The following is a 224270-nucleotide window of genomic DNA, read 5'->3' on the forward strand; positions in this document are numbered from 1 at the left end:
GCGATCCCCCCATAAGACACGTCGCTAACGACGTCGTTAAACACGTGTCTTAGGCCATTAAGGCATTATGCGGCAGGCGGTGCCAATCGGGCGGTTACATTCCGGTTAGAGATTTCGGTGGCGTGTAAGACTTTCTAAAAAGCGCTCTTTATTTTCCTCGTTCCATTTCGATGCGAGCGTGCGTTTCCGCTTTTTTACGTCGTCTCTTGAATGATAGGCAGAGCTATACGCCTTCGCCTTATCTGGATTTTTAGACCGCCATTGATCGGTGTTAGCGCGCCTAGCCTCTGCGTTGTTTTGGTAGAAGACAACGGAATTGATCTTCAACGAAGCAGGGCATACGGATGCACCGCAATTATTACGCTCGTTGTGATAACGGCGAATGCGATGATTATGGTTGCCGTATTTTAGGAAGCGGCGATAGTGGATGTTGCACATGCCACGGCGTGAACCTCCCCATAGCATTGATAAACTGAGCAGATTTTCATGACGGACAGGTTACCCTGCCGCAGATCGGACCGGTAGGGCTATCTGTGGCAGTATGTTCGGCGGATACTTTTGGCTCAGCGTCTATTGGCTCTTCTTCACGGTCTCGTACACTAAAAACACGACGCGCGACTTTCGGAACGGTTTCCGCATCATAGGCCGTTTGACGAAGAACTATTAACGGTCGGAAACGCCGCTTTAGGTCAGCGGTGATTGGCCCATTGAATAAGCTCATCGGTGATTTTCAGAGGCCGTTTGTCCGCTAAGTCAGCGATCTTTTGGAGCCTAGACATTGGTGACGCGTCGAATTCTACCACTACCCCAAAGCGTTCCCTGAGCGTCTCACTTGATTGGTCCGCAAGTTCTAGCATTTTCCGCGCGAGATTTTCACTTTTAGCAATTTCGAATGAACCAACCAATTTCTCTGGGATATCGTTTTGCCTTACGCGTGCCGAGTAACTCTCCACGTCCTTTATTGGGCTTTCAAACTCTTCAGCGATGATTTTTGCCGCCTCTTGTCTGCCCTTGCTTAGTGGTAGTCTGATAGCGTCCGACATCTTTAAGCACATGTCGAAGAGGAACACGTCTTCAACACGCTTGCGAAGGTCACTGAAGTCAAACGTCGCCCCGGGTACGGGCTTGCTGCCTGTTAGATCGTTGAAAAGCTTCCAACGGGAGCCCCATTCCGCCCCGTTGCCACCCATGCGCCCGCTCATGACGCTGCCCATGACGATTTCGTTTGTGTAGGTCTTGAAGAGATCGATGAGGTCTGCCGCCTCTTGCTGCTTCTCTTCCCAAAGTTCTGCCTCGAAACCAAGTCCCTTGAATTTTTTGAAACGGGCTAGGTTCGAAAACGCTAGGCACATAATGCCTATCAGCGCCACTCCGCCTGCCGCCGTGACGCTGTCTACCCAAACTTTTGCGAGAGCGAAAAGAAGGAAGACTAGGCCGACAAAGAAGAGGACGCTTCTTTCAAGATTAATGTTGTTTAGCAAAGCAATGGGCCCCGTGAGTTACCGGGATTGATGTTATCCATGAGTGTAAGTTGCACAACACGTGCGCGCTATCTTATACAACTATCTGTACACCTTATCCGACACTATTTTCGCCCCAAAGGTACCAAGTGGCAGCTGATTGATTACCCAATCTGCGGGTGGTAAACGATCGCCGCGCGGTTACGGTCTTGCCAACGCTCTTTGCATATCCACCCGCGTCGGGTGTGGTGAAGGGTGAAATTAATATCAAGTAGCGCGTGAGAGGCGGGGGATTGCAATTGACCGCCTCACCATAGCTCTGTGGTCATTGCCAACCCTCTTAACGATCACTGGATAGTAGCGTACAAAGCACCTCCTATTGGTCGCAGTTGCTCTGGTAGTCACGAACCGCGCTTTCAAAATCGTCTTGGCTATTTCGTAGCCGTCTGAACTCGATTGAGCAATCATCGCTTCCGCGACTGTCAGCAACACAGTTCGCGTATCTATGCAGGTAACTGCTAATGTCCTGTGTTGCGCTGTTGTATGCGTCGACCGCGTCGTTGCATTCGCTCGCCCAAGAGGCGTGTGCCGCAATTAGGAGGCCCACTGCGGACATACACGCCGCTTTCTTCAATCCACGCCCACTAACGCCGAAGCGGCTCCGCATCTGCCGCCATTTGACCGAGATTGTCTGCCAAGAAGACTTAGTATCGCCTTGCTGCTGGCAGTGCTTTCTCAAGCGAGAAATCAATAGACAGGCCGCACGCGATGGAAATCGTGTCGGCATCATCTTGAGCTTTTCAGCACCGCTGCCGCGTCGATTGCGTTGCTGGGAACGTTTGGCGATTTGAACATCGCGACGACGATGGAGGTCTGCGATTGCCGCCTGTATATCGCCTGTCCGCCGGTGTAGGTCGTGTTTCCGTAAGCGGTGTTGCCGACGATGTTGACGTTGGTGTTCGCATAAACCGGCATGTTGCCTGCGTAGGTGCGCGAGTTTTGCGTGTCCGCAGCCTGTATCACATAGTGGGTGAAGCCCTTGTCGAGGGTGAGTTGCGCCACGCGACGTTGCGCCTGTCCCTTGGCAATGCTTGTTCCGATGAGGCCGCTGGCATCGATATCCAGCTTGTAGACGTTGTTCGAAAGCGCCATCTCGCTTTGGCTGACGCAACCTGCCAAGGCCGCTACGGCCAGCAGCACCACAAATCTCTTCATGACTTCCCCCAGTTGTGGGGTCAAGCCTTGAGGGCCTTCGCGCGCCAAGTCAACGAGGCGGACCTAACGCAGGCAATCAACCACAGGTTTTTTGATGCAACGGGGATGTTGCTAGCGCTTCAGCAACGCTGACATTCGTCAACGTTCGCCATTATTCGCTGGCGATTTTGGACACTGGATTTGGACACTATGTCATAAATATTTGAAAAATGACAATATTTTTTCAGCGTTCACGCATTTGCAGGGCTGGCGGAAATGGAAGTATGTCTTCACGCGTAGCCCTCCTTTCTCAGTGCGCCAATCACTAGCACCGGTTATGCAAAATTTCAACCGTGCTGCTCGTAGCAGGTAATCAGGAATATTCCATCCGCTTCGATTTCCCGCAAGATGGCGCCGCCGTCGCTGCGGCAGATCTGAAGTTCGCAAAGCACGCCGGCAGCCTCGAACAGGATGATGTCGACCAGCGGCCCATAGGGGTCGGGCTTTTCCTTGTCATCGAAATACGCCGAGGCAACCGGGCGAGCGGCCGCGCCTGCCGCAAGATCAGCTTTGTCGCGAGGCCGTAGCCTGATCGAACCGAAAGCATCGATCTCCGCGGCCCGATAGTGCTCGCTGTCCCATGTGGCCGGGATGTTCCCGTGCGAGGCGTGCCGCACCAGTCGTTGTATGATCTGCCTTTCAGCAGCGGTCAGTTCTCTCCAGATCACTGTCACGACGTCGCTTCCACAAAAGGAGGGAGACTACCGTTTCAAACTGCCGAGAATGCCGCGCACCAGTGCCCGGCCAACCTGCGTTGCAACAGTGCGCGCAACGCTCTTCATGGCTGCCTCGACCACAGATTCGCGCTGGTAGCCGGCGGAGCGCGTTCGGCCTTGGCTGCCGCTGCTTTTCTCGTCGCTGCTGTCGTCCCCGAAACCGGGCAGCGTCCAGCGACCCGACACGCTGCCTTCGGTCGGCTGGGTTGGCTGGGCCTGTTTCGCGGCGTCGGCGTCGGAGGCTTTTTTCGCACGGGCGGCCAGGATTTCGAAGGCGGATTCACGGTCGAGGTCTTCGTCATAGACGCCGAGCACCGGGCTTCTGTCCATGACCTGCTGCCGCTCGGTATCGGTGAGCGGCCCGACGCGGCCCGATGGCGGCCGGATCAGGGTGCGTTCCACGATGGAAGGAGCGCCCTTCGCCTCCAGTGTCGAAACGAGTGCCTCGCCTGTGCCAAGCGTGGTGATCACGGTCGCGCAATCGAAGGCCGGGTTGGGGCGGAAGGTGTCGGCAGCTGTCTTGACGGCTTTCTGTTCGCGCGGCGAATAGGCACGCAGCGCATGCTGCAGGCGGTTGCCGAGCTGGGCGAGCACGGTCTCGGGCACGTCAAGCGGGTTCTGCGTCACGAAATAAACGCCGACACCCTTCGAGCGGATCAGGCGCACGACCTGTTCGACGCGCTCGGTCAGCACCTTGGGTGCATCGTTGAAGAGCAGGTGGGCCTCGTCGAAGAAAAAGACGAGGTTGGGCTTCTCAGGATCACCCACTTCTGGCAGTTCCTCAAAGAGCTCGGAAAGCAGCCACAGCAAAAATGTCGCGTAGAGGCGAGGGTTCATCATCAGTTTATCGGCGGCAAGCACTGAGATCTGGCCATATCCCCGATTGTTGGTGCGCATGATGTCGGCGATCTTCAACGCCGGCTCGCCGAAGAAGTGTTCAGCCCCCTGCTGCTCGAGCACCAGCAATGCCCGCTGGATCGACCCGACCGACGCCTTCGAGATCAGCCCGTACTTGCTGGACAGCTCGGTGGCGTTCTCGCCCATGTAGTTCAGGAGCGCCGAGAAGTCCTTCAGGTCGAGCAGGGGAAGACCACCCTGATCGGCGATCTTGAAGGCGATATTGATCACGCCTTCCTGCGGCTCTGACGCATCCATCAGTCGCGCGAGCAGGAGAGGCCCCATTTCGGCGATGGTGGTGCGGACGCGGTGTCCCTTTTCACCGAACAGGTCCCAGAAGATGACCGGGAACTGGTCGAACTCGTAATCGTCGAAGCCGATCTGTTCGGCGCGCTTGGCCAGGAAGTCCTTCGGTTCGCCCTTGGCCGCGATACCCGAGAGGTCGCCCTTGATGTCGGCGCAAAAGACCGGCACGCCAGCCCTCGAAAAACCCTCGGCGAGCACCTGCAGGGTCACCGTCTTGCCGGTGCCGGTCGCCCCCGTCACCAGTCCGTGTCGGTTTCCGAATTTCAGGTCGAGATATTCCGGCTTGTTGATGCTGTCATCCGGCTTGCGGCTGACGCCAACGAAAATCTTGCCATCCTCGAGCATTTCGAAAATTCTCCCTCCGGCTGTCGGCGCCGATTGCGTCAAATATGCGGGGCATGGCTTTTGGCATGCCATTGTATTATCGCCCGCCTGTTATAAGCAGGGAGTTCGGTGCGGACAACTGTCTGCATTAAAAGCAAAACTGGGATAACGCCTGTTGTCGCGGTGGGTGGCTTGAGCTGCCCCGCAAACTCGACTAACGTTGACGTTAACGTCAAAAAACTGGAGGCTGACGATGAATGACATGGTAGACCAAATTGCCGCACGTGTAGGCATTCCGGCTGAAGTTGCGGAAAAGGCAGTCGGCATGATGCTCGGCTTCCTGCAGCGCGAGGCTGCCGACGGCCCTGTCGCCAAGATGATAGAGTCCATTCCGGGCGCTTCCGAACTCGTTGCCAAGTATAACGGTGAAGGTGAGACCGGCGGCGGCGGTATCCTCGGCAGCATCATGGGTGCCTTCGGTGGCGGGGGAGTTATGGCGCTTGGCCAGCAGTTGATGGCCGAAGGTCTTGGTATGGGCGAGATCACCACGCTTGCCAAGGAAACGATGGCGATTGCCGAGCAGCATGCAGGCAAGGACGTGGTTGAAGAGGTCGTCTCCTCCGTGCCTGGCCTCAGCCAGTTCGTCTGAATTGGAACGCGGGCGGCAAGCATCCGCCCCTTTCCCTCTCTAGTGCGTGACACCCAGCAACGTAAGCCAGGTTTTCGCTTTGGCTTGCGCGGCGAGCCGGCCGGAATCGTCCAGTCGTTTCGGCCCGCAGAACGTGTCCAGATCGATCCTGTCGCCGTGGTTCAGTTTCGGGTTGCCGGAGGCCACGACGACATAGCGCCAGGCGCAACCCAGAACTCGATCTTCGACGATGCCGTCGTCGCAACCGGTGCTCAGGCACAACGCGACCGTGCGCTGGCTTTCGTACTGTCCGGTGATGGCATTTGCATAGGTTTCGTCCCACACTGCCCGAACATGCTCGCAGGTTTGCGGAGATGACCTTTGATTGCAGCTCATCCCGGACACGAAGTCTTCTGCAGGTGGCCAATCCGCCACCTCAGCCAGACTGACGCATCCACAAGCCAGAAGCGCGGCGGCAAGCAACTGCAAATCTACCTCCCTTGCACGAAGCACACGGAATCACCGGAGACGAATCTCAAGCGTTTCTCTATTCGCTAAAGGAGCATACCTGAAGTTGATATTTTCCGGAAATGGTGGCGGGACAACCGCTCAATGCTTGTTCTTCGTTTCCCTGGCCAGCTTCAATATGACGTCGTCGGCCGCATCGGCCAGCGCCATAGCGATTTCGGCCGCTTTCCATCCCCTTTTCTCACCGTTCCTGATGAGTTCGAAGAGAATGGGTTCCAATTCCGACCTGCAGGTCTCCATGCGCTGATCGGAAGTCGAGCGATTTTTGGAATGCATGTCCGTCATATGAATACCCCAAAGCCCAGAAGATAGATTTAGCAAGGCCGCCGAAGAGCGCAAGTAAATATATTAATCGAACATTAACAATTACGAATATTTTATCGTTTATACGATTTTCGGTTGAAAAAAACAAGAAAGGCTCGCCGGGGTAGGACGAGCCCCGCCTTCTTTGTCGCAGCAAAAAGCAACGCAGTCAGCAATAAAATCTTCATCCCATGATCCGCGGCGGTCAATTCATCCTTATTTTGTATAGTGTACCATCGTTATGTTGATTTGAGGTAGGTTAGTCATTGCAGCGGAATATTCTATGTGAATTCAGAGGAGAAGTGCCGATCTTCTATTTCGCGTTACTTTAGTTATGCGTGTATTTTTTACGTTTTATTATGGGTCTGGTTGTGCAACATAACGCCCAGTTCGTGCCATTCTCTTCCGTCCTTGCGTATCAGGTCTTCCGCGCTGGCCGGTCCCATGCTGCCGGGTGCGTAGGGATCCGGCCGCTCGGCACTTTTCGCCCAGATATCAAGAAACGGTTGAACTGCGGCCCATCCGGCTTCGATGCCGTCGGCCCGCTGGAAGAGTGTTTGGTCGCCGATGAAGAGATCGTAGAGAAGGGACTCGTAACCGGTCATTTTGCCGATATCGAATTTGTCGGCATAGCGAAAATCGAGCGAGACCGGCACGGTATCGACCGAGAGTCCCGGCGCTTTGATGGATATCTCGATACTCAGCCCCTCGTCCGGCTGAACCTGGATCACCAGCTTGTTCGGCGGCAGGTTGCGCTTGACGTCGGTCTCGCGAAACTGGGCGAACGGAACCTGGCGGAAGGTTACGACGATCTCCGTATCGCGTGCCGTCATCGCCTTGCCGGTTCTCAGATAGAAGGGCACCCCGGCCCATCGCCAGGTATCGACGTAGAGCTTCGTGGCGACGAAGGTCTCGGTCTTGCTGTCCGGCGATACGTCCTTGGTCTCCCGAAAGGCCGTGATATTGCTGCCGTTGAGCGTCCCGGCGGTATAGGTGCCACGCACCGCATGCTCCGTCGCCTCCTCGGGCGTATAGATGCGAAGGGCGCTGAGCACCTTGCTCTTTTCGGTCCGGATCGCCTCGGCACCGAAGCCGTTCGGCGCTTCCATGGCGATCATCGCCAGCAACTGGAACAGATGATTGGGGACCATGTCGCGTAAGGCGCCGGTTGCGTCGTAGAATTTGCCGCGCGTGCCGACATCGACCGTCTCCGCGGCGGTGATCTGCACATGGTCGATGTAGTTGTTGTTCCACAATGCCTCGATCATCATGTTGGCGAAGCGCGCTGTCAGGATGTTCTGCACCGTTTCCTTGCCGAGGAAATGATCGAGCCGGTAGACTTGGCTTTCGGCAACCTTGCCGAGGATGCAGGCGTTCAGCGCGCGGGCGGAGGCGAGGTCGGTTCCAAAAGGCTTCTCGATCGCAATACGCCGGAAGCATCCGTCGACCTCACGCGTCAGGCCATGCTCCGCCAATTTCTCGACGATTGGCCCGAAGAACTGCGGTGGCACGGCCAGATAGAAGGCTGCATTGCTGCAGTGGGCGCTCTCTAGACGCTTTTTGATGCTGAGGAAGATCTCGTCCTTGGTGAAGTCGCCGGCGATATAGGAAACGCGTTCGCGCAGGCGCCGCCAGGCGTCGTCTTTTTCGGGGAGAACGGGCTCCTCCAGCCCGGCGAGAAAGCTGTCCAGACGCGTGACCAGCGATGCGTCGTCGCCAGGCTCGATGCCGACACCGAGAATGTGGAGATCGTCGCCGACCAGACCGCTACGCGTGAGATTGATGATGGCGGGCACCAGCAGGCGTCGGGTGAGATCGCCGCTGGCGCCGAAGATGACAAGCGTGACTGGCGGAGTAGGGGCGGTGGCCATGAAGGATCTCCTCGCTGTTCTGGGCGACTATAGGGCTTGCAGCCGTTGCGGCAAGGATGGTGAATTCACGGCGTCGGCGGGTAAGTCGCACGCCCCAGGCCGCCGCGGCGCCAAGGCGTGGCGCCGCTCGCCTTGCCGACAGCCTCAGCCCTTGACGGCTACCATGAAGATTCGCGGAAATCTCAGGAGCACCCGCCCATCGGCCATCTTCGGATAGGCCTTTTCGACGCGCGCGACGTAGTCGGCCAGGAACGCTTCGCGATGGTCCTCACCGGCGTGATCGAGATAGGGCCGCAAGCCGGTCCCTTTTACCCACTCGACGATCGCTGCCGCATCCGCCATCGGATGGTTGTAGGCCGTATGCCAGACATCGACGCGCGCAGCCTTTCCGATAAGGCGACTGTAGTAGGTCGCCGGCGGCGGCAGCGGGGTGCGCCGAACGCTCCTGGTCTCGAATGCCGTCGTCCACGGACCGGCATGTCCGGTTTCCTCCATCAACAGATGCGTCGGTTCCGTCAGGTTGTCCGGCATCTGTACGGCGAGCACGCCGCCGGGAGCCAGCCCGTCCATAAGGCGTTCGAAGATGTCGATATGGTTCGGCAGCCATTGGAAGACGGCATTGGCGAACAGCAGGTCCACCGGCTCGGCTGGGTGCCAGGTGGCGAGGTCGGCTTCGACGAACGCCGTCCCCGGAAGGCGCCTGCGCGCCGCCTCCAGCATGTTCACGTCGCTGTCGAGACCTGAGACGCTCTCGGCGCCGTATCGGTCGATGATCAGTTCAGTCGAATTGCCGGGACCGCAACCAAGGTCGACCGCGTGATTGACGCTGTCGAGCGGCACCTGAGCAAGCAGGTCGCGCGCCGGGCGCGTCCTTTCGTCCTCGAACTTCACATATTGGCTGGCAGACCATGCCATGGAATGTCTCCTTGCTTATGCGGCTTCATCGATGCGCCTGACGCGCACCTTGTCGATATTGCGACCATCGAGCTTCACGACCTCGAACGAAAGATCGGCGGAGGCAACGTTCTCGCCCTCGTGGGGAAGGTGGCCCAGCCGCCACAGGATGAAACCCGCAAGCGTCGAATAGCGGTCCGCCTCATCGACGAGATCGACGTCGAGCAGCTTCGAGGCATGTCTGATGTCGATCCAGCCGTCGACCGTCAGTGAGCCGTCCTCGCCGCGCTCGATGGTCAGCTTCTCCTCGTCTTCATCAGGGAATTCGCCGGCAATGGCCTCAAGCAGGTCCGTCGGCGTCACCATCCCTTCAATAGCGCCATACTCGTCAAGGACGATGGCGACCGCCTGGCTCGAGTGGCGCAACTGTTCCATAAGCTTCAGCGCGCTGATGCTCTCGTGAACCACCAGGGGCTGGCGGATGGAGCGTTCCGGATTGATCGCACCTTCGACAATGAGGTCGCGCAGCAGGTCGCGGGCGCTGGCGACGCCGATGAAATTGTCGAGGCTTCCCCGTGCGACCGGAAAGCGCGAATGGCCGAGATCGACGATGCGGCGCTGCAATTCGTCCTGTGGCGCGTCGAGGTCAAGCCAATCGATGCCGATCCGTGGCGTCATGATCGACTTGGCCGACCGCTCCGCGAGCGCCAGCACACCCTGGATCATGTCCTTTTCCTCGGGTGTGAAGACTTCTTCTTCGGCAGTCTGTTCGGCGATCATATCTGCCGTCGAGCCGAGCGTAACCTGCGGACGCTTGCCGCCCAGCAGGTTCAAAACCGCATCCGCAGTGCGCTCGCGGATATTGCTGGGCGTGATCAGGCGTTCGCGGTTGTGCCGTGCCAGCTGGTTCAGCGCCTCGATGATGACCGAGAAGCCGATGGCGGCGTAGAGGTAACCCTTTGCCAGGTGGACGCCGAAGCCTTCGACGATCAGCGAGAAGCCGATCATCATCAGGAAGCCGAGGCAGAGTATGACGACGGTCGGATGCTTGCCGACGAAGGTCGTCAGCGGCTTGGAAAGCAAAAGCATGACGCCGACGGCGACAACCACGGCAATCATCATGACAGGCAGATGCTGAACCATGCCGACGGCGGTGATGACGCTATCGAGCGAGAAGATCGCGTCCAGCACGAGGATCTGCACGATCACCTGCCAGAAGACGGCGTGGACAACCTTCTTTTCGCTGGTCTCGGTATGGCCCTCGAGCCGTTCGTGCAATTCCATCGTTCCCTTGAAGAGCAGGAATACGCCGCCGCCGATCAGAATGATGTCCCTGCCGGAAAAGCCACGGTCGAAGACCGAGAAGAGCGGTGCTGTCAGCGTGACCACCCAGGCAATGGACGCAAGCAGCGCCAGGCGGATCAGCAAGGCGAGGGCAAGACCCGTCCGCCGCGCACGGTCGCGCTGGTGCGGAGGCAGCTTGTCGGCCAGGATGGCGATGAAGACGAGGTTGTCGATGCCGAGAACGATCTCGAGCACGATCAGCGTAGCAAGACCGACCCAGGCGGAAGGGTCGGATATCCAGTCGAAGAACATCAATGGTTCAATGCGGCCACTTCAGATGGCCGCTCCTTTTACTATGAAAATAATAGCTGCGGCCGCGCGTGGCACTCAGGCACTCGTCTGCCGCAGGGACAGGCGAGAAAACCGCAACGCAGGCGGTCGGAAAATGCGCGGGAACCCCGTGCTGGCAGCCGCATCTTCTACAGTAGTCGCCGCCGTCATCGGCCGGGAGTTCCCGGTTGGGATGGGCGGAACTGGTACTGGAAGGGTCGCTGTCGGGCATGCCACAATTTTGAAGATGAACGGGTTTCAGCGCAAGGGGGCGCGTGCAAATTCGTTTATACGATCTTTATGTGACAACAATGCGAGGAGCGGGCAACCGCCCGGGGAGCCATCCCCGGGCCATTGCGGAGGCTTCAAGCGGCCAGAATAGTGATGCCGTGAGCATTCGCGGCGGCGGTTGCGCGCGCGGTCGTCTCGGGCGAAGGCGCAGCCTTCGGCGGCTCCTGCAAGCCGGCGGTCTCGAAGAATTCGACCATGTCGCTATCGACGATCGCCGAGAAGACCACGGGCTCGGCACTGGCGTTGACATAGCCATGCGGCTGGTTGGCGTCGATCCGGACGATGTCGCCGGCCGTTGCCTCGAACTCTTCCAGGCCGCTATCTGTCATCCGGCGCACGTTCAGCCTGCCTTCGACAATGCGGAAGACCTCGGGACTGTTGTGCCGGTGCATCGGCGTCCTGCTACCGGGCGGCACGGTAATGTCGAAGATATTCAGCCAGGTTCCTTCCAGGCGAGCCCGTCGCTCGACCCGGTCGCCCATCACGAAGAACACCTTCGCTCCGGACGGGGCATGCGGTTGCACAAATGAGTTGGACATCATGTCTCGCTTTTCTTTTTCTTGGCGGCGAGCGCGATAGACCTTTCGAAAGATCTTGGCAACCCGCCAATATTCGTCGCGAATGCCGCGATTCACCGGCCGTGAAGTGGGAACTGACCCGGTCATCATCAAGATAGCGCTCGGTACGAGCATCAATGTTTTTCGGCGACAATGCGTTTGGCGACAGCATCGAGCGCGCGTCCGTTATCCCTGATCATGTCTCCCGCGATGCTCTTCAGTGCCATGATATTGCCGGGCGATGCGTCATCGAGCGCGTCGTTCTCCTGCGCCGTCAATTGCCGGTCGAGCCGGAAATAACTGAGGCTGTCGACGTTCTCCTCCGTTACGACCGTGGAGTAATCGAGGCCCGTATCCACCGGGTTGAGGAGCTTGTTGGCCTGGTAGGCGGCTGTGCTCGCCTGGCCTTGCATGAGGATCGAGATCAGCGGCGTGTCGCGCAAGGGATCCATCCAGCCGAGCACGCCCCAGCTCTTCGCCTCCTGATAGGGCACCACGCGGTTCTGCTGCCCGGTTCCGAGCGAAAGAAACGTCAGCGTGTCTCCCTGCTGTTCCCACGGCCTTTTTCGTGCCTCGACATAGGCGCCGAGAATGGGATCATTGGCAAACACACCGCCGTCTATCAACGCCACGAAACGCTCCTCGATATCCTCCGTTCCCACGCGTTCGATCAGCGCTGGCGGGAAGTAGGTGGGGGCTGCCGATGTCGCGCGCGCCGCTTCCCAGTAGCGAAACCTGCTATTCTTGTTGTCGGCATTCGTCAGAAAGAGAGCAGCCCGCTTCTGTATGTCGTAGGCGGTCAGGAAAACGGTCGAAAGCCCCTTGTCCAGCGTGGCTTCGCCGAGGCGACGTCTGAGCTTCTCGGCCAATGCCTCTGGCCGATACTTCGCCGCATGAAGGCCGAGAAAATTGGCCACGCTGGAGACGATGTCACGCTTGAAGATCTCCTTGCCTTCGTCTTCGTAGAGGCTGACCAGGTCCTCGGGCGTGCAGGCTGCTTCGCCCAGCTCCGTTGGGTGCGGGCACGTCAGGCCGGCGGCGATGATGCCGCCCGTCGATGTGCCGGCGATCATGTCGAAAGCCCGGTGCAGCGGTATGCCCGAGAGCCGCTTCGCGAGATCGACAAGGATCATCGCCGGGATCAGGCCGCGTATGCCGCCGCCGTCGATCGAAAGAATAAAGCGCGTTCCCATTCTCTCCTCCAACCCGGATCATCCGGTAGAGCAAAGTATGGGATATAAACCAAAGATTGCAATAAACCAAAAAGCTCTCTTTGATTGTGATTGGTTGTGCGCACTTCTACTCAGAACTGCGTGATTACGCTGATCCCGGTGGCTTCCGCCTTGTCGAGGGTCATCAGGGCCGGGATTGCCTCGAGGAGGTTGATGCGTCGTCTGATCAGCTTCTGCGGCGCGATCTTGCCGGCCGCGAGCATGGACAGCATCGCGTCGTAGCGCCAGGCCTGCATGCCGTGGCTTCCGTAAATCTCCAGTTCGTGGCCGATGACCTGCGCCATCGGGATCTGTGGTGTCGCGTACTCGCCGAGCATGAGGCCAACCTGCACGTGCCGGCCGCGCCGGCGCAGGTTCTTGATCGAGTTGAAGCAGGTGACGGGATGACCGAGCGCATCGATCGAGACATGCGCGCCGCCCTTGGTTATGTCGCGCACGGCCTCCGCCACGTCGGCAACGGTTGTCGCGTTGATCGTCGCCACGGCACCGCATTCGCGGGCAAAGGCAAGTTTCTCGTCGGAGACGTCGATGGCGATTGCATTGGCGCCGAGCGCCGTCGCGATCATGATGGCCGATAGACCGACGCCGCCGCAGCCATGCACGGCAATCCACTCGCCGGGACCGGTGCGCGCCTGATCGGCGACGGCGCGGAACGATGTCGCGAAGCGGCAGCCGAGGCTCGCCGCAGTCGCATCGTCGATCGTCTCAGGCAGGTGGACGAGATTGGTATCGGCATAGTCGATCGCCACGTACTCGGCAAAGGAGCCCCAATGGGTGAAGCCGGGCTGGAACTGGTTGGGGCAAACCTGCTGGTTGCCCGAGTGGCACTCGCTGCAGTGGCCGCATCCGGAGACGAAGGGCACGGTGACCCGGTCCCCGATCTTGAAGCGCACGACACCCTTGCCGGTCGCAACCACCTTCCCGGCAAGTTCGTGGCCCGGCACATGTGGCAGGCGAATATCGGGATCGTGGCCCATCCAGCCGTGCCAGTCGCTGCGGCAAAGTCCGGTCGCGCCGACGGCGATGACGACGCTGTCCTCGCCGGGTGTCGGATCGGGCAAGGTACGGATTTCCGGCGCCCTTTCGAAGGCATCGTAGAACATGGCTTTCATCGCGTCGTGCTCCGGTTTTGCCTGCGTTGGCGCCGCCCCATGATGGCATGCCGCTGCTGGTGCTTCAAACCACGCATCCATGATATTCGTTGATGCACCCATCGCGCGGATGTGGACCAATGCGAATGATTCTTGCCGAGAATGACTCCTCGAAGGCATTTTTCTTGCTTAGCATTTTTCGTCGTGCATTTCCCGCTTGACCGCGTCTTCGACTGGGGATTTTGCTCTTCGAACATTTGAAGGAGGAGTCTCATGGCCGTCGATACATCGCCCCGCTCAACCACCTGGACCAATGTTGAAGGAGAGTGGCTTGCCGGCAATCCTCCGTTGATCGGGCCAACCTCGCACGCCATGTGGCTGGGTTCGACCGTTTTTGACGGCGCCCGCTGGTTCGATGGCATCGCGCCCGATCTCGACCTGCACTGCCAGCGCCTAAACCGCTCCGCCGTCGCCATGGGACTGAAGGTGATCAAGACCGCCGAGGAGATCGAGGCGCTCGCCTGGGAGGGGATCAAGAAATTCGATGGCAAGACGCCGATCTACATCAAGCCGATGTATTGGGGCGAGCATGGTTCGCCGGGCGGCGTTGTCCGGGTTGACGGAGAATCCACCCGTTTCGCGCTCTGCCTGTTCGAGGCGCCGCTGGGCAACAACGCGCCCAATTCGCTGACGGTTTCGCCCTATCGCCGCCCGTCGCCGGAAACCGCGATGACGGATGCCAAGGCAGGCGCGCTTTATCCAAACAGTGGTCGTGCGATACATGACGCCAGGAGCCGCGGCTTCGACAACGCGCTGATGCGCGACATGAACGGCAACGTTGTCGAAACCGCATCCTCCAATGTCTTCATGGTCAAGAACGGCATCGTCTCGACCCCGATCGCCAACCGCACCTTTCTTGCCGGCATCACCCGCGCGCGTGTCATCCGCCTGTTGCGCACTGCAGGCTTCGAGGTGCGTGAAGTCACGCTCTCGGTCGAGGATTTCGCCAATGCCGATGAGATCTTCACGACGGGCAACTACTCCAAGGTCGTCGGCGTCAATCGCCTCGATGATCGCGATTTCCAGCAGGGGCCGGTAACCCGCAAGGCGTTCGAGCTGTACATGCACTGGGCTTTTGGCCGCAGCGAAAGCGACAGCTGACCACGATCACCAATCCTGCTTTAATGTGAACCGGCCGCGCCCGCCGCGTCCGGACAACCCCGCTGGCGGGGAGGTCGGCATCCCCTAATCCGGCAAGGAGCGAAATGGCTGTGTCATGATCGTGCGCCCCCGTCCAACGCTGCTTCGCCTTTTCTTCATTCTTCGCGGCTCTATCATCCAGCAGGTGTTTCCGCAGATCCTCATCACCAGCGTGATTTCCGCGTTGGTGGTGTTCGCCCATACCCTCCGGCCGGGCCTGTTGCCGGTGATCAGTGGCGCGCCTTTTGCGCTTCTCGGCATCGCGATCTCGATCTTCCTCGGCTTTCGCAACAACGCTTGCTACGACCGTTGGTGGGAAGCCCGCAAACAGTGGGGGCAGCTCGTCTTTTCCGCGCGACATTTCGCGCGCCAGACGCTGGTCCTTGAAGCATCTGCGGGCAGGGGCGGTAGCGATGCCCGCGAGCGCCTGCTCATTCTGGTTATCGCCTTCATCCAGTCGCTGGTTCCGCATCTGCGCACCGGCAGCACTCGCGACAAGGTCGAGCGACTGTTGTCCGAGGACCTGAAGGCGCGCTATCGGGCGAGCCGCGCGCCGCCCGAGGCACTTTCACTGGCAATCGGAAGCGAGCTTGCCGACCTTCGCGCCAGGGGCATGCTCACCGACATCTCCTACCAGTTGCTCGACAGGACGCTCGGCGATCTGATGGCCGCCCAGACCGCATGCGAGCGTATCCGCTGGACGCCAGTGCCCTTTGGCTACACGCTGCTGCTGCATCGCACGGCGTTTCTCTTCTGCGTGCTGCTGCCCTTCGGATTCGATGATGTGCTGGGCTGGTTCATGCCGTTCGCCACCGCGCTGGTCGCCTACACCTTCTTCGGTCTCGATGCGCTCGGCGACGAGCTGGAAGAACCCTTCGGCAACCAGCAGAATGCATTGCCGATCGGCGCTTTGGCAGACATGATCGAGATAAACCTGCGCGAGGCCATGGGCGAGAAGGACCTGGATCCGCTTCCCGTGCCGGTGGACTATCTGCTTATGTAGAGCGGCGGCAATTAGCCCGCCGCCGTCCTCGGTCGCACCGCCCACGCGTAAACCGCGCCCGCGATCAGCAGCACGCAGGTGCCGAGAAACACCGCCCGCATGCCGATATGGCCGCCGACGAAGCCGCCCAGCACCGGTCCGGCGACTTGGCCGACATACTGTGACGACACCGACAGACCGAGGATACTGCCCGCCGCGCTATCCGGCACGCTGTGACGGATCACGGCGGAGATGCAGGGGAGCAGCCCGCCGAGCGCCACGCCCATCAGGAAACGCAGGATGATCAGCTGCCAGGAGCTGGTGACGAGCGCCTGCGGGATCAGCAGAACGCCGGCCACCGCCAGCGCACCGGCAATAACGGGCCAGTGGCCGATGCGGTCGGCAAGCTTGCCGAGCCGTGACGCCGACAGGATGGCGCCGAGCGCCGCCGCCGACATGACAATGCCGGCGGTCATCGTCACAGTTTCCGGATTGCCCACCAGTTGCGCCACGTAGACGGTAATGATCGGCTCGATCGACATGTTGGCGAGCATCAGCAGCATGCCGGTAGCGAGCATCGCAATAACCGGTCGCTTGTCGGGGATTGAGGCCCAACCGCCGCTTGCCTTCGCCGCCTGCTTGCGGGCAGGGGACTTTTCCTCCTTGATCAGGAACGTCGTTGCCAGGAAGGCGAGGAAGATCATCGCACCCGCGGCCAGGAACGTGCCGCGAATCCCGATCAGCGGCGGCAACGCTCCGCCGATCAGCGGCCCGACCAGATTGCCAGCCATGATGCCGGACGCGAGCGTGCCGAGCGCCCATGCCGAGCGATCCTTCGGCGTCTGTGTCGCGACAAGCACCATCGACCCGGAGGAATAGCCGCCGGCAAGCCCGACGAACAGGCGCAGCGCCACCAGTTGCCAGATATTCCCGGCCATGCCCATCAGCGAAATCGCTACCGTCATCCCGAGGCTGGCACGCACCAGCATCAGCTTTCGTCCATAGATGTCGCCCAGCCGGCCCCAGAGCGGCGCGACGAGGGCGGCGGCAAAGAAGGTCGCGCCATAGGCGATGCCCGACCACTGCACGATCGCCGCATGATCGCTGACCCCGAGTTCCTCGACATAGAGCGGCAGGAACGGCAGCAGCAGTGTCATGGCGACGATGGTGGTGAAGGAGCCGATCAACGAAACCGCGAGGTTGCGCTTCCAGTGGATGGAGCCGGGCTCGGCGGCGGCTGCATCCCATTTGGTATCGGACATGTCGTGGCCTTCGCATTGGTCGTGAATGTGGGCTGCGCCGCGTGCGAAACCATGTTGCCTTCGCCGCGCAAGAGAATCGGCACTGCAGCCGAGGCTGTCAGCTTCTTTGCAGGGCGAGGTGGGTGCCGAGGCCCACCAGCATCGCACCCCCGGCTCGCTGCACAAGCCGCTGGGCGGAGCTCGACCGTCGCAGTCTTGACGTGACTGCGCCCGCCAGCATCACGCAGACGATGTCGGCTGAAGAGAAGGTTAAATTGACAATTGTCCCGAGGATGAAGAATTGCAGCCACACCGGAAAGCTCGCCGAGGCGTCAATGAACTGCGGCAGGAACGCCATGAAGAATATGGCCGTTTTCGGATTGAGGACCTCGACGGTGATGCTCTCGAAAAACGCGCGTCGACCCGATTTTGGCTGCAAGCCGCTGACGGATGCATCCGGTTGGGTTCTGGCGCGGAACAGCGAGACGCCGAGCCAGACAAGATAGCCGGCGCCGATCAACTTCACCGCCATGTAGAGCACGGGGACCGCGTGGAAGATGATCGACAGTCCGGCCGCAGCCGCGACGACGTGAACATAGCATCCGAGGTGAATGCCAAGCGTTGCCATCAAGCCCGCTTTCCGGCCACGCGCCAATGTCTGCGCGGCGGCATAGAGCATCGCCGGACCCGGAACATAGGCAAAGAGAGCAGTCGTGACGAAGAATGTGATGAGCAGTTCGGTCGATGGCATTGGTTGTTCCTGTCGGATGCGCAACCGACCTTGGACCATCGTCGCGAACTTTCCAAGCCATAGCGGAGGCGGAACAGTCCTGTGTGTGCCAGCGAAGGGCTTTCGCTGGGCCTATTTCGCTTTCTTCGCCACAGGCGAAAGGTTTGGCGTCGTCAGCGCGTATTGCTTCATCTCCTCTTGGGAGAGGTAGTAGAGCCGGTCGGGTGCCGTCTCCATCGCATGAATCCACAGCCCCGGCTTGATACCCATCGCGTCCAGATGGCGGGTAACGTCGGCGGTCATGCGTTGCGCTTCAGACATGGCGCGTTCCGCCGAAAGCCTTTCCGTGGTGCCGTTGAAGACCTGATGGACACCGATCACCGCGTCCTTGTCGGCGACGCGCATGATGCCGCCTGCCATGATGATCGGACACGAGGACGCGCACAACGCGCCGTCAGCCACCCGCGTTCCGATCCCGCGCTCGCGGATAAGTCTGGAGATTGCCAGCGCGTCGTCGATCGATCCGCCGGGCGAATCGAGCGCGACCGACTTCACGTATTCGCCGCGCGCGTCGATTTCGGCCTGAAAACGAGCCGCTGCGCCAGGCTCGATCGTGCCTCGTGCCAGCAGCACGCCGCCCTGCTGCAGTTCGAAGCGGACCGGCTTGGCGAGCACATCCGCGTCGCTGGTGATTTCGACCGGTGCGTTCTGCGGTTTTCCCTCTGTCAGCGCAGGTGGCAGCAGCGGCATGCTGCCGGGCATCGGATCGTAGCCTGGAAGCTTTCCATTCGCCGTGCTGATTTCATGCCAGTCGATAAGGACGAAAGCTATCGCCGCGGCGAGAAGCGCATGGAAGACGTGCCGCATCAGCGTGCCGTCGTCGGCCACCAGCACGTAATCCTTCAGCCGTTGCCCCGCCGTCTCGAACCTCATGCAGGTGGTCCCTTCCTGGGTCCCTTGCCGGATAGGTCAAGGCTAGCAACGTTCGATTGACCCGGCGTGGCTGCATCCTCGGCGTTGGCCAATGCCGTTCCGATATCGACGCCACGCTGCTGGATGGCGCGCTGCACTTCCAGCGCCTGCAGCAGTTCGGCAGCGGTGATCCGCTCAGCGAAGGGCAGGGTCTGTTCCTGGCGCCGCAGCGTCGAGTGCACGATCGACAGCATGAAGATCAGCACTGCAGGCAGGATGTCGATCGAGATCGCGCCGGCCCAGCTGGGAATGAAATCGGAGGCATAGCGCAGCACCGCTTCGGCCGATGAAAGCGGTACGAAGCGGCGTTCCGCCACCGGCGGGCGGGCGAGGATCTGCTCGGCGGCCTGGGACAGCACCTTCGATTGCGCGGCAACGGAAGACCGGATCGTCTCCATCACCTCGTCCTGCCGGTTGGCAAGATCCGCCTCCCGCCCGTCGGCAACCGGCGCGATGAAGCCGAGCGACAGATCCTCGGCCGCGCGCTTGACCGACGGCGCGATCGAGGTCTGCTCGAGCGAGGTGATGACGCCGGACAGCCCGACGACCTCGGCAGCGAACTGATCGGCGCGCGGGTCGATCGGTCCCGGCGCCGACACCAGTGTCCGCATCGTCTCCAGATGCTTGCGTCCTTCATCGAAAAGTGTCGTCACCCGCTCTCGCGAGGCGTTGATGCCGTTTTCGAGTTCGGTGAGTTGCGAGGCCATCTGCGAGAGAAGCTGGACGACGCTGCCGGCGCCGGTCGTGCCGGTGAGCGCTCCGGTCTCGCGTTCCTGGTCCGCAAGCCGCTGGAAGCGCTCCTGCGTTCGCTGGATATCGGGCAGCAGGCTCTGGGCGGCCAGCGCGTTCTGATGCGCCTGGTCGAGATCGGCGGTGTAGCCCTCTAGCGTTTCGGCAAGGTGCTGCTCAAGCGCGGCCGACCCGGCGAGCGCCGCTGCATTCAGCCAGCTCGACATGGCGATGATCATCATGCAGCCAAGCGCCATGACGCCCAGCATCTTGGCGCGTCCCGCCGCACCCGTCACATGCGGATAGAAGCGCGCCATGTAAGTCCAGAAGGCGTAGATCGCGACGGAGACGGCGCTGGAATAGATCAGCGCCGCAAAGAAGACGGCGGTGGCCGAACCGTCGAGGATGCTGCGCACGCCGAGATAGGTGTAGACGCCGGACGCGAGCGCCAGCACGGCGAGCGCAAACCGCGTCATGGTCTCGACGGCCTCGATGCCGTCCTGCAAGCGATGCGATGTGCCGAGCGCCATGGTCTCCTCCGGGCTAGCCCCTTAAGAAACCATTAGAATACCGGCAAAAGCAAGGCTTGGCACCGGGCTCGGATCATCCGGGCTGGACGCCGGTGCAGGTCGGCCTATTCGGCTGGCGTGATGCGAACGAATTCGGGTGTATCGGAGCTCAACGTCCCGCTTCCCGGACGCAGCGACTTTTCCGAGATGTCGATCAGCGGCGTATAGCTTGCCGATGGCATCCGGACGTCGTCGGTCTGCTCGTCGAGCGCACTGGAGGAGGAGACCGCGGATCGGTCGCTGCGAGCGACTTCGAGCTGTCCGGTCAGGATTGCCCGCTCGGCACGCAATTGGCGGATTTCCGACTTGGCGATCTCCAGGCTGGTACGCAACTGGCCGATCTCGTAGCGGTCCGAATCCATCCGCGTATCGATATCGCGCCGTAATGCATCGGTATCCCGGTCGCGCCGCACGCGAAGGCTCTCCGCCTCGCGCAGCTTTATTGTCAGCTCGTTGGCCTGCGAGGCGAGTTCGCGACGAGCGGTTTCGCTTTCGGTCCCCGAAACGCGCGCCCGCTTCAGTTCCTCGTCCAGACGCTCGGAGCGGGAAAGAGCCGTTACCAGATCCGATTTGACACGCTTGAGGTCGGTCCGTGCCGCCTGCAGTTCCTCGTCAGTCATCTTGTTGCGGCCGTTCGCCGTAAGCAGCAGCTTTTCGACCAGTTCGGCCTTCGAGCCAATCGCTTCGTGCCGTGTGGTCAGATGTGCGATCTCCAGCGCCGATGAGCCCTGCAGCGTCTCGAACTCGACTTCGAGGCGCTTGTGGCGCTCTTCGAAAAGCGACAGGTCCTGCTTGGTGTTCGCGACCGCCATCTGCAGATTGCGCACCATCGCTTCCTGTTCCAGCAGACGGCTCTTCAGGTGGCCACGCTCTTCGTTGAGGCGGGCCATCTCACGGGTCTGGACGCCATTTTCCCGCCGCGACGTTTCGATCAGCAACTGATGAGCGGTCGACTCGCTGTCGAGCCTTTCGCGCGTGGCGGACAGTTCACGGCTTCGCTGGTCGAGCTCCGACTGCGCACGCTTGAGAAGGGTCGCTGCCTCGTCGAACTGGATGGCTCGATCGCTAAGCTCACGCTCGGCATCGAGCAGCCGGTTCTCGATAATGGTGAATTCTTCGCGGGTGATCTTGTGAAGGCTCTGGAGCTTCGTCAGTTCGTCGCGCAGGGCGTCGATCTCGACGCGCAGCTGCGCGTTGTCGGTGCGAAAGTCCTTGTTGTCGGCCGCGAGACGAACATTGTCCTGATCGGCCTTCTGGCGAGCGTTGCTTTCATAGTCGAGGAGCGAGCTGATCCGTGCGCATTCGGCACGCAGCGAGCCAGTCTCGTTGAGTGACTGGCTGTGGGTGCCAAGCAGCGACGATACACGATCCTGCAGCGACGAGAGGCTGGAGAGCAGGTCTTCCGAGGTGCGCTGGTTCTCTTCCAGCGCGGAACCGAAGGCAGCGAAATCGTTGACGTCCGGGATGGCGTAGCGCACCGGCTCATCGGCGCCGGGGCGTTGTTCGGTGATCGATGCCGGTCGGTATCCGCTCGTCGGCAGCGACTTGCCGCCTTCTTCTCCGCGACGAAAAAAGCTCATGACCATGACGTGTGCCCCAAAGTACCCTGTCAAAACGCCGGCGAAATATGGATTTCAGCTAAATAAGCGAAGCCTATCGAAAATTGCTTTGATTCCGTAAACGCATGCTACCGGTTGCATCTAGGAACGGCTATGTGTAGCTGTCAAAATACGGCATGTGACAATCAACAGCTTTGATGATCGAACCTGTGATATTTGCGCAACAGGCGCTCGGATACGCTATTTTTCACGCAAGGCCGCATCTGGCAGCTCGCCAATTTGTCGCCGGGTTCGCCGGATTTCGTCTCGTTGTCATCGATGCGGAAGCAGCTGACGAAGCCGTTTGCCACCTCGGGCTTCCCGTCGCCGGCTCCATCCCGTAGTGCTCGCTGCCGAAGAAATCGACGACGGCATGCGCGTCGCCCGCTGCCCCCGGGCACCGAGCCCTGGAACGGAGTGCAAACATCCTTGCCACCCATCGTCGGTCCCGCTCTGGCGCCTGAGGCAGCAACCCGCACGGCGAGCGATTTGCGCCTTTGAAGCCAAGTCCTTAGCGCGGGTGAATTTTCCCCGCAGGCAACCTTTTTTGACATTTCGCCGGTTGCCTCGCGGGGCTTGCGCTCCTATGTTCCGCCACACCTGCCGATTACGCAAACTATTGCCAAAAGGAGACGACAATGGCTTTTGAATTGCCCGAACTTCCCTACGACTATGAAGCGCTTGTCCCGTTCATGTCGAAGGAAACCCTGGAGTTCCACCACGACAAGCACCACAAGGCCTATGTCGACAACGGTAACAAGCTCGCAGCCGAGGCAGGCCTCTCCGACCTCTCCGTAGAGGAAGTCGTCAAGAAGTCCTTCGGCACCAATGCCGGTCTCTTCAACAATGCTGCCCAGCACTACAACCACATCCATTTCTGGAAGTGGATGAAGAAGGGCGGCGGCGGCAACAAGCTGCCGGGCAAGCTCGAAGCGGCTGTCAACTCCGACCTCGGCGGCTATGACAAGTTCAAGGCCGACTTCGTTGCCGCTGGCACGACCCAGTTCGGCTCGGGCTGGGCCTGGCTCTCCGTCAAGAACGGCAAGCTGGAAATCTCCAAGACCCCGAACGGCGAGAACCCGCTCGTTCACGGCGCCAGCCCGATCCTCGGCGTCGACGTATGGGAGCACTCCTACTACATCGACTACCGCAACGCCCGTCCGAAGTACCTCGAGGCTTTCGTCGACAGCCTGATCAACTGGGACTACGTCCTGGAGCGCTACGAAGCCGCTGCCAAGTAAGCGGTTTTCGCGAGAGAGCATTTCAATCACCCGGCGCGGCGAAGCGTCGGGTGTTTTTGTTTGGGGTCACGCGGGATCGTTTGCGTGGTCGGAACGCCGTTTTGCCGCTCCGGCCGAGAAGCATCATGCAAGCAGCGCGACCAGCGGTAGCGTCAGCACCGACAGGATCGTCGAACTTAGGACCAGCGCCGACGCGAGTTCCGCATCGCCTCCGAAGCGGGTGGCGAAGGCGACGGCGAGCGGCGAGGCCGGCAATGCCGCAAGCAGCAGGGTGACCTCGTGGTCCAGGCGCGGCGGCGCCAACAGCCAGAGCAGCAGCAGCACGAACAGAGGCTTGCCGATCAGCTGGATCAATTGGCTGATCGCGATCAGCGGCAGCAGCCGGCGCCAGTCCACATTCGTCAGGCTGAGGCCGGTCACCATCGCGGCGAGAAAGGGCAGGGACGCTCCCGTCAGCGTTAGTGCGCCGAACAATGGGGCGGCTGCCGAGCTGGTTGTCGTGATGCCGGACAGGCTCCAGGCGATCCCGAGCAGGAGCGCGATCACCACCGGGGTCAGGAGGAAATTGAGAACGCCGCCCGGGCGCTGGCCGCCGGACCGCATGCCGATCCAGAGGCCCAGCGTATTGTTGGGGACGCCGACGCCGAACTGGCCGATCACCATCCCCATGCCGAGCACGGCGCGGCTGCCATGGAAGACGATATCGAGCAGCGCATTGCCGATCAGCGAGGTCGATCCGAAGCTCGACGTCAGGGTGAAGCCGCCGAGCGCGGCGCGGTCCAGCCTGAGGGCGCTTCCGATCAGCGCAGAGACCGCCAGCGCGACGCATTCGGCGGCGCCGATGACCGCGGCCATTTCGAGGAAGTCCAGCTGTTCCCGGGCGCGCGCCACATAGCAGAAGATCATCGCCGGCAGCACGCCCTCGGTGATAACGGCGGAAATCGATGCCCCCTGCGCGCGCGCCAACACGCCGCGATACCTGAGCCACAGGGTGATGCCGATCATCAGCAGGAAGATCACGACAAAGGATCCCACTGCGCCGGCCAGCCCCATTTGCCTCTCCCCTGGCTGCCCGTTATGGACGCAGCCACCCCCGATGAATCGAGCGGTCCGTGGTACGGCCTGGCGTTCCAGCGCTTCTGCACGTCTGGAAGGCGACGGCTCCGCGTCCGCATATTTTAGAGTGAACCACTTCGGCGGCAATGTGAAGAAGGCCGATATCATCGACGTCACGACGCAGTTCGGCTCCGGCTGGGCATGGCTCTCCCAAGCTGGAAATCTCCAAGACTCCGAACGGCGAAAACGCGCTGGTTCACGTCGCCCGATCCTCGGCGTCGACGTCTGGGAGCACTCCCACTACCTCGACTACCGCAACGCTCGTCCGAAGTACCTCGAAGCCGTTTCCAGGTAAGCGCTTTTCGCGAGAGCGAATTTCAAGCACCCGGCAGCGCGAAGCGTCGGGTGTTTTTGTTTGTGGGAGTGTTGGCGCGTGTTCTGCACGATAGAGACGCAGTTTTGGCGGCTTGCGGCCCACCGCAGACTTATGAAAGTGTCTGAGGCGCAGTGCCGTCATTTGCGCCTGCATTTACTGTAACGTACTTCCATGTCGGCCCTCTTCCATCTTCTATTAGCGAGACGTTAACGCCGCAGAGCGGCTAACCCCGGCTAGGAGATATACGATGTTGAGATTGCAGTTCCGCGCGGCAACTGCCGCCTCGTTCGTCGGACTTGCGGTCACAGTTGGCCTCCCGACCAAAGCTCAGGAAACCACCAGCCAGATTCCGCCCCTGATGGAGCAGATCAACAAGGGAAACTGGCTGCCGCAACAGGAAGCCGAGCAGCTTCGTGACGAGTTTTACTATCAGAACGCCGTGCAAGCTTACATCCTGACGATCCCGATCCTCAATACCGTCGGCATGAAAGATGGCTCTGAAGCCGCGTTCGGGGCGGGATACAATGTGCTGCCGATCTGGAAGGATCGCATGGATAGCCGCGCTTGGGTTCCGACGCCAAATGCCGACGTCATCTATTCAATGAGCTATCTGGACCTGAAGAAGGATGGTCCTCTCGTCGTTGCAGCACCGCCGAACGTCATCGGCATGTTCACCGACTTCTTCCAACGGACAATCACGGATGTCGGCGCAATCGGTCCGGACGGGGCGAAGGGCGGTCTCTACCTGCTCCTGCCCCCAGACTACGATGGTGAGGTGCCCAAGGGCTATTTCGCCTTCAAATCGCCCACTTATAACGTGTTCCTGTTCTTCCGCACCATCATGCCCAAAGGCGAGAATGGGCCAGATCCAGTACCTGCGGTGGCAAACGCAGAGCGCACCCGTGTCTATCCGCTTTGGTCACCGGAGAAGGACGTCAAGGCGATGGAGTTTCCGAATGGAAGCGGCAAGCAGTCAATATGATGTACCCGACCGGCAGCACGTACTGGGCGAAGCTCAAGGCGTTCGTCGACTACGAGCCCGTTGCGTCCATCGATCCGGTAACGCGCGGTGTTCTTGCCTCCATCGGCTTGGTCAAGGGTGCCCCATTCGAGCCCACCGACAAGCAGAACGCGGCCCTGCAAAAGGCAGTTGAGACCGCGCCGAAAATGGTCTTGGCGAGCCGCCAGCTCGGTCGTCCCGACAAGCGCGATCTCTACTACAAGGACCGGCAGTACCAGAACACCTGGGCGGGTGCCACCGCCGAGTGGATGCAGGACAGCTATCTCGATATCATCCAGCGTGCCTCTTATTTCCAGATCGCCTATTCGTCAGCCCCTGCCATGGTTATGCGCACGCTCGACGCAGGATCGAAATACCCGTTTGCGACACGGGATGCAGACGGCGATTTCCTGGACGGCTCGAAGTCCTACAGGCTGCACCTGCCGCCACATCCGCCAGCCGCGCTCTTTTGGGCAGTGACGGCGTACAACATTACGGACGGCACGATGACGGCGGCAGAGCAGCTCATGCCTTCGATCAATGCCTTCAACAAGGTGAAAACCAATGGTGACGGATCGGTCGATCTGTTCTTCGGGCCAAGCAAACCCGTAGAAGCGCCGGAGTCAAACTGGATTCAGACGGTCGACGGCCGCAACTTCCTTGCCGCCCTGCGCCTCTACGGAACGGGCGTCGAGTTCTTCGATCAGAGTTGGAAACCGGATGATCTGGTGAAGCTGAAGTAGCATCTCAGCTGGATGCCCAGGATTTTCGACGGATCATCTAGTGGCGGCGCAAAGTTCCCATGACGCTCTGTCAGAAAAACACCTTACAGTCGCCGCCGCATGCTTCTGCTCGCGCCGCCGCTTGCAACGGGTGCCACGACACCAATCCACCGCCTGCACCCGTCACAAGCCTGTCATTCCCAACGCCTAAAGCACCCCCATGACATCCTCTTCCGAACTTCCCCTTTTCCGTTTCGGCGTCGTCGCAGACCCGCAATATGCGGCTATTGCACCCCATGCCGGGATGGACCGCTACTACGCCAACAGTCTAGCGAAGCTCGGCGATGCCATCGAGGTGTTCAATGGCGAGGACCTGAGCTTTGTCGTGACGCTCGGCGATATCGTCGACCGCGATTTCGATAGCTTCAACGACATCCTGCCGGTTTACGGGAAGCTGAAGCACGAGAGCCTCTTCCTGCTTGGCAACCATGATTTCTCCGTAGCGCCCGAGCATCTGGCGCATGTCGCCGCCCGCCTCGGGCTGCCGGCACCCTATTACAGTTTCGTGCGCCACGGTTGGCGCTTTGTCGTGCTGAACGGCAACGAGGTCAGCACCTTCGCCCCGCCGGAAGGTCATCCCAATCGCGATATCGCAGCCCGGAGGTTGGCGGAATTGCAGGCCATCGGCGCGATCAATGCCAACGCCTGGAATGCCATGGCAAGCGACGAGCAGTTCGCCTGGCTCGCCGACGAGATCGAGGCGGCACGCAAGGACAACCAGCGCGTCATCGTCATGAACCACTACCCGGTGTATCCGCCCGACCGGCACGACTGCTGGGACCGCGAGCGCATCATCGACCTGCTCTCGGCCCATGACCACGTCGCCGCCTATCTCAACGGTCACAACCACGTGGGAAACTACGGCGAAACCGGCGGCTGCCACTTCGTCAATTTCAAGGGCATGGTCGACACCGAGACCGAGAACGCCTTCGCGATCGTCGAGATCTGGGCGGACCGCATCGAAATCCGCGGCTTTGGCCGCGAGGACAGCCGCACGCTCGGGTTTTAGCCGTTGGCGGCTGCTCGTTCGGTCCAGCCCGACGTCCAGAGATCCCGCAACCGGTCGCCTTCACCCTTGAAATGGTCCTGGCCTATCTCGCAGCGCTCCACCCGGTCGCTGCGAAAATTGCGGATCGCCTGCCGCAGGTCGCACCAGGCGACGATGTTGGCGGTCTGCGAATAGTAGATGAGGGCAATTGGTCGAATGGTGCGCTCGCTGGCGCGGCCGCGCTCGTCGCGATAGTCCAGCGTCAGCTTCTGTTCGTCGCGGATAGCGCGTCGAACCACGCCGAGATCAAAGCCCGAGGGCGCCTGTGCGACTGATCCCCAGGCATAGAGCGCCTTGCCGTCCATCGCCCGCCGCAGGGGTGCGGGCACGGCGCCGGCGATCTTCTGGTTGACGCGTCTGGCGGCCTGCTTCAGCTCCTGGTCGCCGGTGCGCTCCAGCAGCGCCAGCGACAGCACGATCGCTTCCATCTCCTCGATCGAGAACATCAGCGGCGGCAGGTCGAAGCCGGGCCGCATGATGTAACCGATGCCTCGGCCGCCCTCGATCGGAACGCGCATCGCCTGCAGGGCCGCGATGTCGCGATAGATCGAACGCACGGTCACCTCGAGCGTTTCGGCCATGGCAGCCGCCGTCATCGGCTTACGGGCAAGCCGCAGAATCTGGATGATCTCGAACAGCCGAGAAGCCTTGCGCATTTTCTTGCCCTCACTGTCAACGCTCCTGACAATACACTGTCAGTTGGGTCCGCGTATGGATTTTTCTATCGAATTGAAAATCAACAATGTCTGAGATTTATACCTCGGATCCTGCGACAGGCAACTGACATGACTTACAGCGAAAACCTCTGGCTTTATTTCACCCTTCTTTTCGGCATCATCATCGTTCCCGGCATGGACATGCTTTTCGTGCTCGCCAACTCGCTGACCGGCGGCAGGCGCACCGGCATGGCGGCCACCGCCGGTATCATGGCCGGCGGGGCGGTGCACTCGCTGTACGGCGCGATCGGCGTCGGGATACTGGCGACGCTTTTGCCGACGCTCTTCAATCCGCTGCTTTTCGCTGGCGCTGCCTACATGGCCTGGATTGGCTACAGCCTTGTCCGCAGTTCCATCGTTGTCGGCGCGGTCGATGCCGCCGGCGCCCGCTCCGGCTGGCGGGCGTTCCGACAAGGCGCTGCGACCTGCCTGATGAACCCGAAGGCTTATCTCTTCATGCTCGCTGTCTACCCTCAGTTCCTGAAGCCGACCTACGGTCCGATCTGGGTGCAGGGCCTCGTCATGGGGCTGATGACGATGGCCACGCAGGCCGCGATTTATGGTACGTTGGCGCTTACGGCTGCACGAAGCCGCGCGCTGCTGATCTCGAATCCGCAGACGACGATTCTTGTCGGAAGGATCGCAGGCGGACTGCTGATTGTCGTCTCGCTTCTCACGGCGTGGCATGGGTGGCGTGTGCCGGCGTGAGGAATGCCGTGCGAGACGGCCGGATGCACAGATCGGTTGTGATGTCACCCATTTGTTACTTCTTAGGTGATAGAAATTTGCCATGATGCCACCGTTCCGCCAAGCGCCGGGCTTTGCGGATATTGTTATCGAATAGGAGTGGAGACATGAGACTGAAAGCTATCGCCGCGGCAGTGCTTGTCGCCGGGCTGGGGGTAACTGCTGCGTTCGCCGCCGAAGACGGTACGCATGACGCACGCATCGCGTTGATGAAGAAGATCGGTGGTGCCGCCGGCGCCCTCTCAGCAATCGCCAAGGGCGAGAAACCCTATGACGCTGATGCGGTCAAGGCTGCCCTGACGACCATTGCGGAAACCGCGAAGGTCTTTCCGGATCAATTCAAGCCGGGCACCGAGACCGGTGACAAGGAAGCCAGCCCGAAGATCTGGGAAAACATGGACGACTTCAAGGCCCGCGCCCTGAAGCTCTCCACCGACGCAAGCACGGAAATAGCCCAGCTCCCGTCCGATGCGGCGGCGGTCGGCGCTGCGTTGAAGACGCTCGGCGGTAATTGCGGCAGCTGTCATGAGAGATACCGCCTCAAGGTCGACTAGTCTCCGCAGCCTTCCAAATCGTGCGATCCGCTCCGGCCTTGCCGTCGAGGCGGATCGCTTTATGTGAAAAGATGCGGATCGGCAAAAGGGAGCGGCGCATGGTCCGCAGGTTCATACGGTTTCTGCTCTGTCTCGTCGGCATCGTCTTCATCGGCGGAGGTGTTTTTTATTTCATTACGGCGCCCAACCCGCTGCCTGAAAGCCACTGGGCCGGCCTGGGGACGCCCGACACAAAGAATGGCGAGATGGTTTTCTGGGCAGGCGGCTGTGTCAGCTGTCATGCCACCCCTGGCTCAGAAGGTGACGCGAAGCTGACGCTCGCGGGCGGTCTCGCACTGAAAAGCCCCTTTGGTACCTTCCATGTCCCGAACATCTCGCCGGACGAGAAGGCCGGCATTGGCTCCTGGACGCTGGCGCAATTCGGCAATGCGATGAAACGCGGTGTGGCGGCGAATGGCGAGCATCTCTACCCGTCCTTCCCGTACGGCTCATACACACGGATGACCGACAAGGACGTCAACGACCTGTTCGGTTACTTGAAAACCTTGCCGAAAAGCAGCAACGTCGCCCCGCCGCACGATCTGCCGTTCCCGTTCAACATCCGCCTCGCGCTTGGCGGCTGGAAATTCCTGTATTTCAATGACCAGCCACGCGTCGTGATCGCGAATGCCGACGATACGATCAAACGCGGGCAATACCTAGTGGAAGGTCTGGGCCACTGCGGCGAATGCCATACCCCGCGCGATTTTCTTGGCGGTTTCCAGAGCAATATGTGGCTGGCCGGCGCGCCGAATCCGGAAGGGCCGGGCAGAATTCCGGACATTACACCCGGGTCGAAAGCCGTGGGCTCCTGGACCCAGGAGGATATCGCCAGCTATCTCGAAACCGGCTTCACGCCCGATTTCGACTCCGCCGGTGGCTCGATGGCCGAGGTGCAGCGAAACGTCGCACATCTGCCCAAGTCTGACCTCGAGGCGATCGCCGCCTACCTGAAGGCGGTGCCGAAGCACTGACAGGCGATATCAATCTATCTGTTGCTGCCAAGGCAATACATGCCGAGAGAGCCGGGCGCGCTTGTCGGCGGCCTATTGTTTTAGCAACTTCTTAAAAATGCCGCATTGCAGCATAGCATCAGGGACCGTGCGATCTGCATGTCTTTGACGAGCCTTCCGAGGTCCGTTTCCGAACGACGCCTAACACGTCTTCTGAAAGGATAACTGCATGAATGGCCTGCAAGCTGCCCACCCAAGTAAAGTCGCTCCCGCAAAGGATCTGGAAACGATCGCCCGAAAGGGCGGAAGGCTCCGGCGAATGGCTGTACGAATACCGACCTACCTGGCCGATGTTCGCGAGAACCCCGCCTGGCTGCCGATGTTCCTGTTGGCGCGAACCATGGCGGCGCGGCGCGCCCATTGGTTGACGGCGCGACCAAGCAATGGCGCGATCGAGGGACTTCCCACCATCTTCGAAGGGCTGGATGTAGATGCCGCCGTCGAGGCTTTGAGGCGGGATGGGGTTTTTCCAGGACTGGTGTTGCCGAACGCGATCACCAACGAGATAGCAAGATTTGCCGATGAAACGCCGTGCTTCGGCAATTTCGATCGGCGGATCGAGTTCCGGGCCTCCGAACACCGCGCCGCGGAGGACCGATGTGGCCGCCCGATTCTCAGCGGACATCACTTTGAGCGGGCACTCGATTGCCCGGCGGTGCTGGCGGTCCAGCGCGAACCGTTGCTGTCCGAGATTGCCCGGCGCTATCTCGGCGCCCAGGCACGGCTGATTACAACACGCATCTGGTGGAGCTTCCCGACGAGAGCCAGCGAGGCCGACCGGCGTCTCGCCTCGCTCGACAAATACCACTTCGATCTCGACGACTGGCGGATGCTGAAGTTCTTCTTCTATCTCGTCGATGTCGATGAAGGCACGGGCCCGCATGTCTACGTTCGCGGCAGCCACAACAAGCGGCGGGTGAAGCATCAGCTGACACTTTTGGTCGGGCATCCGGCAAACGAGATTCTGGATTTTTATGGGAAGGACAGCCCTGTGACAATGACGGGCGATGCGGGCTTTGGCTTCGTCGAAGACCCGTTTGGCTTTCACATGGGAACGGTTGCGAGGACGAAACCACGCCTGATGATGGAGGTCGGATTCGGTGTCTCGAAGGCCTCGCGGCGGCGTTTCCACGGCGAACCCGTGCTGCGCTAGCGTCAGGCGGCGTGGGCTGTGCCTAGGCCGCCTTCAGCCGATGCTCGGCGCCGAACAGCAGGACGTACTGATCGAGTTCGTCCCCGCCGAGCCCGAGGGCGCGATAGATCTCTGCCGCAAAGGTCATCGGTGCCGAACCCGGGGCCGTGATCAGCCTTCCGTCGCGCACCGCCTGTGGCGTGTCCCGATAGTGCGCCTGACCGGCATAGCCCTCGGCACCGGCAAGGAAGTCCGGTGCATTGCTGGTATGGGCAGCCGCATTGAGAGCACCAGCGCGTGCAAGTGCAAGCGTTGCGCCGCAAATTCCGGCTACGAGTGTTCCGTGATCGAGGAAGTCGTTGATGACGGGTTTCATGTCGGGTGCCTGTTCCGTCTCCCAGATCGTTCCGCCGCAGACGACAAGAGCGTCGAAGGCGTCGCCATGCAGCCTCTCGACAGCGGTATCCGCCGTCACCCGCATTCCGCCCATCGAACGCACTTCGACCCCCTGGGGCGTCGCCGTCACCACGTCAAAGCCGAAGTGGGAGCGCGCTGACGCCGTCAGCAGCGCAACCTCCCAGTCGGCGAATCCTTCAGTCAGCACGATAGCAAGTCGTGTCATGGTCTTGTTCCTCAAGCAGGATGGGCGGTCACTGCCGCCTATGCCAGAGCCTGCATATAGCGCATGCCGGTGACCGGGCGAGGGACGAAGTCCATGTTCTCGTAGAAGCGATGCGCCTGCACATTGCCAGTGGCAGCGCTGACCGAGAGGTAGCCGCAGCCGGCGTTTCGAGCCGTCTCGCGAGCGCGATTGACGAGATGCTGTCCGACGCCGTGACCGCGATGGCCATCGCGCACGAAAAGGTGATGGAGATCCATGCCGCGCGTACCTTCCTGCGCCCTGTAGAGCGGCACGAGGATGGCGTAGCCGATCAGTCCGTCGTCGGTCTCGGCGACAAGCGCGGTGATCCAGGGCAGGGGGCCGAACAGATCGCGCTCCAACTGCTCCGCCGTCGATGCAGCGACATCGCCGTGGTGCCGGGCAAGCAGGGTGATCATGTCGCTGAGTTCGGGAAGATCGCGCGGCTTTGCGGTGCGGATATTGATCACCGGCGGGCGCATCAATGAGACTTCGCTGTCTTCGATTTCAATCATGGTCTTCGCGTCCTTGTGTGGTGTTCTGCCGTCAGGACGCTGCCGATACAACAAAGCCGCCTGACGGCGGCTTGTTGACAATATGATCTGTCCAGCCGCCCCTTACAGGTACAGCCAAAAATACGAGCTGGTGATGTGCGCGTTCTTGATCATGCAGGATACATTCTCCAGAACGCGCCGTTTGTCAATGGCTGCTTCACGCAGCGTCGGGGGATACCGCACAGCGCCCGTCTTCACAGCCGCCCGCGACTGCTTCGTCCGTTGCGTCGGAGACGGGTTGCGCGAGCGCCATGGCTATGCGGGCGCCGACCGCCATGTCGTCTTCAACGCCGAAAGCCTGATGCAGGATCGTTCCGTCGCGCCCGATGAGCACGGAGGAGGGCGTGCCGCGAAGGCCGTAGCGGCGCATCGTCACCGGGATATCGGAGGTGCCGTCCGCCCGGTCGACGCCGACCGGCGACGTGATGCGGTACTCGTGGATAAATGCCTTCAGGGTCACAGGCGTCATTGCCGCATGGTGTTCGAAGACCGTGTGCAGGCCGATCACTTGCAGGTCGGAATTGGTGAACAGGCGTTCGATCCGCCGCACCTGCGGCAGGCTCTCGGCCACGCAGCCCGGGCAGAGCAATTGGAAGCTGTGCAGGAAGACAACCTTGCCCCGCAAGGCTTCGAGCGTGAGTGGCTTTGCCGTATTGAACCATTCGCTGACCGCAAGCTCGGGCGCGATCTGAATATTCTGCTTGGACATGTCACTGATCCTTTCGCGAGGTCGATCCATCCCGGGCGTGCATGTTGCATCTCATGCCGGCTGCGGAGTATGGCTCGCTGGTTTTCTCTTTTCGGATTGCCTGGAGAGGGGAACATGCCGGTTCGGCGATGGCAGCTGCCGAACCGGCGCCTTGCTTCAGTTGGCAGGGACCACCTTGCCGGGCAGGCTGAGATTGCCCGAGGCGACCTTGAAGACGTTATCGACGCACAGCAGCGGTGAATGCAGGTTGCCGTTGATCTTGAGTCCCGCGGTAACGCCGTCATACGACGCCCCGGCAATGCCGCCGATCAGCTTCAGCGGAATCGAGACATCCACGGTATTGCCCTTGAGGGCCGTAGGATATTCGGGGCTATCGATCAGCAGCGGCACGCCGGGCCAGGTTTCCGGCAGCTTCGGCTTGGCGTCTTTCGGGATGTCGGTGACCTTGAGACCGCCGGCGCAGGCCTTGTCTTCATTCAAAACGACCCAATGCGGATGCCAGACGGAGCGGTTCTTTTTGCCGTAGGCGGCATCGTCGAAGTCGGGATGGAAGGTGACCGCCAGCGCGACGATACCCTGGTCTTTGTCGAAGCCGATATCGCCGCTGTTCAGCGATGTCGGCCACACATAGGCGTAGACACCCGAACCCTCGAATTTGCCGGTCGTCTCGGGCTTTTCGGCTCCGGCTTCACCACGCACGCGAGTCGAAAAAATTGCCGTGTCCTTGCTTGTCACGATACGCGTCTCGATGATGTCGAACGCTGCCTTCACGGATTCGCTCGCCTCTGCGGTGACCGGATGGGCATTTGCGCTTCCTACCCAAAGGGAGAGCGCTCCGGCAGCGATGGCGCCGGTCAAAAGTTGCTTTAACATGTTGCTTTCCTTCTGTTTTCCTTGTTGCCTGGAGAGTTTTGCCTATCCTCTTTGAAAGGCGTCCCAGGTGGCAGCCCGGGTTGCCGGATCGGCAGCTTCATGCTCGCGACAATCGATGCGAAACTCGCTTTGGCCGAAGGCCGCGTTCACGAAATCACAGTGGTGCGGCTTTACCGCACCGTTATGCAGGTAGGGCCGGAAATACCGGCAGGTGGCGCACATGCGCTGTATTGGAATTGCGTCGGCTTCCTGAAGATGCCGGATCATCGTCACCAGCGACATCAGAAGATCCTCCTGAGCTTGCGCCGGCAGGGCGCGTGCCGCGGCGGTCGCGGAGCCCTCTACCGTGTTGGCTGCGCTCAATGCCGCGCGCCCCTCTGCGGTGATGCCGATCGTGGCCGAGCGTTTGTCGTCTGCGGAGGTTGTCTTGGCGATGAAGCCCTTTCGTTCAAGCGCCAGTATCGAATCTGTCGCCGTTGGCTGCGATACGCCGAGATAGTTGGCAATTTCCTTCACCCTTGAGATCGCTTCGCGCCCGGCAAGGTAATCAAGGATAGCGAGCTGCGTCGGCTTCAGGCCGGTTGCCTCGGCCTTTGCCCACTCATCGCTGCGCATGACCATTGCCAGCCGCGCGAGTCCTTCGCTGATGCGGTTCGAGATCGGAGTTGGGTCGTTCGGCGTTTCCATGGGAGTTATATATAGGAGTCCTATTTAAAATTCAAGAGATCCCTGAGTGCAAAAATTGTCTCCCAGCCCGGCTTCAGTGGGGCGCCTGATGCGACTCATGGCGGCCACAATCACGCTCTAGCCCTGAGTTCATTGATTCAGGGAGAGAGATTTTATGGGCAATTTTTCAATCCGCCGCCGGGCACTCCTCGGTTCAGCATTGCTTTATCCTGCGTTGTTGTTGGCGCCGGCAGTCGAGGCCTCGGAAAGTGACGATGAAATCGAACGCCGGATGGGCGCGCTCGAAAAGGCGATCGGCGGTCGCATCGGTGTCTCGGCGATGGACACGAAGACCAGCATTTCCTTCGGCTACCGCCAGACGGAGCCATTTCCTCTGTGCTGCACTTTCAAGGTTCTGGCGGCCGGTCTCGTGCTCGCACGGGTGGACAAGGGCGAGGAGAGCCTCGAGCGACGCGTGGTCTACGCCAAGGAAAAGCTGGTCTCCTACTCACCGGAAACCGAAAGGCACGTCGGCGGGGAGGGGATGAGCGTCGGCGACCTCTGCAAGGCAGCGATCACGCTGAGCGACAATACCGCCGGCAACCTGTTGCTCGAAAGCTTCGGCGGACCGAAGGAACTGACGAACTGGCTGCGAACGCTTGGCGACGGCTCAACCCGTCTGGATCGCTGGGAGACCGATCTGAACGAGGCAAAGGACGGCGATCCGCGCGACACGACGACGCCGGACGCGATGCTCGACACGCTTGGCAATATCGCTCTCGGCACGGTGCTTTCGGAGCCGTCCCAAGACCAGCTCGCCGAGTGGATGGTGGCGAGCACGACCGGCGGCGCGCGCCTGCGGGCCGGCCTGCCGGACACCTGGAAAGCCGGGGACAAGACCGGCACCGGCGACAATGGCAGCGCCGCCGACGTCGCCATCATCTGGCCTCCGGGGCACGGCGCCATTCTCGTCGCTGCCTACATGACGCAGACCACGGCGCCTATGTCCGAGATCAATCCGGTGTTCGCGGAAATAGGCAGGATTGTCGCCGGCATGGTCGGATAAGCATTGTTCGTCAAGGAGATGCGGCGGGAACATGAATTCCCGCCACATCGACCTGAAACACTCCATGAGGCCTAAAGGGTCGGAATGTCATCCGTCGCACTGGTGTCTTTGTCATCGCCGCCGGTCACCTGTCTTTTGATCTCGTCCGCGATCTGCTTTTCGATCGCTTGGCGCTCTTCCGGTGCCATGCTCTTGAGTTCGTCTTCGGACCGCCCCATTTTTTCCAGTATCTTGGCGCGGATCCATTCGGCTGGCGTCATGTTGACCATGTCCGAGAACTCGGAGACCAGCGCATCGTGATCCGCATTGGCAGCATCGTCGCTGCTGCCGTCCATCTTTGTGCTTGCTCCGCTTTGCAACGCCCACATCGTGCTCGAGATCGAGGGTGGGGTGGTGCTCGACTGAAGCCCCGCGCCGCTCTGGCGCACGCCGCTGTCGAGCTCGATTGCCTGCTGCTTGCTGCGCTGGCCCGATTGGCCGAAGAGGCTGGTCAGCCCATATGTGCCGGAAACGCTGCTGTTGATCTTCATGAAAATTCTCCTGCGAACAATGCGCGGGAGAATTGCGCGCGGAGCCTGTCCCAGCCTTGCGATCGGCGAAACGACGTCAGGGCGAGGTTACGTTCCGCAGAAGGTCTGCAGGACCCGTTCGTCCGGTTTCGGAGGCCCCATGTAGGCGCTGAAGGCCGGCTGCTCTTCGTAAGGTTTGGCAAGGACTGTCAGCAGTGCCTCGAACAGCGAAAAGTCGCCGTCCTCCACGGCTGCGGTGATCGCCTGCTCGATACGGTGATTTCGCGGGATGAAGGCAGGGTTGACGCTCAACATGGCCGGCCCGCGTGCGGCCCCGGTTTGCGATTCGCGCGACAGCCTCTGGCGCCAGCGCAATAGCCATTCGCGCGCCGCCGACGGGTCGCGGAAGGTCGCCAGGAACGATGCTTCGGCGCTCTCGTCCGCCGCCAGATGGGACAGGCGCCTGAACGCCAGCGTAAAATCGGCTTGCCCGGCCTGCATTGCGGCGAGCAGCGACTGGATCAGCTCGAGGTCGTCATCTTCCACGGATGACAGCCCGATCTTTTCCCGCATGCCGCGCAGCCAATGGATCTGGAAGCGCTCGCCGTAATTCCCGATCACGACATTGGCCGCCTCGACTGCTTTCTCCGTATCTGCATCGATCAGTGGCAGCAGGGTTTCGCCAAGCCGTGCCAGATTCCATTGCCCGATGCCGGGTTGGCTCGCATAGGCATAGCGGCCGTTCTGATCGATCGAGGAGAAGACGGTCGCCGGATCATAGTCATCCATGAAGGCGCAGGGGCCGAAATCGATTGTCTCGCCCGATACCGTCATGTTGTCCGTGTTCATCACGCCGTGGATGAAGCCGATATGCAGCCACCTGGCGATCAGCGCCGCCTGCCGCTCACAGACGGCCTCGAAGAGCGCGAGATAGGGATTGGCGGCGTCCTTCAGCTCCGGGTAGTGCCGGTCGATGACGTAATCCGCGAGCGCCCTTGTACCGTCAGCGTCGCCGCGTGCGGCGAAGAACTGGAAGGTGCCGACCCTGACATGGCTTGCCGCAACACGGGTGAACACCGCACCCGGAAGAACGCTTTCGCGGTAGACGGGCTGGCCGGTTGAAACCGCTGCCAGCGCACGCGTTGCCGGTACGCCAAGCGCATACATCGCCTCGCTGACGATATATTCCCGAAGAACCGGTCCGAGCGCGGCCCGTCCATCGCCCCCGCGGGAGTATGGCGTCTGGCCAGCGCCCTTCAGCTGGATATCGCGGCGCTGCCCTTGGCGGTCGATCACCTCGCCAAGCAGGATCGCCCGCCCGTCGCCGAGCAGCGGCACGAACGAGCCGAACTGATGCCCGGCATAAGCCATCGCCAAGGGATCCGCGCCCTCAGGTACGAGGTTGCCCGCGAAGATCGCAGCACCATCCCGCCTCAGCGCCTCGACATCGAGGCCAAGCTCCGATGCGAGAGGCTCGTTCAGCTTGATCAGCCACGGCTCGGTGACTTCGGAGGGCGCCTGGCGCGTAAAGAATTGTTGCGGCAACCGCGCATAGCTGTTGTCGAATGCGAAGGGTTGCGCGCTGGATGCATTGAGAGCGATGGTCATTTGTTCTAGGTAGGGCTCCGGCCGGTCTGGCGCAAGCGCTGCTCAGGTCTGATCGCACTACCGATTGCCACCGCCGCCACCGCCACCGCCACCGCCGCCACCGCCACCGCCGCCGCCGCCGCCACCGCCGCCGCCACCGCCACCGCCACCGCCGCCGCCACCGCCGCCGCCGCCACCGCCGCCACCGCCACCGCCGCCACCGCCTCCGCCGCCGCCACCGCCTCCGCCGCCACCGCCACCGCCGCCGCCACCGCCACCGCCACGACCACCGCTACGTCCTCCCCCTGTATTGCCACGGCCGCCGGAGGCGGACTGGCTGCCGTCGCCGTGGTCCTCGAAATTGGAGTCGGCAGGGGCAGAGGCCTTGGCGACCTTGTTTGGACTGTAGGGAATGACTTTCGCATTCTGCAGATCGCCATCGTACTTCTCGCAGCTGTAGTGCGTGCTGCCGCCGTTGCGGATCAACACGTTGCTGCCTTTGTTTCGCACGAAGACCATGTTGTGGCCGACCAGCCTTGTGCTCTTCTTGCCGAGCCTCTCGGACTTCATCTGGAAGAAGACGCCGTTCACGCTGATGACGGACCTTTCCCAGAACACATGGACAGCGGGATTGCCGCCGCAGTTCTGGTTGGCCGCCTGAGCGGCACCTGAGGCCAGAATGGTTGTAGCAACCACAATTACGAGCAGACGCATATGGCCTCCAGCACGGTCGATGTGTATCGCGCGCGATGCCGATCCTGAACCGGCGAAGGCGGAAAGCAATTCGGAAATTGGAGGTATGCGACATGCCGGGACCGTTGCCCTGGGTCCCACTGGGTCCCCGCGGGGTCATTGCTATTCGCAGAAGGCAGGTCTGCCCTGCCATATAAGCATACCGACGGCACATTTGCGCGCTTATATGAAGGTTGTGCCCGTTGGCTTGACGCCATACCAAACCGTGTCCGTGCTCTCCGCGCGGCGCCATCGCGAGTGATCCCTGACGATGTCGGATCAGATCTACCAAGCCGCTGCCGTCCGGCGGCCGAAGCCTGACTTCCGCGTTATTGCGATGATCGTAGCGAGCGCCATGTTCATGGAGCAGCTCGACGCGACGGTGCTGGCGACAGCGCTCCCCACGATGGCCCGCGATTTCGCCGTCAGCGCACCATCCATGAGCATTGCGCTGACCTCGTACCTTCTGAGCCTCGCGATCTTCATTCCCGCAAGCGGCCTGATCGCCGACCGTTTCGGATCGCGTACGGTGTTCCGCTCGGCCATTGCCGTCTTCGTCGCCGGATCGATCCTCTGCGCGCTGTCGCCCAATCTTTTATGCCTGGTGCTGGCCCGCCTGCTGCAGGGCCTCGGCGGCGCCATGATGCTGCCGGTTGGACGGCTCGTGCTGTTGCGGAGCGTCTCCCGCAAGGACATGGTCAACGCGATGTCCTGGCTCCTGGTGCCGGCATTGATCGGCCCGATCCTCGGCCCGCCTGTCGGCGGTCTGATCGTCACCTATCTCGATTGGCGCTGGATCTTCTATATCAATGTGCCGATCGGCATTATCGGCTTCACGCTGGTCTCGATCTTCATCGAGGATTTCAAGGGCAAGGCAAGGGGCCGGTTCGATACCATTGGCTTCATCCTATCGGGCATCGCGCTCGGCTCGATGCTGTTCGGCTTCGAAATGTCGAGTCGTCCGGGCGAGGGAATGTTCTCGCTCTTCCTGATCGCCATCGGCCTGCTGTTCGGGATCGCTTATCTTCGCCATGCGCGCCGGCATCCGTCGCCGATCATGGATTTCTCGCTGATGAAAGTGCCGAGCTTCGGCACCTCCGTCATCGCCGGCTCGCTGACGCGCATAACGCAGGGCGCCCAGCCCTTCCTGCTGCCGCTTTATTTCCAGCTTGGATTCGGTCTCTCAGCGGCAAAGGCCGGCCAGCTGGTGGCCGCCGCTGCCATCGGCTCGATGGCCATGAAGGCGTTTGCGCCGAGAGTCTTGCGTCGCTTCGGCTTCCGCACCAGCCTGGTTGCCAATGGCATCATTGCGACCGTCGGCTACGCGCTGTGCGCCGCCTTCCGGCCCGACTGGCCATTGGGACTGATTTTCGCGATCCTGGTGATGTGCGGCTTCTTCATGTCGTTTCAGTTCACCGCTTACAATACCGTCGCCTATGACGAGATCGACCGCGATCGCATGAGCTCGGCCACCAGTTTCTACACGACGTTCCAGCAGCTGATGCTGTCGCTCGGCATCTGCATCGGCGCGCTTGCTCTTCACACGTCGATGTCGTTCTACGGGAGCGAAACCCCGCAATTGCATGATTTCTCTGCGGCATTCCTTTTTGTCGCGGCGATCTCCATCACCGCCACCTTCTGGAACCTGCGCTTCTCGCGGACGGCTGGCGCCGACATTAGCGGCCACGGGGCTGAGAAGGTTCGGCAACCCGACTGAAGTCGTATCAGGCGTGCGCGAGTTCGGGCATGCAGGCCGCACAGATCGCCTCCACATGCCGGTGATCGGTACCGCAGCAGCCGCCGACGATCCGCACCTGCGGCAATTTTAGCATCAGTTCACGGTAGCGCTGCCCGAGATCGGCGGGGTCGCCTGCGTCGAGCGTTTCGCTGTCGTCGAGTTCCGCATGGCTCATCCGCGAGGCATTGGCACGCAGCCCGTAGATCCGCTTCGTCCAAGCGCTGCCATGGTCGAAGGCATCCGAAAAATGGGTCGGGTGCGCGCAGTTGATCATGTAATAGGCCGGCGATCCGCCGGTGGCCGCATCGGTGGTCTCGATCGCATCCTGCATGCTGCGCCCGGTCACCAGTTTGCCGTCGGTCTCGACGGTGAACGAGATCGCGCACGGCATGCCTCTGGCCGCTGCCGCCCGCGCCACACCGATTGCTTCATCGATATTGGTCAGCGTGAATGCCGCCACCATGTCGGCGTCGCCATCCGCGAAGCTACCGATCTGGACGCTGTGGTAATCTTCGGCCTCCGCCGCATCCATGCTGCCAGCCTTGTAACCATCGCCGCGCGGCCCGATGGCGCCGCTGATGACGATCGGTTGGTTGGCGTCCTGGTATCTGCCGCGTAGTCCTGCCAACAGGCTGACGCCCGCGACGTTCGCGGTATGTAGCGCCTCCGCAGTGTAGCCCAGTTTTTTGCCCCAGTCCGGGTTGGCGCGCCAGGTCGGTGTGTCGAGGATGAAGCCTGCGCCGTGTTTGCGGGCAATATCGAGATAGCGCCGGTAATACGCCTGCAACCGATCGCGTCCTTCTTCCGATGCGAGCATCACGAAGGATGCGAAATGCGGCAGCTGCAGTCCGTCGTGGAATATGAATGTTGTCTCCATGCCTCCGTCGGTCACGAAGACGCCGCCCTCAAGTTGCGGCAAGCTGTTTCGGTATGCTGCCATCGTCGTCTCTCCTGTTCTGGGCGAAAGAGAATGCGACGCGAGAGTGATGGTTTAGTATGTTCTAAAATAGGCGACCCGCGAGGAAACTCAGCGGTCCTCGAGCGCCGCGGCCAGCTCCGCCAGCTTGCGCACGGTATTCAGATTGCGCGACGTTCCGGGCTTCAGGGCCGGCAGTTTGAGCTTCGATTTGCCCGAACCGATCGGATAGTGAACATAGACCTCGCGCCCTGCGAGCACGGCTTCCTCGCCATCGGGCGCGACCATCCTGTCGAGCGCATCGCCAGGTGCGGCATGCGGCAGGAAACTAACCAGCAGATAGCTCGGCTTGGCATGCGGGAAGGGGACGTTCGCAACGATGGTATCAAGTTCTTCGCGGCTGCGCAGCATCACGCCGGGCCTCTTGCCCAGCGTCTTGCCGAGAGCCTCGTCCAGCTGTCGCTCGACGTCCGCTTCCGCATCGTCGGAGCGAAACAGCACATTGCCGCTCTGGATGTAGGTCGTGACGTCTGCAAAGCCCAGGGCCTCGCAGATCGCCTTCAGCTCTGACATCTGCAGTTTGCCTGCGCCGCCAACGTTGATTGCCCGCAGCAGCGCCACGTAGACAGTCACGAACTCCTCCTGTCGCCGATGCTTACAGCTTCCCCGCTACCTTGATCGCAAACGCATATTCGAACGCAATCTCCTCAAGCCGCTGGAAGCGGCCCGAGGCGCCGCCGTGGCCCGCATCCATGTTTGTCTTTAGCAGGATCGGTGCCGCGCCCGTGGTCTTCTGGCGCAGCTTCGCGACCCACTTGGCCGGTTCCCAATAGGTGACGCGTGGATCCGTCAGGCCGCCGAGCGCCAGGATCGGCGGGTAGGGCTTCTCGCTGACATTGTCGTAGGGCGAGTAGGCGGCGATCTGCTCGTACTCGTCCTTGCTGTCGATCGGGTTGCCCCATTCCGGCCATTCCGGCGGCGTCAGCGGCAGCGTGTCGTCGAGCATGGTGTTTAGCACATCGACAAAGGGCACGGCGGCGATGACGCCGGCGAATTTCTCCGGCGCCATGTTGGAAACAGCCCCCATCAGCATGCCACCGGCCGATCCGCCTTCGGCGATGATGTTGGCGTAGGAGGTGAACTTCTCCTGATTCAGATAATCGGCCGCCGCGATGAAGTCCTTGAAGGTATTGGTCTTCTTCTCCATCTTGCCGTCTTCGTACCAGGCAAAGCCCTTGTCCTTGCCACCGCGGATATGGGCAATGGCATAGACGAAGCCCCGGTCGACGAGCGACAGGCAATTGGTGTTGAAGCCGGCCGGAATGGTGACGCCATAGGCGCCGTAGCCATAGAGCAGGCAGGGCGCCGAACCGTCGAGCGGCGTGTCCTTGCGATAGAGCAGGGTGACAGGCACCTCGACGCCATCCCAGCCGGGCGCGAACACGCGGCGAGTGACGTAGTCGTCCGGATTGTGCCCCGACGGCACTTCCTGCGTCTTCAACAGCGTGCGCTTGCGGGTCACCATGTTGTAGTCGTAGAGCTGCGATGGTGTCGTCATCGAGGAATAGGAGAAACGGATCTCGTCGCTGTCGTATTCCGCCGCACCCTGCAGCCCGAGCGAATAGGCCTCCTCGTCAAAGCCGATCGCGTGTTCCTCGCCGGTCGCCCGGTCGCGGATCATGATCCGTGGCAGGCCGTCCTTGCGTTCCAGCCAAAGCAGATGGCGCTTATGGGCCATGTGGCTGATGATCAGCGTGCCCGGCTTGTGTGGCACGACCTCGCGCCAGTTTTCCTTGCCTGGATTTCCAACCGGCGCTTCGACGATCTTGAAATCCTTCGCGCCACCTTCGTTGGTCAAGATGTAGAAGACCTCGCCACCTTCGGTCAGGGTATACTCGATGCCTTCCTCGCGCTCTGCCACGAGCTTGGGCTCGGCAGTCAGGTCTGTGGTCGACAGCAGACGGTATTCGCTGGTCTCGTGGTCGTGAATGTCGATGAAGATGAAGTCGTCGAGCAGCGAGGCGCCGACGCCCATGAAGAAGCCTGCATCCTGCTCCTCGTAAACCAGCCGGTCGTCGGATTGCGGCGTGCCGATGATATGGTGGAACACCTTCGATGGCCGGTGGTTTTCGTCCAGCGCCGAATAGAAGAAGCTCTTGCCGTCGGGCGCCCAGGCGCCGCCGCCGCCGGTGTTCTCGATCACATCGGGCAGATCCTCGCCGGTGGCGAGATCGCGGACCTTTAGCGTGTAGAATTCCGAGCCCTTGTCGTCGTAGCCCCAGATGCCGCGGTCGTGGTCTGTCGAATGGTCGATGCCGGCGAGCCTGAAATAGGCCTTGCCCGTCGCCTCCTTGTCGCCGTCGAGCAGCACGGTGCGAATCGTCTCGTCCTTGATATTGCCGTCACGGGCAATGCGGAAGTAGCGCGGTTGCTCGCCGCCGGTGACAAAGAAGGTGCCGTAGGCATAAGCGCCGTCCTTCATCGGAACCGAACTGTCGTCTTCCTTGATGCGGCCTCGCATCTCGGAAAACAGCGTCTTCTGCAGCGCCTTGGTGTCTTCCATCGCCGCATTCATGTAGACGTTTTCGGCCTCCAGATGCTTGCGAATCTCTGGATCGAGGATCGACGGATCCTTGAACATCGCCTGCCAGTTGTCGGCGCGCAGCCATGCATAGTCGTCGGTCCGGGTGATCCCGTGTCGCGTATCGGAAAGCGGCTTCGTGGGAGCGATTGGCGGGTTCGGCAGGTTCTTGAAGACGGACAAGGAAATCTCCGGGTCGGAATTTCGGCTGGGCAAGAGATAGAGATGCGCGGGCAGCGGATCAAGCTCTGACGGGCGCAGCGGTTTGAAAAGCAAATGGTCACTCACGTTGCCTTGATGTCACCACATTATTTAAGAAAGTCCGCTACCGTCGCGCGGATTTTTGCCATTGTTCGGCTATCATTCCCAACGCCGATCCGCGCCCGATTCGTGAATGAGCATGCAAAGGATTCCCCGATAATGCCGAAACGCATAGTGTTGCTTCTGTCTGTTTTGAGCCTTGCAGCACCCGCCTTTGCAGTCGATCCCGCCATCAAGAAGCAGCTCGAAAAACTGGATCCCTCGACCCGGCTCGAGCAGAGCTGCGATACCGAGGCGATGAGCCGAATCAACAACGACAAGACCGGCTACAGGCCGGACAAGGTGATTGCCTACACATTCAAGGACCCCGTCGCTTCCGACGACAGGATTGATGCCCCGGGTGCGGTCTTCCGCAGCAAGGGGGACTGGTACCACCTGTCCTACACCTGCATCACCGGGCCGCAGCACATCAACGTGCGGGAACTGGAGTACAAGATCGGCGAGAAGGTTCCGCGCGAAAAGTGGGCCGGATATTACCTCTACGACTGATCAACGCGCCCGGCATGGCATCGCCTTCATGGCGCCTTGGTTTTTGGGCAAGGAAGGAGCCTTGCTTGTCCACGACGCTCGCTCATGAGGATCGCAAGCGGCATCCGGCCACATGGCGCATCGGCGTCTTGTGCCTTATGTAGCGCTTGAACGGTCAACGGTTTCGATCTGTTATGAAAAGTATTTTTCTCGCTCCGCTGCTGCTCACTGCTTCGCTCTCGGGTGCCTTCGCGGCGGAGGTTGCCGCGCTGCCGGCATCACCGGTTGTCGCCACACAGCAAAAGACACCCGCGGCCCTCAAGCTTGTCGAGCCGCACCTGCGCATCGCGCTTTCGGGTATCAAGGGTCATCCGCGCGTCGCGCTGACCTTCGATGCATGCATGGGCAAAGCCGATGACCGCATCCTGTCGGTACTGGTCAGCGAGCGCATTCCCGCAACGATCTTCGTGACCGCGCGCTGGCTGAAGCACAATCCGCAGGCGCTTCAGGTATTCCTGCAGAACCCGGATATCTTCGAACTGGAGAACCACGGCCAGAACCATATACCGGCCGTCGACAAGCCGGTTTCGATCTATGGCATTGCGTCCGCCGGTTCACCCGAAGCCGTTCGCCAGGAAGTCCAGGGCGGGGCCGATGCCATGCTTGCGGCAGGCATCACGCCACCGCACTGGTTCCGCGGCTCCACCGCCAAGTACGACCTTTCGTCGATCGCCGAAATCCGCGCCATGGGCTATCGCATCGCCGGCTACTCGGTGAACGGCGACGGCGGCTCGCTGCTCGGCGCCGCGGTGACGGAAAAGCGGATCGCTGCCGCCAGGGACGGCGATGTGGTTATTTCACATATCAACCAGCCGACGCATGCGGCAGGCGAGGGTGTAGCGAGGGCCATCCTCGACCTCAAGGCCAAGGGCACCGACTTCGTCCGGCTGCAGGATGTCATGGACACCGGCGACGACCAGACGACTGAGTGAGCCTGCCGAAGGCGTGAACCCGTAGATCTGCCGGTAAACGGCTTGATCGACTCTGCTTTGCAAAATGTAGACGCTGGAGACTTCAGACACAACTCCAAGTCAAATTAGCACTTCACCATCGATTTACTCAGGCAATCCGGCCAATCGCAATCCCTCGACATATTTGGCGAGGAGTGCCTTGTCCCGATAGGGAGCTCGGGAGGTGTATCGCTCAATCGAGAAGTCCGGATTAATTTTCAGCAGTTCACTCGCTGCGCTGCGCGCCTCCTCAAATCGCCCCAATTGTGCATAGGTCGCCGCCAGCAATCGGTAAGCGGGGCCGGGTGCCGTCATTTTTTCCAAGAGAGACAGCGCACCGAGGTAGTCGCCGGAAAGATACTTGCTGGCCGCAATGTCCCAGAGATACCAGTCGGGTCGACTTGGATTGAGCCTGACAGCCATCTCCCCGATCCGAATCGCGTCTTCCAGTCGCCCCAAATAGCCCAATGCATCGCAATACTCGGCGAGTAGATCACAGTTGTACGGTGCCAGCTCGCGCGCGCGATCATAGCAACCTACGGCGCGCTCTGCCTCTCCTCTCCACAAGTGGATCACGCCAAGTGCCCAATGCGCGTCGGCTTCTATAGGGTTGAGTTGCAGGGCCTTGCTAGCACACTCGAACGCAGTGGCAAGGGCGGTATCGATCTCGACGCTTTCATTCCATTTCAACTTATGCAGTTCGATCCAGGCAAGCCCGAGGTGTGGGCGCGGGTATTTCGGATCATCAGCGATGGCGGCATCGAACATCGCCTTTGCAGTCGCGGCGTCCTCTGGCCCCCTGCTCTGTTGGAGATGTTTGCCACGCAGATAAAAGTCATAGGCCCTTAGAGCCGTTACCGGTTTAGCGAGAACGCGTTGACGCTCAGCCTCTTCAATTTTTACGTTCAGCGCGGCTGGGATCGATTGAGCCAGTTCGTCCTGGATGGAGAAGACGTCGACAAGGTCGAAATCGTATCTTTCCGCCCAGATGTGTTCGCGTAGGACATTGGTCAGGCTTGCGTTAACCCTGACGCGATTGCCGAGCCGCCTGACACTGCCCTCGAGGGTGTAATAGGTAGGCGACCCGACAGGTCGGGGTTCTAAGCGGGGCGGTTGGACGATTACGTTCAACCTTGAAAAGCGCGACAATGCAGCCACGACATCCTCCGCTATGCCAGCCGCAAAATAATCCTGATCTGGGTCGCCGCTCAGATTTGAAAACCTTGAAACATAAAGGATCGTTCTGTGCGACTCGAAAACCGGATCACCCGGTATTCTGGCCGATGGCGCTGCCAGAGCAGAACCGGAGGCGTCCTCTGGTTGCCGAGATTCGCTATCATCGAGGATGACATTGAAGATGCGGAGCGGACGTTCAATGTTCTTCAACACCTGCTCGCCCGCATCCTCGAAGCCGATTGCCAGACGGTTGCCCAAGGTGTCGCGCATCGATGCGGATACCGCGATGCCTCCGGGCCTAGCGATCGTCTCGATGCGCGATGCAACGTTCACGCCGTCACCATAGATATCGTCATCTTCAAAAAGGATGTCGCCGATATTAATTCCGATCCGAAACTCTATGCGTCGATCGGAAGAAACATCCGAATTCCTCGTCCGCATTTCTCGTTGGATTTCGATAGCGCAGAGGACCGCCTCTTCTGCGGTCCTGAACTCGGTCAGCATTCCGTCCCCGACGAGCTTGATGATGCGGCCATGATGCAGGGCAATTTTGACATCGAGGAGTTCATGTCGGTGCCGTTTGAGAGCCGACAAGGTGCCTCTCTCGTCGATGCCCATCATTCGGCTGTAGCCAACGACGTCAGACGCCATTATCACTGAGAGCTTTTGTTCCATCGGCACCCTCAAATCACTCGCGTGACTAACCACCACATAACAACTTCATTTTCTCGGCGTCAAATTTCGTCTCTTGCGGGTCACACAGGTGCGTACTTCAATGGACACCACGTTCTCGGCGCTGGCTTGCCAGTTGGAGCCCCAGCTGAGGTGATAGGCGATCAGGCTTCCAGAATTTCCTCCGCGGTCATGCGGCCTAATAGGGGTGCCAAAATGACACCGGGATGGCCGACTGCGAGGTAGAGGTTGCCGACTTCCGACAGCAAGCCCAGTCGCGGCAGGCCATCGGAAAAGACTGGACGTTCACCGACCTCTGCATTTTTCAGCGCGACGTCGCTGGGCAAATCCAACTCTTCCTTCATGACTGCAAGAAACTTTTCGCCGATGAGTTGCGGGCCATTTTCGTCTCCGGTTGCAACGTACGACTTCGCGACAAGCAGAGCGTTGTCAGCGGCCTGTCTGATTTCCAGTCGGGGACCTCGCAGGATATGGTTGATGATGGGGCGGTTGCATGCGTAGCGGAGAAGCAAGGCTGGAGACGTCGTTAGGTCCGTTTCAATCCCGAGCCGGTCTGTTAGAGCTTGTATATCAGCGCCTGCAGCCATAACGACGACGTCTGCCTTGATCGTCTCATCTCCGACCCGTACGCCGGAGACTTTGCCGTTTACGGCGTCGATGGCACAGACTTCCGCGTCAAAGCGCGTGGTGCCGCCGGCGGCAACTGCGGCCGTTACCAAGTCTTTGGCAAGATTCCGTGGGTCCAGTGCCAAATCATTCGGCGACAAGGCGGCAACATCCGGAACCTGACGAAGACGAGGCACCAATCTGCGCAAATCGCTTGCTTGCAGTAGTTCGACATCTTCTCCAGCGTCCCGGTGAAGCTCTGCAAACTGCTCTGTTTCCTGTGCTGTAGCCTTCCAGATAAGGGAGCCGGAACGTGCGCTTGAGAAGGCCGTTGGAAGGGCGTCTTTCAGATGCTGATACTCGACGACTGCCTTGCGCCAGAGGGCATAGTTTTGGTCACCAGGCGTGCCATTGATGACGTTGATCCAACCAAAGGCCCGAGCCGTGACGCCACAACCAGCCGAGTGTCCTTTCTCCAGAAGCAGGACGTCCGCGCCCCGAATGGCAAGATTGTATGTGATCGCTGAACCGATGATACCAGCGCCGACAACTACGATGCGCGGCCGATACTTTGCCAAGAGGATAACCTCGCCAACGAGAAACATGCACCGACGGCTAGGCACCGAACATGACAAAGGTGTGAATTGAACGACGACGTTCGGAGCACTAGCGGAAAGCCATGTGTTCATTGTTGCCCCAAGTCACCACAGAAAGGGTTTGGCAACTTGCCACAGAATTGAGGCTTATGACCGCAACGGGCCGACAGCAGTCATTGACAGACCGCGGCTTTGCGCCGTCTGCCAAACAGCAAAGCTCGTTTGTCGCAGGCGGGGACGGCGATGTGGTGATTTCACACATCAACCAGCCGACGCACGCGGCAGGCGAGGGTGTAGCCAGGGCCATCCTCGATCTCGAGGCCAAGGGCACCGACTTCGTCAGGCTGCAGGATGTCGTGGACAGCGGCGACGACTAGACGACTGAGTGAGCCTGCCGAAGACGTGGGCGAGCTTAGCCCCTACAGCTTGCCGAATGCTCCGGCATTTGCACCTCGCGGTTCTCTTGTGAATCCCGCCGACCGGCACTTGGCAGATACCCACACCTGTGGAATGTTTTTTCAATGTTCTAGGGAGAGGATATGTCATGGAAGGCCTGCAAGCTTTTATTCTGGAAGCAAAACGGGCGACATACGTTGGAGGCGGCAGCGCTTCGCATGCCTGTCGTCGCGCCTCACATGATATCCGTTACGAGTGTGGTCCCTGGAGCTATCTGGACAGCTATTTTGGAGGCACTGATTTTCTTGGGCAGGAAGTCGTCTGGAAAAATGATGACCCTGTTTGGGCCATGAATTATTATGGCCGCATCCTAGATCAGGAACTTATCGACGGGGCCATCGCCGGTACGGTCATACAAGAAGCGTTGTCGGCCTTGTACCGACTCGGCAGATTCCTTGGCGCGTTCGAATATGTCGTTCGACAGTACCGCTATGTTGATAACAGTAACGAGAGTGTTGAAGGGTTTGTCGGGATCGAGCGGATCTACGTCGAGGCCAAGGAGGTCTATCGGTTAGATTACCACGGCGGACTTGTGAAGCCATAACCACAGATGCATTAGGCGCGCTTGTTTCGCGACCAGCTGTTGCTCGGGTCGCTTGGTTCCGTGCTGGCGCCTACTTCGGAAACAGGAACGTGATCACTGCCCGAACTCCCCAGCCGTCCGGCCCGTTTTCCGGTGAATCCGCCCAGTAACGCGCACCCACGCCAAAACTAACGGGCTGTTCGCCAAACTTGACGATCTTGGAGACCTGGAAGTTGATAGGAACTGACCACGCGTCATTCTCCCAGTCGTAAGTGCTTTCCGTGTTCAACGTAAAGGTCCAGGCGTGGACGGTGGTGTAGGAGATGAACGGCTGAAGATACGTCGAGCTCACGTCCTGCCGATCACTTTGCCCGGCGAACGACCAGATATGGTTTGCCAGCATCCCGACGGTCCAGGGACCTTCCTGCTTGAGAACAACGCCGGTCGGACCCGCGCCCCATTTCCCGGTTCCCAGGAACTCGTCGGTTGCGGTGGGCAGCAAGAACGCAGGACCAACGCCCCAGATAATCCCACTTTCAGTTGGCTTGGCTGGCGACAGAAAGAAACTCTGTAGTGTGTCACCGAGCCCGAACTGCTCTCCCGACGGGCCAGCGATATCGTCTTGCCACGCCACCGGCAGGATTGTTCGGGAAATGAGGTTCCAGTCTTCGTTGAGTGAAAATGGAATAACCGGCTGGATGTTGACGAGATTGTGACTGCCGTCCTGCGGTCCATATCCCTGATCGTAGTTGTATTGGAACGGAACGCTGATCAGCGAGGAAATCGGGTTTGAAAGTTTCTTCGCCAGTTCCTCGCTGCTGGACTGCGCATACGCTGCCGGTGCGACGGAGATCAACAGGACGGCGTAACCCAGTATCTTGGTCGAAACAGATGCCACGGTATTGCTCCCACCTGCACATATTTGAAAGAAACCGGGCGGAGCCATGCAGGAAACCTCCCAGTTCGCACGCTACGGCCTTATGTTGATTGAGTCCGAACGCCGCTGCAAGTGCAGGGCGGCAACACATGGTACAGAGAAAAGGGCGCCGCTACGGGCCGACAGCGGTCAACGCTGCTTTCGACCTGCACCGGGCGGAATGCCGAGCGCCCAGGGGACATCCCTAGCCAAGGGCGCTCTGTGCGGCGCAAATCCTGTCGATCAGGGCATCGAGTTCACCCCTTGGCGGACGATTTTTGGCAAGGCGCTGCTTAAGGTGCATGATCGGCTCCGCCAGGATTTCATCCAGGCTCTCGGCGCAGGTGAAGTTGCCTGCCACTTGCTTGACCTTCGAATTGTCGAAGATCGCAGTCCAGGCCTTGTCGCCGTTGAGCGGACCGACCCAGTCCGGATTGTACTTGATCAGGGTGTCCGTCGGCACGTGGACGATCTTGGCCTCCACCCCCAGCAATCTGGCGATGGTCTTTTGAATGTCGTCCCAGATGTGCGCGCGATCCGAGGTGATGTGGAAAATCTCGCTTAGCGCTACTTGCTTGCCGAAAAGCCCGACGAAAGGCACTGCGAAGTCGACCGAGCGCGTCAGTGTCCAGGGCGTGTGCCCATCGCCCGCCACGATAGTGGGCTCGCCATCCAGCATGCGTCTCGCCATGACGTCGCTGTCGCCCATCATGATCGGCAGGCCCGTGCGAACGGTGTGGCTGGGGCGGACGATCGTCCAGGCCAGGTTATTGGACGTCTTGAGCAATTCCTCGCAGGCAATCTTGGCCTGGCTGTACGGCCAGTAGGGATTGATCGCCGGCGTCTTCTCGGTAATGACATAGTGACGCGCCGGCTTCTCGTAGACCGAGGCCGAAGAGATGAAAACGTATTGACCGCAATTGCCCGAGAAGACCGCGATGTCGCGCGCGACCTGATCGGGCGTGAAGGCGATGAACTGGCATACGACGTCGTATTTGGCCCTGGCGAGATCCGCGTAGGCCGGCGATCCAAGGTCGCCGACGATCGAGGTCACACCCGCGGGCAACGGGTTGCCTCTCAAGCCGCGATTATAGACGCTGACCTGATGACCCTGGGCAACGGCGCGCTCGACGCATGGATACGAGATTTGGCCGGTGCCGCCAATGAAAAGTACGTTCAACGCCATGGGGAGAGACCTCGGTGGTTGTGATCCGCAATCACTCTTCATAACGCCAAAGAACTTGATCGTCTCCCCGCAAATCTTGCAGTCTTGATTGGGCGGCGAGCATCCGAACGTCCGCTTCGGGTCGCAACTCTTTGCATCAAGGCGACCAAATTCCGACGCGCAGGCGAGGGACGACGGAGGCTTGGAGGGGGAATCCTGCGCCTAGGCCATGGCCGTGATTACATGTGCCTGAATTTTGGCAGCTATCTCGCCGCTGCCATGTCTGTTGGCGATCACGGATGCGGCGTAGTCGGTTGCGGCTTCGAGCTTTCCGCCTCTAGCCTCGATCTCGTTGCGAAGAACAGTTCCCTGGCAATAGGCAACAGCCGGAAGGCGCGGTGAGGATGCGCGGCTTTGCTCGGCTCTGGTGTCTATTTCCACATGGGAGAAACCCGCGTCTTCCAACTCGCGACGGATGAGTGCCGTATCGTGGTAGCCGTGCGGCGTGCGTGCCAAAAAGCGCGGCGGATCGTCAGGAAAAATTGTTGCAAGAGCATTGGTGACGTCATCCGCAAAGACGTTCTCCTCGATCCGGTCCCATACGCTGAACAGGAAATGTCCACCGGGCTTCAGGACTCGCCTCGCTTCGCGATAGCCAGTGGGGCGGTCCGGAAAGAACATCGCACCGAATTGGCAGCAAACGAGATCAAAGGTCGCATTTTCAAACGGCAGCGCCAAAGCATCCGCCTGATGCCATTTGATGCGGATGTCGGGAGGCTGTTTCGATGCGGCGTAGTCGAGCATCGGCTGGTTCAGGTCTGTTGCGGTATAGCTTGCACCCTGGGGCAGCCCTGGCGCCAAGGCCCGGGTGACAACCCCGCTGCCGGCTGCCGTTTCCAGGACGACATGTGGTGAGAAGGCCAAAGCTCTTTGCGCAATATCCGCGGCATATGGCGCGAAAATCAACGGCACCATGTAGCGGTCGTAATTTTCCGGAATCGATCCGGCGAATTCCTTGTCAGTCTCCAACATCGCTATAGCCAGCTTCGTTTGATGGCTCACAGGACATGATGCGAACTATCGGGGCACGTACATCGAACGCGCATCATCGGCATAAGGTCGCGCGTCTGCGGCTCCTAGCTGACCGCACTTTCAAGGCGATCGTATCGGACGGCGGCACCGCCGGTGCCGGGCCCCACGCGATCCAGTGCGAAATCCTCGAACCACTCCCGGTACACACCACCGATCATCGCGCCGATCATCTGGGATGCAAGATAGGAGAAGGTGATGCCGTTGCCGCCATATCCGTAGGCGGCATAGACTTGCGGCATCGAGGGAACGGGCCCGATCAGCGGCAATCCGTCAATGGTCTCGCCGAAGGTGCCGCACCAGGCGTTCGCGACGCGCGTATCCGCCTTCGGCCACAGCCGCTCCATCTTTTCGCGGATCGTCATGATCTTCTCCGGCAGCTTCTCGTCGCGGGCGTTAGGATCGACGGTATCGTCGTCCTCGCCGCCGGCGACGATCCGGCCATCGGGTGTCGTGCGCATATAGAGGTAGGGATGGCTGTCTTCCCAAATTAGCGCCCGATCGCGCCAGAGCGTTGCCGGGTCCTGCGGTACCGTCGCCAGCGCCCAGCTCGAGGTTGTGCGATGCAGCTTCGGAATATCGATGCCGGGCATGGTGTAGCCGGTCGCGAGCACGACGCTCTTCGCTTCGATCACGAAGGACCGATCCGTCTCGGCCGTGACATTGCCGGCCTCGCTATCCAGCCGTGTGATGGAGGCATTGAGGAGGCGTGCGCCCTGCTGGGTGGCCAGCGCCAGAAGCGCCCATGTCAGAAGCAGCGGATCGGCCTCGGCCGAACCACGGGAAAGGATTGCGGCGTCGCGGTCGAGTTCGAATTCGGTGAACAGGTCGCAATGCTCCAGATAGGTGCTTGGCAGCCCGGCTCGCTGGCGCAGGTCCACCTCGGTCAGCAAATCCCGCGCGCCCTCGTGGTTACTGGTGAGCAACAGCGATTGCCTGGGTCGGAAGCAGCAGGGAATGCGATGGGCAGCGATAAGCTTGGCAAGGCCGGCGACGGAAGCGGCGCTGCGCCGGTAGATGCCGACGGCGCGTTCGAAGCCGTAGAAATCCTCAAGCTCGGTAAGCGTCCGATCGATCTCCCACTGGAGCATGGCCGTGCTGGCGGCTGTGCTTCCAAGGCCGGGCTCCTCGCGGTCGACGATCACGACGGAAAGGCCGCGCTCTGACAGGTTTTGGCCAATCAGGGCACCGGTAATCCCGCCGCCGACAACGAGCGCGTCGACCTTGATATTTTCTGCAAGCGGTTGATAGGTTGGCCTGACGCCGCCATGTCCCCAGAGCGAATAGCCGCTCATCAGTCGGTCATGGGTGGACTCTCCAAGGTCAATATCCGCCATCTGACGCGTCATACCCCGATTACTTAGGCAGTTGCGGCTGTACTTTTTCTTCGATGAAGAGTTCATCGATGATGGTCATTACGATCAGTGATAGTGGCAACGCGAGCATAGCACCAACTGCGCCCCACATCCAAGTCCAGAACAGTATGGCGATAAACACCACGAACGGGTTGATTTCCAGGCGACGACCCATCACTGCCGGAAAGATCAGGTTTTCCATCACAAGGTGCACTGCAAAGAAGGCGGCCGCCGGGATCAGGCCGATCAGAAAACCGTCATGCGTGATGATGCCGGCTATCGCGACGGCCAGCGTCATCAGTGTAATTCCGAGATAAGGAACGAAGCTCGACAGGAAGGCGAAGAAGCCCCACAGCACAGGCGCCGAGAGACCTCCGAAATAGGCGATCACGACCATGGTGACACCGAGGCACACATAAATCAGCGATGCGGTGGCGAAATAGAAGCCGAGAACCTGCTCGACGCCATTGATGACGCGGATGGCAGCGAGCCGCTGCGGTCGCGTCCGGAACACCATGATAATGGATTTGCGCAGGTTGACACGCCCTGCCAAGAACAGCAGCAGTGCCGCGAAGAAGATCAGCGCCTGGATGAGAGCGGGCGTCAGGTTCGCGGTGACGACATGCAGCACGTTGCCGGTGTTCTCAAGCAGCTTGTCGATCGACATGGGGCCGCTCTGGAACGTGGCGGGCGTGATGTGCAGCCACTTGATCCGCTCGAGGTAGGGCATCAGCCGTGCCATCGTCTTTTCGGCAAAAGCCGGACCTTCGTTGGCGAGTGTCGTCAGCGGACTGGCCAGCGAGTTGGCGACAAGGAAGATGACCAGCGCAACGCTGGCAGACAGGATCACCGCATTGGTGATGCGCGGAACGCCGAGCTTGCTGAGTTTTTCGGCCAGCATCCCGAGGATCATGCCGACGACAATCGCCAACGTCAGTGGGATGAGGATCAGCGACATCGTGTAGACGGCCGCAAGGCCGAGAATGGTGAATATACCGATGATGGCCCAAGCCATCGAGATATCCAGCCCGTCCTTCTCCACCCGGCGCACCGGCGCCTGGGGCAGCTCTTCCGTCGCCTCGCTAAGGCTTGTCGCCCAGCTGCTGAGGCGACGCTCGCCGATCGCTATCTTGCTCGCTTGCTTGCGGATGCCAGTGGCAAAACCCATGGATGGTAGTTCCCCGGAGGTACAATTCCTCGGCACCCTAACGCGCGGATGAGGTTTGAGTTCCCGGGGGCTGGCTTCCGCAGGGTGGTGACAGGCCGCGCCCTTCGGCGCGGCCCTTCATTCAAGCTGCTCGCCGCCTAGCGGTCGATGGTTGCCATGATCCAGTCTGCATACCGCTTACCGGAGACATTGGCGGGCGCGAGCGCCTCGTCGAGCGCCTGCATTTGCGATGGGCTGAGCGAAATGCCTGCGGCGCCGATATTCTCCTCGAGATAGCTGCGGCGCTTGGTGCCGGGGATAGGCACAACGTCCTCGCCCTTGTGCAGCAGCCAGGCAAGCGCAATCTGGCCGGGCGTCGCCTGCTCGTCGCGGGCAACGGCATGCACGATTTCGACCGATGCGACATTGGCGTCGTAGTTCTCGCCCTGATAGCGCGGATCGTTGCGCCGGAAATCGCCTTCCGGATACTCTTCCGCGCGCATCATCTTGCCGGTGAGGAAGCCGCGGCCGAGCGGCGAAAACGGCACAAGGCCAATGCCGAGCTCGCGCAGCACCGGAATGATCTCGGGCTCGAGGTTGCGCTCCCATAGAGAGTACTCGCTCTGCAGCGCCGAGACCGGGTGGACGGCGTGGGCGCGACGGATATTGGCGACGCCCGCCTCCGAGAGCCCGAAAAAGCGTACCTTGCCCTCGCTCACCAGTTCGCCGACGGTCCCGGCCACCTCCTCGATCGGCACGGTGCGGTCGACGCGATGCTGATAGAGAAGGTCGATGTGATCCGTTTGAAGGCGGCGAAGCGAGCCTTCGACGGCAGCGCGGATATCCTCAGGACGGCTCGTGGTTTCCGTGCCGACCTGCTTGCCGTCGCGGATGCGGAAGCCGAACTTGGTGCCGATCACGACGTCCTGCCGCCGACCCTTGAAGGCGCGGCCGAGCAGATCCTCGTTCGTGTGGGGGCCATAAACTTCGGCAGTATCGAAGAAGGTGCAGCCTATCTCGATTGCCCGGTGAAGCGTGGCGATCGCTTCCTTCTCATCCGCCGGTCCATAGGACTGGCTCATTGGCATGCAGCCGAGGCCGATGGCCGAGACCTCGAGGCCCTGCCTGCCGAGTTTGCGTTTCATAAGGCTCATGATGCATCTCCATGCTCTATTCCGGCAGGGAGATTGCGCCTGGAATTTCGAATTTAAAATACTTGTAAATTCCAATTGCATGCGTGAGAATTCGAAAATGTCCGATGATCCCTTTTCCGACCTGCTGACGCTCACCAATGCGCAGTCGGTGATTTCAGGTGGCTTCACGATCGGTGGCGACTGGTCGATCCGCTTCCGGCCGGAGAGGATCAAGTTCTACGCCGTTCTGAAAGGCCGCTGCTTGCTCGATGTTGAGGGTGCGGCGGGACCGGTCCGATTGGAAGCCGGCGACACCTTTCTCGTTTCGGGCCGCCCGTTCCTGCTTGCCAGCGATCTCGCCATCGAACCCAGGGAAGCAAAGCCGCTCTTTGCCGGCTGGGCCGGCAAGATGACACGACTGTCGGAAATCGAAGAGGTCGAGCTGATCGGCGGCCACGCCGGGCTTGATCCGGTGCGCGGTGCCTTGCTGATGGATGTGCTTCCGCCTTTCATTCATGCCAGGGCTGGAGGTGCGCAGGCGACCGTCCTGCAATGGCTGGTCGGTCAGATCGTCAGTGAACAGATGTCGGATTTGCCGGGCGTCGCCGTGGCCTCGACGCAGCTTGCGCAGTTGATGCTCGTGCAGTTGCTGCGCGTTCATCTGGAGGACGGCGGGCGGCTCGCTGCCGGTCTGTTGCGTGCCGTCAGCGATCGCCGGATCGCACCGGCACTGCGATTGATGCATGCCGATCCCGGCCGCGCCTGGCAGCTCGGGGAACTCGCCGCCGCGACTGCCATGTCGCGCACGACCTTCGCCGTCTATTTCAAGTCTGTCGCAGGAGTTGCGCCGCTTGCCTATCTGACGGAGTGGCGGATGCGGCTGGCGGAGAAATTGCTGCGTGAGGAAAACCTGCCGGTCTCAACGCTCGCACGTTCGCTTGGATACACCTCCGAAAGCGCCTTCAGCAACGCCTTCAAGCGCATCACCGGCCGCGCACCGAAATTCTATCGCAGCGAAATGCGCGCCGTCGCAGAGGCGGCAGAGTGAATTGATCAGGCCGACAATGTCAGGCCGATGCCCCACGGATCGCGCAGGAACACGCCGCCATCGCGCCGCTCGCTCTTGATTTCGAGCTCGTCGAGCTTGGCGACAGCCGTGTCCAGCGCCGCCTTGTCGTTGAAGCGCAGGGCATAGTCCGAGAGGCCGGTCATGCCGTCCGCACGGGCGCCGGCGCCGCGACTGTTCCAGATGTTGGCCGCGACATGGTGGTGGTAGTCACCGGTGGCAAAGAAGCTCGCGCCCGGGTAACGCGCCATCAGCTTGAGACCGAGGACGTCGCGATAGAAGGTATCGGCTTCCGGAATATTGCCGACCTGCAGATGGATGTGGCCGATTGCCGTGCCATCCGCCATGCCGTTCCAGGAATCCTGTGGCGCGCTTTCGTAGAGTGATTGCAGATCGAGCCGCAGCGTTGCCATTTCCACCTGGCCGTCCTGATGGAATTTCCACTGCTCGTGGGGACGGTCCGCGTAGATCTCGATGCCGTTGCCTTCCGGATCAGCAAGATAGATCGCTTCGCTCACGAGATGGTCCGAAGCGCCGTCCAGCGTAACGTTGTTGTTTGCCGCATGGCGGAGCCAGCGGGCAAGCTCGGTGCGGTTTGGCATCAGGAAAGCGGTGTGGAACAGACCGGCTGCATTGCGCGGCGCGGCGCGGACATCCGTGCCGGTCGTCAGTGTCAGGAGTGGTGTGCCGTCGACACCCAGGACTTCGCCGCTTGCAGTTTTTTCCAGAACCTTGAGGCCCAGCATCGACTGATAGAAGCTCGAGACCAACCCAAGATCGCGGACGATCAGATGTGAGTGATCGACATAGGCAGGGCGTGTCAGTGCGTAGGACTTTTCGGTGGTCGTCATGCTGGGTGCTCCTGCCCTTGAATATGAAGGCGTACCGGCGGTGGCAGCGAGAGCGCTGCCTGTAGCGATGCCAAGGAATTTTCGCCGGTCCATTGCCTCTAAGGTCCCCTTGGCCGCTGTACTTGATTGCAATATGGCGGATTTCGATTGTTCACAGAAGGCCAGTTTTTGGCGATGAAGCGTTCAAAATATGTTGACGGCAGATGAGCTGATGTCTTGATCTTGATCAAAGCGCCTTATCTACTTTCTCGGAATGATGCCCAACGAACCGCAATGGGCGATATGGAGGGCGTGAATGTACAAGAAGATTGTTGTTGCCGTGGAGATTGGTGCGCTGGCGTCGGGTGAGAAGACCTTCCGCAAGGCTGCGACGCTGCTTGATTCCGGGGGCGAGATCATCCTCCTCAACGTTGTCGAGGATGTACCGACCTACGTCGCAATCGATCTTCCCGCTGAACTCATTGAAAATGCGATCAAGGACGGTCGCGAAAAGCTGGAGGCATTGGTTGTCACCACCGGAATTCCGGCCAGCATCGAGATCAGTCACGGACGCCCGGCCAGCGGTATTCTCGCGGCAGCCGAAGCCCATGGCGCGGACCTGATCATCCTTGCCTCGCATGTGCCGGACTTCAGCAATTACTTCATCGGCGCCACGGCCGACCGCGTGGTGCGACACGCCAAATGCTCGGTGCTGGTCGACAGGCAACGCTAGGAAGAAGCGCCATGGAGAAAAATCGGGAGCGTTACGACAGCTATGAGAAGATCCTGCGTGATCGGCAGCGGGAGCTTGAATCGCGCCTTAACCGGATCGACGTCGATCTCGGCCGCACCAAGGAACAGGACAGCGACGACCGCGCGACCGAGAGCGAGAACGACGAGGTCCTCGAAGGACTTGGTCAGGCCGGTCAGGCGGAACTGCGCGCGATCCGCGCGGCGCTCGATCGGATCGACAATGGAACCTACGGGCTGTGCGCGCGCTGCGGCGAGCCGATCTCCCCGGAGCGCCTCGCGGCCGTCCCCTACGCACCGCTTTGCGAGGATTGCATGAGCTAGTGGCGTGCGAATTCGCAAGAGAAGATTTGTCGACGCGGCAAGGCTCTTCTGTTGCGCACGTCCTTTATCGGTGACACGATTGCATCGGACATGATGAGGATTTCGTGCATGACCGAGTTCAACGGCATCCGCTGGGCTTACGACAAATATGAGCTGATTGCCGATGGTATCGTTCACGGCGTCGGGTTGGCGCTCGCCCTGGTGGGCGCCACGGTACTCATTTTCTACGCCTCCGTCTGGAGCACCCACGGCGAGCTAGCGGCTGCGTGGATCTACAGCGTCGGTCTGGTCCTGACGCTCGGTATCTCGTTTTCCTACAATGCGTGGCCGGTGTCGCGGACGAAGTGGTTCCTGCGCCGGCTGGATCATTCGTCGATCTTCATCCTGATCGCTGCAACCTACACGCCCTTTCTGGAGCGTGGTGCCGACAACCCGCTGCTGCTCGGAATGCTGATCGGCATCTGGTCTATCGCCGCACTGGGCGTCTTTCTGAAGTGCGCCTTTCCCGGACGCTACGACAAGCTCGCAATCCTGCTCTATCTCGGCATGGGCTGGAGCGGCGTGCTGGTTGCCGGACCGGTGGCGGAGCGCATTCCGTTCGCGTCGATGCTGCTCATCGTTGTCGGCGGGATCATCTATTCGCTCGGCGTCATCTTTCACGTGTGGGAAAAACTGCGCTTCCAGAACGCAATCTGGCACGGCTTCGTTGTCGCCGCGGCGGCGGTTCACTACTCGGCTGTTTTCACCTGTCTGAGCATGCCGGCGCCCAGTCTCTGATCATCGGCAGCGCCGCGGCGCGGAGAGCGTCCTTTTGCCGGGAGCCTATCGCTTTCAGCCGACCTTTGCGACCGTCACCACATAGCGGCAATCTGTGGTGCCGTCGTTGCGAAACTCGCAGTTCGCGGCAGGTCCGAGCAGCAGGCAGTCGCCGGCATGCAGCGTGTGAGTGGTTTCCCCCTCGACGAAGGTAAGCTCTCCCGCGAGCATCCATATGCATTGCCGAAGAAAGACGAAGGACGAAGCCGGATAGGCGACGGAAGCGCCTGCTGGCAGGTCGATCTCGACGATGTCGAAGGGATTGCCGTTTGCAGGCGAAATCTGGCGGCGTGAATAGCCCGTTTCAGGGTCGGTCCAGACATGTTGCTCCGAACGGCGCACGAGGCGCTGTCCACCCGCTTCCGCGCGTGCGACGAGGGAAGACACGGTGAGGCTGAACGCGCCGCAAAGCTTGCCGAGAAGCGAAGCGGTCGGGCTGCTCTCGCTGCGCTCTATCTTGTGAATCATGGCGCGCGAGACGCCCGACTGGTTGGCGAGGTCGCTGAGCGACCAGCCCCGCAATTCGCGCTCCGCGCGGACCCGTTCCCCTAGACAGCGATCGAAGTCATTTGATATAGTGGACATATTGAAATAATAGTGGACTGCAATTTATGACGCAAGCCGTTCTCGTACGCGACGCGACCGAAGCCGATCTGCCCGCCATCCGCGATATCTACAACCACGCGGTCGAGCACACGACGGCGATCTGGAACGAGACGGTCGTGGATCTCGACAACCGCGTCGATTGGTTCAATGTTCGAAAGGCAAGGGGCTTCCCGGTTCTTGTGGCGGAGACTGCAGGCAAGATCGCCGGCTACGCATCCTATGGAGATTGGCGGGCCTTCGACGGTTTCCGTCACACGGTCGAGCATTCGGTCTATGTCGAGAAGGACCATCAGGGCGCTGGTGTCGGCAAGCTGCTGATGGTGGCGCTCATTGCGCGCGCGGCCGAAAATGGCATCCACGTCATGATTGCCGGTATCGAGGCCGGCAATGTCGCGTCGATCAAGCTTCACGAAAAACTCGGCTTCCGCAACGGCGGCACGTTTTTCGAAGTTGGCACGAAGTTCGGGCGTTGGCTGGATCTGACGTTCATGGAGTTGCGGGTTCCCCGCTGACTTCCGTTCGTTCCAACCGGTGCCGGCAACGGTCGGCCGTTACGCACCTGGACAGCCGCGCACGCAGCAGACGCGACGATAAGCTCGTGCCGGGAATGCCGCAATGCCCCCCCCGGCGCGCTCATTTTGATTCGTCTTGAAGCCCGCGGTGCGCCGGAGCAGATCGATCGACGGCGTACGCCTTTCAGCGAAGGCGTGGCTTCCGTCTAGACAGAATAGATGTGTTTAATACTTTAGATATTTAACGTATTGCTAATAATATTCGTCGATGCGGTAGGAGGGTGCCGTGTTTTCAAGTTTTATGTTTGCTGGATATTTTGCTGTCTCGTCCATTTTTCTGCTCGTTACCCTTCTTGAGGGGTGGGCAAATCGTGACGGATGGACGCTATACAGAGCGGCGGGTGTGATAAGCGTTTCCGTGTGGCCGCTGATGCTTGTTTTCTTCATGTTTCATGCTCGGCTGTGGTGGCGTTTTTCTGGTTCGGCACATCCCGTTCTTTGCCATTATCGCATGGCAAACGGCGTTTCCCCACCAAAGAAGGCTTGAGATGACGCTGGTCTTCTCCTAAACCTGACGAACGCTTCCGGCCCGGCCGGATTCCGGGCAGTCGAGGAGGGGACATGGCCGATGTCACGGCTCTGACATTTGCGGCCTTGTGTCTGCCTTTCCTAGCCGCCGTCGTCGCACCTCCACTTGTCCGGGCGCTTGGCGCGAACGCGGCCTGGCTTCTCGCGCTGGCGCCGTTGCTTGCCTTCCTGCACTTCTTCAGCCTGCTTCCTGCAATTGCCGGCGGCGAGGTCATCACGGGCGGTTACGCCTGGGTTCCGAGCTACGATCTGCGCTTCTCATGGCTGCTCGACGGCCTGTCTGTGACCTTTGCGCTGCTGATCACCGGTATCGGTACGCTGATCGTTCTCTATGCAGGGGGCTATCTCAAGGGACATGCAGACCAGGGACGCTTCTTCTCGTTCATTTTTCTGTTCATGGGCGCAATGCTCGGTCTGGTCGTTTCCGACAACCTGCTGATGCTCTTTGTCTTTTGGGAGCTGACCTCGATCACGTCCTTCCTGCTGATCGGCTTCGACCACACGCGTGAAGCATCGCGCCGCGCCGCGCTGCAGGCGCTCGTGGTCACCGGCGGCGGCGGGCTGGCCTTGCTCGCAGGTCTGCTGCTGATCTGGAGCACCACGAACGCGACGCAACTGTCGACATTGCTCGCCTCTGGCGATCTGTTGCGGGCCAATCCCTACTATACGGCCATGCTGCTGCTCGTCCTCGGCGGCGCCTTTACCAAGTCTGCGCAGTTTCCCTTCCATTTCTGGCTTCCGAACGCCATGGAGGCGCCGACGCCCGTATCCGCCTACCTGCATTCCGCTACCATGGTGAAGGCCGGTGTCTATTTGTTGATGCGGCTCAATCCGGCGATGGGGGGAACGCCAGAGTGGGAAATCCTGTTGCCGGTCTTTGGCGGCACGACATTGCTGGTCGGCACGCTCCTCGCTCTGCGGCAGACGGATCTCAAGCTGAGGCTCGCCTATACGACCGTCTCGTCGCTCGGTCTCCTGGTGCTGCTGATCGGCTTCGGATCCCCTAATGCCGCGGAGGCGGCAGTGCTTTATCTGGTTGCCCATTCGCTCTTCAAGGGCGCACTGTTCATGGTGGCGGGCATCATCGACCATGAGACGGGGACGCGCGATGCCACCCGGTTGCGCGGTCTGAGACATGCCATGCCGCTGACATTCGCGGCCGCTCTCGCTGCCGCCATCTCGATGGGCGGCCTGCCTCCGTTTTTGGGCTTTCTCGCCAAGGAGGAAGTCTATGCCGCGTTGGCCCACGGCGATCTCAGGTCCATCGTCTTTACGATCGTTGCCGTTTTCGGCAATGCGCTGATGTTTGCGATCGGCTTCGCGGTGGCGCTGAAGCCTTTTGTCGGCACGGTCATTGAGACGCCGAAGCACCCGCACGAGGCGCCGCCATTGCTCTGGGCAGGGCCGGTTCTCCTGGCCGTTCTCGGACTAGCCGGCGCACTTTTTTCCGGAATTGCCCATCACTACATTTCGTCTCCGATGGCCTCTGCGGTCGGGGGTTCGCCAGTCCAGATCAAGATTTCGGTCGTTCCGCATATCGGTGTGCCGCTGCTCCTTTCCGCCCTGACGATCGTGCTCGGCATCGCCGTCTATTGGCAACTCGACCGCGCACGGTTCCTGATGATCGCGTTGCTGCGCAGGCTCGGTTCAGGGCCGGATCGTGGCTTTGACTATTTCATTGCCGGCTTGGTCCGGATTTCCCACCATGTGACCCGCTTCGTCCAGCCCGGTCGGCTGGAACTCTATGTCACCTGCACTTTCATCTGCGTCGCCGCCGTTCTTCTTGTTCCCCTGTGGCTGTTCGGCGAATTGCCGTCACTGCCGGCATGGCCGGTTGGCGTGCAGGTTCATGAATGGGCGATCTTCCTGCTTGCCGTGATCGGCCTTGCAACAGTGGTCGTTGCGCGCGATCGGCTGACCGCAATCGTCTCCCTCGGCATACAGGGCTTTGCGGTCGCGATCCTGTACCTGCTCTTCGGCGCGCCCGATCTCGCCTTCACGCAATTCATGGTGGAGACACTGTCGGTCGTCATCCTGGCGCTTGTCATGACGCGCCTGAAGCTGTCGCCGACCGACCGGCGGCCGCCCGGCCAACGGCTCTTCGACTCGACCATCGCGATCGCGTGCGGCTGCGGTTTGACACTGCTTCTGATGAAGGCAACGGAGATGCCCTTCAACACGACGCTGACCGAATTCTTCAACACCTTCTCGAAAACGATCGCCCACGGTGCCAACGTCGTGAACGTCATCATCGTCGATTTCCGCGGTACCGATACCCTCGGCGAGATCGCCGTCGTCGCAGTGACCGGTCTGGCGATCCTGGCGTTGATCCGGGTCCGGGCGCAGTCCGAGCGGAAGCTGGCGGAGAACGATCCGGATGCTCCGGAAGATCTCGGAGTCGAACGCCCATGAACACGCTGATCTTCCGCACCATTGCCCCGGTGCTGACCGCTTTGATGCTGCTCTTCTCGGTGTTCGTGCTTCTGCGCGGACACAACGAGCCGGGAGGCGGCTTCATCGGCGGACTGATCGCGGCCTCGGCGCTGGCAATCTTCGGCATTGCCCGCGGCGTCGGCTCCGTGCGCCGCGCCGTGGTCTTTCATCCGCTGGCGATCGCCGGCACCGGCCTCCTGATGTCCTGCTGTGCCGGCCTGCTGTCGCTCTTCTTCGCCGTGCCGTTCATGACCGGCCTGTGGGTTTACCCGGTGGTCTTCGGCGTCGAGGTGGCGCTCTCCAGCGTCCTGCTTTTCGATATCGGGGTTTACCTGGTGGTGGTCGGCGCCATCACCTCGATCGCGCTGGCGCTTGAGGAAAGGGAGGTCGAGTGATGGAGCCTCTCTTTGCGATCCTAGTCGGCCTGTTTTTTGCCGCGGCGGTCTACCTGATGCTGTCGAAATTCTCGATCCGCATCATGCTGGGCATCGCGATACTTGGCAACGCCGTGAACCTCCTGCTCTTTACCGCCGGGCGGCTCACCCGCGAGGTGCCGCCAATCATTCCGCAACATCTCGATACGCTCCCGGCCGGCGCCGCCAACCCGTTGCCACAGGCATTGATCCTGACGGCAATCGTCATCTCGTTTTCGTTCCTTGCCTTCCTGCTGGTCCTCACCTACCGCGCCTATCAGGACATCGGCACCGACAACACCGACGAGATGCGTATCGCCGAGCCCGCCAACCCGCCACTACCGCCGCTGGGATACTAGGAGATGGCAACCCCAACCGATGTGATAGTCGATCTTTCCGCCGCCCTGGTGGCCGCGCCCGTTCCAATGGCGAATTGGCTGGCAATCGCGCCGGTCGCGCTGTGCATCGCGATCGGCGCAATCCTGCTCATGCTGCGCGGATCGCTGCGGCTGCAGGCCCGGATCGCCATTCCCGGGCTTATGGTCCTGGTGCTTCTGGACGCCTGCCTGCTGGCCCGGGTGATCGCGCACGGTCCCTTTACCATGGTCATGGGCCGCTGGCTGCCACCCTTCGGCATCGCCTTCACCGTCGACGTTTTCGGCGCCCTCATGGCGCTGACGGCGGCGATCGCGGCTCTCGCCGGCGGCGTCTATGCGCTGGCGGATGTGACGGACAGCGGCCGCCGCTACGGTTTCTTTCCGTTCCTGATGCTGCTGATGGCCGGCGTCAGCGGCGCGTTTCTCACCGGCGACATCTTCAACCTCTATGTGTGGTTCGAGGTTTTGCTGATTTCGTCGTTCGGACTGCTGATCCTGGGGTCGGAGCGCGGCCAGATCGACGGAGCGATGAAATATGCCGTCTTGAACCTGATCGGCACGACGCTTTTCCTGATTGCTGTCGGCATCGTCTATGCGGTCTTCGGCACCCTCAACATGGCTGACATCGCCACCAAGGCGGAAGGGCTGCGCGCGACGGCGCCGCTGGTCACGCTGTCGGCGCTGATACTGCTTGCCTTTGCCATGAAGGCCGCCGCCTTTCCGGTCAATTTCTGGCTGCCGGCCTCATATCACACGCCACGCATAGTCGTGTCGGCGCTGTTTGCCGGCCTGCTGACCAAGGTTGGCGTCTATGCGCTGATCCGCATCATGGTCATGCTGTTGCCGGCGGAACGCGAGCAACTGAGCCTGCTGATCGCCGCCGCCGGCGCGGCAACGGTCGTCGTCGGTGCGCTCGGCGCGCTTGCGCAGGACGATATCCGCAAGTTGCTCGGCTACGTCGTTATTTCTGGCATCGGCAACATGCTGATCGGTATTGCGCTAGGCACCCCGGGCGGTCTTTCCGGCGCGGTCTTCTATGCGGTTCACTCGATGATCCTGATGACCGCCCTCTACCTGCTGGCCGGGCAGACTGCGGCCCTTGGCGGCAGTTTCTCGCTGACGGCGCTCGGCGGCCTCTATCGGCGCAATCCCGGCTTTTCCGCCGTCTCCTTCATTCTCTTCGTTGCCGCCTGCGGCCTGCCGCCATTCTCGGGTTTCTGGCCGAAGGTAATCCTCGTCAAGGCGTCGGTCGATGTCGGCGCGTGGTGGATGGCAGCGACGATCCTGATCGGCAGCTTTCTGACGACGGTTGTTTTCGGACGGGTCGTCATCCTCGCCTACTGGCGTCCGGCGACAGTCGGGGCGGGGGAAGCGGCAACGCTGGGCTGGCGTACAGCCCTGCCGCTGCTGGTGCTGACGGCCATCGTCGTCGGCTTCGGTATTCTGCCCCAACAAATGTTCGAACTGACCCAGTCCGCCGCTGCGGGTCTTGCCGATCCGTCGGCCTATGTCTACTCGGTGTTCCCCGGAGGCGTGGGGCCATGATCGGCTTGCTTCTCAACCTCCTGCTTGCGATCGCCTGGGTTGCTGTCACGGGCGGCGCATCGGCTCACAACTTCCTCTTCGGCGCGGTCCTCGGCGCAATAGCCTTGTCGGTCGTGCGTGAGCCTTATGGCAGCAAGGGGTACCTTCGCCGGCTGCTCGCCATCCTGTCGCTGGCATTGCTGTTCTTGAGGGAGTTGACGCTGTCGGCGCTTCGGGTCGCTGTCACGGTCTGCAGTCGCGACATGCAGCTGACCCCCGGCATCTTCGCGTTCCCGCTTACCGTCGACCGAGACTTCGAGATTACCCTTCTCGCCAACATGATTACGCTGACGCCCGGCACGCTTTCGGTCGACGTCTCCGACGACCGCAGCACCCTCTATGTTCATGCCCTCGATTGCGCCGACCCCGAGGCCGTCAAACGCGATATCGCCGACGGTTTCGAGCGCAAGATCATGGAGGCGTTTCGATGATGTCGGCACCCGCGATCGTATCCTTCGCCGCCGCCGTTGCGCTGGTCATCCTCAGCCTTGCTTTCCTGCTGGCGGCCTGGCGGGTGATCGCCGGCCCGACGCTTCCCGACCGGGTATTGGCGCTCGACACTTTGTCCGGCACGGCCATCGGTTTCATCGCCGTCCTGGCAGTCAAGACCGGTTTTCCGCTTTACATCGATATCGCCATTTCGTTGGGTCTCGTCGGATTTCTGGCGACCGTCGCCTTCGCACGCTTCGTGATGTCGCGCCCGATTGTCCCGGAACGGGACAGAAAAAAACACGGTTCTGCCCCGAAAATGCCCAAAGTTGGGGGCAAAGGCGGCGGGCGCAAAGGCGGTAAGGGTAAGAAATGATAAGCTATGCGGTCGCGATCGTTGTGTCTTTTCTGCTGCTTGCCGGCTCCCTGTTCGCGCTGGTGGCTGCGATCGGCATCGTGCGGCTGCCGGATCTCTACACGCGGATGCACGCCGCTTCCAAGGCAGGAACGGTGGGCTCCGGCCTTCTTCTCCTTGCTGCGGGTATCGGATCGGGAGAGGTCGCTGCTCTTATCCGCGCGCTTGCCGGGTTTGTCTTTTTTCTACTGACTGCGCCGGTTGCGGCGCACCTGCTTGCGAAGGCGGCACACAAGGCAGGTTATAGACTGGGGCCTCAATCGGTACGGGATGATCTCGCTAAAAGATGAGAGTATTGCCGATTCAGTATTTTAAGCAGTTTTTTGCAGTGTGACATAGATGTTTCAATGGTTAATGTTTAGGCAGTTGCCCATCAATTCTTGGAGAGCAGGCATTTTTCGGTAGATATATATGAAATAGTAATTGGCGTTTTCGCAAATCGGTGATATTTGGAAGTTCAAGTAGAGTTCTGATATTGAATTAGAAACACGTTGCTTATTTCCTCATTATCATCGCATTTCAGTGTTTAATTGAGGAAGTGACCTGCGTGAGAGCGTACTAATTCAAAATCGGGCAGTATAAGAACGGGTTTCGGCCTCAGGAATCTAGGGGTGGATTTCAGTTTTCCAAAACAGGTAGCCGTAGCCTGAGTTCTTTTGCTGTTGGCTCTACGATGGCGGTCTTGGCTGAATAGGCTTTAGACCTTTCGAGCATGCAAACAGGAGAAACGAAATTATGACGGATACTGCAGCCGGTAGCGGGCCGGAATTGCTGGTGGAGCTAACCGCGGATATTGTCGCCGCCTATGTCAGCAATCATGTTGTGCCTGTTAGCGATCTTGCCAACCTGATCTCTGACGTACATTCTGCTCTGAGCAGTACTTCGACGCCGCAGACTGCCATGGCGGTTGTCGAAAAGCAGAAGCCAGCGGTTTCGGTTCGCAAATCAGTTCAGGATGAGCAGATCACCTGCCTGGAATGTGGCGGCAACTTCAAGTCGCTCAAGCGACACCTGATGACCCATCACAGCCTTTCTCCCGAAGAATACCGCGAGAAGTGGGACCTGCCGGCGGACTACCCGATGGTCGCCCCAGCCTATGCCGAAGCGCGTTCGCGCCTCGCCAAGGAAATGGGCCTTGGTCAGCGCCGCAAGCGCGGCCGCGGCTGACATCGTCAGAATGAAATTGAAAAGCCGGGCGAAAGCCCGGCTTTGTCGTTTGCAGGAGAATGAACGAGGAAAATAATCCCATTTATTTCTGCTGCCTAGCGAAATTGCCAAACTAAAACAACAAAAAGTTGCATGCGTCGGCTTTTGTTTGTCCCCTTTGCTGTGTAGGGTGTATGAATTAATTCCTATTTGTAGGAGTGTTCATATGCCAATTGGAAACCTCTCCCTGCCGGACGCTGCCGCCGGATCCGTTGCTTTCGGGTCGGTGCAGGCCGACGGCGACCCTCCCGGTATCGTTCCGTCTCCGGCGACTCTGCCTGTTCGCGTCGTTTGTCGCATATGCGCGCAGATCACCACCGAGATGGTCATGCTCGCCGCACATCGCATCCAGATGCGGCGCGACCGCCGGCGCACCCTCTGCCACGTGCGCCAGATCGCTATGTACGTCTGCCATGTTGCCCTTCAGATTCCGCTCTTTGAGATCGCCAGGGCGTTTGGTCGCGACCGCACGACGGTCGGCCACGCCTGCCACGTCGTCGAGGATCGCCGTGATGATCCGGCCTTCGACGAGTTTGTTGCCGCAGTCGAACGCACGGTCAATTCCGTCTTCCGCACAAACGGAGCGCTTGGGCATGAGTAACAGCAAGCCGATGGTTCGGCTGATGCGGTTCCTACTGCGCGGCGAGGCGCAAGCCGGATCCTGCGAAGGGGGAGGGCTCTCGCTCCATCTCTCCGACGGCACACGTCATGCGGTTTCCCAAACGCTGCTGGCGGAAGCGATATCTTCGGGGCTGGCTGGCCGGGAAAATGGAAGGATCTTCCTTCGCCCGACTGCCCGCTCCTATCTCCGCCGTGCGGTTGCTGAGCGCGAGGAGGCCTTTATCGCGCAGCATGGCGCGCTCGATGATGTCCTGGCCGATGTGGATGGGACGACCCGGCGTTTGCGGATCAACAGGGAGGAGTCACCGCTTGCGAGCCTCGCGCGGCTCAAGGAGAAAAGCGGAAGCCCGTTCCTGCCGCAGCCCGCTCTCGCCGCCGGCGAGAGGCTGCTGGTCGATTTCACGCGGGGCCAGCTTCAGCCGCGGATCACCGCCGCATGGGAACCGCGGCTTTCAAGCGTCACCAAGGGTTCTCGGGGCGGCATGGCGGATCTGACCGACAGCGCGGCGGCGGCGCGCCTTGCGGTCAATCGCGCGGTCGATGCGATGGGGCCGGAACTGTCCGGCGTGGCGCTCGATGTCTGCTGCTTCATGAAGGGGCTCGAAGCCGTCGAACGCGAGCGCCAGTGGCCCGTCCGTTCCGCCAAGCTTATGCTTCGCACCGCATTGCTGGCGCTGTCGCGGCACTACAATCCGCCGGCGCCGACACACCGGGCACGCATGGAGCATTGGGGGATGGAAGGCTATCGGCCGGAGCTATGACCCCATGGGAGACCCGCGCCGCGTTAGGCCGCAGCGCGTACCCGGGCTTCCTCGCGGATCCGGTTGACCATCGAACGCAGCCCGTTGGAGCGTTGCGAGGAAAGATTCTCCACCAGTCCGATCTTGGAAAACACCTCAAAGGCATCGAGCGCGACGATCTCCGAGGCGGTCTTGCCGGAATAGGTGGCAAGCACGATGGCCACGAGCCCACGCACGATATGCGCGTCGGAATCGCCTTCGAAGGTCATCAGCGGGTTGTCGCGGTTGCCCTCGGTATGCGTGACCAGCCACACCTGACTGGCGCAACCCATCACCTTGTTCGCCGTTGTCTTCTTGTCGTCAGCCAAGTCGGGAAGCGCCTTGCCGAGCTCGATCACATAGCGATAGCGATCTTCCCAATCATCGAGGAAGGAGAAATCGTCGATGATCTGATCGAGCGTCGTCATGGATAATGGCCTTTCGTTATCACGATTCATATAGGTGAAGCATGGCCAGATTTGAACCGTTAAAAAGAACGCCGCGAAGGATGGGCATCCTCGCGGCGCAGCAACAAGCTGAAAAATAAACAGGGCAGGCACGTCAGGCACAGAGGCATCCGCATCGGGCGGATACCGGTGCAAGCTCAGCGGGAAATCCCGCAGGATTCAGGTGGCGGGGCGCGGTGTCGGCAGCGGAATGGCGCCGGTGGTCACCGTATCGGAAGAGGCTTCGTCATCGACCGGCGGTCGGTAAGGCATCGGCTGGTTCAGTGCGGCGGTCTTCTCGTCACGCGCGGGAGCGGCAGCCTGTACCTGGAATTGCGAGGGAGCGAGGGCCGCGGCCGGCACTGAAGCAGCAGCCGTGGTCGGGTTGGCGGGCGTATCCTCACCGAACCGGCTGTCGAGCAGATCAAAGGCGACACGTGCGCCGTCGCGGGCCCGGTGGCCTAGCGCCGACATGGTCTCGGCGCCCTTGACGCAGACCTCGGGCTTTTCGCCGCACATGCCAGTCAGATAATCGTAGGCGCCGGTTGCGGCGACGAAGGCGTCGGAGATCTGCAAGTTCGGTTCGTTCGCAAGCTTTGTTGAGCTTTCGCCGCTGAAAAACGACAGCAGCACGAGCACAAGCCCGAACCAGAATGTTCCTTTGATCAGAAACCACATAGTCGTTGCCCATCCTGTTTGACCGTTCGGTCTTGATGCCGAATCGGTCCGGTTCTCCGGTGTGCTTTCACTGTAGAGAGAACTTGCAAATGCCGGTTTTCGAAACTCGTCGGCATTTGCGGCAAATTTAGTTCAAATTTTAATCGACAGCATTTGCGCCGCATTTCAGTCGAATTGCAGCGATCGCCGTTAAGCATGCCAGTGGCTGCGCCCTGTAATTGCAGGCAAACCTTATGGCGAAGCTGCCACAAAAGTTAACGCGTTGCTGAAATGTGAGCGAAATCCGCTGCTTACCGCCTGTTAACCGTAAAAAACAATGCCGCTTCGGAATGCTCCAAAACGGGATTTTTCGTCATTCTGAGCTGTGGAGCCGGCTTTCCCCTTATCCTTTCCTTAAGCGCCGGAAGACTATTCTTCGGTTCAACAGAGAGCCTTTTTTGGGCGGTATTGCGTGCTTGTATTGAGTAAGATCGCAGATCGGGCGGCAGCCCTTGTCGACCGGGCAGCCGAGAGCTGGCTATCCCGGACGGGCGGCGGTGCGGCTGTGCGCCAGCGTGAACTGTCGATCCTTCGCCGCCTCGTCTTCTTATCGTCGGCGGCCCTGGTTGCGGCTCCTGCCGCTCTTTCGATGGTCACCAGCCCTTCCTTGGCACTTCCGGTCGGCGTCGCGACGGTCTGCGCCGCCTTCCTCTTCTCCGCTGTCGGAAGTATCGCGCTGTCGCGCCAGAGCGTCACCGTGGCGAATGTGGCGACGCCAGGCGCCGAGGACTTCTTCATGGAGGCGAGCCCCGGCCTCGTCTTCTTCCTCGATGCACAAGGCGGCGTCACCGCCGTTGGTGGCCGGGACAAGCGGGAGTATCTCGCCTGGATGCGCGAGCCAGCCGGCAAGGGGTTCCTCGAGCAGGTGCACGTGTCTGACCGCATTCTCTTCCTCCAGGCGCTCGATCGGCTGCGCCAGGGCGATGAAGGTGCATCCGTCGATCTGCGTCTTGAACGCCAGGCGGTCTCCCGCGAGAGCCGCCAGTTCGTCCATCTCCGTGTGGACCTGACGGCGCGGTGCGACAACGACGGTGAACTCCTCAGCGTCGTCGCCCAGCTCCGTGATGTCTCGGTGGAACAGCAGTTGCGAACCGAGGCGGAGAACCACGCTGCGGAGGCGGCATCGGCCAATGACGCCAAGTCGCGGTTCCTCGCGGCGGTGAGCCACGAGCTGCGCACCCCGCTCAACGCGATCCTCGGCTTTTCCGACATCCTGCTCGGCGAGTATTTCGGCAAGCTGGAGAACGACCGGCAGCGCGAGTATGTCGGCCTGGTGCGCGATTCAGGCGCGCACCTGCTCTCCGTCGTCAACACCATGCTGGACATGAGCAAGATCGAGGCCGGTCGCTACGAGCTGTGCCTCGAGCCCTTCGATATCGCAGCCAGCGTTCGCTCCTGCGAGGCAATGCTGGCGCTGCAGGCAAAGACCAAGGGATTGACGCTGACGAGCCGCATCCAGCGTGGCTTGGACGAAGTCGTCGCCGACCAGCGCGCCATCCAGCAGATCCTGATCAACCTGGTCGGCAATGCCGTGAAGTTCACGGATGCCGGCGGCGCGATCTCGATCGACGCCTCGATGCGGGACGGCATCCTGACCCTGTGCGTCAGTGACACCGGCATCGGCATCCCGATCGACAAGCTTGCGATGCTCGGCCAACCTTTCGTCCAGATCCACAGCGACTATAGCCGTCGATTCGAAGGGACGGGACTCGGTCTGTCGCTGGTGAAAGGGCTCGTGGCGCTGCATGGAGGTGACTTTGCAATCGCCAGCACGCCGGGAGCCGGCACCATCATTACGATTTCGATTGCAGCCGATGGTTCCGGCATTCCGGCTTCGGGTGCAGCGCGCAACGATCTTGTCGAGTTTCCGCCACGCCTGAAGACCGTGCCGGGTCGTGTCGGCATCCTGGAAGAGGGGCATTTCGATGGCCGCGAGCAAGCGAAAATCGCCTAGGGGACGAAGAGGTCGGCAGAAGCCGGGTCTGCTTCTCACCGGGGCAACCGTTGTAGGCGGACTGGGCCTGCAGGGCGCAGGCGTGCTCGGCGGTGTCGTTGCCCGCAATCCCAGTATGGCAGGCGGCACCGCGGCGTTCCTGGTCATCTTCAGCTTCGTCGCCGCAAATGCCTTATGGTATCAGCCGGGCGCTCATCCGCATCCGCTGCTGCGCACCCGCGATCCCCTTTTTCCGAGCGTGCTTGGCCCGCGCCCTATCGTCGAAGAGCACACCGGCAACGTCACCACGTTCAAGATCGAGCGGCAGGACGAGGTGGACCTAGCGCAAACCACCAATGCCACGCCGGCGGCGCCCGGCACCCCGCAGACCAGCCAGCTTGTCATGGATATCCAGCAGGAGCTTGTGCGGCGTGGGCTCTACAATGGCGCTCCGGACGGCGTGATCGGTCCGCGTACCAGTGCGGCGATCCTTTTCTTCGAGGAAACCGTGGGCATGCCGCAACGCGGCGATGCGACGCCGGATGTGCTTGCTGCTCTGAGAATGGACGCGGCGCGTCCGTCGGCAATTCCGGCTGAAAGGCCGCGCGAGGATATCAACTCGACCGCCGAAGACCCGGTCGCGGCGGCCATCCGTAGCGCCGAGACGACCATCAAGACGGCTCCTACACCCGCAAGGCAGGTTCAATCCGCCGAGCTGACAAACGTTGGCATCGTGCTGAAGATCCAGAAGGGGTTGAGCAACATGGCCTACACCAATGTCGGCGTCGATGGCGTCGCCGGCGAGCAGACCCGGATTGCCATCCGCCGTTTCCAGAAGCACTACAACTTGCCGGAAAACGGCGAGCCCAGCGAAGCGGTGCTGAAAAAGCTCAAGGAAATCGGCGCATTGTGACCGTTGCAGCGTACGGCGTTGCCGATCTGCCTGTGCCCGTCTATATGCGAGCGATGAGATTACGCACCGACATCTTCGTTTCAGCACTCCTGCGCCGCGTCTTCGCCAAGGGCGACTTTGCCGCCGTCGAGCGGAAAGGGGCGGAAGAGGCCGGCGCGATTTTCATTCGTCAGCATTTTCGCGATGGGCTTGAGACGGTTTTCGGACCGGCCCCGCAGAGCGTGTTCAGTGAGGAAACGAGCGGTGACCGTCTGTTCGAAGCCCGGCTGATCCGCCAGCAGCCGGACAAGGTTCGAGACATGCTCGATCGTGAACGGCGATTCGATCCGGACCTCTGGATCATCGAACTCGAGGCCGATGACCTGGGCGATATCGTTCCTGTTGCCGACGAACGGCAGAATCCCCTGTGAAACACGGCAACAGATAGAGATCAGCGGCCGCGACCGCTGGCGCGCGCCGCGGTCGGCTGACGAACCTGCGGCAGGTAGGTGTAGTTGTCGGCTCGGCGCCAGGCCTCGACGCGGGCGTTGCACTCTTCGGGATCGAGCGCATCGAGCACCATCCAGGCCCGCGTAACGCTGTGCTGCGGCTCGGCGAGGTGCGGATAGAGCTTCTCCAGTACGAATACGGCATCGGGGAAGGCCAGGCCAAGGCTGGTCAGCGTCGTGGCGAGCTGCTGCCCGGAGATATCGAGCATGATGCGTTCGGCAAGCCAGCGGCTGGCGGAAAGCGCGTCGGCAAGCGCCGTGGCGAACAACGTCGCGTCCCTGGTGCGCGCGAAGCGGACGAGCAGGGCGGCCTGGATAGCCGAGAGGCTCCTGAGGCCCAGCCGGTCGTCATCGGTTCGGGGGGCACGCCCGGCCAGATCCCGGATCCTGTCGCGCATCTCCTCTTCGTTGGCAAGGCGCGCGGCCGCATCGCCAGCGTCGACCGATGCCCCCAACGGCGGGGTGGGCGAAGGAATACTCTCCGCCGCCGTGGGCTCCACCGGTAGTGCAGCCAATCGCCGTTCTGCCTGCCGCAAGCCGACAAGCGCATCTATGACCCGTGGCGAAAGTGCGTCGCGGCTGACGATCGCCTTCATGTGGGCCGTACCCTGGGTCCGCGCGATCGTAATCAGCGTATCGTCGTCGATCGCCGGCGAGGCGGTGAGGAATGGCGCCGCGACCGCAATAGGCTGGCTGCCGACGAACAGGGCGACGGCCTGTGGGATCTGCGGGCACTGGGACAGCGCAGCGACGGCCTGCCTCTTCGCTTCGTCGGAGGATGCCTGGAAGAGCGGGGTAAACAGCTCGGCGAACTGGCGCAGTTCTGAGCGCGTCGGTGGCTGCAATCCCTCGAAACTGCTGACGGTCGCCATGAGAACCACGTCCTTCTTCCGGCTGGCGGAGGGGGCCTCTAGGTCTCGAAACCGATCACGCACAAGAACACACCCTGGAAACGCAAGACAAAGGGATGCCGCAGGACTGGACGCGCTGCAGAGCGGTCCGTTACCTCATACGGGGTTATGAACAAATCCTACACGGGCAGGGTTAATGCTTGCTGAAGACGTTGTGAAATCTGTACGGAAATGCGCCATGACCCGCGCAATGGCACAGGGCACGCCGGGAAGGGCGCCCCATGATCAGACACAGCTGTCCGGGCCTCGGCTAGGACGATTTGCTGCCGCGCAGCGCGATCAGCAGCTTCTCGGCGTCATTGTGCCCGGACTGATAAAGATCGAGCACAGCGGAAGCCGCGAAGTGTGCTTCATCGCTTTTAATGTCGATCTCCCTTTCCTCGCACCACGCGTCGAGCGCGCCCCGAAGTACATCCAGATCTTCAGGAGAGAATGTCGAACCGATAAACAAAGACATCGCATGCCCTTCCTTGCCCACCGCCAGAGCGCAGCGCTCTCGATTGGCCAGCGGATCCATCCGCGGCTCACCTCGAAACTTTACGGCGATCCGCGTGAACTGCAATTAATATTTTTGTGACGTAAATTAGCAACACCGCGGTATTTTGCCGCGCTGTCGCCGCTTCCAGCGGTTAAGTACATGAATTAACGCTAAATTACATATCGTGTTGTTTGCCAATTCGTCGTGTGAGACGTTGAAACCAAATTAGGAAGCCGCACATTAATAGAAGTCGTGCGGTAGCTTCCAACGGCAGGCCTCGAATTAACAATCTGTTAACCGTCATATGTCTCAATTCGGATAAGAACGGCGTGGTCGAGTGCTTCGATCGTAAGGTTCACATCACGGTTCAAACCAGGTGCCGTGAGAAAGGCGCGAATGCCCTTGGGGCCTAAAGCCCGAAGGACGCGCTGGCCCGCAAGGCGGGCAGGGTGGGATTCACGCGCATCATCCGTCTCGGGCAGTGCATTGGAGACGAGAATGGCAATAGTCGTCGCATTGGCAGATCGTCTCTCCAGGACGCAACGCTACAAGGACAGAAAGCCGGTCGAGGCGCAGATTCTGCTTTTTACCGGCGTCCGTTACGAGCGGCTAGCGGAGAGCTCGAAGCGTCCGTCGGTCCGCCGCGCTTCGCGTGTGAAGAACAAGTAGGCCGTCGCTCAATTTGGCGCCGCCGCGAACTCGTCGCATCCGGCGTCCGCCAGGAAGCTTGTCGCCGCGGCGTCGAAGCTCGGCTGCGGCGCCAATGTCCTTAGGACCGCATAGCCATCCGGTCGCGCCGTTTCCACCAGGATCGTCTTCTGCAACTCGGCCGGCAATGCTTTGCGAAGCTCCGTCAACTGGATCGGGCTGCCGACCAGAATATCGAGAGCCCCTCCCACCGATGTCCGGTCGTTCATGCTGAACACCTCGTTCGAGGCAGCATCGTAAAGCGCGACCGACCAGAACGGCACATTGCCTTTCGCCGTGAGGCGCACTGGATTTTCCTCGACATCGAAGGAGCACACAGCGGTTCGCACATAGGGATCGTCGTTAGAAAGGCCGGCTGCGTCGTCGATTGCGCCGAGCAGGTAGAATTTGTCGAGATCGCCTTCAGCTGCAACGCGGGTCGCTGCATCCTTGCCGGTGAAATGCGGCAACGACAGAATGATGACGAGGTGTAGAAGCGCCGCGCCGAACAAGCCCGCGAGAAGGGCAAACAGCATCCTAAGCATTGCCGCACCCGATCTTTTCGAGCTTCGGCATCGCAAGGTCGATGACGCCGGAACTGCCGGCCGTCGGCGTGTCGAAGAGGGTCAGCACAAGCTGGAACGTGCCGGCCGCGGGTACCGCCAGCCAGTTGCCAGGTCGTGCCTGGGCGGAAATGTCGATCGAAAAGCTGCTGTCGGGCTGACGAAGCACAGTCCAGGAGTTCATCGCGCCGGGAAGCCCGTCCCGCAACGAGGCGGGATTGCCGCTGTTGTCGGCGGTGAATAGCGTCCAGATGCGGGCGGGAGGCGTCTGCCCGACAATGCGGTAGTTGCAGGCGGCGTTCAGCCGTTCGCCGGTGTCGTCGACCCTGGCGGTGAACATCAGGCCCTCGGCGTTTCCATAGAGGAGGCGCCCGGCGCGCGCTCGGTGCGATTTCGCATAAGGGTCCGCGCCTTCGGTTTGCAGTTCGGGAAAAGCCTCCCAGGCGCCGAGCTTGATCGCGCCGAAACCGGCGGTCGCATCCAGCGCATACAACGAGATCATGATACCGCCGCCGAAGGCAATAATCAGGGTCATCGCGATGAAGAGAGGAAACCGAAACACTGCGCGCCCTTGAGAGATAAATCAGTTGAAAGGGTTACCACTGATTCTGGCGGCGCGGAATGGCGGAGAGGCAAAACCCACGGTTTCACGACGCATGACCGGGTTGCGGCAAAGACATCCTATCCGGCCTGGCGACGGATCAATCCGCGCTTGCGACCTTCTGTGCGGCGAGCGGCGGCGCGGCCTTCAGCGCTTGCCCGATGTCCTTGAGGATCTGTGTCGACTGGACGGAGAGCATACGCGGACGAACCAGCGGCGGAGGGGCGCCTTCGGCAGGCTTTGCGGCAACGGTCTTTGCCTTCTTGTCCGCCGGTGGCGTCGGCACGCCGGGAATTTCGCGTAGCGTGATGCCCTGGTGGGCGTAATCCATCGCACGCTTGAAGGTCATGGCGGGCAGCGAACCACCGGTCATCTTGTTGGTCGACGTATAGTCGTCGTTGCCGAACCAGACGGCGGTAGTGAAGTTGCCGGTGTAGCCTATGAACCAGGCGTCGCGATAAGCCTGGGTCGTGCCGGTCTTGCCCGCGGTCAGGATGCCGTTGTCGAGCGCCGCCTTCCTGGCCGTGCCGACGTAGGGTACGCGCGACAGCATCTGGTTCATGTAGCCGTCCGCCTTTTCGGATAGGACCCGCTTGGCCGGCGGTTCGTCACGGTCGAAATCGTAGAGAACGTCGCCGCCATAATCGAGGATCTGGTTGATGCCATGGCGCCGCGATTGATAGCCGCCTGCCGGAAAAACGGCATAGGCGGTCGCCTGGTCCATCACTGTCACTTCCGAGGTTCCGATCGGGATCGTCACGTCGTTGCGAACAGGTGACTCGACGCCGAGATTCTTGGCCATTGCCCGGATCGGCGCAATACCGAACTTTTCCTTGGCGAGGCGAACCGGGATCGTATTGATCGACTGCGCGATGGCGGTGGCCAGCGTCACGCGCCCGGCATAGCGGTTTTCGTAGTTGTGGGGGCTCCAGTTGCCCCAATAGATCGGTGCGTCCACCACGATGCTATCCGGCGTCATGCCGCTCTCCATCGCCACGGAATAGGTGTAGACCTTGAACGAGGATCCCGGCTGGCGCAGCGCCCTGGTGGCGCGGTTGAACTGGCTCTCGCCGTAGTCCCGACCGCCGACCATGGCGCGCACCGCACCGCCGTTTTCGATCATCACCATGGCGCCCTGCTTGGCGTGGTAGCTCTCGCCGTACTCTCGCAACGAGGTCTCGACCGAATCCTCGGCGGCGTTCTGTAGGCCCATGTCGATGGTGGTGCGCACCACCAGCGAATGCTGGTGGAAACGCGGCGATAGGCGCATGACCTCGTCGAAGGCCCAATCGAGGAAGAAGTCGGGCGATTCCACCGTATTGCGATCGACAATGGTGGCAGGGTTGCGGCGGGCGGCGATAACCTGTCCCTCGGTCATCAGCCCGCTCTGCACCAGATTGGTCAGGACCTCGTTGGCGCGGCCGCGGGCGGCCGGTAGGTTGACGTGCGGCGCGTATTTTGCCGGTGCCTTGAACAGGCCGGCCAGCATGGCAGACTCTGCAAGGTTCACATCGGTGATGCTCTTGCCGAAATAGAATTGCGCCGCCGCCGCCGCGCCGAAGGTGCCGCCGCCCATATAGGCGCGGTCGAGATAGGTGGAGAGGATTTCCTTCTTGGAGAGATTGGCCTCGAGCCAGAGCGAAAGGAAAGCTTCGGTGATCTTGCGGTCGATGGAGCGCTCGTTGGAGAGGAACAGGTTCTTGGCAAGCTGCTGCGTCAGCGTCGAGCCGCCCTGCACGACTTCGCCGGCCTGGGCGTTGGTCACCAGCGCGCGGAACAGGCCGATGAAATCGATGCCGAAATGATCGAAGAAGCGCCGGTCTTCCGTGGCGATGACGGACTTGATCAGAGCGTCCGGCAACTCGTCGATCGGCACCGAGTTCTGGTGAATGACGCCGCGATGGCCGACGACGTTGCCGTAGCGGTCGAGGAAGGTAACGGCATAGTCGCCGCGATTGCGCCAATCTTCCTTGGTAGCCTCGAAAGCAGGCTGGGCAAGGGTCAGCATCAGGACAGCACCGACGGCACCGAGCGTCAGGCCTTCGCCGCCGAGTTCGAAAACGATGCGTTTCCAGCCGCGGACGCGGAAGCGGCGGAAGAAGATGGTGATGTCTTCCCAGATTTCGGCGGAGCGGAAACCGGCGTTCCAGATGGTCGAATCGATCCACGAATCGATCTTCAGCAGGAGATGGCGTTTCCTGGGAGGTCGCTTTTCTGGATTGTCCGGATCCGTCACGTCTTATATTCCCGCCCGATCAGTCAGCTCGACGCCGGACAAACCTGACGCCGGACTGTGGCAAAACTTCCGACTGCGTCAGCAGTAGCTGCGCATCGTGAATGATTGGTTGATTTGGCTGGGAAGAACAAGAGAAATGGGAAGCCCTCACGCGATTTTGCGGGGCTGTTGCAAGAACGGAATGATGGAAGAAGCACCCTTCTGGAAGGAAAAGACATTGGTCGAGATGACCAATGCCGAATGGGAAAGCCTCTGTGACGGCTGCGGGCTGTGTTGTCTCAACAAGATCGAGGAGTGGGACAGCGGCGACATCTACTTCACCTCGATCCGCTGCAAGCTGCTCGACGATGGGAGCTGTCGGTGCTCGAGCTATGAAAACCGCTGGGACTTCGTGCCCGACTGCGTTCAGCTCACCAAGGAAAATGTCGACGAGATCCCCTGGCTGCCGCCGACCTGCGGCTACCGCCTGATCAACGAGGGGCGGGATCTCTACTGGTGGCATCCGCTTGTTTCGGGCGATCCGGAAACCGTCCATGCCGCCGGCATTTCAGCGCGAGGTCGGACGATCAGCGAGACCGAGGTTGACGTTGAGAACTTCGAGGATCACGTCGTCGAGTGGCCGCTGACAGTGGGCGACGGGCCACGGGCGAAAGCGCCGAAAGGTGTCAAAAGGTAAGCTTTCCGCCTCCTGCGGTTTCGAGGAAGCAGCGCAGCTCGTCGCGGACGTAGTCTTCGATGGAGCCTGCCGGCTCGAAGCCCCACCAGAGCAGACAGCCCTGCCACTGCGACAGCATCAGCCTGCTGAGCCGGGTGCCTTCCGGGGAGAGGCATTGATCGAGCGCGTCGGCAAGCGTCGTGCCCCAGGCGGACCCGCGGGCACGCAGCGCCGGATCGCGCAGGTCCTCCCTCAGCAACAGCAATCCATCGGCGTAGGATACCGCATCGTCGCCATAGTCCCTGGAGAGGCCAGTCAGCAGCGCAATGGCCCCGGCGTGCGTCTTCGGCACCGACTGCGCCAGCCGCGCCGTTTCCGCGTCCAGCCGATCCCAGGCCCGCAGCAGGGCGGCGCGCAGCATCGCTGCCTTGGTGCCGAACCGCTGAACGAGCGTCGAGCCGGAGAGGCCGCTCGCCTTGGCCACGGCCCCAAAGGTCGCGGCGTCCGGTCCCTCGGCGTGGATCAGACCGAGCACCATATCGAGGAGCTGTTCGTCGGAAAGCGTGCGGTTGCGCGGCATGAAATTCCTCTTGCGTTTGCATCAAATATGAACGAACGTTCGTTTATAATCAAGTACGGTTCCGGCATGGAGGAAAGCCAGGTGACAATGGATTTGTCGGGAAAGATCGCCCTCGTAGCAGGCGGGACGCGCGGCGCGGGACGCGGGATTGCGGTGGAGCTCGGTGCTGCCGGCGCGACGGTTTACGTGACTGGCCGCACCACGCGGACACAGCAGTCGGAATACGGCCGGCCGGAGACGATCGAGGAGACTGCCGAGATGGTCACCGTTGCCGGCGGCCGCGGGATTGCCGTTCGCGTCGATCATCTCGTGCCGAACGAAGTCGAGAACCTTGTCGCCCGCATCCGCCGGGACGAGGGAAGGCTGGACATTCTCGTCAACGACATCTGGGGCGGCGAGAACCTCGTCGAGTGGAACAAGCCGGTCTGGGAGCACGGGCTCGACAAGGGGCTGCACATGCTGCGGCTTGCGATCGATACGCATCTGATCACCGCGCACTACGCGCTGGCGCTGATGATCGAAAGGCCGGGCGGACTGATGGTCGAGATGACCGACGGCACCGCGGATTACAACGCGACGCACTACCGGCTCTGCGCCTACTACGATCTCGTCAAGACAGGCGTGACGCGCATGGCCTGGGCGCATGCGAAGGACCTGGAGCCGCACGGTGCGACGGCGGTTTCGCTGACACCGGGTTGGATGCGCTCGGAGATGATGCTGGATATCTATGAGGTACAGGAGGCGAACTGGCGCGACGCGACGGCAGTGCAGCCGCACTTCGTCATTTCGGAGACACCGCGCTTCACCGGCCGGGCGGTGGCATCGCTCGCCGCCGATCCGCAGCGCGCCCGCTGGAATGGTCAGTCCTTGTCGAGCGGCGGGCTCGCCAAGGTTTACGGCTTCGACGACATCGACGGGTCGCGGCCGGATTGCTGGCGCTACATGGACGAGGTGATGGAGGCGGGCAAGGATGCCGATGCCACCGGCTATCGTTGAATCGCTTTATGGAGACGGGATGACAACGAATTGTCTTTGCAGCGTTTTCGGCGCCGCATTCTGCCATGACTTGCGCACCAGATCCTGGACCAGCGCCTCGCCGGCAAGCTGGTAGAAGAGCCGCGTCGAACCGCGCAGGCCCCAGCCGCCCGGCACCGCGGCGGTCTCGTCTGGCGCGACCGCCAGTGTCATGTGCTGCTGATCCGACGTCAGGCGAACGACGCAGTAATCTTGATCGGGCATGGTCAGAAATATCTTGCTGCGCACGCGAAAGTCACGTGTGCCGTGATGCGCGCTTTCGACCGCTTCAGGCAGGCTGAGCGCAAACGATACGAGCTCTTCGCGGGTCATGCCGCTTATTTTAGCACATTCCGATGGTTTGCGGCCAATCAGAAAAACTCAAGCAGCCGCGCTTGCCCCGACAACGGGCTCGCTTAGCGTCAGCGGCGTCTTGCGCAGCGCGCGTTGCAGTGCCTCGATGCAGATCGGATCGTGCGCGCCGCCGGCGCCCTCCCAGAGAATCGCGAACGCCTGGGCGATCGGCATCGCCGCACGATACGGCCGGTCGGCGGTGAGTGCGTCGAAGACGTCGGCGGTGGAGACGATGCGCACCTCCATCGGGATCTCGTCTGCCGTGAGGCCGCGGGGATAACCCTTGCCGTCGAGGCGTTCGTGGTGCGCGCCGCCGATGCGGGCGACATCGGCAAAGGCGCCGATATGCGACAGGATCTCTTCGGAGAATTCGGCATGGCGTCGCATCGCCAGCCATTCCCCGTCGTCGAGCTTGCCCGGTTTGTCGAGCACGCTGTTGCTGACGCCGAGCTTGCCGATATCGTGGAGCAGTGCCGCACGGTGTAGGAAACGCCGGCCTTCGGCATCGATGCCCATCTCTTCGGCGATCAGGTCGGTGAACAGCGCCACGCGGTCGCTGTGGCCCGATGTGTAGGGGCTCTTGGCGTCGATCACCCGCGCAAAGGCGGCGGCGATGTCGTCGAGATAGTCGTCGTCGGCCATGATCGCCTGGCGGCCGGGCTCGCTTTCGAGCACGACCGTCTCCAGCTCGGGCGAGCGAAGCGTTTCCCAGAAGGCCGGCCGCGCGGCGGCGCGGGCGAAGGCGGCAGTCAGAGCCGGGTCGAACCAGCTGCCGGCCCGCTTGCGGATTTCGGCCATCGCGGCCTCGGGGCCGCCGCTCATCTGGAAGATATCGGCGACCTGCGACAGCAGCGCTATACGCGAGAACAGCGGAATGGCTTCACCGACGATGCCGAGCGGCCGGCCTCCGCCGTTCCAGTGTTCGTCGAGGTTCAGTACACCGCCGGCGACGTCCTCGGAGAAACGCATCTGCCGGGCGATCTCGGCGCCGCGCTGGCAGCGGGTCTGGATCAGGTCGGTGACGATCTGGCCCCCGTTCTGCATGATGTTGAGAATGCTGCGGAAACGCCCGGCGAGGCCGGCCTGCAGACCGGTATGGCCGAGCACGAAGCCCAGCACCTGGCTGAGGCTGCCGTCGATCAGCTTGAAGTCGCGCTTGAATGAAATGTCGTCGGCCAGATAAAGCTCGCAGATACGCGCCGCATTGCTGCTGCAGCCGAGATCCTTGAGAAGCAGCGTGTAGTAGAGCTCCTGCAGCGCCGCATCGGGCATGCCGATCTCGCGGCCGATATGCGTGCCGATGAAACAGGCACGGATGCAGTGCCCGGGCGGCTGGCCCTCCGTCATGTCCAGCGCCTTGCTCAGCGCCTCGATGATCTCCGCAAGCCTGATCTGGATCGTCCGCATCTCGACCGCCCTTTTGCCTGCGATCGGTGTACTGGTTATTCATTTAGGAATGATTGAAATTAGCGATGGCAGAGAAATACCAGTGATTTTCCAATCGGTTAGATATAGCGTAAATGCGATGCAACACTGGGTCGACTGCAAACTTTTAAAGAAATAGGAAAATAATCCTTGACGGCGTCACGGTGGTTTGGTAGGGTTATGGCACAGTCGGAAAGTTGCGGGCGCGGCACAGTGGGGCGCCAAGGCTTTTCGAGTTGGCAGCCGGGCGTTTGACCCGGCTTTTCTGTTTCTGGCGGCTGGGCATCCCCCGCTGCCCGAGGGGTTCGGATGAACGATATCGAGAGTTTCGTGCCGGAGCTTTATGGCTTCTGGCCGCAGACGCACGCCTATGGCGATCCTGTACGGCTCGAGACGGAAGACGCCGAAGCGCGAGCGGCGGCGGAAGCCTATTTCCTCGAAACCAAGTCGGGAGCGGCGCCACCCGCCGAGGAGTTGCGGGTGCTGCTCAACGAGATGACGGCGGAGATGCGCGATCAGTTCAGCGCCTTTCGCGAGCTGCGCCGGGCGGCTGAGGCTGCGTCCGCAAGCGGTGACGAGGCTGCTGGAAAGCTTGCTCGGGCCGACCTGAAGGCGGCGACCGATGCCATGTCACTCATCGTGCGCACACTGGAGAAGGTCGATCAGCTGCAGCGGCAGATCGCGCGCGATCGGGAGCTTGCCGCCGAAGAGAACGATGTCGCGATGGGGCTTGAGGATGCGAAGACGCGATTTCTTGAGCGCATCGACGAGTTGGCGCAATATCGGGCAGAACAGCTCGCTACCGAGTGGAAGGCTACCGGTCCTCCCGGTTCGGGTGCCGCCGCTGCCGCCGCTGCTGTCCGTTCGCAAGGTCCAGGTTGACCAGCCGGCGTCGCGATCCTTCACGCGGCTGGTGGGCAAGATGGTAGCGCAATATGGCCACGGGATGACAGCCCTCACAGCGAAGAGGGAGACGATGCGTGGCGCCATCGGTGCTAGCCTGAAGCAGGGCACGGCGCTCGCCAGCGCTATAGCGGCGCCAGCGCCGGTCCGTGTGCAGGACCCGCAGCTCGGCCACGCCGATGCCGTTAAAATGGCCGACGGCTCCTCGGAGGGCAAGGTGCCGACGCCTGATCCGTTGGTCAGTCTTGTCGATGAGCGAGCTCTCTGGGGTGCGCTTGGCGGCCTGTGGACGTTCGCCGGGCGCCCCGAGCAGCAACCGCCGCCGGGCGACTGGCGCACATGGCTGATCCTCGGCGGACGCGGCTCCGGCAAGACGCGGGCCGGGGCCGAATGGGTTCATGCGCTGGCGAGCGCTGGGCGCCGGTCTGGCCTGCGCATCGCGCTGATCGCCGAAACGCTCGGCGACGCGCGCGAGGTGATGATCGATGGGGTTTCCGGAATTTGCCGGATCGCCCGCCGCTGCCGGCCGGAATTCGAGGTTTCTCGCCGCAGGCTGGTCTGGCCGAATGGCGCGGTGGCGCAGATATTCTCGTCGGAGGATCCGGAAAGCCTGCGCGGGCCGCAGTTTCACCTTGCCTGGTGCGACGAGCTGGCGAAATGGAAACATGGGCAGGAGACGTGGGACATGCTGCAATTCGGCTTGCGCCTCGGCACCCATCCGCAACAGCTTGTGACGACGACACCGCGGCCGCTGCCGCTGCTGAAGGCGCTGATCGGCGATCCCGGCACGCGCCTGACGCGGATCAGCACGCTGGCCAACGCCCACAATCTGGCGCCGGGTTTCATCGATGCGCTTGCCGGTCGCTATGGCGGCACGCGGCTCGGGCGCCAGGAGTTGGACGGCGAGCTGATCGAGGACCGCGAGGATGCCCTGTGGCGGCGCGAGATGTTCGAGGCGGCGGCGATCCGCTTCTCCGGAGATCTCAGGCGCGTGGTCGTTGCGGTCGACCCGCCTGCAGCGGCGGGCCTGCAATCATGCTGCGGCATTGTCGTCGCGGGGCTGGAGGCATCGGGCCGGGCGGTGGTGCTGGCCGATTGCTCGGTCGAAGGCGCCAGCCCGGCCGGTTGGGCAGGAGCCGTTGCGCGAGCCTACCGGCGCTTCTCAGCAGACCGCGTGGTGGCCGAGATCAACCAGGGAGGCGACATGGTGGTGTCGGTGTTGAAGAGCATCGACGAGAGCCTGCCGGTCTCGACGGTGCGGGCCACACGCAGTAAATATCTCCGGGCCGAGCCTGTCGCGGCACTCTACGAGCAGGGGCGTGTTGCCCATGCAGGCCGTTTTGCCGCTCTCGAAGACCAGATGTGTGACTTCGGCCCGGACGGTTTGTCGTCGGGCCGGTCGCCCGACCGGCTCGACGCACTTGTCTGGGCGCTCACGGCGCTGATGCTGGAGGGTAATGGAGAACCGCGGGTGAGGGGAGTTTGAAGGTTCAGCGCTGCGGCTGTTGCGAGGTCGGACGCGGTGGCTCGCGTTCCGGGCGAACCTGCCGCCACTCGCTCTCGAGTTGATCGATCACATGCTGGGGAATGGTAGGCTGGCTACTGTTGGCGGGCTGCTGCATTCTCGCCTCCGTTGTCCGGGTTTTAACGCTGAATCAATCAGTGGCATGCTCCAAATAAACTGTAAATCAGGTGCTTACGGTGTTTAAACGATTGAATTAATTTAAATCGATTGAGGTGGCGAGAGCCGTACCACTTTCAGAGGCGGAGCATATGGTTATCCACATCGACAGGCCCTTCTTCTTCGATATCGTGCGCGACGCCCTTTTTAAGGGAGTGCTTAATCAGCCGCAGGTCGAGGGAATGACGGCGATTCTTGATTTCTGGGAAGCGCGGCTGCCGGAGGCCGATCAGCGCTGGCTCGCCTATATCATGGCGACCGCCTACCACGAAACCGCCTACACGATGCAGCCGGTCCGCGAGACGCTGGCGCTGACCGACGGCGGCGCCATCGACGTTCTCGAGAAGGCTTTTGCCGGCGGCAAGCTCTCCTGGGTGAAGACCCCATATTGGCGGCCGGACGAGGACGGAAAGAGCTGGCTCGGCCGCGGCCTTGTCCAGCTCACCCACAAGCGGAATTACGAGGCGATGAGCAAGCTCACCGGGGTCGATCTGGTGGCCGAGCCCGACCGGGCAATGGAGATGGACACGGCGGTCTCGATCCTGATCGAAGGCATGGTCGACGGCAGCTTCACCAACCACAAGCTCGCCGACCACCTGAACGAAACGACGGACGACTGGGTGAATGCGCGGCGGATCGTCAACGGCACCGACCGCGCCGAGAAACTGGCCGGCTACGGCAAGACCTTCCTTGCGGCGATCCGCCACGAGCGACCGGTGGGGTGGGTTGCGCGGTTGAAGGCCTGGCTTGACCGTGGTATCGCGCGGATCATCGGCTAGAGAGTATCTCAGGAGTTCCGCGTGATCCGCCATATCGTTTTCTTCACGGCGCCGGCCGAAAATCTGGAAAAGGTCCGTGCCGGCCTGTCCATCCTGACGGCAATCCCGCATGCGCGCCTGCTGGAGATCGGGACGAACGTCAAGACTGACCAGCTGGGCACCGATGTCGATCTTGTTGTCTACGGTGAATTCGACGACGAGGCGGCGCTTGCCGCCTACAAGGCACACCCGGACTACCGGCGATCCATCGATCTCGTGCGGCCGATCCGCGAAATGCGGATGGCGGCAGATTACGAGAGCGATACGGCGGTGAAGCAGCCGCTGCGGTAGTTGCCGGCTGCAGTCTAGTGACGGACGAGAGTCTGGCCCGGCGGGTGTTCAGTTCGCACGCGCGGAAAAATCGTCGACGGCATCGGAAACGCGTGCGGTGCGGACAAATAGTGCCCGGAACTTGTCCCAGAAATGTCCGCCAAGAACGATGAAACTGGCCAGGAATATCAAGTCGCCAAGCACCTGGAGCTGCAAAAGCTGCGGACGAAGGCCGGGCCACGCCGCGTCGATGTAGGGCTCAAGCACCGCAGTCACGAGCGGAAGGACGAACATGACCAGCCCGAAATTGTACCGTGCGGGGCTGACGGCGCTTTCCGGGGGAAAGCGAAAGGCTCCGAATATCGTGGTCTTGAGCTGCTGGAAACCGGGCTTCCCCATCACCGCGACGGCCAGAAGGATAACCGCCTTGTTCCAGATGAAGATGATTCCCGTCGCCGTCGCGATGGTAGCGGCAGACGCCTGCATCCATGCCAGGATCGGCACCAGTAGCCATGCGGCTCCGACCAGACATATCAACAAGACGCCGAGCTTGAACCGCCAGGTCGCCTTGCTCGGCTCCGGCCTTCCTGCGATCTGGCCTGCCATACTGCTATCTCCACCAAGAGTGCTTCACGCAGTGCACTGACCTTGGTTGGCAGGCTCATAGTGCGTCGCTTGCGAGTGGCACGATGTTGACTTGCCGGGACGAAGCCAGTGAAGCACAACCACTTTGACGCAAGCGCATTGCGCCTGTCAAACGCACGGCTTCAGGCGCAGGCCTCCATCATCGTGGCGGCGAGATGGCTGGCAGATTCTGAACCTCGCCGAATTTTAGGAAAACAACCATGAAATTCCGATCGTTTCTGCCGTGGGCTTCCATGGCGGCCCGCAAGCCCATGTCCGAAAGAAAAGCTGCTTCCGGCTTCATGTCGCTCGCGGCCGAAGGCCGGGCAAGCTGGACCGGCCGCTCCTATGCAGCACTTTCACGCGAAGGCTTCATGCGCAATCCGGTGGCACATCGTTGTGTCCGGCTGGTCTCGGAAACGACCGCTTCCGTGCCGATACTGCTCTATGAAGGCGATCGCGAGCGTCCGGATCATCCGCTGCTGGCGCTGCTAAGGCAGCCGAACGGGCGGATGGGCGGGCCCGATTTTTTCGAAGCGCTCTATGGTCATCTGCTGCTGTCCGGCAACGCCTATGTCGAGCCGCTCGCCATCGGCGGGCAGTTGCGGGAGCTTCATCTGCTCAGGCCTGACCGGATCAGCATCGTCGAAGGGCGCGACGGCTGGCCGGAGGCCTATGACTACCGCGCTGGCGGCTCGGTGCGCCGCTTCCCCTTGGAGACTGACGGGCTCGGGCTACTGCACCTGAAGCTGTTTCATCCGCTCGATGATCATCTGGGCTTTCCGCCGCTGGCCGCCGCACAGGTGGCGCTCGATCTCTCCAATGCGGCGGCCACCTGGAACAAGGCGCTGCTCGACAATTCGGCGCGTCCTTCCGGCGCGCTGGTCTACCAGCCGAAGGAGGGCGGTAACCTCTCGCCCGATCAATACGAACGGCTGAAGCTGGAGCTGGACGAGGGGTATTCCGGCCCGATGCGCGCCGGCCGGCCGCTGCTGCTCGAAGGCGGGCTCGACTGGAAGTCGATGGGGCTATCGCCCCGGGACATGGATTTCGTCGAGGCTCGCAACGGCGCTGCCCGCGACATCGCGCTCGCATTCGGCGTGCCGCCGATGCTGCTCGGCATTCCCGGTGACAACACCTACGCAAACTATCAGGAAGCCAATCGCGCATTCTATCGCCTGACCGTGCTGCCGATGCTGACGCGCACCGCCGCCTCGCTCTCCGCCTGGGCTGCAGGCATCTACGGTGACGGGCTGCGGCTGGAGCCGGATCTCGACAGGGTCGCGGGGCTAGCATCCGAGCGTGATCAACTCTGGATGCGCGTCGGCAGCGCTACCTTCCTGACGGACGAGGAAAAGCGGCAGGCGGTGGGGTATTGAGCAGCCGCTGCGCGAACTTTTACGAGATACCGCCAGATTGACGCGTTCCGATGTCGCGCCATCAGGCTGATGCGGCATCTGAACCTCCGGACTCTGCCTGCGAAGATATTCGTGCAACCGATTGAAAAGATTCGCTGAAGCAGACGAACCGGATCCAAACGAGAGACCTCAAGATGGCTGATTTTTCCAATGATGCCGGGCTCTGGGCGACCAGAGCGCTGGGCGCGTCGGCGGGCCTGCCGTGTCGCTTGTCTATCTTTTTCCGAAAAGCCGGCGCGAGGCGGCGAGCCGCTTCTTCACCGGTCTTGCCTGCGGCACCATCTTCGGTGGGCCGACGGGCATCTGGATCGCCGAGCGACTGGAGCTTGTCGATCGGCTCTCGGCGTCGGAGGTGATGCTGTCGGGTTCGGCGGCATCGAGCCTCTGCGCCTGGTGGGGTCTCGGCATTCTCTCGCGCATCGCCGGGCGCTACGGCGCTCGCAACCGCTGAGGCGACACGGCATTTCGACAACGAGGAGCATGATGATGACCGCAAGCCGCGCGCTGGCGCGATCCCCCATCGGCGCGGATACGCGCAAGTTCGCCAATCTGGAGCTGCGCGGGCTGAGCCGCGACGGCACCTTTTCCGGCTATGCCAGCGTCTTCGGCGAGGTCGACCTCGGCAAGGACGCCATCGAGCGCGGTGCCTTCCGCAAGTCGCTCGCCGAGCGCGGGGCAGGCGGGGTGCGGATGCTCTTCCAGCACGAGCCGGCCGAACCGATCGGCGCATGGAAGACAATCCGCGAGGACAGCCGCGGGCTCTATGTCGAGGGCGTTCTGGCCGATGGCGTCAGCCGTGCCCGCGAGGTCCACCAGTTGTTGAAGAACGGTGCGCTCGATGGGCTCTCGATCGGGTTTCGTACCGTGCGGGCGCGGACCGATGGGAAATCGGGCGTACGCCGCATCCTCGAGGCCGATCTTTGGGAAATATCCGTCGTGACCTTTCCGATGCTGCCGTCGGCCCGCGTGCAGAACATCAAGAATGCGCGGTGGTTCCGCGACAAGGAGACCGAGCTTGTCCGCGCCATGCGCCGGGCCGCGCGGATGATGCTGACCGAAACCTTCAAATAGGATGACCCCATGACCGACAAGCAGACTGCCGCCAAGACCGCGCCCGAGATCAAGGCGGCCCCGGAGATGACCGCCGCATTCGACGAGTTCATGGAAGCCTTCGAGGCATTCAAGGAAACCAACGACCGCAGGCTCGGCGAAATCGAGGAGAAGCTGACCTCCGACGTCGTCACACGTGACAAGATGGACCGTATCAACCGCGCCATGGACGAGCAGAAGAGGGTGCTCGACCAGCTTGCATTGAAGAAGGCCCGGCCGCCGCTCGGGCGTGCCGCTGCCTCCGGCGCCGAGGCGACCGAGCACAAGGCGGCCTTCGAGCAGTATATCCGCCGGGGTGACGAAGCCGGGCTGCGCGAGATCGAGGCAAAGGCGATGTCGGCGGGGTCGGGTTCCGATGGCGGCTACCTTGTGCCTGAAGAGACGGATACCGAGATCGGGCGCCGCCTATCGGTGGTTTCGCCGATCCGCGCGCTGGCAACGGTACGGCAGGTGTCCGGCTCCGTGCTGAAGAAGCCCTTCTCCACTGCGGGCATGGCCGCCGGTTGGGTGGCGGAAACCGCGGCGCGGCCGCAGACCAGCAGCGCCCAGCTGGCCGAGTTGTCCTTCCCGACCATGGAACTCTACGCCATGCCGGCGGCGACCCAGGCGTTGCTTGACGATGCGGCGGTCGATATCGAGGCCTGGATTTCGGGCGAGGTCGACACCGTTTTTGCCGAGCAGGAAGGCACGGCCTTCGTCGGTGGCGACGGCACCAACAAGCCAAAAGGGTTCCTCACCTATACGGCGGTGGCCGATAGTGCCTGGAGCTGGGGCAATCTCGGCTATATCGCAACTGGTGCGGCCGGTGCCTTCAAGACGACCGGGGCCTCCGACACGTTGATCGATACGATCTATGCGCTGAAGGCGGGCCACCGGCAGAATGCCAACTTCGTGATGAACCGCAAGACGCAGGCAGAGGTACGCAAGCTGAAGGACGGCGATGGCCGTTACCTCTGGCAGCCGCCGGCAACGGCGGGCGAGGCGGCATCGCTGATCGGTTTTCCCGTGGTCGAGGCCGAGGACATGCCGGATATCGCGGCCAATGCCTTGCCGATCGCCTTCGGCGATTTCCGGGCAGGTTATCTCGTGGTTGACCGCACCGGCGTACGGGTGCTCCGCGATCCCTATTCGGCCAAGCCCTACGTGCTGTTTTACACCACCAAACGCGTCGGCGGCGGGGTGCAGAACTTCGAGGCGATCAAGCTCATCAGGTTTGCCGTCAGCTGATCGAACGTCGAAGTACGCGGTGCTCCGGCCGCCGGTTTCTTCTCCCCGACAGGGAGGAGAAGCTCGCGGATCATGCGCCGGACGACAAGCCCGCCTTGATGGAACCAGGAACCCTTATGACCTACGCACCCGTTACTCCGCCCGCGGTGGAGGCACTGACGCTTGCCGACGTGAAAGCCCACCTGCGGCTCGACGACGGCCTCGAAGACGCGCTCCTTGCATCGCTGATCCGCGTCTCGCGGGATCATCTGGAGCGCACCACGGGTCTGTGTCTGATAGCCCAGACATGGCGGCTCTATCTTGATTCAGCACCCGAAGATGGCGTGATTCAAATACTCAGGGGACCGGTGCAAGCCGTTGAAAGCCTGACCCTTTACGATGTGTCCGGCGAAGAGCTGGCTGTGCCGCTTACGGGTCACATCCTCGACGGCACCGCCCGCCCGGCACGCCTCGTGCTGAAGCTTGGGCCGAACGCGGCACGGCCAATCAACGGCATCGAGATCGATTTCATCGCCGGTTTCGGCGAGAGCGGTGTCGACGTTCCCGATGCGCTGAAGCGAGCGATGTTGATGCACATCGCCCGGATGTTCGCCTTTCGCGGAGCCGTATCTGTCGAGGATCAGCCGGCGGACGTCCCGCCCGGGTATGACCGGCTGATCGCGCCGTTTCTGATGCGGAGGCTATGATGCGTTCGGTTTTCTTTGATCCCGGCCAGATGACCGCGCGGCTGGAACTGGAAATACCAGACGAAACGGCAGACGGGCAGGGCGGCGCCATGATCGCCTATGCCGTCGTAGCCTCGCTTTGGGCTCGCATCGAGCCGCTTGGCATTCGTCGGGAAGAACAGGCCAGCGCCGATGTCGGCACCCTCACGCATCGTGTCTGGATGCGTTTCCGCAGCGATATCCAGCCCGGCATGCGGCTGCGCAAGGGCGCGCGGATTTTCGTGATCCGTTCCTGGCACGATCCTGATGAGACAGGCCGATACCTCGTCTGTCTTTGCGAGGAGGACCGGCAATGACCGTATTGTCGACCATCACGCTGCCGGCGCTGATTGCCGCACTGGCAAAACTGGCGAGCGATCTGAAGCCGAAGGACCCGAACAGGGAGGGCCGCGATGAGCGCCGCAAATGAACTACTGGCAGCAGTCCATGCCCGGCTGACCGGCGACGCCCAACTCACAGCCCTGGTTGGCGCGGACGCTATCCGCGACCGGCTTGTGTCCGGCCGGAAACTGCCGTCGATCGTGATCGGCGATCTGGTGAGCAACGACTATTCGACTTCGACGGAGGCAGGCGAAGAACATCTGCTGACGCTCGAAATCTGGTCGGATGCAAATGGCCGAATGCGAACGCAGGATATTGCCGCTTGTGTCTTCGCGCTGCTGCACGATGCGCCGCTCGACTTGGCCAGCGCGCATCTCGTTGCCCTGCGGCATCGCTTGACCCGGACGCGCCGCGAGCCGAAGGCGAAATTGCACGTCGCGGAAATGCGGTTCAGGGCAGTGACGGAACAGGCTCCCCGGCCCCCCGCACCATAAACATCAGCGCCAGGATGAAACCGAGCGACACGATGGCCAAAACTGCGCAGATCGCGATCGCCACCCCGCTGCCGGCGCGATCCAGAGTGGCGGTGAAGACGACCGGCGCAACAGCGTTGGCAAGGTTCTGCGGCAGCGACAGGCGGGCTGATTGCAGCCCATATTCGTGTGGCGAGAAGAGCGCCAGCGGCAGGAGGGCGCGGGCCACGGTCATGACGCCGGAACCGAAGCCGTAGAGCAGGATGAAGGTCACAAGCAACGGTGTCGATGGCGGCATGACGATCATCAGCAGGAAGCTTGCGACCATCAGGCTGACGCCCATCGCCGCGCTGAGGATGGGGTTGCCGCGTTTCCCGAGCAGCATGTCCATGAAGCGTGCGGAGATGCCGATAATGCCGCGCGCCGAACCGAGCTGCAGTGCCAGTGCCGGCGAGGCGCCCGACTGACGGAAGATTTCGAGTAGCGACGGCGATACGCCGAAGGTGATGAAGGTCGAGATCGTCGTCGCTGCGGCGATCAGCAGAAACGCCTTGCGTTGCGCCGTGCGTGAAAGCGCTACGGGCGAGATATGTGCGGCGGTGCCTTCCATATGGTTGGCAACCGGCTTTGGCAGCGCGAAAAGATGAAGCGGCAGGCATATGCAAAGCTGCAGCGCCGCGCAGATCAGGAAGGTCATCCGCCAGTCGACGGCTTCGTTGAGGGAGTTGAGAATGGGCCAGAAGATAGCGCTCGACAGGCCGGTGAACAGCATCAGGATCGCGATCATCCGCTTGCTGTTCGGTCCCTCACGCTCGACGACGGCGGTGTAGGCGGGCGCCGAGAGGCCGAGGGCGCCGCCGGCGCCGATCGCGACCTAGGCAAGCGCGTAGACAATGGGACCGGTCGCCGTCGCCAGAAGCAGCAGGCCGACGGTGAACGTGACCGAAGCCGCGGCGAGAATGCGTTGAGCGCCATAGCGTCCAAGCCATTTGCCCGTCGTCGGACCGACAAGGGCACTGACGATCATCATGATCGTCAGGCCGCCGAACACGATTTCGTTCGGCAGGCCGAGCTCGGGTGCAATGACGCGACCCATGACGCCCAGCATGTCGAAGCTGGTACCCCAACCGATGAGCTGTGTGACGGCGAGAACGGCAACCGTCTGCGCCGAGCGCAGGGAGAAGGATCGGGACATGGCAGCGGGGGACTTTGAACAAGGAGACCGGTGGTTCGTAACAGCAACATCGGCACGTGGAAAGCGACAAGTTGATGACAGTGGCGGGCGCTTTTGGGCGCTGTTTCTTTGAAGGGATCAAGCGATGGTGGCGCAAAAGGGCAAGGACCTGCTCCTCAAGATATTCAACGGCACATCCTACGAAGCGGTGGCGGGCTTGCGCTCGAAGCGGCTCGCTTTCAACGCCGAAACGGTCGATGCGACGGATGCTGAAAGCGCAGGCCGCTGGCGTGAGCTTCTGGGCGGCGCGGGCGTGCAGCGCGCGTCGGTCTCTGGCGCTGGTATCTTCAAGGATGCCGCTTCCGACGCGCTGGTGCGTGGCGCATTCTTCAACGCTGCGATCCTCGGCTGGCAGATTGTCGTTCCGGGTTTCGGGACAGTGACGGGGCCGTTCCAGGCGAGCGCTCTGGAATATTCTGGCCAGTACAACGGCGAGGTGATGTTCGAACTCGCGTTGGAATCGGCCGGCGCAATTGTTTTCGAGGCGTTCTGATGCGGTGCGCGGGCGCCAGGGCGAACCGCCATCGCGGCGAGATCGAGGCGGTGATCGATGGTGAGAGGCGCATTCTCTGCTTGACGCTTGGTGCTCTGGCCGAACTCGAAACGGCCTTCTCCGCCGACAACCTGGCCGGCCTGGCGGAGCGTTTTGCGCAGGGCCGGCTGAGGGCCGCGGACATCATCCGCATCGTAGGAGCCGGCCTGCGCGGCGGCGGCAATCTCTATACCGATCACGAGGTGGCCGAGGCAAACGTTGAAGGCGGCGTTGCCGGTTTCGCAGCGATAGTCGGCGACCTCCTGACCGCGACTTTCATCGGGGCGGGTAGCGAGAACTCCGCCCGCCCCCTTTAGCCGCAGCAGGCATCGAGCCGGATAGCAGAGCGCCGCCATTCCCCTGGGCGCGCGTACTTCACATCGGTCTCTGCCTGCTGCGGCTTCCTCCCTCGACCCTGTGGGCGATGACGCCTGTTGAGTTTCACGCCGCGTCCGGCGGGCTGGTTCCGCGCGATCCCATTGCCGTCACGCGGGCCGAGCTGGGCGACCTGATGGCGCAATTTCCCGATGCAAGCGCGAAGGCATGAATGAAGGAGAGACAATGGACGACGACGAAACCGACCTCTCAGCGATGGCTGGGCAGACCGAGACGCTGCAGCGTGCGCTGGACGATCTCGAGGGCCGCTCGCGGTCGTTCGGCTCGGCCCTTTCGGGCGCTCTCAGAAGTGCCGCCGACGGCGGCAAGGGACTGGACGACGTGTTGCGCAGCCTCGGAAACCGGCTGGCGAACATTGCGCTTTCGGCCGGATTGAAGCCGCTTGAGACGATGCTATCCGGCGCGGCGTCCAATCTTCTCGGTGGCTTCGGAAAGCTCTTGCCCTTCGCCGATGGAGGGATCGTTTCGCAGCCAACCTATTTCCCGATGGGTGGAAACATGGGTCTGATGGGAGAGGCTGGCAGCGAGGCCATCCTGCCTTTGCGGCGTGGGGCAGACGGCGCGCTGGGTGTCGCAGCATCCGGTGCGGGCGCCCGCCCACAGATCATCTTCAATGTGAGCGCGACCGACGCCCAGAGCTTTCTAAGGAGCGAGGCGCAGATTTCTTCCATGCTGGCGCGCACGGCTGCGCGCGGCCAGCGCAACCTTTGAGGCGACCATGACAGGCGGCTTTCACGAGGTGCGGTTTCCGCTGCGCCTTTCGCTATCGACGAGCGGCGGCCCGGAGCGGCGAACGGATATCGTCAACCTTTCAAACGGGCGCGAGAGCCGCAACAGCCGGTGGCGGAACGCGCGCCGCAGCTACGACGCTGGCTCGGGCCTGCGGTCGATTGCCGATCTCTACGATATTCTGGCGTTCTTCGAGGCGCGCAGAGGGGAGCTCCACGGCTTTCGGTTTCGCGATCCGGTGGATTGGAAATCGAGCGGTCCGGACCGACCGGTTGCCGAAGGCGATCAGGTGATCGGTACGGGCGATGGAGAAAGGGCAACCTTCCAGCTGGTGAAGACCTATGGCGATGCCGCGGCAAGCAGCACAAGGCCGATCAGCAAGCCTGTGGCGGGTTCGGTGGTCGTGGCTGTGGACGGGCTGTCGCAGGCGCCGTCGGCATTCGTCTGCGATCCGGTGGCGGGCATCGTGACATTCCTGCCCGGCAACATTCCGGCAACGGGCGCATTGGTCTCGGCCGGCTTCGAATTCGATGTACCCGTTCGCTTTGCCACCGGTCGCATCGACTTCAACCTGTCGGCTTTCAACGCCGGACGAATCCCGACCATCCCGTTGACGGAGATCATGCCATGAGGACGATCGATCCGGGGATGAAGGCACACCTCGACGGCGAGGCCACCACACTGTGCCACGCCTGGCGGGTAAGGCGCAGCGATGGCATTGTGCTGGGGTTCAGCGAGCACGACCACGATCTCGCCTTCGACGGGACCACGTTCTTTGCGGCGAGTGGGTTTTCCGCAAGCGCAACGGACGAGGAGGCAGGTTTGCCGGCCACCACCAGCGAGGTCGCGGGCGGCTTCTCCAGCACCGCCATCACCGACGCGGACCTTGAACGAGGCTGCTTCGATGGCGCGCGGGTCGAGGTGTTTCTCGTCAATTGGTCGATGCCGGATCAGCACATGCTGCTCAAGGTTCAGGAGATCGGCGAGGTGACACGCGATGCCGGCCAGTTCCGGGCCGAACTCCGCAGCTTTGCTCATCGGTTGAGCCAACCACAGGGGCGTGTCTATGGACGTCGCTGCGATGCCAGACTCGGTGACGCGCGATGCGGATTCGACGTGGCGCGTCCGCAGTTTCGTGCGGAAGGCGCGGTGGTATCGGTGCTCGACGCGAGCCGACTGGTGGTTTCGGGTATCGGTGATTTCGCCGATGGCTTCTTTCGCTTCGGGGAGATGACGCTCCTTGACGGCGGGAACGCCGGCGCACAGGTCGATATCGAGGCTCATTCGCCGACTGGAAATGGCATGGAGATCGTCCTGTGGCTGCCGCTTGCGACGCCGCCGCTGCTGGGCGATCGCGTCATGTTGACAGCCGGTTGCGACAAGTCCTTCGCAAGCTGCCGACAGAAGTTCGCCAACCATCTGAATTTCCGCGGCTTCCCGCACATGCCGGGCGCCGACTTCGCCTACACCTATGCGGACGGCGAGACCGTTCACGACGGGAGCGCGCTGTTCAAATGACAACGATGGAACGACATGTCCTGGCGATTGCCGAGAGCTGGATTGGCACACCCTATCGGCATCAGGCGTCTCTGAAGGGCGTTGGTTGCGACTGCCTGGGTTTGGTCCGGGGCGTTTGGCGGGAACTCTATGGCGCTGAGCCCGAGCTGCCGCCGCCCTACGCCCCGGACTGGGCGGAACGCAGCGGCGAAGACCGGCTGATGAACGCGGCCCGCAGGCATTTCGGGGCATCCTTGCCGTTGGCGGAAAGACGACCGGGCGATCTGCTGCTCTTTCGCTGGCGGCCGGAAGTCGCGGCAAAACACGCCGGCATTTTCGTCGGCGAGCGAGAGTTCATCCATGCCTACGAACAGGCGGCAGTCATTCGCTCGCCGCTGGTGCCCAGCTGGCGCCGGCGGATCGCCGCAGTGTTTCGCTTTCCGGAGAAATAGATGGCAACTCTTCTTTTCCAGGCTGCGGGCGCCGCGCTCGGCAGCGTGTTCGGGCCGGTCGGCGCGATCATCGGGCGGGCAGCCGGCGCTCTGGCCGGCAGTGTCATCGATCATGCGCTGATCGGAGGGGGGAGGACCGTTCACGGCGCGCGGCTGTCAACGGCGCGAATTCCGGGCGCTGACGAAGGTACTGCCATCAACCGTGTCTACGGCACGGTTCGTATCGGCGGCACGATGATCTGGGCCACGCGATTCGAGGAGCAGGTCACGCGCGAGAGGACGGGCGGCAAGTCCTCGAGCGGACAGCGCGTGGAAACGTTCCGCTACTTCGCCAATCTCGCCATCGGGCTCTGCGAGGGGCCGGTTGCACACGTTCGGCGCGTCTGGGCGGATGGCAAGGAACTCGATCTGAGCCGGATCGAAATGCGTTTCTATCCCGGCGACGGCGAGCAGCAGCCCGATCCGCTTATCGAGGCGAAGCAGGGGCCGGGGATGGCGCCTGCCTATCGCGGGGTTGCCTATGTGGTGTTCGACCGTTTGCCGCTCGATGCCTACGGCAACCGCATTCCGCTGATGCAGTTCGAGGTTGTCCGGCCGATCGGTGCGCTGGAGCAGAAGATCAAGGCGGTCTGCATCATTCCGGGTGCAACCGAACACGGCTACAGCACGGTTGCTGTTTCGGAAGAAACCGGGCCCGGCAGCGCGCGCCTCGTCAATCGCAACAGTCTGCAGGGACTGACCGATTGGGATGTTTCCATCGACGAACTGACCGCTCTCTGCCCGAATCTCGAAAGTGTCGCCCTGGTGGTTTCCTGGTTCGGCAGCGATCTGCGCGCCGGGGAATGTCGGCTCGCACCGGGTGTCGAGGTATCGGTTCGCAAGGAAAGCAGCCTCTGGTCGGTCTCAGGCTACACCCGCTCGACCGCCTATCTCGTCAGCAGCAACAACGGCGGTCCGGCCTATGGCGGAACGCCGGACGATGCGAGCGTGGTTTCCGCGATCGCCGATTTGAAGGCACGGGGCCTGAAGGTCTACCTCTACCCGTTCCTGATGATGGATATCCCCACCGGCAACGACTTGCCTGATCCGTACGGCGGTCCGGCCCAGGCCGCCTATCCCTGGCGCGGCCGTATCACCTGCTACCCGGCGATTGGCCAGCCGGATTCCGCCGACCGCACCGATCGGGCGGGATCCCAGGTGCGGGTCTTTGCGGGTGCCGCGCGACCGGGCGATTTTTCGATCTCCGGCCAGCGGGTCATCTATGGTGGCAACGAACGAAGCTATCGGCGGTTCGTCCTCCACTACGCGCATCTGGCGAAGGCATCGGGCGGTGTCGATGGCTTCATCCTCGGCTCGGAGCTGCGCGGCCTTACGCAGGTGCGCGACGAGACCGGAGCGTTTCCCTTCGTGCAGGCGCTCGCGACGCTGGCTGCGGACGTGAAGGAGGTGCTGCCTGCGGCGACGCTGACCTATGCCGCCGATTGGAGCGAGTATTTCGGCTATCACCCGCAGGACGGCAGCGGCGACGTCTATTTCAACCTCGATCCGCTGTGGTCGTCTCCGGCGATCGATGCGATCGGCATCGACAACTACATGCCGCTCGGCGATTGGCGGGATGAGGATGTGGCAACCGGCAATCCAGACGGCTTTCGGACAGCGGATGACCGAGGGGCGATGATTTCGGCCATGACGTCGGGCGAAGGATTCGATTGGTTTTACGCGAGCCAGGCCGCGCGCCGTGCACGGGAGCGAAGTCCGATAGAAGATGGGCTCTTACACAAGCACTGGGTGTTCCGATACAAGGACATCGCTGGCTGGTGGTCCAATCCGCACCATGAAAGGATCGGTGGCGTCGAGAGCACGACGCCGACGGCATGGGTGCCTGGGGGAAAGCCCGTCTGGTTCACGGAACTGGGCTGTGGCGCGATCGACAAGGGTGGCAACCAGCCGAATGTCTTCGACGATCCGAAATCGGCGGAAAGCGCCGCACCGCATTTTTCCAATCGCATGCGCTCCGACAGCATGCAGCGCCGCTTTCTCGAGGCGCATCACGATCACTGGTCCGGGCAGGCCGTGTTGTCGGGCATGGTCGATCCTGGCCGTCTCTTCGTATGGTCCTGGGACGCGCGACCCTATCCGGCTTTTCCCGACACCACCTCGGTCTGGAGCGATGGTCCCAGTTGGCGCACGGGACACTGGTTGAATGGAAGGCTCGGTGGCGGCACAATTGCAGAGGTTCTCGCAGCGATTCTTCGCGATCACGGTTTCGTCGATTTCGACGTCTCCGAGGTCAGTGGCGACCTGACCGGCTACGTGCAGGGTGAGATCATCGCGGCACGGAGTTTGATCGAACCGCTGTTGCACGCATTCCTGATCGACGTCTTCGAAGACGCCGGACTCCTGCGTTTTCGGTCCCGCATGAAAGCCAGTCTTCCGGCTTTGTCAGTGGAGGTCCTCGTTGATCGCGCAGAAGAGCCGCTATGGCAGGAAACGCGGGGTCACGACAGCGATTTCGCCGCCGAAGCCGTGCTGACTTTCTATAACCCGCAGCTCGACTACGAGCAGGCAAGCGCGCGCTCCCATCGCGCGGCTCAGGCGACAAACCGGGTGATCAAACAGGATCTCCCGGCTGTCATGTCGGAGGAGACCGCTCTCTCCGCCGCCGAGGCCCTGTTGCGCGACAACCGCCTTGCCCGTCGTTCGGTCCGTTTCTCCCTTCCGCCGAACGAGATGCGCATCCAGGCCGGCGACGTGGTGACGCTCGTGGACGGGCCGCCGGGGCGCTTCCTCGTTTCACGCATCGAGGACGCGGACGCGCGCTGGGTCGAGGCGCGGGAAATCTCGCCGTTCGCCGGTGGCGGTCCGCGGGAGACGCTGGGCGGCAAGCATGAGACCGGCGATCCTTCGAGCCTGTTTTCCCCGGTCGTTCACCTTCTTGATCTTCCCCGCCTAGACGGCGGCGAGGCGGCAAGCTTTGCGCGTGGCGCTGCCTTCGCAAGACCCTGGACGCCGATAGGGCTTTCGTCATCGGCAACCGAGGAGGGGTACAGGGGACGGGTAGTGCTCGATCGTCCTGCACGGATCGGTAAGCTTGTGACGGCACTCGCTCCCGGCGTCAGCGGTCGCTTCGATTGGTCCCGACCGCTTGAGCTGGACTTCGCCCACGGCGGGCTGTCGTCGGCAACCGCGATGGCCGTCCTGAATGGCGCAAACCTTCTGGCCGTCCTCTGTGCAAACAGGAGCTGGGAAGTCGCTACATTTCGGAAAGCCGAGGAAATTGCGAGCAAGCGCTGGCGCTTAGAGGGTTTTCTTCGCGCTCTGGGCGGGACGGATGATGCGATGCAGTCGGGCGCTCCGGTCGGCTCAGCGGTGGTCCTGCTGGATGAGGCCGTCAGACCATTGGGGCTCGACCGCGACGAGATCGGGCTGACGCTGAACTGGATCGCGGAGACAGCAAAGGCCGTCGGCAAGTCAGGGCCATACACGTTCGCAGGCGGCATACGCGCCGAAACCCCCCTTTCTCCGGTGCACCCCAAAGGTTCTCGCAATGGGGACGGCGCGGCCGTGATCTCCTGGATACGCCGCGGGCGTGACGGCGCGGATAGCTGGCTTGCCGCCGATATTCCACTTGATGAACCGTTCGAACGCTATCGCGTCGAGATAGTGGATGGCGGCACTTTGCTGAGGACCGCCGAAACCGACCGGGCGGAGTGGATCTATCCGGTCGCGGACGAACTTGCGGATTTCGGAAGCAGGCAGGACAGCCTGACGATCCGCGTCCGGCAACTGGGGCAGCGCGTGCCGCTCGGCATCCCACTGACGGCGACCCTTGCCTTGCAACCCTGACCAAAAAGGAGAACGAAGATGCTCAGCTTGAAGTACTGGTACAGTTCGAAGACGATCTGGGGCGCACTAATTTCCGTTGCAGCCTCGCTGTTGCATATTCGCGGCATCGACATTGCTGCTTCAGACCAGAACCAAATCGCGGACGCGATCGTCAATATCGTCGGCACGCTCGGCGGCTTGCTCGCTGTCTATGGCCGCCTAACGGCGAAATCGGCCATCAAACCCGCCTCGTAGAAGCGAGCCGAAGTGCGGCATGCGGCGCCCTCCGCAGCCGCACAAAGCCGCGTTTTTACTGCCGAGAGCAAGACTTCAAAACAGTTCTAAACCACGGGCATTACAGTGCATTCATTTGCCATTCAGGTCGCTTGAGTACATAGTTGGACCAACTTGAAATACATTGGAAGCGTAGCACATGGCCTCTCCCTTGAGCGTCGCAGCACTGGCCTTCGGGCTGGTAGCGTCGTCGCCCTCACCGGACAATCCGCGCAATCTTATCGTGCGCGTTGCAGGCGATTGCAGCGAGGCGGCTCAGGAGGTCGTGGAGAAGACGGGTGGGCAACTGCTTTCCGTCCAGCCAATCGGCGACAACTGCATCATCACCGTTCTGGTCCAGGGCAACGGTCAGCGGCCGCGCAAGTTGACCGTCAAGGTTCCGATGTAGGCAGAATCGGCCTATTAGATGCCTAAGAGATCAAGCGGAGCAAAGCGGACCGATGCGCATTCTGGTAGTCGAAGACGACGTCAATCTGAACCGGCAGCTAAGCGACACCCTGAAGGAGGCCGGTTACGTCGTTGATCAGGCTTTCGACGGTGAGGAAGGCCATTTTCTCGGTGATACCGAACCCTACGATGCCATCATCCTCGATATCGGCCTTCCGGAACTGGACGGCGTGACAGTATTGGAGAAGTGGCGCGGCGCCGGTCGCGGCATGCCGGTGTTGATACTGACGGCCCGCGATCGCTGGAGCGACAAGGTTGCAGGCATCGATGCAGGTGCCGACGACTATGTCACCAAGCCTTTCCACGTCGAGGAAGTGCTGGCACGCATTCGTGCGCTGATCCGCCGAGCCGCCGGACATTCCTCGTCCGAGATCATGTGCGGACCGGTTCGCCTCGACACGAAGAGCTCGAAGGCAACCGTCAACGGCGTTGCGCTGAAGCTAACCTCCCACGAATACCGGCTGCTATCCTATCTGATGCATCACATGGGTGAGGTGGTATCTCGCACCGAGCTGGTGGAGCACATGTACGACCAGGATTTCGATCGCGATTCCAATACGATCGAGGTCTTTGTGGGTCGCCTGCGCAAGAAAATGGGCGTTGATTTGATCGAGACGGTGCGCGGGCTGGGTTACCGCATCCAAGCGCCGACAAATGCCAATTAAGTCGCTTACCGCACGCGTCCTGCTGCTGACGACGATCTGGTCGACAGTGGCGCTTGTCGTTATCGGTCTACTGATATCGACGCTCTACCGCAAGAGCGCCGAACGCGGATTTCAGGATCTGCTGCGTGCACAGCTTTACAACGTCGTCAATTCGGTAACGATCGGCGACCAGGGAGCCCTGAACGGTAGCCCGCAGCTTGGCGACCTGCGTTTTGCCCAGCCGAAGACCGGCTGGTACTGGGTGGTGGAACCACTCGGCACCTATACGGCGGCACCGCTTGTGTCACCCTCGCTAGGATCGGCGACAATCCCCGTTCCCTCCGTGCTCGAGGCGCCGTTCGACAAGAACTACGAACGCTATTACCAGGTGACTGACGCCTCGGGAAACCGGATCCAGGTTGCCGAAACAGAGGTCGTTCTGGATACCGATGGTCGAGCCGCGCGTTTTCGCGTCACCGGCAATGTCGACGTCGTCGAGGACGACGTTCGCAATTTTTCCCACAGCCTCTATCTCGCGCTCGCCGGTTTCGGCGTTGGCAGCCTGATCGTCAATGCTTTGGCAATTCTCTACGGCCTCAAGCCGCTCGACAAGGCGCGCGCGGCGCTGGAGCGCATTCGCGCCGGCGAGAGCGAGCAGTTGAAAGGCGAATTCCCGCGCGAAATCCTGCCGCTGGCCAATGAGGTCAACGCGCTCATCGACAGCAACCGTCGTATCGTCGAGCGCGCCCGTATGCAAGTCGGCAACCTTGCACACTCCCTGAAGACACCGATTGCCGTGCTCCTCAATGAGGCGCGTGTCCTGGAGCGCTCTCATGGCGATCTGGTGCGCAGCCAGGCAGAGGCGATGCAGGGGCAAGTTCAAACCTACCTGAACCGTGCCCGGATCGCGGCGCAGCGCGAGTCCGTGCTTGCCCGCACCGATGCCGAGCCCGCCCTGGAACGACTCGTGCGCGTGATGCGGCGCCTGAATGTCGACAAGGAATTCGAGCTTGTCGTCTCGCAACCACATATAGCGGTTGCGATGGAGCAGCAGGACATGGAAGAGGTGGTCGGGAACCTTCTCGAGAATGCTGCGCGCTTTGCGGCGACCAAGGTCCGTCTGTCGGTATCGGAGGCGTCGGGCGAAATCAAAGGTGTGGAAACCAGCGGCCGCCGCCACTGGATCGAGCTCGTCGTTGAGGACGATGGTCCCGGGCTTGAGCCGGATCAGATTCGCGAAGCGCTGAAACGCGGGAAACGGCTGGACGAAAGCAAGCCCGGCACGGGCCTCGGCCTGTCGATCGTCACCGAGATCTCCAACGAATATCAAGGTCGGCTCGAGCTGTCCCGTGGAGAATGGGGAGGGTTGAAGGCTCGCCTTATTCTGCCCGGCATTACAAAGGATGTTGCGTGAGGAACTGCTTGATGTCACAAAGAGATAGGCGCCTGCATAGCATGCTTTGCCTTGATGCCGGCACGGCGCGGTGTTCTCGTGGCGGCGTATTGACACCTGATTCTGGTTCGGCTGAATGATGCTACGTTCGCAAGGCATGATCGTTTCCTCCCTGCTTCTCGTAGCGGCGCTGTCCGGGTGCCAGACGGCGAAAAACGAGGGTTCCGGCGGCCTTTTCTCCCGAAAGCCACCTGCATCCGCTGCTTTCATAGCAGCACTGGACGGCGGCATCGTCGGTCGCAGTGGTGTGACGCTTAGCGACAGCGATCGGCAGCGTGCGCTTGAAGCCGAATATCGCGCACTCGAAGGAGCTGCAGTCGGGCAACCTGTCGTCTGGAGCGGTCGAAACGTCAGCGGAAAAGTGGTCGCGGCAGCCCCCTACCAGGTTGGTTCACAGAATTGCCGCCAGTACACTCATCGTGTGACTGTCGATGGCCGTGAGACGGTCGCCCGCGGGTCGGCCTGCCGCAACGACAATGGTAGCTGGTCGCCGCTCGGCTAGGGCATTCCGGAACGGTCGTGGATGATCTTTGGGATTATTGCGGCCAAACGCCTCAAATAAGCGTCATCACGGCTTTGCTTGTTGGAATGCGGCCCCGCTTCGAGTATTTGGCGCCTATGTTATTCTGGATTTTAGTGGCCACTCTGACGGCCGTTGTTGCCGCCGTTCTGCTTTACCCGCTCTTGCGCGGCGCGAGGGCGAGCGAGGATATGCGTGCGGGCGAGATGGCGGTCTACCGAGACCAGCTCGGCGAACTCGACAAGGACCTCGCCGGAGGACTGATATCGGCGGACGAAGCTGATTATGCTCGTGCCGAAATTGGCCGCCGGCTGATTGCGGTTTCGGGTCCGGAGACCGCGCCGCGCGGCACGGCACCGCGTCACCATCGCTTTTCCGAAGCTTTTATCCTGTTGTTGCTGCCGATGATAGGACTCTGTCTGTACACGGCCATGGGCAGACCCGATCTGCCATCGCAGCCCCTGGAAGCGCGGCTACAGAACCCCGGCAATGACATGGCGATGCTGATCGCCAAGGCCGAGCGGCATCTGGCGCAAAATCCCGAAGATGGCAAAGGATGGGACGTTCTAGGACCGATATATCTTGGCAGCATGAGGGTTACCGAAGCGGAGACCGCTTATCGCAACGCCATCCGTCTGCTTGGGCCGAGCCCGGCGCGTCTTGACGGCCTGGCCGAGACCATGATGGCGGTTTCGAACGGTACGGTGACAGAGGATACCCGCAAGGTGCTCGATCAATCGCTGCAACTGGAACCCGAAAATCCGCGTGCCCGATTCTACATCGCTCTCGGCCTGGAGCAAGCGGGCAAGGCGGACGAGGCGCGTGGGGCCTTCGAAGCCCTCGCCAGGCAGTCGCCCGCCGATGCGCCATGGATGCCTCTCGTCAACCAGCACATAGCCGCGAACGGCGGTGCGCCGGCAAACGATACCGTCGATGCCAAGGCGCCCGGAAATCCGACGCAGGCCGACGTCGCGGCGGCAGACGCAATGAACTCCGACGATAGACAGCAGATGATCCAGGGCATGGTGAAAAGCCTGGATGGCAAGCTGGCCGAGAACCCGAACGATCTCCAAGGCTGGCTGCGGCTCGTTCGTTCCTATGCGGTGTTGGACGATAAGGGGCGTGCGGCCAGCGCCTTGAAACGCGGGCTCGCCGCCTTTCCGGCGGATGGGGAGCAAGGCAAGCAGTTGCTGGCGCTGGCGCGGGAACTTGGCATTGCGACGGAAGGATTGCCCGAATGACTCGCAAGCAGAAACGCCTGGCAGTGATCGGTGGCGGGATGAGCTTCATCATCGTCGCCGTTCTGCTTGTGATGTTCGCGTTTAGCCAGTCGGTTGCATATTTCTACATGCCGGCCGATCTTGCCAACAATCCCGTGCCGCCAGGAACGCGGATCCGGCTCGGCGGGCTCGTCGGCGATGGGAGCGTCGTGCGAGGCAATGGCTCGACGGTGCAGTTTGCGGTGACCGATGCGGCCGGGGGTCTCGTCAGGGTCCGATATACCGGCATTCTCCCGGACCTCTTCCGTGAGGGCCAGGGGGTGGTGACGGAAGGACGCTTCGAGGCTGGCAGCGATGTCTTCACCGCAGACACCGTGCTTGCCAAGCACGATGAGAAATACATGCCCAAGGAAGTTGCCGACAGGCTGAAGGCGCAGGGTTTGTGGAAAGAAGGGGAGGCGGCACAATGATCATCGAGCTCGGCCACTATGCTCTCATTCTCGCGCTTGCGACGGCGATCATCGTGTCCTTTGTGCCTCTCATCGGCGCGCGACGCCGTGATCAGGCCATGATGGATGTTGCGCCGGTGGGCTCACTGCTCATGTTCGCGCTTGTCGCCGTCTCGTTCGGCGTCCTTACCTACGCCCATGTCGTCTCGGACTTTTCGGTTAAGAATGTCTGGGAGAATTCGCACTCGCTGGTACCGTTGCTCTACAAATACTCTGGTGTCTGGGGCAACCACGAGGGCTCGATGCTGCTGTGGCTGCTGATCCTGACGCTGTTCAGTGCCTTGGTTGCAGCTTTTGGCCGCAATTTGCCGGATGCGCTGAAAGCCAACGTCCTTTCGGTGCAGGCCTGTATTTCAATTGCCTTCACGCTGTTTATCCTCCTGACTTCCAATCCGTTTACACGCCTCGACCCGGCGCCGGCGGAAGGCAAGGATCTCAATCCGGTTCTGCAGGATATCGGTCTCGCCATCCATCCGCCGCTGCTCTACCTCGGCTACGTTGGGTTCTCCATCTGCTTTTCATTCGCGGTCGCCGCTCTGATCGAGGGGCGCATTGATGCCGCCTGGGCGCGCTGGGTACGCCCATGGGCTCTTGCTGCGTGGACGTTCCTGACGCTGGGCATCGCGATGGGTTCCTATTGGGCCTATTACGAACTCGGATGGGGCGGTTGGTGGTTCTGGGATCCAGTCGAAAACGCTTCATTCATGCCTTGGCTTGCGGGAACCGCGCTGCTGCACTCTGCGTTGGTCATGGAAAAGCGCGAGGCGCTGAAGATCTGGACGGTGCTGCTCGCGATCCTGACATTCTCCCTGTCATTGATGGGGACATTCCTCGTGCGTTCCGGGGTCCTGACCTCCGTTCACGCGTTCGCCAGCGATCCGTCGCGCGGCGTTTTCATCCTCTGCATTCTGCTGATTTTCATCGGGGGTGCTCTGTCTCTGTTTGCATTCCGTGCTCCGCGGTTGACCGCCGGGGGCTTGTTCGCGCCGATTTCGCGCGAGGGCGCGCTCGTGCTCAACAATCTGATCCTGACCGTCGCCTGCGGTACGGTGCTGACCGGTACGCTCTACCCTCTGTTGCTGGAGACCCTGACCGGCGACAAGATCTCTGTCGGGCCGCCGTTCTTCAACATGACCTTTGGGCTACTGATGGCACCATTGCTCGCAATTGTTCCCTTCGGACCGCTGCTTGCCTGGAAGCGCGGCGATCTGCTCGCCGTTTTGCAGCGGCTCTATCTCGTCGCCGGCCTTTCGTTTGTGGCGGCGATCGTGTTCTTCTACGTTGAGCATGGCGGTCCGGTGCTGGCTGTATTCGGCCTTGCCGGCGGACTTTTCCTCGTGCTCGGCGCAATCGCCGACCTCTGGTATCGCGCGGGCGTGGGCAAAGTTGCCGTCAACGTCGCGTGGCGGCGCCTGGTGGGCCTCCCGCGCTCGGCCTTCGGCACGGCCTTGGCACATGCGGGCCTTGGGGTCGCTGTGCTCGGTATCGTTGCGGTCACCACCTTCGAAACCGAACACGTCAGTGAAATGAAGCTGGGACAGACCACCGAGGCTGGCGGCTATACTTTGCGTTTCGACGGCACCCAGCCGGCGACGGGGCCTAACTACAGCGAGGAGCGCGCGCATTTCAGCATTGGCAGGGGCGGCGTCGAAGTTGCCGAGGTCTGGTCCTCCAAGCGGATCTACACGGCGCGCCAGATGCCGACGACCGAAGCCGGCATCCTGACTTTCGGCCTGAGCCAACTCTACGTCTCGCTCGGCGACCCGACCAACGACGGCGGCATCGTCGTGCGGATATGGTGGAAGCCGTTCATCCTGTGCATATGGGGCGGAGCGGTCATGATGGCGCTCGGTGGTTTCGTTTCCCTCAGCGATCGCCGCCTGCGCGTCGGGGCACCGCGCCGGAAAGCCAAGCTCGCGCTTCCGACCATGGAGCCGGCGGAATGATGGCACGCCTCCTCATCGTCATTGCGGTCCTCCTTGCCGCTGCGCCGAGCTTTGCGGTCAATCCGGACGAGGTCCTCGCGGACCCGAAGCTGGAGGCGCGTGCTCGGGCGATTTCGGCGGAACTGCGGTGCATGGTTTGCCAGAACCAATCCATCGACGATTCCAACGCGGATCTTGCCAAGGATCTGCGTCTGCTTGTGCGGGAGCGAATCACCGATGGCGATAGCGACGAGCAGGTGGTGGGCTACATTGTTTCGCGCTACGGCGAGTTCGTTCTCCTGAAACCGCGCCTGGAATCCAAGACGCTCCTCCTATGGGGGGCGCCGTTGTTGCTGGTCGTTGCCGGTGGTATTTCGCTAGCCGTCTTCGCACGCCGTCGAGCCGGACGCCCGACGGGCTCCAAGCTGACAGCAGACGAGCAGGCCCGGTTGCGCGATATCCTCGAGAAGTGATGGCGCCGCTGCGTCTTATTCACTGAGGCGCCGCTGCCGGGAAAAGACGACCATCAGAACGGTGGTCAGCGCCAACACCACGCTGCCGGCCATGACCGGGCCGGCGGACAGGGAGTAGGTATCCATGACGGCGCCGACTGCTGTTGACCCGGCTGCGCTTCCTGCCGCGTAGGCGAGCGCAAATGCTGCGCTTCCGGCCACCAGCATGTCGCCAGTATAGCGTTCGCCAAGGATCGTCAGTGCGCAGGTGTAGAGCGAAAAGCTTGCTGCCCCCAGGACGCCGAACGCGACGAGAATGGCCGCTTGAGATTCAAGGAACGGGATTGCGATGAAGCTCAGTCCTGCAAGAAGGCCCGAGCAGATCGACACGCCAGACCGCGACGTATGGTCAAGGAACCATCCGACGATCGGCTGAGCCAAAGCCGTCGGCAGCGCAAGGATCGTCACGCTGATCGCCGCAAACGCCTGGGAGTAGCCGAGTCGGATGAAATAGACCGGCATGGCCGAGACAGCGGCGATATCCGCAAACGCAAACGCGACCACCATGCAGGTAAGGACCGGTGCGCTCTTGATGAACTTGAACAGCGCGCCTGACACAGCCTGCTGCGGCAGTGTTCGTGCTCTTCGACTGAGAATCACGGTCAAAAGCGCGACGCAGGCGACGTAGATCGCCAGGAAAGCAAAGGCAAAGCCTTCCTCTGTCCCGAAGATCGGGATCGCGAGCGGGCCAGCGGCAAAGCCACTGCATATGCCTGCACCGTAGAGACCGGAGACCCGACCGCGGAGCCGATCCGGGCAAGCGGTATTGAGCCATGCTTCGCTTAGCATGAAGATTACGCTGACAAAGATGCCCAAGAAAAAGCGGGCGACGCACCAAACCCAGAAAATGTCGAATGTGGCGAACGTGGCGAGGCTCAGCGCGCAGCCGATCAAGCCAGCGACGATCAGCCGGTCACCGCGGACCCTGCGTGAGAGCCAGCCAATGGCGAACGTCGCGGCGGCCAAACCTGCGGCAAAGCATCCGGCATTGAACCCGATGAGGCTCGCAGTAACGTCTCGATGCTCGAGTACCAGAGAAATCAACGGGTAGGTTAGTCCCTGGGCAACCGCGAAAGCCGTTACACCGAGGATAACAGCGGCGAGTGCGGCCGTGTCGGGCGCAAAATCCTCCGCCGTGTTTGCATGGCTCATGGTTCTCCCCAATCAGGTAGCGAACCCAACGCTTACCTATTTCAGGTGGTATAGTCGAGGGCGGAGCGGTCCGCCTGCGTTCCCTTGTGGATACTACCGGCTGTATTACGCACATTACGAATTTTTCATCGTGCGGACAGTTCGCAGTAAGGTGCGCCGTCCTATATCTCCGTTCATCCACCGATCCGGTGACTGATGATCCTGTAGATGTGAAGAGAGGAACACCCCACATGTTTAAGAATATCAAAACGCCGTCGCTGAGTACCGCGCTGAAGGCTTCGACTGTCGCAGGCCTCGCCGCTGCGGTGCTCGCGACAGGTATTCCCCTCGAGATCACCCGTTCCTATGCTGACGCCGTCAAGGTTCAGGCTCCCTCGGTTCCGAGCTTCGCCAATGTCGTAGACGCAGTATCGCCGGCGGTCGTGTCGGTGCGCGTTGAAAACCGCATCAAGCCGGTTTCCAACGACGACTCCGGCAACGGCTTCTCGTTCGACTTCAACGGTCGCGGCTTCGATGACCTGCCGGATGCTCTCAAGCCATTCTTCCGTCAGTTCGGCGAGCAGGGGCCGAACGGCCAGCAGGGTCGCCGCGGCCCGCAGGGCAACCATGGTCCGCAGGATGGCAAGGGCCGTTTGCGCCCGGTCGCCCAGGGCTCCGGATTCTTCATCTCCGATGACGGCTACATTGTCACCAACAACCACGTCGTTTCCGATGGAGCGGCATTCGTTGCAGTCATGAACGACGGCACAGAACTCGATGCCAAGCTGATCGGCAAGGATCCGCGCACGGACCTCGCTGTTCTCAAGGTTGACGGCAAGGGCCGCAAGTTCACCTACGTCAACTGGGCGGACGACAACAACGTGCGCGTTGGTGACTGGGTTGTTGCGGTCGGCAATCCCTTCGGTCTCGGCGGTACTGTGACTGCCGGCATTGTCTCGGCTCGTGGCCGCGACATCGGCTCCGGTCCTTATGACGACTATCTGCAGGTCGATGCTGCGGTGAACCGCGGCAACTCCGGTGGTCCGACGTTCAACCTCAACGGCGAAGTCGTTGGCATCAACACCGCGATCTTCTCGCCGTCCGGCGGTAGCGTCGGTATCGCCTTCGCTATCCCTGCCTCGACCGCGAAGGATGTGGTTGCCGACCTGATGAAGGACGGACAGGTGTCTCGCGGCTACCTCGGCGTCCAGATCCAGCCGGTCACCAAGGACATCGCGGACTCGCTTGGTCTTTCCGAGGCAAGCGGGGCATTGGTCGTCTCCGCACAAGCCGGCACCCCGGGTGAAAAGGCTGGCATGAAAGCCGGCGATGTCGTCACCGCCGTCAACGGCGAAACCGTAAAGGACGCCCGCGACCTGAGCCGCCGTATCGGCGCGATGACCCCCGGCAAGAAAGTCGAGCTGTCGATCTGGCGTTCGGGCAAGGCTCAGCCTCTGACTGTCGAGCTAGGAACGCTGCCGGCAGAGCAGAAGGATGCCTTGGCTGATGATGGCGACCAGGCACCGGATGCACAGGCTCCGGCTACCGACAAGGCGCTGGCAGATCTCGGTCTGACGGTCAGCCCTTCCGACGATGGCAAGGGTATCCAGATCACCGGCATCGACCCGGATTCGGACGCAGCCGACAAGGGCATAAAGGAAGGCGAAAAGATCACCTCGGTAAACAACCAGGAAGTCTCCAGCTCGGAAGAAGTCGTCAAGGTCATCAATCAGGCCAAGAAAGATGGCCGCACCCGTGCGCTCTTCCAGATCCAATCGAAGGACGGCAGCCGTTTCGTTGCGCTTCCGATCAACGGCCAGGGCTAATTCCCAGTTCAGCCGCACAAGAAAAAGGGAGCCGCGCCGCATGGCGCGGCTCCTTATCGCCAATGTATCGTGAGTGATCGCAATGACCTCTGTGCAGCAGGAAGCAGCTTTGAGCCTTGCCGAAACGCATCCGGCGGGTAATGTCGGCCACATGAAGATTCTCGTTATCGAAGACGATCTGGAAGCGGCGGTTTACCTGACGAAGGCTTTTCGTGAGGCCGGTATCATTGCGGATCACGCCAGCGATGGCGAAAGCGGGCTCTTCATGGGCTCGGAAAACACTTACGACGTCATCATCATCGACCGTATGCTGCCGCGTCGCGACGGCCTCTCCGTCATCAGCGAACTGCGACGCAAGGGCATTCATACACCCGTTCTCATTCTTTCCGCGCTCGGCCAGGTAGACGACCGTGTTACCGGCCTCAGGGCCGGCGGCGACGACTATTTGCCGAAGCCCTACGCCTTCAGCGAGCTTCTGGCGCGCGTGGAAGTTCTCGGACGTCGCAAGGGTACGCCGGACCAGGACGTCGTCTATCGCGTCGGCGATCTCGAACTTGACCGGCTTGCCCACGAGGTTCGCCGGGGCGGGAAGGAAATTGCGCTGCAACCGCGCGAGTTCCGCCTTCTGGAATATTTGATGAAGAATGCGGGACAGGTGGTGACCCGGACGATGTTGCTTGAGAATGTCTGGGATTATCATTTCGACCCGCAGACCAACGTCATCGACGTCCATGTCTCGCGGCTGCGGTCCAAGATCGAAACGGACGTCAGCCAACCGCTGCTCAAAACGATCCGTGGCGCCGGCTACATGATCAAGGACGAGGGATGAACCGTTTCTGGTTTCTCTTCAAGTCTACTGCAGTCCGCCTTTCGGCACTTTACATTTTGCTCTTTGCCATCTGCGCGGCAACGCTTGTCTTCTATGTGACGGCAATGTCCGAACGACTGTTGACCAGCCAGATACGCGAGGCTGTACAACAGGAGGTGGATCAGGTTCAGCGCGCCTATGACACAGGAGGCATGAATCTCCTGTTGCGCACCATGGAGCGCCGTGCACGCCAGCCGGGTGCCAATCTCTATATTGTCGCGGGGCCGTCAGGCGATATCCTGGCCGGTAATGTCGCCTCCGTGCAGCCGGGTGTTCTGGACGAGGAGGGGTGGACATCCGAGCCGTTCACGTACCAGCGCTATGCCGAAAGCGGCGCCAGCCGACGGCATATGGCCGTCGCCAATGTTTTCGTTCTGGACAACGGCCTTCGCTTATTGATCGGTCGCGACCTGGGCGAGCCCGAGGCATTTCGTGTGCTCGTCCGGCAAGCGCTGATGATCGCGCTCGCGATCATGGGGCTGGGCGCCATCGTCATCTGGTTCGGCATCGGTCGAAATGCGCTGAAACGGATCGACCGGATGTCGGATGCGAGCAAGAAGATCATGGCCGGCGATCTTTCCCAGCGCCTTCCGGTGGGCGGATCCGGGGATGAGTTCGATCGCCTCTCCGTCTCGCTCAACACCATGCTCGGCCGCATAGAAAAGCTGAATGAAGGCCTTAGACAGGTTTCGGACAATATCGCGCATGATCTGAAGACGCCGCTGACCCGGCTGCGCAACAAGGCCGCTGACGCGCTGGACACCGCTGATCCTGAAGTGCGCAAAGGAGCGCTGGAGGGGATCATCTCCGAATCCGACCAGCTGATCCGCACCTTCAACGCGCTGCTTATGATTTCTCGCGTGGAAGCTGGCTCCGTCGCCGCTGAAATGTCGGCGATCGACTTGTCCGCGATCGTCGCCGACAGCGCGGAACTCTACGAGCCCGTGGCGGAGGAGGCGGGACTTCCTCTGACCTCGTCAATCGAGCCCGGCATCTTCGTGCAAGGCAATCGCGAACTGATCGGGCAGGCGATTTTCAATCTCATCGACAATGCGATCAAGTATTCGTCGGACATGGACGGGGGCGAGATTTCGCTGAAGCTCCTGCGCCGCGCCGACGGCATCTGCCTTTCGGTTGCCGATCGCGGTCCCGGCGTCCCGATCGAGCGGCGTGAGGACGTGCTGAAGCGGTTCGTGCGGCTTGACGAAAGTCGCTCAAAGCCGGGAACCGGTCTTGGTCTTTCGCTGGTCGAAGCCGTCATGGAACTGCACGGGGGCAGACTGAGCCTCTCTGACAGCGAACAGGGCAGTGCGAAAAACCGTGGTCTGACGGTGAGCATGATCTTTCCAGCGAAATAGCGGCTCGCTCGCGCAGACAGCGCTCGCACGTGTTTGATCGAATTGGATATTGGCCAATGCGAGCACAAACCCTACCTTAGACGGCAGTTGCCGGAAGTTGCTGATTCTCTCCCCGGCTTTTTCGTTGTTGCTTGCCAGGGAGGCTGCATGCGGACGAACGTCGACGCCGGGCATAGCCTTGGCTCTGTGGCCGAGGGAATGCTCAAGCCGCTGAGCAAGGCAGAGTTGAAGTTGACGCAGGCCGATCTTCAGAAGGCCGGCAAGGCGGAACCGGCCGTTGCCGAGATGCTGAAAACGGAGGGAGCGCTTCGGGATTTCATCACCGCCGCCCTTACGTTGTCGCCGTACCTGCGGGACATTGCGAACATTGACACTGCCGTTCTTGCGGCCGCGATTTCGGAGCCGCTCGAACCTCAGATCGAAGCGCTGATCGCAGAGGCACACGATTGCTGGCGGCCGACAGCCGATGGCAGGACGCCGAGCGAGAACGAGGTGATGAGCCAACTGCGTACCATCAAGCGGAAGGTCGCATTTCTCGTGGCGCTCGCAGACCTCGGTCGCATCTTCGACGGCCGCATGACCACGGCTTGGCTGAGCCGGCTCGCCGAAGCCTCTGTTGGCGCTGCGATCAACCACCTTTTGTCTGCTGCTCATGAGGGCGGAAAGGTAAGGTTGAAGGACATCGCGGAGCCGAGCGCCGGCTCCGGTCTGATAGTCCTAGGCATGGGCAAACTCGGTGCGTCCGAGCTCAATTACTCTTCCGACATCGATCTTGTGGTGTTCTTCGACCAGGAGGCGGGGATCGTGCCTGACCCGGACGATGCGATAGAGATTTTCCCGAGGATGATGCGTCGCCTTGTTCGAATCATGCAGGAGCGAACGGCCGACGGGTATGTATTCCGCACCGATCTGCGGCTGCGGCCGGATCCCGGATCCACCCCGCTTGCCATTCCCGTCGACGCGGCAATGATCTACTACGAGGGAAGGGGGCAGAACTGGGAGCGGGCAGCATTCATCAAGGCGCGGGCTGTCGCTGGTGACCTGGAAGCGGGTGAGTCTTTTTTGCGCGGGCTGGCGCCCTTCGTGTTTCGGAAGTACCTCGACTATGCGGCGATTGCCGATATTCACTCCATCAAGCGGCAGATTCACGCCCACAAGGGATACGGTGCAATTGCCGTCAAGGGCCACAACGTCAAGCTCGGGCGTGGCGGCATCCGTGAGATTGAATTCTTCGTCCAAACGCAGCAGCTGATAGCCGGCGGGCGCATGCCCTCCTTGCGGTGCCGCGGAACGGAGGAAACGCTGGCCGAACTGACTAGGGCCAACTGGATCGATGAAGACACGCGCGAAGAACTCACGGAAGCCTACTGGTTTCTTCGCGACGTCGAGCACCGCATTCAAATGGTTCGCGACGAACAGACCCATCTTCTACCCGAGACAGAGGCGGATCTGAAGCGAATCGCCTTCATGATGGGTTTCAGTGATACGCCGACTTTCGCAGAAAGACTGGTTGAGGTTTTCAGATCGGTCGAGCGGCGCTACGCGCGTTTGTTCGAGCAGGAGACCAAGCTTTCGACCGGAACCGGCAATCTCGTTTTTACAGGGCAAGGAGACGATCCCGATACGCTCAACACGCTCCGAAATTTGGGTTTTGAACGACCCTCGGATATTTCGCGTGTCATTCGGACCTGGCACTACGGGCGCTACAGGGCGACGCAGTCGGTCGAGGCCCGGGAGCGCCTGACGGAGTTGACACCGGAGCTGTTGCGGGTGTTCGGCGAGAGCAAGCGCGCCGACGAGGCCATCCTGCGCTTCGACAGTTTTCTTTCCGGCCTGCCGGCTGGCATCCAGCTTTTCTCCCTCCTGGGCAGCAATCCGGCGCTGCTCTCGCTTATCGTCAACATCATGTCGTCTGCGCCCAAGCTCGCGGAGGTGATTGCCGCAAGGCCGCATGTGTTCGACGGGATGCTCGATCCGGGTCTTATGGCCCAGCTGCCAACACGCGAGTACCTTGCCGAACGACTGACGGGTTCGCTTACGCAGGCGAGATACTATGAAGAACTGCTCGATCGCCTTCGGATTTTTGCCGCGGAGCAACGCTTCCTGATCGGCATTCGACTGCTGACCGGCACGATCAACGGCGCAATGGCAGCACGCGCCTTTACCCACCTTGCCGACCTCATCGTCGAGGCGGCGCTCAATGCGGTTATCCAGGAGATACGCGCCGCGCATGGCGATCTCCCTGGCGGCCGAATAGCCGTCGCAGGCATGGGCAAGTTAGGTAGCTTCGAGCTGACAGCAGGGTCCGATATCGATCTCATCATTCTCTATGACTACGACGATGCTGTTTCGGAATCAGATGGAGCGAAGCCGCTCGATGCGACGCGCTACTTTACCCGCATCACGCAGCGGCTGATTGCAGCTCTCTCCGCGCCGACAGCAGAAGGAGTGCTGTACGAGGTGGACATGCGCCTGCGCCCGTCGGGCAACAAGGGCCCCGTAGCCACCCGCATCAGCTCGTTCGAGAAGTATCAACGCGAGGATGCCTGGACCTGGGAACATATGGCGCTCAGCCGCGCCCGGTTGATATGCGGGGACCAAGACCTGATCGAAAAGACCGAGCGGGTTATCGGTCAGGCCCTGTCGGAAAAGCGCGAGGTCAGCAAGATCGCGCACGACGTGGCCGAAATGCGTGAGCTGATCGACAACGAGAAGCCGCCGGCGAGTCTCTGGGATTTGAAGCTGATCCCCGGCGGCCTCGTCGATATCGAATTCATCGCGCAATACTTGGCGCTGATCGCGCCGGCAAAGGGCATAGACGCCTCGGTCAACGCGTTGAATACCGGCGATGCGCTAAGGCTCCTGGGTGACAAGTTGATGGTCGCCGCCGATCTCGATCTCTGCATCGAAGCGCTCTCTCAGTATACCGAGCTTTCGCAACTGATCCGCCTCTGCATCGACGGCGTGTTCGATCCGAAGGAGGCCCCGGCGGGCCTGATCGATCTCGTCTGCCGAGCCGGCGATTGCCCTGACATCAAGACCCTCGACAGCGAGATCAAGCGTCTCTCGAAGGCTGTACGCAAGGTATTCCAGGCGACGGTGAAGCCCTAGAGGGACGCGCTCGGGATGCGTAGCGATATGATGGTGCCAACTGCCTCGCGCGATCGGATTTTCATGTTTCCACCGTGAAGGGTGGTCAACGAACGCGAGATCGCAAGACCAAGGCCGGAGCCTCCCTTGCTTTTTGCATACTGACTTTGCACCTGCTCGAACGGCTGGCCGATCTTGCGGAGCGCCGCACGAGAAATGCCGATGCCGGTGTCTGCAATAGTCAGTATAACCGCACCTTCGGTATGGCGAGTGCGCACGGCGATACGACCGCCCTCATCGGTGAATTTCACGGCATTGGACAAGAGGTTCAGCAGGATCTGCTTCATGGCGCGGCGATCCGCTGAGAGCTTCATGCCCTCGCAGATGCGCTGTTCGATGACAATGTTCTTTTGCGCGGCGGGAATGGCTGTGAAACGCAAGCTTTCTTCGATCAGCGGCGCAAGATCGACCGTCTCGCATTCGAGCCTCATGTGGCCTGCTTCGATCTTTGACATATCGAGAATGTCGTTGATGACGTTCAGCAGGTGCTTGCCGCTGTCGTGGATGTCGCGTGAATATTCGTCGTATTTGGCCGATCCCAGAGGACCGAACATCTGGTCCTGCAGGATTTCCGAGAAGCCGAGGATAGCGTTGAGTGGCGTCCGCAATTCATGCGACATGTTGGCGAGAAATTCCGACTTCGCCTTGTTGGCCGCCTCGGCCCGTTCCTTTTCCGCTAGGTAATTGGAATTCGCGATCGAAAGTGCTGACTTCTGGCTTTCCAGCGTCTGCCGAGAAGCCGAGAGATCGCCGATCGTCGCCATCAGACGGCGTTCGGAATCACGCAGCCGCTCCTGGTTCCGCTTGAGCAGAGTGATGTCGGTCCCCACCGAAACCATGCCACCATCGCGGGTGCGGCGTTCGTTGATCTGCAGCCAGCGTTCATCGGCGAGTTGAACTTCAGTCGTGCGTGAGTAGCCGGAGCCGTCGGCATCCGCGATACGACGTTCGATGACGGGGCGGGCAGCTGCGGCAGTGACCATGGCGCGCTCGGTGCCTGGAACGAGAACGCTGTCGGGAAGGCGGTAGGCTTGCTGAAAATGGGCGTTGCACATGACAAGCCGATCATTCTTGTCCCAGAGTACGAAGGCCTCCGACGTGCACTCGATGGCATCTGCCAGTCGCTGGTCGGCTTCGGCGTAGCGCTGGGCGAGGCGGTGCTGTTCGGTCACGTCCATTGCGATGCCGATCAGGTGAACACGCCCGGAGTTGGTGCGAATGACCTGCGCTCGGGCGCGCATCCAGACGTAGTGGCCGCTGGCATGGCGCATGCGAAAAATCTGGTCAACCTGACCGGCATCTCCCCGCGCAACCGACCGCGCGATCTCGTAGATGCCGCCGTCATCCGGATGCATCAGCCGCGCTGCATCGCCGAAGCACATGGTGCGGTCAGAAGCAGGAAGCCCGAGCATGTCGTACATGGAACGGGACCAGAAGAACTCGCGGCTGTCGAAGTCGAAATCCCACAGCCCGCAGCGTCCGCGCGAAAGCGCGGTTTCGACGCGCAGATTGGACTCGAGGAAGATATCGTCCGCGTCGCGAGCGCGCCGGACCTGCATATAATAGGCGTAGAGGATAACGAGCAAAATCGAGGAAATGCCGGCAAACAAAGTGACGTTCAGCGTCACCTCTTCCCGCCAAAGTTCGCCGATCCGCTCGAGCGAGGTTGCAGCAACGATGTAGCCGCCAGAACCGCCTATGAGTGTGATCTCGGCATAGTGCGGACGACCGCTGATGGTCGTTTCGATGACGCCGGCACGATCACCGAAGCGACGGATTGTGGAAATTTCCGAAAAGAATTCACCGACGCCCGCGCCAATGTAGGACGATCCTGCGGCGGTAGCCGCAAAAACCTTGCCGCTTGGCTGAACGAGCAGAACGAATGCATCATCGTCCAGGCGATCCTGCGGCAGAAAACGTGCGAGCCGTGCTTGCGCCTGAATGTCGTCGCCGGTCTCGAATACCTGGTCGGCGTCAGCAAAGGCTGCAGCGGCGGTTGCAGCGGCAAGAGCGGTCGAATGCCTGGCGGCAGCCTCTGTCCGTCCGTATTCGGCTACCATCCCAAAAATACGCGATGTCGCCACAACCATAAGGAAAGCGATGATCAATATCGGGATGATCCGCTTGAGGATGCCTTCAACATGGGAAAGTCGGCGGGCGGGCGATGGAACAACGCCACCTGCCTTGTCTGAGAAGGTATCACGCCAGGCCCGGAGGCCGTCGAAGTCGACACGCAGCCGTCCGCCGGCCACGGTTGCCCGCCGCACGTTCATCATCTCTTTAGCCTTGACCCCTCGTGTGATTCGCTGCGCCGCTCGCCCGAACCTAACCCAATGAATCACCGGTGATTCGCCTTGTCCAGAGGAAAAGGTAAAAATCTGTTAACCGATTCTAGATGCTGATTTTTCTTTGGCGCGCGTCACGCTGCTGCAGTGGGTGCAGCGGCGTGACGCGGCAAATCATCCCTTGAGCGTACGCTCAACGATGTCGCGCACGTCGGTTGAGAGACCCTGTGTCCGCTCGATCCCCAACAGGGCTGAGCGTGCATGGTCGGCTCGTATCGGCTCCAGCGAGCGCCAGGAACGCATGGACGTGAGAATGCGCGCGGCAAGCTGAGGGTTGCGGCGATCGATATCCAGAATCTCGCGGGCGAGGAAGCGATAGCCTTCTCCGTCGGCACGACCGAATCCCGTGGGATTGGTGAAGACGAATGTGCCCACGAGGGCGCGAACTCGATTTGGGTTTGTCCGCTTGAAAAGCGGATGCGCCATCAGATTCTGTACGCGGTCGAGCGTGCCGGTTCCCGGTATAGCCGCCTGAACAGAAAACCACTTGTCAACAACTAGGGGATTTTCGGCGAAACGCTCGCGGAAGGTCGACAGCGCCTCGCTTGCGTCTTCGCTGTCCGGAAAGCGGTGAGCGAGGATCGTCAGCGCATGCAGCAGGTCGGTCATGTTGTTGGCCGCATTGAATGCGTTCTTGGCGCGCGTCGGAGAGTTCTCGGCATAGGAAAGATAGGTGAGGGCTGCATTGCGCAGAGCGCGACGCCCGGCGCTCGCTGCATCCGCGGTGAAAGATGACGGCGTGGTCATGGATTCATAAAGCGAGCTGAAGACGTCCTTGCCGGCATCTGCGATCTGCGTGATCACGGCCTGGCGTCCTGCATGAATCGCATCCGGATCGTTGTTTCCTCCGAGTTCGCGGGCAATATCGGATTCACTTGGCAATGCCAGCGCCTGCGCTCGGAAGGCAGGTTCAAGGCTCTCGTCGGCGGCAGCCGCAAGAAGTGTGTCTACAAATGTCTGTTCGACGACCACCGGCCTATCCTCGCGTGCGTCACGCGCGGCAGTCAACAAGTTGGGAAGTGCCAGATCGGTAAAGGCTTGCCAGCGAGCGAAGTGATCACTCTCGTGGCGTGCCAACAAGGCCAAATCAGCTGGCATCTGGTCGAAGTGGAGGTTGATCGGCGCGGAGAAGCTGCGATTGATCGAAACGACCGGGCGCGATGCGATACCGTGAAACACAGCTGTCTGGGCACGATCAGTCAGGTGCAGCACGCTGCCGCTATACTCGGCGCCGTCAACGGAGGTGGGGGCAAAGGCAGCGCCGTCCTCGGCGAAAAGCGCTAGGCTTAGCGGAATATGCATTGGCAGCTTTTCGGTCTGGCCCGGTGTTGCAGGAATCATCTGTTCGAGCGAGAGGCTGAACGTCTTCGCGCCTGCATCGTATGTGCCGGAAGCGGTGACAAGCGGCGTGCCGGCTTGATGGTACCAGAGTGAAAACTTTGCAAGATCACGTCCGCTGATATCCTCGAAGCACTTGATGAAATCCTCGATCGTGACAGCTTGCCCGTCATGCCGATCGAAGTAGAGGTCCATGCCCTTCTTGAAGGTTTCCTTGCCAAGCAGGGTCGCGATCATGCGGGTGACTTCGCTACCCTTTTCGTAGACCGTCGTCGTGTAGAAGTTATTGATTTCGCGATATTTCGTTGGGCGCACAGGATGGGCCAACGGGCCGCCGTCTTCCGGGAACTGTTCCGACTTCAGGTGCCGAACCTCGGCGATGCGCTTGACCGGGCGCGATCGCTGGTCGGCCGAAAACTCGTGGTCGCGATAAACCGTCAGGCCTTCCTTCAGGCAAAGCTGGAACCAGTCGCGGCATGTGATGCGGTTGCCGGTCCAATTGTGGAAATATTCGTGGGCAATGATCGCTTCAATATTGGCGTAGTCCGCGTCGGTAGCCGTTTCGGGATCGGCAAGGACGTATTTGTCGTTGAAGACGTTCAGCCCCTTGTTCTCCATCGCCCCCATGTTGAAATCGGAGACGGCAACGATCATGAAGATATCGAGGTCGTATTCGCGGCCGAAGACTTCTTCGTCCCATTTCATCGAGCGCTTCAGCGCGTCCATCGCATAGGCAGCACGAGGCTCCTTGCCGTGCTCGACGTAGATCTTGAGCGCGACCTCGCGACCGTTCATAGTGGTGAAGCTATCCTCGATGACACCAAGGTCGCCCGCGACGAGGGCGAAGAGGTAGCTCGGTTTCGGATGCGGATCGAACCATGCGGCAAAATGCTTGCCCTCACCATAGCCTGCGCCGCCAAGAAAGTTTCCGTTCGACAAAAGCAGCGGATTGGCTGCCTTGTCGGCTATGATGTTGACGGTAAACGGCGCCAGCACATCCGGGCGATCTGGGAAATAGGTGATGCGACGGAAGCCCTCGGCCTCGCACTGCGTGCAGTAGATCCCGCCTGTGCGATAGAGGCCCATCAGTTGCGTGTTTGCTTCGGGATTGATGATCGTGGTGATCGTCAGTTCGAAGGGCTCCGACGGAGGCAGGTTGCGGATTGTCAGGCTTTCAGGTGTTGCCGTATATTGTTCCGGCGGCATTTCCACCTGATCGAAAAGCAGGCCGGATAGCGCAAGCTCATCCCCATCGAGTAATAGCGGTGCCGTGCCATCGACGCCTTCGCGACGGTGGAATATCAGTCGCGATTCTACTTTGGTCTCCGTGGGATCAAGCTCGAACGTAAGGTCCACGCGTTCCAGAACGAAGTCGGTGGGTTGGTAGTCTGCCAGATTGATGACCTGGCCGATATCTGTACGCATGGTTTTCCCTGAAGAGCTTTAACGGATATTGTCTTGCGCGTAGAGTGGGCACTCCGCCACGATTGAAGGCATGATTACACTAAAGTCTGAACTAAACTTAAAGCGAATTGCGGGGAATATACGATTTGGCTACTGCAACTGGTAGCCATATCTGGGCGGGTTCGTTTCCACGTGCGAAACGGCACAATGGACAAACCTGGTGATCGAAATGCTTCTGCTCGGCGTTCGTCCCTCGCGAAAGTCCGAGAAAATTTCGAGTGACCAAAGGCTCCAACACATTTTTGGTATTTTAGGTCTGTTCTTCAGGTGCAACGACTGCCAAAGTTGTCTTGCGTCGAGTCTGACGCGTCTTCTCAAACAGCCTCGCACGAGTTTCGGACATGCGGTCGGTTCTTGGAAATCCGATGAGGGGCATTGCGTTCAAAGTGGCCTCGGTGGTCGTCTTTCTCGCAATGCAAACCTTCATCAAACTCGCCGGCAGCGATATCCAGCCAGGGCAGGTGACCTTCTGTCGTTCTTTTTTTGCGCTGTTTCCTATCATGGCGTATCTCGCCTATCGTGGGCAATTGCGATCTGCATTCTATACAGCGAACCCGATTGGCCACCTGAAGCGCGGCACGCTTGGGATCATATCCATGGGCTTGGGCTTCTATGGGTTGCTGCATCTGCCCTTGCCGGAGGCCATTGCGCTCGGCTACGCGACGCCGCTCGTTGCGGTCGTCTTCGCGGCACTGTTTCTGGGCGAGACCGTGCGTGTGTACAGGTGGACCGCGGTGTTCGTCGGCATCATTGGTGTTGCGATCGTCTCCTGGCCGAAACTGACCCTTTTCCGCGAAGGCGGCGTCGAGGCAGAACAGGCGACGGGCGCAATTGCGGTGCTCCTCGCCTCCGTTCTCGGTGGCATGGCCATGATTCAGGTTCGGAAGCTGGTCGAAGAGGAAAAAACCGCAACGATCGTTCTCTACTTCTCGATCACCGCCTCCGTCTTCTCGCTCGTGACGCTGCCGTTCGGTTGGGACCTCCTTGATCTCGTGCCGCAATGTTTCTTGATTGCTGCAGGTTTTTGCGGCGGCGTAGCGCAGATTCTCTTGACGGAAAGCTATCGTCACGCCGACGTGTCGACGGTCGCACCGTTCGAATATACGTCGATCGTGATGGGGGGCATTGTCGCCTATTTCGTCTTCGGTGACATACCCGGCGGCAGCATGCTGTTGGGCACTGCAATCGTCGTGGCCGCGGGAGTGTTCATCATCTATCGGGAGCACAAGCTGGAACTTGAGCGGCGGGCCGCGCAAGAGGCCGGCTCATAGCAGAATTGAAACACAACAGCCGCCGCCGTGAGGTTGTATCCACTGACGATCTTCCGTGGTGGGCGAAAAATAAAAAAGAATATGTTAGAGTACTCCCGGAACTGCTGCCGTGCTTTCTGAACTTGACGAAGTTTCATTTATTCGAGATTTCGAATGTTGCGCGATGATCGGAGGTCGTTTGGTAGGGTCCGCCGGCGGCGGTCGACTACGCATCCGGGAGCAAAATGCCGTTAAGTGCCGAAGAGCTTGTTGCTGATCCGAAATTTATACTGGCAGTTCGATTTCATGCAGGTCGGATGCGCGGACTGTTCGATGCTGGACCGCGACTTGCACGGCTGCTGGCATCTCAGCAGCGCTGGCTGTTGACCCAGGCCGCCTACGCGCTCGCCATGGAGCGCAACCCCCTCGATGCGTCATCGGGTTTGACGGCTGTTCGTTTGGCAAGCCTAATGACCTCGTACAAGGTCGCTAGCCGCAACACTGTCCTAAGCTTTGTCGACGAACTCCTCACCTATCGGTTCATTGCCTACGAGCCTGGAGCGCAGCGAAGGCGCCCCCGTCATTTCGAGCCAGCCGAGATCAGCCACCAGGCGATGTTCGGGTGGCTGCGCTCAAACCTGGGCGCGCTCGATCTCCTAGACGACGGCAATCGGGGTGCCTATCTCGACTCCCGCCCGGGATTGCTTTCCTTTCTGCAACCGCGGATTGCTCGCAATTGTATCGAGGACGCAAGGTGGCGCGAGCCGCCAGAACAGGTTGCGTTATTTCTTTGGAACGACGCGGGCGGGCTAATCACCGACTACCTCGTTTCACGGATTGACCTCGAAGGCGCGGATGGAGACCGCCTTCTGGTCGGCGCGGTCGATAGTCGCGCTCTCGCCATGGAATTCATGATGTCGCGCACGCATTTGCAACGACTGTTTGCAAAAGCGGCTCAACATGGATTCCTGGGCTGGCAAGCGTCGCCGACGAAGCCGCTGTTGTGGGTTGCCCGGACGTTCGTTGAGCAATATTGCCAATGGCAATCGATTAAGTTCTCTTACGTCGATGAGGCGTTTAGCTGGGCCAAGGAAATAGAGAACCCAGCAACCACTGATCTCTAAAATACTGCCAGATCCGGCTCGAGTGCCGAATCTGCATCTGTCGCGAAATCCCGCTCGTAGGCCTTTGCGGCGCAAACAGCAGCGCGAATATGCTCGATCGCGTCAATCTTGCAGAAAAGAGAAACTAGAATTGCTGTCATGGTTCTTACGCAGTCTCATGAGACGAGCGTTGCCCGTTTCGATAGATCTTAGTATTGCTGGAAATCCGCAAAGATGGCAGCTGGACGCGCGATGCGACTGCTTGCGCCGGTCCCGCGAGCGATCATCTGCTCATTGGTGGCGAAGCCGATACGGCTATGGCTTTGCGTTGTGCGAACCGAATTGTTCGCAAGCCGCAGGGTTTCAAACCCGCAGTGAATAGGACGAAAAGGTGCACTCATGTGCTTGGTTCCTGTTGATTCCTCCCAAGACACAACGCTAATATTGCAGTGCACCATAGTTTTTTCAACGTATAAGAACAGTCAACAGGTATGTGAAATTTGCATACGTTGTTTCATAAAACATTTAGATATGGCTATTTTTAATGCAGATTAGACAGCTGAAATCTTCGCCTGAAAAGCCAAAAGATCGTTCCACGCCAAACGCTTGTTGATCGGGGCGGTCAGTAGATCCTGGGGATGCAGGGTAGCGATCGCCGGAACGCTTCGTCCATCGATGCCGATTTCCCGCCACTGTCCACGAAGGCCGTGGATCATCTCGCTCTCGCCGAAAAAGACGCGTGCCGCAAAATTTCCAAGCAAGAGAATCGCCTTCGGCTCGGCGAGCGCAATCTGCCGTTCGATGAAGGGTCGGCAGATGTCCATCTCTGCAGCGGATGCGATGCGGTTGCCCGGTGGTCGCCAGGGGATGACCTGCGTCAGCAGGATACGGCTGCGATCGAGCCCGATGGCCGCCAGCATTTTGTCCAACAATTGGCCCGGGCGCCCCGCAAAGGGTTGCCCCTCGCGGTCATCCTCGGCTCCGGGCGCCGAGCCGATCACCATAATGCCGCTGCTCGAGTCGCCACTCGCGAAGATCGTCGAGCGCGCGCTGTGTTTCAGATTACAGCCGTTGAACCCTTCGATTGCGGTTCTCAGTTCGGATAGCGTGCGAGCGCCTTCGGCAGCGAAGCGTGCTTGTTGGACGGCTTCTCCATCAGGGATTGCAGGCTGCGGCCTCTGGGCAGTTTCCGGGGGAGCATGTCGTTGCTGCGCTGCCGGCGCGGATGGCGAAGACGCTGGTCGGCTCTCCTCGGCCCGTGGAGCAGGGGCGGCGCTTCGCCGCGCTGCCTTGATTGCCTCGAATTCGGCGAAGCGATCGACCGGCTCTTCCTCGATAAGCCACTCGACGCCAGCGTCCGCATGAAAATGCAGGAGCGCGGCGAGTTCGCCAGAGGAGAGGTCGTTGACGGAGATCATGCTGGAGACTGTACCGAAGCCGCAGCTTCAATGAAAGGGTGCGGCTGCGGTCAACCGACCTACTGCACTGTCCATTGCGTAATGTCGTCACGCTCGCCGATCAGCGCCAGACCGTGCGCGATCGAAAGGAGTTCGCCGCCGGTCTCGATACGCCCCTCGTCGAAGCGTTCGGTGAAGATGCGACGCACGGCAGGCACGAAAGATGTGCCGCCAGTCAGGAACACCTTGTCGATCGCCGTCGCAGGCGTGTTCGTCTTTTGCAAGACATCGTCAAGGGCTCCCTCGATCCGCGCGAGGTCGTCGGCGATCCAGGTTTCGAAGTCGGCGCGGCGAACCGTACGATGTCCGGCACTGCCGAGTGGCTTAAAATCGAAAGCCGCTTCATCAGCCGAGGACAGAGCCATCTTCGTTGCCGAAACCGCCTGATAAAGCGGGTATCCCTCGTCATGATCGACAAGATCGATGAAGGTTTCAAGTTTCTCCGGTTCCAGCGCGGTTCGCACGAGCTTCTTCAGGTCCTGAAATTCGCGCGACGTTTTGAAGATTGACAGCTGGTTCCAGCGACCAAAGCTGGAATAGTAGTTCGAGGGTACTTCCAGGATCTTGTCGAAACTCCTGAAATGACTGCCTTTCCCGATCTGCGGGGCGACGATGTTGTCGATCATGCGATAGTCGAAATGATCACCCGCAACGCCCACGCCCGAGTGGCCGATCGGCGTCGCCGCCAGCTTGCCGGCGACCGTTTCGAAACGAATCAGGGAATAGTCGGTCGTACCGCCGCCGAAGTCGGCAACGAGTACGGTGGCGTCCTGCTTCAGGTTCTGCGCGAAGTAGAACGCTGCCGCCACCGGTTCGTAGACGTAGTGGATCTCGGGAAAGCCGAAGCGGGAAAGCGCCGCATTGTAGCGCTCGGTGGCAAGCTCCGGGTCGGGGTTGGCACCGGCAAAATGCACTGGCCGGCCTGTCACGATACGCGTGACGTCGGATGGCCAGTTGTCGCCGGCATAGTTGCGCAGGCGCCTGATGAAGACCTCCATCAGATCCTCGAAGCTGTGACGCTTCGCGAAGATCAGGGTGCCCTGGAATAGAGCGCTCGCTGCGAAGGTCTTGATCGACTGCAGGAAGCGGGAATCGCCCGGATTGTCGATGAACTGGCGGATCGCCGCATGCCCTGCCTCGACCTTCAGCGCCGAAGCACCGAGTTGCCGGTCCTTCATGAAGGACAGGGCAGTCCGCATGCTGTCGGCGCTGCCCGCCGGGCTTGTGAAGACCATCGAGTGTGTGGACAGCCCATCCGCCATGGCCATGACCGTATTCGTAGTGCCAAAGTCTAAACCCAGCGCCTGAGCCATGCTCGCACCTCTTTATGTCGATGTGTTTGAGACGGGAGCCAATGCTCCGCGATGGCGCCGCGAGCGCCTCGGAAATTCAAGAGGCGCGTGATGCCACAGCAGCCCTGCTTATTCAAGACGTGGTGTGAAAAATGAAACGGGCGCCGGCTGCGCCCGTGAAATCACTCTGCTGCGATCGCCCTGGGAGTGTCAACATCAACCGCCGCTCTCCTCTTGCGGCCGAAGCTCAGAAGCCAATCGCTGAGCCTGCCCATCTCGACGAAAATGACGGGTGTGATGAAGAGCGTCAGCGCTTGCGACACGATCAAGCCGCCGACGACCGCAATGCCAAGCGGTTGGCGAAGTTCGGAGCTCGCGCCGGTGCCGAGCGCGATCGGGAGTGCACCGAGCAGGGCGCAGAAGGTCGTCATCATGATCGGCCGGAAACGGCGAACGCAGGCCTCGTGGATTGCCTCCGACGGAGACATTCCGTTGCCTGAACGCAGGTTCTCCAGCGCCACGTCAATCATCATGATCGCGTTCTTCTTGACGATGCCGATCAGCATCAAGAGACCGATCAGCGCGATGATGGAAAGATCGAAGCCCATCAGCTTGAGTGCCAGGAGCGCCCCGAGTGCTGCGGCAGGCAAACCTGAAAGAATGGTCAGTGGGTGGATGAAGCTCTCGTAGAGAACGCCAAGGACGACATAGATCGTCAAGACTGCCGCCAGGATCAGAAGCGGTGTGTTGCCCTGCGACTGTTCGAAGATTTGCGCCGTTCCGCCATAGGATGTGAAGACATCCGCCGGCATGTCGATGTCCTTCTTGATCGTGTCGATGGCCGCCGTAGCATCGCCCAGCGCTTCGCCAGCCGGCAGGTTGAACGATACGGTCGTGGAGACGAGCTGGCCGGTCTGGTTGATCGTCACCGGACCGGTTGTACGCTGAACCGTCGCGAAATTCGACAGCGGTACGAGCGTCCCGTTGTCGGATGCCACGCGGATCTCCTGCAGCTTCTGGTCGTCCCACGGCTTTCCGGTGTCGTATTCCACGATCACATCGTAGCTGTCGCCGGTCGATTGGATCTGTGCGGCAGTAAATCCGCCGAAGGATTCTTGCAGGGTTGTACGCAGTTTGCTGTCATCGATGCCGAAGGCCGCAGCTTTTTCCGTGTCAACGACGATGTTGGCCTGCAACGCATTGTTCTGGGCGTCCGATGTAACGTCCGTGAAGCGCGGATCGGCACGCATCGCTTGCTGGATCTTGTCCGCCCAGAGGTTGGTCTGGTCGGCGCTGAGCGCTTGCACCACGAGTTGGTATTGGCTCGCCGTCTGGCGCCCCCCAAAACGGAGGCTCTGCTGTGGCGTAATGAAAGCTTGCAGCCCCGGAATCTTGCTGATGCTCGCGCGCAGCTCCCTCAGTGTCTGGTCGAGCGGTGGCCGCTGATCCTTGTCTTTGAGTTCGACATCCATCGTGCCGTTGTTGAGCGGGCTGCGGGCGTTGCCGCCGGCAATCGACATAACGTGGTTCACGGCGGGATTCTGCTTCACCAGTTCAGCCGCCTGGTTCTGGAGGGCCTGCATCGCTGGATAGGAAATGTCCTGTCGTGCACGTGTCGAGATGTTCAGTCGGCCGATATCCTCCGTTGGGAAGAAACTCGTGGGCAGTGTCATGAACAGGTAGACGGTCAATCCCACGGAGCCCACGAACAGCGCGAGGATTGCGGACCGGTGGCTGAGGCACCAGCCTACAGCCCTTCCATAGCCGCGTAGTGTACGTTCGAACCCAGCATTGAACCAGCGGATGAAGAACGGTGGTTGCTCGTGACCGCTGCCGAGGCGCGAGGCGAGCATCGGCGTTACGGTGAGCGATACGATCGCCGAGGCGATGATCGCGATGGCGACAACCACGCCGAATTCATTGAAGATGCGTCCGACGACGCCCCCCATCAGCAGGATCGGGATGAAGACCGCTATCAGCGATACCGACATCGAAATGATGGTGTAGCTGACTTCGCCCGCGCCTTTGATGGCTGCATCGAGAACCGGCATCCCTTCCTCGACATGTCGAAGAATGTTCTCCAGCATGACGATCGCGTCGTCGACGACGAGGCCGACCGCGAGCGTCAGACCGAGCAGTGATATGTTGTCGATGCTGTACCCGAGGACATACATCATGCCGAAAGTCGAAATCAGCGACAAGGGAACGGCGAGCCCCGGGATCAACGTTGCGGTCAGGTGGCCGGTGAACAGGTAGATCACCAGAACAACCAGGCCGATCGTCAGCAGCAGGGTGAACTTGACGTCTGAAATGGCATCGCGGATCGGCTTGGCCGAGTCGTTCATCACCTGGGTCGACACGGAGGCCGGGATTTCGGCATGGAGTCCCGGCAGCTTCGCGTTGATGGCGTCGACCACCTCGACAGTGTTGGCGTCGGGCTGGCGCTGGATCGCCAGGATGATGCCCCGCTTGCCGTCATACCAGCTTCCCGTATTCAGGTTCTCGACGCTGTCCTGCACGTCGGCGACATCACCCAGATGCACCGGCGCCCCGTTCGGGTTGGCAATGACAAGCGTACGGAACTGTGCGGCATTGGTGCGCTGGGTATTGGCATTGATGGTCATGCTCTGCGTATCGTTCTGCAGGGAGCCGACCGGAACCTGACTGTTGGCAGCGGCAAGTGCCTTGTTGACCGTATCGATGCCGATGCCGCGGTTGAGAAGCTTGTTCGGATCGACCTCGACGCGGACAGCGTAGGTCTGTGCACCGAAGACGGAAACCTCGGCGACGCCCGGAAGGGTGGAAAGCGAAGGCGAAATGATGTCTTCCGCGATCTCGTCGAGTTTGCTGCGCGGCATGGTGTCGCTTTGCACGGCAAGCAGCATGACGGGCGCATCGGCCGGGTTCGTCTTGCGATAGCTCGGCGGCGTCGTCATGTTGTCGGGGAGTTGGCGCGTTGCATGTGAGATCGCGGCCTGAACGTCGGCCGCCGCGGCGTCGATGTTGCGGTTCAAGTCGAACTGCAGAACGATGCTCGTATTGCCGAGCGAGTTCGTGGCGCTGATTTCGCTGATGCCGGGGATTGTCTGGAACTGTTTGATAAGCGGTGTCGCAACGGATGTCGCCATGGTTTGCGGCGACGCGCCGGTCAGGGCCGCGGAGACGTTGATCGTCGGGAAGTCGACCTGTGGCAGCGCTGCCACTGGCACTAGCTGGTAGCCCGCGAGACCGGCAAGGACGACGCCGATTGCAAGCAAGGTTGTCGCAACGGGACGTCGGATGCAGAAATTCGGTATCATTGTTCCGCGCCCGCTGTGATGGTTTCGGTTTTTGGAGCCAGTTGGGCTGCCGAGGCAACGTTCAGTGCCTTGTCGTCGAACTGCTCCTTGACCTGCTGCTGATCGACGAGCTGTGCCTGACCTTCGACGATGAGGTGGTCGCCCTCTGAAAGCCCGTTGGAGATGGCGGTGAAGCCGCCGTTCGCGCGGGCAACGCTCACCGGCGTCATCTGCGCCTTTCCGCCCCTGACGACATAAGCAAAGAAGCCATCGGCGCCCGGACTCACGGCGACGGTGGGCACCACGATTTGCTGCTCGTTGCTATTGAAGTGCACGACGATATTTACGGATTGCCCAGGCCAAAGTGCACCGGAAGCGTTTTCAAACTTCGCCTTGGCGAGGATTGTGCCCGACGCCGGGTCGACGGTGTTATCGTAGAAGCTGATATGGCCCTGGCGAGCTTTCCCCTTGTTCGACTGCGGCACAGTGCTCACATCGACCTGCCCGGCTGCAAGCGACAGCTTCAACTGGCGCAGGTCGCGCTCCTGAAGATGGAATTTCACGAATATCGGATCATATTTTGCGATCGTTACAATTGCGGAGCCGGCATTGAGGAAGGCGCCGGGACTGACGGATACGTCGCCGAGACGTCCGTCGAATGGTGCGCGTATCCGGGTGTGTTCCAGAAGGACCTGATCGGCGGCAAGAGCTGCCTTGTCTGCTTGAATCGTGGCTGCGGCGGTGTCTCGCGCAGCCTTGGCCTGGTCGAAGTTTTGTTGAGTTCCAGCTTTCGAGCTCAGCAGATCGTTGGCGCGTGCCAGAGCTGTTTCGCTCTCAGCCAACGTTGCTGTGTCGCGAATGACCATAGCATTGTCCTTGGCTACTGCTGCCTGTGCCATGCGCTCGTCGAGCTTCACGATGAGGTCACCCTGCTTGACGGTCGCTCCGTCGGAGGCGAGGACGTCGGTCACGATTCCCTGTTCCTGTGCCGCCACCGTGGTGTTGTCGTCGGCTTCAGCCCAGCCCGATGCGGTCACGTCCCGAGGCAGCGTCGTCTTGATGGCTGCAACTGTCTTGACGAGGGTCGGTCCACCGGACCGGTTATGCCCCCTGGCGCCACCTTTCTGAGCGTTGGACGGCTGGCCGGTATCTCCGCCGGCACCGTGCCCGCCCGCGGCGTCCGCCTGCTGCTGTGGCCCGGAGAATTTTGCGAGGTAGGGGATGCGGTCCCTGTAGTGCCAGACACCGGCACCAGCAGCGGCGAGTATGCAGAAGGTGATCCAAAGTTTCTTCATGAGGTGAGACCGGTCTCGGGCAAAGTTGCGCTGAAATTACAGCCTCATTGAACCTCGCGTATTGCGGCGCAAAAAAGACACAATTTCGCGACGGGCATCACTAAGTGGTTAGTATAGCTTAAATTTTTGTAATAAAAGATATTAGGAATAAATAATACAACTAGTACGAAGACTACGCTACTCGCGGGCGCCGGACCCGGCGACCAATTCTCGTTGCCGATCAGACGGATCGTGCCGCGCCACCGTCGCAGCGAACGAGGCTGCCGGTGATGTAACTTGCCTGCTGGCTGCACAGAAAGGCGGCAGTCGCTGCAAATTCCTCCACGGTTCCATAGCGGCCAACGGGAATGAGCGCTTCCTTGCTGGCGCGGATTTCATCCATACTTTTGCCGGTTCTCTTCGCAGCCGCCCCATCGAGATCATCAACTCGGCCGGTCAGAATGCTGCCAGGGAGTAACAGATTTGTGGTGATTCCATAGCGGCCGATCTCCGTCGCCAGTGTCTTGCTCCAGCCGGCCAGGGCAGGGCGCAGCGTGTTGGAAAGAGCAAGGTTGCCGATCGGCTCGATGACGCCCGACGAGGCAACGGTCAGTATTCGGCCCCAACCTTGTGTTTTCATTGCCGGCAGGAGGGTGTTGGTGAGGGTGATGACACGAAGCACCATGGAGAAAAAGTAGATCTCCAGTTTCTCCGGTGTCATATCCGCCGTCGTCCCCGGCGTCGGTCCGCCGGTGTTGTTGACGAGGATGTCGACGCCCCCAAGCTTGTCGTTGGTGGATATCGCAACGCTGTCTACAAAATTGTCGTCCGACAGATCGGCCCAGATCCAATCCGCCTTGCCCTTGCCTTCGGCGTTGATCGCCTTGCAATTTGCTTCCAGCGTTTCGCCGCTGCGTCCGCACAGCAGAACATTTGCGCCTTCGCGTGCCAGCGCCACAGCAATCCCGTGGCCAAGCCCTCGTGACGAAGCGAGAACCAGCGCACGCTTCCCCTTGATGCCGAAATCCATTGTCCAGTCTCCCGTTTTCCTAGCCAACCTATAGGGCTTGGAATCATCGAAAGTGAAGGGTGGACGCCGAGAATTTTCGTCAATTTATTGACGTTAACGTAAGCGTTATATAATTCTCTTGGCAGGAGGAGTGCTGGTGCGCGAAATGGGGGATTGGCTGTCGTTTCCCGGCTCGACAATGCTTCCCGGTTTTGACAAGAGATACCTCATCAAGGGGAATATGGCTGCAATGCCGGCCGAGCGGAGATGAATGCATGACCGAGACGAGTGAACTGCCCGAACGCGAAAGCATGGAATTCGACGTCGTGATTGTGGGCGGCGGTCCGGCCGGTCTTTCGGCTGCCATTCGGTTGAAGCAAGTCAATCCGGAACTCTCGGTCGTCGTGCTGGAGAAGGGTGCTGAAGTCGGTGCGCATATCCTGTCGGGCGCCGTTGTCGATCCGATCGGTATCGACCGGCTGTTGCCCGGTTGGCGCGACGAGGCGGATCATCCCTTCAAGACCGCGGTGACGGCCGATCACTTTATCGTTCTCGGTCCCGCTGGTTCGCTACGCCTGCCGAACATCATGATGCCGCCTCTGATGAGCAACCACGGCAATTACATCGTCTCGCTCGGAAACGTCTGTCGCTGGCTCGCAACCCATGCCGAGGCACTGGGCGTCGAGATCTATCCGGGCTTTGCTGCAACCGAGGTGCTCTACAACGATGCCGGTGCCGTCATCGGCGTGGCGACCGGCGACATGGGCGTTGAAAAGAACGGCGAACCGGGACCAAACTATACCCGCGGCATGGAACTACTCGGCAAGTACGTCCTCATCGGGGAAGGTGTGCGAGGCTCGCTCGCCAAGCAGCTCATCGCCAGGTTCGATCTCTCGAAGGATCGCGAACCGCAAAAGTTCGGCATCGGCATAAAGGAACTCTGGCAGGTCAAGCCGGAGAACCATCGCCAGGGTCTGGTGCAGCACTCCTTCGGTTGGCCGCTAGGTATGAAGACCGGTGGCGGTTCCTTTCTCTACCACCTTGAGGACAACCTCGTCGCCGTCGGCTTCGTCGTCCACCTCAACTACAAGAACCCCTACCTGTACCCGTTCGAGGAGTTCCAGCGCTTCAAGACGCATCCAGCGATCCGCACCACTTTCGAGGGCGGCAAGCGGCTGTCCTACGGCGCCCGTGCGATTACCGAGGGCGGGTATCAGTCGGTGCCGAAGCTGACCTTTCCGGGCGGGGCGCTGATCGGCTGTTCGGCCGGCTTCGTCAACGTGCCGCGCATCAAGGGCAGCCACAACGCGGTACTTTCGGGCATGATGGCGGCGGACCGGATCGCTGCGGCCATTGCTGACGGTCGTGCCAATGACGAAGTCATCGAGATCGAAAACGAGTGGCGCGCCAGCGACATCGGCAAGGACCTGAATAAGGTCCGAAACGTCAAGCCGCTATGGTCGAAGTTCGGCACTGCGATCGGTGTGGCACTCGGCGGTCTCGACATGTGGACGAACCAGCTCTTCGGCTTGTCGGCGTTCGGTACGCTGAAACACGGCAAGACGGACGCGGCTTCGCTCGAGCCGGCGTCAAAACACGCCAAAATCAACTATCCGAAGCCGGATGGCGTGTTAACCTTCGACCGCCTTTCCTCGGTGTTCCTGTCGAACACCAACCACGAGGAGAACGAGCCGGTGCATCTCCAGGTCAAGGACATGGCGCTGCAGAAGTCGTCCGAGCACGACATCTATGCCGGTCCCTCGACCCGCTACTGTCCCGCCGGCGTCTACGAATGGGTCGAGAAGGACGGCGAGGAAACCTACGTCATCAACGCCCAGAACTGCGTCCACTGCAAGACCTGCGACATCAAGGACCCCAACCAGAACATCAACTGGGTGCCGCCCCAAGGCGGCGAGGGTCCGGTCTATCCGAATATGTAATTGTTCGGAGCACTGGAATGACCGGGATATCGGCCGAGAACGTCATGATTAGGCCAGGCTGCACCGGTGATCTGCCGCTACTGGCTGATATCGAGATCGATGCCTTCGCAACACTTGCGGATGCATTGGGAGTCGCGCGCGATGCCCATCCACTATCCCTCGAAGTTCTGGGTCGGTCGCTTCAGGAAAGCCTTCTTTTCATCGCCGTCGACGATGCTGACCGACCGATCGGATTTCTCGCGGGCGCCGAGATCGAACGCACGCTCTATGTCATTGAGCTCGATGTGGTCACCGAGTGGCAGAGACAGGGGCTCGGGAGGCGCTTGATGGCCAAAGCGATAGAGACGGCACGCGCCCGGAAGCTTGCCGGAGTGACGTTGACGACGGATCGCGATGTGACGTTCAACGCACCCTTCTATCATTCGCTCGGCTTTGAACTGCTTGCCTTCGAAAGCATGCCTGCATTCATGCAGAAGAAACTCGATGAGGAAATCGTCAACGGCATGGATCCGGAGCGACGGGTGGCAATGGCCCTATGGCTCGATCGGTCCAGCCGGCATGAAGACGGAGCCCGAAGGCCCCGTCAACCTGGTCAAAGCAATGTCCCGCTAAGGATCAGCAGGGCCACCGAGAAGTAGATCACCAACCCGGTCACATCGACGAGCGTTGCAACAAAGGGTGCCGAAGCACTTGCCGGGTCGAGCCGCAGCCTTTGCAGGAGGAACGGCAGCATCGAGCCGGCGAGCGAACCGAAGGTGACGATGCCGATCAGCGCGGCGAAGATCGTCCATCCGACCAAGATCCAGTGCTCGCCGTAGTCGTAGAGCCCTATGTTCTGCCAGAGTATGATGCGGGCGAAGCCGACTGCCCCAAGGATCGCGCCGAGCACGATGCCGGTTGGCAGTTCGCGCAGCAGAACACGCCACCAGTCAGACAGTTTCAGTTCGCCCAGCGCCAATGCACGGATGATCAGCGATGTTGCCTGCGATCCGGAATTACCGCCCGAGCTCATGATCAGCGGGACGAACAGCGTGAGCACGATTGCCTTCTCGATTTCGCCTTCGAAATGCTGCATGGCGCTTGCCGTCAGCATTTCCCCCAGGAAGAGGGCGCACAGCCAGCCCGCACGCTTGCGCAGCATGCCGGCAAAGCCGATCGCCATGTAAGGCTTGCCGAGCGCCTCCATGCCGCCGAACTTCTGCGCGTCTTCAGTCTGGTCGGCAATCATCGTGTCGATCACGTCGTCGACGGTGACGATTCCCAGCATGTGCTCGTTCTCGCCGACCACCGGCAACGCCAGCAGATCGTGCTTGCGGATCAGCCTTGCAACATCCTCCTGGCTCATCAGCGGATCGGCGCGCACGATGCCGCCGTTCTGGGCGACACTGGATACCTTTTCATGCGGCTCCCCGGTGATGAGACGGCGCAGCGTGACGACGCTTGTCAGGGCATGAGTCGCCGGGTCGAGAATGTAGATGGCGTAGATGGTCTCGCGGGAGCGCTCCACCTTGCGCACATGCTCCAGCGTCTGCTCCACCGTCCAGGTGGCGGGAACACTAACGAACTCCGTCGTCATGATGCTGCCGGCCGTGCGTGGCGGATAGCCCATAAGGTGCTGGACTGCGAGGCAGGTCGCTCCGTCCAGTTTCGAGAAAAGGTGCGCGCGTGCGCCTTCGCTCATCTCTTGGAAGAGGTCGGCGACGCGGTCGTTTGCCGTTGCATTCAGAAGCCGGGCAACCTGCTCGCTCGGCATTTCGGTCAGCATGGCTGCCGCATTGTGCAACTCCGGGCGCCCCAATATGCAGACGGCCTTCTGCTGCGGCAGCGTGGCGAGAATTGCCGCCGCTTCTGGGATTTCGAGTGCGTTCAGACGCTCGACGCGCTCAGCCGTGGTGATTGCACCGAGGCTGTCGCTGGTAAAGAAACGGGCGGCATGGCCTGCCCGCAGGGGGAAGCGATTGATGTTCATATGGCTCGCCTTTCCGTCGATCCGCCGTAGCGTCCAACGGGCGAGCCCGACAGAGATCGGTCAGCGCACGAGGGCCGCGTACGGCAAAGGCAATCGACTGCTACTGTCGCTTGGCATCGTGATGATGGCTCCGTTGATGTCCGCGAAAAACAGATGTCTTCCGCGTATTGCTGTAGGTGGTATGAAACATTGAAAAAGTCAAGCGCCCTACAGGCTTACGGCAGAATGCCGCACCTCCCGGCGCGGCATTCTGGCTGCTGTCGTCCGACGGCGCTCTCAGCGCGGTGGCAGGAACGAAGCTTATTGGGCGACCGTCAGAAACCCGCGAGGACGACCTTGCCCTTCATCTTGCCGGTTTCGACCATGGCGTGCGCTTTCCTAAGGTTGGCGGCATTGATGGTGCCGACAGTCTCGTTGAGCGTCGTGCGAATTTTTCCGGCATCGACAAGCGCCGACACTTTGTCGAGTAGCTTGTGCTGCTCGATCATGTCGGGCGTGCCGAACAGTGGTCGCGTGAACATCAGCTCCCAATGAATGGAGACGGACTTGCGCTTGAACGGGACCACATCGAGCGTTTTCGGATCGTCAATCAGGGCGAACCGGCCTTGCGGCGCGATGATTTCGGCGATGTCCGTGATGTGGCTGCCGGTGTTTGTCGTTGAAAAGATGAAGGCCGGCGCGCCGAGGCCGAGCGCGGCAATTTGTGGCGCAATCAACTGGCCGTGATCGACGACGTGGTGCGCGCCGAGTTGCTTGACCCACTCCTGCGTTTCCGGGCGCGAGGCCGTTGCGATGATCGTCAGATCCGTCAGCGTGCGGGCGATCTGGATGGCGATCGAGCCAACCCCGCCGGCGCCACCGATGATGAGGATGGCTGGTCCTGCGCCGGAAACCGGATCCTGTACCTTCAGCCGATCGAACAGCGTCTCGTAGGCGGTAATCGATGTAAGCGGCAGGGCTGCGGCTGCCGCAAAATCGAGGCTCTTCGGCTTATGGCCGACAATACGTTCGTCGACGAGATGAAACTCCGCATTGGAGCCGGGTCGATTGATCGCACCTGCGTAAAACACTTCATCGCCAACCCTGAAGAGCGTCACGTCGGGACCGACCGCTTTGACAACACCTGCGGCATCCCAGCCCAGTACCTTGAGTTCGTCCACGGCTGGCGCGACGCCGGCCCGCACTTTCACGTCGACCGGGTTGACGGATACCGCCTTGATCTCGACAAGCAGGTCGTGGCCCTTGGCTAGCGGGATCGGCAGATCGACATCGATCAATGAGGTTTCGGCGGAAATGGGCTGCGGGACTTTATATGCGACGGCGCGCATGGTGGACTCCTGTGTTTGTTGCACGGAGGCTAGATGCGTCCTATGTTCAGAAAACGCAAGAATGCACAAATTCTGTACGTAGTACCAAAAAGGATACTGTCAAATGTCGTTGTCCCGGGCCAAGCTCACACAGAATTTCCCCGGTTGCCCCGTCGAGGCGACGCTGGGCTTCCTGGATGGAAAGTGGAAGGGCGTGATCCTTTTCCACCTTATGGGCGGAACACTGCGCTTCAATGAATTGCGGCGAAAGCTGCCTGCGGTCACTCAGCGGATGCTGACGAAGCAATTGCGGGAACTTGAGCAGTCGGGGCTTGTCTCACGCACGGTGTTTCCCGTCGTCCCGCCAAGGGTCGACTATGCCTTGACGCCGCTTGGCGAGACGTTGAGGCCCGTCATCGTTGCGCTTGCCGCGTGGGGCGAGGAGAACATCTTTTGCCTTCCGGAAGGTCGACGCTTGCGCGCCGTTTCGGCCGACGCGTCATGCGCGCCGACTGCCGCGCTCTAGGTGTAGAGACCAGGCAAACACGAAAATTCCGAAGAACGACAGGATTGCTCCAACATAGCCCGTGGCGGCGAAACCGTATCCGCCAGCAATCACAAGGCCGCCGAGCCAGGCGCCAAGCGCATTGGCGACGTTGAACGCCGAGTGATGGGACGCGGCCGCCAGCGTCTGCGCGTCCGCAGCAACATCCATCAGCCGGGTCTGTATTGCCGGGCCTGCTGCAAAACCGCATCCAATGCAGAAAACGCAAAATCCCAGCATGAACGGATTGGAAGCGGTAAGCGAAAACAGCGTGAGCACGACGATGTTGAAGACCAGGCAACCGCCGATCGTTCCCATGAGCGACTTGTCGGCAAACCAGGAGCCGACGACGTTGCCCACGTTCATCCCGATCCCGAAGACGACCAGCATCACGGCTACCATGCTCTCGGGTAGCATTGCGACCTGCGTGGTGGTTGGCGCAATGTAGCTGAACATCGCGAACATCCCGCCGAAACCGACCGATGCCGTCGCCAGCGTCAGAAGGACCTGCGGACGCTTGAACGCGCCAAGTTCGCGCTTGAAGCTTGCACCTTTGGCAACGCGGTCGCGCGGCACGTAGACCCAGATCAGGGCAACGGTCATCAGGCCGATGATGCCGACCACGGTAAAGGCAAGGCGCCAATTGAGGGATTGGCCGAAAACAGTGGCGAGGGGTGTGCCAAGCAGGGTAGCGACGGTCAATCCGAGCATGACACGGCCGACCGCGCGTGCCCGTTTGTGGACGGGAACCATGGAGGCGGCCACGATCGCGGCAACGCCGAAGTAGGCGCCGTGCGGCAGGCCGGTGATGAAGCGCATGGCCGTGAAGCTCTCGAAGGTCGGTGCCATCGCGCTCAGAATGTTGCCGATGGCGAAAACGCCCATTACCAGCAGCAGCAGAGATCGCCGCTCCATCCTGGCGGCCAAAACGGCAATGATCGGCGCGCCGATGACAACGCCAAGTGCGTAGGCGCTGATGACGTAGCCTGCCTGCGGCGTCGTGACCGAGAACGTATCGGCGACATCCGGCAAAAGCCCCATGATGGCGAATTCGCCGGTGCCAATGCCGAAGCCGCCGCAGGCGAGCGCAAGCTGCACCAAGGCGATTGCCATGGGCGAAGGAGCCTCGGTCGCGTTTCCTATGTCAACGGAATCGTTTACGGCGATTTGGCTCAAGATAGCGCTCCTGGCATCAAGCTCTGTGGCGGCGGAACGATGGCGCGGGCGCTGCCGTAACGGATAAGCCGGATATGAAAGGGGATGGAGGTCTGCTCCAATGAGCATACATTTATTGACGATTTGCGGACAGGCGTCGAGTGCGTTTTCTGCAGTGCAGCATCCGCGCGGATGCATACGTCCCATGCGAAATTTGCACCTCAGAAGGCACCCATTTCCGTGCGCCCCGTCGCCCCTAGCTTGAAATCGTGCGCCGGGAAACCATCTCTAAGCGGCGTGCGACAGCCAGAGCGCAGGTCAAGGGGATAGCGAGAACTAGATGAAACTTATGGGCTTTTTCAATCGCGATGGTGGGACTTTCAGGACCACAGACATGGATGCCTATGAGAAACGAGCAGAAGCGGTTTTCAGGGAAGCGGGGCACGACTTCGATGCGATCGTTTTTTCCGGCAAGGAGATCGTCCCGGCCATGGAGCGTGCGGCGCGTCGAGATGACATCGACGGCATCGTCGCCGGCGGTGGCGATGGGACCATCTCGGCGGCAGCATCCATAGCGTGGAAAAATGGTGTCGCGCTCGGTGTCGTCCCTGCAGGCACCATGAACCTTTTTGCCCGCTCCTTGCGCGTTCCTCTCGATATCTGGCAGGCACTGGATGTGCTGGCTTTTGGCGAGGTCGATCAGGTCGATATCGCCAGCGCCAACGACAGACCATTCGTTCATCAATTCTCGGCGGGGTTGCATGCGCGCATGGTGCGCTACCGCAATTCGTACAGCTATCGCTCGCGCTTTGGAAAAATGCGGGCGAGCGCGCGCGCCGCGTTCGGCGTGGTGTTGAACCCTCCCGAATTCGAAATCGAGTTCGAAGCGGCGGGCATGCGCGAGCGTCGCAGGGTTTCGGCTGTGTCTGTCTCCAACAATCCGTTCGGCGAGAACGCGCTGCTCTACGCCGATAATCTCAATTCCGGCGAACTGGGTTTCTACACAGCAAATCCCCTCAAGCCACTCGGTGTGGCCCGTCTCGCGGTCGACATGCTCCGCGGCAAAGTGCGTGAAAACGTTGACGTGATGGTGATGCACCCGGCCGAGGTCCATCTCCATTTTCCGAAACTTCGGGCCAAGGCAAACTGCGTCATCGACGGCGAATTGCTGCCGCTCGCGCGTGATGTCACCCTCAAGCTCCATCCGGGAGAGTTGAGGGTGCTGGTGAAGGAGGGCCTTGCGGCGCAGGTAGCCCAGTCGGAACGGCGTGAACCTGCGAGTTAGATGCGCGGCAGGTAGGTTCGATAGTCGAAGTCCGAGACGGTGCGCAGAAAAGTGATAGCCTCCTTGCGCTTCGTGTCCCCGTAAAGTTGCTGGTATCTTTTGCCGAATACGTCTGCGATGAACGGTGAGATGCGGAATGCGTCGGCAGCGGTCAGAAAATCATGACTCAACTGTGGGGTGTGTCGTGGCGCATGCGAGGGCGTGGTTTCCTCGCCAGGGTCGAGTTCCTCATCAAGGCCGAGCAGCATCCCGCCGAGGATTGCCGTCAGCAGGAGATAGGGGTTTGCATCGGCGCCCGCAACGCGATGCTCCACACGGGCAGCAGGGCCGTTTAAATCGGGGATGCGGATTGCCGTGCCGCGGTGGCCGTACCCCCAGGTCAGATCGACAGGAGCGAAAGAACCCGGCTGGAAACGGCGGTAGGAATTCGCAAAGGGCGCGAACACCAACTGTGCTTCGCGCATGGTTCCAAGCATGCCGGCGCATACGGATTTCAGCTTCTTCGGTTCGCCGCCCTGCGCGTCGAGAACATTGCGGCCTTGCCTGTCGATGACGCTGACGTGGACGTGGAGGCCGGATCCCGCATGGTCGGAATACGGCTTGGCCATGCAGGTGGACTTCAGGCCGTGCTTTCGCGCGGCCTGCTCGGCAACTCGTTTCAGATAGATGCAGTCGTCTGCCGCAGCGAGCGCGTCGGGACGATGCAGCAGATTGATTTCGAACTGCCCCGGTCCGAACTCTGCCGTCGTGGCATCCGCCGGCAATCCCTGCGCCTTGGCATAGCTGCGCACGGTCTGCAGGTAATCGTCGAGCGCATCGACCGCGCTCATGTCATAGAGCTGGAAGCCGTTCGGATCACCCTGGTAGGTCAGGTTCCGGGGCGGGGACGGGCGGCCGGTTTCCCGCCAATCCTGCTCAACGACATAGAACTCGAGTTCGGTCGCAACGACCGGGGTCAATCCGCGTTCGTCGAAGCGTTTCAGCATTGATGCGAGGATGGCGCGCGGATCCATGAAGCTCGGCGTTCCATCGAACTCGTGCATCGTCGCCAGGACCTGCATCGAGCCATCAGGGGCCCAAGGCATGGGCGCCAGGCTGCGTTTGTCAGGAATACAGTTGCCATCGGGATCGCCGACCGAGAGCGACAAACCGGTGATGTCGTCGTTGTCGTCGCCCCAGATGTCGAGCGATTGGGTCGAGGAGGGGAGCCGGATTTCGCCCGCCCAGACCTTCTTCTGTGCCTCAAGCGGAATCTGCTTTCCTCGCAAATCCCCGTTCATGCCGACAAGCAGGATTTCGATGCGCGGATCTCCGCCGGCAGCTTGGTCGTGCAACGTGTCGGTCGCCATGATCTTGAAAATCCCCTCGCACAAGGCCAAGGTCGTAGCCCATTGGGAAGAGGCTTTCAATCGCCGAAGGTGTTTTGCAAATCATGTCCGATACTTACGCACGCTCCAACCTCGCCGCTATCGATGCCGCTCATCACTTGCATCCGTTTTCGGACATGAAGAAACTGAATGCCGATGGCACTCGTGTCATCCAGCGCGGCGAGGGCGTTCACATCTGGGACAATCATGGCAGGAAATACTTAGACGGCTTCGCGGGGCTATGGTGCGTCAACGTCGGCTACGGGCGCAGGGAGATCACCGATGCCGTCGCTCGGCAGATGAACGAGCTTCCCTACTACAACACCTTCTTCGGCACCACGAGCACGCCGACGACGCTGCTCGCCGAGAAGGTCACATCCCACGCAGGTCCGCGCTTTAACCACGTCTTCTTCACGGGCTCCGGTTCAGAGGCGAACGATACATGGTTACGCATGGCGTGTGTCTATTGGAGCGCGGTTGGTAAGCCATCGAAGAAGATCGTGATTGCCCGAAAGAATGGGTATCACGGCTCGACGGTTGCCGGCGCCAGCCTCGGCGGCATGAGATACATGCATGAGCAGGGCGACTTGCCGATCCCGGGGATCGTCCATATTGGCCAACCCTATTGGTACGGCGAGGGCGGCGAACTCTCACAGGCTGAATTCGGTCTGAACGTCGCACGTGAACTTGAGGCGATGATCGACGAACTCGGCGAGGACAACGTTGCGGCTTTCGTCGCCGAACCCGTGCAGGGCGCTGGCGGCGTCATCATCCCACCAGAAACCTATTGGCCGGAAATCGTTCGGATCTGCAAGGCACGCAACATTCTTCTCGTGACCGACGAAGTCATCTGCGGCTTCGGTCGGCTGGGCGAGTGGTTCGGCCATCAATACTTCGGGGTGGAGCCCGACCTCGCCCCGATCGCCAAGGGGCTCTCCTCAGGCTACCTGCCGATCGGCGGCGTGCTTGTCAGTGACAGGATTGCCGACGTTCTGATCAATGACGTCGGGGATTTCAATCACGGCTTTACCTATTCCGGCCATCCGGTCTGTGCGGCGGCGGCGTTGGAGAATTTGCGCATTATCGAGAACGAAAAACTCGTGGAACGCGTTCGCGACGATATCGGTCCGTACTTTGCAAAGGCGTGGCGCGCGCTTGGCGATCACGATCTGGTTGGCGAAGCCGTCAGTATCGGGCTGATGGGGGCTCTGCAGCTAACGACCGACAAGAAAGCCCGCACTCGTTTCGAAAAGCCCGATGCGGTCGGATCTCTGGTTCGCAATCATGCACTCGCGAACGGGCTCGTGCTGCGAGCAACCGGAGACCGCATGCTGGCCTCGCCGCCGCTTGTCATCCGTCACCACGAAGTCGACGAGATGGCTCGGATCACCAAGATTGCTCTGGATGCCGCGTGGGCGGAGTTGAAAAGTTAGATCCTTGGGCTATGGCGTAGCCAACGGTGCCCACTGGGTCAGCCCTTCTCAGTTGCCTCAAAGACCTGCCGGACGATGTAATTCGGGGAAGTGTCGTCACGGTAGTAGGTGCGGGCGATCATCTCGGCAAGAATGCCGGTTGTAATCAGCTGGACCGAGGAAAGCAGAAAGACGATGCCGACCATCAGCATCGGGCGGGTTCCGATGTCGTTGCCCATGATGAACTTGTCGAAGAACAGGTAGATCAGGATCAGTACGGAAATGGCGCCGAGCCCGAGCCCGAGCGATCCGAAAAAGTGCCCCGGGCGCGCCTTGTAGCGCATGAAAAACATGACGGAAAGCAGGTCTAGGATCACGCGAAACGTGCGGGAGATGCCGTATTTCGACTGGCCGTGCTGGCGCGCGTGGTGGGTCACGATCATCTCGCCGATGCGCGAGCTCGGCACCACACCGGCCACCCAGGCCGGAATGAAGCGATGCATCTCGCCCATCAACTTGACCTGTTTGATGATGGATGCGCGATAGATCTTCAGGCTGCAACCGTAGTCGTGCAGCTTCACGCCGGTGATACGGCCGATCAGATAGTTGGCGCACCAGGAGGGGATCTTGCGGAGGAGCAGGCCGTCCTGCCGGTTCCTGCGCCAGCCGACCAGGAGATCGAGCTCCCGCCGCTCAAGCTCGGCCACCATCGACGGAATGTCCTTCGGATCGTTTTGCAGATCGCCGTCCATTGTGGCGATCAGTCGGCCGGTGGCCGTATCGATCCCGGCCTGCATGGCGGCAGTCTGTCCGAAATTCCGTTGTAGCGCGACGATCTTAAGTGCCAGCCCGGCGCGGTCGACATGCAGGCGTGCGTTTGCAAGCGTAGCATCCATACTGCCGTCGTCGACGAGGATCAATTCCCAGCTATCGCGATACGCCGTCATCGCCGAACAGATCCGGTCGATAAGGGGGCCGACACTTTCCTCTTCGTTGAAAACGGGAACAACCAAAGACAACTCGACCGGACCTACCGCTTCCGTGGCGCCCTGAAGTGACTCTACCGTTGTCTGCAAGTGTGATTTCTCCTAAAAGGCCGAACGGCCACACGCGCGCCCGGTCGCTTAAGTCAGGAACGCTAGTACATGAAGTCCCCGGTTGTAGCCAGCCGACAATCCTGGTTTATCCGCAATCGCATGACGCTGCTGACGATCGCAATTGTCGCCGCCTATGCGCTGTTCATCCACTGGTTCTGGGGTTGGGCAGCGATCGTCGGACAATGGGTGCAGGTTGGAGTAGTCCCTATCCTCAGCGCGCTGGCGCTGCTGACGAGCACCTACTTCCTCAGAACCTGGCGTATCTACGACTACTTCCCGCGTGAGACCGTTGGCCGATTCACGTCGCTTTTCCGCGTGACGCAGATACACAATCTCCTGAACATCATGCTGCCGTTTCGAGCCGGCGAGACAAGCTTCCCGGTGCTGATGCGCACTGAATTCGGTATCCCACTGGTGCGCGGCACGTCTGCGCTTTTTGTCATGCGTCTCCTCGATCTGCATGCATTGCTTGCTGCTGCCGGAGTAGGCTTTGCCATCGCATCGTCACACAAGATGGCTGCCTGGCTGGCTTGGGCCGCTTTCCTGGCTCTGCCCGTCGGGGCCTTTGCAATTCGCAAGTCGTTGCTGCAACTCGGCGGTAGGATTCTGCCAACCAAAGCCCGGAAATTCGTCGGCGAGATCGAAAATGGCCTTCCCGCTAGTTCGTCATCCTTCGCGCGCGCCTGGGCCATGACGGTTATCAACTGGCTTGTGAAGGTGCTTGTGCTCGCTTGGGCATTGAGCCTCATGGGCGTTCTGCCAACGGCAGCGAGCTTTGGCGGGGCGCTTGGCGGCGAGCTGTCATCGGTGTTGCCCGTGCATGCACCAGGCGGCGTGGGTACGTATCCCGCCGGCATAACCGCCGGTGCAGTCGCCTTTGGCGGCTCCAGCGAGAGGACGGCGCTCGCGGCGTTGGCTCGAGCAAGCATCAATGCACATCTCTTGATAATCGTGTCGGCGTTGATCGGGACGGCCATTTCACTGCCGCTCGGGCGCCGCCGACAGCTCTGAAATCCGCTTCTTCAAAAACGCCTGTTCCGGTGACTGCTGGCATAGTGCCAGCGCCGTCTCATAGGCCGCGATCGCGTCCTCTGTACGTCCCAGGCGCCTCAGAAAATCCGCACGGGCCGAGTGCGCGAGGTGGTAGTCGCGAAGCTCTCCTCCCTGGAGGATCGTTTCGACCAGCTGCAACCCTTTCTCCGCTCCATCCACCATCGCGACAGCGACTGCCCGGTTGAGTTCGGCGATCACCGACGGCTGTGCCGTCAACAATAGGTCGTAGTAGCTCACGATGCGTCGCCAGTCGGTTTCGTCCAGCGTCCTTGCCTGCGCATGTTCCGCGGCTATGGCAGCCTGCACCGTATAGGTCCCAACCTCTCCCTGCCGCGTGGCGCTGCCCAGCAAGTCGAGCCCCTCGGCGATCTTGCGACTGTCCCACTTGCCGCGATCCTGGTCTGACAGAAGGATGAGTTCCCCGTCCGGCCCCCGCCGTGCGGCGCGTCTCGAATCCTGCAAGAGCAGCAGGGCCAGCAATCCCGATGCATCCGGGTGATGCAGGAGGCCGACCAGCAGACGGGCGAGGCGTATCGCTTCGGCGGTGAGATCCGCCCGGACGACCTCTTCGCCCGAGGATGCCGAGTAGCCCTCGTTGAAGACGAGGTAGATCACGTGGAGCACGCGGTCGAGCCGGTGCGGCAACTCTGCGCGGGCGGGCACCTCATAGGGAATTTGGGCGGTCCGGATCTTGGCTTTGGCGCGCACAATGCGTTGCGCGATAGTCGGGGCGGGGACGAGAAACGCGTGTGCGATCTCTTCCGTCGTCAATCCGCAGATCTCGCGCAAAGCCATTGCCATCTGCGCGTCGGCGGGAATTGCCGGGTGACAGCAGGTGAAGATCAGCCGCAACATGTCGTCTTCGATAAACTCCATGTCACCGATCTCCGCCTCATCGGGCGAGCCGTAGAGGCTGTCCTCGATATCCTTCACGGACGCGTCGAAGCGCGATCGCCGCCGGATATGATCGATCGCCCGGAAACGCCCCGCCGAAACCAGCCAACCAAACGGATTTGCCGGCACGCCATCGCGCGGCCAGGTCCGCGTCGCCGCCGCAAATGCATCGTGCAATGCCTCTTCCGCCCGATCGAAGTCACCGAGCAGACGGATGAGAGTCGCGAGTACCCTGCGCGAATGCGACCGGTAAATGTCCGTGATCACGTCTTCCAATGGTCACTCCGGAAAGGTCAACACTCTCACCGGGCGGATCTCGACGGCTCCTACCCTTGCGCAGGGGATGCGCGCGACGACTGACCTGGCTTCCTCCAGGTCCGCCGCCTCGATCACGTAGAGGCCGGCAAGATGCTCCTTTGTTTCCACGTAGGGGCCGTCCGTTATGCTGAATTCGTTGTTGCGCACCCGAAGCACGCTCCCCTTGTCGGGCATTTCCAACGCGTCGGCATAGATCAACGTGCCGTCACGCAGCAGTTGTTCGTCCAGCCGAAAATGCTCACGAACGGTCTCCTCGGCCTCGGCCCTTGTCTGTGTGCCGTCAATGTCAGCGGAGTTGTAGATCAGGCAAACATAGCGCATCAGGTCACCTCTCATCCTTGATGGAATAGGCGGGACGGATCTCGACGGACGCATATCGGAGGATCGGGAACGTCGAGACGATCGCCTTTGCTTTCTCGATGTCGGCAGCTTCAATCAGAACGAAACCACCGAGATGCTCTTTGATTTCAGCAAAAGGGCCATCGGTGGCAACCGGCGCCCCGTTCGTGCGGCGCAGGGTGACGGCAGCCGACGGCGCCTCCAGCGCCAATGCCGTCTGCAATACGCCGCGATCGCGCCAGTGATCGTCGCTGGCGATGCACTCCTGAGTAAGCGCCTCCCATTCTTCCTGCGGAACCAGTTTGCTCTGTTCGGTGTCGAACCAGATCTGGCAGAGATACTTCATTGTTTTCTCCTCAGTCCTCGACCGGAATCGTATAGATCGGCCGGACTTCGATCGATCCCATCTTTGCGAGCGGAATACCGGCGGCCACGCGAATGGCATCGTTCAAGTCCGTCGCTTCGATGAGGATAAAGCCGCCTAGCTGCTCCTTCGTCTCGGCAAAGGGACCATCGGTCACCGACAGCTCGCCGTGACGAACGCGGACCGTAACCGCGCTCGCCGGCGATTGCAGCGCTTGGGCGGCAATCATGTGCCCGCTCTGGACCAGATCCTCGTCATAGGCGAGCGAGTCCCGGTCCAGCTTTTTCTTTTCTTCGTCCGCCATGGCCTCAAGGATCGAAGGCTCGAACCAGACCTGACAAAGATATTTCATGGCAGCTGCCTCCCTGAGTTGCTTCTCACAACTCTTGGACGATCAGCCTAAGCGGATTTCGACAGCAAGCGAAAGATTCTTTCTGCGGATATCGCTGTCGAATCGGAGAAACCGGGTTCGACCAAGACCGTCAACAACATGGAGTGACGGTGATGAGCATATTGGAGTTCATGCTGGCGAACCAGATCTGGGCACGCCGCCATCGGGACAAGAAACCCTATCCGCTGTATCACGACTTGCCGGGCAAACGGGCGATCGCTGTCAGGCTTGCGGCCATGCTCGCGGTCTTCGCGATGTCGATTTTATTGTTGGAAGTCGCGGGCGATCGTTACGGCAGCACTACCGTCGGCGGGAGCACCGTCGCCGCTTCTCGCCAATAGGGAAACGGCCTATTGAAAGGCCGTCTCGAAGAAGCTTCTGAGCTTGCGCGAATGCAGGGCTTCCGGCGGCATCGCGGCCAGCTTCTGGATCGCGCGGATGCCGATCTGCAGGTGCTGGTTCACCTGTGTCCTGTAGAAGGCGGTAGCCATGCCGGGCAGCTTCAACTCGCCATGCAGCGGTTTGTCCGAAACGCAGAGGAGCGTTCCGTACGGAACGCGGAAGCGGAATCCGTTGGCGGCAATCGTTGCTGATTCCATGTCGAGCGCGATGGCTCGTGCTTGCGACAGGCGCTTGACTGGGCCACGCTGGTCGCGCAGTTCCCAGTTGCGATTGTCGATCGTACCGACCGTACCAGTGCGCATGATGCGTTTCAGTTCAAAGCCTTCATAGCCTGTTATCTCGGCTACCGCTCCTTCGAGCGCCACCTGCACCTCCGCGAGCGCCGGGATCGGAACCCAGACCGGCAGGTCGTCGTCGAGCACGTGGTCTTCGCGCATGTAGGCATGTGCAAGAACATAGTCGCCCAGCCGCTGGCTATTGCGCAGGCCCGCGCAGTGGCCCAGCATCAGCCAGGCATGCGGCCTGAGGACCGCCACGTGGTCGGTGATCGTCTTTGCGTTGGACGGGCCGACGCCGATGTTGATCATCGTAATCCCCGCATGCCCCTTTTTCTTCAGATGATAGGCAGGCATCTGGGGAAGGCGTGCGAGCGTGACGTCGATTTCCGGCTGGTTGGAACCTGCGTGGGTAATGATATTCCCGGGTTCCACAAAAGCCGTGTAACCATCGCCGCCGTCAGCCATCAGTTTGCGTGCCCAGGCGCAGAATTCATCGATGTAGAATTGATAGTTGGTAAACAGGACGAAGTTCTGGAAATGCTGCGCGCCGGTCGCGGTGTAGTGGGCAAGGCGTGCCAACGAGTAGTCGATGCGTTGGGCGGTAAACGGCGCTAGCGGTGATGGCTCGCCCGGCGGCGGAATATACTCGCCGTTGGCGATCTCGTCGTCCGTCGTGTTCAGATCCGGCGTGTCGAACAGATCGCGCATCGGAATATCCACGAAGGCTGCGGCGGATGCTTCGACATGAGCACCTTCTCCGAACGCGAAATGCAGCGGGATGGGTGTCGTCGATTCAGAAACAACGACCGGGACGCCGTGGTTTTTGATCAGGAGACCGAGCTGCTGTTTCAGGTAGTGTCTGAAGAGCTGCGGCCGGGTGATCGTCGTGGTGTAGATGCCGGGAGCGGTTACATGACCATAGGAGAGGCGGGTATCCACATGGCCGAAGCTGGTCGTCTCGATACTGACCTGAGGATAGAATGCGCGATAGCGCGCGGTGATCGGAGCGCCCTCGGCAAGTCTGGCAAATCTGTCGATCAGGAATGAAGTGTTTCGCGTATAAAGCTCCGTCAACGCATCGACGGCCTTGATCGGGTCTTCGAAGGTCTGCGGCACAAAAGGCGATGGGGCTGAAACTTCGAGAGGCGCGGAAGAGATTCGTTTGCTCATGCGCCATTATAGAGTGTTGTTTTTAACAAGCAAACGACGTGTCGTAGATCAAGCGGGGTGTGCGGTCTCCATGTGCCGATACGGATCAGCGCATGGCGGTGCATACCGGGCCGCTACCTTCGAGGCAGGTGTAATTGGCTCCGAAGTGTGACTGTGCACCGCCCCCGGCGTTGCGCGTGACCGCCGCCGAAAATGTGACGGCGAAGATCGCCGCGAACAGCGTAATGATAGTGAAGCGTCTTGCCACGATGAGCATGTCCATGTGCTTGCCCCGATGTCGCCTTAGCGTTGAGGCAGTTTTGCCACCTTTCGGCTGAACCTGTGCTGATATTGCGGTTCATCGTGCGTTCAGGAAACCGGCCGGCCATGGCCGCATGCGCCGCGTTTTTCCGGCGGTCGCTGTTTCAGAGACGCGTCCACGTCTGGGATTTGCAGAGAACCGCCATGACGCAGCCCTTCATCCGCAATGAACGTCCCGAAACCGTGCCCGATCCACTATATGTCTGGTCTTTCGCCGGATCGGTTATCTCGCCAACGTAGGTACCGCCCGTACCCGCGAGGATCCCAATCTTCCTGCCGGCATATCGGCCCGTCTTCAGCGTGATGCAATAGCTTCCGCTGCAGGACGCAATCACGGCCGTATCGCCGGCAGCAGTTTTCCAGTTGCCGAGAATCGGCTCGGCCGCATTTGCCAGTGTTGCCGAGACTGCCAGTGTGGTGGCGAGAATGAAGCGTCGGATCATGTGGTACTCCGTTGAAGTCGTGGTTGCGCGGAAAATACCTGACGCGAATGTAAAGATAAATGACTGATGCCGGAATGGCGGCAAAGAGAAGGTAGGAAGACCCACGAGATAGCGTTTGCGATTTCTGAAGCTGATTTCTTGGTGAACGAAGGGTTGATTTTGATATCTTAATTTTTCGTAAATGCGACAAGAAAATCCTTAATATGCAAGGACTCCGATGTTTAACAAAAAACCAAGTTTACCAAGCGTTTGCACTTTGTTTGTCTCAAATTAATCATGCATTTTAGGCGTTTTTTGAAAGCCATCCCTCATAGTGAACCCATCAAACGAGCGGGGCAAACCCGCCGGACCGAAGGGACCAAAAGCCGCGTTAGACGGCAAGGCCCGGAAGGTAAAACAGGGTAAGTCGACAACAGGCTAAACAGGGATAAACCGATGGCACGCTTTGAAATGCACAACGCTGAAATGGCCACCATGGGTGGCGAAAACAACGCCGATGTCTTCTGCGAGATGGGTCTCGTCTACGCCACTGGCCGCGGCTGCGCCGTCGATCTGGTCGCGGCTCACAAATGGCTGAACATAGCGGCAATCAAGGGCAACGACCGCGCCGCGGAGCTTCGTGCTGATGTTGCCGCAAGCATGGACAAGATGCAACTTGCAGCCGCGCTCCGCGCCGCCCGCGAATGGATGACCGTTCACTGAGAATTGCCGCAAGACGGTTGCGACAAGAAAACAACCTCAAAAGAGGGAGCTGGCGGCGCGGCTTTGCAATGCCAGGTAAAGAAGAACCGCGACCGGTTGAAACAAGGCCGGCGCGGTTCGCTGCAATTTCCCTAGCCGAGCGATTTTAGAACAAGCGGCAAGGCTTGCTCGAGGAGAGCCATATCGGCTTCCGGGCCGACGCTGACGCGGACGCAGCGGTTGAGGGGCGCGACCCCGGGCATGCGGATAAAGACGCCGTGCTGCATCAGCCCATCGACGATGGCCCGCGCAAAGGTGCCATCGCGTCCGGCATCGACTGCCACGAAGTTCGTCGCAGATGGCAGGGCAATCAGGCCGTTGGCCTTGGCAATGCCAGAAATCCTGTCGCGCGCCGACTGAATTCTACCGATCACCTCGGTCAGGTAAGGCTGATCCCGAAGTGCGGCCAGCGCCGCGGCCGTCGCGAGACGGTTCATACCGAAATGGTTGCGAATCTTGTCGAAAGCGAGTGCCGTGCCGGGAGTTGAAACGACGTAGCCGATCCGAGCACCTGCCAGCCCGTAGGCCTTCGAGAAAGTACGGGTGCGCACGATATTGGGCAAGTCGATCAACGTACCGATGGGAGGCAGCGATCCGAGCGGACCGGTTTCGCTATAGGCTTCGTCGAGGATGAGCAGCGTGGTATCAGGCAGCGCCCGGGCGAAGGAGACGATGCTGTCGGCATCCCACCAGCTGCCCATCGGATTGTCCGGGTTGGCGAAGTAGACCAGCGGTGCGTTTTCGCGCCTGACAGCGTCAAGCAAACCATCGAGATTTTCGCGGTCGCCGACATATGGGACCGTCACCAGCCTGCCGCCGAAACCCACGACATGGAAATTGAAGGTCGGATATCCGCCGAGTGAGGTCACGACCGGCGCGCCTGGTTCGATCACCAGCCGGACGATCTGCCCCAGCAGCTCATCGATCCCGCCGCCGATCGCAATGTTGGCGGCGCCCACCCCGAGATGCGCGGCCAGCGCCTCCTTCAGCTCGTAGTTTTCCGGATCGTTGTATTTCCAGATATCGCCTGCGTGCTCGCGCATCGCTGCCAGCACGGAGGGCGCCGGGCCGAAACCGCTCTCGTTGGCGCCGATGCGGGCCTTGACCTGAAGCCCTCGCTGGCGCTCGATGGCTTCGGGACCGACGAAAGGCACGGTGGAGGGGAGGGCGTTGGCCAGCGGCGTGAAGCGCGAGAAGGCGGACATTCGAAAGCAATTTCCCGGAAGCTGTGTGGAACCGCGCCAACAATATGCCCTGCCGTCGCCAAGGCAAGGAAGATTATTCCAGCGGCGCTTGGATTCTACATTCGCGCAGAGCCGCGGGCGGCTGTCGCTTCCATATTTCCGATCATGAAGTCAGCACGAACGACGCGCCGGAGTACCTCAGGCTCGATGGTATTGATGAAGCGCACGCCGATTCGCTCGTCGTTTCGGTACACCTCGGCGCAACCGATCCGGTACGCGAGACCGAGAATGTTAAGGTAGTAGTGCTTGGGCAATCCAGCGGCCGATGAAACGACGAACGTCGCGCCGCCGCGCGAGATATCGACGATCTCCGCACTGCGGATGGAAATGCCTGTCAGGCAGGGCCGAACAGCGATGATACGCGCTGGCCGTCTTACGCTGAACTGTTCCCAGCGTGTTTCATAGACCGCGGACTTGACGGTCGCCAGGTGGGTGGCGCGTAGCATCTGCATTCCACGTGTCTCCTCAAACCAGGGTTTTCCCAGTTTTACTCGGGCAGCCTCACACGAATGCTTTTCGTATTCATCAACTGAGAAGATACAATTTTAAGGAAGACGGATTTTGATCGCCGACGACCAGTCAGGCGAATAGGCGAGCGACCGTGAAGCCGCTTGCCGCAGTCAGCGAAGTGAGGAATGTGCCCCATCCAATATCGATCACCGCCATCGCAACAGGCCAGTTCCTCAACGTTGCGAGATTGGTGATCTCGTAGGTGCCATAGGCCGCGAGCCCGAGGACCGCACCGTAGACGATTGCCATGATCAAGGATCCCGCGGATAAGGCGGGAAGTACTGCAAGGATGACAACGGCTGCTGCAAAGAAAATGTAGAAGACCACGGCAATCCCAAGATTAGGAGAGGGGAGCATCATATCTCCTAACTGGTCACGGTAGAAAGTTCGCGCGACCAGGCCGAGCCAGATTGCATCCACTGCAAGCAGTGCCACAAGCGAACCACCATACGCGACAAATGCTATTTTCATGTCTTGCCTCGCTTCGTTTCGTTAGTTCTACGCGCAAAAAGAGGTTCGGATTGTCGAGCGTGAAAATTCTCTCTGAATCACCCGAACTCTTTGACCGGCCACACGTTTTTATTGGGCGACCGGCTTGCGTCGTGATGATTCAAAATGAAATAGCGAGGAAACAAAAATGGCTGACATTAGAGTCCCCTGGGAATCATGGGTCGTTGTCTGCGATGGAGCCAAGGCTCTGTTTATGCAGAACTCCGGCGATGCCGAACTGATGAACTTGAGGGTGCAGGAGACGTTGGCCCAGCCGAACGAGGCAGACAGGGAGATCGGGACCGACAAGCCAGGCCGAACACACGCCGCCGACGGATTCAGCGGGAGCGCCGTCGAAGAGACGGACTGGCACGAACAGGCTGAAGTCGAATTCCTGAAGCAGGTGGCGCGCAAGCTTGACGAACTGGTGCATCAGAAAGAAGCCAAACGCATCCTGTTGGTGGCGCCACCGAGGGCTCTTGGCACACTCAGGCCGAACATCAGCGCGGATGCCCAAGCTGCGATAACCGGTGAGATTGCGAAGGACTACACAAATCTGCCGGTCGATCAGATCGAGCGGCATCTGACCGCGTGAGGGCTGACATGATGACGCGGGCTAACAGCCCGCGTTTTGTTTCCGGATGCGTATCTCTATTCACGTCTCAAAATTCAGTCGCAGCACGTGATGCAGAAATTCCGCGTTGATCAGCATGTTGAAGCTGATTGTCACCAGCTCGCCGTCGCGCTTGACCACTGTCGACCCGATTTCATCGTGAATACCGAGGATTTCCAGGTAGAAATTGTTTGGAACTTCAAGGCTTGGGCTCACTTCCAGCACGGCCCCGGCGAGCGTGATGGTACGGATCAGGCATTTGACCTGGGTGCCCGTGCTCAGGTGATGGCCGACGAAGATGATCTTGCCCGGCCGGTCGAGAGAGAACTCCCGATAGGTCTGTTCCGGTTGCTCGGTATCGAGGTGCGTCTGAAAGGCCACGGCAGCCTCCGCCTGTTGTGTGTGTTGAGACTAACGCGATAATGCTGACAACGTCTGAACAAGCTCTTTAAAACCCCAACCTTATGCGTGTCTGGACAGAGAAATGGGTCAGTATCGGGCAAAACCGGCTGATGGTGCCTCTTATCTGTGCATCTTGACACTGCGCATGGCTTCAAGCATATCAAACGCGGTTTCGAGGCACCGGCCGCTCGCGGATGATAAATCCATGGTGAAGTCTTCGACAGAAATGGTCGCAGCCCACTGGTGCATGCTGACTGGCGGCAATGCGAGCTCCCATCTACAGTCGAATGTGGCATGCCTTCCGAAAGGCTGAACCTATGACGACGATCTATCCTGCCATCGATGAGCTGAAAGCTCAGGCAAAGCGGCTCCGCCAGGCGATGGAAACGCGCGGCACGGCAGTTTCACACAGCACCGCGCTTGAACTCGTTGCCCAGCAGCATGGCGTTCGCGATTGGAACACGCTGACTGCGCTCTCTTCTAAACCGAATGCCGACCCCGTTACCTTGCTCTCCGTGGGGTCGCAGGTGCGTGGCCGTTACCTGAATCAGCCTTTCAGCGGCAAGGTTCTGGCACTCGCCGAGACCGGTGGTGGGCTCCACAAGATCACCATCCATTTCGACGAGCCGGTTGACGTCGTGACGTTCGATAGTTTCTCGGCCTTCCGCCAGCGCGTCAGCGCCCAGATAGATGGCAGTGGTGCATCGCCACGGAAGACATCGAACGGTCTGCCGCAGCTCATTCTCAGCATCTGAGCCATCCGAACTCCTTTTTGAAACGGCAAACCTTGCAGGGTGTGCCGTTATCGCGCGGATCCGCCCATGAAAACCGATAGTGAACACAACGCATTTCTAACCGGCTCGCTGCCTGCGGTCTTTGCTCGCACCGCGGCACCTATCATTCTGATCACCACGATCAACGGCTTCTTCGCAGTCGTGGACGCCTACTTCCTTGGGGCCTATGTCGGCCCCGAGGCGCTTTCGGCCGTTACACTGATCTTCCCCGGCCTGATGTTGATCATCGCGCTGCAATCGCTTGTTTCGAACGGCATGGCGAGCATTCTCGCCCGCCAATTGGGAGCAGGCAACCGGCTCGCGGCGCGGCGGACGTTTTCCGCTGCCCACGTACTCTCGATCGCCGTCGTCGCTTTGGTCAATGCAATCTACTGGGGCGCGGGTTGCCACATCATTGATGCCGCCGCTGCCGGCGATGCGGAGGTCGGCGCAAACGCCAGACTCTTCATGGGCATCATGGTGAGCGCAGCACCCGTGGCGTTCCTACTGTCGCTGAACGTCGATGCGCTTCGTTGCGAGGGCAAGATCGGCTTCATGACCATGGTGACATTTGCCGCATCGCTGCTGAACATTGCTGCCAACTGGTTCTTCATGGCAGTCATGCAATGGGGGGTGGCAGGCTCGGCGATCGGCACGGTCTCGGCACAGGCGATCTGCCTCGTATCGATCCTCGGATATCGCTGGCGGGGGGCAATGGCACTGCGTCCGGCGAGGCGGTTTTCATTCGCGGAATGGAAAGGCATCGTCACCCTCGGCGCGCCGATGAGCCTTGGCTTCATCGGCATTTCTGCGGGCTCCGCCGCAATCATCGTAAACCTCTCCATCTGGGGTTCAGCGGACTATGTGGCGACCATCGGAGCCTATGGCGTCATCACGCGCATAATGACCTTCGCCTATTTGCCGCTGCTCGGCCTCAACATCGCCTTCCAGACGATCTGCGGAAACAACTACGGGGCGGGGCTTCAAGAGCGTGTCGGGCGCAGCCTGCAAATCGCTATGATCGCGGCGCTTGTCTACTGCACGTCAGTCGAGGTCATCGTCGAGAGCCTGGCCGGGCGACTGGGCTCGATCTTCGTCAGTGATCCTGTCGTGATCGGGGAAGTCTCGCGCATTCTACCTTGGACTGTCGGCGCGTATTTTCTCTTCGGCCAGATGATCGTGCTCTCTGGTTATTTTCAGGCGATCGGCGATGCCAAGCGTGCCGCAATCTTCGGCCTGTCGCGTGCTTATCTCTTTACGCTGCCGCTCACCTTCCTGCTGCCCCGCATCTTTGGCGAGATCGGGATCTGGATGGTGCCGGTCTTCGCCGAGGCCTCTATGCTCGTGCTGGCAGGGATAGTGCTCGCGCGTCTCGCAAGAGGGAGAGGTTGGCGCTACGGGCTATTGCCCGCGTGAAAGCCGCGCTATTGGGAACGCGGCTTTTTTCGGCAGGTATTGGAGTCCATATCAGGCCCTGGGCGTCGCTGTCGAAGCCGACGACGATTAGGGCGGCTCATGCCTTCATCAGCCACTCGTGTTCAGGCGCATTGTGGAATTTCCAGACGCGCTTTGGACCGGCCATGACATTGAGATAATAAAGGTCATATCCGTGGCAGGCGGCGCAGGGGTGATAGCCTTTCGGTACCAGCGTGACATCGCCATCTTCGAGCACCATCACCTCGTCCAGCGAACGATCGTCGGTATAGACCCGTTGGAATCCGAAGCCCTGCGGCGGGTTCAGGCGGTGATAGTAGGTTTCCTCAAGAAAGCTCTCGTTCGGCAGGTCGTCCTGGTCGTGCTTGTGCGGCGGGTAGGATGAGGTGTGGCCGCCCGGCGTGATGACTTCCACGACAAGCAACGAATAGGCCGAAGCATCGTCCTCCGGCATGATGTTGTTGACATAGCGGACATTCGTACCCTTGCCGCGCGTCAATGCAGGGTGCGTGCCGGGCGGAATCGCCTTGGCCTCGTAGGTGCCGCCGCCCGGTGCGGAGCAGACGGCGAGTTCCAGATTCGTCTCGGCCGCCACCGACCATGCCGACTCCATCGGGATGTAGAGCGCGTGCGGCTGGCCGTCGAAAGGGTTCATCCGCTCACCGAGCGTGCCGAAATCCTTGGCGCCGGCCTTGGCTTTGCCCTTGCCGCTTACCCAAACGAGGCAGACTTCGCGGTCGCCGGTTTCGCCGGACACCGTTTCGCCCGCCTTTAACCTGTGCATCTCGAACCCGACATAGGTCCAGCCGGCGTTTTCAGGCGTCACATGGGTGACGCGGCCGCTCTTGCCTGATGGTTTTACCTTGAGGTTTGGCATTGATCTGTCTCTCCTGGTAGGTTGTGGCGCCTTGCTCCGGCAGTCCGGAGAGGCACTCACCTTATCCTTTGGGGAAGCCTTCCGTTTCGACGGTATAGCCCGCGGCCGTCATAACCCGCGTCAATTCGGCATGGCCGATCTCGGCCATTTTCTGCGGCGGGGCTTTGCGCGGATCCTGCTCGGCCTCGACGACGAACCAGCCCTCATAGCCGTGATCGGCGAGCCGCTGGACGATGGCGCCGAAATCGAGCGAACCGTCGCCCGGCACGGTGAAGGCGCCAAGCGACACCGCGTCGAGGAACGATTGCCGGCTGCGATCGAGCCCATCCACCACAGGCCTGCGGATGTCCTTGACGTGAACGTGGTTGATGCGGGCATGGTGGTTGCCGATGGCGCGCAAAACGTCTCCCCCGGCAAAGGCCAAATGCCCGGCATCGAGCAAAAGAGGGATACCTTCTCCCGAATGACGCATGAACGCGTCTAGCTCCGGCTCGGTTTCGACCACGGCAGCCATGTGATGGTGATAGGAAAGCGGCATGCCCTGCTCGACGCACCACTCCCCGAACTGGGTGACACGACGCGCATAGGCCTTCATCTCGTCATCGGAAAGACGTGGCTTGGTCGCGAGCGGCTTTGAGCGGTCGCCTTGGATCGAGCGGCCCACCTCGCCGTAGACGATGCAGGGAGCATTGACCGCCTTGAACAGTTCGATCATCGGAGCGATGCGGTCCTTGTTGGCGGCAAGCTCTTCGTCGACCAGCGTACCCGAGAACCAGCCCCCGCACAGCGTCACGTCGGCGGCGCGCAGGATCGGCAGCATCACCTGTGGATCGTCAGGAAAGCGGCGGCCTTTCTCCATGCCGGTAAAGCCTGCACTTCGGGATTGCCGCAGGCACTCCTCGAGGGACACATCGTCGCTGAGCTCAGGAAGATCGTCGTTCCACCACGCGATGGGCGACATTCCGAGTTTGGCCTTCATAAACATTCTCCTTAAAGGCATTGTCTGGAGGAGCGGTAACCGCTCTTCCGCAAAAACGACGACAATCGGCTAACCGATGCGCTGGGCGGTACGCGCTGCGACATAAGCCTTGTGCGCCTTGTTTACCTGTTCGCGAGGGCTGACCTCGGGCACGGCGACATCCCACCAGTGACCGCCGGCCTCGGTGGTGATCAGCGGATCGGTATCGATCACGAAAACCGAGGTGCGGTCGTTCTTTCGCGAATCGATGATGGCCTTTTCCAGCTCGGCGATCGAGGCGACCTTGACCGCGATGGCGCCCATGCTCTCGGCATGCGCGCGAAAGTCGATTTCCGGCATGACTTGGTGGTAGGAGTCCTTCAGCAGGTTGTTGAAGTTGGCGCCGCCCGTGGCCATCTGCAACCGGTTGATGCAGCCGTACCCGCGGTTGTCGAGCAAGACGATGTTGAGCTTGAGCCCCAGCATCACGGAGGTTGCAAGCTCCGAGTTCATCATCATGTAGGAGCCGTCGCCGACCATGACGACGACATCCTTTTCCGGATGCGCCATCTTCGCGCCAAGACCGCCGGCGATCTCGTATCCCATGCAGGAGAAGCCGTATTCCATGTGGTAGCTGCCGGGAACGGTGGCAGGCCAGAGCTTGTGCAACTCCCCAGGTAGGCCGCCTGCCGCGCAAAGCGCAATCGTCTTCTCGCCGCCAATCGAGCGCGCAACCGCGCCGATCACCTGCGCATCTGAAGGCAGCGCGGCATTGGTGGCGGCCATCGCCTTGGCCGCGGCATCTACCCAGATTTTCTTTTCCTTCTCGGCCTTTGCCGCAAGGGCCGCGGGAGCTTTCCAGCCGGCAAGCCCGGAGGATATCGCCTTCAAGCCTTCGCGCGCATCGGCCACCAGCGGATGCGCGTCATGCTTGACCGCATCATAGGCCGCGATGTTGACGCTGAGGATTGCAAGCTTTTCGTTCTTGAATAGCGCCCACGAACCCGTGGTGAAGTCCTGGCAGCGGGTGCCAACCGCAATAACCAGATCAGTTTCCTCGGCAATGGCGTTGGCGGCGGACGTACCTGTGACGCCGACCGAACCGAGCGCCAGAGGATGCCGTTCGTCGATCGCCGACTTGCCAGCCTGGGTGACGACAACGGGAATGCCGTGGGCTTCGGCAAATGCGGTCAATTCCTTCGTCGCCTGTGAATAGAGCACGCCGCCACCGGCGATGATCACCGGCTTTTCCGCCTTCCTGATCAGGGCAATGGCGTTCGCCAGCTCATCGGCATCAGGACGCGGGCGGCGCGTCGCCCAGACACGCTCCTCGAAGAAACTCGCCGGATAATCGAAAGCCTCGGCCTGCACGTCCTGGCAGAGCGACAGAGTTACCGGACCACAGTCGAGAGGATCGGTCAAAACCTGCATGGCGCGCTTCATGGCCGAAATGATCTGCTCCGGCCGCGTGATTCGATCGAAATACCGCGAGACCGGTCGGAAAGCGTCGTTGGCCGAAACCGTGCCGTCGCCGAAATCCTCGATCTGCTGCAGCACCGGGTCTGGGGCGCGGTTGGCAAAGACATCAGCGGGGAGAAAGAGAACCGGGATGCGGTTCACGTGCGCGACACCCGCTGCAGTTACCATGTTCAGCGAGCCTGGCCCGATAGAGGTCGTGCAGGCCATGAAGCGCTGGCGAAAGCTTGCCTTTGCATAAGCGATCGCCGCATGCGCCATGCCCTGTTCGTTATGGGCGCGATAGGTCGGCAACTCGCCGCGCACCTGGTAAAGTGCCTCGCCGATGCCGGCCACGTTGCCATGGCCGAAGATCGCCCAGACACCGCCGAAGATCGGCACTTTCCGGCCGTCGACCACTGTCATCTGCTTCCTGAGAAAATGCGTAACGGCCTGCGCCATCGTCAAACGTATCGTCTTGCCCATGGGGCACCTCCCAATGCTCTAATTAATGCAGGCCGCGGGTTTTCAACCATGCCTCGGTCAGTTGGCGGAAGCGTCCAGCCATATCGGTGATCGCCTCCTCGTCATTCATGTTGCCGGACAGCCATGCACGGGCCGCATCGGCAAAAATCGTACGCCCGACCGCAAATCCCTTGACGGAGGGTGCAGCAAGCGTCGCCTCGAAGCCCTTGAGCAGTTCTTCGGCCGGCGCCTCGAGCCCGAGCAGCACAATACCCCGGCACCACGGATCGTTCCTGGCGATCACCGCCTCGATCTTCTTCCACGCGGCGCTGGAGGCCTGGGGTTCCAGCTTCCACCAGTCCGGCTTGATCCCCAGAGCATAGAGCTCTTCCATCGCGGTCGAAATGGTATCGTCGGTCAACGGTCCGTTCTTGCTGGCGATGATCTCGATCAGGAGCTCGCGACCAACCTTGCGCGCCGCTTCGAAGAGCGTACGCAGCTTTTCTTGTTGCTCCGTCTTCAACTCGGCGGGATCGTCCGGATGATAGAAGCACAGGCACTTGATGCAGTGATCGAGCGGCCATTCGACAAGTTGCGAGCCGATGTCCTGGCTGAATTCGAAGCGTAGCGGCTTGGAGCCCGGCAATTCCACCGGGCGGCCGATCCACGCGAAATTCTTGGTTGCGGCATCGAAGAAGGCATCGCGGCCAAATCGCTCGTCGATCAGCATCCCATAGCCGCTGCGGCCGTTCGCGACGCGCGCAGCTGCCTCGACCGCCAGCCGCTTGAAGGCAACGATCCTCTTGTAGTCCACACCCAGTTCGTCGCAGACGCTGGTCAGTTGCGAGCGATGGTCGATCGCCAGCGCCATCAATAGCGGAATCTTGCCCTTGCGGGTCGAAGCCCAGTGAATGTGGTTTATTTCCTCGTCCTTGCGTAGCGCCAGGTGCTTGCTGCCGTTCTTCAGGAAAAAATCGAGCTCCGCCCAGGTCGGGTATTCCGGCGAGCAGAGCAGTCGGGAGACGGCAAAGGCACCGCAGGCGTTTGCCCAGGTCGCACAGGTTTTCAGCGGTTCGTCCTTTAACCAGCCACGCAGGAGGCCGGACATGAACGCGTCGCCGGCGCCCAGCACGTTGAAGACCTCAATCGGAAAGCCTTCGCCGATGATGCCAGCCTCGAGGTCGTCCGAGATGGGGCCGTCATAGACGATGCAGCCCATGGCGCCGCGCTTCAGCACGATCGTTGCAGCGGAAAGGCGACGAATCTCTTTCAAGGCTCCAAGCACGTCATCGGCGCCCGAGGCGATCAGGATTTCCTCTTCCGTCCCGACGATCAGATCGCAATCAGGCAGCGTCTCCTTCATCTTGGAGGAAACGCGGTCGGACTTCACATAACGCTCGAATCCCTCCGCATGGCCGGCAAGCCCCCAGAGGTTTGGTCGGTAGTCTATATCGAAGATCACCTTGCGGCCATTGGCCTTGGCGATGCGGATCGCCTTGCGCTGCGCAGCCTCCGTATTCGGCCGGGAGAAATGCGTGCCGGAGACCAGCACTGCTCGAGACGACTTGATGTAGGCCTCGTCGATATCGCTTTCATCAAGCGCCATGTCGGCACAGTCGGAGCGATAAAAGATCATCGGCGAGACGCCTTCGGCCTCGACAGCGAGAAGCACCAGTGCTGTAAGCCGCTCCTTGTCCGTAACGATGCCGTCGGTTGCAACACCTTCGCGCGCCGACTGCTCGCGAATGAAGCGTCCCATCTGTTCATCGCCGACGCGCGTTATCAGGCCGGATTTTAGCCCGAGGCGGGCCGTGCCGATGGCTATATTGGCGGGGCAGCCGCCAACCGATTTGGCGAACGAGCCGATATCCTCCAGCCGCGATCCAATTTGTTGACCATAAAGGTCGACCGAGGAGCGGCCGATGGTGATCACATCAAGTTGCGGCTCCGGCTGTGCGCCAGGATTCGATTGTACCATGATGTCCTCCCGCTGGATTCTAGCTGCGGCCTGGATGGGTCGCCGACTTTTGACAATGAAACATCGGTTCCGTAATATTGTCAATTCGGAATGTTTATTCCATTTCGGCTTTTACGGATTTTATCTGGGCAAGCTTGCGCCGCCGCTCGGCAATCGCCACTGGTAAAGCCATGGTTAGCGCCATGGAGGCAGACAGCGAGCGGAATCCGGCAAAATCTGCTTCAGCCAGTTCAAACCAGCAGGTCGCTCGAGCCGCCAATGGCGAAAAGGCGGAATCGGTGATGGCAACGACGGGTACGCCACGAGCTGCCAACTCTTCCGCTTGGCTCAGGCTATCGGCGGCATAGGGCGAGAAGCTCGCAGCAATTGCCGCATCCCTTGGTGTTGCAAACTGCACCATTTCCGGATCGACGCCATTCGGCGACGCGACGATCTGGTGGCGGATGTTGAGCTTGGAGAAGGCATAGGTCATATGCGCCGTCAGCGGATAGGAACGTCGCTTTGCAATCAGATAGATTGTGTCCGCTGCGGCCAGGATATCGACTGCCCGCGTGAAGGTCTCTGTCTGCACGGTCGCCGCAAGGCGATTGACCGATTGGCTGGCAGCCGAGATGAAACCCGTAAGCAGGTTTGCATCCTCGTCGTCACCGCTCGATTGTTCGAGGGTGACGAGCCGTTCCTCGTAACTCAGCGTCCGATCGCGCAGACGCTCGCGAAAAATGCTCTGCAGGTCCGAGAAACCGTCGTAGCCGAGATGATGTGCCAGCCGGACCAGTGTTGACGGCTGCACCTCCGACGCAGCTGCGATGCTGGCGGTAGTTCCAAAAGCGATCTCGTCGGGATTGCCAAGCGCAAAGGCAGCGACTTGGGCAAGCCGCTTCGGCATGCTGCCCTTTCGCTCGATAATGGTGCTGCGCAGGCTTTCGAAATCGCGCGGAACTCTTGCGCGCGGCTTGGTGTCACTTTCCATGTCGTCGATCCGAAGAATGAAACAAATATTCCATGCTTCTGACCATAATTGATTTCCGCCCGTCGGCCTATCTGTTTTATTTTCACTGAAATACAAGGGTTTTGGCGACAACGATGGGGGTTCGGCCGCATTGGCAAGGGCGCAACCGCTTGTCAAAATGATCTAAATATTCCAGAAATCAAAGCGGCATCGGGAGGAAATACAATGACGCCACTCGGAATCGGCCTGATCGGCACCGGTTACATGGGCAAGTGCCATGCGCTGGCGTGGAATGCCGTCAAGACAGTCTTTGGGGACGTCGAGCGGCCGCGTCTCGTGCATCTGGCCGAAGCCAATCCAGAACTGGCCGAAAAGCGTGCATCCGAATTCGGTTTCGAAAAGGCAACCGCCGATTGGCGCCGCCTTATTGCGGACCCGGAGGTCGACATCGTCTCCGTCACCACGCCGAACCAGTTCCATGCCGAAATGGCGATTGCCGCGCTCGAGGCTGGCAAACATGTCTGGTGCGAGAAGCCGATGGCGCCTGCATACGCCGATGCCGAGCGTATGCTGAATGCAGCCAGGGCTGCGGGCAAGGTTGCCGTCCTCGGATACAACTATATCCAGAACCCGATGATGCGTCATATCAAGGAACTGATAGACGAAGGCGCAATCGGCCGTGTGAATCATATTCGCGTCGAAATGGACGAGGACTTCATGGCCGACCCCGACGCGCTCTTCTATTGGAAGAGCGAACTCTCGGCGGGTTATGGCGCTCTCGATGATTTCGCGGTGCATCCGCTGTCTCTGCTTTGGTATCTTTTCGGCCATGTCGAAGCTGTCATCACGGACATGGTGAAGCCTTACGCCGATCGACCCTTGGCGAACGGCGGCCGGCGGCCGGTTGAGAATCACGATGCAGCCAATGTTCTCATGCGTCTCGGCGGGGGCATCTCAGCGGTGCTGATGGCAAATCGCGCTGCCTGGGGGCGAAAGGGACGCATCGCACTCCAGATATTTGGCTCCAAGGGCGCAATCACCTATGACCAGGAGCGGATGAATGAATTCGAGCTCTATCGAGCGGAAGGCCATGGTGCGGAGCAGGGGTTCCGCAAGATCCTGGCGGGTCCGGCTCACCAGCCGTACGACCGTTTCATTCCGGCGCCAGGTCACGGCCTCGGCTTCAACGATTTGAAGATCATCGAATGCCGTGAGCTCATTCGAGCAATTTCCGGCGAGCCGTCGTCGATCGTGACATTTGAAGACGGTCTCAGGATAGAGAAGTCCGTTCACGCCATGGCACAGTCGTTCCACGAGCGTCGCTGGATCGAGATCGGCTGAGGTCGATCCTCTGGTTGACGACGCCGAGGGCAGGGGGTAGGCCTTTGCTGGAGCTCGCGAATGTATGCTGGGAGTGGGATCGTGACGGACAGATTGGTGATAATCGGCGCGGGCCAGGCAGGGTTTGCATTGGCCGCGAAACTCCGCGCTCTCAAGGACATGCGCCCGATCACCATCATCGGTGCCGAGGATGTTCTGCCCTATCAGCGCCCGCCGCTCACCAAGAAGTACCTGCTCGGCGAGATGAGCTTCGATCGCCTGCTGTTTAGGCCTGAGCACTGGTACGCCGACAACAATGTCGAGATCAGGCTGTCGACTTGGGCCGAGCAGATCGTGCGCGAGGCGAAGCATGTTGTGCTGCAGGACGGCTCCATACTGGAATACGGTACGCTCGCGCTGACGACGGGCTCCACGCCCCGCAACTTGCCTGCCGCAATCGGCGGAGACCTCGACGGGGTCTACGTGGCGCGCGACAAGCGTGACGCCGACCTCCTCGCCGAGGAAATGCGGCCGGGCCGTCGGGTCCTTATTATAGGTGGCGGCTATATCGGTCTCGAAGCGGCTGCCGTCGCGCGGCATCTCGGGCTCGAGGTAACGGTCATCGAGATGGCCGAGCGAATCCTCCAGCGCGTCGCCGCCAAGGAGACCGCCGACATCATAAGGGTGATTCACGAAACGCATGACGTTGTCATTCGAGAGAAGACGGGACTGAAGCACCTGGTGGGTCGGGACGGACGCGTCGTTGCCGCCGAGTTGTCGGATGGATCCACCATCGATATCGATTTTGCGATCGTTGGGATCGGCGTCGCGCCCAATGACCAGCTCGCCAAGGAGGCCGGTCTCGACGTCGCCAATGGAATCGTTGTCGATGCATTCGCGCGCACCTCCGACCCCGCGATCTTCGCTGCGGGCGATTGTGCTGTGCTGCCGTGGCAGGGTGGCAGGGTTCGCCTCGAATCGGTGCAGAACGCCGTTGATCAGGCCGAAGCGGTCGCATCAGTGATTGCCGGCGGCAACGAACCTTACGATCCCAAGCCATGGTTCTGGTCGGATCAGTATGATGTGAAGCTGCAAATCGCCGGCTTCAATCTGGGATACGATCAGACGCTCTTGCGCCCAGGCACGCGCGAAGGCGCGCATTCCATCTGGTATTTCAGGGATGGCACATTCATCGCCGTAGACGCGGTCAATGACGCCAAAGCCTATGTCACCGGCAAGAAGATGCTGGAAACGGGAATCAATCCCGACATGACGATCCTTGCCAACGCCTCGGCCGATCTCAAGCAATTGCTGAGCTGAGGACAATGGCCTGGCCGCAGGTGGAAAAGCGGAAAAAGCGCTTGCGTCACCTGTCGAATGACTCTATCAGGCTCTCGACCGGAGAGGTGGCCGAGTGGTCGAAGGCGCTCCCCTGCTAAGGGAGTATACCCGGAAGGGTATCGTGGGTTCGAATCCCATCTTCTCCGCCATCACCTTCCAGGCAATGAGTTAAGCTCAGCACATTCACAGCGACATGACCCGACTCGCGGCATCACCGCTGCATGCTACCGATGCGGTAAGGTGTCTCCGATATTCGCGTCAGCAGAATCAAACTGAGAATCACTGACTGTCAGCAAAACTGATTCTCCATCATTGGAACCGCGTGACGGCGGTCCCGGCCTGCGCAGCGCTTGCGCGGCAATGTCGAATAGCTTGATTCTGGCGGAAAATCGGTTCCAATGTGGCACATTCGACCCCATCGAGGAGGGGAACGAATTCGTAAAGGTCCGCAAAATCAGTGCTTTCTTAACAAAGTATAAAGAAACGGCCGGGGCGAATGCCGCATTTGTGACCTTTCCGCAACAGCGCATGGGGAAGGCTGTGGCAAATACCCCGAACGGCTAAGTTGGTGATTGCGTGACAGGCCCGGTCTTGTATTTTCAACTTCGGAAGCGAGGGCGGTTGATCGTCCGACTTCTTGAAACATGGGGATGGGGCAGGGAACGCTGCTCTAACGGCGAAAAACCCAGACCCGATCGAAACTTTGAATTGGAGGTCAATATGAACATCAAGAGCCTACTTCTCGGCTCCGCTGCTGCTCTCGCAGTAGTTTCCGGTGCTCAGGCTGCTGACGCTATCGTTGCTGCCGAGCCGGAACCAGTCGAATACGTTCGTGTCTGCGACGCATACGGCACTGGCTACTTCTACATCCCAGGCACGGAAACCTGCCTGAAGATCGAAGGTTACATCCGTTTCCAGGTTAACTTCGGTCCTAACCAGGCAAACGACAGCGGCAACTTCTCTGGCGGCGTTGGAACGTCCGACTGGGATGCCTTCACCCGTGGTCAGGTTCAGTTCACGTCTAAGAGCGACACCGAATACGGCCCGCTCACCGGCGTGATCGTTCTGCAGTCGAATGCCGATGCTGCAAGCAACGCGTTCCAGAACACCATCCTTGACTCCGCTTACCTCGACATCGCTGGCTTCCGCGCTGGTCTGTTCTACAGCTGGTGGGACGATGGTCTCTCGGGTGAAACCGATGATATCGGCAGCCCGGTCACGCTGCACAACTCGATCCGCTATCAGTACGAAAGCGGCGACTTCTACGCCGGCATCTCCGTTGACGAGCTGGAAGACAGCCCGTTCTACAACGGCGAAGTCTCGAACAACGAAGGCATTGCAGTTGGTATCGGTGGCAAGGCTGGTGCGTTCTCGTACCAGGTCACGGCTGGCTATGACTTCGACAACGAAGCTGTTGCTGTCCGCGCCATGGGCACGGTCGCAATTGGTCCTGGCACACTCGGCCTCGCAGCCGTCTATGCTGACTCACCTGGCGCATACTACAACGCCGCAGAGTGGGCTATCGCTGCCGAATATGCCATCCAGGCTACCGACAAGCTGAAGATCACCCCCGGTGGTCAGTGGTACAGCGGCTACGGTGTTGATGCTGATAGCGACGGTGGCTTCGGACCTGGTGGTGCCGACGCCGACTTCAACAACGGTGACGCATGGCGCGTTGGTCTGACGGTCGATTACCAGATCGCCGAGAACTTCTACGCCAAGGCTAGCGTTCAGTACACGGATCCGGATGATTTCGACGATTTCACGACCGGCTACTTCCGCCTGCAGCGTGCATTCTAATCTGATCTGACCTCGGTCAATCAGGAAAGCCCGGCTCTCGAGCCGGGCTTTTTCGTTTTATGCGGCTAGGCATTTGGGGCCGCTCTATATCGCCGCCAGAAATTGTCGGATGCGTCCAAAAACCGGATTGATGTGAATCAGTGGTGGATGGCCCTGGCCGGGTGCCAGGACCACCGTCAGTCCGGGATGATGCGCTGCCATCTCGGCCACAATCGCCGCCGAAAGCAGATCGGAGTTCTCGCCTCGGATGACCACGAGTGGCGTGTCGGCGAACATGTCGAAGTGGCGCCACAGATCCGGCAGCGGCTTTTCGAAGTCGATCGTCTTTAACTGTTCGGCGATGGCGCGATCAAAATCGCCGGCGAGCTTTCCGTCGATCTCGCGGTAAATCGCCTCGGCCATTTCCGCCCAGTCCGTCTCCGCGAGGGCAGGGAAGTCCGGGCCAAGCCGGGATTGGAGCAACGCGGGTGCGTCGCTCCAACTTCGAGGGACCGCCGCGTCGTTGAGGTCGTCGCGGATCCGCATGAGCCCCCTGGCGTTCAACTCCGGCCCTATGTCGTTGAGAATGACCGCGGCGAGAAGATCCAGTTTCATCTCGACAAGAAAATGAAGGATCAAACCGCCACGCGATGTGCCGATGAAGACCGCTTTCGCGATGCCGAGATGTTCGCAGGCCGTCAGTACGTCCTGAGCCTCCATGCGAACATTGTAGTTCGACTTGTTCTGATCGCGCTCGGAGAGCCCGCGCCCACGGTAGTCGAGCGCGATGACCCGCCGCGGCGCAGCCGTGTCCTTTGACAGGCGCAATGCCAGTGGATGAAAGTCGCGGGCGTTGCGCGTCAAACCCGGAAGGCAGATGACGGGAAGCCTCGCCAGCGCGCTTGGCGCTTCCGGTTGGTAGTCACGGAGCGAGAGTGTCAGGCCGTCGTCGGAAACATAGGTTCGTTCACGATAAACTTGCTTGTCAGTCCCAGCCATCCGCGCGCTCCTCGTTGCAACGAAGAGAGACTAACGCCCTTGAGCATATTCGCAAATGCAGCCTACGAAGAGCGTCCGCCGACTAGGTCTCGCTCGATATTGGCAGGCTGGCCGAGGCGCGCCTTGTAAACCTCGTAGTTTTCCATCACCCGCTGCACGTAGTTGCGGGTCTCGGGGAAGGGGATGCGCTCGATCCAGTCGACGATGGTGTCGATCGACTTGCCGCGCGGGTCACCGTAGCGGTCGATCCACTCCGGCACTCGCTTTGGACCGGCGTTGTAGGCGATGAAGGTCATGATGTAGGAGCCGCCGAAGGCATCGATCTGCTCGCCGAGATAATGCGCACCGAGCGTGGCGTTATAGCCGGCATCGGCCGTCAGCTTGTCTTTGGAGTAGGCGATATTGTGCCGCTTGGCGACGGCTTTCGCTGTTCCGGGCAGGATTTGCAGCAGGCCACGGGCATCCGCAACGGAAACCGCCGCCGGATTGAAGGCGCTTTCCTGGCGCGCGATCGCGTAGGCGAGCGCCTTGCCTGAGCCTGATATATTCGCGCTTCCGGGGATCACACCCAGTGGGAAGGCAAGCGCAGCGACGTCGACCCCACGGGAATAGGCAATCTTACCGACCTGCAGTGACAGATGGTGGTCGCCGGAGCGCTCCGCCTGGGCGCTGAGAATGGCAAGCTCGCCAGGGCTTTTGATTTGATCTGCCAGCGCCAGATAGAGACCGTTTGCCCGCCAACCATGGCCGGCGGCGTCGAGCCGGGCGATAGCCTGCACTGCTTCTCGGTCCTGATAGCGCCGTCGGTCCGCTTCGGATGGCGACGGGTAACTGACGTTCAGCGTCTTTCGGCCAAGTTTCTCGCCGGCCAACTGGCCGTAAAAGGTGGTCGGATAACCTGCGGCCTTGGTATAGAAATCAGCGGCCTTGCCGGGCGCGCCGGCCTCAGCCGCGCGACCCATCCAGTATAAGGCGCGTGATACCGAGATCGGGCCACTCGAGAAATCGAGGATCTTGCGGAAATGGTTCTGCGCGCTGGTCGCATCCTGCAATCCACGAAGCGCATACCAGCCGGCATGGAATTCCGCTTCCACGATGTCGGTCGGCGTTGTCGCGGCATACCTGGCGACGATGCCGTAGGCGGACTTGAACTGACCCTGATCGACAAGTCCGCGGCTGATGATCCGTTGCTCGTTCCACCATTCGCCTGCATTGACGAGTTCGTTGCGGTCCCGCGGCATCTTCTGCAGCAAAGTTGCCGCTTCCGGATATTTCTCCTGTTTGCGCAGGTATTCGATTCGCGCGAAGAGAAGACCCGGATCGCCTGCCCACCTCCCGTCGACGGCAGCCAGCAGGGTGCCAGCGTTTGGCGCCTTGCTGATCACCGCATCCCAGGCTTTGTACAGAGATTGCGCCTGTCCGAGATCGCCGAAGCGCTTCGCCTGCGCCGCACGATTGCGGTACATCAAATAATCCATCCGGGCCTTGTGATCGGCGACGGTGAGCAGGCCGGAGAATTCGACGAGGATCTTGTCTTCGGTAGACTTGTCCAATCCCTCACCACGCCAGACTTTGCGGATATATTTCGCGGCCTGATTCTGGTTGCCGGTGGCAACCAGAGCGCGCGAGAGAATCATTGCGCCTGTCGTCGTCTCCGGCGCGGTCTCGCCGAAGGCGGCCAGCACCGCGCTGGAGCTGGGGTTTTCGTCGTAGATTGCGCGTTCGGAATAGGCCCGCAATTTCGCAAGCCCCGGCCACCCCTGAAGCTCCTGCGCGGCTGCCGCGATTTCGGATGAGGGTACACCTCGTTGTCCCGATGTCGCTATTGCCCAGGTGAGGATGTGCCGGTCCAGGGTGCCGAGACGCATGCCGTTACGAACGGCGATAGCCTGCAGCGGATTCTTCGCAGCTAGGGCATCCAGGCCGGTCTTGAGTTCCCCGGCCACCGGGACAACGGTCTGGCTCCGCGGGATGGAGCCGGTCGTGATCGACTCCGGCAGGGAGGTCTGGGGCAGGAACCCGATCGGCTTGACAGTCGGCACCGGCAGGTCCTGACCTGCAAGCGGCGCCGCAAAGCCGCTCCACGCGCCAGCACTGAGGGCGAGGGCGGACAGGATGAGGACAGCTCTCTTCATAGGGGACACCTGAAACGAAATACGCCCATCCATTTGGCGGGATGCACCTTAACGAAACCTTATCGGGACCGGTAAACTTCGTTCACATTTGCTATCGGAATTTGCCCTAAACCGTTCCATGCGCGCTTGTCGCGGCGATTTCGCCGCACTATGGTGCGCAACCCATAGTCAAGGAATGCGGCCGAAGCATGGATAGCGGCCGTGAGGAGTTCTGTATGTTCCAGGGATCCATTCCCGCTCTCGTCACTCCCTTCACTGATGCCGGCCAGGTGGATGAAGCGTCGTTCGCCGCGCATGTCGACTGGCAGATCAAGGAAGGCAGCCGCGGCCTCGTTCCGGTCGGTACGACCGGGGAGTCGCCGACGCTGTCGCACGCCGAGCACAAACGGGTCGTGGAACTCTGCATCGAGGCTGCGACGAAGCGCGTACCCGTCATGGCCGGCGCAGGGTCGAACAACACGCGCGAAGCGATCGAACTCGCCCAGCATGCCGAGAAGGCAGGCGCGGATGCCGTTCTCGTCGTGACGCCGTACTATAACAAGCCCACGCAGAAGGGATTGTATGCCCATTTCTCGGCGATCGCGGAAGCGATCAAGCTGCCGATCTATATCTATAACATTCCCGGTCGCTCGGTCGTCGATATGACGCCCGAAACAATGGGAGCGCTCGCAAAGGCTCATTCGAACATCGTCGGTGTCAAGGACGCCACTGGCAAGATCGAACGCGTGTCGGAACAACGTATAACTTGCGGCAGGGAATTCCGGCAGTTGTCGGGCGAAGATGCCACTGCGATGGGCTTCAACGCTCATGGGGGCGTCGGCTGCATCTCGGTGACGGCCAATGTCGCACCCAGGCTCTGCGCCGAATTCCAGGCAGCAACGCTTGCCGGCGATTACGCCAAGGCCCTGGAATACCAGGACCGACTGATGCCTCTGCACAAGGCGATTTTTCTCGAGCCCGGCCTCTGCGGTGCCAAGTACGGACTGTCGAGGCTCGGTCGCATGAGCCGCAACGTCCGTTCCCCGCTGATGTCAACGCTCGAGCCGGGAACAGAATCCGCAATCGACGCAGCCATGCGCCATGCAGGACTGTTGAACTGAGACAGTGACTTTCGCGTCTCTTCCCAAGGATGACGCGTTCCCCTACATACTTGGCAGGAATAGGGGGGCGGCTTGCGCGCCCCGCAGGATTGGAATTTCGTCATGGCCCCCAAAGGCAGCCAGCGCGTCGTTAACAAGATCGTCGCCGAGAATCGCAAGGCGCGGTATAATTACGAGATCATCGACACCTATGAGGCCGGGCTCGTTCTGATGGGCACCGAGGTCAAGTCGTTGCGCGAAGGCAAGGCCAATATCGCGGAATCCTATGCGTCCGACGAAGGTGGCGAGATTTGGCTGATCAATTCCTACCTGCCAGAGTACCTTCAGGCGAACCGGTTCAACCATGAGCCGCGTCGGCGCCGAAAGCTGCTGCTGACTGGCCGCGAAATCAATCGGCTGCGTGCTGGCATCAACCGTGAGGGCATGACGCTGATTCCGCTGAAGATCTATTTCAACGAGCGGGGGCGGGCAAAAATGGAACTGGCCCTGGCGAAAGGCAAGAAGCTTCACGACAAGCGCGAATCTGAGAAGGAGCGCGATTGGAACAGACAGAAGAGCCGGCTCCTCAAGGACAACGGCTGACACCGTCGATGCGAGCTATCGAAGCGCGCATCGAGTTGGCGTTTGCAGGCGGGCTTAAGCTTCGAAGTCGCTCGGGGCCACCGTTTCGACGGGGCGTTGCGGCCGTTCGGAAGGATCGCGGCCGATCTCGCTCTTCAGCGATAGCAGATCGATGAAATGGTCCGCCTGGCGGCGCAGGTCGTCGGCGATCATGGGGGGTTGCGTCGCCATTGTCGAGATAACCGACACCTTGCGGCCTCTGCGCTGCAGTGCCTCTACGAGCGTGGTGAAATCGCCATCGCCGGAGAAAATCACCAGGTGGTCGACGGTTTCCGACTGCTCCATGGCATCGATCGCAAGCTCGATGTCCATGTTGCCCTTGATCTTGCGGCGGCCCATGGAGTCGGTGAACTCCTTGGCCGGTTTGGTCACGACCTTATAACCGTTGTAATCGAGCCAATCGATGAGCGGCCGTATGGAGGAATATTCCTGATCCTCGATCAGCGCCGTGTAGTAATATGCGCGCAGGAGGTAGCCGCGTTTCTGAAACGCTTTCAATAGCTTGCGATAGTCGATATCGAAGCCCAGACTCTTGGACGCAGCGTAGAGATTGGCGCCATCGATGAAAAGAGCAATTTTTTCGCGTGGATCAAACATCGCGTACCAATCCAATGTGAGCAATCGAAAAAGCTTCCGTTTAAATCCCAAAAAAACAATGGGTTACATGGTCGCCAGGAACAATTCTTACTTTATGAACATTTCATATAAGCAAGATTTAGGGCACGATTCGGGATATTCCAAGCAACTTTTGGTGGAAAGTCTGATTTGCCCCTAGTTTTCCGCCGCTCATTCGTTGTGATGCGGCGGGGTTCAACGAAAAACTTGAATTTGCCCGGTTTTAATTGTATCGGGCATGTTAATCCCGAGATCACGACCGCAAAGGACAGGCAATGGCCCGTGTCACAGTAGAAGATTGCATTGATAAAGTTGAGAACCGCTTCGAGCTCGTTCTGCTGGCCAGCCACCGCGCGCGGCTGATTTCCCAGGGCGCCTCGATCACCATTGATCGCGACAACGACAAGAACCCGGTTGTGGCTCTTCGCGAGATTGCTGACGAGATGCTTTCGCCCGACGATCTCAAGGAAGACCTGATTCATTCGCTGCAGAAGCATGTGGAAGTCGACGAGCCCGAGCCCGATCCGGCAAGTCTCATCGCGGCTGGTGCTGCTGCGGGCGCCGAGGGCGAGGAGCAGGACGATGTGCCTGAGGCCGTCACTTTCGACCAGATGTCCGAGGAAGAGCTTCTGGCCGGTATCGAAGGCCTTGTGCCGCCGGAAAAGAGTGACGATTACTAATCGTCAACCTTGCGCCATTATTGCTTCGGCATATTATTGATCATCATGTGCGCCAATCCGTGATTGGCGCGCTTTTCTTTTGTAATGGAGTGGCTTCGGGATGATGCGGCAGTACGAGCTCGTGGAGCGGGTTCAGAAATACAAGCCCGACGCCAACGAAGCCCTGCTGAACAAAGCCTATGTATACGCTATGCAGAAGCACGGCCAGCAGAAGCGGGCCAGCGGCGATCCTTATATTTCGCATCCGCTCGAAGTAGCAGCCATCCTCACCGACATGCATCTCGACGAATCGACGATCGCGGTCGCGCTCCTCCACGACACCATTGAAGACACGACGGCGACCCGCGCTGAGATCGATGAGCTGTTTGGCGAGGATATCGGTCGCCTGGTCGAAGGGCTGACGAAGATCAAGAAGCTCGACCTCGTCACCAAGAAGGCAAAGCAGGCAGAGAACCTTCGCAAGCTGCTGCTGGCTATCTCCGACGACGTTCGCGTGCTGCTCGTCAAGCTGGCGGACCGTCTGCACAACATGCGCACGCTTGATCACATGTCCCCGGAAAAGCGCGCCCGAATTTCCGAAGAAACGATGGATATCTACGCGCCGCTTGCCGGGCGCATGGGTATGCAGGATATGCGCGAAGAGCTGGAGGACCTGTCCTTCCGGCACATCAACCCCGAGGCCTACGAGACCGTGACCAAGCGCCTTGAAGAGCTTTCGAAGCGCAACGAAGGTCTTGTCAAGAAAATCGAGACCGAGTTGGGTGATCTGCTTGTTGCGAACGGCTTGCCAAGCGCGATCGTGAAAGGGCGCCAGAAGAAGCCTTACTCGGTTTTCCGCAAGATGCAGTCCAAGTCCCTGTCCTTCGAACAACTTTCGGACGTTTACGGTTTTCGGGTCATCGTCGACGATATTCCTGCCTGCTACCGCGGGCTGGGGATCGTTCATACGCGCTGGCGGGTCGTTCCCGGTCGCTTCAAGGATTACATCTCGACGCCGAAGCAGAACGACTATCGTTCGCTTCATACAACGATCGTCGGTCCGTCTAGCCAGCGCATCGAGCTGCAGATCCGTACCCGACGCATGCACGAGATCGCCGAGTTCGGTATCGCGGCTCATACCCTTTACAAGGACGCAACCTCCACCTCTGACAGCGAGATACTGTCACGCGAATCCAATGCCTATTCGTGGTTGCGCCATACGATCGAGGCATTGGCCGAGGGCGATAGCCCCGAAGAGTTCCTGGAGCACACCAAGCTCGAACTTTTCCAGGACCAGGTCTTCTGCTTCACGCCCAAGGGCAAGCTGATTGCGCTGCCGCGCGGAGCAACGCCGATCGACTTTGCCTACGCGGTTCATACGAACATCGGCGACACCACGGTCGGCGCGAAGATCAACGGCCGTATCATGCCGCTGGTGACCCGCCTTGCGAATGGCGACGAGGTGGAGATCATTCGCTCAGGCGTACAGGTGCCGCCGGCAGCGTGGGAGGAAATTGTCGTCACCGGCAAAGCAAGGGCGGCGATCCGCCGCGCCACGCGCTTGGCGATCCGCAAGCAATATGCCGGCTTGGGCTACCGGATTCTTGAACGTACGTTCGAACGGGCAGGCAAGATATTCTCGCGCGACGCAATGAAGCCGGCACTGCATCGGCTTGGCCAGAAGGACGTCGAAGACGCGATCGCCGCAGTCGGGCGAGGCGAGATGTCCTCGCTCGATGTGCTGCGCGCGGTCTATCCGGACCATCAGGAAGAGCGTGTAACGTCCAAGCCGAGTGGCGATGACGGTTGGTTCAACGTCCGCAGCGCTTCCGGCATGATATTCAAGATTCCCGGCAAGACCAAGGCGACGCCGGATGGCGAGACCGCCGGGCTGAACGGCGACATCGATATGGAAGCGGTGCCGATCCGCGGTATCTCGAGCAGTGTCGATGTGCAATTCGCATCCACGGGCGCTGTCCCGGGCGACCGCATCGTTGGCATCATGAATACGACCGAAAAGGGCAAGGGCATCACGATATATCCGATCCAGTCGCCGACGCTGCAGCGCTTCGACGACCAGCCGGATCGCTGGATCGATGTGCGCTGGGATCTGGACGAGGCGAACAAGTCGCGCTTCATGGCACGCATCATGGTCAACGCGCTCAACGAGCCAGGCACGCTGGCGAAGCTTGCTCAAACCGTGGCGGGTGTCGATGTGAATATCCGCGTGTTCAATACGGTGCGTGTGGCGACGGATTTCACCGAAATGACGCTCGATGTGGAGGTTTGGGACCTTCGGCAGTTGAATCAATTGCTTGCCCAGCTAGCAGATCTCGAGTGCGTCGCCACGGTTCGCCGCCTATACGAATAGGCCATTCCGGCTGAGGCAGAGGCGATTTGCACATTTTGTGATCGTTTGTTGGTCGCAATGGCACGGACAAAAGGCTAGCCATGCATATTGTGCATGGCTGCGCTTGTGTTAGAGCGTTGGTAATTGCGATCGGCAATGTCTATGTTCTGGTCATCAGAAAATGAACGGAAGATGAGACAAAGTAATGTTTACACCGATCAAGAAATTCGCCCGCGCCTTGCGCGCTCCCAGTGCCGAAGAACGTGAAATGGCATACCTGAACGGCTCGTTTGACCGTATCGATCTTGAATATCGTCAGCGTCAGGTTGATCGCGGCCTTTTCCGCACCCGCTAAACCGGGTTTTACTTGAAGAATTGAAGGGGCGTATCGCATATCACGCCCCTGTGAGTGATTGGTTGGACCCAATCAAATAGTGACTGAGATCGTTTGACGCTCTTGTCATTCCGGTGCGCGGTGCACTACATACCCGCCATGTTGTTCCGGCGCCGAAGACCTGCAAGATTTCATGAAAAGATGCGTGAGTTGCTGTGGCCTCGCAAGGGCTTCTTGCGGCCCATCCGCTATCTTGGGATGCGTGTCCTACGCCTGACGGCGTCGCCGCACGCAGTTGCCGTCGGCGTTGCTGCCGGAATCTGTGTATCCTGGACGCCCTTCATCGGTGTCCACTTCGTGATGGCGTTCGTGCTTAGCTACCTGCTCTCCGGCAACATGGTCGCAGCCGCGCTTGGTTGCGCAGCGTTCGGCAATCCCTTGACCTATCCTTTCATCTGGGGTGCGACCTGGGAAATCGGACACTTGCTGCTGAACCGCGAGGACACGCTGTCGGGCGGAGCTATCGACCTTGCGGCGATGTTCCACGAGTTGCATTTCACTCAGATCTGGCGCCCTGTTCTTGAGCCGATGCTTGTTGGTTCGATCCCGCCTGCGCTGATCACTTCGGTCGCGGTCTATTTCGCTACATTCTACGTCGTCAAGGGCTTTCAAAACCGACGCCGAACGCGCTTGCTGGAGCGCGCCCGTCTGCGCTTGTCTGACCCCGTTCAGGAAACCGTATGATTATCGGTATTGGCAGCGATCTTATCGATATCAGGCGCGTCGAGAAATCTCTCGAACGCTTTGGTGAGCGCTTCACAAATCGATGCTTTACCGACGTCGAACGCGCAAAATCCGATCGTCGCGCCAATCGCGCCGCGTCTTACGCGAAGCGCTTTGCCGCCAAGGAAGCGTGCTCCAAGGCTTTGGGCACAGGGATCGCTCAAGGCGTGTTCTGGAAGGACATGGGCGTCGTCAACCTGCCCAGCGGCAAACCGACGATGAAGCTGACCGGTGGTGCCGCCGCGGTCCTGCAATCCACGCTGCCGGCGGGCCACAAGGCCGCCATTCATTTGACAATAACCGATGATTATCCGTTGGCTCAAGCCTTTGTGATTATCGAGGCACTGCCGGAAAGCCCGTGACCCAGCGACCTCTCGTCGCTTTTGGCGTCTGCGCCATTGCCGCAAACGCCTGAAGCCGCTAGAGAGATGCAAACAAGAGTGGCGCTTTTGCTGGCGCATTTAAGGAACAAGACTGCGTGTCCGAAAAAGTTGAAACCAAGCCAAACGCCCTGTGGGAAAACATCAAGGTCATCGTTCAGGCGTTGCTCCTTGCGATGGTCATCCGAACGGTGTTGTTTCAACCGTTCACCATTCCCTCGGGCTCGATGATGCCGACGCTGCTTGTCGGTGATTACATCTTCGTCAACAAGTTCGCCTACGGGTATTCGAAGTACTCGTTGCCATTTTCGCCGAACCTGTTCAGCGGCCGCATCTTCGCAAGCGAGCCAAAACGCGGCGATGTTGTGGTTTTCCGATTCCCGCCAAATCCCGAGATCGACTACATCAAGCGGCTCGTCGGTCTGCCAGGTGACCATATTCAGGTCAGGGAAGGCGTCCTTTACATAAATGGCAAAGCAGTCCCGAAGGTGCCCGACGGCACGTTCAATTCGGATTATGCTCAGGACCCGGGTCAGGACGTCCCCGTGTTCCGCGAAACGCTCGATGACGGCGTTACCTACGACACGCTGGACCAGTCTCCGGTCTCCCGCGCCGATAACACGCGCGAATTCATCGTTCCCGAAGGCCACTACTTCATGATGGGCGACAACCGCGACAACTCTCTCGATAGCCGCTTCGACGTCGGCTTCGTGCCTGCGGAAAATCTTGTCGGCCGTGCCAGTGTCATCTTCTTCTCGCTCGGCAACGACACATCGTTCCGCGAAATCTGGAAGTGGCCAACCAACATGCGTTGGGATCGTCTGTTCAAGGGCGTTGAATGAGTAAGGCGAAGGCGCTTTCGCCGGCCGATCGCACGAAGCTGGAAGCCCTGATTGGCCACGAGTTCGCCGAGAAGGACCGCTTGGACCGTGCATTGACCCACGCAAGCGCCCGGACGGAAAAGGGCGGCAATTACGAACGTCTCGAATTTCTCGGCGACCGGGTGCTCGGCCTCTGTATCGCCGAGTTGCTGTTTCGCACGTTCGGCAACGCTGCCGAGGGCGAGCTTTCGGTTCGCTTGAACCAGCTGGTCAGTGCCGACACTTGCGCCGAGGTTGCCGACGAACTCGGGCTTTACCTCTACATCCGCACGGGTGCCGACGTTAAGAAGCTGACCGGCAAACGGATGATGAACGTGCGGGCCGACGTCGTCGAGAGCCTGATTGCTGCGATCTATCTTGATGCCGGGCTGGAAATCGCTCGGCGCTTCATCCTGAAATTCTGGGCGAAGCGGGCGGCACGCGCCGACGGGGCGCGACGCGACGCAAAGACCGAACTGCAGGAGTGGTCGCATGCCAAATTTGGCGTGACCCCCGCCTACCGGGTTGAAGAACGTAGCGGACCGGATCATGATCCGCGTTTCACCGTGACGGTTGAAGTCGCCGGCGTGCAGCCGGAAACTGGCATCGAGCGCTCAAAGCGTGCCGCCGAACAGGTAGCGGCAACGAGAATGCTCGAACGCGAAGGCATTTGGCAGAAATCGTCTGCCGGAAATTGACGGGAAAATGACAGAAGAAAACGACAAGGCGGGCGACGCCGCCGCTGAAACCGACCGTGCGACTCATTCCGGCTTCGTTGCCTTGATCGGCCCGACCAATGCCGGCAAGTCGACGCTGGTGAACCGACTCGTCGGCGCCAAGGTCTCGATCGTCAGCCACAAGGTGCAGACGACACGAGCGATCGTACGCGGCATTGCGATCCACGATAACGCCCAGATAGTTTTCATGGACACGCCCGGCATCTTCAAGCCTCGTCGTCGTCTCGACCGTGCCATGGTGACTTCGGCATGGGGAGGCGCCAAGGATGCCGACCTGATCATGCTGTTGATCGACAGCGAGCGCGGCCTACGCGGCGACGCAGAGGCCATTCTCGAGGGTCTCAAGGAAGTGCCCCAGCCGAAGATCCTGGCGCTCAACAAGATCGACCAAGTCAGGCGCGAGGACCTTTTGGCACTTGCGGCTGCCGCCAATGAGCGGATCTCGTTCGACCAGACCTTCATGATATCAGCCGAGAACGGCTCCGGCTGCGATGATGTCATGAACTATCTGGCTGCAACGCTGCCGGAAGGACCCTGGTATTATCCGGAAGACCAGATCTCCGATCTGCCGATCCGTCAGCTTGCGGCCGAAATCACCCGCGAGAAGCTTTTCCTTCGGCTGCATCAGGAGCTTCCCTATTCCTCTCACGTGGAGACGGAAAAATGGGAGGAGCGCAAGGATGGCTCGGTTCGCATCGAACAGGTGATCTACGTCGAGCGCGACAGCCAGAAAAAGATTGCCCTCGGGAAGGGCGGCGCGACCATCAAGGCGATTTCGTCTGCGTCCCGCAAGGAACTCGCCGAGATTCTGGAGCAGCAGGTACACCTTTTCCTGTTCGTCAAGGTTCGTGAGAACTGGGGCGACGATCCCGAACGCTTCCGTGAAATGGGGCTGGATTTCCCGCGTTAGCGTTTGCTGAAACCTGTTTGTTTTCGCACTGAAATATAATTGATGCACGGAACAAAGCGGCGTCCTTGCGAGTTTTGAAAATCGGCGGCTCCAACTCCGGAGACGCCGATTTTTTTCTGCTCAGGGGACCTATGGCGACGACACGACCCACGCATGCGTTCAAGACGCCCTGCGAGCAATGCCCGCTTCGTGCCTTACCGACCTTCAGGGAGTTCAGTCGCGACGAACTCGAATTCGTCTCGAAGTTCAAGCGGGGCGAACTTGTGGCGGATGCCGGCGCCACGATCCTGGTGGAAGGCGCTCACAGCGCGCATCTTTTTACCGTTCTCTCCGGATGGGGCTTTCGCTACAAGTCGCTGGAAGACGGTCGTCGGCAAATCTTGAACTACGTCATGCCGGGCGACCTGATTGGTCTTCAAGGCACGATTATGGGCGAGATGCAGCATTCGGTCGAAGCGCTCTCGCCGGTCTCGCTCTGTGTCTTCGAGCGCGACAAACTGATGACTCTCTATAACAAGCATGCGTCCCTCGCTTTCGATGTCACATGGATTGCAGCTCAGGAGGAGCGCATTCTCGATGAGCACCTGCTGAGCATCGGGCGCCGCACCGCTTTGGAAAGGGCGGCTTACCTGATCGCCTTCCTGTTTGAGCGCGCCAGCCGATTGAAACTTTTCAATGGCCGCAAATATATCCCCATCACGCAGCAGCATGTCGCCGACACGCTGGGGCTTTCGATCGTGCACACCAACAAGACCTTGAAGAAACTGGCGGCCAAGGGGCTCATTCGGTGGCAGGAGCGCGCCTGCGAGGTGCTTGATGGGGAAGGATTAAAGGATGCCGCAGGGTGGGAAGGGTTCGGCGAGAGTGTGCGTCCTTTTATATAATGCCTCTTGCAGCCATGTCTTTTTTAAATGCAAAATGCCGTCGGCGGACCTAAATTGGGCACGCAATTTTGCTTCCTGTTTTGGTTCTTGTCGACCGGAAACGAAAAAGCGGTTATCAACCCGGGTGGCAAGGGACTGCTCGCCCAACCAAGCTTGGGGCGCCAGTGGTAAAGATGAAGGTTAAGCAGGCGATGCGCGCCAAGAGCGGCGCTCAGCGGGGGGCATGTCGGTGATGAACGCGAAGCGTGTTCTCGTGGTGGAAGACAGTTTGATCATTGCGATGGAGGCCGAAGATATTCTTCGCCAGGTCGGGGTGGAAGATATTGGCATTGCCAGCAATCTGGATCAGGCGATGGAAGCTGCCACAGCGGAGGCCTATGATTTTGCGTTGCTCGACGTCAACCTCGGTGACGTGATGAGCTTCGATTTCGCCCGCTATCTTGCCGGCTTGAACATTCCTTTCGGCTTCGTCAGCGGCTACTCGGACACGAAGGAGTTTCCCGAAGACCTTCAAGGCGTTCCACTTCTCTTGAAACCGTTCGATGAATCGGCAATGCGCGAGTTCCTTCAGAAGCTTTCCCCGTCGTACGGCTAGGCATTCACATGACATCCGGCCGGCCTTGCGATAGGATGAAACCGGTAAGCTTCAAGGCACTCTTCCAATGCAGTGGCACGACCGGGCGATCATTCTGGGCATAAAGCGCCACGGCGAGTCGAGTGTCATCGCGGAGATGATGACGCGGGAACGGGGACGGCATCTCGGCATGGTCCGTTCCGGCCGCTCGCGGACCATGCAGCCGGTGCTGCAGCCCGGCAATGAAGTAGAGGTCACGTGGCGTGCGCGCCTTGACGAGCATCTAGGTGAATTCCGCGTGGAGCCTCTGACACTGCGGGCGGCGCGACTGATGGAGACGGCGACGGCCGTCTACGGGGTCCAGGCGCTGGGATCGTTGCTGCGCTTGCTGCCGGAACGCGATCCGCATCCACATCTCTTCGAAGCACTGGAGGTTATTCTTGAGAATCTCCACAATCCGGCCGACGCTGGAGAGCTTTTCGTTCGCTTCGAACTTGCGGTCCTGAATGATCTTGGCTTTGGCCTCGATTTGACCGAGTGCGCGGCAACCGGTACGCGCCTTGACCTTGCCTATGTCTCGCCAAAATCCGGCAGGGCTGTCAGTCGCAATGCGGGTGCGCCCTGGGCCGATAAGATGCTGCTTATGCCGTCGTTCCTCAGCATGGAGGAAAACCGCGCTGCGGACTTCGATAGCCTCGATGCCGCGTTTCGCCTGACGGCATTTTTTCTCCACCGCCATGTCTACGAACCACGCGGCGTGGAAGCCGCCGCGGCGCGCGATGGTTTTGTCCAGGCAGCACTGAAAGCGATGAAGGCGACCGCTCGAGACAACGGCTTTTCCGAGCGCAAACACAATGGCTGAAACCGACAGGATACGGGCCAGCGTCTAAGCCCGATTGCGCACCTTCAATGCCCAGCCGTTCGGCCGCTCCTCCAGGACCTTCACTGCATCGCCGACTGCAATCTTGCCGCTATCGCGCGGCGTGACATTCCAGCCAAAGAGCGGTCCAGGCACGCGGCGGTCGGCTGACATGCGGATACGGCCCATTGCAGGAATCGGATTGGAGACGTCACGCGAGCCAGTTGTTTGATCCTGTGTTGTCATGATGCAGCGTGCGCATGGCTTGACGAGATCGAATCGGAGGCCACCGATTTCGATGGCTGCCCAGCCGTCCTCCGACCACGCTTCCTCGGTGTCGATGACGATGTTGGGTCGGAACCGCTCCATGCCGACGGTGCCGTCCGCGTGAGCCGCAAGATCGGCGTTCAGCGCTCTTAGCGATCCAGTCGTGGTCACCAGGATCTGATATCCGTCCGCGAAGGTGACCGGCGTGTCGTTACCTGCCCACTCGGTGCTGGCAATGCGTTTAGCGCCACTATCGAAGAAAACCAGTCTGACCGCTCGCCCGAGCCAACCGGAAAGCTGTTCGTTTGTCGTCTCGTCGGCCACCGCGGCATTGACGATCGATTTCCAGATCGCGACGTCCATGCGGTTTTCCGGGTTGGGCGGTGGCACGGCAAGCTCCTTTTCGCCCATGATGAGACGAAAGCTTGAAGGCTCGGGCCGCACGTCGATGCGAGCGAGATCCGGCAACTCGCGCTGGGTGATGAAGTGGCCGTCGGGATCGGTGATCATCGCCCGACGGTCGCCCGGCAATCCGAAAGCATCAATTTCCGTCGAACCCAGCCGGATGCCTCGGCCACTCTTGAGTGGGTAGATGAAGAGATCGCTGATACGCATCATGTGCTCCTAGATTTCGTCCATGAAGGCTGCGAGGAAGTCGCGCAGGCGCTTGTCGCGTTCTGCCGCGAGCGCCCGTCCGGCATTGGTCTGGAAACCTTCTGCCAGCTTAAACAGTTTGGTCTGAAAATGGTCGATGACGTAGCGCTTGTCGTCAAGTTCACGATCAAGCGCCGAAGGGTCGAACGGATCGTAGAGCGCCGAGGACATCCGCCCGCCGATATAGAAGCACCGTCCAACGCCCACCATGCCGATCGCGTCTAGCCGGTCGGCGTCCTGAAGTATCCTTGCTTCGATCGTCTCGGGAGCAATGTTGGCGGAGAAGCTGTGCGCGGTGATTGCGTGCGCCACCGCTGCGACGTCGTCGGCAATCCAGCCCAATTCCGCGAGAATCACGGTCGCCTTCTCAGCAGCGAGTGCGGACGCTTTCGACCTCAACGGCGAGTCTTTCTCGACGGCGACGCAATCGTGCAGAAGGACGGCGGCCGCAACGATCCTCGCATCCCCGCCTTCGCTGGCCTGGATTCGGCTGGCATTCCTGAAGACGCGCAAGATATGCGCAAGATCGTGCGAACCATCGTCGCTCTCGGTGGAGTATCGGATGAGCTGCGAGGCAAGGTTCTCGAAAGGAAGGAAGGCCTTGGCCTCGAACATGGGATCACCGGATACGGAGGGACTGGGCTCCTCCATAAACGCAGGCGTTGCGAGTTGCAATGAAAGGCGCGTCAACTTGCCTTGGCGTGGCCTTGCCTGCGGGCCAGCATGAAAGGTACATCACCGGCAGGTCGCGGCGGGCTGATATGGTAGCCCTGTATTTCGTCGCACGCCTCGCGCGCGAGCAGCGCCAGCTGTTCTGCCGTTTCGACGCCTTCGACTGTAACCCTCATGCCGAGCGCATCGCCGAGGAGAATGATTGCGCGCATGATGGCGAAGGCTTCGCGGTTTTCGACGATGCCGTTCACGAATGACTTGTCGATCTTGATCTTGTCGAACGGAAAGCTGCTGAGATAGCTGAGTGACGAATATCCCGTGCCGAAGTCGTCCATGGCCACACGGATCCCGCTTTGTTTCAGGGTGTGCAGGATGGGAAGCGCCTCATCGAGATTTTCCATCAGCACGCTCTCGGTGATCTCAATCTCCAACCGACCCGGCGAAAGCTGGCCGGCGGCCAACGCCGCTGAGATATCGGCGGGGAGGTCGCTGTTCGTGAACTGTATGGCCGAGACATTGACCGCGACCTTTATGTTTTCCGGCCAGGACGCCGCATCAAGACAGGCCTGGCGAAGCACCCAGCGCCCGATATCGACGATCAGTCCGACCTCTTCCGCGAGAGGGATGAAGTCCATCGGAGGCACTCGGCCGCGAGTCGGGTGGTTCCAGCGGATAAGTGCCTCGAAGCCGCAGATCCTTTGCTGGATCAGATCGTAGAGAGGCTGATAGTGCAGCTCGAATTCGTCCCTTGCCAGGGCGTGCCGCAGGTCGGCTTCGAGCGCATGCCGCGCCTCGATCTGCGCCTCCATTTCGGGTGTGAAGAACCGTTGGCCCTTTCGGCCGCCAAGCTTGGCGTGTGAAAGCGCGACGCCGGCATGCTTCAGCAGGACGTCGGTTTCTATTCCATCCTGCGGACTGATCGCGATGCCCATCGAGACGCTGAGCTCTACTGCCTTGTCCCCGCGAAAGAATGGCTCGGAAAGTTCGCGCCGGATCTGGTCTGCGAGGGCGGTCACATTCCACGGTTGCTGACGACCGGACTGAAGGATCGCGAATTCATCGGAACCGAGGCGTGCCAACACATTTCCAGCGCCTGCCGACGCACGGATGCGTTCGGCGACTTGGCGCAGGATCTTGTCTCCCGCCGAAACGCCCAGCGTGTTGTTGACGGACTTGAAGCGGTCGAGATTGAGGTGAACAAGCGCGATCTGCTCACCCTGCTTGCGTACAGCCAGCGCCGCGTCGATCCGCTCCCTCAGGCTGATGCGATTTGGCAGGCCGGTGAGCGGATCGTGGTGGGCTAGGTAGGCAATACGCTCAGCGGCCTTCCGGTCTTCGCTGATGTCCGCGTGAATCGAGATATTGCTCCCGTCGGGCAAAACCGTGATGACGCTCTGGATTGTCCGACCGTCGTCCATCATCCACTCGCGCTGGCGGATGCGTGCGCCCTCTTGTCCCTTGAGGCGTGCCGCTTTCCCACCTGCTCGCTCCGTACCGCTGATCTTTGCAATCAGCGATCCCATGGTCACGCCTAGTGCGACCTGGTCGTCACTGAACCCGAACAGTTGCCGAAAGCGGATGTTGCAGGCGATCAGGCGTTGTTCCGTGTCGAAGACACTGAGACCGAGCGGAAGATTGTCGAGCACGACTTCAAAGAGCCGCTTCTGGTCAGCGAGTTCACCCGAGGCCGAAGCGATGGCGCCCTTCAGTTCGCTATTTTCCTGCTGGAGCAATTGATGATTGTTCTCAAGATCGCGTTTGCCGTCTGCGTGAAGTCGATATGTCTCGATGACAAGGTCGACAAGGCGCTGCGCATTGGGAGATCCGTCGGCATTGGCAGCAACGGCACATTGCTGTCGGAAGAGCACCTCAGCATCCATTTGCGGAAGCCCCTGCATGGGATCGGAAAAACAGTCTGCCAAAGGCCCACGCGTTTACTTCTGAAATGCGATTTCGACGCGGTGCGCCAGACATGGAAAGACCTTCTGAAACTTCTGAAAGCAATTGTCGTACACAATAAAGACCGGATTAATGGCAGCAACCTGCATCCAGATAATCCCTTGCGCGCATTAATATTCAGTTGCACGCCAAAAATATATCACAGTCACTATATTTTGAGGAGATTGATCCGGAATGCCTGAAACACGGGCAAGCCGGAACGATTGCATGCCTGGCTTGAACTTCAAGTCGCGGGAACTCACGGTTTGTCAATGTTCGTTAATGGGTAGTTAACAGCTTATTGACGCACTGCGCAAATCAGTTTATCGACCGGGTTAGTTTTAGTTTTCCCTATTCGTATTGCGTACAAACATCACCGTGTGAGCGGTGAATGGAGGTTTGTATGAGCCATGTTTTATCCGCTACGGATACGTCCTATGCGTATCTTGGGACGCTTTCGCGACTGGACACCAACGGCGACGGCATGTTGAGCCGTGGCGAGCGAGCGGCTGATGAAAAGCCGGGCATTTTGAAGCAATGGGGCGAAGGCGATATCACTCAGGAAATTGCACCCAAGTTTTCTGACGGTGTGCTTGCGTTCATGCTGGGAACGCGTGAGAGCGGAAGTGTCAACTTCTATCCGCAGTCCAGCCAAGACGATCTGTATCGCAGCACCTATGGTCAGTACGAGCCAGATCCGATCTTGTGATCGAATCGATGTGCATGTGAAAAGCCGGTCTCTTTTGCCGGCTTTTTTGCTTGGGATTCAGGAACACCTTCATGCCTCGCACGTTGCAAAGGCAGCAAAAGGAAAGGAAATCCCGTGAACACGTTACTCTCGGTTGCGGCACTGTCCATCATCGCCGCGACCTCCGTCGCCATGGCGCAAGACAAACAAACAGCAACCGCGGAATTCGTAGGCAAGGATGGCAAGGAAGGTGGCAGGGCCACGCTGACCGCCGCGGCAAGCGGCGGTGTCCTGATTGAGGTCGAGGTATCCGGCTTGCCGGCCAACAAGTGGGTAGCCTTCCATGTCCACGAGACAGGCAAGTGCGACGCCGCTACCCACCATGAATCGGCTGGCAAGCATTTCAATCCGACCAGTGCCGAACACGGTGTGCTGTCTGCAAACGGGCCTCACGCTGGCGATATGCCCAATCAATATGTCGGGCAGGACGGAATCCTGAGGGCCCAGGTTTTTGACGGCATGGTGAGCCTCGACGGCAAGGAGGACGGCGTCCGCGGCCGTGCGTTGATGATCCATGCCAATTCGGATGACTATCGCAGCCAGCCAACCGGCGACGCGGGAGAGCGCCTGGCCTGTGGCGTGATCAGGTGAAATGTATCCGGGGGATAAACGTGGTCGACTGTTTAGAAACCGTGGTCACGCGGACGGTTCTGTCAGCCGCAGCACGAAGGGCGCATTGCCGTCCGCGTCGGCTCCTCTGCCGATCTCTCCGACGGCGTCAATAAGGCGTCCCTTGCGGCCCAATACATCGTCACCGATTTGTACAAGGCGCGCATTTGGCGTTGCGAAGGGTGATACGGCACGCAGTCGTCGCGCCAGCGCAGTGTCGTCCTGATCGGGAAATAGCGAAAGCGCGGCAATCATCGCGGCCGCAGGTGATCGGGACACGCCCATCCAGCAATGGATGAGAAGCGGTGCGCTTTGATCCCACGCCCGCGCAAAATCGATGATCTGCCGCACATGGTTATCGTCTGGCGCAACGAGGTTTCCGGTTCCCTTAAATACAATGTCGTTCATGTTGAGCAGGAGATGCCGATGCGCGTCGATCACAGCCGGTCTGTGAAAGTTCTGCTCCTTCGCCATCAAGCTGACCATCTCACGAGCGCCGTGCCTGACCGCCATTTCGGCGATCCGGGCAAGCGGCGCAACAACGATCACGGTCATGCCTTGGTGCTCCGTATTGCTTCGATCGCGTCGAAGCGCTCGCAGAAGAGGCGTTGCGCCTCGACCGCAGGCAGGGGAGCGATCAGCAGCATTTCCGCGGTAATGCCGCGTGGCTGACCGAAAAATTTCTGGGCTTCGGCTGGACTAAAGCCGGCAAGCTGGGTCGCCTCGAAATAGGCAGCGATGGTGTCCGCCTTCTTGATCTTGTCCTTGAGTTCGCGCGAAGGGTGAGGAGGAAGGCCGAACCGCAGGTGTATCGCTGCCTCAAGCCGCTTTTCGACTGCTTTATAACCGCCGCCGACAACGGATTTGAACGGCGATATCATGTCGCCGATGACATATTCCGGCGCGTCGTGCAGCAGCGCCATCAGGTACTGGTCAGGCGGGGCCTCATTAATCTGGCGGAAGATACTTTCGACCACGAGGCTGTGCTGAGCGACCGAGAACGCATGATCCCCGGACGTTTGCCCATTCCAACGAGCAACGCGCGCCAGTCCGTGGGCGATGTCACTTAGCTCGACGTCGAGCGGAGAGGGGTCGAGCAGGTCAAGCCGCCGTCCCGAAAGCATGCGCTGCCATGCACGCGGCGCCTTTGCACTCACGCAGTTGCCTCGTCGGCGGTCGAAGGAAAGATAAGGCCCGACCACTGCGGCAATGAAAGCGAAACAGGCGTTTCTCCCGCCATAATCGGCGTGCCTGCCGCCATCGCTTCGCCGGCACGGTCGATGCGCACGATCGCAAGGCCGGCGTCTCCGACGACAGACCCAAGGGTGCCGAGAGGCTTGCCGGCGGCAGTAGTCTCGGTTCCTGTCACGGGCAGCGCTGTCGTCCCCTTGACCAAGGCTAGCCGCCGGCGCGCCGTTCCGCGATGCTGCATGCGCGACACCACCTCCTGCCCGACATAGCAGCCTTTCTTGAACGACAGCCCGCCATTGAGATCCATCAGCACGTCGTGCGGAAAGACATCCTGCAGAGCAAAATCGGCGCCGGAAACGGCAACGCCGTTGGCGATGCGCAGCGCATCGTATGTGGCCGAATCGTCCGATCCATCTTGCCCGGGGCGCCGGACAAGATGGATGCCTGCCTTGGCAAAACGGGCATCAGTGGGGGCTCCAATAGTGTCGCCGCCCCAGGAAACGGTCACGCCGTCGCCCTCCATGGAGAGGGTAACGGCAGCCCTTAGCTTGTACATCGTCAGACGCTTGAGCAAGGCATCGCGTTGGCCTTCGTCCGTCTCGATCAGGAAGTTGTCGCCGTCGCGCCAGATCATGAAGTCAAACAGGATCTTGCCCTGCGGTGTCAGCAAGGCGCCCGGCCGGGCTTCGTCGGTTTCGAGTAACTGGATATCGGTCGTTATCAGGTTTTGGAGGAAGGGCTGAGCCTCCGCACCGCCGACCCGAATGAGCGAGTGGTTTCTCAGAAATACCGCTGGCATGATTGGCACCTGTCGCGTTCGTTACCGCTCAGAAGTATGTCTTCGTCGAGCGCATCGCAAGCCTCAGTCGCCGGCGGTGAAATACTTCCACTTGCCATCGGGCGTGATGCCGAGCCGGTAGAAATTGTACCCGCCAAACTCCTGCATATCGGCGAGATCGCCGGCAGTGACGATGCGCAGCAACTCGACGCGCTCGGGCGGCGTCAATGTCTTGAGGTCTTCCTCCGCGAAGTAGGGCCAGACGTACATTTCTTCCGAGGTGCCTTGACCGACATGAACGAACCCTGTCGAGATGATGTCGAGGATGATCGCGAGGATCTCGTCGCCGTCGGGATCACCTGAAAGATCCTTGAGAGCGCTGATAGGATCGTCAGTCGGCTCGCCGACTGTCACTTGGGTCTGGTTTGCCCCGGTCCCCAGAAGTGGCCGCAACCGCTCGAGTTCGCCGGAAGCCGCGGCTTCGACGATCTGCTCGCGCATGCGACGCACAGGCTCAGGCACCTTGCTGATGTCGTAAATAACCTCGACCGGCTTCGAACCATCCTGCGCACCGGGGGTGGTGTCGGAGCCTTGCCCCGTTTTCTTGTTGACGAGCGGATCGGGCATGGGAACGCCGGGTGAGGTACTCGGCGATACAGCCGGCTGGTCACTATTGTGGGAAGGCGCAGAATTGTCAGGCTGCCCGGGGGGCTGTTGCAGTTCGGAAAGTGCTGAGGCCGTCGTTCCGGTCAGAAGACTGCTGGTGCCGAGACCGATTGCGAGCAAAAGCGGCGCAATCGCAGGCCGCGAAGCAGTGTCCTTACGGGTACGCATGGAACTCTCTGTAGTTGTTATTGCAGGGTGCGGCTCGGTGAAAATTCACCGGCGAGCATGCGTTCACGCAACGAATCCAACAACGCTTCGGCGCTATTTTCTCCATGAAGGCGAATCGTCTCGCGCAGCGCGTGAATGATTGCCGTATCTGCAATGATCTCAGGCTCGATACCGTCCGCCATGCCATCGGCCCAGGCTTCATTATGGTACTCCAAGGCCGCCTGAGTCTTCTCATGGACGATCATGTCGTCGATGTCATTGAGGCTTGGTTCCATTGTCTTTTCCTCAAACTGCATGCCTTACTGCCTAGTTAACAACTCTATCAGCCTTTTCCCAAAACGACACGTCCGGGTGTGAAAAGAGGTTAATTAAACGTCAATTTCCGAACCTTGACGTAATTTCTGTGGCGAGTGTTGCACCTTCGTTACGGTAGCGCTCTTCTGCCACGATGGCGGCTTGTGTGCAATCCGTATAAACCGACGCAAAGGCACGATAGCCGCGATTGAATGCGGCTGTCAGCTTTTCCTTCCGCTGTGGCTCATCTTTGGCTTCCGAATCAAGCAGTTGCTGCATTCGTGCCCGCCAATCCCCGCCGTTGTCGGCTTTGCAAAGCGTACGTAGGTAATGCACCGAACCTATTACCTCGGCGAGCCGCGAGAGCTTGTCGTCATAAGGCACGGTGACCGTTTTTGGCGCATTCTCTTCAGGCAGCACAGGTGGCGTTTGGCCTTGTGCCCAAACGGACACGGAAGGCGTAGCGCCGGCGCAAAGAACTAGAAACAAGAACACGCGTCGAACGGGAATCATGATGATAGTGGATACCTTCACGGTGACGGGAACAAGGCACCCACCTCAGTTTCCACTTGCTTATTCGCTGCCAGCCAGCCGCTCCGCACACTCAAGCACGCTTTGCGGCACCGGCAGTCGGCGCATTTCGTCGACGGTATACCAGCCGAGGTCCGCAGCATCGTCGCTCGCGACCGCAACGGCCCGCTCATCGGCCTGGACACGGAAGACGGACAGGAAGTAGTGGCTGCTGAGACTGCCGTCGACGGCCTGCGCTTTCAGGTCGTAGGCCGCAAAAAGCTGCGGGCTATGGGCGGCGATTCCCGTCTCTTCCAGAAATTCTCGAAGGGCGGTCTCTGTCGGCGTCTCGTCGGGTTCGGCTCGCCCACCGGGGAAGGCATACATATCGGCGGACGGTGGATTCCGGCGGAGCACCAGAAGAAATCGATCGCCGCGCTGCAGGATGGCAGAAGACGCCGGCGTGGGGTTGGAATTCATGACGAGACCGCTCCGATGCTTGTTGCCTGCTTGGCTTCTCCGTCGCTCCGCCGGATACTGGGCCGCCGATTCGAAGGAAACACTTTGTGACTTATATCATCTACGCTACGGCGGCTCTTTTCGAGATCGCTGGCTGCTTTGCTTTCTGGGCGTGGTTGAGAATGGAAAAGTCTGCCTGGTGGATCGCGCCCGGCATGGTGTCGTTGGCTCTGTTTGCGTGGCTTCTGACACTGGTGCCGAGCGAAGCGGCCGGCCGAACGTTTGCAGCCTATGGGGGCATCTACATCGTCGCTTCGCTGATCTGGCTCTGGCTTGCGGAGAGCCGCGTTCCCGACCGCTGGGATATTGGTGGAGCGATTGCGTGCCTGTGCGGCACGGCGGTTATTCTGTTCGCGCCACGCGGCTGAGCGAAGCTTGACCCCGAGGGACGACGGTGCAAAGACATCCTGATGTGTGGACGTTACGCGCTGACCATTTCCCCTGAAGAGCTCAAGGAAATCCTGGGGGTGCTGGATCTCGAGGATTTTCCCGCGCGTTACAATATTGCGCCGACCCAACCGATCCTTGTCGTGGTTTCCGATGGATCGCAGGAACCGGGGAGTAATCTTCCCGACCGGCGCGCGCTCCTGGTGCGTTGGGGCTTTACGCCGGGTTGGGTAAAGGATCCCAAGCAGTTTCCGCTGCGGATCAATGCGCGTGCCGAAACAGCCATCGGTAAAGCCTCGTTTCGCGCTGCCATGCGCCATCGTCGCGTCCTTGTTCCGGCGTCCGGCTTTTACGAGTGGCATCGACCGTCCAAGGAGAGTGGCGAAAAGTCCCAGGCCTACTGGATCAAGCCGCGGCGAGGGGGCGTTGTCGCTTTCGCCGGATTGATGGAGACGTGGTCTTCGGCAGACGGCTCGGAGGTCGATACCGGCGCGATCCTGACAACGGCAGCAAATTCCTCCATTGCTCCCATTCATGATCGCATGCCCGTTGTGATCAAGCCCCATGATTTCTCGCGGTGGCTCGATTGCAAGACGCAAGAGCCCCGTGATGTTGCCGATCTGATGAAACCGGTGGAGGAGGATTTCTTCGAGGCAATCCCGGTGTCAGACAAGGTCAACAAGGTGGCCAATGTGGGCGCCGATCTCTTGGAGAGAGCCGAGCTTGCGAAGCCTCTGCCGCCAGTAGAAAAGAAGAAGCCGGATGATGGCCAACTGAGCTTCTTCTGAACCGATATTCCCGCCTCGTTCACACCGGAAAATTTCATGTTCTCGATTTCAGCCGCACTTTCCGGCTTCTTCCTCGGTGCCTCTCTCATCATCGCGATCGGTGCGCAGAACGCATTCATCCTGCGTCAGGGATTGCTGCGCTCGCACGTCTTTGTCCTCTGCCTGATTTGCGCGCTGTCAGACGCGCTGTTGATTGTTGCAGGCGTTGCCGGGCTGGGAACGCTGGTCGCCAGATCTCCGACGCTCATGTCCGTGGTGACGCTCGGCGGTGCGGCGTTCCTGGGTACTTATGCTTTGATGGCTTTTCGACGCGCCCTGCATCCCGGCGCCATGCAGACAGGCACTCCTCAGCCGCTCGGTCTGAAGGCCGCTGTGGCAACATGCCTCGCGTTCACCTTCCTCAATCCGCATGTGTATCTCGACATGGTCGTGCTGCTCGGCAGTTTGTCCGCTGCCTATGAAGGCGCCGACCGAATCGCCTACGGTGTCGGCGCGGCCACCGTATCGTTCATCTGGTTCTTCGGGTTGGGGTATGGTGCGCGGCTGCTGCAGCCGGTGTTCGCCAAACCCGCCGCGTGGCGGGTTCTCGATGCGATTATCGGTCTTGTCATGGGGCTGTTGGCTATCAGCCTCGTCGTCCGATTCCTCGGGACTGCCTAGGCGAGTTTCTTCGTGAGCGTTGGCTTGCTTTTCAGCATCAGTGCCGCTGCAAGAACGGCCTTGAGGCCGACCGGACGGTAGTTTGCGCTGAGGTCGGTCTTTGCAGGCTGTTCCACACTCGTCTTCTTCGGGGTCACAATACTCTCCTTACGTGCTGTCCCTAGACTCTTATAATTATTGCTTTTTTGTCTGCAATAGCGACAAAATCGAGGCGAGGCTTATCAGGAATTATGTATGCGCAGCATAATTCGCGAGGCTTGAGCCAAGCCTTCGATGCAACTACAGCGACGAAAAATGCTATATGTGACGGCCGATGTCGTCTTCGCCGACACCTGGTTCCTCGATTGTCAGGGTGCCGTACTTGCGCTTCCATTTGCGTGCGCCGAACGGGAGAGTCAGCAGGTAAAAGGCTGCGGTCACCACCATGACTTCCCAGGTGAAGCTTGAAAGCAGGGCGACATAGACGACGACGCCGAGCATCATCGGCAGCACAAGATCGCGCCTCAGTTTGCTGCCCTCGGACTTGCCGGACCAGACGGGAAGGCGGCTGATGAGCAGGAAGGCAATGAGGACGGTGTAGGCCGCCGAAATGTAGGCGAAGGTTCTATCCGTGGTCAGGCCGAGAAACCCGAGATAGACGGGAAGCAGCACCAGCATGGCGCCGGCCGGAGCTGGTACGCCGACGAAATACTCCGATTGCCATGATGCCTTGTTCTCGCGTTCGGCCATGACATTGAAGCGCGCGAGACGGAGGCCCGCCGCGATGGCGTAGATGAGAGCGGCGATCCAGCCTATCGAGCGCGCCTGGTCCAGCGCGAAAACATAGACCACGAGAGCCGGGGCGACACCGAAGTTCACGATGTCGGCAAGCGAGTCCATTTGTGCGCCGAACTTCGACGTCGCCTTCATCAGGCGCGCAACGCGGCCATCGATCCCGTCGAGAAAGGCTGCGAGAAGCACCATGCCCACAGCAAGTTCGTAGCGATTTTCGAAGGCAAGGCGGATCCCCGTCAGTCCGGCGCAGATCGCCAGGATGGTGATCAGGTTGGGTATGATCAGGCGAAGCGGGATCTCGCGAAGTCGCGGCCCCCGGGCAGAATCGTCGGGACCGTTGGGCTCGAAGGGCGGGAAAGGCGTTTCCATGTCGCGCTCCAATGGTTATCAGCTGCGACGGCTTACGACCGGGCCCTTGACGGAGCCGAATTCCGCGAGAATCGTCTCACCGGCGATCGCCGTCTGGCCAAGCGAAACGCGCGGCGCAGCGCCGGCGGGCAGGAAGACATCGAGACGGGAACCAAAGCGGATAAGGCCGAAGCGCTCGCCGGCGTCCAGCGGTTCGTTGGCATTGGCCCAGCAGAGAATGCGACGTGCCACGAGGCCAGCGATCTGGACAACGCCGATCTGGCCATGCGCCGTCTCGATAACCAGTCCGTTGCGCTCGTTGTCTTCACTCGCCTTGTCGAGTTCGGCATTCACGAAGCTTCCGGAGCGGTGATTGATGCTGACGATCCGCCCACGCATCGGCGCGCGGTTCACGTGGCAGTTGAAGACATTCATGAAAACCGAGATACGTAGCATCGGCTCGCTGCCGAGATTAAGTTCGGCGGGTGGGATCACCATCTGGATGGAGGAAACCTTGCCGTCTGCTGGCGAAACGACGAGATCGTCGTCCTGCGGCGTCATCCGCTCCGGATCACGGAAGAAGTAGGCGCACCACAGTGTGAGGATCAGGCCGATCCAGAAAAGCGGTTTGAAGATCCACCCCAGTACCAGCGAGGCGACGAAGAAGGCAGCGATGAAGGGATAACCTTCCTTGTGCACCGGGACGATCGTATTGCGTACCGTATTGAACAAGCTCATTTATGCCGCGCTCCTAGGGTTTTTCTTCACCGCTGGTTACAGCTAAACCTCGGTCGGGGCAATGCTGCGGCTCCCGGACCCACATCTTTGAGCGCATTCCGAACAGCAAAACCGCCTAGGTCGCGGGACTAAGCCTGTCGATGACGCCCATATCGTCACTGTCGCGAACCTGTTTCAGATGCTCTTCGGCTTCGGTCGCTTCGCGCTGGCGATTCCACATCGAAGCGTAGAGGCCATTTTTCAGCAGAAGTGCGGCATGGGTGCCGCGCTCGGCGATCTCACCGCTCTTCAGCACGATGATCTCATCCGCACCGATGACCGTGGAGAGGCGATGGGCAATTACCAGCGTCGTGCGGTTCTTGGAAACCACGTCGAGCGCCGCTTGGATGTCCCGCTCGGTCGTCGTGTCGAGCGCCGAGGTAGCCTCGTCGAGAATGAGAATCGGCGGCGCTTTCAGCACCGTTCGTGCAATCGCGACACGCTGTTTCTCCCCACCCGATAGCTTCAGTCCGCGCTCGCCGACCTTCGTGTCGAACCCTTCCGGGAGCAGGTCTATGAAATGTGCGATCTGGGCGATTTCCGCTGCGGACTTCACCTCCGCGTCGCTGGCACCCGGCCTTCCGTAACGGATGTTGTAGGCTACCGTATCGTTGAACAGCACGGTATCCTGCGGAACCATGCCGATTACCGATCTGAGGCTCTTCTGCGTGACCTCCCGGATATCCTGGCCGTCGACGGTAACGGAACCGCTTTGTATATCGTAGAATCGATAGAGCAGCCGCGACAGCGTCGACTTGCCTGCTCCGGATGGTCCCACAACAGCCACCGTCTTGCCGGCTGGCACCTCGAAGGAAATACCCTTGAGAATTGGACGAGCCGGGTCGTAGGAAAAGTGGACGTCCTTGAACGATATGGCGCCGTTGCGAATGGCGAGCGGCACGGCATCGGGTGCGTCCTTGACCTCCGCCTGCACCTCGAGGAGGTCGAACATCTGCTCGATATCGGTCAGTCCCTGGCGGATTTCGCGATAGACGAAGCCGATGAAATTGAGCGGCACGGAAAGCTGCAGCAGCATGGAGTTTACGAAGACGAAGTCGCCGATCGTCTGATCGCCACGCTGGACGGCGAGGGCAGAGAGAACCAGCATCACCGTGGTTCCAACACCGAAAATAACTCCTTGCCCGAAGTTGAGCCAGCCGAGCGAGGTCCACACGCTCGTGGCTGCCTTCTCATAACGCTCCATCGACGCGTCGAAGCGCTTTGCCTCCATCTCCTCGTTTCCGAAATACTTCACGGTCTCGAAATTGAGGAGGGAGTCGATCGCCTTGGTATTGGCGTCGGTGTCGCTGTCGTTCATCGTGCGGCGAATGGAGATGCGCCAGTCACTGGCCCGAATGGTAAACCAGATGTAGGCCCACACCGTGAACGCCGTGACGGCGAGATAGGAAAAGCCGTAGCCCCACCAGAAGATGATGGCAGTCAGCAGGAACTCGATCAGCGTTGGAACGGAATTGAGGATCGTGAAACGCACGATCGTCTCGATGCCCTTCGTGCCGCGCTCGATCACTCGCGAAAGACCGCCCGTCTTGCGCTCGAGGTGAAAACGCAGCGAGAGCTCGTGCATGTGGACGAAGGTTTTGTAGGCGAGCTGGCGTACGGCGTGCTGCCCGACGCTGGCGAAGAGAGCGTCGCGCAATTGATTGAGCCCGAGCTGGATAAGGCGGGTCACATTGTAAGCGATCACCAGCGCCGTTGCGCCGACAAGCACGTCAGGCAGCTTGCCTGCAAGGTCCATTTTCCCGTTCAGCGCATCGGTCGACCACTTGAAGAAGTAGGGGACAAGGAGCAGTACAAACTTGGAAACAAGCAGAAAGACCGATGCCCAGACGACACGCATCTTCAGATCCGCCCGCCCGCTTGGCCACATGTAAGGCCAGAGATTGAGGAGCGTTTGCAACAGGTTGGATTCTGAAACTGTCTTGCCGTTTGCCATTCGTATATCCGGACGGGAGGCGCTGGTTGCGCTGCATTGAAGGCAAAGCAAAAAGGCGGAGCTGCCGGAATGGCCTCCGCCGGACATGATCGCCGTCACCGCCACATAGGTTATCGGCGAGACCAATACAACATGTAGATTGGGCGGAGAAAAGAACGGCCGGGCATCATATGGGCCCGGCCGTGCTGCAGAAGTGTCTAGAGGTGCTTGCCGGAAAGCCGCTTGCGATGCAACTCTTCGGCATTGGGCAGCGCATCCTTGGGCAAACCGAAGATCTGACCGGGTAGAATGCGATCGGGGTTGTTGATCTTTTCCTCGTTGGCGACATAGATCGTCGTGTAGCGAACGCCGAGACCGTAGACGCGCCGCGATATCTGCCACAGCGTATCGCCGCGGCGAATGATGATCGTCTCCTTGCTTTCGGTGAGGGGAGCCTGCTCGACCGTCGGCGGCTGGCTCTGATCCGTTGCCGTTTCGTTTGCGGCTGGTGCAGCCGGTACACTTGCCGGAGCGGTTAGCTCGACAACGACGCCACCAAGCTTGCCGAGTGCATCGCCGACGGACTTCGCGTCCCTGGGCAGTGCCTGCAGCGTCTTCAACGCGGTGTCGGCGGTTTGCGCCGCCGCGGAAGCGCGCTCCTTGAATTCGGCGGTCGCGTCGGCTGCAGCGCGGAAATCGGCGATGGAGCGCAATGCGATCTCGTTTGCGGAACGTGCCGCTGCAAGCTGCTCTGCACCCGGCGCCTTGCCGTCGGCGAATAGCCCGCTAAGCAGGGAGAACGCTTTGCTAGCATCACTCTTCAGCTTCTCGAGGGCGCGCTCGTCAAGCGGCAGCACGGCGGGCGGGGTGCTCACGTTGGGATTGCCGCCTTGAGCAGCAACCATCACCTGGTTTCCCTCCGGACGATTGAAGTTCACCGATGCACGAACGGCAACCTTGCCGGCGGCATCAACGACATCGACCCGGATCTTGTGGTCGCCGACAGCCAACGGCATGACACCGTCGATGACAAAATGACCGTCGGGGCTAACCTTGGCCTTTCCGATCAGTTTGTCATCCGCATAGGCCAGCACGTCGTAGGATGGCTTTGCTGTGCCGGCCACGAAAATCTTGTCGCCTTCGATCTCGACCGCGCTGACCATGACGTCGGAAGCAGATGCCGCGCCTGGCTGCGACCCGGCGGACGCGGGAGCGCTTGCAACATCCGTCGATGTAGGCGTCTCGGCTTTTGGTGGCGCCACCGGCTGATCGGCTGATCCGATTGCGCCGTTTGCCGCTACCTGCGTCTCCGGCTTGGGCGCGGTGATGATGCGGCTCGCCGTGCCGGGCTTGGAGACCATGGCAAGCAGGTCGGACGTCTTGCCGTCCCGTGGGATGGAGATGGTTGCGACTTCTTCGGAGGTTAGGGCTTTCCCATCCTTGCTGGTCGCCCGCAGCACGAGCTGATGATCGCCCGAAGGCAGCGGGGTGTCGAGGATGGCAGCAAAGTCGCCGGTGGCGCCGACGTCGGTCGTGGCCACTACCTTGTCGCCGTCGACGATCTCCAGCTTGCTGTTCGGTTCGGCCGAACCGGCGATCACTGTGGATCCATCCGGTTCGACGCGAAGAACGTCGAAGGTCGGCAACTTCGGACCCGCATCGGCCGCTGGGGGTGTTGCCGCGGCGGATGCCGTGGGTTCAGGGGCGCCCGTCAGCGCTGCTTCGGCCTTTGCCACGGCCACACCGGCGTCAGCAATATTTTCCGGCAGCGCCCGTATGAAGCCCAGCGCCTTTGCGGCACCGTCCCTTGCCTTCGTTGCCGCTGTCGCCGTGACCTGGTTCGTCCCATCAGGAACCACGAAGTCGGAGAGTGCCTGGAGGGAAGTGGCTGCCTTTGATCTGGCAGCTGCGAAAACTTCCTCGGTCGGCCCCTTGCCGTCGGCAAAGAGCGCCTTAAGTTCGGCGAGTGACTGGCTGGCGTCAGACGACAACCGACTAACCGTCTGTGTGGTCGATACGTCATCGGGCGCAGCCGGGCGAGAAGTTTTGGCAGATTCGGCAACGGTGTTCTTAACCTCGGAGCCGGCCTGATTTATTGCGTCTCCAACTTTTGCGGCATCGTCGCCGATGCGGGGCATGACGAAAAAGACCATCAACAGAATTGCGACTACGAGCACTGCAAGGGCCAGCAAGCCGGCACGGTTTCTCATCATTCACGTCTCCCAGGCGGCCATCTTGCCGGACTTCCTAAAATTGCTAGCGATTCCCGCTGCTTTGCACAAGCAGTCAAAGTAGGTGGAGAAATGTAAGACACGGCTTTTCCGTCATTTTTCTTGACTGGAGGCAGAGAGAATAGTTGTTTGCCCCTATGACAGATCAATCTCATTCCATTCGCTCCATCTGTGTCTATTGCGGATCTCGCCCCGGTCGCGATCCCGCCCATATGGCTGCGGGCCGTGCCTTGGGGAAAGAAATCGCCGAGTACGACCTGCGCCTTGTCTATGGCGGCGGTACCAAAGGCATCATGGGAGCGGTCGCGAGCGGCGTGCTTTCGAACGGCGGTAAGGTCACCGGCATCATCCCGGAATTCCTGATCGACATGGAAGCCACGCGCCACTCTCTCGGTCAGCTCAACGAGTTGATTGTAACCCCTGACATGCACGCGCGCAAACACGCCATGTTCGAGCGCTCGGATGCCTTCGTCGCTCTGCCCGGCGGAATCGGCACGCTGGAGGAAATCATCGAGATCATGACCTGGGCACAGCTCGGTCGGCATGAAAAGCCGATGGTGTTTGCAAACATCAACGGCTTCTGGGACCCGATGATGGAGTTGCTACGCCACATGACCGACGAGGGCTTCGTTCACACCGCCCATCGTGTCCAACCGCTGGTGATCGACGATGTGTCGGAGATCATCCCCGGCATCATCGCCCAGGCAGCTGAAATCGCATCCGCTGACCGCGACGGCGAAGAGGCAGTTATCTCGAAGATGTAGTGCCGGGCGCTGGCTCCCGGCTTCCCCTCAGCATCGACCAGCTGAAAAGGAACAGTCCTGCCCAAATGAGTGGGAAGGCTACCATGCGTGCTGTGCCAAGCGGTTCCTTGAAAATGAACACTGCGATCAGGAAGATCATCGTCGGCGCGATGTACTGCATGATGCCGATCGTCGACAGCCGGAGCAGCTTCGCGCCATTTGCGTAGATCATCAGCGGCACGGCCGTCACGACACCGCAGCCAAGGAGGAGGGCGGTGTCCGTCATTCCGGTGCGAACGAAGTGTCCCTCGCCACTGCCGAATTCGAGGTAGAGAATGTAGAACAGGGCAGGCACGCTGAGGATCAGCACCTCAAGGAAGAAGCCCTGGTTCGGGCCGAGCGGCAGCGTCTTCCGAAAGAGCGCGTAGAGACCCCAGGAAATCGTCAGGCTCAACGATACCCAAGGAACGCCGCCGCTGTCGAAGGCAAGGACGACCACCGCCAGGGCGGCAAGCGCGATCGCGGCGATCTGCATCGGGCGCAGCCGTTCCTTCAACACGACGGCGCCAAGAAAAATGCTGAACAGCGGATTGATGAAGTAGCCAAGCGCCGCGTCTAGCGAATGCCCAGAACCGATTGCCCAGACATAAGTTCCCCAGTTGACGGTAATCAGCGCCGCCGTGAGCGAGGCCATGGCCAGCATGCGCGGGGATCTCAACGCGACACGCACATCCTGGGTACGACCGAGCACGACAAGCACTAGCCCTGCAAGGGGCAGGGACCAGACAATTCTGTGCGCGATGACTTCCGCAGGCGAGATGTGGGCGAGGGCCTTCATGTAGATCGGCAGAAAGCCCCACAACAGATAGGCCGTAAGCGCGAATGCAAATCCGCGCGGACTGTCTTCATTCTTGATAGCCGGAGCGCTTGCATCCGCGGACATCGGGTGTTTCCATGATTGTTCTTGTTGTGGCCCGCTTAACCTAACGACCGTGAATAGGCCAATTCATTTCAGTGAATTGACGCCGGGCAAGGTTTCGAACAGGTGAGGTGACCGATATGGACGAGAAGGCCCTCGCAGTCTGCCGTCGGGCATTTGCGGCGCGAATGCTTGCGAAAGCGAGCATCCAAAATGACGGCGCCCTTCTGCGCGCGTTCTCCACCGTTCAGCGCGAGTGCTTCCTCGGACCGCCGCCCTGGAAGATGGCCGATTGGGATGGCTATCGGGATGTTCCGGCCACCGATCCCGGCGTAGTCTATCAGGATGCGCTCTTCGCGCTTCAGCCCGAGCGTCAAATCAACAACGGCAGCCCCAGCCTCCATGCCCGCGGGCTTCACAGGCTTGCGCTAAGACAAGGAGATACAGTCTGCCATATCGGCGCCGGCAGTGGCTATTACACCGCGATGATGTCGCTGCTGGTTGGGGCTGGCGGCCGGGTCGTTGCGGTGGAGTTCGACCGCCATCTGGCAGAACGTGCGCTCCGCAACCTCAAGAAATACCCCAATGTCGATGTTGTCCACGGCAACGGCCTTGAATGGCCAGAGCAGCCGACCGACGCCATCTACGTGAATTTCGCGGTGCATCGGCCGGCGGATCGTTGGATCGAGCGTCTGAAGCCTGGCGGGCGCCTAATCTTTCCGCTTGGCGTACCCGACGCGGACGTCGGCGGGAGATCGACCGGGTTTACCGCCTATGCAGGCTTCTTCTTGTTCAGCCGCAATGACGAGGGCTACCAGGCAGCCTTTCTCGGTCCCGTCGCTTTCGTCTGGGGTGAGGCGGCATTCGGTGCCGTGGCGCGCTATCGCAGGCTGGAAACTGCCTTCCGGAAGGGTGGAATGTGCGACGTTTGCAGCCTGCGCTGGAAGACGAAACAGCTGGCGGAGGAATGGTATTCGGAAAGTGACTGGGGTCTGGTCACCGCGCGAAATGCATGACTGTCCTACTCAGCTGCGATTTTCCCCGCCAACTGACGGTTCTTCATCAACTTGTAGATCACCGAATCCATCAATGCCTGGAACGACGCGTCGATGATGTTTTCCGATACGCCCACGGTCCACCAGCGCACGCCGTCGCTATCGGTCGATTCGATCAGCACGCGGGTAATGGCTTCCGTGCCGCCATTGAGGATACGAACCTTGAAGTCGGCAAGTACGAGGTCGTCGATCTCATGCTGGTATTTGCCGAAATCCTTACGCAGCGCGAGATCAAGCGCGTTGACCGGTCCATCGCCTTCGGCAACGGACATGATCGTGTTGCCATCAATGGCCATTTTTACAACGGCTTCCGAGACGATCTTCACGTGCCCATGCGAATCGAACCGCCGCTCGACCATGACACGGAAGCCTTCGACAGAGAAGAATTCCGGGATCGTGCCAAGCGTCCGGCGCGCAAGCAGCTCGAAGCTCGCATCGGCACCCTCGTAGGCATAGCCCGAGGCTTCACGTTCCTTGACGAGCGAGATCAGCCGGTCAAGCTTCGGATCGTCCTTGCCGACCTCGATGCCGCGGCGCTTCAGCGCGTTGATGAAGTTCGCTTTGCCGCCCTGATCGGACACCATAACCTTACGGAAGTTGCCGACGCTTTCGGGCGTCACGTGCTCATACGTACGCGGATCCTTGAGCAGTGCCGAGGCATGGATTCCCGCTTTCGTGGCAAAGGCGGAAGCGCCGACATAAGGCATCTGATGGTCCGGCGATCGGTTCAGAAGTTCGTCGAAGGCGTGCGAGAGCCTTGTCAGGTTCAGCAGCCGCTCGGCATCGATCGAGGTTTCGAAGCGCGACGTGTAGGTTTCCTTGAGCGCCAGGGTCGGTATCAATGTCACAAGGTTGGCGTTGCCGCAGCGTTCACCGATGCCGTTGAGCGTGCCCTGGACCTGCCGCACGCCCGCCTCCACCGCGGCAAGCGAATTGGCGACCGCCTGACCGGTGTCATTGTGCGCGTGGATACCAAGACAGTCTCCAGGAACGCCCGACGCGACGACGGCCTCGACTATGGCCCGGATCTCGGGTGGTTGGGTGCCTCCATTGGTGTCACAGAGGACGACCCAGCGCGCGCCGGAATCGTAGGCCGCCTTGGCGCAGGCAAGTGCGTAGGTCGGATTGGCCTTGAAGCCATCGAAGAAGTGCTCGCAATCGATCATCGCCTCCTTGCCGGCGTCAACGACCGCTTTCACGCTTTCGGCGATGCTCTCGAGATTCTCCTCGTTGGTACAGCCGAGCGCCACCTTCACGTGATAGTCCCAGCTCTTGGCGACCAGACAGATCGCGTCGCTCTTGGCCTGCAGCAGGCTTGCGAGTCCCGGATCGTTGGAGGCGGAAACGCCTGCGCGCTTCGTCATGCCGAAGGCAACGAAGGAGGCGTACTGGGTCCGTTTCTCGTTGAAGAAGGCGGTATCCGTAGGGTTTGCGCCCGGATAGCCGCCCTCGACGTAATCAAGGCCGAATTCGTCCAGCATGGCGGCGATAGCAATCTTGTCCTCGACCGAAAAATCGATCCCGGGCGTCTGCTGCCCGTCGCGGAGCGTCGTGTCGAAGAGGTAGATCTTTTCGCGTGTCATGGTGTCCGTCCCGTCGCGGCCTTGCAGCTCGTTATTGTTTCCCGGCAAATTTGTCCGTTGCACGGATCAGCTTGTCGAGGATGCCCGGCTCCGAATAGGCATGGCCGGCGCCTTCGATCAGATGAAAATCAGCTCGCGGCCAGGCCTTGTGCAATGCCCAGGCATAGCGTGCGGGGCAGGGCATATCGTAGCGTCCATGCACGATTACGCCGGGGATGTCCTTGAGCTTGTGGGCGTCGCGAAGCAGTTGCCCTTCGTCCATCCAGCCAGCATTGACGAAGAAGTGGTTCTCGATGCGCGCGAACGCGTAGGCGAATTCGGCATCCTCGAACTTGCCGCTGGTCGAAGGCTCCGGCAGCAGGGTAATCGTTTCGCCTTCCCAGATACTCCAGGCCTTGGCAGCTTCGAGGCGCACGGCCTTGTCTTCATGCGTCAGGCGTCTGTTGTAGGCGAGCATCATCTCGTGACGCTCTTCCTCGGGAATCGGTGCAATGAAGCGCTCCCACTTGTCCGGGAACATCTCCGAGACACCGAACTGATAGTACCAGTCGAGTTCGGCCCTGGTCAGCGTGTATATGCCGCGCACCACCAGTTCCGAAACCCGCTCCGGATACTTTTCCGCATAGGCCAGAGCCAGCGTCGAACCCCAGGAGCCGCCGAAGACCTGCCACTTCTCGGCGCCGGCCATCTCGCGCAGACGCTCGATATCGGCGACCAGGTCCCAGGTGGTGTTGGCGTTGAGATCCGCATGTGGCGTGGACTTTCCGCAACCGCGTTGGTCGAACAATGTCACGTCATAGAGCGCCGGGTCGAAAAGCCGGCGGTGGCTCGGAGAAAATCCGCCGCCGGGGCCACCGTGCAGGAAGACCGCGGGCTTGGCACCCGGTGTGCCGGAGCGTTCCCAATAGATCACATGGCCGTCGCCGACATCGAGATGACCGGAAGCATAGGGTTCGATTTCGGGATAGAGCGTCCGCAGGACTTCAGTCATATTTTCACGCCTTCAGCTGGCCAGATATTGGTATCGTGATCGGGATGTTGGAAGGAGATGATCGCCTCCTGCCGTGCGTAGAAATCGAGGTCGGTATGAACCGGTTGGTCGAAGATCGTCTCGACCCACGGAATGCGTGCGTCGTAGTTCACCTGGATTTGCGGCGCCAGATCGCTGCGGTCGTCGAAGGTGCCAATAGCAAGCTCAAGCCCGCCCGGGTGCCGGTAGGTCATAGGTGTCCCGCAACTCTTGCAGAAACCGCGCTCGATGTTCACCGAAGACTGGAAGTAGCTCGGCTCTCCACGTGTCCATTCCATGCCTTCCTCGGGTGCCGTCACGAGTGCTGAGAAGAACCCGCCGAACTGCTTTTGGCACATGCGGCAGTGGCAGATCGACGGTCGCCCGAGCTTGCCGCTGATGCGGAAACGCACGGCGCCACACTGGCAGCCGCCTGTTTTGACTGGTCCGCTCATGATGATGCTCCGGAGGGCCAGGCGACCGTGTCATGGTCGGGATGCTGATAGGAGACGATATCGAGCACGAAAGGCGCTGCTTCCGCATCCTCTGCCGTTGCGCGGACAGGAAGCAGGTGCAGATGATCGACAAAGCCGATCTTCCCCTCGGCTCCGAACTGGATAACCGGCGGCAGCGCCGAAGGATCGTCGAAGGCCCCTGCCGCGATCGCCATGCCATCCGGCGCCTCGTATGTAAGCGGCGTGCCGCAAGCGCCACAGAACCCGCGCTCCACGAAGTTGGACGAGCGGAAAAGCTTCCGCTCACCCCGCGTCCATTCAAACTCGGCGCCACGTACGGAGACGAGCGGCGCGTAGTAAGCACCGAAAGCCTTCTGGCACATGCGGCAATGGCAAATGGATGAGTCCTTGAGCATGGCGCGAACGCGAAACCGGATCGCCCCGCACTGGCAGCCGCCTGTGTAGGTGGTCATCGTTTCACCTCCCACTTGGTCACTCGCTCGCCGGTCGCGGCATCCTTGCCGTCCTTCAGCTGGATGCCCTCCGCAAGCAGCGTATCGCGGATCTGATCGGCCTCTGCGAAGTTCTTGGCTTTCAGCAGCTCCAGCCGCGCCTTGACCCGCGCGTCGATCTCGATCGCCACCGCTTCGTCGATCTCCGCCATCTCGGGCAGAACGCCCAACAGCAGGGCGCTTGCAGCAAACGTTGCGCGGTCGCCGGATTGGGCAATCGCGTGCAGCGCCTGAATCGCCGCGACCGTGTTGAGGTCGTCGGCGAGTGCGCTCACAACCGAAGCATCGGGTGCGGCATGTCCCGCCTCTGCGGCCGGCCACTTGGCAAGCAGCCGCTCGGCCTCCTCGAGCCTCTTGATCGAGAAGTCGATAGGTTCACGGTAATGCGTCATCAGCATCGCAAGGCGCAGCACCGGGCCGGGCCATTGCCGACCGCCGAACTTCTCCGTGTGCAGCAGTTCGTAGATCGTGACGAAATTGCCTTCGGACTTCGACATCTTGCGGCCTTCGACCTGCAGGAAACCGTTGTGCATCCAGACATTCGCCATCACCTTGGTGCCGTGGGCGCAGCGCGATTGTGCGATCTCGTTCTCGTGATGCGGGAAGATCAAGTCCAGCCCACCGCCATGGATGTCGAAGACATCGCCCAGATAACGGCCGCTCATCGCCGAGCACTCGATATGCCAGCCGGGACGACCACGGCCCCAGGGGCTTTCCCAGCCGGGTTCGCTCTCGCTCGATAGTTTCCAGAGGACAAAGTCGCCGGGGTTCTTCTTGTGCGCGTCGACGGCGATGCGGGCGCCTGCCTGCTGCTCGTCAAGATTGCGCTTCGAAAGCTGGCCGTAATCGGCCATAGATTTCGTGTCGAACAGCACTTCGCCGGCTGCCTTGTAGGCATGACCATTGGCGATCAGCTTTTCGATGATAACGATCATCTCGGCGATATTATCCGTCGCGCGCGGCTGCACGCTCGGCTCAAGGCAGCCGAGCGACGTGGCATCATCCAGAAACTGCTTTTCTGTTTTCTCGGTCACCGCGCGAATGGCAGCGTTCAGTTGCAAGCCGGGATAGTCGCGCAGGGCACGCGCGTTGATCTTGTCATCGACGTCGGTGATGTTGCGCGCATAGGTAACGTGGTCGGTGCCGTAGACGTGGTTCAGCAGCCGGAACAGCACGTCGAAGACGATGACCGGGCGAGCGTTGCCGATGTGGGCGAAGTCGTAGACGGTCGGGCCGCAGACATACATGCGGACATTCTGCGGATCGATCGGTGCAAACACCGTCTTTTCGCGCGTCAGCGTGTTGTACAGCTTGAGTTCCGGCGGATGTGATCCCGGCTGGCCGTCCATGTCTACTCTCCCAAAATGCAATGATCCGAAAAAAACACTTCCACCGGCGGGCCGGGGCGTTTCTCATCTTGGGCTTTCAGGAGACGAAAACGGCCAGGCCAGCGCGCGCTAGCGAATAATCTTCCGGCAGATAATGCAGGTAACCGTTTTCATGGCGGGTTTTATGGCTCGGGTTTAGGGTTTGGTCAAGGGGGGAGGCGCGGTCTGGCACAGCTGGCGCAATCGATCCAGAGAATCGATTGCAGCGCCGAACGCCGGAAGCGAAAGCGAAGGGCCGGCACGGTGCCGCGCATCATGTCGCCTAGAGATTTCTGCTACAGAAGACGCAAAACAAACCGAGGGAATCCACGTGAAGCCGTTTCACCAAGCCATCATCGGCATCGCCATTCTGGCGGTCGCGTCGGCGACGTATCTGGCATACGATCGTGCAATGGCACCGTTCTCTCCTCCCTCGCTCGCAGACTATCCAATCCAGGGCATCGACATCAGCCACCACCAGGGCAGCATCGACTGGAAGAAGCTGGCCACACAGCCGAATGTACGCTTCGCGATCATGAAGGCGACCGAGGGCGGAGATCACCGCGACACACGGTTTGCCGAGAACTGGCGGGCCGCCAGGGACGCCGGAATCGTGCGCGGCGCCTATCACTTCTTCACTTTCTGCCGCGCTGGCCGCGAGCAGGCGCAAAACGTGTTGACGACGGTTCCCGCTGAGCCCGGCACGCTGCCGATCACTATCGATCTCGAATTCACCGGTAATTGCGGCAAGGTGCCGACGCGCGAAGAGTTGATCGCGGAGATCAGCGGCTTCCTCGCAGAGTTGAAGGGCGTTTATCCCGGCAAGCCGATCTTCTACCTCAACCAGCAGTTCTTCGACCAATACCTGAAGGGCAACGAAGCCAGCTTTCCCGAGCACTATCTCTGGCTGAGAAGCATTGCGGAAGAACCGGCCAGGAAAGATTGCGGTGTCTGGTCGATATGGCAGTTTGCCGATAACGGCACTGTTACCGGCATCCAGGGACCCGTCGATCTCAACGCCTTATGTCCGTCGCAAACGGCTTTCTCAGATCTTTTTGGAACGCTTGCTGCTCAATGAACGGATCCGGCTATTCCGGCAGGCGGTAGTCGACCAGCTTGTTCTCACGAACGATGAACAGCTTTCCTGTCTCGGTGACATCGGGACCGACAAGCGGCAGGATCGCCTTTGCGACTTCAGACGGATGCGGCAAGGTCTCGGGATTTTCGCCGGGAACGGCCTGCGCCCGCATCGCGGTGCGCGTCGCCCCCGGATCGACGCTGGTGATGCGCAGCGGCGTGCTCTGTGTTTCCCCGGCCCAGGTTCGGGCAAGCGCCTCGACGGCGGCCTTGGAGGCAGAGTAGGGGCCCCAGAACGGACGACACTTGTGGGCAGCGCCCGACGAGAGGATCACGGCACGGCCAGCGTCGGAGCGCGCCAGCAGCGGATCGACCGAGCGGATTAAGCGCCAGGTCGCGGTTACGTTAATATTCATCACCTTGTCGAACGTCTTCGCCTCAACGTGGCCGATCGGCGAGATCACGCCGAGCACGCCGGCATTGGCAACAAGTATATCGAGCTTGCCCCAGCGCTCGAAGATCGATGCGCCCAGTGAGTCGATGGCGTTCATGTCGGCAAGATCAAAAGGAACCAGCGTCGCGGAGCCGCCTGCCGCCTTGATGGCGTCGTCGAGATCCTCAAGACCACCGACCGTGCGCGCGCAGGCGATCACGTGGGCTCCGGCCTTCGCCAACTCCAGCGCGGTGAAATAGCCGATGCCGCGCGACGCCCCGGTGACGAGTGCGATCCTGTCCTGGAGATTGACGCTCATTATGCCTTGTTCCGTATTCGCGGGAAAAAGAGGGACGCAATATGCCCCTCGCAGGAGGAAACCAGTTCGGATCAGCCGTTGCTGGCCATAACGGCAAGCTTGCGCACGTTGCTGGTGCTGTCTTGATCCAGCAGGCGGGTCGGGTAATCGCCGGTGAAATAGTGGTCGGTGAATTGCGGGTTGGCCTTGTTGCGGTCTTCACCGCCGACTGCGCGATAAAGACCGTCGATCGACAGGAATTCAAGCGAGTCCGCGCCGATATAGTCGCACATGGCCTTCAGGCTTGAATACTGGTTCGCCAGAAGCTTGTCGGCATCAGGTGTGTCGATGCCATAGAAGTCCGGGAAATAGATCATCGGGCTGGCGACGCGGATGTGCACTTCCTTGGCGCCGGCATCGCGGATCATCTGCACGATCTTGAGCGAGGTGGTGCCGCGCACAATGGAATCGTCGACGAGGACAACGCGCTTGCCTTCGATCATCGCCCGGTTGGCGGAGTGCTTGAGTTTGACGCCGAAGGCGCGGATCTGCTGCGTCGGCTCGATGAAGGTGCGGCCGACATAGTGGTTGCGAATGATGCCAAGCTCGAATGGGATGCCGCTTGCCTGCGCATAGCCGATAGCGGCAGGCGTGCCACCATCCGGAACGGGGACGACGACGTCGGCCTCGACAGGCGATTCCTTGGCAAGGTTGATACCCATGTTTTTACGGGCGGTATAGACGTTGCGGCCGCCGACGACGGAGTCGGGACGGGCGAAATAGACATACTCGAACAGACACAGGCGTTCCGGCTTCGGTGCTTCCGGCTTGCGGGCATCGATGGTGATCGAGCCGTCCGGCTGAATTTCGCAGATCACGACTTCGCCGTTCTCGACGTCGCGAATGTATTTCGCGCCGATGATGTCGAGTGCACAGGTCTCCGAACAGAAGATCGGCTTGCCGTCGAGCTCGCCCATCACCAGCGGGCGAATCCCGATCGGGTCACGGGCGGCGATGAGCTTGGTGCGTGTCATCGCCAGCATCGAATAGCCGCCTTCCATCTGACGGATCGCGTCGATGAAGCGATCGGAAGATGAAGCCTGCTTGGAGCGGGCGATCAGGTGGAGCACGACTTCGGTATCGGAGGTCGCCTGGAAGATTGCGCCATCGGCAATCAGCATGCGACGCATGGTCAGTCCGTTGGTGAAGTTGCCGTTGTGGGCAACGGCAATGCCGCCGACTTCGAGTTCCGCGAAGAGTGGCTGAACGTTGCGAAGCGCCACTTCACCAGTGGTGGAATAGCGGGTGTGGCCTATAGAGATGAAACCCGGAAGCTTCGCGAGTGTTGCCGGATCGGTGTAGTGATCACCGACAAGGCCCATGCGCTTTTCAGTGTGGAATTGCTTGCCGTCGAAGGTGACGATGCCGGCTGCTTCCTGGCCGCGGTGTTGCAGGGCGTGCAAACCCAGCGCCGTCAGTGTCGCGCCGTCGGGATGCCCGAGGACACCGAAAACCCCGCATTCCTCGTGGAGTGTATCGCCATCGAGTTCATCGTTGAGCGTGGAGGAATGGGACTGGTTCATTGATGCGGGCCTTTGCTCTCACAAGAATGGATCGGCATTTCCAGAAACGGCGTAGGCCCGGCGGAGCGGATGCCCGGCCGGACCTTTAGTCGCGTCCCGCTCAAATGGCAATTGCCATGGGCCGGGTCAAGCTGTTGAACACTGCGTCAATTAGACGGCTGCTGTGCACCATTTGCAGGGGCGGGCGCGGCATCTTCAGCCGGCACCTGATCGGAAGCGGGCGCATCGCCGCTCTCCGCATTGCCGCCCTGCGGCTGAATCTTCTCCATCACGCTCGCCCGCACCATCTGTGCAAACTCCGCCGGCAATACCGACTGCAGCTTAACGACCATCGAGTCCAGGAATGGCTTGGACTTGGCGTTGTTGACCCAACCCGGGCGGTGATCGACGTCTACAAGCCAGTTCCAGAAAGCGGTGGCAACGACGAGGAGAAGTATGCCCCTTGCTGCGCCGAAGAGAAAGCCCAAAGTACGGTCGAGTGCGCCAATGCGGCTGTCGATGATGAAATCGGCTATCTTCATGGTGATGAAGGAGATCACGATCAGCGCAATCAGAAACACTACGGCTGCCGAACCGACGATCGCGATGCGGTCGTCATCGGTGTACTTTTTTGCATAGGGAACAAGGTACGGATAGAAATAGTAGGCAGCGGCTGCAGAGCCACCCCAGCTGGCGATCGAAAGAACTTCGCGGGAGAAGCCGCGCACCATTGCAAGTACGGCGGAGAAAAGAACGACGCCGATGACAATACCGTCGAAAATCGTAATGGGCATATAAATTCAACTCCAGGACGTCCGCTTATCCGCGGTTCAGTCGCGCCTCATTGCGTGTTTCCTATATCATCACCAATGCTGGCGATGAAAGGATCAAACCTCATCTTCCACACGTCGTAGCGCGCCCTTCGACCCGGCGATCCGTGCAACCAGATCCGGCAGGCTTTCGATCTCGCTCCAGCGACCGCCCGTGCCCTTTGGAAGTTCGGCGGACCCTGACGGAAGCAACGCAGCAGAAAATCCCAGTTTCTCGGCTTCTTTGAGGCGCTGGGCAGTGTGTGCAACCGGCCGGACGGCGCCGGACAGGCTGACTTCGCCGAAATAGACACAATCGGCAGGAAGGGCAATACCGGCAAGCGAGGAAACCAGGGCAGATGCGACGGCCAGATCCGCTGCCGGCTCGGAAATGCGGTAGCCGCCGGCGATGTTGAGGTAGACGTCGTGTTGCCCGAGTCGCACGCCACAGTGCGCCTCAAGCACGGCAAGGATCATTGACAGGCGCGCGGAGTCCCAGCCGACGATTGCCCGGCGCGGCGTGCCGAGCGATGTCGGCGCCACCAGCGCCTGCACTTCGACGAGGATCGGTCGCGTTCCCTCCATGCCCGCAAAGACGGCAGCGCCCGGGGATTTCTCGTTGCGCTCGCCCAGAAACAGTTCGGAGGGATTGGCGACTTCGCGCAGTCCCTTGTCGGACATCTCGAAGACACCGATCTCGTCGGTCGGCCCGAAGCGGTTCTTGACGGTGCGCAGGATGCGGTAGTGGTGCCCGCGGTCGCCTTCAAAGTAGAGGACCGCATCAACCATATGTTCGACCACGCGCGGACCTGCGATCTGGCCGTCCTTGGTGACGTGTCCGACCAGCACCATCGCCGCGCCGGTCTGCTTGGCGAAGCGGATCATCGCCTGAACGCCTGTGCGCACCTGCGTCACCGTACCCGGTGCGGATTCGGCAAGGTCACTCCACAGTGTTTGGATGGAATCGATAATAACGAGATCTGGCCGTTTGCCCTCCGCCAGCGTCGCTAGAATATCCTCGACATTGGTCTCGGCCGCCAGCAGCACGTCAGTATCAGCCGCCTGAAGGCGTTGCGCCCGCAGTCGCACCTGTGCCACCGCTTCCTCGCCCGAGACATAGATGATCCGGTGTCCGCGACGTGAAAGTGCTGCGGCGCCCTGCATCAACAGCGTCGATTTCCCGATGCCGGGATCGCCGCCGATAAGCACGGCGGATCCACGCACGAAACCGCCGCCGAGCGCCCGGTCAAGCTCCGAGATGCCCGTATGAATGCGCGGCGCTTCCTCGATTTCGCCCGACAGTGCCGTAAGGGCCACGGCGCGACCTTTCTTCGGCGTCTTCGCCGGGCCGCCGCCGATCCCGCCCATCGGGTCTTCCTCGACGATGGTGTTCCACTCGCCGCAGTTCTCGCACTTGCCCGCCCAACGGTTGTGAATGGTGCCACAGCTCTGGCAGATGAATTGTGTCCTGGCCTTCGCCATCAATTGCCGCTTTCGTTCGGATGACCGGGTCGGTGCCGGCTCGAATCAGTTTGGTCGTTCAGATAATCATTCGCAGCACCGATCAAAACTAATGATTTCCCTATCAGGGGGTCTCGGTGGCATCTGTTCTCCACTGTCTTGGAGTGGAAATGGTGCTGGATTATTCGCTCGTACACTGGATCGCATTTCTCACGGCGGCCATTTTGCTCAACCTCTCGCCGGGTCCCGACATGGCATTTATCCTCGGCCACACGGTCAAGAGCGGCATCCGCACCGGCTTTGCCGCATTGTCGGCATCTGGACGGGTGCGTGCCTGCATGTGGCGATGGCGGCATTCGGCCTCTCGGCAATCCTCGCGGCCTCAGCATTCGCTTTCTCGGCGGTGAAATGGATCGGCGCCATCTATCTCGTCTGGCTTGGCATCCAGGCTCTGCGCTCGAATGGCGAGGGCGGGATCGTCACGGCTGCGCGGGATATCCTGCCCTGGCATCGCGTCTATAGGCAGGGCATCCTCGTTTCGCTCCTGAACCCGAAAGTCGCAATCTTCTTTCTGGCTTTCCTGCCGCAATTCGTGGTCGAAGGTGCCGGGCCGACCTGGCTTCAACTCGCCTTCCACGGTATGTTGATCATCGCTGTCGCCGTCTTCATCGAACCTCCGCTCATTCTTGCCGGAGGTCGGATTGCCGATATCGTCAGGCGCAAGAAAAGTGTCGGCGTCTGGCTCGACCGCGGGCTGGGCGCCTTGCTGGTCGCACTCGGCGTCCGTCTGGCACTGACGACGCGATAGATCGTCTCGCTATTCCTCGTCCTCAACCACATAGCGCCGCTCGTGACGCAGTCCTATGCTGGTCAGTATTTCGTAACCGATCGTTCCGGCCGATCGCGCGACATCGTCGATCGCCACGTTCTTTCCGAACAGTTCGATGTAATCGCCTACGTTTACAACATTTTCTTGCAGGTCGGTGATATCGAAGATGGTCATATCCATGGTGATCCGCCCTGCAACGGGCACCATACGGCCGGCGAGAAAGCCCTGGCCACTCTGTCGCACCACCTGGCGCAATGGCACGCCGCCGCTCGATTGGCTGCGCATGTAGCCATCGGCATAGCCGGCCGATACGATAGCCAGGCGGCTGTCGCGGGTCAGTTGCATCGCTTGACCGTAGCTCACGGATTCACCTGCCTTGGCCGTACGGATCTGGATGATCCGCGCTTCTGCCGTCACGACCGGCCGCATCGGATTGATCATCCCGTTGACCGCCTCAGCCCCGTAGATCGAGATGCCGGGCCGGGTCAGGTCGAAGTGATAGTCGCTACCAAGAAAAATACCGCCGGACGCAGCAAGGCTTGAATCGATACCTTCATAGGCGGCGCTAACCCTACGGAATGATTCGAGTTGTTGCCTGTTCATTGCCGAGCCATGGTCGTCGCCGCAGGCGAGATGGCTCATGATGAGCATCGGTGAAAAGCTCGCCGGGCGCGAGACGTCGTCGGCAAGGGCGATCGCTTCGTCCAAGGCAAGACCCAACCGGTTGAAACCCGTGTCGATGTGCAGGGCGCAAGGGTAATCGCCATAGTCGGCGAGGACCAACATCCAGAAAGCGAGTTGCTCTTCCGAGGATATTACCGGCACGAGGTCGTTTTCGAAAAATCGTCGCTCGGTGCCGGGCCATATCCCCGACAGAACGAAGATGCGCGCTTCGGGCGCATAGAGCCTCAGCGTCACGCCCTCATCGACCGTCGCCACGAAGAAGTCGCGGGCTCCCGCAAGATAAAGTGCTTCGCCGACGTCCTCGATACCAGTGCCGTAGGCATCGGCTTTGACCACGGCGCCGGCACGCGCCTTGCCGGAGTGGCGCGCCATGTCCTTCCAGTTTTCCGTCAATGCCGTCAGATCAACCGTCAGGCGCAGACCGGCAGAAGCGAAATTGTCGTCTTCGAAGGCGTCGGAAAATTCGGTCATGTTCCACATCGAAAAATAGGCCAGAGACGAGTCTCTGGCCAGCTTAGTGGTGAACCGCGAAGAACGGAAGGCCACCGCTGCATTGCAGCACGCGTCTTAGTGTTCCTCGTACTGAATGAATGATGGATCTGCGAGGTCGGCGAAGCGTGTGAATTCCGATTGGAAGGCGAGCTTCACGGTGCCCGTCGGTCCGTGGCGCTGTTTGGCGATGATCACATCGGCGGTGCCCTTCACCTTGTCGAACAAGGCTTCCCATTCAGGATACTTCGGATCGGCGATATCGCGCGGCTCGGAGTTCTTGACGTAATATTCCTCACGGAACACGAACAGCACAACGTCCGCGTCCTGCTCGATCGAGCCCGACTCACGAAGGTCGGAGAGTTGCGGGCGCTTGTCGTCGCGGCTTTCGACCTGACGCGACAACTGCGACAGGGCGATGATCGGAACGTTCAGTTCCTTGCCCAACGCCTTCAGGCCGGTAGTGATCTGGGTGATTTCCTGCACGCGGTTTTCGCCTGACTTGCCGGAGCCCGTCATGAGCTGGATATAGTCGACCACGAGGCAATCGAGGCCGCGCTGGCGCTTTAGGCGACGCGCACGCGCCGAAAGCTGCGCGATCGAGATGCCGCCGGTCTGGTCGATGAACAGCGGAACCTTCTGCATCATCATCGAGCAGGCGACGAGCTTTTCGAAATCGGCGTCGTTGATGTCGCCGCGACGGATCTTTGAGGATGAGACTTCCGTCTGCTCGGAGATGATACGGGTGGCCAGCTGCTCGGACGACATTTCGAGCGAGTAGAAGCCGACGACGCCGCCGTTCTTCGCCTTGGTGCTGCCGTCGGGCTGCACTTCGCCTTCGAAGGAGGCGGCGATGTTGTAGGCGATGTTGGTCGCAAGAGAGGTCTTGCCCATACCCGGTCGTCCCGCCAGCACGATCAAGTCTGACCGCTGCAGGCCGCCCATCTTCGAATCGAGCGAATGGATGCCCGTCGAGATTCCGGAGAGGCCGCCGTCGCGCTCCTTGGCGACAGCCGCCATGTCGATCGCCAGTGCGACAGCATCGTTGAACGCCTGAAAGCCGCCGTCATAGCGGCCGTTTTCGGCCAGCTCGAACAGCCGACGCTCGGTGTCTTCGATCTGAGTTTGCGGCGGCATGTCGAGCGGCGCGTCATAGGCGATATTGACGACGTCTTCGCCGATGGTGATCAGCGCGCGCCGCAGGGCCAGATCGTAGATCGCGCGGCCGTAGTCTTCGGCGTTGATAATCGTCACCGCTTCACGGGCAAGACGGGCCAGATATTCCGACACCGTCATGTCGCCGACCTTCTCGTCGGCCTTCAGGAAGGTCTTGATCGTCACCGGATTGGCGATCTTGCCCATGCGGATGATGTCGCCCGCGACCTCGAAGATCTTGCGGTGAAGCGGCTCGTAGAGATGCGGCGGCTTGAGGAAGTCCGACACCCGGTAATAGGCGTCGTTGTTCATCAGGATCGCGCCGAGAAGTGCCTGCTCGGCTTCGATGTTGTTGGGTGCTTCGCGGTAATGCTGCTCTGGTTGAGCAACAGCGGCAATCTTTCGAGCGACGTCGTTCATCTTGATCCGTTCTGTCTTTTTCAGTCTCGGGTGTGCAATCCGCGACCGGGAAAATCAAGTGCCAAGCGAGTGATGCCGACGCGCTGCCGTCAAAAGGCCGAGCCTTTGCCCGTTCTTCGACTTCTCCACAGCGGAACTTGCGTTCAGGCGAAAATACCGGAAGTGTCACCCACAGGACACGGCGCAAAGCGACTCACCTGCTACGTGCTGTTTGTGCTATTTTAGCCTTTCGAACGAACAATCGCATCGAAAACTGTCGCCTTCGGACTTGAAAATAAGGGACAAAGAAAGTAGATAGATAGTAAATAATTAGTGCACTAATTAAAATAGGCTGAATCTTATGGTCAATCGTGTTCTTGGGCGGGAACTCATCGAGGATCTGGCCGCTTTCAATCGAAAGCTCAAGACGGTGTTCGACAAGATTGTTCGGGAGCGCAACATGACGTTGCCGCGGGCGCGCGTGTTCTTCACGCTCAACAAGAAGGATGGGATCAATCAGCGCGAGCTTGCGGACCGCCTTGAGCTGGAGACGCCGACGTTGGTCAGAATTCTCGATGCGATGGAAGCGCAAGGCTTTGTCGAGCGACGGGTGGCACAGAATGATCGTCGCGCCAAGGAGATCTACATTACCGAGACGGGCAAGGTCGTTGCAGGCGAGATCGACGATATTGCAGTCAGTGTGCGGGCGCAGGTTATTGCCGGTATTCCTGATGCCGATCTGAGGACCGCCTTGGATGTGATACGGGCCATGCAGGCCAATCTGCAGGGCATTCGGGGAGTGTGAGGTAGCTTGAATGAGCCTCGTCCAGACCGCCAAGGACAGTGCTGCGCCTACGGCAGCAGGAGAGATGCCTGAACCTGAACCGCAGCCGCTGTCCGCGCCGCCCACTCCGGTGGCAATGCGAGCTTGGAAGGTACCCTTCTACATGGCGGCGTCGGTGCTGCTTTTTCTGACACAGGGCCTCGGCATGAATCTGCTGACGGCGAACATATACCAGCTCCAGGGGTCTTTCTCGGCGACGACGGCAGAGGTTTCATGGCTCGCGGCGGCCTACATGGCACCCTACGCCAGCCTGTCAATTGCCCTGTTCAAAATCCGCACGCAGTACGGCCTCAGGCGGTTTGCCGAGCTTAGCATCATCTGCTTCGTCGTAGCCGCGATCCTCAATCTCCTCATCACCGATCTGCATTCGGCGATTGTCGTCAGGGCGATCAGCGGTATGGCAGCGGCTCCGCTGTCCACGTTGGGCTTTCTCTACATGCTGGAGGCGTTTCCGCCGGAAAGGAAGCTGTCGACCGGGATCAGCCTTGCGCTGATGTGTACACTATTCGCCGCACCTGTGGCGCGTATCATATCGCCGTCGCTCCTGGATCTAGGCGGCTACCACGCGCTCTATACCTTGGAAATGGGGCTCGCACTGATCGCCTTCGCAATCATTTATACGATGCCCCTGACGTCGCCCCCTCGCGCCGTCGTCATTCAGCGGCTTGATGTGCTTAGCTATCTCCTGCTTGCGGTTGGCTTTGGCTGTCTTGCTGTCGTGCTGACGCTTGGGCGGCTCTATTGGTGGTTCGAGGCACCCTGGATTGGAATTTTGCTTGCCGTCGCAGTCGCTTGTCTCTCCCTGATGCTCGTCATCGAATTGCCGCGCACCAACCCGATGCTCGACTTTCGCTGGGTCCTGTCGGGGGCAAATCTGCGCATGGCCGGCGTGCTCCTGCTCTTCCGTTTCGTCTCCTCCGAGCAGTCCTCGACAGCCGCCAGTTTCTACCAGCAGCTCGGCCTTCTCAACGATCAGACGGTTACGCTCTATGCGGTCATCTTGCTGGCGTCGCTGGTTGGTGGCTTGTTCTGCGCATTGCTGATGACGACACGCTATGTCGAGACGGCACATGTCATTGCCCTGCTGCTCATTGCGGGAGGGGCTTATCTCGACAGCCAGTCAACCAGTTTGACACGCCCCGATCAAATGTATCTCAGTCAGGCGATGGTCGCAGCCGGTGCGGCAATGTTTCTGCCGCCGGTGATGGCAAGCGGCTTCAAGGCAGCAATGGCCCGCGGCATGCCGTTCATCGTCAACTTCCTTGCGATCTTCCTGTTCACCCAGAGCATCGGCTCGCTCTTTGCGTCAGCCATGCTCGGCACCTTTGTCACCATCCGCGAGAAATTCCATTCGAATGTGCTCGCCGAACATATCCTCCTGCAGGATCCGCTCGTTGCGCAACGAGTGTCACAGCTAGCCGCGTCTTATGGGAGGATGATCACCGACAAGATGCTGCTCAATGCGGAGGGGCTATCGCTACTATCGCAGCAGGTTGCGAGGGAATCCTACATCCTGGCCTATAACGACACATTCATGGTCATTTGCATCGCCTCTCTGATGGGACTGGCCATCCTGCTTCTGCATCAAGCATGGCGGCGTCTTTCCTGGCTCCGGGCAGGCAGGCAAGACGCCGCCGCAGTTCAATCCTGATCGCGAGTTCCAAGCATGTCGAAATTCTTCCGGTCGCCGACAAGCATGATTGCCCTCCTTGCAGGTGTAGCAGGCGTGCTGCTCGTACTTTACGCTTGGCGCTTGCCGCCGTTCGTCACCTCCGTTGAGACCACCGACAATGCCTATATCAGAGGCTACGTCACGATCATGAGCCCACAGGTGAGCGGCTATGTCGTTGACGTCCCGGTGAAGGACTACGAGCAGGTGAAAGAGGGGACAGTCCTGACAAAGATCGACGACCGGATTTATGTCCAGAAGCTGGCGCAGGCGCGCGCGGCACTGGACGGCCAGAAGGCCACATTGGAAAACTCGCGCCAGTCGGAGCTATCAGCCAAGGCGACGATTGCCTCCAGCCAGGCGCAGATCGATAGTGCCAACGCCTCGCTGAAGCAAGCGCAACTCGCCTGGGATCGTATCAGCAATCTCAATGACCGGGGCATTGCGTCCGCAAGCGAGTCCGAGCAGGCGCAGGCAACACTGGAAGAGGCCAAAGCTCGGTTGAACCAGGCGCAATCGGCGCTGGAAGTGTCAAATCAGAGCCTTGCTACCATTATCGTCAACCGCTCTCTACTGGAAGCCAATGTCGCCAGCGCCGAGGCCGCTGTGCATCTTGCCGAGATCGACCTGCAGAACACCACCATCGTGGCGCCACGTGACGGCCATCTCGGAGAGGTGGGCGTTCGCTTGGGCCAGTACGTGACAGCCGGGACGCAGCTTATGGCAGTGGTTCCGAAGGATGTGTGGGTCGTTGCCAATTTCAAGGAAACGCAACTCGAAGGTATGCAGGTCGGGCAACCAGTCTCGATCATCGTCGATGCGCTCGGAAAGCAGCGCCTCACTGGCCGCATAGAGCGCTTCTCGCCCGCAGCCGGATCCGAGTTCGCCGTCATCAAGGCGGACAATGCAACGGGTAATTTCGTCAAGATCGCCCAGCGCGTCGGCGTTCGCATCAGCATCGACCCCGATCAACCCGCAGCCGAGAACCTGACGCCGGGTCTCTCTGTTGTTGTCAACGTCGACAAGAGTGCCGAGCCGGACCAGAAGACGGCCGCTAAATAAAAGCGTTAGCCTGAACAACAAAAAGCCCGGCATTGCGGCCGGGCTTTCGCTCTCAGGAGATTGCTCCCCGAAATCTTATTCGTCGTCTTCGGCGTTACCGTCAGCTTCCGGATCGAAGAAGTCTTCCGGACGCAGGGCGTCTTCGTCAACGCCGTAGATGGCGTCGACAGACGTCAGGGTTTCGCCCTTCTTCTGGCGCTCGGCTTCTTCGGCTGAACGTGCAACGTTCAGTTCGATCTTGATTTCGACTTCGGCATGCAGCTGAAGCTCGACCTGGTGCAGGCCGATTGCCTTGATCGGCGTGTTCAGGTGAACCTGGTTGCGGCCGATGTTGAAGCCTTCGGCAGCGAGGATTTCAACGACGTCGCGGGCAGCGACCGAGCCGTACATCTGGCCGGTTTCGCCAGCCGAACGGACGACGACGAAGGACTTGCCTTCGAGAACGTCGGCAACCGTCTGGGCCTCCGACTTGCGCTCGAGGTTGCGGGCTTCGAGCGTTGCGCGCTCGGATTCGAAGCGCTTCTTGTTGGCTTCGTTGGCGCGCAGCGCCTTGCCCAGCGGCAGGAGGTAGTTGCGAGCAAAGCCGTCACGAACCTTTACGGTTTCGCCCATCTGGCCGAGCTTGGAGATGCGTTCGAGAAGAATGACATCCATCTTCGTGTTCCTTTCGTGTCTCTAGATTTTCGTGTCTGTCTGTTTGGGGGCATCAGCATCCTTGTTCGGGCTCAATGCGATCGCCTTTCGGGTGTCGCTGAGTCCCAGCACAAGAATGAAAAAGGCTGGCACCATCAAAAGAAGGGATGCCAGGTAGCACAGGACGAGCGCCGGAAGACGCCAGTCCTTGCCGCGCGTGCGAAAATGCAGCGCGGCAAAACCGGAGAGCAGGAAGCCGGCGCCGAACGTGCCGACAAGCGTCGCTCCGATCATTGCCGGGATGCCGCCAACGAAAGTTGCAGCAAGCCCGACGAGAAAGATGAAGATCGTGTTGCGGTTCATCCGCAGCGAGGAGGGGATATCCTCGCGAGGACGCAGACCGCCACCGGAGGCGGCGACGATGCGCGTCGCAATGTAGTAGGCTGCGAACAGCATGACGACCCACATGCCGCCCTGAATGGCAGGGAGCAGCAGCAGAACCAGCGACTTGGTCTGTGAAATCGTTGCTGCGTCGGGGGCGAAGTCGGGTTGCTGCTGAGTGACCGAGGTGAACAGCACATCCACCATGCGGTCGATGAGATCAGGACCGTAGCCGATCATCACGCCTACGACGATGACCGCGATCGTCACCAGCGCACAGAGATGCAGCAGGATATCGGACAGCGGGTACCATGCCATCAGATGATCGGGACCGCCGAGTTCGGAGGCGGGGCGGGCAAGATTGGCAAGATGGCTGATCCACCCGGCCGGCAAAAGCGTGACGAGCGTCATCATCAGCGCGAAGGACGGCGAGATGGCGATTGCGCCAACGACGGCCGCAGTGACGACGGCAGAAGCCGCAGCCATGTTGCCCCAGCCGAGGCCGACGAGAAGAATGGGCAATGCGGAAGCGGCATAGAGAACGGCACTGAAGGACGGCTGAAGGCTTGCGCCCAGCACCAGAAGTGCGGCGGTCAATCCGGCGAGAGCGCCGAGGCCCAGCATTTTTGTATTCAATGGTTTCACGGTCGCTGTCCTGCTTTATCAAGCAGTTAGAGGGACTTTTCTGAATCAGGATCAGAAAGGCCTCAACATGGGTTTTAACAGTTCCGATCCGCGCCCATCGCGAAAGGGAGAAGGGAAGGCATCGCTGCCTTCCCTCGATTTGATAGCGTCAGCTTATTAAGCGACGACGTACGGCAGCAGGCCGAGGAAACGAGCGCGCTTGATCGCCTGGGCGAGTTCGCGCTGCTTCTTCTGGGAAACAGCCGTGATACGCGAAGGAACGATCTTGCCGCGCTCGGAAATGTAGCGCTGCAGGAGACGAACGTCCTTGTAGTCGATGCGCGGAGCGTTTGCACCGGAGAACGGGCAAGTCTTGCGACGACGATGGAACGGGCGACGGACCGGTGCGGAAGAAGATTCAGACATTCTCAGTTCTCCTTATACACGGTCTTCGCGCGGACGGCGCGGACGGTCTTCACGGTCGCCGAAGCCACCTTCACGCGGAGGGCGAGGACCACGATCGCGATCGCCGAAACCGCCTTCACGCGGGCCACGGGCGCCATCACGCGGGCCGCGATCGTC

General features: G+C 60.4%; 224 protein-coding genes, 1 tRNA gene and 5 pseudogenes (1 of these 230 running past the window's edge). 113 read left to right on the forward strand and 117 right to left on the reverse strand.

Features of this window, described 5'->3' with window-relative positions; all coding sequences use genetic code 11:
* Positions 1-689: 689 nt before the first annotated feature.
* From ASC90_RS26225 to ASC90_RS26240, 4 genes are all read right to left on the reverse strand, one after another.
* Positions 690-1481, reverse strand: a complete 792-nt coding sequence (locus ASC90_RS26225) for a hypothetical protein (protein ID WP_056547305.1) — start codon at positions 1479-1481, stop codon at positions 690-692.
* A gap of 765 nt (positions 1482-2246) precedes the next feature.
* Entirely contained in the window at positions 2247-2675 is a 429-nt protein-coding gene (locus ASC90_RS26230) for a hypothetical protein (protein WP_244480453.1), read from the reverse strand.
* A 326-nt stretch (positions 2676-3001) separates the two neighbouring features.
* A complete protein-coding gene (locus tag ASC90_RS26235) occupies positions 3002-3388 on the reverse strand; it encodes a hypothetical protein (RefSeq protein WP_056547308.1) in 387 nt (128 codons plus the stop codon).
* A 27-nt stretch (positions 3389-3415) separates the two neighbouring features.
* The gene (locus ASC90_RS26240) at positions 3416-4978 is read right to left on the reverse strand and encodes a helicase HerA-like C-terminal domain-containing protein (protein ID WP_056547311.1); all 1563 of its coding nucleotides are present in this window, start codon (positions 4976-4978) and stop codon (positions 3416-3418) included.
* A 232-nt stretch (positions 4979-5210) separates the two neighbouring features.
* On the opposite strand from ASC90_RS26240, the gene ASC90_RS26245 reads away from it, so the two are divergent.
* On the forward strand, positions 5211-5606 hold the full coding sequence (locus ASC90_RS26245; protein WP_056547314.1) for a hypothetical protein: 396 nt from the start codon (positions 5211-5213) through the stop codon (positions 5604-5606).
* Positions 5607-5645: 39 nt separating this feature from the next.
* On the opposite strand, the gene ASC90_RS26250 is transcribed toward ASC90_RS26245, so the two are convergent.
* The 8 genes from ASC90_RS26250 to ASC90_RS26285 all read right to left on the reverse strand — a co-directional run bounded on the left by ASC90_RS26250 (position 5646) and on the right by ASC90_RS26285 (position 13987).
* A complete protein-coding gene (locus tag ASC90_RS26250; RefSeq protein ID WP_056547316.1) occupies positions 5646-6074 on the reverse strand; it encodes a hypothetical protein in 429 nt (142 codons plus the stop codon).
* Between the two features lie 120 nt (positions 6075-6194).
* Positions 6195-6398, reverse strand: a complete 204-nt coding sequence (locus tag ASC90_RS26255; protein WP_056547318.1) for a hypothetical protein — start codon at positions 6396-6398, stop codon at positions 6195-6197.
* A gap of 365 nt (positions 6399-6763) precedes the next feature.
* Complete coding sequence (gene zwf, locus ASC90_RS26260; RefSeq protein WP_056547321.1) at positions 6764-8287, reverse strand: glucose-6-phosphate dehydrogenase; 1524 nt, start codon at positions 8285-8287, stop codon at positions 6764-6766.
* A 144-nt stretch (positions 8288-8431) separates the two neighbouring features.
* Positions 8432-9202, reverse strand: coding sequence for a trans-aconitate 2-methyltransferase (gene tam / locus ASC90_RS26265; protein WP_056547324.1), 771 nt, complete (start codon positions 9200-9202; stop codon positions 8432-8434).
* 15 nt (positions 9203-9217) lie between these two features.
* Entirely contained in the window at positions 9218-10777 is a 1560-nt protein-coding gene (locus ASC90_RS26270; RefSeq protein WP_056547327.1) for a TerC family protein, read from the reverse strand.
* Between the two features lie 383 nt (positions 10778-11160).
* Positions 11161-11628, reverse strand: a complete 468-nt coding sequence (locus ASC90_RS26275; protein WP_056547967.1) for a cupin domain-containing protein — start codon at positions 11626-11628, stop codon at positions 11161-11163.
* A 149-nt stretch (positions 11629-11777) separates the two neighbouring features.
* The gene (locus ASC90_RS26280; protein ID WP_056547330.1) at positions 11778-12836 is read right to left on the reverse strand and encodes a patatin-like phospholipase family protein; all 1059 of its coding nucleotides are present in this window, start codon (positions 12834-12836) and stop codon (positions 11778-11780) included.
* 110 nt (positions 12837-12946) lie between these two features.
* On the reverse strand, positions 12947-13987 hold the full coding sequence (locus tag ASC90_RS26285; protein ID WP_056547970.1) for a zinc-dependent alcohol dehydrogenase family protein: 1041 nt from the start codon (positions 13985-13987) through the stop codon (positions 12947-12949).
* 252 nt (positions 13988-14239) lie between these two features.
* On the opposite strand from ASC90_RS26285, the gene ASC90_RS26290 reads away from it, so the two are divergent.
* Positions 14240-15127 (forward strand): branched-chain amino acid aminotransferase, encoded by an 888-nt coding sequence (locus ASC90_RS26290; RefSeq protein ID WP_056547333.1) that lies wholly within the window; start codon positions 14240-14242, stop codon positions 15125-15127.
* A gap of 115 nt (positions 15128-15242) precedes the next feature.
* Positions 15243-16169, forward strand: a complete 927-nt coding sequence (locus tag ASC90_RS26295; RefSeq protein ID WP_056547336.1) for a bestrophin family protein — start codon at positions 15243-15245, stop codon at positions 16167-16169.
* A gap of 11 nt (positions 16170-16180) precedes the next feature.
* Here the strand turns inward: ASC90_RS26295 and ASC90_RS26300 are convergent, their stop codons facing one another.
* The 5 genes from ASC90_RS26300 to ASC90_RS26320 all read right to left on the reverse strand — a co-directional run bounded on the left by ASC90_RS26300 (position 16181) and on the right by ASC90_RS26320 (position 21975).
* Positions 16181-17410, reverse strand: coding sequence for a multidrug efflux MFS transporter (locus ASC90_RS26300; RefSeq protein WP_056547339.1), 1230 nt, complete (start codon positions 17408-17410; stop codon positions 16181-16183).
* A 97-nt stretch (positions 17411-17507) separates the two neighbouring features.
* Positions 17508-18140: a LysE family translocator gene (locus ASC90_RS26305; protein WP_056547342.1), complete on the reverse strand. Its 633-nt coding sequence runs from the start codon at positions 18138-18140 to the stop codon at positions 17508-17510.
* A gap of 111 nt (positions 18141-18251) precedes the next feature.
* Complete coding sequence (locus tag ASC90_RS26310; RefSeq protein WP_056547345.1) at positions 18252-19052, reverse strand: hypothetical protein; 801 nt, start codon at positions 19050-19052, stop codon at positions 18252-18254.
* A complete protein-coding gene (locus tag ASC90_RS26315; protein ID WP_056547348.1) occupies positions 19049-20350 on the reverse strand; it encodes a hypothetical protein in 1302 nt (433 codons plus the stop codon). The genes ASC90_RS26310 and ASC90_RS26315 overlap by 4 nt, the downstream gene beginning before the upstream one ends.
* A gap of 104 nt (positions 20351-20454) precedes the next feature.
* Positions 20455-21975 (reverse strand): hypothetical protein, encoded by a 1521-nt coding sequence (locus ASC90_RS26320; protein ID WP_056547351.1) that lies wholly within the window; start codon positions 21973-21975, stop codon positions 20455-20457.
* Between the two features lie 650 nt (positions 21976-22625).
* Between ASC90_RS26320 and ASC90_RS26330 the strand changes: the two genes are divergently transcribed.
* Entirely contained in the window at positions 22626-23228 is a 603-nt protein-coding gene (locus ASC90_RS26330; RefSeq protein ID WP_056547355.1) for a superoxide dismutase, read from the forward strand.
* Between the two features lie 123 nt (positions 23229-23351).
* Here the strand turns inward: ASC90_RS26330 and ASC90_RS26335 are convergent, their stop codons facing one another.
* The gene (locus tag ASC90_RS26335) at positions 23352-24281 is read right to left on the reverse strand and encodes an AEC family transporter (protein ID WP_056547357.1); all 930 of its coding nucleotides are present in this window, start codon (positions 24279-24281) and stop codon (positions 23352-23354) included.
* 43 nt (positions 24282-24324) lie between these two features.
* Between ASC90_RS26335 and ASC90_RS28550 the strand changes: the two genes are divergently transcribed.
* From ASC90_RS28550 to ASC90_RS26350, 3 genes and pseudogenes are all read left to right on the forward strand, one after another.
* On the forward strand, positions 24325-24639 hold the full coding sequence (locus ASC90_RS28550; protein ID WP_162246996.1) for a Fe-Mn family superoxide dismutase: 315 nt from the start codon (positions 24325-24327) through the stop codon (positions 24637-24639).
* Between the two features lie 268 nt (positions 24640-24907).
* A pseudogene (locus ASC90_RS30420) lies at positions 24908-26403 on the forward strand (DUF1254 domain-containing protein).
* A 199-nt stretch (positions 26404-26602) separates the two neighbouring features.
* Entirely contained in the window at positions 26603-27451 is an 849-nt protein-coding gene (locus ASC90_RS26350; RefSeq protein ID WP_056547363.1) for a metallophosphoesterase, read from the forward strand.
* Here the strand turns inward: ASC90_RS26350 and ASC90_RS26355 are convergent.
* Positions 27448-28146 carry a YafY family protein gene (locus ASC90_RS26355; RefSeq protein WP_056547366.1) on the reverse strand — a complete coding sequence of 233 codons (699 nt, stop codon included), beginning with the start codon at positions 28144-28146 and terminating at the stop codon, positions 27448-27450. The genes ASC90_RS26350 and ASC90_RS26355 overlap by 4 nt on opposite strands.
* 129 nt (positions 28147-28275) lie before the next feature.
* Between ASC90_RS26355 and ASC90_RS26360 the strand changes: the two genes are divergently transcribed.
* The 4 genes from ASC90_RS26360 (at position 28276) to ASC90_RS26375 (ending at position 31712) form a co-directional block, all read left to right on the forward strand.
* The gene (locus ASC90_RS26360; protein WP_056547369.1) at positions 28276-28914 is read left to right on the forward strand and encodes a LysE family translocator; all 639 of its coding nucleotides are present in this window, start codon (positions 28276-28278) and stop codon (positions 28912-28914) included.
* Between the two features lie 146 nt (positions 28915-29060).
* Positions 29061-29507, forward strand: a complete 447-nt coding sequence (locus ASC90_RS26365; protein ID WP_056547373.1) for a cytochrome c — start codon at positions 29061-29063, stop codon at positions 29505-29507.
* Between the two features lie 98 nt (positions 29508-29605).
* Complete coding sequence (locus ASC90_RS26370; protein WP_056547972.1) at positions 29606-30520, forward strand: cytochrome c; 915 nt, start codon at positions 29606-29608, stop codon at positions 30518-30520.
* 208 nt (positions 30521-30728) lie between these two features.
* On the forward strand, positions 30729-31712 hold the full coding sequence (locus tag ASC90_RS26375; protein ID WP_056547376.1) for a hypothetical protein: 984 nt from the start codon (positions 30729-30731) through the stop codon (positions 31710-31712).
* 22 nt (positions 31713-31734) lie between these two features.
* On the opposite strand, the gene ASC90_RS26380 is transcribed toward ASC90_RS26375, so the two are convergent.
* The 5 genes from ASC90_RS26380 to ASC90_RS26400 all read right to left on the reverse strand — a co-directional run bounded on the left by ASC90_RS26380 (position 31735) and on the right by ASC90_RS26400 (position 35082).
* Positions 31735-32313 carry a DJ-1/PfpI family protein gene (locus ASC90_RS26380; protein WP_056547379.1) on the reverse strand — a complete coding sequence of 193 codons (579 nt, stop codon included), beginning with the start codon at positions 32311-32313 and terminating at the stop codon, positions 31735-31737.
* A gap of 38 nt (positions 32314-32351) precedes the next feature.
* Complete coding sequence (locus ASC90_RS26385; protein WP_056547382.1) at positions 32352-32846, reverse strand: GNAT family N-acetyltransferase; 495 nt, start codon at positions 32844-32846, stop codon at positions 32352-32354.
* 196 nt (positions 32847-33042) lie between these two features.
* Positions 33043-33594 (reverse strand): redoxin family protein, encoded by a 552-nt coding sequence (locus ASC90_RS26390; protein ID WP_082520056.1) that lies wholly within the window; start codon positions 33592-33594, stop codon positions 33043-33045.
* 156 nt (positions 33595-33750) lie between these two features.
* A complete protein-coding gene (locus ASC90_RS26395; RefSeq protein ID WP_056547384.1) occupies positions 33751-34467 on the reverse strand; it encodes a hypothetical protein in 717 nt (238 codons plus the stop codon).
* 42 nt (positions 34468-34509) lie between these two features.
* Positions 34510-35082, reverse strand: a complete 573-nt coding sequence (locus ASC90_RS26400; protein ID WP_244480456.1) for a MarR family transcriptional regulator — start codon at positions 35080-35082, stop codon at positions 34510-34512.
* A 226-nt stretch (positions 35083-35308) separates the two neighbouring features.
* On the opposite strand from ASC90_RS26400, the gene bla reads away from it, so the two are divergent.
* On the forward strand, positions 35309-36199 hold the full coding sequence (gene bla, locus ASC90_RS26405; RefSeq protein ID WP_056547389.1) for a class A beta-lactamase: 891 nt from the start codon (positions 35309-35311) through the stop codon (positions 36197-36199).
* 71 nt (positions 36200-36270) lie between these two features.
* Here bla and ASC90_RS26410 read toward each other — a convergent pair whose 3' ends face one another.
* The 3 genes from ASC90_RS26410 to ASC90_RS29505 all read right to left on the reverse strand — a co-directional run bounded on the left by ASC90_RS26410 (position 36271) and on the right by ASC90_RS29505 (position 39009).
* Positions 36271-36729, reverse strand: coding sequence for a hypothetical protein (locus tag ASC90_RS26410; protein WP_056547392.1), 459 nt, complete (start codon positions 36727-36729; stop codon positions 36271-36273).
* Between the two features lie 87 nt (positions 36730-36816).
* The gene (locus ASC90_RS26415; protein ID WP_056547396.1) at positions 36817-38316 is read right to left on the reverse strand and encodes a protein adenylyltransferase SelO; all 1500 of its coding nucleotides are present in this window, start codon (positions 38314-38316) and stop codon (positions 36817-36819) included.
* A gap of 57 nt (positions 38317-38373) precedes the next feature.
* Entirely contained in the window at positions 38374-39009 is a 636-nt protein-coding gene (locus tag ASC90_RS29505) for a hypothetical protein (RefSeq protein ID WP_200950952.1), read from the reverse strand.
* 289 nt (positions 39010-39298) lie between these two features.
* Here ASC90_RS29505 and ASC90_RS26425 point away from each other — a divergent pair, with 289 nt between their 5' ends.
* A complete protein-coding gene (locus ASC90_RS26425; protein WP_056547399.1) occupies positions 39299-40744 on the forward strand; it encodes a DHA2 family efflux MFS transporter permease subunit in 1446 nt (481 codons plus the stop codon).
* A gap of 7 nt (positions 40745-40751) precedes the next feature.
* Here ASC90_RS26425 and ASC90_RS26430 read toward each other — a convergent pair whose 3' ends face one another.
* From ASC90_RS26430 to ASC90_RS26440, 3 genes are all read right to left on the reverse strand, one after another.
* Complete coding sequence (locus ASC90_RS26430; RefSeq protein ID WP_056547402.1) at positions 40752-41705, reverse strand: homocysteine S-methyltransferase family protein; 954 nt, start codon at positions 41703-41705, stop codon at positions 40752-40754.
* Between the two features lie 87 nt (positions 41706-41792).
* On the reverse strand, positions 41793-42314 hold the full coding sequence (locus tag ASC90_RS26435) for a DUF1697 domain-containing protein (protein WP_056547406.1): 522 nt from the start codon (positions 42312-42314) through the stop codon (positions 41793-41795).
* Positions 42315-42336: 22 nt separating this feature from the next.
* The gene (locus tag ASC90_RS26440; RefSeq protein ID WP_056547979.1) at positions 42337-44445 is read right to left on the reverse strand and encodes a S9 family peptidase; all 2109 of its coding nucleotides are present in this window, start codon (positions 44443-44445) and stop codon (positions 42337-42339) included.
* A gap of 237 nt (positions 44446-44682) precedes the next feature.
* On the opposite strand from ASC90_RS26440, the gene ASC90_RS26445 reads away from it, so the two are divergent.
* Complete coding sequence (locus tag ASC90_RS26445; protein WP_056547982.1) at positions 44683-45072, forward strand: DUF930 domain-containing protein; 390 nt, start codon at positions 44683-44685, stop codon at positions 45070-45072.
* Positions 45073-45245: 173 nt separating this feature from the next.
* On the forward strand, positions 45246-46043 hold the full coding sequence (locus tag ASC90_RS26450; protein ID WP_056547410.1) for a polysaccharide deacetylase family protein: 798 nt from the start codon (positions 45246-45248) through the stop codon (positions 46041-46043).
* A 123-nt stretch (positions 46044-46166) separates the two neighbouring features.
* Here ASC90_RS26450 and ASC90_RS26455 read toward each other — a convergent pair whose 3' ends face one another.
* Both ASC90_RS26455 and ASC90_RS26460 read right to left on the reverse strand, forming a co-directional pair.
* Positions 46167-47912: a tetratricopeptide repeat protein gene (locus tag ASC90_RS26455; protein WP_056547413.1), complete on the reverse strand. Its 1746-nt coding sequence runs from the start codon at positions 47910-47912 to the stop codon at positions 46167-46169.
* Positions 47913-48073: 161 nt separating this feature from the next.
* The gene (locus ASC90_RS26460; RefSeq protein ID WP_056547416.1) at positions 48074-49141 is read right to left on the reverse strand and encodes an FAD-binding oxidoreductase; all 1068 of its coding nucleotides are present in this window, start codon (positions 49139-49141) and stop codon (positions 48074-48076) included.
* Positions 49142-49368: 227 nt separating this feature from the next.
* Between ASC90_RS26460 and ASC90_RS28555 the strand changes: the two are divergent.
* Together ASC90_RS28555 and ASC90_RS26470 are read left to right on the forward strand one after the other, a co-directional pair.
* Positions 49369-49509 (forward strand): annotated as a pseudogene (locus ASC90_RS28555) (polysaccharide deacetylase); the annotation flags it as partial.
* Positions 49510-49676: 167 nt separating this feature from the next.
* Positions 49677-50132 (forward strand): DUF5680 domain-containing protein, encoded by a 456-nt coding sequence (locus tag ASC90_RS26470; protein ID WP_056547422.1) that lies wholly within the window; start codon positions 49677-49679, stop codon positions 50130-50132.
* A 70-nt stretch (positions 50133-50202) separates the two neighbouring features.
* Here the strand turns inward: ASC90_RS26470 and ASC90_RS26475 are convergent, their stop codons facing one another.
* The 6 genes from ASC90_RS26475 to ASC90_RS26500 all read right to left on the reverse strand — a co-directional run bounded on the left by ASC90_RS26475 (position 50203) and on the right by ASC90_RS26500 (position 56937).
* A complete protein-coding gene (locus ASC90_RS26475) occupies positions 50203-51009 on the reverse strand; it encodes a hypothetical protein (protein ID WP_056547424.1) in 807 nt (268 codons plus the stop codon).
* Between the two features lie 223 nt (positions 51010-51232).
* Complete coding sequence (locus ASC90_RS26480; protein WP_056547427.1) at positions 51233-52213, reverse strand: SDR family oxidoreductase; 981 nt, start codon at positions 52211-52213, stop codon at positions 51233-51235.
* A 201-nt stretch (positions 52214-52414) separates the two neighbouring features.
* Complete coding sequence (locus ASC90_RS26485; protein WP_056547430.1) at positions 52415-53224, reverse strand: methyltransferase domain-containing protein; 810 nt, start codon at positions 53222-53224, stop codon at positions 52415-52417.
* A 104-nt stretch (positions 53225-53328) separates the two neighbouring features.
* Positions 53329-54618 carry an FAD-dependent oxidoreductase gene (locus ASC90_RS26490; protein ID WP_056547985.1) on the reverse strand — a complete coding sequence of 430 codons (1290 nt, stop codon included), beginning with the start codon at positions 54616-54618 and terminating at the stop codon, positions 53329-53331.
* A 19-nt stretch (positions 54619-54637) separates the two neighbouring features.
* A complete protein-coding gene (locus tag ASC90_RS26495) occupies positions 54638-55804 on the reverse strand; it encodes an AI-2E family transporter (RefSeq protein WP_056547433.1) in 1167 nt (388 codons plus the stop codon).
* Between the two features lie 137 nt (positions 55805-55941).
* A complete protein-coding gene (locus ASC90_RS26500; RefSeq protein WP_056547437.1) occupies positions 55942-56937 on the reverse strand; it encodes an aldo/keto reductase in 996 nt (331 codons plus the stop codon).
* A gap of 97 nt (positions 56938-57034) precedes the next feature.
* Between ASC90_RS26500 and ASC90_RS26505 the strand changes: the two genes are divergently transcribed.
* Positions 57035-57964, forward strand: a complete 930-nt coding sequence (locus ASC90_RS26505) for an AraC family transcriptional regulator (RefSeq protein WP_056547438.1) — start codon at positions 57035-57037, stop codon at positions 57962-57964.
* A 5-nt stretch (positions 57965-57969) separates the two neighbouring features.
* On the opposite strand, the gene ASC90_RS26510 is transcribed toward ASC90_RS26505, so the two are convergent.
* Positions 57970-58926, reverse strand: a complete 957-nt coding sequence (locus ASC90_RS26510) for a VOC family protein (protein ID WP_082520058.1) — start codon at positions 58924-58926, stop codon at positions 57970-57972.
* 202 nt (positions 58927-59128) lie between these two features.
* Between ASC90_RS26510 and ASC90_RS26515 the strand changes: the two genes are divergently transcribed.
* The 3 genes from ASC90_RS26515 (at position 59129) to ASC90_RS26525 (ending at position 60663) form a co-directional block, all read left to right on the forward strand.
* Positions 59129-59545: a universal stress protein gene (locus ASC90_RS26515; RefSeq protein ID WP_056547444.1), complete on the forward strand. Its 417-nt coding sequence runs from the start codon at positions 59129-59131 to the stop codon at positions 59543-59545.
* An 11-nt stretch (positions 59546-59556) separates the two neighbouring features.
* Positions 59557-59886 carry a TraR/DksA family transcriptional regulator gene (locus ASC90_RS26520; protein WP_056547448.1) on the forward strand — a complete coding sequence of 110 codons (330 nt, stop codon included), beginning with the start codon at positions 59557-59559 and terminating at the stop codon, positions 59884-59886.
* A 108-nt stretch (positions 59887-59994) separates the two neighbouring features.
* Entirely contained in the window at positions 59995-60663 is a 669-nt protein-coding gene (locus ASC90_RS26525; protein WP_056547452.1) for a hemolysin III family protein, read from the forward strand.
* 54 nt (positions 60664-60717) lie between these two features.
* Here the strand turns inward: ASC90_RS26525 and ASC90_RS26530 are convergent, their stop codons facing one another.
* Positions 60718-61287, reverse strand: coding sequence for an XRE family transcriptional regulator (locus ASC90_RS26530; protein ID WP_056547454.1), 570 nt, complete (start codon positions 61285-61287; stop codon positions 60718-60720).
* 26 nt (positions 61288-61313) lie between these two features.
* On the opposite strand from ASC90_RS26530, the gene ASC90_RS26535 reads away from it, so the two are divergent.
* From ASC90_RS26535 to ASC90_RS26585, 12 genes are all read left to right on the forward strand, one after another.
* Complete coding sequence (locus tag ASC90_RS26535; RefSeq protein WP_056547457.1) at positions 61314-61820, forward strand: GNAT family N-acetyltransferase; 507 nt, start codon at positions 61314-61316, stop codon at positions 61818-61820.
* Between the two features lie 301 nt (positions 61821-62121).
* Complete coding sequence (locus tag ASC90_RS28560) at positions 62122-62367, forward strand: hypothetical protein (RefSeq protein ID WP_082520059.1); 246 nt, start codon at positions 62122-62124, stop codon at positions 62365-62367.
* 74 nt (positions 62368-62441) lie between these two features.
* Positions 62442-64820: a putative monovalent cation/H+ antiporter subunit A gene (locus tag ASC90_RS26540; RefSeq protein ID WP_056547460.1), complete on the forward strand. Its 2379-nt coding sequence runs from the start codon at positions 62442-62444 to the stop codon at positions 64818-64820.
* A complete protein-coding gene (locus ASC90_RS26545) occupies positions 64817-65236 on the forward strand; it encodes a Na(+)/H(+) antiporter subunit B (RefSeq protein ID WP_056547464.1) in 420 nt (139 codons plus the stop codon). The genes ASC90_RS26540 and ASC90_RS26545 overlap by 4 nt, the downstream gene beginning before the upstream one ends.
* Entirely contained in the window at positions 65236-65613 is a 378-nt protein-coding gene (locus tag ASC90_RS26550) for a Na+/H+ antiporter subunit C (RefSeq protein ID WP_056547467.1), read from the forward strand. The genes ASC90_RS26545 and ASC90_RS26550 overlap by 1 nt, the downstream gene beginning before the upstream one ends.
* Before the next feature lie 3 nt (positions 65614-65616).
* Positions 65617-67176 carry a Na+/H+ antiporter subunit D gene (locus ASC90_RS26555; RefSeq protein ID WP_056547470.1) on the forward strand — a complete coding sequence of 520 codons (1560 nt, stop codon included), beginning with the start codon at positions 65617-65619 and terminating at the stop codon, positions 67174-67176.
* Entirely contained in the window at positions 67173-67646 is a 474-nt protein-coding gene (locus ASC90_RS26560; RefSeq protein ID WP_056547473.1) for a Na+/H+ antiporter subunit E, read from the forward strand. The genes ASC90_RS26555 and ASC90_RS26560 overlap by 4 nt, the downstream gene beginning before the upstream one ends.
* Positions 67643-68020 (forward strand): cation:proton antiporter, encoded by a 378-nt coding sequence (locus ASC90_RS26565; RefSeq protein WP_056547476.1) that lies wholly within the window; start codon positions 67643-67645, stop codon positions 68018-68020. The genes ASC90_RS26560 and ASC90_RS26565 overlap by 4 nt, the downstream gene beginning before the upstream one ends.
* On the forward strand, positions 68017-68349 hold the full coding sequence (gene mnhG / locus ASC90_RS26570; RefSeq protein ID WP_056547479.1) for a monovalent cation/H(+) antiporter subunit G: 333 nt from the start codon (positions 68017-68019) through the stop codon (positions 68347-68349). Before ASC90_RS26565 ends, mnhG begins: the two co-directional genes overlap by 4 nt.
* Before the next feature lie 445 nt (positions 68350-68794).
* Positions 68795-69226 carry a MucR family transcriptional regulator gene (locus ASC90_RS26575; protein ID WP_056547482.1) on the forward strand — a complete coding sequence of 144 codons (432 nt, stop codon included), beginning with the start codon at positions 68795-68797 and terminating at the stop codon, positions 69224-69226.
* Positions 69227-69431: 205 nt separating this feature from the next.
* On the forward strand, positions 69432-69866 hold the full coding sequence (locus tag ASC90_RS26580; protein WP_056547485.1) for a helix-turn-helix domain-containing protein: 435 nt from the start codon (positions 69432-69434) through the stop codon (positions 69864-69866).
* On the forward strand, positions 69859-70647 hold the full coding sequence (locus ASC90_RS26585; RefSeq protein WP_056547488.1) for a DUF6456 domain-containing protein: 789 nt from the start codon (positions 69859-69861) through the stop codon (positions 70645-70647). Before ASC90_RS26580 ends, ASC90_RS26585 begins: the two co-directional genes overlap by 8 nt.
* A 23-nt stretch (positions 70648-70670) precedes the next feature.
* Here ASC90_RS26585 and ASC90_RS26590 read toward each other — a convergent pair whose 3' ends face one another.
* Both ASC90_RS26590 and ASC90_RS26595 read right to left on the reverse strand, forming a co-directional pair.
* Positions 70671-71093: a SufE family protein gene (locus ASC90_RS26590; protein WP_056547491.1), complete on the reverse strand. Its 423-nt coding sequence runs from the start codon at positions 71091-71093 to the stop codon at positions 70671-70673.
* Positions 71094-71291: 198 nt separating this feature from the next.
* Positions 71292-71789 carry a DUF5330 domain-containing protein gene (locus ASC90_RS26595; RefSeq protein ID WP_056547494.1) on the reverse strand — a complete coding sequence of 166 codons (498 nt, stop codon included), beginning with the start codon at positions 71787-71789 and terminating at the stop codon, positions 71292-71294.
* Positions 71790-72249: 460 nt separating this feature from the next.
* Between ASC90_RS26595 and ASC90_RS26600 the strand changes: the two genes are divergently transcribed.
* From ASC90_RS26600 to ASC90_RS26610, 3 genes are read left to right on the forward strand one after another with little or no spacing between them, the layout of a single operon-like run.
* On the forward strand, positions 72250-73782 hold the full coding sequence (locus ASC90_RS26600; protein WP_082520065.1) for a HAMP domain-containing sensor histidine kinase: 1533 nt from the start codon (positions 72250-72252) through the stop codon (positions 73780-73782).
* A complete protein-coding gene (locus tag ASC90_RS26605; RefSeq protein WP_056547499.1) occupies positions 73754-74674 on the forward strand; it encodes a peptidoglycan-binding domain-containing protein in 921 nt (306 codons plus the stop codon). Before ASC90_RS26600 ends, ASC90_RS26605 begins: the two co-directional genes overlap by 29 nt.
* Before the next feature lie 53 nt (positions 74675-74727).
* Entirely contained in the window at positions 74728-75084 is a 357-nt protein-coding gene (locus ASC90_RS26610) for a DUF1491 family protein (RefSeq protein WP_056547987.1), read from the forward strand.
* A 20-nt stretch (positions 75085-75104) separates the two neighbouring features.
* Here ASC90_RS26610 and ASC90_RS26615 read toward each other — a convergent pair whose 3' ends face one another.
* Together ASC90_RS26615 and ASC90_RS26620 are read right to left on the reverse strand one after the other, a co-directional pair.
* Positions 75105-76097 (reverse strand): DUF2336 domain-containing protein, encoded by a 993-nt coding sequence (locus ASC90_RS26615; protein WP_056547500.1) that lies wholly within the window; start codon positions 76095-76097, stop codon positions 75105-75107.
* A gap of 226 nt (positions 76098-76323) precedes the next feature.
* Entirely contained in the window at positions 76324-76530 is a 207-nt protein-coding gene (locus ASC90_RS26620; protein WP_056547990.1) for a hypothetical protein, read from the reverse strand.
* Positions 76531-77049: 519 nt separating this feature from the next.
* Here ASC90_RS26620 and ASC90_RS29510 point away from each other — a divergent pair.
* Positions 77050-77220: a hypothetical protein gene (locus ASC90_RS29510; RefSeq protein WP_200950953.1), complete on the forward strand. Its 171-nt coding sequence runs from the start codon at positions 77050-77052 to the stop codon at positions 77218-77220.
* A gap of 8 nt (positions 77221-77228) precedes the next feature.
* On the opposite strand, the gene ASC90_RS26625 is transcribed toward ASC90_RS29510, so the two are convergent.
* From ASC90_RS26625 to ASC90_RS26635, 3 genes are all read right to left on the reverse strand, one after another.
* Positions 77229-77783: a DUF1254 domain-containing protein gene (locus ASC90_RS26625; protein WP_056547502.1), complete on the reverse strand. Its 555-nt coding sequence runs from the start codon at positions 77781-77783 to the stop codon at positions 77229-77231.
* Entirely contained in the window at positions 77776-78363 is a 588-nt protein-coding gene (locus ASC90_RS26630) for a DUF1214 domain-containing protein (protein ID WP_056547504.1), read from the reverse strand. The genes ASC90_RS26625 and ASC90_RS26630 overlap by 8 nt, the downstream gene beginning before the upstream one ends.
* A 139-nt stretch (positions 78364-78502) precedes the next feature.
* Complete coding sequence (locus tag ASC90_RS26635; protein ID WP_056547506.1) at positions 78503-80638, reverse strand: transglycosylase domain-containing protein; 2136 nt, start codon at positions 80636-80638, stop codon at positions 78503-78505.
* A 184-nt stretch (positions 80639-80822) separates the two neighbouring features.
* Between ASC90_RS26635 and ASC90_RS26640 the strand changes: the two genes are divergently transcribed.
* Positions 80823-81314, forward strand: a complete 492-nt coding sequence (locus ASC90_RS26640; RefSeq protein WP_056547993.1) for a YcgN family cysteine cluster protein — start codon at positions 80823-80825, stop codon at positions 81312-81314.
* Here ASC90_RS26640 and ASC90_RS26645 read toward each other — a convergent pair.
* Entirely contained in the window at positions 81304-81873 is a 570-nt protein-coding gene (locus ASC90_RS26645; RefSeq protein ID WP_056547509.1) for a helix-turn-helix domain-containing protein, read from the reverse strand. The genes ASC90_RS26640 and ASC90_RS26645 overlap by 11 nt on opposite strands.
* Positions 81874-81954: 81 nt before the next feature.
* On the opposite strand from ASC90_RS26645, the gene ASC90_RS26650 reads away from it, so the two are divergent.
* The gene (locus ASC90_RS26650; protein ID WP_056547996.1) at positions 81955-82869 is read left to right on the forward strand and encodes an SDR family oxidoreductase; all 915 of its coding nucleotides are present in this window, start codon (positions 81955-81957) and stop codon (positions 82867-82869) included.
* Positions 82870-82875: 6 nt separating this feature from the next.
* On the opposite strand, the gene ASC90_RS26655 is transcribed toward ASC90_RS26650, so the two are convergent.
* On the reverse strand, positions 82876-83220 hold the full coding sequence (locus ASC90_RS26655; protein ID WP_056547513.1) for an MmcQ/YjbR family DNA-binding protein: 345 nt from the start codon (positions 83218-83220) through the stop codon (positions 82876-82878).
* A gap of 48 nt (positions 83221-83268) precedes the next feature.
* Complete coding sequence (locus tag ASC90_RS26660; protein ID WP_056547516.1) at positions 83269-84648, reverse strand: HD-GYP domain-containing protein; 1380 nt, start codon at positions 84646-84648, stop codon at positions 83269-83271.
* 327 nt (positions 84649-84975) lie between these two features.
* Here ASC90_RS26660 and ASC90_RS26665 point away from each other — a divergent pair, with 327 nt between their 5' ends.
* Positions 84976-85548 (forward strand): hypothetical protein, encoded by a 573-nt coding sequence (locus ASC90_RS26665; RefSeq protein WP_056547519.1) that lies wholly within the window; start codon positions 84976-84978, stop codon positions 85546-85548.
* 64 nt (positions 85549-85612) lie between these two features.
* A complete protein-coding gene (locus tag ASC90_RS26670) occupies positions 85613-87055 on the forward strand; it encodes a terminase family protein (RefSeq protein ID WP_244480460.1) in 1443 nt (480 codons plus the stop codon).
* A 4-nt stretch (positions 87056-87059) separates the two neighbouring features.
* On the opposite strand, the gene ASC90_RS30325 is transcribed toward ASC90_RS26670, so the two are convergent.
* A complete protein-coding gene (locus ASC90_RS30325) occupies positions 87060-87191 on the reverse strand; it encodes a hypothetical protein (protein WP_280138343.1) in 132 nt (43 codons plus the stop codon).
* Between the two features lie 151 nt (positions 87192-87342).
* On the opposite strand from ASC90_RS30325, the gene ASC90_RS26675 reads away from it, so the two are divergent.
* Positions 87343-88029 (forward strand): glycoside hydrolase family 19 protein, encoded by a 687-nt coding sequence (locus tag ASC90_RS26675; protein ID WP_056547522.1) that lies wholly within the window; start codon positions 87343-87345, stop codon positions 88027-88029.
* Between the two features lie 21 nt (positions 88030-88050).
* Positions 88051-88359, forward strand: coding sequence for a Dabb family protein (locus tag ASC90_RS26680; protein WP_056547525.1), 309 nt, complete (start codon positions 88051-88053; stop codon positions 88357-88359).
* 48 nt (positions 88360-88407) lie between these two features.
* Here ASC90_RS26680 and ASC90_RS26685 read toward each other — a convergent pair whose 3' ends face one another.
* A complete protein-coding gene (locus ASC90_RS26685; RefSeq protein ID WP_056547529.1) occupies positions 88408-88944 on the reverse strand; it encodes a transporter suffix domain-containing protein in 537 nt (178 codons plus the stop codon).
* A gap of 239 nt (positions 88945-89183) precedes the next feature.
* Between ASC90_RS26685 and ASC90_RS26690 the strand changes: the two genes are divergently transcribed.
* From ASC90_RS26690 to ASC90_RS26720, 7 genes and pseudogenes are all read left to right on the forward strand, one after another.
* A complete protein-coding gene (locus ASC90_RS26690; protein WP_056547532.1) occupies positions 89184-90341 on the forward strand; it encodes a phage portal protein in 1158 nt (385 codons plus the stop codon).
* A gap of 173 nt (positions 90342-90514) precedes the next feature.
* Positions 90515-90831, forward strand: a pseudogene (locus tag ASC90_RS26695) (DUF6107 family protein).
* Positions 90832-90860: 29 nt separating this feature from the next.
* Positions 90861-91451, forward strand: a complete 591-nt coding sequence (locus ASC90_RS26700; protein WP_244480462.1) for an HK97 family phage prohead protease — start codon at positions 90861-90863, stop codon at positions 91449-91451.
* A 9-nt stretch (positions 91452-91460) separates the two neighbouring features.
* Positions 91461-92717 (forward strand): phage major capsid protein, encoded by a 1257-nt coding sequence (locus ASC90_RS26705; protein ID WP_056547537.1) that lies wholly within the window; start codon positions 91461-91463, stop codon positions 92715-92717.
* Between the two features lie 116 nt (positions 92718-92833).
* On the forward strand, positions 92834-93403 hold the full coding sequence (locus ASC90_RS26710; protein WP_056547540.1) for a phage head-tail connector protein: 570 nt from the start codon (positions 92834-92836) through the stop codon (positions 93401-93403).
* Entirely contained in the window at positions 93403-93738 is a 336-nt protein-coding gene (locus ASC90_RS26715; RefSeq protein ID WP_056547543.1) for a phage head closure protein, read from the forward strand. Before ASC90_RS26710 ends, ASC90_RS26715 begins: the two co-directional genes overlap by 1 nt.
* Positions 93739-93834: 96 nt before the next feature.
* Positions 93835-94257: a DUF3168 domain-containing protein gene (locus ASC90_RS26720; RefSeq protein WP_056547547.1), complete on the forward strand. Its 423-nt coding sequence runs from the start codon at positions 93835-93837 to the stop codon at positions 94255-94257.
* Here ASC90_RS26720 and ASC90_RS26725 read toward each other — a convergent pair.
* Positions 94214-95431 (reverse strand): annotated as a pseudogene (locus ASC90_RS26725) (MFS transporter). The gene ASC90_RS26720 and the pseudogene ASC90_RS26725 overlap by 44 nt on opposite strands.
* 124 nt (positions 95432-95555) lie before the next feature.
* Here ASC90_RS26725 and ASC90_RS26730 point away from each other — a divergent pair.
* The 17 genes from ASC90_RS26730 (at position 95556) to ASC90_RS26805 (ending at position 110386) form a co-directional block, all read left to right on the forward strand.
* Entirely contained in the window at positions 95556-95963 is a 408-nt protein-coding gene (locus ASC90_RS26730; RefSeq protein WP_056547549.1) for a phage major tail protein, TP901-1 family, read from the forward strand.
* The gene (locus tag ASC90_RS26735) at positions 95963-96319 is read left to right on the forward strand and encodes a gene transfer agent family protein (RefSeq protein WP_056547551.1); all 357 of its coding nucleotides are present in this window, start codon (positions 95963-95965) and stop codon (positions 96317-96319) included. The genes ASC90_RS26730 and ASC90_RS26735 overlap by 1 nt, the downstream gene beginning before the upstream one ends.
* An 11-nt stretch (positions 96320-96330) precedes the next feature.
* A complete protein-coding gene (locus ASC90_RS28565) occupies positions 96331-96549 on the forward strand; it encodes a rcc01693 family protein (protein ID WP_082520060.1) in 219 nt (72 codons plus the stop codon).
* Between the two features lie 44 nt (positions 96550-96593).
* On the forward strand, positions 96594-97109 hold the full coding sequence (locus tag ASC90_RS26740; RefSeq protein ID WP_056548001.1) for a phage tail tape measure protein: 516 nt from the start codon (positions 96594-96596) through the stop codon (positions 97107-97109).
* A 7-nt stretch (positions 97110-97116) separates the two neighbouring features.
* A complete protein-coding gene (locus ASC90_RS26745) occupies positions 97117-97758 on the forward strand; it encodes a DUF2460 domain-containing protein (RefSeq protein ID WP_056547554.1) in 642 nt (213 codons plus the stop codon).
* Positions 97755-98645 (forward strand): DUF2163 domain-containing protein, encoded by an 891-nt coding sequence (locus ASC90_RS26750; RefSeq protein WP_056547557.1) that lies wholly within the window; start codon positions 97755-97757, stop codon positions 98643-98645. Before ASC90_RS26745 ends, ASC90_RS26750 begins: the two co-directional genes overlap by 4 nt.
* The gene (locus ASC90_RS26755; protein WP_056547560.1) at positions 98642-99076 is read left to right on the forward strand and encodes an NlpC/P60 family protein; all 435 of its coding nucleotides are present in this window, start codon (positions 98642-98644) and stop codon (positions 99074-99076) included. Before ASC90_RS26750 ends, ASC90_RS26755 begins: the two co-directional genes overlap by 4 nt.
* On the forward strand, positions 99077-102922 hold the full coding sequence (locus ASC90_RS26760) for a glycoside hydrolase/phage tail family protein (protein WP_056547563.1): 3846 nt from the start codon (positions 99077-99079) through the stop codon (positions 102920-102922). It begins immediately after the preceding gene.
* An 18-nt stretch (positions 102923-102940) separates the two neighbouring features.
* Positions 102941-103156 carry a hypothetical protein gene (locus ASC90_RS26765; RefSeq protein ID WP_056547565.1) on the forward strand — a complete coding sequence of 72 codons (216 nt, stop codon included), beginning with the start codon at positions 102941-102943 and terminating at the stop codon, positions 103154-103156.
* A gap of 178 nt (positions 103157-103334) precedes the next feature.
* Positions 103335-103583 carry a hypothetical protein gene (locus ASC90_RS26770; protein WP_056547567.1) on the forward strand — a complete coding sequence of 83 codons (249 nt, stop codon included), beginning with the start codon at positions 103335-103337 and terminating at the stop codon, positions 103581-103583.
* 52 nt (positions 103584-103635) lie between these two features.
* Positions 103636-104307, forward strand: a complete 672-nt coding sequence (locus tag ASC90_RS26775; protein WP_056547569.1) for a response regulator transcription factor — start codon at positions 103636-103638, stop codon at positions 104305-104307.
* Positions 104297-105700 (forward strand): HAMP domain-containing sensor histidine kinase, encoded by a 1404-nt coding sequence (locus tag ASC90_RS26780; RefSeq protein WP_056547572.1) that lies wholly within the window; start codon positions 104297-104299, stop codon positions 105698-105700. The genes ASC90_RS26775 and ASC90_RS26780 overlap by 11 nt, the downstream gene beginning before the upstream one ends.
* A 115-nt stretch (positions 105701-105815) precedes the next feature.
* Positions 105816-106241 (forward strand): hypothetical protein, encoded by a 426-nt coding sequence (locus ASC90_RS26785; protein WP_056547574.1) that lies wholly within the window; start codon positions 105816-105818, stop codon positions 106239-106241.
* An 86-nt stretch (positions 106242-106327) separates the two neighbouring features.
* Complete coding sequence (ccmI, locus tag ASC90_RS26790; RefSeq protein ID WP_200950956.1) at positions 106328-107500, forward strand: c-type cytochrome biogenesis protein CcmI; 1173 nt, start codon at positions 106328-106330, stop codon at positions 107498-107500.
* Complete coding sequence (gene ccmE, locus ASC90_RS26795; RefSeq protein ID WP_056547581.1) at positions 107497-107949, forward strand: cytochrome c maturation protein CcmE; 453 nt, start codon at positions 107497-107499, stop codon at positions 107947-107949. The genes ccmI and ccmE overlap by 4 nt, the downstream gene beginning before the upstream one ends.
* The gene (locus ASC90_RS26800) at positions 107946-109934 is read left to right on the forward strand and encodes a heme lyase CcmF/NrfE family subunit (RefSeq protein ID WP_056547584.1); all 1989 of its coding nucleotides are present in this window, start codon (positions 107946-107948) and stop codon (positions 109932-109934) included. The genes ccmE and ASC90_RS26800 overlap by 4 nt, the downstream gene beginning before the upstream one ends.
* Positions 109931-110386, forward strand: a complete 456-nt coding sequence (locus ASC90_RS26805; RefSeq protein WP_056547587.1) for a cytochrome c-type biogenesis protein — start codon at positions 109931-109933, stop codon at positions 110384-110386. Before ASC90_RS26800 ends, ASC90_RS26805 begins: the two co-directional genes overlap by 4 nt.
* Positions 110387-110401: 15 nt before the next feature.
* Here ASC90_RS26805 and ASC90_RS26810 read toward each other — a convergent pair whose 3' ends face one another.
* A complete protein-coding gene (locus ASC90_RS26810; RefSeq protein ID WP_056547589.1) occupies positions 110402-111577 on the reverse strand; it encodes an MFS transporter in 1176 nt (391 codons plus the stop codon).
* Positions 111578-111807: 230 nt separating this feature from the next.
* Between ASC90_RS26810 and ASC90_RS26815 the strand changes: the two genes are divergently transcribed.
* From ASC90_RS26815 to ASC90_RS26830, 4 genes are all read left to right on the forward strand, one after another.
* Positions 111808-113382, forward strand: a complete 1575-nt coding sequence (locus ASC90_RS26815; protein WP_056547592.1) for a Do family serine endopeptidase — start codon at positions 111808-111810, stop codon at positions 113380-113382.
* Positions 113383-113464: 82 nt separating this feature from the next.
* Positions 113465-114211, forward strand: coding sequence for a response regulator transcription factor (locus tag ASC90_RS26820; RefSeq protein ID WP_056547594.1), 747 nt, complete (start codon positions 113465-113467; stop codon positions 114209-114211).
* Positions 114208-115608 carry an ATP-binding protein gene (locus ASC90_RS26825; RefSeq protein WP_056547597.1) on the forward strand — a complete coding sequence of 467 codons (1401 nt, stop codon included), beginning with the start codon at positions 114208-114210 and terminating at the stop codon, positions 115606-115608. The genes ASC90_RS26820 and ASC90_RS26825 overlap by 4 nt, the downstream gene beginning before the upstream one ends.
* 147 nt (positions 115609-115755) lie before the next feature.
* Complete coding sequence (locus tag ASC90_RS26830; protein ID WP_056547599.1) at positions 115756-118719, forward strand: bifunctional [glutamine synthetase] adenylyltransferase/[glutamine synthetase]-adenylyl-L-tyrosine phosphorylase; 2964 nt, start codon at positions 115756-115758, stop codon at positions 118717-118719.
* Here the strand turns inward: ASC90_RS26830 and ASC90_RS26835 are convergent.
* Positions 118716-121034 (reverse strand): PAS domain-containing sensor histidine kinase, encoded by a 2319-nt coding sequence (locus tag ASC90_RS26835; RefSeq protein ID WP_056547601.1) that lies wholly within the window; start codon positions 121032-121034, stop codon positions 118716-118718. The two genes, ASC90_RS26830 and ASC90_RS26835, sit on opposite strands and share 4 nt — an antisense overlap.
* Positions 121035-121217: 183 nt before the next feature.
* Positions 121218-123866 (reverse strand): aminopeptidase N, encoded by a 2649-nt coding sequence (gene pepN, locus ASC90_RS26840; protein ID WP_056547604.1) that lies wholly within the window; start codon positions 123864-123866, stop codon positions 121218-121220.
* Positions 123867-124246: 380 nt separating this feature from the next.
* Here pepN and ASC90_RS26845 point away from each other — a divergent pair, with 380 nt between their 5' ends.
* Together ASC90_RS26845 and ASC90_RS26850 are read left to right on the forward strand one after the other, a co-directional pair.
* On the forward strand, positions 124247-125176 hold the full coding sequence (locus ASC90_RS26845; RefSeq protein ID WP_056547608.1) for a DMT family transporter: 930 nt from the start codon (positions 124247-124249) through the stop codon (positions 125174-125176).
* Between the two features lie 224 nt (positions 125177-125400).
* Complete coding sequence (locus ASC90_RS26850) at positions 125401-126279, forward strand: hypothetical protein (protein ID WP_056547611.1); 879 nt, start codon at positions 125401-125403, stop codon at positions 126277-126279.
* A 188-nt stretch (positions 126280-126467) separates the two neighbouring features.
* Here the strand turns inward: ASC90_RS26850 and ASC90_RS29560 are convergent, their stop codons facing one another.
* The 6 genes from ASC90_RS29560 to ASC90_RS26880 all read right to left on the reverse strand — a co-directional run bounded on the left by ASC90_RS29560 (position 126468) and on the right by ASC90_RS26880 (position 134589).
* The gene (locus ASC90_RS29560) at positions 126468-126659 is read right to left on the reverse strand and encodes a hypothetical protein (RefSeq protein ID WP_056547614.1); all 192 of its coding nucleotides are present in this window, start codon (positions 126657-126659) and stop codon (positions 126468-126470) included.
* A 150-nt stretch (positions 126660-126809) separates the two neighbouring features.
* Positions 126810-127676: a uracil-DNA glycosylase gene (locus tag ASC90_RS26860; RefSeq protein ID WP_056547616.1), complete on the reverse strand. Its 867-nt coding sequence runs from the start codon at positions 127674-127676 to the stop codon at positions 126810-126812.
* A 59-nt stretch (positions 127677-127735) separates the two neighbouring features.
* Complete coding sequence (locus ASC90_RS26865; RefSeq protein ID WP_056547619.1) at positions 127736-129028, reverse strand: Hsp70 family protein; 1293 nt, start codon at positions 129026-129028, stop codon at positions 127736-127738.
* Positions 129029-129189: 161 nt separating this feature from the next.
* On the reverse strand, positions 129190-132306 hold the full coding sequence (locus ASC90_RS26870; protein ID WP_056547621.1) for an efflux RND transporter permease subunit: 3117 nt from the start codon (positions 132304-132306) through the stop codon (positions 129190-129192).
* Positions 132303-133580 (reverse strand): efflux RND transporter periplasmic adaptor subunit, encoded by a 1278-nt coding sequence (locus ASC90_RS26875; RefSeq protein WP_056547624.1) that lies wholly within the window; start codon positions 133578-133580, stop codon positions 132303-132305. Before ASC90_RS26875 ends, ASC90_RS26870 begins: the two co-directional genes overlap by 4 nt.
* Before the next feature lie 220 nt (positions 133581-133800).
* A complete protein-coding gene (locus tag ASC90_RS26880; RefSeq protein WP_056547626.1) occupies positions 133801-134589 on the reverse strand; it encodes an SDR family oxidoreductase in 789 nt (262 codons plus the stop codon).
* A gap of 254 nt (positions 134590-134843) precedes the next feature.
* Between ASC90_RS26880 and ASC90_RS26885 the strand changes: the two genes are divergently transcribed.
* Positions 134844-136508 carry an electron transfer flavoprotein-ubiquinone oxidoreductase gene (locus ASC90_RS26885; RefSeq protein WP_056547628.1) on the forward strand — a complete coding sequence of 555 codons (1665 nt, stop codon included), beginning with the start codon at positions 134844-134846 and terminating at the stop codon, positions 136506-136508.
* Between the two features lie 17 nt (positions 136509-136525).
* Positions 136526-137146: a GNAT family N-acetyltransferase gene (locus tag ASC90_RS26890; protein WP_244480463.1), complete on the forward strand. Its 621-nt coding sequence runs from the start codon at positions 136526-136528 to the stop codon at positions 137144-137146.
* Here ASC90_RS26890 and mgtE read toward each other — a convergent pair.
* Together mgtE and ASC90_RS26900 are read right to left on the reverse strand one after the other, a co-directional pair.
* The gene (gene mgtE, locus ASC90_RS26895) at positions 137101-138477 is read right to left on the reverse strand and encodes a magnesium transporter (protein WP_056547630.1); all 1377 of its coding nucleotides are present in this window, start codon (positions 138475-138477) and stop codon (positions 137101-137103) included. The two genes, ASC90_RS26890 and mgtE, sit on opposite strands and share 46 nt — an antisense overlap.
* Before the next feature lie 314 nt (positions 138478-138791).
* A complete protein-coding gene (locus ASC90_RS26900; protein ID WP_056547634.1) occupies positions 138792-139805 on the reverse strand; it encodes a zinc-binding alcohol dehydrogenase family protein in 1014 nt (337 codons plus the stop codon).
* A 103-nt stretch (positions 139806-139908) separates the two neighbouring features.
* Here ASC90_RS26900 and ASC90_RS26905 point away from each other — a divergent pair, with 103 nt between their 5' ends.
* Complete coding sequence (locus ASC90_RS26905; RefSeq protein WP_056547637.1) at positions 139909-140310, forward strand: helix-turn-helix domain-containing protein; 402 nt, start codon at positions 139909-139911, stop codon at positions 140308-140310.
* Here ASC90_RS26905 and ASC90_RS26910 read toward each other — a convergent pair.
* Positions 140284-141504 (reverse strand): MFS transporter, encoded by a 1221-nt coding sequence (locus tag ASC90_RS26910; protein WP_056547641.1) that lies wholly within the window; start codon positions 141502-141504, stop codon positions 140284-140286. The two genes, ASC90_RS26905 and ASC90_RS26910, sit on opposite strands and share 27 nt — an antisense overlap.
* A 319-nt stretch (positions 141505-141823) precedes the next feature.
* On the opposite strand from ASC90_RS26910, the gene ASC90_RS26915 reads away from it, so the two are divergent.
* Positions 141824-142768, forward strand: coding sequence for a diacylglycerol kinase family protein (locus ASC90_RS26915; protein WP_056547643.1), 945 nt, complete (start codon positions 141824-141826; stop codon positions 142766-142768).
* Here ASC90_RS26915 and ASC90_RS26920 read toward each other — a convergent pair.
* A complete protein-coding gene (locus ASC90_RS26920) occupies positions 142765-144117 on the reverse strand; it encodes a glutamine synthetase family protein (protein ID WP_056548004.1) in 1353 nt (450 codons plus the stop codon). The genes ASC90_RS26915 and ASC90_RS26920 overlap by 4 nt on opposite strands.
* 83 nt (positions 144118-144200) lie before the next feature.
* Between ASC90_RS26920 and ASC90_RS26925 the strand changes: the two genes are divergently transcribed.
* Positions 144201-145568, forward strand: a complete 1368-nt coding sequence (locus ASC90_RS26925; protein WP_056547645.1) for an aspartate aminotransferase family protein — start codon at positions 144201-144203, stop codon at positions 145566-145568.
* 38 nt (positions 145569-145606) lie between these two features.
* On the opposite strand, the gene ASC90_RS26930 is transcribed toward ASC90_RS26925, so the two are convergent.
* A complete protein-coding gene (locus tag ASC90_RS26930) occupies positions 145607-146623 on the reverse strand; it encodes a glycosyltransferase family 2 protein (RefSeq protein WP_056547648.1) in 1017 nt (338 codons plus the stop codon).
* 69 nt (positions 146624-146692) lie between these two features.
* Between ASC90_RS26930 and ASC90_RS26935 the strand changes: the two genes are divergently transcribed.
* Positions 146693-147655, forward strand: a complete 963-nt coding sequence (locus ASC90_RS26935; protein WP_056547651.1) for a lysylphosphatidylglycerol synthase domain-containing protein — start codon at positions 146693-146695, stop codon at positions 147653-147655.
* Here ASC90_RS26935 and ASC90_RS26940 read toward each other — a convergent pair.
* Genes ASC90_RS26940 through ASC90_RS26955 form a run of 4 tightly spaced genes read right to left on the reverse strand, consistent with a single transcriptional unit; the run spans position 147623 to position 149964 of the window.
* A complete protein-coding gene (locus ASC90_RS26940) occupies positions 147623-148867 on the reverse strand; it encodes an RNA polymerase sigma factor (protein ID WP_056547653.1) in 1245 nt (414 codons plus the stop codon). The genes ASC90_RS26935 and ASC90_RS26940 overlap by 33 nt on opposite strands.
* A 3-nt stretch (positions 148868-148870) precedes the next feature.
* On the reverse strand, positions 148871-149230 hold the full coding sequence (locus ASC90_RS26945; protein ID WP_056547657.1) for a YciI family protein: 360 nt from the start codon (positions 149228-149230) through the stop codon (positions 148871-148873).
* A 4-nt stretch (positions 149231-149234) separates the two neighbouring features.
* Positions 149235-149594, reverse strand: coding sequence for a YciI family protein (locus ASC90_RS26950; RefSeq protein WP_056547660.1), 360 nt, complete (start codon positions 149592-149594; stop codon positions 149235-149237).
* A 10-nt stretch (positions 149595-149604) separates the two neighbouring features.
* Positions 149605-149964, reverse strand: a complete 360-nt coding sequence (locus ASC90_RS26955; protein ID WP_056547663.1) for a YciI family protein — start codon at positions 149962-149964, stop codon at positions 149605-149607.
* A 152-nt stretch (positions 149965-150116) separates the two neighbouring features.
* Between ASC90_RS26955 and ASC90_RS26960 the strand changes: the two genes are divergently transcribed.
* Positions 150117-150344 carry a hypothetical protein gene (locus tag ASC90_RS26960; RefSeq protein ID WP_056547665.1) on the forward strand — a complete coding sequence of 76 codons (228 nt, stop codon included), beginning with the start codon at positions 150117-150119 and terminating at the stop codon, positions 150342-150344.
* Between the two features lie 9 nt (positions 150345-150353).
* Here the strand turns inward: ASC90_RS26960 and ASC90_RS26965 are convergent, their stop codons facing one another.
* The 3 genes from ASC90_RS26965 to ASC90_RS26970 form a co-directional block, all read right to left on the reverse strand.
* Complete coding sequence (locus ASC90_RS26965; protein ID WP_056547668.1) at positions 150354-151853, reverse strand: AMP nucleosidase; 1500 nt, start codon at positions 151851-151853, stop codon at positions 150354-150356.
* An 85-nt stretch (positions 151854-151938) separates the two neighbouring features.
* Entirely contained in the window at positions 151939-152115 is a 177-nt protein-coding gene (locus tag ASC90_RS29515; RefSeq protein ID WP_200950954.1) for a hypothetical protein, read from the reverse strand.
* A 142-nt stretch (positions 152116-152257) separates the two neighbouring features.
* Entirely contained in the window at positions 152258-152596 is a 339-nt protein-coding gene (locus ASC90_RS26970; RefSeq protein ID WP_056547670.1) for a DUF2147 domain-containing protein, read from the reverse strand.
* Positions 152597-153031: 435 nt separating this feature from the next.
* On the opposite strand from ASC90_RS26970, the gene ASC90_RS26975 reads away from it, so the two are divergent.
* On the forward strand, positions 153032-153298 hold the full coding sequence (locus tag ASC90_RS26975; RefSeq protein ID WP_056547673.1) for a sel1 repeat family protein: 267 nt from the start codon (positions 153032-153034) through the stop codon (positions 153296-153298).
* Between the two features lie 131 nt (positions 153299-153429).
* Here the strand turns inward: ASC90_RS26975 and ASC90_RS26980 are convergent, their stop codons facing one another.
* The 3 genes from ASC90_RS26980 to ASC90_RS26990 all read right to left on the reverse strand — a co-directional run bounded on the left by ASC90_RS26980 (position 153430) and on the right by ASC90_RS26990 (position 155562).
* Positions 153430-154542 carry a pyridoxal phosphate-dependent aminotransferase gene (locus tag ASC90_RS26980; RefSeq protein ID WP_056547676.1) on the reverse strand — a complete coding sequence of 371 codons (1113 nt, stop codon included), beginning with the start codon at positions 154540-154542 and terminating at the stop codon, positions 153430-153432.
* Positions 154543-154637: 95 nt separating this feature from the next.
* Positions 154638-155033: a hypothetical protein gene (locus ASC90_RS26985; RefSeq protein WP_056547679.1), complete on the reverse strand. Its 396-nt coding sequence runs from the start codon at positions 155031-155033 to the stop codon at positions 154638-154640.
* Positions 155034-155160: 127 nt separating this feature from the next.
* The gene (locus tag ASC90_RS26990) at positions 155161-155562 is read right to left on the reverse strand and encodes a DUF2177 family protein (RefSeq protein WP_056547682.1); all 402 of its coding nucleotides are present in this window, start codon (positions 155560-155562) and stop codon (positions 155161-155163) included.
* A 166-nt stretch (positions 155563-155728) separates the two neighbouring features.
* Between ASC90_RS26990 and ASC90_RS26995 the strand changes: the two genes are divergently transcribed.
* A complete protein-coding gene (locus tag ASC90_RS26995; RefSeq protein WP_056547685.1) occupies positions 155729-156175 on the forward strand; it encodes a host attachment family protein in 447 nt (148 codons plus the stop codon).
* A gap of 60 nt (positions 156176-156235) precedes the next feature.
* Here the strand turns inward: ASC90_RS26995 and ASC90_RS27000 are convergent, their stop codons facing one another.
* Entirely contained in the window at positions 156236-156574 is a 339-nt protein-coding gene (locus tag ASC90_RS27000) for a hypothetical protein (protein WP_056547687.1), read from the reverse strand.
* Positions 156575-156912: 338 nt separating this feature from the next.
* On the opposite strand from ASC90_RS27000, the gene ASC90_RS27005 reads away from it, so the two are divergent.
* Together ASC90_RS27005 and ASC90_RS27010 are read left to right on the forward strand one after the other, a co-directional pair.
* Positions 156913-157350 carry a glyoxalase superfamily protein gene (locus ASC90_RS27005; RefSeq protein ID WP_056548007.1) on the forward strand — a complete coding sequence of 146 codons (438 nt, stop codon included), beginning with the start codon at positions 156913-156915 and terminating at the stop codon, positions 157348-157350.
* Positions 157351-157416: 66 nt separating this feature from the next.
* Positions 157417-158784, forward strand: coding sequence for an MATE family efflux transporter (locus ASC90_RS27010; protein WP_056547690.1), 1368 nt, complete (start codon positions 157417-157419; stop codon positions 158782-158784).
* A gap of 97 nt (positions 158785-158881) precedes the next feature.
* Here the strand turns inward: ASC90_RS27010 and iolB are convergent, their stop codons facing one another.
* The 5 genes from iolB to ASC90_RS27035 all read right to left on the reverse strand — a co-directional run bounded on the left by iolB (position 158882) and on the right by ASC90_RS27035 (position 165505).
* Complete coding sequence (gene iolB / locus ASC90_RS27015; RefSeq protein ID WP_056547694.1) at positions 158882-159679, reverse strand: 5-deoxy-glucuronate isomerase; 798 nt, start codon at positions 159677-159679, stop codon at positions 158882-158884.
* A gap of 61 nt (positions 159680-159740) precedes the next feature.
* Positions 159741-160658: a myo-inosose-2 dehydratase gene (gene iolE / locus ASC90_RS27020; protein WP_056547697.1), complete on the reverse strand. Its 918-nt coding sequence runs from the start codon at positions 160656-160658 to the stop codon at positions 159741-159743.
* Positions 160659-160727: 69 nt separating this feature from the next.
* Positions 160728-162578 (reverse strand): 3D-(3,5/4)-trihydroxycyclohexane-1,2-dione acylhydrolase (decyclizing), encoded by a 1851-nt coding sequence (gene iolD / locus ASC90_RS27025; RefSeq protein ID WP_056547700.1) that lies wholly within the window; start codon positions 162576-162578, stop codon positions 160728-160730.
* Positions 162579-162600: 22 nt separating this feature from the next.
* Complete coding sequence (gene iolC / locus ASC90_RS27030) at positions 162601-164535, reverse strand: 5-dehydro-2-deoxygluconokinase (protein ID WP_056547703.1); 1935 nt, start codon at positions 164533-164535, stop codon at positions 162601-162603.
* 94 nt (positions 164536-164629) lie between these two features.
* A complete protein-coding gene (locus tag ASC90_RS27035) occupies positions 164630-165505 on the reverse strand; it encodes a MurR/RpiR family transcriptional regulator (RefSeq protein ID WP_056547705.1) in 876 nt (291 codons plus the stop codon).
* Positions 165506-165709: 204 nt separating this feature from the next.
* On the opposite strand from ASC90_RS27035, the gene ASC90_RS27040 reads away from it, so the two are divergent.
* From ASC90_RS27040 to ASC90_RS27060, 4 genes are all read left to right on the forward strand, one after another.
* Positions 165710-166825, forward strand: a complete 1116-nt coding sequence (locus ASC90_RS27040; protein WP_056547707.1) for a Gfo/Idh/MocA family oxidoreductase — start codon at positions 165710-165712, stop codon at positions 166823-166825.
* An 81-nt stretch (positions 166826-166906) separates the two neighbouring features.
* Positions 166907-168124 (forward strand): FAD-dependent oxidoreductase, encoded by a 1218-nt coding sequence (locus tag ASC90_RS27045; RefSeq protein ID WP_056548011.1) that lies wholly within the window; start codon positions 166907-166909, stop codon positions 168122-168124.
* Between the two features lie 80 nt (positions 168125-168204).
* Positions 168205-168294 (forward strand) — tRNA-Ser (locus tag ASC90_RS27050).
* A 571-nt stretch (positions 168295-168865) separates the two neighbouring features.
* On the forward strand, positions 168866-169945 hold the full coding sequence (locus ASC90_RS27060; RefSeq protein WP_056547712.1) for a porin: 1080 nt from the start codon (positions 168866-168868) through the stop codon (positions 169943-169945).
* A gap of 84 nt (positions 169946-170029) precedes the next feature.
* On the opposite strand, the gene ASC90_RS27065 is transcribed toward ASC90_RS27060, so the two are convergent.
* Positions 170030-170923, reverse strand: coding sequence for an alpha/beta hydrolase (locus ASC90_RS27065; protein ID WP_056547716.1), 894 nt, complete (start codon positions 170921-170923; stop codon positions 170030-170032).
* A 62-nt stretch (positions 170924-170985) separates the two neighbouring features.
* A complete protein-coding gene (locus tag ASC90_RS27070; RefSeq protein WP_056547720.1) occupies positions 170986-173058 on the reverse strand; it encodes a lytic transglycosylase domain-containing protein in 2073 nt (690 codons plus the stop codon).
* A 215-nt stretch (positions 173059-173273) separates the two neighbouring features.
* On the opposite strand from ASC90_RS27070, the gene dapA reads away from it, so the two are divergent.
* Both dapA and smpB read left to right on the forward strand, forming a co-directional pair.
* On the forward strand, positions 173274-174158 hold the full coding sequence (gene dapA, locus ASC90_RS27075; RefSeq protein WP_056547722.1) for a 4-hydroxy-tetrahydrodipicolinate synthase: 885 nt from the start codon (positions 173274-173276) through the stop codon (positions 174156-174158).
* A 102-nt stretch (positions 174159-174260) separates the two neighbouring features.
* Positions 174261-174740 carry an SsrA-binding protein SmpB gene (smpB, locus tag ASC90_RS27080; RefSeq protein ID WP_056547724.1) on the forward strand — a complete coding sequence of 160 codons (480 nt, stop codon included), beginning with the start codon at positions 174261-174263 and terminating at the stop codon, positions 174738-174740.
* Positions 174741-174794: 54 nt separating this feature from the next.
* On the opposite strand, the gene ASC90_RS27085 is transcribed toward smpB, so the two are convergent.
* On the reverse strand, positions 174795-175376 hold the full coding sequence (locus ASC90_RS27085) for an NYN domain-containing protein (RefSeq protein WP_056547727.1): 582 nt from the start codon (positions 175374-175376) through the stop codon (positions 174795-174797).
* A gap of 293 nt (positions 175377-175669) precedes the next feature.
* Here ASC90_RS27085 and rpoZ point away from each other — a divergent pair, with 293 nt between their 5' ends.
* The 11 genes from rpoZ to recO all read left to right on the forward strand — a co-directional run bounded on the left by rpoZ (position 175670) and on the right by recO (position 184727).
* Positions 175670-176074, forward strand: a complete 405-nt coding sequence (rpoZ, locus tag ASC90_RS27090) for a DNA-directed RNA polymerase subunit omega (protein WP_056547730.1) — start codon at positions 175670-175672, stop codon at positions 176072-176074.
* A 100-nt stretch (positions 176075-176174) separates the two neighbouring features.
* Entirely contained in the window at positions 176175-178424 is a 2250-nt protein-coding gene (locus tag ASC90_RS27095) for a bifunctional (p)ppGpp synthetase/guanosine-3',5'-bis(diphosphate) 3'-pyrophosphohydrolase (protein ID WP_056547732.1), read from the forward strand.
* A 184-nt stretch (positions 178425-178608) separates the two neighbouring features.
* Positions 178609-178758 carry a DUF3563 family protein gene (locus tag ASC90_RS28575; RefSeq protein ID WP_082520061.1) on the forward strand — a complete coding sequence of 50 codons (150 nt, stop codon included), beginning with the start codon at positions 178609-178611 and terminating at the stop codon, positions 178756-178758.
* Between the two features lie 138 nt (positions 178759-178896).
* On the forward strand, positions 178897-179481 hold the full coding sequence (locus ASC90_RS27100) for a DUF2062 domain-containing protein (RefSeq protein WP_056547735.1): 585 nt from the start codon (positions 178897-178899) through the stop codon (positions 179479-179481).
* Positions 179478-179882: a holo-ACP synthase gene (gene acpS / locus ASC90_RS27105; RefSeq protein ID WP_056547738.1), complete on the forward strand. Its 405-nt coding sequence runs from the start codon at positions 179478-179480 to the stop codon at positions 179880-179882. Before ASC90_RS27100 ends, acpS begins: the two co-directional genes overlap by 4 nt.
* Before the next feature lie 116 nt (positions 179883-179998).
* A complete protein-coding gene (lepB, locus tag ASC90_RS27110; RefSeq protein WP_056547740.1) occupies positions 179999-180742 on the forward strand; it encodes a signal peptidase I in 744 nt (247 codons plus the stop codon).
* On the forward strand, positions 180739-181458 hold the full coding sequence (gene rnc, locus ASC90_RS27115) for a ribonuclease III (protein ID WP_056547743.1): 720 nt from the start codon (positions 180739-180741) through the stop codon (positions 181456-181458). The genes lepB and rnc overlap by 4 nt, the downstream gene beginning before the upstream one ends.
* Positions 181459-181465: 7 nt before the next feature.
* Entirely contained in the window at positions 181466-182407 is a 942-nt protein-coding gene (era, locus tag ASC90_RS27120) for a GTPase Era (RefSeq protein WP_056547748.1), read from the forward strand.
* A gap of 131 nt (positions 182408-182538) precedes the next feature.
* Positions 182539-183291: a Crp/Fnr family transcriptional regulator gene (locus ASC90_RS27125; protein WP_056547752.1), complete on the forward strand. Its 753-nt coding sequence runs from the start codon at positions 182539-182541 to the stop codon at positions 183289-183291.
* A gap of 232 nt (positions 183292-183523) precedes the next feature.
* Positions 183524-183886, forward strand: coding sequence for a response regulator (locus ASC90_RS27130; protein WP_056548014.1), 363 nt, complete (start codon positions 183524-183526; stop codon positions 183884-183886).
* A 67-nt stretch (positions 183887-183953) separates the two neighbouring features.
* Positions 183954-184727, forward strand: a complete 774-nt coding sequence (recO, locus tag ASC90_RS27135; RefSeq protein WP_056547755.1) for a DNA repair protein RecO — start codon at positions 183954-183956, stop codon at positions 184725-184727.
* A 24-nt stretch (positions 184728-184751) separates the two neighbouring features.
* Here recO and ASC90_RS27140 read toward each other — a convergent pair whose 3' ends face one another.
* The 3 genes from ASC90_RS27140 to ASC90_RS27150 form a co-directional block, all read right to left on the reverse strand.
* Positions 184752-185606, reverse strand: coding sequence for an MOSC domain-containing protein (locus tag ASC90_RS27140; RefSeq protein ID WP_056547758.1), 855 nt, complete (start codon positions 185604-185606; stop codon positions 184752-184754).
* A 9-nt stretch (positions 185607-185615) separates the two neighbouring features.
* Positions 185616-186260, reverse strand: a complete 645-nt coding sequence (locus ASC90_RS27145; protein ID WP_056547761.1) for an HD domain-containing protein — start codon at positions 186258-186260, stop codon at positions 185616-185618.
* A 71-nt stretch (positions 186261-186331) separates the two neighbouring features.
* A complete protein-coding gene (locus ASC90_RS27150) occupies positions 186332-188197 on the reverse strand; it encodes an EAL domain-containing protein (protein ID WP_056547764.1) in 1866 nt (621 codons plus the stop codon).
* 461 nt (positions 188198-188658) lie between these two features.
* Here ASC90_RS27150 and ASC90_RS27155 point away from each other — a divergent pair, with 461 nt between their 5' ends.
* Both ASC90_RS27155 and ASC90_RS27160 read left to right on the forward strand, forming a co-directional pair.
* Positions 188659-188964, forward strand: a complete 306-nt coding sequence (locus ASC90_RS27155; RefSeq protein ID WP_056547767.1) for a hypothetical protein — start codon at positions 188659-188661, stop codon at positions 188962-188964.
* Between the two features lie 171 nt (positions 188965-189135).
* Entirely contained in the window at positions 189136-189594 is a 459-nt protein-coding gene (locus tag ASC90_RS27160; RefSeq protein WP_056548017.1) for a superoxide dismutase family protein, read from the forward strand.
* Between the two features lie 45 nt (positions 189595-189639).
* On the opposite strand, the gene ASC90_RS27165 is transcribed toward ASC90_RS27160, so the two are convergent.
* The 7 genes from ASC90_RS27165 to ASC90_RS27195 form a co-directional block, all read right to left on the reverse strand.
* The gene (locus tag ASC90_RS27165) at positions 189640-190167 is read right to left on the reverse strand and encodes a tyrosine phosphatase family protein (protein WP_056547771.1); all 528 of its coding nucleotides are present in this window, start codon (positions 190165-190167) and stop codon (positions 189640-189642) included.
* Positions 190164-190736, reverse strand: coding sequence for an HD family hydrolase (locus ASC90_RS27170; RefSeq protein ID WP_056548020.1), 573 nt, complete (start codon positions 190734-190736; stop codon positions 190164-190166). The genes ASC90_RS27165 and ASC90_RS27170 overlap by 4 nt, the downstream gene beginning before the upstream one ends.
* A 29-nt stretch (positions 190737-190765) precedes the next feature.
* Complete coding sequence (locus ASC90_RS27175) at positions 190766-191602, reverse strand: folate-binding protein YgfZ (protein WP_056547774.1); 837 nt, start codon at positions 191600-191602, stop codon at positions 190766-190768.
* Positions 191603-191665: 63 nt separating this feature from the next.
* Positions 191666-192415 (reverse strand): hypothetical protein, encoded by a 750-nt coding sequence (locus ASC90_RS27180; RefSeq protein WP_056547777.1) that lies wholly within the window; start codon positions 192413-192415, stop codon positions 191666-191668.
* A 17-nt stretch (positions 192416-192432) separates the two neighbouring features.
* Positions 192433-192690: a hypothetical protein gene (locus tag ASC90_RS27185; protein WP_037082203.1), complete on the reverse strand. Its 258-nt coding sequence runs from the start codon at positions 192688-192690 to the stop codon at positions 192433-192435.
* Positions 192691-192790: 100 nt separating this feature from the next.
* Positions 192791-193222, reverse strand: a complete 432-nt coding sequence (locus ASC90_RS27190) for a TIGR02301 family protein (RefSeq protein WP_056548022.1) — start codon at positions 193220-193222, stop codon at positions 192791-192793.
* Between the two features lie 60 nt (positions 193223-193282).
* Positions 193283-193699, reverse strand: coding sequence for an NUDIX domain-containing protein (locus ASC90_RS27195; RefSeq protein ID WP_056547779.1), 417 nt, complete (start codon positions 193697-193699; stop codon positions 193283-193285).
* A gap of 86 nt (positions 193700-193785) precedes the next feature.
* Here ASC90_RS27195 and ASC90_RS27200 point away from each other — a divergent pair, with 86 nt between their 5' ends.
* The 3 genes from ASC90_RS27200 to ASC90_RS27210 are packed head-to-tail and all read left to right on the forward strand — an operon-like array spanning position 193786 to position 195573.
* On the forward strand, positions 193786-194106 hold the full coding sequence (locus ASC90_RS27200; RefSeq protein WP_056547782.1) for a YnfA family protein: 321 nt from the start codon (positions 193786-193788) through the stop codon (positions 194104-194106).
* A gap of 42 nt (positions 194107-194148) precedes the next feature.
* Complete coding sequence (locus tag ASC90_RS27205) at positions 194149-194913, forward strand: SOS response-associated peptidase (protein WP_056547783.1); 765 nt, start codon at positions 194149-194151, stop codon at positions 194911-194913.
* Between the two features lie 36 nt (positions 194914-194949).
* On the forward strand, positions 194950-195573 hold the full coding sequence (locus tag ASC90_RS27210; RefSeq protein ID WP_056547786.1) for a LysE/ArgO family amino acid transporter: 624 nt from the start codon (positions 194950-194952) through the stop codon (positions 195571-195573).
* On the opposite strand, the gene ASC90_RS29520 is transcribed toward ASC90_RS27210, so the two are convergent.
* The 5 genes from ASC90_RS29520 to ASC90_RS27230 form a co-directional block, all read right to left on the reverse strand.
* Positions 195570-195710, reverse strand: a complete 141-nt coding sequence (locus tag ASC90_RS29520; RefSeq protein WP_200950955.1) for a hypothetical protein — start codon at positions 195708-195710, stop codon at positions 195570-195572. The genes ASC90_RS27210 and ASC90_RS29520 overlap by 4 nt on opposite strands.
* A gap of 160 nt (positions 195711-195870) precedes the next feature.
* Positions 195871-196716: a CDP-diacylglycerol--serine O-phosphatidyltransferase gene (gene pssA / locus ASC90_RS27215; RefSeq protein WP_056547789.1), complete on the reverse strand. Its 846-nt coding sequence runs from the start codon at positions 196714-196716 to the stop codon at positions 195871-195873.
* A gap of 18 nt (positions 196717-196734) precedes the next feature.
* Positions 196735-197433, reverse strand: a complete 699-nt coding sequence (locus ASC90_RS27220) for a phosphatidylserine decarboxylase (RefSeq protein ID WP_056547792.1) — start codon at positions 197431-197433, stop codon at positions 196735-196737.
* Positions 197434-197548: 115 nt separating this feature from the next.
* Positions 197549-199426, reverse strand: a complete 1878-nt coding sequence (locus tag ASC90_RS27225; protein ID WP_056547795.1) for an ABC transporter ATP-binding protein/permease — start codon at positions 199424-199426, stop codon at positions 197549-197551.
* Positions 199427-199623: 197 nt separating this feature from the next.
* Entirely contained in the window at positions 199624-201618 is a 1995-nt protein-coding gene (locus tag ASC90_RS27230) for an Ig-like domain-containing protein (RefSeq protein WP_056547798.1), read from the reverse strand.
* Positions 201619-201773: 155 nt separating this feature from the next.
* On the opposite strand from ASC90_RS27230, the gene ASC90_RS27235 reads away from it, so the two are divergent.
* Positions 201774-202400, forward strand: a complete 627-nt coding sequence (locus tag ASC90_RS27235; RefSeq protein ID WP_082520062.1) for a TIGR00730 family Rossman fold protein — start codon at positions 201774-201776, stop codon at positions 202398-202400.
* Here the strand turns inward: ASC90_RS27235 and rarD are convergent.
* Complete coding sequence (gene rarD / locus ASC90_RS27240; protein ID WP_056547804.1) at positions 202384-203322, reverse strand: EamA family transporter RarD; 939 nt, start codon at positions 203320-203322, stop codon at positions 202384-202386. The two genes, ASC90_RS27235 and rarD, sit on opposite strands and share 17 nt — an antisense overlap.
* Positions 203323-203438: 116 nt before the next feature.
* Here rarD and ASC90_RS27245 point away from each other — a divergent pair, with 116 nt between their 5' ends.
* A complete protein-coding gene (locus ASC90_RS27245) occupies positions 203439-204314 on the forward strand; it encodes an rRNA adenine N-6-methyltransferase family protein (RefSeq protein WP_056547807.1) in 876 nt (291 codons plus the stop codon).
* A gap of 5 nt (positions 204315-204319) precedes the next feature.
* On the opposite strand, the gene cimA is transcribed toward ASC90_RS27245, so the two are convergent.
* From cimA to cysS, 5 genes are read right to left on the reverse strand one after another with little or no spacing between them, the layout of a single operon-like run.
* Positions 204320-205936: a citramalate synthase gene (gene cimA / locus ASC90_RS27250; RefSeq protein WP_056548025.1), complete on the reverse strand. Its 1617-nt coding sequence runs from the start codon at positions 205934-205936 to the stop codon at positions 204320-204322.
* A gap of 31 nt (positions 205937-205967) precedes the next feature.
* Entirely contained in the window at positions 205968-206927 is a 960-nt protein-coding gene (gene pip / locus ASC90_RS27255; RefSeq protein ID WP_056547812.1) for a prolyl aminopeptidase, read from the reverse strand.
* Entirely contained in the window at positions 206924-207400 is a 477-nt protein-coding gene (locus tag ASC90_RS27260; RefSeq protein ID WP_056547815.1) for a GFA family protein, read from the reverse strand. The genes pip and ASC90_RS27260 overlap by 4 nt, the downstream gene beginning before the upstream one ends.
* Complete coding sequence (locus ASC90_RS27265; RefSeq protein ID WP_056547817.1) at positions 207397-207873, reverse strand: GFA family protein; 477 nt, start codon at positions 207871-207873, stop codon at positions 207397-207399. The genes ASC90_RS27260 and ASC90_RS27265 overlap by 4 nt, the downstream gene beginning before the upstream one ends.
* The gene (gene cysS / locus ASC90_RS27270; RefSeq protein ID WP_056547819.1) at positions 207870-209261 is read right to left on the reverse strand and encodes a cysteine--tRNA ligase; all 1392 of its coding nucleotides are present in this window, start codon (positions 209259-209261) and stop codon (positions 207870-207872) included. The genes ASC90_RS27265 and cysS overlap by 4 nt, the downstream gene beginning before the upstream one ends.
* 430 nt (positions 209262-209691) lie before the next feature.
* Between cysS and ASC90_RS27275 the strand changes: the two genes are divergently transcribed.
* Positions 209692-210357, forward strand: a complete 666-nt coding sequence (locus ASC90_RS27275) for a GH25 family lysozyme (RefSeq protein WP_082520067.1) — start codon at positions 209692-209694, stop codon at positions 210355-210357.
* A 10-nt stretch (positions 210358-210367) separates the two neighbouring features.
* On the opposite strand, the gene ASC90_RS27280 is transcribed toward ASC90_RS27275, so the two are convergent.
* The 4 genes from ASC90_RS27280 to radA all read right to left on the reverse strand — a co-directional run bounded on the left by ASC90_RS27280 (position 210368) and on the right by radA (position 214940).
* Positions 210368-211108 (reverse strand): SDR family NAD(P)-dependent oxidoreductase, encoded by a 741-nt coding sequence (locus tag ASC90_RS27280; RefSeq protein WP_056547826.1) that lies wholly within the window; start codon positions 211106-211108, stop codon positions 210368-210370.
* Positions 211109-211179: 71 nt separating this feature from the next.
* Positions 211180-212670: an amidophosphoribosyltransferase gene (purF, locus tag ASC90_RS27285; protein ID WP_056547829.1), complete on the reverse strand. Its 1491-nt coding sequence runs from the start codon at positions 212668-212670 to the stop codon at positions 211180-211182.
* Positions 212671-212816: 146 nt separating this feature from the next.
* A complete protein-coding gene (locus ASC90_RS27290; protein WP_056547833.1) occupies positions 212817-213443 on the reverse strand; it encodes a CvpA family protein in 627 nt (208 codons plus the stop codon).
* A gap of 93 nt (positions 213444-213536) precedes the next feature.
* Positions 213537-214940, reverse strand: coding sequence for a DNA repair protein RadA (gene radA / locus ASC90_RS27295; protein ID WP_056547835.1), 1404 nt, complete (start codon positions 214938-214940; stop codon positions 213537-213539).
* Positions 214941-215092: 152 nt separating this feature from the next.
* Here radA and ASC90_RS27300 point away from each other — a divergent pair.
* Positions 215093-215727, forward strand: a pseudogene (locus tag ASC90_RS27300) (LysE family translocator).
* Between the two features lie 9 nt (positions 215728-215736).
* Here ASC90_RS27300 and alr read toward each other — a convergent pair.
* On the reverse strand, positions 215737-216912 hold the full coding sequence (gene alr / locus ASC90_RS27305) for an alanine racemase (protein WP_200950958.1): 1176 nt from the start codon (positions 216910-216912) through the stop codon (positions 215737-215739).
* An 87-nt stretch (positions 216913-216999) separates the two neighbouring features.
* Entirely contained in the window at positions 217000-218496 is a 1497-nt protein-coding gene (locus ASC90_RS27310) for a replicative DNA helicase (protein WP_056547838.1), read from the reverse strand.
* A gap of 340 nt (positions 218497-218836) precedes the next feature.
* Between ASC90_RS27310 and ASC90_RS27315 the strand changes: the two genes are divergently transcribed.
* Genes ASC90_RS27315 through ASC90_RS27325 form a run of 3 tightly spaced genes read left to right on the forward strand, consistent with a single transcriptional unit; the run spans position 218837 to position 222050 of the window.
* Positions 218837-219280, forward strand: a complete 444-nt coding sequence (locus tag ASC90_RS27315; protein WP_056547841.1) for a MarR family transcriptional regulator — start codon at positions 218837-218839, stop codon at positions 219278-219280.
* Between the two features lie 10 nt (positions 219281-219290).
* Entirely contained in the window at positions 219291-220970 is a 1680-nt protein-coding gene (locus ASC90_RS27320; RefSeq protein ID WP_056547844.1) for an MFS transporter, read from the forward strand.
* Positions 220971-220985: 15 nt separating this feature from the next.
* Positions 220986-222050: an HlyD family secretion protein gene (locus tag ASC90_RS27325; RefSeq protein ID WP_056547847.1), complete on the forward strand. Its 1065-nt coding sequence runs from the start codon at positions 220986-220988 to the stop codon at positions 222048-222050.
* 75 nt (positions 222051-222125) lie between these two features.
* Here the strand turns inward: ASC90_RS27325 and rplI are convergent, their stop codons facing one another.
* From rplI to rpsF, 4 genes are all read right to left on the reverse strand, one after another.
* Complete coding sequence (gene rplI / locus ASC90_RS27330) at positions 222126-222704, reverse strand: 50S ribosomal protein L9 (RefSeq protein WP_056547851.1); 579 nt, start codon at positions 222702-222704, stop codon at positions 222126-222128.
* Positions 222705-222725: 21 nt separating this feature from the next.
* Positions 222726-223709 (reverse strand): DUF2232 domain-containing protein, encoded by a 984-nt coding sequence (locus ASC90_RS27335; protein WP_056547854.1) that lies wholly within the window; start codon positions 223707-223709, stop codon positions 222726-222728.
* A gap of 156 nt (positions 223710-223865) precedes the next feature.
* Complete coding sequence (gene rpsR / locus ASC90_RS27340) at positions 223866-224114, reverse strand: 30S ribosomal protein S18 (protein WP_007531286.1); 249 nt, start codon at positions 224112-224114, stop codon at positions 223866-223868.
* 12 nt (positions 224115-224126) lie between these two features.
* A protein-coding gene (gene rpsF / locus ASC90_RS27345; RefSeq protein ID WP_056547856.1) for a 30S ribosomal protein S6 crosses the window boundary here: on the reverse strand, positions 224127-224270 show its 3' end. The gene runs 327 nt beyond the window's last position; the window shows 144 of its 471 coding nt (coding positions 328-471); the start codon falls outside the window, past its right edge; the stop codon is at positions 224127-224129.

The sequence above is a fragment of the Rhizobium sp. Root1220 genome (assembly GCF_001426265.1).
Classification (GTDB): domain Bacteria; phylum Pseudomonadota; class Alphaproteobacteria; order Rhizobiales; family Rhizobiaceae; genus Rhizobium.

Bases quoted from the DNA above. Each gene is read 5' to 3' on its own strand.
- ASC90_RS26230 (WP_244480453.1), bottom strand. From the start codon at position 2,675: ATGAAGAGATTTGTGGTGCTGCTGGCCGTAGCGGCCTTGGCAGGTTGC.
- ASC90_RS26240 (WP_056547311.1), bottom strand. From the start codon at position 4,978: ATGCTCGAGGATGGCAAGATTTTCGTTGGCGTCAGCCGCAAGCCGGAT.
- ASC90_RS26245 (WP_056547314.1), top strand. From the start codon at position 5,211: ATGAATGACATGGTAGACCAAATTGCCGCACGTGTAGGCATTCCGGCT.
- ASC90_RS26255 (WP_056547318.1), bottom strand. From the start codon at position 6,398: ATGACGGACATGCATTCCAAAAATCGCTCGACTTCCGATCAGCGCATG.
- zwf (WP_056547321.1), bottom strand. From the start codon at position 8,287: ATGGCCACCGCCCCTACTCCGCCAGTCACGCTTGTCATCTTCGGCGCC.
- tam (WP_056547324.1), bottom strand. From the start codon at position 9,202: ATGGCATGGTCTGCCAGCCAATATGTGAAGTTCGAGGACGAAAGGACG.
- ASC90_RS26270 (WP_056547327.1), bottom strand. From the start codon at position 10,777: ATGTTCTTCGACTGGATATCCGACCCTTCCGCCTGGGTCGGTCTTGCT.
- ASC90_RS26275 (WP_056547967.1), bottom strand. From the start codon at position 11,628: ATGATGTCCAACTCATTTGTGCAACCGCATGCCCCGTCCGGAGCGAAG.
- ASC90_RS26280 (WP_056547330.1), bottom strand. From the start codon at position 12,836: ATGGGAACGCGCTTTATTCTTTCGATCGACGGCGGCGGCATACGCGGC.
- ASC90_RS26285 (WP_056547970.1), bottom strand. From the start codon at position 13,987: ATGAAAGCCATGTTCTACGATGCCTTCGAAAGGGCGCCGGAAATCCGT.
- ASC90_RS26290 (WP_056547333.1), top strand. From the start codon at position 14,240: ATGGCCGTCGATACATCGCCCCGCTCAACCACCTGGACCAATGTTGAA.
- ASC90_RS26295 (WP_056547336.1), top strand. From the start codon at position 15,243: ATGATCGTGCGCCCCCGTCCAACGCTGCTTCGCCTTTTCTTCATTCTT.
- ASC90_RS26300 (WP_056547339.1), bottom strand. From the start codon at position 17,410: ATGTCCGATACCAAATGGGATGCAGCCGCCGCCGAGCCCGGCTCCATC.
- ASC90_RS26305 (WP_056547342.1), bottom strand. From the start codon at position 18,140: ATGCCATCGACCGAACTGCTCATCACATTCTTCGTCACGACTGCTCTC.
- ASC90_RS26310 (WP_056547345.1), bottom strand. From the start codon at position 19,052: ATGAGGTTCGAGACGGCGGGGCAACGGCTGAAGGATTACGTGCTGGTG.
- ASC90_RS26315 (WP_056547348.1), bottom strand. From the start codon at position 20,350: ATGGCGCTCGGCACATCGCATCGCTTGCAGGACGGCATCGAGGCCGTC.
- ASC90_RS26320 (WP_056547351.1), bottom strand. From the start codon at position 21,975: ATGGTCATGAGCTTTTTTCGTCGCGGAGAAGAAGGCGGCAAGTCGCTG.
- ASC90_RS26330 (WP_056547355.1), top strand. From the start codon at position 22,626: ATGGCTTTTGAATTGCCCGAACTTCCCTACGACTATGAAGCGCTTGTC.
- ASC90_RS26335 (WP_056547357.1), bottom strand. From the start codon at position 24,281: ATGGGGCTGGCCGGCGCAGTGGGATCCTTTGTCGTGATCTTCCTGCTG.
- ASC90_RS28550 (WP_162246996.1), top strand. From the start codon at position 24,325: ATGAATCGAGCGGTCCGTGGTACGGCCTGGCGTTCCAGCGCTTCTGCA.
- ASC90_RS26350 (WP_056547363.1), top strand. From the start codon at position 26,603: ATGACATCCTCTTCCGAACTTCCCCTTTTCCGTTTCGGCGTCGTCGCA.
- ASC90_RS26355 (WP_056547366.1), bottom strand. From the start codon at position 28,146: ATGCGCAAGGCTTCTCGGCTGTTCGAGATCATCCAGATTCTGCGGCTT.
- ASC90_RS26360 (WP_056547369.1), top strand. From the start codon at position 28,276: ATGACTTACAGCGAAAACCTCTGGCTTTATTTCACCCTTCTTTTCGGC.
- ASC90_RS26365 (WP_056547373.1), top strand. From the start codon at position 29,061: ATGAGACTGAAAGCTATCGCCGCGGCAGTGCTTGTCGCCGGGCTGGGG.
- ASC90_RS26370 (WP_056547972.1), top strand. From the start codon at position 29,606: ATGGTCCGCAGGTTCATACGGTTTCTGCTCTGTCTCGTCGGCATCGTC.
- ASC90_RS26375 (WP_056547376.1), top strand. From the start codon at position 30,729: ATGAATGGCCTGCAAGCTGCCCACCCAAGTAAAGTCGCTCCCGCAAAG.
- ASC90_RS26380 (WP_056547379.1), bottom strand. From the start codon at position 32,313: ATGACACGACTTGCTATCGTGCTGACTGAAGGATTCGCCGACTGGGAG.
- ASC90_RS26385 (WP_056547382.1), bottom strand. From the start codon at position 32,846: ATGATTGAAATCGAAGACAGCGAAGTCTCATTGATGCGCCCGCCGGTG.
- ASC90_RS26390 (WP_082520056.1), bottom strand. From the start codon at position 33,594: ATGTCCAAGCAGAATATTCAGATCGCGCCCGAGCTTGCGGTCAGCGAA.
- ASC90_RS26395 (WP_056547384.1), bottom strand. From the start codon at position 34,467: ATGTTAAAGCAACTTTTGACCGGCGCCATCGCTGCCGGAGCGCTCTCC.
- ASC90_RS26400 (WP_244480456.1), bottom strand. From the start codon at position 35,082: ATGCGCAGCGATGAGTGGGCAAAGGCCGAGGCAACCGGCCTGAAGCCG.
- bla (WP_056547389.1), top strand. From the start codon at position 35,309: ATGGGCAATTTTTCAATCCGCCGCCGGGCACTCCTCGGTTCAGCATTG.
- ASC90_RS26410 (WP_056547392.1), bottom strand. From the start codon at position 36,729: ATGAAGATCAACAGCAGCGTTTCCGGCACATATGGGCTGACCAGCCTC.
- ASC90_RS26415 (WP_056547396.1), bottom strand. From the start codon at position 38,316: ATGACCATCGCTCTCAATGCATCCAGCGCGCAACCCTTCGCATTCGAC.
- ASC90_RS29505 (WP_200950952.1), bottom strand. From the start codon at position 39,009: ATGCGTCTGCTCGTAATTGTGGTTGCTACAACCATTCTGGCCTCAGGT.
- ASC90_RS26425 (WP_056547399.1), top strand. From the start codon at position 39,299: ATGTCGGATCAGATCTACCAAGCCGCTGCCGTCCGGCGGCCGAAGCCT.
- ASC90_RS26430 (WP_056547402.1), bottom strand. From the start codon at position 41,705: ATGGCAGCATACCGAAACAGCTTGCCGCAACTTGAGGGCGGCGTCTTC.
- ASC90_RS26445 (WP_056547982.1), top strand. From the start codon at position 44,683: ATGCCGAAACGCATAGTGTTGCTTCTGTCTGTTTTGAGCCTTGCAGCA.
- ASC90_RS26450 (WP_056547410.1), top strand. From the start codon at position 45,246: ATGAAAAGTATTTTTCTCGCTCCGCTGCTGCTCACTGCTTCGCTCTCG.
- ASC90_RS26455 (WP_056547413.1), bottom strand. From the start codon at position 47,912: ATGGAACAAAAGCTCTCAGTGATAATGGCGTCTGACGTCGTTGGCTAC.
- ASC90_RS26460 (WP_056547416.1), bottom strand. From the start codon at position 49,141: ATGTTTCTCGTTGGCGAGGTTATCCTCTTGGCAAAGTATCGGCCGCGC.
- ASC90_RS26470 (WP_056547422.1), top strand. From the start codon at position 49,677: ATGGAAGGCCTGCAAGCTTTTATTCTGGAAGCAAAACGGGCGACATAC.
- ASC90_RS26480 (WP_056547427.1), bottom strand. From the start codon at position 52,213: ATGGCGTTGAACGTACTTTTCATTGGCGGCACCGGCCAAATCTCGTAT.
- ASC90_RS26485 (WP_056547430.1), bottom strand. From the start codon at position 53,224: ATGTTGGAGACTGACAAGGAATTCGCCGGATCGATTCCGGAAAATTAC.
- ASC90_RS26490 (WP_056547985.1), bottom strand. From the start codon at position 54,618: ATGGCGGATATTGACCTTGGAGAGTCCACCCATGACCGACTGATGAGC.
- ASC90_RS26495 (WP_056547433.1), bottom strand. From the start codon at position 55,804: ATGGGTTTTGCCACTGGCATCCGCAAGCAAGCGAGCAAGATAGCGATC.
- ASC90_RS26500 (WP_056547437.1), bottom strand. From the start codon at position 56,937: ATGAGCCTTATGAAACGCAAACTCGGCAGGCAGGGCCTCGAGGTCTCG.
- ASC90_RS26505 (WP_056547438.1), top strand. From the start codon at position 57,035: ATGTCCGATGATCCCTTTTCCGACCTGCTGACGCTCACCAATGCGCAG.
- ASC90_RS26510 (WP_082520058.1), bottom strand. From the start codon at position 58,926: ATGGACCGGCGAAAATTCCTTGGCATCGCTACAGGCAGCGCTCTCGCT.
- ASC90_RS26515 (WP_056547444.1), top strand. From the start codon at position 59,129: ATGTACAAGAAGATTGTTGTTGCCGTGGAGATTGGTGCGCTGGCGTCG.
- ASC90_RS26520 (WP_056547448.1), top strand. From the start codon at position 59,557: ATGGAGAAAAATCGGGAGCGTTACGACAGCTATGAGAAGATCCTGCGT.
- ASC90_RS26525 (WP_056547452.1), top strand. From the start codon at position 59,995: ATGACCGAGTTCAACGGCATCCGCTGGGCTTACGACAAATATGAGCTG.
- ASC90_RS26530 (WP_056547454.1), bottom strand. From the start codon at position 61,287: ATGTCCACTATATCAAATGACTTCGATCGCTGTCTAGGGGAACGGGTC.
- ASC90_RS26535 (WP_056547457.1), top strand. From the start codon at position 61,314: ATGACGCAAGCCGTTCTCGTACGCGACGCGACCGAAGCCGATCTGCCC.
- ASC90_RS28560 (WP_082520059.1), top strand. From the start codon at position 62,122: ATGTTTGCTGGATATTTTGCTGTCTCGTCCATTTTTCTGCTCGTTACC.
- ASC90_RS26540 (WP_056547460.1), top strand. From the start codon at position 62,442: ATGGCCGATGTCACGGCTCTGACATTTGCGGCCTTGTGTCTGCCTTTC.
- ASC90_RS26545 (WP_056547464.1), top strand. From the start codon at position 64,817: ATGAACACGCTGATCTTCCGCACCATTGCCCCGGTGCTGACCGCTTTG.
- ASC90_RS26550 (WP_056547467.1), top strand. From the start codon at position 65,236: ATGGAGCCTCTCTTTGCGATCCTAGTCGGCCTGTTTTTTGCCGCGGCG.
- ASC90_RS26555 (WP_056547470.1), top strand. From the start codon at position 65,617: ATGGCAACCCCAACCGATGTGATAGTCGATCTTTCCGCCGCCCTGGTG.
- ASC90_RS26560 (WP_056547473.1), top strand. From the start codon at position 67,173: ATGATCGGCTTGCTTCTCAACCTCCTGCTTGCGATCGCCTGGGTTGCT.
- ASC90_RS26565 (WP_056547476.1), top strand. From the start codon at position 67,643: ATGATGTCGGCACCCGCGATCGTATCCTTCGCCGCCGCCGTTGCGCTG.
- mnhG (WP_056547479.1), top strand. From the start codon at position 68,017: ATGATAAGCTATGCGGTCGCGATCGTTGTGTCTTTTCTGCTGCTTGCC.
- ASC90_RS26575 (WP_056547482.1), top strand. From the start codon at position 68,795: ATGACGGATACTGCAGCCGGTAGCGGGCCGGAATTGCTGGTGGAGCTA.
- ASC90_RS26580 (WP_056547485.1), top strand. From the start codon at position 69,432: ATGCCAATTGGAAACCTCTCCCTGCCGGACGCTGCCGCCGGATCCGTT.
- ASC90_RS26585 (WP_056547488.1), top strand. From the start codon at position 69,859: ATGAGTAACAGCAAGCCGATGGTTCGGCTGATGCGGTTCCTACTGCGC.
- ASC90_RS26590 (WP_056547491.1), bottom strand. From the start codon at position 71,093: ATGACGACGCTCGATCAGATCATCGACGATTTCTCCTTCCTCGATGAT.
- ASC90_RS26595 (WP_056547494.1), bottom strand. From the start codon at position 71,789: ATGTGGTTTCTGATCAAAGGAACATTCTGGTTCGGGCTTGTGCTCGTG.
- ASC90_RS26605 (WP_056547499.1), top strand. From the start codon at position 73,754: ATGGCCGCGAGCAAGCGAAAATCGCCTAGGGGACGAAGAGGTCGGCAG.
- ASC90_RS26610 (WP_056547987.1), top strand. From the start codon at position 74,728: ATGAGATTACGCACCGACATCTTCGTTTCAGCACTCCTGCGCCGCGTC.
- ASC90_RS26620 (WP_056547990.1), bottom strand. From the start codon at position 76,530: ATGTCTTTGTTTATCGGTTCGACATTCTCTCCTGAAGATCTGGATGTA.
- ASC90_RS29510 (WP_200950953.1), top strand. From the start codon at position 77,050: ATGGCAATAGTCGTCGCATTGGCAGATCGTCTCTCCAGGACGCAACGC.
- ASC90_RS26625 (WP_056547502.1), bottom strand. From the start codon at position 77,783: ATGCTTAGGATGCTGTTTGCCCTTCTCGCGGGCTTGTTCGGCGCGGCG.
- ASC90_RS26640 (WP_056547993.1), top strand. From the start codon at position 80,823: ATGGAAGAAGCACCCTTCTGGAAGGAAAAGACATTGGTCGAGATGACC.
- ASC90_RS26645 (WP_056547509.1), bottom strand. From the start codon at position 81,873: ATGCCGCGCAACCGCACGCTTTCCGACGAACAGCTCCTCGATATGGTG.
- ASC90_RS26655 (WP_056547513.1), bottom strand. From the start codon at position 83,220: ATGACCCGCGAAGAGCTCGTATCGTTTGCGCTCAGCCTGCCTGAAGCG.
- ASC90_RS26660 (WP_056547516.1), bottom strand. From the start codon at position 84,648: ATGCGGACGATCCAGATCAGGCTTGCGGAGATCATCGAGGCGCTGAGC.
- ASC90_RS26665 (WP_056547519.1), top strand. From the start codon at position 84,976: ATGAACGATATCGAGAGTTTCGTGCCGGAGCTTTATGGCTTCTGGCCG.
- ASC90_RS26670 (WP_244480460.1), top strand. From the start codon at position 85,613: ATGACAGCCCTCACAGCGAAGAGGGAGACGATGCGTGGCGCCATCGGT.
- ASC90_RS30325 (WP_280138343.1), bottom strand. From the start codon at position 87,191: ATGCAGCAGCCCGCCAACAGTAGCCAGCCTACCATTCCCCAGCATGTG.
- ASC90_RS26675 (WP_056547522.1), top strand. From the start codon at position 87,343: ATGGTTATCCACATCGACAGGCCCTTCTTCTTCGATATCGTGCGCGAC.
- ASC90_RS26685 (WP_056547529.1), bottom strand. From the start codon at position 88,944: ATGGCAGGCCAGATCGCAGGAAGGCCGGAGCCGAGCAAGGCGACCTGG.
- ASC90_RS26690 (WP_056547532.1), top strand. From the start codon at position 89,184: ATGAAATTCCGATCGTTTCTGCCGTGGGCTTCCATGGCGGCCCGCAAG.
- ASC90_RS26700 (WP_244480462.1), top strand. From the start codon at position 90,861: ATGATGATGACCGCAAGCCGCGCGCTGGCGCGATCCCCCATCGGCGCG.
- ASC90_RS26705 (WP_056547537.1), top strand. From the start codon at position 91,461: ATGACCGACAAGCAGACTGCCGCCAAGACCGCGCCCGAGATCAAGGCG.
- ASC90_RS26710 (WP_056547540.1), top strand. From the start codon at position 92,834: ATGACCTACGCACCCGTTACTCCGCCCGCGGTGGAGGCACTGACGCTT.
- ASC90_RS26715 (WP_056547543.1), top strand. From the start codon at position 93,403: ATGCGTTCGGTTTTCTTTGATCCCGGCCAGATGACCGCGCGGCTGGAA.
- ASC90_RS26720 (WP_056547547.1), top strand. From the start codon at position 93,835: ATGAGCGCCGCAAATGAACTACTGGCAGCAGTCCATGCCCGGCTGACC.
- ASC90_RS26730 (WP_056547549.1), top strand. From the start codon at position 95,556: ATGGTGGCGCAAAAGGGCAAGGACCTGCTCCTCAAGATATTCAACGGC.
- ASC90_RS26735 (WP_056547551.1), top strand. From the start codon at position 95,963: ATGCGGTGCGCGGGCGCCAGGGCGAACCGCCATCGCGGCGAGATCGAG.
- ASC90_RS26740 (WP_056548001.1), top strand. From the start codon at position 96,594: ATGGCTGGGCAGACCGAGACGCTGCAGCGTGCGCTGGACGATCTCGAG.
- ASC90_RS26745 (WP_056547554.1), top strand. From the start codon at position 97,117: ATGACAGGCGGCTTTCACGAGGTGCGGTTTCCGCTGCGCCTTTCGCTA.
- ASC90_RS26750 (WP_056547557.1), top strand. From the start codon at position 97,755: ATGAGGACGATCGATCCGGGGATGAAGGCACACCTCGACGGCGAGGCC.
- ASC90_RS26755 (WP_056547560.1), top strand. From the start codon at position 98,642: ATGACAACGATGGAACGACATGTCCTGGCGATTGCCGAGAGCTGGATT.
- ASC90_RS26760 (WP_056547563.1), top strand. From the start codon at position 99,077: ATGGCAACTCTTCTTTTCCAGGCTGCGGGCGCCGCGCTCGGCAGCGTG.
- ASC90_RS26765 (WP_056547565.1), top strand. From the start codon at position 102,941: ATGCTCAGCTTGAAGTACTGGTACAGTTCGAAGACGATCTGGGGCGCA.
- ASC90_RS26770 (WP_056547567.1), top strand. From the start codon at position 103,335: ATGGCCTCTCCCTTGAGCGTCGCAGCACTGGCCTTCGGGCTGGTAGCG.
- ASC90_RS26775 (WP_056547569.1), top strand. From the start codon at position 103,636: ATGCGCATTCTGGTAGTCGAAGACGACGTCAATCTGAACCGGCAGCTA.
- ASC90_RS26780 (WP_056547572.1), top strand. From the start codon at position 104,297: ATGCCAATTAAGTCGCTTACCGCACGCGTCCTGCTGCTGACGACGATC.
- ASC90_RS26785 (WP_056547574.1), top strand. From the start codon at position 105,816: ATGATGCTACGTTCGCAAGGCATGATCGTTTCCTCCCTGCTTCTCGTA.
- ccmI (WP_200950956.1), top strand. From the start codon at position 106,328: ATGCGGCCCCGCTTCGAGTATTTGGCGCCTATGTTATTCTGGATTTTA.
- ccmE (WP_056547581.1), top strand. From the start codon at position 107,497: ATGACTCGCAAGCAGAAACGCCTGGCAGTGATCGGTGGCGGGATGAGC.
- ASC90_RS26800 (WP_056547584.1), top strand. From the start codon at position 107,946: ATGATCATCGAGCTCGGCCACTATGCTCTCATTCTCGCGCTTGCGACG.
- ASC90_RS26805 (WP_056547587.1), top strand. From the start codon at position 109,931: ATGATGGCACGCCTCCTCATCGTCATTGCGGTCCTCCTTGCCGCTGCG.
- ASC90_RS26810 (WP_056547589.1), bottom strand. From the start codon at position 111,577: ATGAGCCATGCAAACACGGCGGAGGATTTTGCGCCCGACACGGCCGCA.
- ASC90_RS26815 (WP_056547592.1), top strand. From the start codon at position 111,808: ATGTTTAAGAATATCAAAACGCCGTCGCTGAGTACCGCGCTGAAGGCT.
- ASC90_RS26820 (WP_056547594.1), top strand. From the start codon at position 113,465: ATGACCTCTGTGCAGCAGGAAGCAGCTTTGAGCCTTGCCGAAACGCAT.
- ASC90_RS26825 (WP_056547597.1), top strand. From the start codon at position 114,208: ATGAACCGTTTCTGGTTTCTCTTCAAGTCTACTGCAGTCCGCCTTTCG.
- ASC90_RS26830 (WP_056547599.1), top strand. From the start codon at position 115,756: ATGCGGACGAACGTCGACGCCGGGCATAGCCTTGGCTCTGTGGCCGAG.
- ASC90_RS26835 (WP_056547601.1), bottom strand. From the start codon at position 121,034: ATGATGAACGTGCGGCGGGCAACCGTGGCCGGCGGACGGCTGCGTGTC.
- pepN (WP_056547604.1), bottom strand. From the start codon at position 123,866: ATGCGTACAGATATCGGCCAGGTCATCAATCTGGCAGACTACCAACCC.
- ASC90_RS26845 (WP_056547608.1), top strand. From the start codon at position 124,247: ATGCGGTCGGTTCTTGGAAATCCGATGAGGGGCATTGCGTTCAAAGTG.
- ASC90_RS26850 (WP_056547611.1), top strand. From the start codon at position 125,401: ATGCCGTTAAGTGCCGAAGAGCTTGTTGCTGATCCGAAATTTATACTG.
- ASC90_RS29560 (WP_056547614.1), bottom strand. From the start codon at position 126,659: ATGAGTGCACCTTTTCGTCCTATTCACTGCGGGTTTGAAACCCTGCGG.
- ASC90_RS26860 (WP_056547616.1), bottom strand. From the start codon at position 127,676: ATGATCTCCGTCAACGACCTCTCCTCTGGCGAACTCGCCGCGCTCCTG.
- ASC90_RS26865 (WP_056547619.1), bottom strand. From the start codon at position 129,028: ATGGCTCAGGCGCTGGGTTTAGACTTTGGCACTACGAATACGGTCATG.
- ASC90_RS26870 (WP_056547621.1), bottom strand. From the start codon at position 132,306: ATGATACCGAATTTCTGCATCCGACGTCCCGTTGCGACAACCTTGCTT.
- ASC90_RS26875 (WP_056547624.1), bottom strand. From the start codon at position 133,580: ATGAAGAAACTTTGGATCACCTTCTGCATACTCGCCGCTGCTGGTGCC.
- ASC90_RS26880 (WP_056547626.1), bottom strand. From the start codon at position 134,589: ATGGATTTCGGCATCAAGGGGAAGCGTGCGCTGGTTCTCGCTTCGTCA.
- ASC90_RS26885 (WP_056547628.1), top strand. From the start codon at position 134,844: ATGACCGAGACGAGTGAACTGCCCGAACGCGAAAGCATGGAATTCGAC.
- ASC90_RS26890 (WP_244480463.1), top strand. From the start codon at position 136,526: ATGACCGGGATATCGGCCGAGAACGTCATGATTAGGCCAGGCTGCACC.
- mgtE (WP_056547630.1), bottom strand. From the start codon at position 138,477: ATGAACATCAATCGCTTCCCCCTGCGGGCAGGCCATGCCGCCCGTTTC.
- ASC90_RS26900 (WP_056547634.1), bottom strand. From the start codon at position 139,805: ATGCGCGCCGTCGCATATAAAGTCCCGCAGCCCATTTCCGCCGAAACC.
- ASC90_RS26905 (WP_056547637.1), top strand. From the start codon at position 139,909: ATGTCGTTGTCCCGGGCCAAGCTCACACAGAATTTCCCCGGTTGCCCC.
- ASC90_RS26915 (WP_056547643.1), top strand. From the start codon at position 141,824: ATGAAACTTATGGGCTTTTTCAATCGCGATGGTGGGACTTTCAGGACC.
- ASC90_RS26920 (WP_056548004.1), bottom strand. From the start codon at position 144,117: ATGGCGACCGACACGTTGCACGACCAAGCTGCCGGCGGAGATCCGCGC.
- ASC90_RS26925 (WP_056547645.1), top strand. From the start codon at position 144,201: ATGTCCGATACTTACGCACGCTCCAACCTCGCCGCTATCGATGCCGCT.
- ASC90_RS26935 (WP_056547651.1), top strand. From the start codon at position 146,693: ATGAAGTCCCCGGTTGTAGCCAGCCGACAATCCTGGTTTATCCGCAAT.
- ASC90_RS26945 (WP_056547657.1), bottom strand. From the start codon at position 149,230: ATGCGCTATGTTTGCCTGATCTACAACTCCGCTGACATTGACGGCACA.
- ASC90_RS26950 (WP_056547660.1), bottom strand. From the start codon at position 149,594: ATGAAGTATCTCTGCCAGATCTGGTTCGACACCGAACAGAGCAAACTG.
- ASC90_RS26955 (WP_056547663.1), bottom strand. From the start codon at position 149,964: ATGAAATATCTTTGTCAGGTCTGGTTCGAGCCTTCGATCCTTGAGGCC.
- ASC90_RS26960 (WP_056547665.1), top strand. From the start codon at position 150,117: ATGAGCATATTGGAGTTCATGCTGGCGAACCAGATCTGGGCACGCCGC.
- ASC90_RS26965 (WP_056547668.1), bottom strand. From the start codon at position 151,853: ATGAGCAAACGAATCTCTTCCGCGCCTCTCGAAGTTTCAGCCCCATCG.
- ASC90_RS29515 (WP_200950954.1), bottom strand. From the start codon at position 152,115: ATGGACATGCTCATCGTGGCAAGACGCTTCACTATCATTACGCTGTTC.
- ASC90_RS26970 (WP_056547670.1), bottom strand. From the start codon at position 152,596: ATGATCCGACGCTTCATTCTCGCCACCACACTGGCAGTCTCGGCAACA.
- ASC90_RS26975 (WP_056547673.1), top strand. From the start codon at position 153,032: ATGGCACGCTTTGAAATGCACAACGCTGAAATGGCCACCATGGGTGGC.
- ASC90_RS26980 (WP_056547676.1), bottom strand. From the start codon at position 154,542: ATGTCCGCCTTCTCGCGCTTCACGCCGCTGGCCAACGCCCTCCCCTCC.
- ASC90_RS26985 (WP_056547679.1), bottom strand. From the start codon at position 155,033: ATGCAGATGCTACGCGCCACCCACCTGGCGACCGTCAAGTCCGCGGTC.
- ASC90_RS26990 (WP_056547682.1), bottom strand. From the start codon at position 155,562: ATGAAAATAGCATTTGTCGCGTATGGTGGTTCGCTTGTGGCACTGCTT.
- ASC90_RS26995 (WP_056547685.1), top strand. From the start codon at position 155,729: ATGGCTGACATTAGAGTCCCCTGGGAATCATGGGTCGTTGTCTGCGAT.
- ASC90_RS27005 (WP_056548007.1), top strand. From the start codon at position 156,913: ATGACGACGATCTATCCTGCCATCGATGAGCTGAAAGCTCAGGCAAAG.
- ASC90_RS27010 (WP_056547690.1), top strand. From the start codon at position 157,417: ATGAAAACCGATAGTGAACACAACGCATTTCTAACCGGCTCGCTGCCT.
- iolB (WP_056547694.1), bottom strand. From the start codon at position 159,679: ATGCCAAACCTCAAGGTAAAACCATCAGGCAAGAGCGGCCGCGTCACC.
- iolE (WP_056547697.1), bottom strand. From the start codon at position 160,658: ATGAAGGCCAAACTCGGAATGTCGCCCATCGCGTGGTGGAACGACGAT.
- iolD (WP_056547700.1), bottom strand. From the start codon at position 162,578: ATGGGCAAGACGATACGTTTGACGATGGCGCAGGCCGTTACGCATTTT.
- iolC (WP_056547703.1), bottom strand. From the start codon at position 164,535: ATGGTACAATCGAATCCTGGCGCACAGCCGGAGCCGCAACTTGATGTG.
- ASC90_RS27035 (WP_056547705.1), bottom strand. From the start codon at position 165,505: ATGGAAAGTGACACCAAGCCGCGCGCAAGAGTTCCGCGCGATTTCGAA.
- ASC90_RS27040 (WP_056547707.1), top strand. From the start codon at position 165,710: ATGACGCCACTCGGAATCGGCCTGATCGGCACCGGTTACATGGGCAAG.
- ASC90_RS27060 (WP_056547712.1), top strand. From the start codon at position 168,866: ATGAACATCAAGAGCCTACTTCTCGGCTCCGCTGCTGCTCTCGCAGTA.
- ASC90_RS27065 (WP_056547716.1), bottom strand. From the start codon at position 170,923: ATGGCTGGGACTGACAAGCAAGTTTATCGTGAACGAACCTATGTTTCC.
- ASC90_RS27070 (WP_056547720.1), bottom strand. From the start codon at position 173,058: ATGAAGAGAGCTGTCCTCATCCTGTCCGCCCTCGCCCTCAGTGCTGGC.
- dapA (WP_056547722.1), top strand. From the start codon at position 173,274: ATGTTCCAGGGATCCATTCCCGCTCTCGTCACTCCCTTCACTGATGCC.
- smpB (WP_056547724.1), top strand. From the start codon at position 174,261: ATGGCCCCCAAAGGCAGCCAGCGCGTCGTTAACAAGATCGTCGCCGAG.
- ASC90_RS27085 (WP_056547727.1), bottom strand. From the start codon at position 175,376: ATGTTTGATCCACGCGAAAAAATTGCTCTTTTCATCGATGGCGCCAAT.
- rpoZ (WP_056547730.1), top strand. From the start codon at position 175,670: ATGGCCCGTGTCACAGTAGAAGATTGCATTGATAAAGTTGAGAACCGC.
- ASC90_RS27095 (WP_056547732.1), top strand. From the start codon at position 176,175: ATGATGCGGCAGTACGAGCTCGTGGAGCGGGTTCAGAAATACAAGCCC.
- ASC90_RS28575 (WP_082520061.1), top strand. From the start codon at position 178,609: ATGTTTACACCGATCAAGAAATTCGCCCGCGCCTTGCGCGCTCCCAGT.
- ASC90_RS27100 (WP_056547735.1), top strand. From the start codon at position 178,897: ATGTTGTTCCGGCGCCGAAGACCTGCAAGATTTCATGAAAAGATGCGT.
- acpS (WP_056547738.1), top strand. From the start codon at position 179,478: ATGATTATCGGTATTGGCAGCGATCTTATCGATATCAGGCGCGTCGAG.
- rnc (WP_056547743.1), top strand. From the start codon at position 180,739: ATGAGTAAGGCGAAGGCGCTTTCGCCGGCCGATCGCACGAAGCTGGAA.
- era (WP_056547748.1), top strand. From the start codon at position 181,466: ATGACAGAAGAAAACGACAAGGCGGGCGACGCCGCCGCTGAAACCGAC.
- ASC90_RS27125 (WP_056547752.1), top strand. From the start codon at position 182,539: ATGGCGACGACACGACCCACGCATGCGTTCAAGACGCCCTGCGAGCAA.
- ASC90_RS27130 (WP_056548014.1), top strand. From the start codon at position 183,524: ATGAACGCGAAGCGTGTTCTCGTGGTGGAAGACAGTTTGATCATTGCG.
- recO (WP_056547755.1), top strand. From the start codon at position 183,954: ATGCAGTGGCACGACCGGGCGATCATTCTGGGCATAAAGCGCCACGGC.
- ASC90_RS27140 (WP_056547758.1), bottom strand. From the start codon at position 185,606: ATGCGTATCAGCGATCTCTTCATCTACCCACTCAAGAGTGGCCGAGGC.
- ASC90_RS27145 (WP_056547761.1), bottom strand. From the start codon at position 186,260: ATGTTCGAGGCCAAGGCCTTCCTTCCTTTCGAGAACCTTGCCTCGCAG.
- ASC90_RS27150 (WP_056547764.1), bottom strand. From the start codon at position 188,197: ATGGATGCTGAGGTGCTCTTCCGACAGCAATGTGCCGTTGCTGCCAAT.
- ASC90_RS27155 (WP_056547767.1), top strand. From the start codon at position 188,659: ATGAGCCATGTTTTATCCGCTACGGATACGTCCTATGCGTATCTTGGG.
- ASC90_RS27160 (WP_056548017.1), top strand. From the start codon at position 189,136: ATGGCGCAAGACAAACAAACAGCAACCGCGGAATTCGTAGGCAAGGAT.
- ASC90_RS27165 (WP_056547771.1), bottom strand. From the start codon at position 190,167: ATGACCGTGATCGTTGTTGCGCCGCTTGCCCGGATCGCCGAAATGGCG.
- ASC90_RS27170 (WP_056548020.1), bottom strand. From the start codon at position 190,736: ATGCTTTCGGGACGGCGGCTTGACCTGCTCGACCCCTCTCCGCTCGAC.
- ASC90_RS27175 (WP_056547774.1), bottom strand. From the start codon at position 191,602: ATGCCAGCGGTATTTCTGAGAAACCACTCGCTCATTCGGGTCGGCGGT.
- ASC90_RS27180 (WP_056547777.1), bottom strand. From the start codon at position 192,415: ATGCGTACCCGTAAGGACACTGCTTCGCGGCCTGCGATTGCGCCGCTT.
- ASC90_RS27185 (WP_037082203.1), bottom strand. From the start codon at position 192,690: ATGGAACCAAGCCTCAATGACATCGACGACATGATCGTCCATGAGAAG.
- ASC90_RS27190 (WP_056548022.1), bottom strand. From the start codon at position 193,222: ATGATTCCCGTTCGACGCGTGTTCTTGTTTCTAGTTCTTTGCGCCGGC.
- ASC90_RS27195 (WP_056547779.1), bottom strand. From the start codon at position 193,699: ATGAATTCCAACCCCACGCCGGCGTCTTCTGCCATCCTGCAGCGCGGC.
- ASC90_RS27205 (WP_056547783.1), top strand. From the start codon at position 194,149: ATGTGTGGACGTTACGCGCTGACCATTTCCCCTGAAGAGCTCAAGGAA.
- ASC90_RS27210 (WP_056547786.1), top strand. From the start codon at position 194,950: ATGTTCTCGATTTCAGCCGCACTTTCCGGCTTCTTCCTCGGTGCCTCT.
- pssA (WP_056547789.1), bottom strand. From the start codon at position 196,716: ATGGAAACGCCTTTCCCGCCCTTCGAGCCCAACGGTCCCGACGATTCT.
- ASC90_RS27220 (WP_056547792.1), bottom strand. From the start codon at position 197,433: ATGAGCTTGTTCAATACGGTACGCAATACGATCGTCCCGGTGCACAAG.
- ASC90_RS27225 (WP_056547795.1), bottom strand. From the start codon at position 199,426: ATGGCAAACGGCAAGACAGTTTCAGAATCCAACCTGTTGCAAACGCTC.
- ASC90_RS27230 (WP_056547798.1), bottom strand. From the start codon at position 201,618: ATGATGAGAAACCGTGCCGGCTTGCTGGCCCTTGCAGTGCTCGTAGTC.
- ASC90_RS27235 (WP_082520062.1), top strand. From the start codon at position 201,774: ATGACAGATCAATCTCATTCCATTCGCTCCATCTGTGTCTATTGCGGA.
- rarD (WP_056547804.1), bottom strand. From the start codon at position 203,322: ATGTCCGCGGATGCAAGCGCTCCGGCTATCAAGAATGAAGACAGTCCG.
- ASC90_RS27245 (WP_056547807.1), top strand. From the start codon at position 203,439: ATGGACGAGAAGGCCCTCGCAGTCTGCCGTCGGGCATTTGCGGCGCGA.
- cimA (WP_056548025.1), bottom strand. From the start codon at position 205,936: ATGACACGCGAAAAGATCTACCTCTTCGACACGACGCTCCGCGACGGG.
- pip (WP_056547812.1), bottom strand. From the start codon at position 206,927: ATGACTGAAGTCCTGCGGACGCTCTATCCCGAAATCGAACCCTATGCT.
- ASC90_RS27260 (WP_056547815.1), bottom strand. From the start codon at position 207,400: ATGAGCGGACCAGTCAAAACAGGCGGCTGCCAGTGTGGCGCCGTGCGT.
- ASC90_RS27265 (WP_056547817.1), bottom strand. From the start codon at position 207,873: ATGACCACCTACACAGGCGGCTGCCAGTGCGGGGCGATCCGGTTTCGC.
- cysS (WP_056547819.1), bottom strand. From the start codon at position 209,261: ATGGACGGCCAGCCGGGATCACATCCGCCGGAACTCAAGCTGTACAAC.
- ASC90_RS27275 (WP_082520067.1), top strand. From the start codon at position 209,692: ATGGCACCGTTCTCTCCTCCCTCGCTCGCAGACTATCCAATCCAGGGC.
- ASC90_RS27280 (WP_056547826.1), bottom strand. From the start codon at position 211,108: ATGAGCGTCAATCTCCAGGACAGGATCGCACTCGTCACCGGGGCGTCG.
- purF (WP_056547829.1), bottom strand. From the start codon at position 212,670: ATGAACCAGTCCCATTCCTCCACGCTCAACGATGAACTCGATGGCGAT.
- ASC90_RS27290 (WP_056547833.1), bottom strand. From the start codon at position 213,443: ATGCCCATTACGATTTTCGACGGTATTGTCATCGGCGTCGTTCTTTTC.
- radA (WP_056547835.1), bottom strand. From the start codon at position 214,940: ATGGCGAAGGCCAGGACACAATTCATCTGCCAGAGCTGTGGCACCATT.
- alr (WP_200950958.1), bottom strand. From the start codon at position 216,912: ATGTGGAACATGACCGAATTTTCCGACGCCTTCGAAGACGACAATTTC.
- ASC90_RS27310 (WP_056547838.1), bottom strand. From the start codon at position 218,496: ATGAACGACGTCGCTCGAAAGATTGCCGCTGTTGCTCAACCAGAGCAG.
- ASC90_RS27315 (WP_056547841.1), top strand. From the start codon at position 218,837: ATGGTCAATCGTGTTCTTGGGCGGGAACTCATCGAGGATCTGGCCGCT.
- ASC90_RS27320 (WP_056547844.1), top strand. From the start codon at position 219,291: ATGAGCCTCGTCCAGACCGCCAAGGACAGTGCTGCGCCTACGGCAGCA.
- ASC90_RS27325 (WP_056547847.1), top strand. From the start codon at position 220,986: ATGTCGAAATTCTTCCGGTCGCCGACAAGCATGATTGCCCTCCTTGCA.
- rplI (WP_056547851.1), bottom strand. From the start codon at position 222,704: ATGGATGTCATTCTTCTCGAACGCATCTCCAAGCTCGGCCAGATGGGC.
- rpsR (WP_007531286.1), bottom strand. From the start codon at position 224,114: ATGTCTGAATCTTCTTCCGCACCGGTCCGTCGCCCGTTCCATCGTCGT.